This window comes from Streptomyces albus subsp. albus (assembly GCF_000725885.1).
GTDB lineage: Bacteria > Actinomycetota > Actinomycetes > Streptomycetales > Streptomycetaceae > Streptomyces > Streptomyces albus.
On record NZ_JODR01000006.1, the window covers coordinates 1 to 230,686 of the forward strand.

The 230,686-nt window shown below is 73.4% G+C and carries 155 protein-coding genes and 4 pseudogenes (1 of these 159 cut by a window edge); 69 read left to right on the top strand and 90 right to left on the bottom strand.

The features are described 5' to 3' along the window. Positions 1-95: 95 nt before the first annotated feature. From IO40_RS39370 to IO40_RS0107425, 4 genes are all read left to right on the top strand, one after another. Positions 96-7,883 carry a type I polyketide synthase gene (locus IO40_RS39370; RefSeq protein WP_051719348.1) on the top strand — a complete coding sequence of 2,596 codons (7,788 nt, stop codon included), beginning with the start codon at positions 96-98 and terminating at the stop codon, positions 7,881-7,883. Then, positions 7,804-13,407, top strand: coding sequence for a type I polyketide synthase (locus IO40_RS37550; protein ID WP_078659845.1), 5,604 nt, complete (start codon positions 7,804-7,806; stop codon positions 13,405-13,407). Before IO40_RS39370 ends, IO40_RS37550 begins: the two co-directional genes overlap by 80 nt. 25 nt (positions 13,408-13,432) lie before the next feature. Next, on the top strand, positions 13,433-18,892 hold the full coding sequence (locus IO40_RS39375; protein WP_016466909.1) for a type I polyketide synthase: 5,460 nt from the start codon (positions 13,433-13,435) through the stop codon (positions 18,890-18,892). A 63-nt stretch (positions 18,893-18,955) separates the two neighbouring features. Continuing rightward, complete coding sequence (locus IO40_RS0107425; RefSeq protein WP_418952612.1) at positions 18,956-25,921, top strand: SDR family NAD(P)-dependent oxidoreductase; 6,966 nt, start codon at positions 18,956-18,958, stop codon at positions 25,919-25,921. Between the two features lie 57 nt (positions 25,922-25,978). Here IO40_RS0107425 and IO40_RS0107430 read toward each other — a convergent pair whose 3' ends face one another. From IO40_RS0107430 to IO40_RS0107440, 3 genes are all read right to left on the bottom strand, one after another. Then, positions 25,979-31,012: a type I polyketide synthase gene (locus IO40_RS0107430; RefSeq protein ID WP_031175094.1), complete on the bottom strand. Its 5,034-nt coding sequence runs from the start codon at positions 31,010-31,012 to the stop codon at positions 25,979-25,981. A gap of 335 nt (positions 31,013-31,347) precedes the next feature. Continuing rightward, on the bottom strand, positions 31,348-31,545 hold the full coding sequence (locus IO40_RS0107435) for a ferredoxin (RefSeq protein WP_031175095.1): 198 nt from the start codon (positions 31,543-31,545) through the stop codon (positions 31,348-31,350). Positions 31,546-31,667: 122 nt separating this feature from the next. Next, positions 31,668-32,339 carry an NAD(P)H-binding protein gene (locus IO40_RS0107440; protein ID WP_031175096.1) on the bottom strand — a complete coding sequence of 224 codons (672 nt, stop codon included), beginning with the start codon at positions 32,337-32,339 and terminating at the stop codon, positions 31,668-31,670. Between the two features lie 87 nt (positions 32,340-32,426). On the opposite strand from IO40_RS0107440, the gene IO40_RS0107445 reads away from it, so the two are divergent. Next, positions 32,427-33,638 carry a cytochrome P450 gene (locus IO40_RS0107445; protein ID WP_016466914.1) on the top strand — a complete coding sequence of 404 codons (1,212 nt, stop codon included), beginning with the start codon at positions 32,427-32,429 and terminating at the stop codon, positions 33,636-33,638. Between the two features lie 187 nt (positions 33,639-33,825). Next, a complete protein-coding gene (locus tag IO40_RS35650) occupies positions 33,826-35,343 on the top strand; it encodes an MFS transporter (RefSeq protein WP_016466915.1) in 1,518 nt (505 codons plus the stop codon). On the opposite strand, the gene IO40_RS0107455 is transcribed toward IO40_RS35650, so the two are convergent. Beyond that, the gene (locus tag IO40_RS0107455; RefSeq protein WP_031175097.1) at positions 35,273-36,037 is read right to left on the bottom strand and encodes a thioesterase II family protein; all 765 of its coding nucleotides are present in this window, start codon (positions 36,035-36,037) and stop codon (positions 35,273-35,275) included. The genes IO40_RS35650 and IO40_RS0107455 overlap by 71 nt on opposite strands. A gap of 319 nt (positions 36,038-36,356) precedes the next feature. On the opposite strand from IO40_RS0107455, the gene ccrA reads away from it, so the two are divergent. After that, positions 36,357-37,721, top strand: a complete 1,365-nt coding sequence (gene ccrA / locus IO40_RS0107460) for a crotonyl-CoA carboxylase/reductase (protein WP_031175098.1) — start codon at positions 36,357-36,359, stop codon at positions 37,719-37,721. 310 nt (positions 37,722-38,031) lie between these two features. Continuing rightward, positions 38,032-40,839: a helix-turn-helix transcriptional regulator gene (locus IO40_RS0107465; protein ID WP_016466918.1), complete on the top strand. Its 2,808-nt coding sequence runs from the start codon at positions 38,032-38,034 to the stop codon at positions 40,837-40,839. 901 nt (positions 40,840-41,740) lie between these two features. Here IO40_RS0107465 and aroA read toward each other — a convergent pair. Further along, positions 41,741-44,755: a 3-phosphoshikimate 1-carboxyvinyltransferase gene (gene aroA, locus IO40_RS0107470; protein ID WP_031175100.1), complete on the bottom strand. Its 3,015-nt coding sequence runs from the start codon at positions 44,753-44,755 to the stop codon at positions 41,741-41,743. A 299-nt stretch (positions 44,756-45,054) separates the two neighbouring features. On the opposite strand from aroA, the gene IO40_RS0107475 reads away from it, so the two are divergent. The 3 genes from IO40_RS0107475 (at position 45,055) to IO40_RS0107485 (ending at position 48,323) form a co-directional block, all read left to right on the top strand. Beyond that, the gene (locus IO40_RS0107475; RefSeq protein ID WP_031175101.1) at positions 45,055-46,314 is read left to right on the top strand and encodes a cytochrome P450 family protein; all 1,260 of its coding nucleotides are present in this window, start codon (positions 45,055-45,057) and stop codon (positions 46,312-46,314) included. Between the two features lie 10 nt (positions 46,315-46,324). Continuing rightward, on the top strand, positions 46,325-47,563 hold the full coding sequence (locus IO40_RS0107480; protein WP_031175102.1) for a cytochrome P450: 1,239 nt from the start codon (positions 46,325-46,327) through the stop codon (positions 47,561-47,563). Between the two features lie 139 nt (positions 47,564-47,702). Further along, the gene (locus tag IO40_RS0107485; RefSeq protein ID WP_016466923.1) at positions 47,703-48,323 is read left to right on the top strand and encodes an L-threonylcarbamoyladenylate synthase; all 621 of its coding nucleotides are present in this window, start codon (positions 47,703-47,705) and stop codon (positions 48,321-48,323) included. A gap of 42 nt (positions 48,324-48,365) precedes the next feature. On the opposite strand, the gene IO40_RS0107490 is transcribed toward IO40_RS0107485, so the two are convergent. Further along, positions 48,366-49,589 carry an FAD-dependent monooxygenase gene (locus tag IO40_RS0107490; RefSeq protein WP_031175103.1) on the bottom strand — a complete coding sequence of 408 codons (1,224 nt, stop codon included), beginning with the start codon at positions 49,587-49,589 and terminating at the stop codon, positions 48,366-48,368. 191 nt (positions 49,590-49,780) lie between these two features. Beyond that, positions 49,781-50,413: a TetR/AcrR family transcriptional regulator gene (locus IO40_RS0107495; protein ID WP_031175104.1), complete on the bottom strand. Its 633-nt coding sequence runs from the start codon at positions 50,411-50,413 to the stop codon at positions 49,781-49,783. Between the two features lie 323 nt (positions 50,414-50,736). On the opposite strand from IO40_RS0107495, the gene IO40_RS0107500 reads away from it, so the two are divergent. Then, on the top strand, positions 50,737-53,634 hold the full coding sequence (locus tag IO40_RS0107500) for a penicillin acylase family protein (protein WP_031175105.1): 2,898 nt from the start codon (positions 50,737-50,739) through the stop codon (positions 53,632-53,634). A 128-nt stretch (positions 53,635-53,762) separates the two neighbouring features. On the opposite strand, the gene IO40_RS0107505 is transcribed toward IO40_RS0107500, so the two are convergent. Next, positions 53,763-54,236, bottom strand: coding sequence for a carboxymuconolactone decarboxylase family protein (locus IO40_RS0107505; protein WP_016466927.1), 474 nt, complete (start codon positions 54,234-54,236; stop codon positions 53,763-53,765). A 257-nt stretch (positions 54,237-54,493) separates the two neighbouring features. On the opposite strand from IO40_RS0107505, the gene IO40_RS0107510 reads away from it, so the two are divergent. After that, a complete protein-coding gene (locus IO40_RS0107510; protein WP_031175106.1) occupies positions 54,494-55,696 on the top strand; it encodes an acyltransferase in 1,203 nt (400 codons plus the stop codon). A 610-nt stretch (positions 55,697-56,306) separates the two neighbouring features. Here the strand turns inward: IO40_RS0107510 and IO40_RS0107520 are convergent. From IO40_RS0107520 to IO40_RS0107535, 4 genes are all read right to left on the bottom strand, one after another. After that, entirely contained in the window at positions 56,307-57,698 is a 1,392-nt protein-coding gene (locus IO40_RS0107520) for a polysialyltransferase family glycosyltransferase (protein ID WP_030407145.1), read from the bottom strand. A gap of 3 nt (positions 57,699-57,701) precedes the next feature. Continuing rightward, a complete protein-coding gene (locus tag IO40_RS0107525; RefSeq protein WP_016466930.1) occupies positions 57,702-58,667 on the bottom strand; it encodes a glycosyltransferase family 2 protein in 966 nt (321 codons plus the stop codon). A gap of 179 nt (positions 58,668-58,846) precedes the next feature. Beyond that, positions 58,847-62,029: an amino acid adenylation domain-containing protein gene (locus IO40_RS0107530; RefSeq protein ID WP_078659713.1), complete on the bottom strand. Its 3,183-nt coding sequence runs from the start codon at positions 62,027-62,029 to the stop codon at positions 58,847-58,849. Between the two features lie 56 nt (positions 62,030-62,085). Beyond that, positions 62,086-62,628, bottom strand: coding sequence for a pyridoxamine 5'-phosphate oxidase family protein (locus tag IO40_RS0107535; RefSeq protein WP_031175107.1), 543 nt, complete (start codon positions 62,626-62,628; stop codon positions 62,086-62,088). A gap of 252 nt (positions 62,629-62,880) precedes the next feature. On the opposite strand from IO40_RS0107535, the gene IO40_RS0107540 reads away from it, so the two are divergent. After that, entirely contained in the window at positions 62,881-64,143 is a 1,263-nt protein-coding gene (locus tag IO40_RS0107540; protein WP_016466933.1) for an MFS transporter, read from the top strand. A gap of 78 nt (positions 64,144-64,221) precedes the next feature. Next, on the top strand, positions 64,222-64,926 hold the full coding sequence (locus tag IO40_RS0107545; RefSeq protein WP_016466934.1) for a bleomycin resistance protein: 705 nt from the start codon (positions 64,222-64,224) through the stop codon (positions 64,924-64,926). Positions 64,927-65,078: 152 nt separating this feature from the next. Here IO40_RS0107545 and IO40_RS0107550 read toward each other — a convergent pair whose 3' ends face one another. Next, entirely contained in the window at positions 65,079-65,408 is a 330-nt protein-coding gene (locus IO40_RS0107550; RefSeq protein ID WP_016466935.1) for a hypothetical protein, read from the bottom strand. A 314-nt stretch (positions 65,409-65,722) separates the two neighbouring features. On the opposite strand from IO40_RS0107550, the gene IO40_RS0107555 reads away from it, so the two are divergent. Then, a complete protein-coding gene (locus IO40_RS0107555; protein ID WP_016466936.1) occupies positions 65,723-66,436 on the top strand; it encodes a S1 family peptidase in 714 nt (237 codons plus the stop codon). Between the two features lie 148 nt (positions 66,437-66,584). Here the strand turns inward: IO40_RS0107555 and IO40_RS0107560 are convergent, their stop codons facing one another. Further along, entirely contained in the window at positions 66,585-67,484 is a 900-nt protein-coding gene (locus IO40_RS0107560; RefSeq protein ID WP_016466937.1) for an aminoglycoside phosphotransferase family protein, read from the bottom strand. Positions 67,485-67,643: 159 nt separating this feature from the next. Beyond that, complete coding sequence (locus IO40_RS0107565; protein WP_016466938.1) at positions 67,644-68,096, bottom strand: lamin tail domain-containing protein; 453 nt, start codon at positions 68,094-68,096, stop codon at positions 67,644-67,646. 223 nt (positions 68,097-68,319) lie between these two features. Here IO40_RS0107565 and IO40_RS0107570 point away from each other — a divergent pair, with 223 nt between their 5' ends. Further along, positions 68,320-68,820, top strand: a complete 501-nt coding sequence (locus IO40_RS0107570) for a GNAT family N-acetyltransferase (RefSeq protein ID WP_016466939.1) — start codon at positions 68,320-68,322, stop codon at positions 68,818-68,820. 51 nt (positions 68,821-68,871) lie between these two features. On the opposite strand, the gene IO40_RS0107575 is transcribed toward IO40_RS0107570, so the two are convergent. The 5 genes from IO40_RS0107575 to IO40_RS0107595 are packed head-to-tail and all read right to left on the bottom strand — an operon-like array spanning position 68,872 to position 74,251. Then, positions 68,872-70,083 (bottom strand): MFS transporter, encoded by a 1,212-nt coding sequence (locus IO40_RS0107575; protein WP_016466940.1) that lies wholly within the window; start codon positions 70,081-70,083, stop codon positions 68,872-68,874. 4 nt (positions 70,084-70,087) lie between these two features. Next, on the bottom strand, positions 70,088-70,660 hold the full coding sequence (locus IO40_RS0107580; protein ID WP_016466941.1) for a GNAT family N-acetyltransferase: 573 nt from the start codon (positions 70,658-70,660) through the stop codon (positions 70,088-70,090). After that, the gene (locus IO40_RS0107585; RefSeq protein WP_031175108.1) at positions 70,657-71,877 is read right to left on the bottom strand and encodes a type III PLP-dependent enzyme; all 1,221 of its coding nucleotides are present in this window, start codon (positions 71,875-71,877) and stop codon (positions 70,657-70,659) included. Before IO40_RS0107585 ends, IO40_RS0107580 begins: the two co-directional genes overlap by 4 nt. Next, complete coding sequence (locus IO40_RS0107590; RefSeq protein WP_016466943.1) at positions 71,874-73,205, bottom strand: DUF6271 family protein; 1,332 nt, start codon at positions 73,203-73,205, stop codon at positions 71,874-71,876. Before IO40_RS0107590 ends, IO40_RS0107585 begins: the two co-directional genes overlap by 4 nt. Next, complete coding sequence (locus IO40_RS0107595; protein WP_031175109.1) at positions 73,187-74,251, bottom strand: phytanoyl-CoA dioxygenase family protein; 1,065 nt, start codon at positions 74,249-74,251, stop codon at positions 73,187-73,189. Before IO40_RS0107595 ends, IO40_RS0107590 begins: the two co-directional genes overlap by 19 nt. A gap of 580 nt (positions 74,252-74,831) precedes the next feature. Between IO40_RS0107595 and IO40_RS0107600 the strand changes: the two genes are divergently transcribed. Further along, complete coding sequence (locus tag IO40_RS0107600) at positions 74,832-76,361, top strand: glycoside hydrolase family 3 protein (protein ID WP_016466945.1); 1,530 nt, start codon at positions 74,832-74,834, stop codon at positions 76,359-76,361. An 88-nt stretch (positions 76,362-76,449) separates the two neighbouring features. Here the strand turns inward: IO40_RS0107600 and IO40_RS0107605 are convergent, their stop codons facing one another. Genes IO40_RS0107605 through IO40_RS0107615 form a run of 3 tightly spaced genes read right to left on the bottom strand, consistent with a single transcriptional unit; the run spans position 76,450 to position 78,927 of the window. Continuing rightward, positions 76,450-77,400, bottom strand: a complete 951-nt coding sequence (locus IO40_RS0107605) for a hypothetical protein (protein WP_016466946.1) — start codon at positions 77,398-77,400, stop codon at positions 76,450-76,452. Further along, positions 77,397-77,744, bottom strand: coding sequence for a PadR family transcriptional regulator (locus IO40_RS0107610; protein ID WP_031175110.1), 348 nt, complete (start codon positions 77,742-77,744; stop codon positions 77,397-77,399). The genes IO40_RS0107605 and IO40_RS0107610 overlap by 4 nt, the downstream gene beginning before the upstream one ends. A 34-nt stretch (positions 77,745-77,778) precedes the next feature. Further along, positions 77,779-78,927 carry an FUSC family protein gene (locus IO40_RS0107615; protein WP_016466948.1) on the bottom strand — a complete coding sequence of 383 codons (1,149 nt, stop codon included), beginning with the start codon at positions 78,925-78,927 and terminating at the stop codon, positions 77,779-77,781. Between the two features lie 434 nt (positions 78,928-79,361). Here IO40_RS0107615 and IO40_RS0107620 point away from each other — a divergent pair, with 434 nt between their 5' ends. Both IO40_RS0107620 and IO40_RS34765 read left to right on the top strand, forming a co-directional pair. Next, a complete protein-coding gene (locus IO40_RS0107620; protein WP_030407131.1) occupies positions 79,362-79,685 on the top strand; it encodes a hypothetical protein in 324 nt (107 codons plus the stop codon). Between the two features lie 123 nt (positions 79,686-79,808). Continuing rightward, positions 79,809-80,627 (top strand): annotated as a pseudogene (locus IO40_RS34765) (SigB/SigF/SigG family RNA polymerase sigma factor); the annotation flags it as partial. A gap of 388 nt (positions 80,628-81,015) precedes the next feature. On the opposite strand, the gene IO40_RS0107630 reads toward IO40_RS34765, so the two are convergent. Then, positions 81,016-82,701 carry an MFS transporter gene (locus IO40_RS0107630; RefSeq protein WP_030407129.1) on the bottom strand — a complete coding sequence of 562 codons (1,686 nt, stop codon included), beginning with the start codon at positions 82,699-82,701 and terminating at the stop codon, positions 81,016-81,018. A gap of 194 nt (positions 82,702-82,895) precedes the next feature. Continuing rightward, positions 82,896-83,722 (bottom strand): annotated as a pseudogene (locus IO40_RS33295) (SigB/SigF/SigG family RNA polymerase sigma factor). A gap of 278 nt (positions 83,723-84,000) precedes the next feature. Here IO40_RS33295 and IO40_RS0107640 point away from each other — a divergent pair. Further along, complete coding sequence (locus IO40_RS0107640) at positions 84,001-84,612, top strand: nucleotidyltransferase domain-containing protein (protein WP_030407128.1); 612 nt, start codon at positions 84,001-84,003, stop codon at positions 84,610-84,612. A 32-nt stretch (positions 84,613-84,644) separates the two neighbouring features. Here IO40_RS0107640 and IO40_RS0107645 read toward each other — a convergent pair whose 3' ends face one another. Continuing rightward, positions 84,645-86,144: an MFS transporter gene (locus IO40_RS0107645; protein WP_016466954.1), complete on the bottom strand. Its 1,500-nt coding sequence runs from the start codon at positions 86,142-86,144 to the stop codon at positions 84,645-84,647. 189 nt (positions 86,145-86,333) lie between these two features. Here IO40_RS0107645 and IO40_RS0107650 point away from each other — a divergent pair, with 189 nt between their 5' ends. The 3 genes and pseudogenes from IO40_RS0107650 to IO40_RS0107660 form a co-directional block, all read left to right on the top strand. Continuing rightward, positions 86,334-86,912, top strand: a complete 579-nt coding sequence (locus tag IO40_RS0107650) for a TetR/AcrR family transcriptional regulator (protein WP_031175112.1) — start codon at positions 86,334-86,336, stop codon at positions 86,910-86,912. A 299-nt stretch (positions 86,913-87,211) separates the two neighbouring features. Further along, a complete protein-coding gene (locus tag IO40_RS0107655) occupies positions 87,212-87,784 on the top strand; it encodes a DUF6328 family protein (protein ID WP_016466956.1) in 573 nt (190 codons plus the stop codon). Between the two features lie 199 nt (positions 87,785-87,983). Continuing rightward, a pseudogene (locus tag IO40_RS0107660) lies at positions 87,984-89,114 on the top strand (sialidase family protein); the annotation flags it as partial. A 3-nt stretch (positions 89,115-89,117) separates the two neighbouring features. Here the strand turns inward: IO40_RS0107660 and IO40_RS0107665 are convergent. Next, positions 89,118-89,876, bottom strand: a complete 759-nt coding sequence (locus IO40_RS0107665; protein ID WP_031175114.1) for a FadR/GntR family transcriptional regulator — start codon at positions 89,874-89,876, stop codon at positions 89,118-89,120. Between the two features lie 166 nt (positions 89,877-90,042). Between IO40_RS0107665 and IO40_RS0107670 the strand changes: the two genes are divergently transcribed. Next, a complete protein-coding gene (locus IO40_RS0107670; RefSeq protein WP_030407124.1) occupies positions 90,043-90,999 on the top strand; it encodes a dihydrodipicolinate synthase family protein in 957 nt (318 codons plus the stop codon). A 129-nt stretch (positions 91,000-91,128) separates the two neighbouring features. After that, a complete protein-coding gene (locus IO40_RS0107675; RefSeq protein WP_031175115.1) occupies positions 91,129-92,592 on the top strand; it encodes a sialate:H+ symport family MFS transporter in 1,464 nt (487 codons plus the stop codon). Positions 92,593-92,687: 95 nt separating this feature from the next. On the opposite strand, the gene IO40_RS0107680 is transcribed toward IO40_RS0107675, so the two are convergent. The 5 genes from IO40_RS0107680 to IO40_RS0107700 form a co-directional block, all read right to left on the bottom strand. Next, positions 92,688-93,848 (bottom strand): NAD(P)/FAD-dependent oxidoreductase, encoded by a 1,161-nt coding sequence (locus IO40_RS0107680; protein WP_031175116.1) that lies wholly within the window; start codon positions 93,846-93,848, stop codon positions 92,688-92,690. A gap of 24 nt (positions 93,849-93,872) precedes the next feature. Further along, positions 93,873-95,330, bottom strand: a complete 1,458-nt coding sequence (locus IO40_RS0107685) for a sodium:solute symporter family protein (RefSeq protein ID WP_016466962.1) — start codon at positions 95,328-95,330, stop codon at positions 93,873-93,875. Positions 95,331-95,783: 453 nt separating this feature from the next. Further along, complete coding sequence (solA, locus tag IO40_RS0107690) at positions 95,784-96,938, bottom strand: N-methyl-L-tryptophan oxidase (protein ID WP_031175117.1); 1,155 nt, start codon at positions 96,936-96,938, stop codon at positions 95,784-95,786. Between the two features lie 52 nt (positions 96,939-96,990). Then, complete coding sequence (locus IO40_RS0107695; protein ID WP_031175118.1) at positions 96,991-97,704, bottom strand: GntR family transcriptional regulator; 714 nt, start codon at positions 97,702-97,704, stop codon at positions 96,991-96,993. Positions 97,705-98,087: 383 nt separating this feature from the next. After that, a complete protein-coding gene (locus IO40_RS0107700) occupies positions 98,088-99,572 on the bottom strand; it encodes an FAD-dependent monooxygenase (protein WP_031175119.1) in 1,485 nt (494 codons plus the stop codon). 130 nt (positions 99,573-99,702) lie between these two features. Here IO40_RS0107700 and IO40_RS0107705 point away from each other — a divergent pair, with 130 nt between their 5' ends. Together IO40_RS0107705 and IO40_RS0107710 are read left to right on the top strand one after the other, a co-directional pair. Further along, on the top strand, positions 99,703-100,281 hold the full coding sequence (locus IO40_RS0107705) for a TetR/AcrR family transcriptional regulator (RefSeq protein ID WP_106967410.1): 579 nt from the start codon (positions 99,703-99,705) through the stop codon (positions 100,279-100,281). 235 nt (positions 100,282-100,516) lie between these two features. Beyond that, complete coding sequence (locus IO40_RS0107710; RefSeq protein ID WP_030407117.1) at positions 100,517-101,014, top strand: PPOX class F420-dependent oxidoreductase; 498 nt, start codon at positions 100,517-100,519, stop codon at positions 101,012-101,014. Positions 101,015-101,099: 85 nt separating this feature from the next. On the opposite strand, the gene IO40_RS0107715 is transcribed toward IO40_RS0107710, so the two are convergent. Together IO40_RS0107715 and IO40_RS0107720 are read right to left on the bottom strand one after the other, a co-directional pair. Then, positions 101,100-102,326 (bottom strand): hypothetical protein, encoded by a 1,227-nt coding sequence (locus tag IO40_RS0107715; RefSeq protein ID WP_137017082.1) that lies wholly within the window; start codon positions 102,324-102,326, stop codon positions 101,100-101,102. Between the two features lie 130 nt (positions 102,327-102,456). Next, complete coding sequence (locus IO40_RS0107720; protein ID WP_031175122.1) at positions 102,457-103,404, bottom strand: FAD-dependent oxidoreductase; 948 nt, start codon at positions 103,402-103,404, stop codon at positions 102,457-102,459. 152 nt (positions 103,405-103,556) lie between these two features. Between IO40_RS0107720 and IO40_RS0107725 the strand changes: the two genes are divergently transcribed. Next, complete coding sequence (locus tag IO40_RS0107725; RefSeq protein ID WP_033228795.1) at positions 103,557-105,668, top strand: prolyl oligopeptidase family serine peptidase; 2,112 nt, start codon at positions 103,557-103,559, stop codon at positions 105,666-105,668. Positions 105,669-105,856: 188 nt separating this feature from the next. Here IO40_RS0107725 and IO40_RS0107730 read toward each other — a convergent pair whose 3' ends face one another. Then, a complete protein-coding gene (locus IO40_RS0107730; RefSeq protein ID WP_051698390.1) occupies positions 105,857-106,447 on the bottom strand; it encodes a CAP family protein in 591 nt (196 codons plus the stop codon). A 392-nt stretch (positions 106,448-106,839) separates the two neighbouring features. Here IO40_RS0107730 and IO40_RS0107735 point away from each other — a divergent pair, with 392 nt between their 5' ends. After that, a complete protein-coding gene (locus IO40_RS0107735) occupies positions 106,840-107,730 on the top strand; it encodes an SGNH/GDSL hydrolase family protein (protein WP_031175124.1) in 891 nt (296 codons plus the stop codon). 106 nt (positions 107,731-107,836) lie between these two features. Here IO40_RS0107735 and IO40_RS0107740 read toward each other — a convergent pair whose 3' ends face one another. The 5 genes from IO40_RS0107740 to IO40_RS0107760 form a co-directional block, all read right to left on the bottom strand. Then, positions 107,837-108,637, bottom strand: a complete 801-nt coding sequence (locus tag IO40_RS0107740; RefSeq protein WP_016466973.1) for an SGNH/GDSL hydrolase family protein — start codon at positions 108,635-108,637, stop codon at positions 107,837-107,839. Positions 108,638-108,716: 79 nt separating this feature from the next. Next, complete coding sequence (locus IO40_RS0107745; RefSeq protein WP_031175125.1) at positions 108,717-109,892, bottom strand: baeRF2 domain-containing protein; 1,176 nt, start codon at positions 109,890-109,892, stop codon at positions 108,717-108,719. Positions 109,893-109,995: 103 nt separating this feature from the next. Continuing rightward, the gene (locus IO40_RS0107750; protein ID WP_016466975.1) at positions 109,996-110,811 is read right to left on the bottom strand and encodes an ABC transporter ATP-binding protein; all 816 of its coding nucleotides are present in this window, start codon (positions 110,809-110,811) and stop codon (positions 109,996-109,998) included. Positions 110,812-110,818: 7 nt separating this feature from the next. Next, a complete protein-coding gene (locus IO40_RS0107755; protein ID WP_016466976.1) occupies positions 110,819-111,937 on the bottom strand; it encodes a FecCD family ABC transporter permease in 1,119 nt (372 codons plus the stop codon). Beyond that, the gene (locus tag IO40_RS0107760) at positions 111,934-112,854 is read right to left on the bottom strand and encodes a FecCD family ABC transporter permease (protein WP_236707221.1); all 921 of its coding nucleotides are present in this window, start codon (positions 112,852-112,854) and stop codon (positions 111,934-111,936) included. Before IO40_RS0107760 ends, IO40_RS0107755 begins: the two co-directional genes overlap by 4 nt. On the opposite strand from IO40_RS0107760, the gene IO40_RS0107770 reads away from it, so the two are divergent. From IO40_RS0107770 to IO40_RS0107800, 7 genes are all read left to right on the top strand, one after another. Continuing rightward, positions 112,801-113,952: an MFS transporter gene (locus tag IO40_RS0107770; RefSeq protein WP_157846432.1), complete on the top strand. Its 1,152-nt coding sequence runs from the start codon at positions 112,801-112,803 to the stop codon at positions 113,950-113,952. The two genes, IO40_RS0107760 and IO40_RS0107770, sit on opposite strands and share 54 nt — an antisense overlap. Positions 113,953-114,142: 190 nt before the next feature. Continuing rightward, positions 114,143-115,102 carry a cucumopine synthase-related protein gene (locus IO40_RS0107775; protein WP_031175129.1) on the top strand — a complete coding sequence of 320 codons (960 nt, stop codon included), beginning with the start codon at positions 114,143-114,145 and terminating at the stop codon, positions 115,100-115,102. Further along, positions 115,095-116,213, top strand: a complete 1,119-nt coding sequence (locus IO40_RS0107780) for an NAD(P)/FAD-dependent oxidoreductase (RefSeq protein ID WP_031029229.1) — start codon at positions 115,095-115,097, stop codon at positions 116,211-116,213. Before IO40_RS0107775 ends, IO40_RS0107780 begins: the two co-directional genes overlap by 8 nt. 193 nt (positions 116,214-116,406) lie before the next feature. Further along, positions 116,407-117,396 (top strand): SAM-dependent methyltransferase, encoded by a 990-nt coding sequence (locus tag IO40_RS0107785; protein WP_225843356.1) that lies wholly within the window; start codon positions 116,407-116,409, stop codon positions 117,394-117,396. Further along, positions 117,393-117,788 (top strand): cupin domain-containing protein, encoded by a 396-nt coding sequence (locus tag IO40_RS0107790; RefSeq protein WP_031029232.1) that lies wholly within the window; start codon positions 117,393-117,395, stop codon positions 117,786-117,788. Before IO40_RS0107785 ends, IO40_RS0107790 begins: the two co-directional genes overlap by 4 nt. An 82-nt stretch (positions 117,789-117,870) precedes the next feature. Next, positions 117,871-118,938 carry a pyridoxal phosphate-dependent aminotransferase gene (locus IO40_RS0107795; RefSeq protein WP_016467102.1) on the top strand — a complete coding sequence of 356 codons (1,068 nt, stop codon included), beginning with the start codon at positions 117,871-117,873 and terminating at the stop codon, positions 118,936-118,938. Positions 118,939-118,975: 37 nt separating this feature from the next. Further along, positions 118,976-119,440 (top strand): VOC family protein, encoded by a 465-nt coding sequence (locus IO40_RS0107800; RefSeq protein WP_016467103.1) that lies wholly within the window; start codon positions 118,976-118,978, stop codon positions 119,438-119,440. A 188-nt stretch (positions 119,441-119,628) separates the two neighbouring features. On the opposite strand, the gene IO40_RS0107805 is transcribed toward IO40_RS0107800, so the two are convergent. The 7 genes from IO40_RS0107805 to IO40_RS33300 all read right to left on the bottom strand — a co-directional run bounded on the left by IO40_RS0107805 (position 119,629) and on the right by IO40_RS33300 (position 125,734). Beyond that, complete coding sequence (locus IO40_RS0107805) at positions 119,629-120,474, bottom strand: class I SAM-dependent methyltransferase (RefSeq protein WP_016467104.1); 846 nt, start codon at positions 120,472-120,474, stop codon at positions 119,629-119,631. A gap of 66 nt (positions 120,475-120,540) precedes the next feature. Further along, positions 120,541-121,311 (bottom strand): O-methyltransferase, encoded by a 771-nt coding sequence (locus IO40_RS0107810; protein ID WP_016467105.1) that lies wholly within the window; start codon positions 121,309-121,311, stop codon positions 120,541-120,543. 121 nt (positions 121,312-121,432) lie between these two features. Beyond that, the gene (locus IO40_RS0107815) at positions 121,433-122,230 is read right to left on the bottom strand and encodes an FAD-binding oxidoreductase (protein WP_016467106.1); all 798 of its coding nucleotides are present in this window, start codon (positions 122,228-122,230) and stop codon (positions 121,433-121,435) included. A 417-nt stretch (positions 122,231-122,647) separates the two neighbouring features. After that, positions 122,648-123,271, bottom strand: coding sequence for a response regulator (locus tag IO40_RS0107820; RefSeq protein WP_016467107.1), 624 nt, complete (start codon positions 123,269-123,271; stop codon positions 122,648-122,650). A gap of 93 nt (positions 123,272-123,364) precedes the next feature. Beyond that, on the bottom strand, positions 123,365-124,819 hold the full coding sequence (locus IO40_RS0107825; protein ID WP_051719281.1) for an MFS transporter: 1,455 nt from the start codon (positions 124,817-124,819) through the stop codon (positions 123,365-123,367). 383 nt (positions 124,820-125,202) lie between these two features. Further along, positions 125,203-125,547, bottom strand: coding sequence for a glyoxalase/bleomycin resistance/dioxygenase family protein (locus tag IO40_RS0107830; protein WP_016467109.1), 345 nt, complete (start codon positions 125,545-125,547; stop codon positions 125,203-125,205). A 13-nt stretch (positions 125,548-125,560) separates the two neighbouring features. Beyond that, the gene (locus tag IO40_RS33300; protein WP_016467110.1) at positions 125,561-125,734 is read right to left on the bottom strand and encodes a ribbon-helix-helix domain-containing protein; all 174 of its coding nucleotides are present in this window, start codon (positions 125,732-125,734) and stop codon (positions 125,561-125,563) included. A gap of 339 nt (positions 125,735-126,073) precedes the next feature. On the opposite strand from IO40_RS33300, the gene IO40_RS0107840 reads away from it, so the two are divergent. Then, entirely contained in the window at positions 126,074-127,105 is a 1,032-nt protein-coding gene (locus tag IO40_RS0107840) for a class I SAM-dependent methyltransferase (protein ID WP_051173433.1), read from the top strand. Positions 127,106-127,189: 84 nt separating this feature from the next. Here IO40_RS0107840 and IO40_RS0107845 read toward each other — a convergent pair whose 3' ends face one another. Further along, complete coding sequence (locus IO40_RS0107845) at positions 127,190-128,422, bottom strand: cytochrome P450 (RefSeq protein WP_016467112.1); 1,233 nt, start codon at positions 128,420-128,422, stop codon at positions 127,190-127,192. Between the two features lie 305 nt (positions 128,423-128,727). Between IO40_RS0107845 and IO40_RS0107850 the strand changes: the two genes are divergently transcribed. Continuing rightward, positions 128,728-129,588, top strand: a complete 861-nt coding sequence (locus IO40_RS0107850) for a class I SAM-dependent methyltransferase (protein ID WP_016467113.1) — start codon at positions 128,728-128,730, stop codon at positions 129,586-129,588. Between the two features lie 83 nt (positions 129,589-129,671). On the opposite strand, the gene IO40_RS0107855 is transcribed toward IO40_RS0107850, so the two are convergent. The 3 genes from IO40_RS0107855 to IO40_RS33305 all read right to left on the bottom strand — a co-directional run bounded on the left by IO40_RS0107855 (position 129,672) and on the right by IO40_RS33305 (position 131,989). Further along, the gene (locus IO40_RS0107855; RefSeq protein ID WP_016467114.1) at positions 129,672-130,547 is read right to left on the bottom strand and encodes a class I SAM-dependent methyltransferase; all 876 of its coding nucleotides are present in this window, start codon (positions 130,545-130,547) and stop codon (positions 129,672-129,674) included. A gap of 208 nt (positions 130,548-130,755) precedes the next feature. After that, a complete protein-coding gene (locus IO40_RS0107860; RefSeq protein WP_016467115.1) occupies positions 130,756-130,941 on the bottom strand; it encodes a tautomerase family protein in 186 nt (61 codons plus the stop codon). A gap of 202 nt (positions 130,942-131,143) precedes the next feature. Further along, complete coding sequence (locus tag IO40_RS33305) at positions 131,144-131,989, bottom strand: ParB N-terminal domain-containing protein (protein WP_234336554.1); 846 nt, start codon at positions 131,987-131,989, stop codon at positions 131,144-131,146. A gap of 516 nt (positions 131,990-132,505) precedes the next feature. On the opposite strand from IO40_RS33305, the gene asnB reads away from it, so the two are divergent. Genes asnB through IO40_RS0107895 form a run of 6 tightly spaced genes read left to right on the top strand, consistent with a single transcriptional unit; the run spans position 132,506 to position 139,785 of the window. After that, positions 132,506-134,314, top strand: a complete 1,809-nt coding sequence (gene asnB, locus IO40_RS0107870; protein ID WP_016467117.1) for an asparagine synthase (glutamine-hydrolyzing) — start codon at positions 132,506-132,508, stop codon at positions 134,312-134,314. Continuing rightward, entirely contained in the window at positions 134,311-135,357 is a 1,047-nt protein-coding gene (locus IO40_RS0107875; protein ID WP_016467118.1) for a PrpF domain-containing protein, read from the top strand. Before asnB ends, IO40_RS0107875 begins: the two co-directional genes overlap by 4 nt. Further along, a complete protein-coding gene (locus tag IO40_RS0107880; RefSeq protein WP_016467119.1) occupies positions 135,336-136,466 on the top strand; it encodes an acyl-CoA dehydrogenase family protein in 1,131 nt (376 codons plus the stop codon). The genes IO40_RS0107875 and IO40_RS0107880 overlap by 22 nt, the downstream gene beginning before the upstream one ends. Continuing rightward, positions 136,454-137,845, top strand: coding sequence for a dihydroorotase (locus IO40_RS0107885; RefSeq protein WP_031175134.1), 1,392 nt, complete (start codon positions 136,454-136,456; stop codon positions 137,843-137,845). Before IO40_RS0107880 ends, IO40_RS0107885 begins: the two co-directional genes overlap by 13 nt. After that, on the top strand, positions 137,838-138,992 hold the full coding sequence (locus IO40_RS0107890) for an FAD-dependent monooxygenase (protein WP_016467121.1): 1,155 nt from the start codon (positions 137,838-137,840) through the stop codon (positions 138,990-138,992). The genes IO40_RS0107885 and IO40_RS0107890 overlap by 8 nt, the downstream gene beginning before the upstream one ends. Positions 138,993-139,050: 58 nt before the next feature. Beyond that, entirely contained in the window at positions 139,051-139,785 is a 735-nt protein-coding gene (locus tag IO40_RS0107895) for a class I SAM-dependent methyltransferase (RefSeq protein ID WP_016467122.1), read from the top strand. Between the two features lie 60 nt (positions 139,786-139,845). Here the strand turns inward: IO40_RS0107895 and IO40_RS0107900 are convergent, their stop codons facing one another. Continuing rightward, on the bottom strand, positions 139,846-140,613 hold the full coding sequence (locus IO40_RS0107900) for a LuxR C-terminal-related transcriptional regulator (protein WP_016467123.1): 768 nt from the start codon (positions 140,611-140,613) through the stop codon (positions 139,846-139,848). A gap of 629 nt (positions 140,614-141,242) precedes the next feature. Between IO40_RS0107900 and IO40_RS0107905 the strand changes: the two genes are divergently transcribed. The 4 genes from IO40_RS0107905 to IO40_RS0107920 all read left to right on the top strand — a co-directional run bounded on the left by IO40_RS0107905 (position 141,243) and on the right by IO40_RS0107920 (position 145,152). Next, positions 141,243-142,523 carry an MFS transporter gene (locus IO40_RS0107905; RefSeq protein ID WP_016467124.1) on the top strand — a complete coding sequence of 427 codons (1,281 nt, stop codon included), beginning with the start codon at positions 141,243-141,245 and terminating at the stop codon, positions 142,521-142,523. 1 nt (position 142,524) lies between these two features. Then, entirely contained in the window at positions 142,525-143,202 is a 678-nt protein-coding gene (locus tag IO40_RS0107910; protein ID WP_031175136.1) for an ArsR/SmtB family transcription factor, read from the top strand. Positions 143,203-143,260: 58 nt separating this feature from the next. Then, entirely contained in the window at positions 143,261-144,442 is a 1,182-nt protein-coding gene (locus tag IO40_RS0107915) for an FAD-dependent monooxygenase (protein WP_051173434.1), read from the top strand. Between the two features lie 68 nt (positions 144,443-144,510). Then, positions 144,511-145,152 carry an O-methyltransferase gene (locus IO40_RS0107920; RefSeq protein WP_016467127.1) on the top strand — a complete coding sequence of 214 codons (642 nt, stop codon included), beginning with the start codon at positions 144,511-144,513 and terminating at the stop codon, positions 145,150-145,152. A gap of 12 nt (positions 145,153-145,164) precedes the next feature. Here the strand turns inward: IO40_RS0107920 and IO40_RS0107925 are convergent, their stop codons facing one another. The 6 genes from IO40_RS0107925 to IO40_RS0107950 form a co-directional block, all read right to left on the bottom strand. After that, complete coding sequence (locus IO40_RS0107925) at positions 145,165-145,524, bottom strand: MmcQ/YjbR family DNA-binding protein (protein ID WP_016467128.1); 360 nt, start codon at positions 145,522-145,524, stop codon at positions 145,165-145,167. Positions 145,525-145,562: 38 nt separating this feature from the next. Further along, entirely contained in the window at positions 145,563-146,357 is a 795-nt protein-coding gene (locus IO40_RS0107930) for an SDR family NAD(P)-dependent oxidoreductase (protein WP_031175138.1), read from the bottom strand. 73 nt (positions 146,358-146,430) lie between these two features. Beyond that, positions 146,431-147,888, bottom strand: a complete 1,458-nt coding sequence (locus IO40_RS0107935; protein ID WP_031175139.1) for an MFS transporter — start codon at positions 147,886-147,888, stop codon at positions 146,431-146,433. Between the two features lie 59 nt (positions 147,889-147,947). Then, complete coding sequence (locus IO40_RS0107940; protein ID WP_031175140.1) at positions 147,948-149,138, bottom strand: NAD(P)/FAD-dependent oxidoreductase; 1,191 nt, start codon at positions 149,136-149,138, stop codon at positions 147,948-147,950. Next, complete coding sequence (locus IO40_RS0107945) at positions 149,135-149,332, bottom strand: ferredoxin (protein WP_016467132.1); 198 nt, start codon at positions 149,330-149,332, stop codon at positions 149,135-149,137. Before IO40_RS0107945 ends, IO40_RS0107940 begins: the two co-directional genes overlap by 4 nt. 13 nt (positions 149,333-149,345) lie before the next feature. Further along, entirely contained in the window at positions 149,346-150,560 is a 1,215-nt protein-coding gene (locus IO40_RS0107950) for a cytochrome P450 (RefSeq protein ID WP_033229258.1), read from the bottom strand. Positions 150,561-150,744: 184 nt separating this feature from the next. On the opposite strand from IO40_RS0107950, the gene IO40_RS0107955 reads away from it, so the two are divergent. Beyond that, positions 150,745-151,239 (top strand): MarR family winged helix-turn-helix transcriptional regulator, encoded by a 495-nt coding sequence (locus tag IO40_RS0107955; protein ID WP_031175142.1) that lies wholly within the window; start codon positions 150,745-150,747, stop codon positions 151,237-151,239. Between the two features lie 56 nt (positions 151,240-151,295). Here IO40_RS0107955 and IO40_RS39775 read toward each other — a convergent pair whose 3' ends face one another. Further along, positions 151,296-152,621 carry a Rid family hydrolase gene (locus IO40_RS39775; protein WP_078659736.1) on the bottom strand — a complete coding sequence of 442 codons (1,326 nt, stop codon included), beginning with the start codon at positions 152,619-152,621 and terminating at the stop codon, positions 151,296-151,298. A gap of 95 nt (positions 152,622-152,716) precedes the next feature. Here IO40_RS39775 and IO40_RS0107970 point away from each other — a divergent pair, with 95 nt between their 5' ends. From IO40_RS0107970 to IO40_RS0107980, 3 genes are all read left to right on the top strand, one after another. Further along, positions 152,717-153,946, top strand: coding sequence for a M20 family metallopeptidase (locus tag IO40_RS0107970; RefSeq protein WP_041968462.1), 1,230 nt, complete (start codon positions 152,717-152,719; stop codon positions 153,944-153,946). Beyond that, positions 153,939-155,339, top strand: coding sequence for an alanine racemase (locus IO40_RS0107975; RefSeq protein ID WP_041968463.1), 1,401 nt, complete (start codon positions 153,939-153,941; stop codon positions 155,337-155,339). Before IO40_RS0107970 ends, IO40_RS0107975 begins: the two co-directional genes overlap by 8 nt. A gap of 81 nt (positions 155,340-155,420) precedes the next feature. Next, positions 155,421-156,881, top strand: a complete 1,461-nt coding sequence (locus tag IO40_RS0107980) for an MFS transporter (protein ID WP_031175145.1) — start codon at positions 155,421-155,423, stop codon at positions 156,879-156,881. Positions 156,882-157,200: 319 nt separating this feature from the next. On the opposite strand, the gene IO40_RS0107985 is transcribed toward IO40_RS0107980, so the two are convergent. Beyond that, a complete protein-coding gene (locus IO40_RS0107985; protein ID WP_016467136.1) occupies positions 157,201-158,079 on the bottom strand; it encodes an alpha/beta fold hydrolase in 879 nt (292 codons plus the stop codon). 183 nt (positions 158,080-158,262) lie between these two features. Here IO40_RS0107985 and IO40_RS0107990 point away from each other — a divergent pair, with 183 nt between their 5' ends. Further along, positions 158,263-160,248 (top strand): AfsR/SARP family transcriptional regulator, encoded by a 1,986-nt coding sequence (locus IO40_RS0107990; RefSeq protein ID WP_031175146.1) that lies wholly within the window; start codon positions 158,263-158,265, stop codon positions 160,246-160,248. A gap of 139 nt (positions 160,249-160,387) precedes the next feature. Here the strand turns inward: IO40_RS0107990 and IO40_RS0107995 are convergent, their stop codons facing one another. Next, a complete protein-coding gene (locus IO40_RS0107995; RefSeq protein ID WP_016467138.1) occupies positions 160,388-160,759 on the bottom strand; it encodes a hypothetical protein in 372 nt (123 codons plus the stop codon). A 260-nt stretch (positions 160,760-161,019) separates the two neighbouring features. Between IO40_RS0107995 and IO40_RS0108000 the strand changes: the two genes are divergently transcribed. The 3 genes from IO40_RS0108000 (at position 161,020) to IO40_RS0108010 (ending at position 163,095) form a co-directional block, all read left to right on the top strand. Continuing rightward, entirely contained in the window at positions 161,020-161,517 is a 498-nt protein-coding gene (locus tag IO40_RS0108000) for a DUF2975 domain-containing protein (RefSeq protein WP_016467139.1), read from the top strand. Beyond that, complete coding sequence (locus IO40_RS0108005; RefSeq protein ID WP_016467140.1) at positions 161,517-161,741, top strand: helix-turn-helix domain-containing protein; 225 nt, start codon at positions 161,517-161,519, stop codon at positions 161,739-161,741. The genes IO40_RS0108000 and IO40_RS0108005 overlap by 1 nt, the downstream gene beginning before the upstream one ends. A gap of 145 nt (positions 161,742-161,886) precedes the next feature. Then, complete coding sequence (locus IO40_RS0108010; RefSeq protein ID WP_016467141.1) at positions 161,887-163,095, top strand: hypothetical protein; 1,209 nt, start codon at positions 161,887-161,889, stop codon at positions 163,093-163,095. A 96-nt stretch (positions 163,096-163,191) separates the two neighbouring features. Here the strand turns inward: IO40_RS0108010 and IO40_RS34775 are convergent, their stop codons facing one another. The 10 genes from IO40_RS34775 to eccD all read right to left on the bottom strand — a co-directional run bounded on the left by IO40_RS34775 (position 163,192) and on the right by eccD (position 187,235). After that, the gene (locus tag IO40_RS34775) at positions 163,192-164,193 is read right to left on the bottom strand and encodes a hypothetical protein (protein ID WP_106967425.1); all 1,002 of its coding nucleotides are present in this window, start codon (positions 164,191-164,193) and stop codon (positions 163,192-163,194) included. Positions 164,194-164,849: 656 nt separating this feature from the next. Beyond that, positions 164,850-179,474, bottom strand: coding sequence for a toxin glutamine deamidase domain-containing protein (locus IO40_RS0108025; RefSeq protein WP_262070653.1), 14,625 nt, complete (start codon positions 179,472-179,474; stop codon positions 164,850-164,852). Between the two features lie 230 nt (positions 179,475-179,704). Further along, positions 179,705-180,028, bottom strand: a complete 324-nt coding sequence (locus IO40_RS0108030) for a hypothetical protein (RefSeq protein WP_016467144.1) — start codon at positions 180,026-180,028, stop codon at positions 179,705-179,707. Beyond that, positions 180,021-180,398 carry a YbaB/EbfC family nucleoid-associated protein gene (locus tag IO40_RS0108035; protein WP_234324702.1) on the bottom strand — a complete coding sequence of 126 codons (378 nt, stop codon included), beginning with the start codon at positions 180,396-180,398 and terminating at the stop codon, positions 180,021-180,023. Before IO40_RS0108035 ends, IO40_RS0108030 begins: the two co-directional genes overlap by 8 nt. Beyond that, positions 180,298-182,823 (bottom strand): hypothetical protein, encoded by a 2,526-nt coding sequence (locus IO40_RS39380; protein WP_031175149.1) that lies wholly within the window; start codon positions 182,821-182,823, stop codon positions 180,298-180,300. Before IO40_RS39380 ends, IO40_RS0108035 begins: the two co-directional genes overlap by 101 nt. Positions 182,824-182,896: 73 nt before the next feature. Next, positions 182,897-183,232, bottom strand: coding sequence for a hypothetical protein (locus IO40_RS0108045; protein ID WP_016467147.1), 336 nt, complete (start codon positions 183,230-183,232; stop codon positions 182,897-182,899). 56 nt (positions 183,233-183,288) lie between these two features. Further along, positions 183,289-183,582 carry a hypothetical protein gene (locus tag IO40_RS0108050; RefSeq protein ID WP_016467148.1) on the bottom strand — a complete coding sequence of 98 codons (294 nt, stop codon included), beginning with the start codon at positions 183,580-183,582 and terminating at the stop codon, positions 183,289-183,291. Positions 183,583-183,672: 90 nt separating this feature from the next. After that, positions 183,673-184,026, bottom strand: coding sequence for a hypothetical protein (locus IO40_RS0108055; protein WP_016467149.1), 354 nt, complete (start codon positions 184,024-184,026; stop codon positions 183,673-183,675). Between the two features lie 153 nt (positions 184,027-184,179). Next, positions 184,180-185,730: a type VII secretion protein EccB gene (gene eccB, locus IO40_RS0108060; RefSeq protein WP_016467150.1), complete on the bottom strand. Its 1,551-nt coding sequence runs from the start codon at positions 185,728-185,730 to the stop codon at positions 184,180-184,182. A gap of 113 nt (positions 185,731-185,843) precedes the next feature. After that, on the bottom strand, positions 185,844-187,235 hold the full coding sequence (gene eccD / locus IO40_RS0108065; RefSeq protein WP_016467151.1) for a type VII secretion integral membrane protein EccD: 1,392 nt from the start codon (positions 187,233-187,235) through the stop codon (positions 185,844-185,846). 311 nt (positions 187,236-187,546) lie between these two features. Here eccD and IO40_RS0108070 point away from each other — a divergent pair, with 311 nt between their 5' ends. After that, the gene (locus IO40_RS0108070) at positions 187,547-191,485 is read left to right on the top strand and encodes a type VII secretion protein EccC (RefSeq protein WP_033229255.1); all 3,939 of its coding nucleotides are present in this window, start codon (positions 187,547-187,549) and stop codon (positions 191,483-191,485) included. A 105-nt stretch (positions 191,486-191,590) separates the two neighbouring features. Here IO40_RS0108070 and IO40_RS0108075 read toward each other — a convergent pair whose 3' ends face one another. From IO40_RS0108075 to IO40_RS0108110, 9 genes are all read right to left on the bottom strand, one after another. Continuing rightward, on the bottom strand, positions 191,591-192,898 hold the full coding sequence (locus IO40_RS0108075; protein WP_078659735.1) for a S8 family serine peptidase: 1,308 nt from the start codon (positions 192,896-192,898) through the stop codon (positions 191,591-191,593). Between the two features lie 65 nt (positions 192,899-192,963). Further along, a complete protein-coding gene (locus tag IO40_RS37555; RefSeq protein ID WP_137034437.1) occupies positions 192,964-193,161 on the bottom strand; it encodes a hypothetical protein in 198 nt (65 codons plus the stop codon). Positions 193,162-193,580: 419 nt separating this feature from the next. Next, the gene (locus IO40_RS0108080) at positions 193,581-198,605 is read right to left on the bottom strand and encodes a hypothetical protein (RefSeq protein WP_031175154.1); all 5,025 of its coding nucleotides are present in this window, start codon (positions 198,603-198,605) and stop codon (positions 193,581-193,583) included. 43 nt (positions 198,606-198,648) lie between these two features. Then, positions 198,649-201,699 carry a caspase family protein gene (locus tag IO40_RS39385; RefSeq protein ID WP_031175155.1) on the bottom strand — a complete coding sequence of 1,017 codons (3,051 nt, stop codon included), beginning with the start codon at positions 201,697-201,699 and terminating at the stop codon, positions 198,649-198,651. Then, the gene (locus tag IO40_RS37930) at positions 201,696-202,571 is read right to left on the bottom strand and encodes a lipase family protein (RefSeq protein WP_016467156.1); all 876 of its coding nucleotides are present in this window, start codon (positions 202,569-202,571) and stop codon (positions 201,696-201,698) included. The genes IO40_RS39385 and IO40_RS37930 overlap by 4 nt, the downstream gene beginning before the upstream one ends. Positions 202,572-202,728: 157 nt before the next feature. Further along, positions 202,729-202,899: a 50S ribosomal protein L32 gene (gene rpmF / locus IO40_RS0108095; protein WP_016467157.1), complete on the bottom strand. Its 171-nt coding sequence runs from the start codon at positions 202,897-202,899 to the stop codon at positions 202,729-202,731. Between the two features lie 94 nt (positions 202,900-202,993). Then, positions 202,994-203,902, bottom strand: coding sequence for a ribokinase (locus tag IO40_RS0108100; protein ID WP_031175156.1), 909 nt, complete (start codon positions 203,900-203,902; stop codon positions 202,994-202,996). A gap of 76 nt (positions 203,903-203,978) precedes the next feature. Further along, positions 203,979-205,400, bottom strand: a complete 1,422-nt coding sequence (uriT, locus tag IO40_RS0108105; RefSeq protein WP_031175157.1) for a uridine transporter UriT — start codon at positions 205,398-205,400, stop codon at positions 203,979-203,981. A 9-nt stretch (positions 205,401-205,409) separates the two neighbouring features. Continuing rightward, positions 205,410-206,381 carry a nucleoside hydrolase gene (locus IO40_RS0108110; RefSeq protein ID WP_016467160.1) on the bottom strand — a complete coding sequence of 324 codons (972 nt, stop codon included), beginning with the start codon at positions 206,379-206,381 and terminating at the stop codon, positions 205,410-205,412. A 383-nt stretch (positions 206,382-206,764) separates the two neighbouring features. Between IO40_RS0108110 and IO40_RS0108115 the strand changes: the two genes are divergently transcribed. Both IO40_RS0108115 and IO40_RS35660 read left to right on the top strand, forming a co-directional pair. After that, complete coding sequence (locus tag IO40_RS0108115; protein WP_016467161.1) at positions 206,765-207,535, top strand: GntR family transcriptional regulator; 771 nt, start codon at positions 206,765-206,767, stop codon at positions 207,533-207,535. 132 nt (positions 207,536-207,667) lie between these two features. Further along, on the top strand, positions 207,668-208,111 hold the full coding sequence (locus IO40_RS35660) for a hypothetical protein (protein WP_174500672.1): 444 nt from the start codon (positions 207,668-207,670) through the stop codon (positions 208,109-208,111). On the opposite strand, the pseudogene alc reads toward IO40_RS35660, so the two are convergent. From alc to IO40_RS0108135, 4 genes and pseudogenes are all read right to left on the bottom strand, one after another. Next, positions 208,056-209,158, bottom strand: a pseudogene (gene alc / locus IO40_RS33310) (allantoicase). The gene IO40_RS35660 and the pseudogene alc overlap by 56 nt on opposite strands. 84 nt (positions 209,159-209,242) lie before the next feature. Continuing rightward, on the bottom strand, positions 209,243-210,154 hold the full coding sequence (locus tag IO40_RS0108125; RefSeq protein ID WP_031175158.1) for a LysR family transcriptional regulator: 912 nt from the start codon (positions 210,152-210,154) through the stop codon (positions 209,243-209,245). 90 nt (positions 210,155-210,244) lie between these two features. Then, the gene (locus IO40_RS0108130; protein ID WP_016467164.1) at positions 210,245-211,459 is read right to left on the bottom strand and encodes a carboxylesterase family protein; all 1,215 of its coding nucleotides are present in this window, start codon (positions 211,457-211,459) and stop codon (positions 210,245-210,247) included. After that, on the bottom strand, positions 211,441-212,790 hold the full coding sequence (locus tag IO40_RS0108135) for an MFS transporter (protein ID WP_016467165.1): 1,350 nt from the start codon (positions 212,788-212,790) through the stop codon (positions 211,441-211,443). Before IO40_RS0108135 ends, IO40_RS0108130 begins: the two co-directional genes overlap by 19 nt. A gap of 164 nt (positions 212,791-212,954) precedes the next feature. Here IO40_RS0108135 and IO40_RS0108140 point away from each other — a divergent pair, with 164 nt between their 5' ends. From IO40_RS0108140 to IO40_RS0108175, 8 genes are read left to right on the top strand one after another with little or no spacing between them, the layout of a single operon-like run. After that, positions 212,955-214,427: a 2-hydroxymuconic semialdehyde dehydrogenase gene (locus tag IO40_RS0108140; RefSeq protein WP_016467166.1), complete on the top strand. Its 1,473-nt coding sequence runs from the start codon at positions 212,955-212,957 to the stop codon at positions 214,425-214,427. Further along, positions 214,424-215,260: a 2-keto-4-pentenoate hydratase gene (locus IO40_RS0108145; protein WP_031175159.1), complete on the top strand. Its 837-nt coding sequence runs from the start codon at positions 214,424-214,426 to the stop codon at positions 215,258-215,260. The genes IO40_RS0108140 and IO40_RS0108145 overlap by 4 nt, the downstream gene beginning before the upstream one ends. Then, positions 215,257-216,216 (top strand): acetaldehyde dehydrogenase (acetylating), encoded by a 960-nt coding sequence (locus IO40_RS0108150; protein WP_031175160.1) that lies wholly within the window; start codon positions 215,257-215,259, stop codon positions 216,214-216,216. Before IO40_RS0108145 ends, IO40_RS0108150 begins: the two co-directional genes overlap by 4 nt. Beyond that, a complete protein-coding gene (dmpG, locus tag IO40_RS0108155; RefSeq protein WP_016467169.1) occupies positions 216,213-217,253 on the top strand; it encodes a 4-hydroxy-2-oxovalerate aldolase in 1,041 nt (346 codons plus the stop codon). The genes IO40_RS0108150 and dmpG overlap by 4 nt, the downstream gene beginning before the upstream one ends. Next, positions 217,250-218,014, top strand: a complete 765-nt coding sequence (locus IO40_RS0108160) for a 2-keto-4-pentenoate hydratase (RefSeq protein WP_016467170.1) — start codon at positions 217,250-217,252, stop codon at positions 218,012-218,014. Before dmpG ends, IO40_RS0108160 begins: the two co-directional genes overlap by 4 nt. Continuing rightward, complete coding sequence (locus tag IO40_RS0108165; RefSeq protein WP_016467171.1) at positions 218,014-218,466, top strand: RidA family protein; 453 nt, start codon at positions 218,014-218,016, stop codon at positions 218,464-218,466. Before IO40_RS0108160 ends, IO40_RS0108165 begins: the two co-directional genes overlap by 1 nt. Then, positions 218,463-218,984 (top strand): 3-hydroxyanthranilate 3,4-dioxygenase, encoded by a 522-nt coding sequence (locus IO40_RS0108170; protein ID WP_016467172.1) that lies wholly within the window; start codon positions 218,463-218,465, stop codon positions 218,982-218,984. The genes IO40_RS0108165 and IO40_RS0108170 overlap by 4 nt, the downstream gene beginning before the upstream one ends. 3 nt (positions 218,985-218,987) lie before the next feature. Next, positions 218,988-219,980, top strand: coding sequence for an amidohydrolase family protein (locus IO40_RS0108175; RefSeq protein ID WP_016467173.1), 993 nt, complete (start codon positions 218,988-218,990; stop codon positions 219,978-219,980). Between the two features lie 42 nt (positions 219,981-220,022). Here the strand turns inward: IO40_RS0108175 and IO40_RS0108180 are convergent, their stop codons facing one another. The 6 genes from IO40_RS0108180 to IO40_RS0108205 form a co-directional block, all read right to left on the bottom strand. After that, positions 220,023-220,952: a LysR substrate-binding domain-containing protein gene (locus IO40_RS0108180; RefSeq protein WP_016467174.1), complete on the bottom strand. Its 930-nt coding sequence runs from the start codon at positions 220,950-220,952 to the stop codon at positions 220,023-220,025. Between the two features lie 86 nt (positions 220,953-221,038). Beyond that, on the bottom strand, positions 221,039-224,128 hold the full coding sequence (locus IO40_RS0108185) for an alpha-mannosidase (protein WP_031175161.1): 3,090 nt from the start codon (positions 224,126-224,128) through the stop codon (positions 221,039-221,041). Positions 224,129-224,447: 319 nt separating this feature from the next. Further along, positions 224,448-225,758 (bottom strand): glycoside hydrolase 5 family protein, encoded by a 1,311-nt coding sequence (locus IO40_RS0108190; RefSeq protein WP_016467176.1) that lies wholly within the window; start codon positions 225,756-225,758, stop codon positions 224,448-224,450. A gap of 58 nt (positions 225,759-225,816) precedes the next feature. Next, positions 225,817-226,752 (bottom strand): carbohydrate ABC transporter permease, encoded by a 936-nt coding sequence (locus tag IO40_RS0108195; protein ID WP_030406260.1) that lies wholly within the window; start codon positions 226,750-226,752, stop codon positions 225,817-225,819. Then, positions 226,752-227,678 carry a carbohydrate ABC transporter permease gene (locus IO40_RS0108200; RefSeq protein WP_016467178.1) on the bottom strand — a complete coding sequence of 309 codons (927 nt, stop codon included), beginning with the start codon at positions 227,676-227,678 and terminating at the stop codon, positions 226,752-226,754. Before IO40_RS0108200 ends, IO40_RS0108195 begins: the two co-directional genes overlap by 1 nt. A 130-nt stretch (positions 227,679-227,808) precedes the next feature. After that, a complete protein-coding gene (locus tag IO40_RS0108205; RefSeq protein ID WP_031175162.1) occupies positions 227,809-229,089 on the bottom strand; it encodes an ABC transporter substrate-binding protein in 1,281 nt (426 codons plus the stop codon). 910 nt (positions 229,090-229,999) lie between these two features. Between IO40_RS0108205 and IO40_RS0108210 the strand changes: the two genes are divergently transcribed. Then, positions 230,000-230,686 carry the 5' portion of a LacI family DNA-binding transcriptional regulator gene (locus IO40_RS0108210; RefSeq protein WP_030406259.1) on the top strand. The gene runs 315 nt beyond the window's last position, so 687 of the gene's 1,002 nt are visible here — the first part of the coding sequence; the start codon lies at positions 230,000-230,002; its stop codon lies beyond the right edge, outside the window.

The following is a 230,686-nucleotide window of genomic DNA, read 5'->3' on the forward strand; positions in this document are numbered from 1 at the left end:
CACCCACACCCCCCACCACCCTCCCCACCTACCCCTTCCAACACCACCACCACTGGCTGCCGTCACCGCCGCCCGCAGACGCCGCGGGACAGGTGGTGGAGCACCCCTTCCTCGCCGGTGCGGTCGAACTGCCCGCGGAGGGCGGGGTTCTGCTGTCCGGCCGGATCTCCCTCTCCACCGATCCCTGGCTGGAGGGCCATGCCGTCTCGGGGGCCGTACTGCTGCCGGGCACCGGGTTCCTGGAGCTGGCCGCGGCGGCGGCACGGCACACCGGGTGCGGGCAGGTCGACGATCTGGTCGTCCGAACCCCCCTCGTGCTGCCGGCCGGCGGGGCCGACGTGCAGGTACAAGTGGCGGCAGCGCAGGGCGGGGAGCGGCGCTGTGTGATCCGTGCCCGGAGCGACGGCCACAAGTGGGTGGAGCACGCGACGGCGACGCTGGTGGAGCAGGCCGGCGGCGAGCACGACACGGAGTGGGCGGCCGGCACGTGGCCGCCGCCCGGGGCCGAACCCGTCCCGGTGCCCGGGCTGTACGAGGAACTGGCCACGCGCGGCTACGGCTATGGTCCGGCCTTCCACGGACTGCGCGGGGTGTGGCGGTCGGACGGGGACCTGTTCGCCGAGGCCGTACTGCCCGAGCGGTACCAGGACGGCCGCTTCGGCGTCCATCCCGCGCTGCTCGACGCCGCACTGCACCCGCTGGCCCTCACCCATGACGCCGAGGGAAAGATCCGGCTGCCGTTCGTCTTCGGCCGAACGGTGCTGCGGGGGCGGGGCGCCCGTGCCCTGCGCGTCCGGCTGCGGGTCACCGACGGCTCCGCCCGGCTGGACGCCGTCTCCGACTCCGGCCAGCAGGTGCTCAGCTGTACGGGGCTGGTGCTGCGGCCCGTGGACACCGGCCGGACGGCCGCGATGGCTGCCGCCTCCGCGCTGAACCGGCTGCGGTACGAGGCGGTCTGGCAGCCGGTGCCGGACGTGCCCCGCACGGAGAGGGCCCCGGGGACCTGGCTGGTGCTCGCCTTCCCCTCCGCCGACCCGTCGTGGGCCGCACCACCGGTCGAGCACGCCGTGACCGTCCCGCTCGACCGGGCGGCCGGCCGCGCCGGGCTCGCGGCCTCGCTTCCCGACACGGCACCCGACGGGGTGCTCTGTCTCACCAGGCGCCCGGAGGACCTGCTGCTGGCCGTGCAGGCGCTCGACGACGCGCGGGTGGAGGCACCGGTGTGGTGCGTCACCCACCGGGCGGAGGACGATCCGGACGCGGCGGCCGTGTGGGGAGCGGGCCGGGCCGTCGCACTGGAACTGCCCGAGCGGTGGGGCGGCCTGGTGGACGTGCCCGAACGGCGCACCGAGCCGGCCGCCGCCCTCCTGGCGGGGGTGCTGTCGGGGAACACCGGCGAGGACCAGGTGCGCGTCCGGGACGACGGAGTGGAGGCACGCCGACTGGTGCGGGCGGATCCCCCGCCGGATGCCGGACCGGCGCGCTGGACGCCGTCCGGCACCGTCCTGATCACCGGTGGCACGGGCGCGCTGGGTGCCCACGTCGCCCGCTGGGTGGCCGGACTGGGGGGCTGCTCACTGCTGCTCGTCTCCCGGCGCGGTCCGCAGGCGCCGGGTGCCCGGGAGCTGGCGGCGGAGCTCACCGCCGCCGGTACACCCGCCCGCGTCGTCGCGGCCGATGTCACCGACCGTGCCGCGATGGCCGGTCAGGTGGCCGAGGCAGCGCGCGACGGCGCCCCCGTTCGCGCGGTCTTCCACACGGCAGGCGTGCCCGGCAGGCGCCGCGTGCTGGAGACCGGGCCGGAGGACCTCCGTACCGTCCTGGCGGCCAAGGCCGAGGGCGCCCGGGTGCTGGACGCGGTGCTGGAGGGCACCGACGTGGACGCCTTCGTGCTCTTCTCCTCCGTCTCCGGTGTGTGGGGCGCGGCCGGCCAGGCGGCGTACGGCGCCGCCAACGCCGCCCTCGACGCGCTCGCCGCCCGTCGGCGGGCCCGCGGCCGGGCGGCCGTCTCCCTCGCGTGGGGCCCCTGGTCCGGCGGCGGCATGGTGGACGCCGGGCTGGAGAGGGACCTGCGGCGGCGCGGACTGGTGCCACTGGCCGTCGCCGACGCCATGCGGGCACTGGAGGAGTGCGTGCCCTCGGGCGCCGACCGTGTGCTGGTGGACGCCGTGTGGTCCCGGTTCCTGCCCTTGTTCACCGCGGCCCGCCCCGCGCCGCTGTTCGCGCACCTCACCGCCCGGCTGCGCGAGACGGCGCCCGAACCGGCGCCGTCACGCGACACCACGGCGCCGGCCGGCGGTACGGGGGACCTGCTGCACCTCGTCCGGGCCGAGATCGCCTCCGTCGTCGGACACGCGGACGCCGGCGCCGTGGACCCCGAACGGCCGCTGCGGGAGCTGGGCTTCGACTCCCTGATGTCGGTACGGCTGCGCGACCGGCTGGCCGCGGCGCTCGGCGTCCGGCTCTCCCCGACCGTCGCCTTCGACCATCCGACCTCGGCGGCGCTCGCCCGGCACCTGGAGACCCTGACGGGCACCGGGCCCGCCGCCGGCGCGCAGCGGCCCGCCGCGCCCGCCGGCACAACGGACGAGCCCGTCGCGGTGGTGGGCATGGCGTGCCGGTACCCGGGCGGGATCGCCACACCGGAGGACCTGTGGCGGCTGGTCCGCGCGGGCCGGGACGCCATCGGGGCCTTCCCCGCCGACCGCGGCTGGGACCTGGCCCGGCTCCACCACCCGGACCGGCACCGGACCGGCACCACCTACACCCGCGAAGGCGGTTTCCTCGACGACCCGGCGGGCTTCGACGCCGGCTTCTTCGGCATCCCGCCCCGCGAGGCCCTCGCGATGGACCCGCAGCAGCGCCTCATGCTGGAGACGGCGTGGGAGGCGGTCGAGCACGCCGGGATCGGCCCCGAATCGCTGCGCGGAAGCCGCACCGGGGTGTTCGCCGGCACGATGTACAACGACTACTACTCGCGGCTCAACGGCATCCCCGACGGTCTGGAGGGCATCCTCGGGCTGGCCAACAGCGACAGCGTGATGTCCGGCCGGATCTCCTACCTGCTCGGGCTGGAAGGGCCGGCCGTCACCGTCGACACCGCCTGCTCGTCCTCGCTGGTGGCCGTCCATCTGGCCTGCCAGGCACTGCGGCAGGGCGAGTGCGACGCGGCGCTGGCCGGCGGTGCCACGGTGATGGCGACACCCAACCTCTTCGTCGAGTTCGCCCGCCAGGGCGGGCTGGCCGCGGACGGACGCTGCAAGTCGTTCTCGGCCGACGCGGACGGCACCGGCTGGTCCGAAGGCGTGGGAGTGGTGCTGCTGGAACGGCTGTCGGACGCACGGCGCCTGGGGCACGAGGTGCTCGCCGTCGTCCGGGGCTCCGCCGTCAACCAGGACGGCGCCTCCCACGGGCTGACCGCGCCCAACGGACCCGCCCAGCAGCGCGTCATCCGGGCCGCTCTCGCCCGCGCGGGCGTCACCGGCGCCGACGTCGACGCCGTCGAGGCGCACGGCACCGGCACCAAGCTGGGCGATCCCATCGAGGCCCAGGCACTGCTCGCCGTGTACGGCGAACGGCGGGGCGGCGGCCCCCTGTACCTCGGCTCCCTCAAGTCGAACCTGGGGCACGCCCAGGCGGCGGCCGGCGTCGGCGGGCTCATCAAGACCGTGCAGGCGCTCCGGCACGAGGTGCTGCCGCCGACCCTCCACGCACAGACGCCGACCCCCGCGGTGGACTGGTCGGCGGGAGGGGTCGCCCTGCTGACGGAGGAGCGCGCCTGGCCCCGCGGGGAGCGCCGGCGGCTGGCCGGCGTGTCGTCGTTCGGCATCAGCGGCACCAACACGCACGTCGTCCTGGAGGAGGGCGACCCCTTGGCCCCGCTCACTCCCCCGCCGTCTGCCCCGTCGACGACGGTCCTCGCGCCCGGGCAGGTCCCGGGCCCACGGACCGCCCGGGCACCGGACGACGGACGGGCACAGGGGGACGAGCCGGCACCGGATGGCGGGCGGGACCGGGAGAACGAGTCGGCGCCCGGCGGTGGACGGGCGCCAGGCGGCGGGCCGACACCGGACGATCCGGAACCACCGGACAACGGACACGCACGGCAGCACGAGCCGGCACCCGACAGTGGACGGGCACCGGACAGCAAGCCGACACCGGACGGCCCGGAACCACCGGACAACGGACACGCACGGCAGCACGAGCCGGCACCCGACAGTGGACGGGCGCCAGGCGGCGGGCCGGGGCCGTACAGCAAGCCGACACCAGTCGGCCCGGAGGCACCGGAGACCGGACAGGCACCGGAGCATGGGCCAGAGCCGGGCCGTGGGCCGGAGCCGGGCGTGGAGGCCGGGGCGGTTCCGTTCGGGGAACGGCTTCCGTTCGTGCTCGGTGCGCGGACCGCCGCCGCGCTCCCCGCGCAGGCGAGGGCGCTGCGGGCGCGGCTGGAGGCGGAACCGGGTCTTGCGGCGCGTGACGTGGCGTGGTCGCTGGCGACCACCCGGTCCGCCCTCGCGCACCGGGCCGTGGCCGTCGCCGGGAACCGCGCTGAACTGCTGGACGCGCTCACGGCGCTCGGCCGGGGAACGGACACGGTGCTGCCCGCCTCGGTGCGGGTGGGTCAGGCCCGCGAGGGCCGTACCGTGCTGATGTTCCCCGGCCAGGGCTCGCAGTGGCGGGGTATGGGCCGCGCGCTGCTGGCCGGGAGCGAGGTGTTCGCCGAAGGCGTCCGGGAGTGCGAGGAGGCGCTGGCGCCCTGGGTCGACTGGTCGCTCACGCGGGTGCTGCGCGGTGCGGACGGCGCCGCCACCGCACCGGTGGACGTGGTCCAGCCCGCCCTGTTCGCGGTGATGGTGTCGCTGGCGCGGATGTGGCAGCACTGGGGCGTCCCGGTGGACGGTGTGGTCGGCCACTCGCAGGGGGAGATCGCCGCCGCCTGCGTGTCGGGGGCGCTGTCGCTGGCGGACGGCGCGCGGGTGGTGGCGGTCCGCTCGCGGCTGCTGGCCGAACTGGCCGGGACAGGCGGCATGGTGTCCGTCGCCCTGCCCCCCGAGGAGGTGCGCGGCCGGCTCGGCGGCCGGCTGTCGCTGGCCTCCGTCAACGGGCCCGGCTCGGTCGTGGTGTCCGGCCCCGACGACGCGCTGGAGGAGCTGATGGCCTCCGCGCGGGCGGACGGTGTCCCGGTCCGCCGCATCGACGTGGACTACGCCTCGCACTCCCCCGCCGTCGAGGCGTTGCGCGACCGGCTCCGGGCCGAACTGTCCGGGCTGTCCCCACGCGAGGGCACGGTGCCGCTGTACTCGACGGTGACCGGAACCCGGCTGGCCGGGAGCGAACTGGACGCGGCCTACTGGTACCGCAACCTGCGCGAGACGGTACGGCTGCGAAGCGCGGTCGAGTCGCTGGCGGCCGACGGGTTCGCCTTCTTCGCGGAGTGCAGCCCGCACCCGGTGCTGACGGTCGGGGTGCGGGAGACCCTGGACGCGTTGGGAGCCGGCGGCACGGTGCTCGGCTCGCTGCGCCGTGACGAGGGCGGCACGGACCGCATGCTGCGGTCGCTGGCCGAGGGGTACGCCGATGGGCTGCCGGTGGACTGGCGGCGGGTGCTGGGGGCGGGCCGGCGGGTGCCGTTGCCGACCTACGCGTTCCAGCACGAACGGTTCTGGCTCGACGCCGGTGCCGGGACGGCCCCCGAGGCGGCGGCTCCCGGTGACGACACACGGTTCTGGGAGGCGGTCGAACGCGGGGATGTCGGGCGGCTGGCCGGCGAATTGGGAACTGCCGACGGACTGGCCGCGGCGCTGCCCGCGCTGGCGGCCTGGCGACGCAGGAGCCGGCGCCAGGCGCGCCTGGACTCCTGGCGGTACGACATCGTCTGGCGTCCGCACCCGGTCGAGGGCGGTGCCGTGCCGTCGGGGCGGTGGCTGCTGCTGACCACCGGCACGCCCGCCGCCGAGGGGCTGCGCGGTCTGCTGGCCGACGGGGGGCTGGACGCCACCGTGCTGACGCTGGGCCCCGGCACGACCGACCGGACCGCGCTGGGGGCCCGCCTCGCCGAGGCCGTGGACGGCGCCGGGGGGACCCCGTTCGCGGGGGTGCTCAGCCTGCTGGGACTGGACGAGACGCCGCACCCGTCGCTGCCGGGGCTGACGACGGGGCTGGCACTGACCGTCGCCGCCGTGCAGGCCCTCGGTGACACCGGCACGGACGCTCCGTTGTGGACGGTCACCTGTGGCGCGTCCGGTGTCGGGGAGCTCGGCCCCGCCCGCCCCGCGCAGAACCAGCTGTGGGGGCTGGGCCGGGTCGCGGCCCTGGAACACCCCGCCCGCTGGGGCGGACTGGTCGACCTGCCCGCCGCGCCGGGCGCGTCGGGCGCGGCGGCGCTGCTGGGTGTCCTCGCGCGGGGCGGCGGCGAGGACCAGTGGGCGGTGTCGGCGTCCGGTACGGCCCATGTGCGCCGCCTCGTGCGGCGCGGCACCGGCACGGCACCGGCCGGGGACGACGACGCGTGGCGGCCGGCGGGCACCGTACTGATCACGGGGGCGAGCGGTTCGCTGGGCCCGCACCTGGCCCGCTCGGTGGCCGCGCGCGGGGCCCGGCACGTGGCGCTGCTGAGCAGGCGCGGCGAGAGCTCACCCGGTATGGCTGAGCTGGTGGCCGAACTGGCGGAGGCGGGCTGCACGGCCCAGGCGTTCGCCTGCGACGTACGGGACCGGGCGCGGCTGGCCGCCGTCCTGGCGGAACTGTCCGCCGCGGGCCGCCCGGTGACGACGGCGCTGCACGCCGCCGCGCATCTGGACATCGCCCCCCTGGCGACGACGACACTGTCGCACTTCGCCGAGGTCGTGGACGCGAAGGTCTCCGGCGCGGTGAACCTCGTCGAGCTGCTGGAGCGGGAACAGCTGCGGGAAGTGGTCCTCTTCTCCTCGATCGCGGGGGTGTGGGGCAGCGCCGAGCACGGTGCCTACGCGGCGGCGAACGCCTTCCTCGACGCGTACGCCGCGCGCTGCCGGGCCGACGGGCTGCCGGTCACATCCGTGGCCTGGGGCATCTGGGACGAGCAGATCACCAGGGACCGCACCGACGCGGACCTGGTGGTGCGCCGCGGTCTGCCGTTCCTCGACCGCGAGACGGCCTTCGAGGGGCTGTACCAGGCGCTCGCGGCGCCGGAGGCGGTCCAGGTCGTCGCCGATGTGGACTGGTCCCGTTTCGTGCCGGTGTTCACCTCCGTGCGTGACAGCCCCCTCCTCGCCGAGATCGCCGGTCCGTCGACGCCGGGCGGGGACGGGGACGGGGACCGGGACGGGCCGGGGTCGCCAGGGGCACCCGCCGAGGGCGCGGCCGGCGCGTTCCGTGCGCGGCTGGCGGCCATGACACCCGCCGACCGCGAACACGCCGTGCTCGAACTGGTGCGGTCCACCGGCGCGGTGGTGCTGGGGCGGGACGCGGAGGACCGGCTCGGCCCCGACCAGGAGTTCCGTCAGGCGGGGTTCGACTCGCTGCTCTCGGTGGACCTGCGCAACCGGCTCAACCGTGCGACCGGCCTGCGTCTGCCGCCGACGCTGCTGTTCGACCACGCCACCCCGGCCCGGCTGGCGCAGCACCTGCTCGGTCACCTGTCGGACGGGGACGCGGGCGCGGAGGGGACGCCCGAGGACGTCCTGGCCGGGCTGGACCGGATCGAGCGGCAGATCCGGGCCCTGCCGGGTGACGGGACGGCGCGGGTGCGGCTGACCGCTCGCGTCGAGACGCTGCTGGCTGCCGTACGCGGGGCCGGTGGCGACGACGCGGGGGACGGCGGGGATGCCGTGTCCGCCGTGGAGTCCGCCGCCAGCACCGAGGAGTTGCTGGACCTCCTCGACAGCCGGTACGGCGAGTCCTGAGACGGGCGGAGGAGCAGTGACGGACACCGGGCGCAGCACGGAGGAGCGGCTGGCGCGGCATCTGCGGACGATGAGCGCCGAGTTGCGGGCCGCGCGGACACGCGCCGAGGATCTGGAGGCGCAGCGCCGGGAGCCGGTCGCCGTGGTGGGGATCGGCTGCCGCTATCCCGGTGGCGTGGACAGCGCCGGGGGCCTGTGGCGGGTGGTGAGCGAGGGCCGGGACGCGATCCGCGGACTGCCCACCGACCGCGGCTGGGACCTGGCGGATCTGTACGGCACGGACCCGGACGCGCCGGGGAGCGCCTACAGCACCGCCGGCGGGTTCCTGGACGACGTGGCCGGCTTCGACGCGGAGTTCTTCGGCATCTCCCCGCGCGAGGCCACCACGATGGACCCCCAGCAGCGGCTGCTGCTGGAGACCGCGTGGGAGGCGGTGGAGAACGCGGGGATCGATCCGCACACGCTGCGGGACAGCCGGACGGGTGTGTTCGCGGGCTCCAACATCCAGGATTACTCCCATGTGCTGGCGGCGGCCCCGCGGGCGGCCGAGGGGTACGTGGTCACCGGCACGACCGGCGCCATGGTCTCCGGCCGGATCTCCTACACGTTCGGACTGGCAGGCCCGTCCGCGACGATCGACACGGCGTGTTCGTCGTCGCTGGTCGCGCTCCATCTGGCCGTGCGGGCGCTGCGCGCCGGTGAGTGCGTGGCCGCGCTGGCGGGCGGGGCGACCGTGCTGGCCACCACGCGCGCCTTCACCGAGTTCAGCAGGCAGCGGGCGCTGGCACCGGACGGCCGGTGCAAGGCGTTCGGTGCGGGCGCCGACGGTTTCGGACTGGGCGAGGGCGCGGGGATGCTCTTCCTGGAGCGGCTGTCCGACGCGCTGCGGCACGGGCATCCCGTGCTGGCCGTCATCCGCGGCTCGGCCGTCAACTCCGACGGGGCGTCCAACGGCATCACCGCGCCGAGCGGGCACGCGCAGGAACGGGTGCTGGCGGAGGCACTGGCCGCGTCCGGGGTGGCCGCGCACGAGGTGGACCTGGTGGAGGCGCACGGCACCGGCACGCGGCTGGGCGACCCGATCGAGGCCCGCGCCCTGATGGCGGTGTACGGGACGGGGCGGGCCACACCGCTGTGGGTCGGCTCGGTCAAGTCCAACCTGGGCCACACGCAGGCCGCCGCGGGGGTCGCCGGAGTCATCAAGACGGTACTGGCCCTGCGGCACAGGACTCTGCCGCCCACCCTGCACGCCGAGGTGCCGACGCCCGAGGTGGACTGGTCGGCGGGAGGGGTGCTGCCACTGTCCCACGCCCGTCCGTGGCCGGACGGAGGGCGGCCACGGCGGGCAGGTGTCTCCGCGTTCGGCATCAGCGGGACCAACGCCCATCTGATCGTGGAGGAGTACCCGCCCGGCACCACCGGAGCCGGTGGGGCGGGCGGCGCCGCCGGTGCGGGGACGGCCGCGGCGGCGAGGGCGTCGGCCGGCGGTGGAAGAGCGACGGCGGCCGGAGGGACGGCCGCGACCGGCGGTGGGGCGGGAGCTGCGGGAAAGGCCGGCCCGCCGCTGCTGCCGTGGCTGGTCTCGGCACACTCGGAAGCGGCGCTCGCGGCCCAGGCGGGCAAGCTGCTCGGATGGTGCGGCGAACGGCCGGACGCCCCGGACGCGACGGGCACGGCCACCGGGACGGGCGGCGCTGCCACCGGAACGGACAGCACCGTCGCCGGGACGGACAGCGCCGTCGCCGCGAGAGAGGGCGCCGGCGTCGCGACGGGACACGGCGCCGGGGCCGGGACGCGCCCCGAGAAGGACTCCCCCGCACGCGGCGCCGCCGGAGGCAGCGGCCCCGGCCAGGGCAGCACCGACGGTACGGACCGTGCCGGAGACGGCCCGAGGGCCCATTCGGGAATCGACGGTCAGGGAATCGACGATCCACGAGCCGTCGGTCCGGGGACCGTCGATCCCGGGGCTGTCGCCCGCGCGCTGATGCGCTCCCGCAGCCGGTTCGCGCACCGCGCGGTCCTGCTGGCCGAGGAGCCCGACGGCTTCCGAGCGGCGCTGGCCGCGCTCGCGGCGGGCGCCGACGGCCCGGACGTGGTGCGTGGCCGGGCCGCCGCACCGGGACGGCAGGCGTTCCTCTTCTCCGGGCAGGGCGGGCAACGTCCGGGCATGGGCCGTGAGTTGTACGCGGCGTTCCCGGCGTACGCGGCGGCCTTCGACGCGGCCTGCGCCCGGCTGGACCCGCATCTGCGGCGGCCGTTGCGCGAGGTCGTCTTCGCGGAGCCGGGCACCGAGGGAGCCGCGCTGCTGGATACCACGGAGTTCGCCCAGCCCGCGCTGTTCGCGCTGGAGACCGCGCTGTTCGCCCTGTACTCCGCGTGGGGGCTGCGGCCGGACAGGCTGCTGGGGCATTCCGTGGGGGAAGTGGTCGCCGCCCATGTGGCCGGAGTGCTGTCCCTGGCCGACGCCGGCACGCTCGTCGCGGCACGGGGCCGGCTGATGCAGGAGCTGCCGCCGGGCGGGTCGATGGCCGCGGTCGAGGCGTCCGAGACGGAGGTGACGCCGCTGCTGCGGGGCCGTGAGGACCGCGCCGGTGTGGCGGCCGTCAACGGGCCGAGGTCCGTCACGGTCGCCGGTGACCGTGACGTGGTGGCCGAGGTGGCCGCCCACTGGCGGGAGCGGGGCAGGCGGGTGAGGCCGCTGAACGTCAGCCACGCCTTCCACTCCCCCCGGATGGACGGCATGCTCGACGCGTTCCTCGACGTCGCCTCGTCGCTCCGGTACGGGGAGCCCACGCTGCCGCTCGTCTCGTCGGTGACGGGGCAGCAGGCCACCGGGAAGGAGCTGGCCGACCCGCGCTACTGGGTGGAGCACGTCCGGCGCACCGTCCGCTTCCACGACGGGCTGTGCGCGCTCCGGTCCGACGGCATCACGGCCTTCCTCGAGCTGGGCCCGGACGGTTCCCTCACCGGTACGGCGGCGGAAGGGGCCGGGCCGGACGAACTGTGCGTCACCGCCCTGCGCCGGGGACAGGGCGAGGTGCGAGCGGCGCTGACGGCACTGGCGCGGCTGCACTGCCATGGCGTCGAGGTGGACTGGACCGCGCTGCTGCCAGGCCGCGGGCCGCATCAGGACCTGCCGACCTACGCGTTCCAGCGGGAGCGGTACTGGCAGGAGGCCGAGCCCCGGCCCGGACAGCCCGGTGACCGGCGCTTCTGGTCCCTGGTCGCGGACGGCGACACAGGGGCGCTGGCCGCCGAACTCGGTGTGGAGCCCGATGCCGGACTGTCCCGGGTCGTTCCCGTGCTGCACACCTGGCGGGCCCGCACCGCCCGGAGCACCGGCGCGCCGGCCCCGAGGTACGGCATCACCTGGCGTCCTGTGCCGCCCGGTGCGGGACGGCGCCTGTCCGGGACGTGGCTGCTGGTGGGTGACGACTGCGGGCTGGGGACCCGGCTCGGCGCGCTGGGCGCCGAGGTGCACCACCTGCCGGTGCCCGGCCCCGCCGACCGCGAGGGGCTGGCACGGCTGCTGGCCGCCGCGCCACGCCCGGAGGGCGTCGTCTCCACGCTCGCCCTCCACCCGCCGGGCGAGGCCACGGGAACGGACACGGACACCGGCACGGGCACGCACGCGGGCACGCACGCGGACGGGAACGGGGACGGACCCACCGGCACGGGCCCGGACGCGGAGGCGGGCTCGGGCTCGCACACGGGCACCGGCTCAGACACGGGTGCCGTTTCCGGGGACTGCGGGCCGTCGGCGGCGACTCTCGCGCTCGTTCAGGCGCTGGGGGACGCCGGCGTGTCGGCGCCGTTGTGGTGCCTGACACGCGGCGCGGTCGGCGTGTCGGGCCAGCCGCCCGATCCGGAAGCCGCCGCCGTGTGGGGGCTGGGCCGTGTCGCCGCGCTGGAGCTTCCGGAGCGGTGGGGCGGCCTCATCGACCTGCCGCCTGCCCGGAACAGTGGCACACCGGACGGCGACACACCGGGAGCCGGCAACACACCGGGCGGCAGCACGCCGTCGGCCGGCGACACGCCCGAAGCCGCCCACACGCCGGACGGCACGCCCGGCCGGCTGGACCTCCTGCTGGCGGCGGCGTTGACCGGCGGCGGGGAGGACCAGCTGGCGGTGCGCGGTGACACGCTGCTGGCGCGGCGTGTCGTCCCCCTGCCGGCACCTGCGGCGCGCATGCCGAAGCTGTCCGGGACGGCGCTGGTCACCGGTGGGACGGGCGGGCTCGGTGCCCGTGTCGCCGTCTCGCTGGCCGCCCGGGGAGCCGAACACCTGCTGTTGCTGAGCCGCAGGGGCCCCGACGCGCCGGGTGCCGGGCGGCTGCGGGCGCGACTCGCAAAGGCCGGTGCCGAGGTGACGATCCGCTCCTGCGACGTGTCGGACCGGGCGGCGCTGGCCCGGGTGCTGGCCGAAGACGTGCCCGGCGACCGGCCGTTGCGCGCCGTCGTGCACGCGGCAGGCGTGCTCGACGACGGCATCCTCGACGCGCAGACCCCCGAGCGTCTGGAGGCGGTGCTGGCGGCCAAGGGGCGGGCGGCACGGCATCTGCACGAGCTGACCCGCCGGCAGCGACTGGACGCGTTCGTCCTCTTCTCCTCCCTCGCGGGCGTCGTCGGGAACGCGGGACAGGGCAACTACGCGGCGGCGAACGCCCAGTTGGACGCTCTGGCCGAGCAGCGGCACGCGGAGGGGCTGCCCGCCACCTCGGTGGCGTGGGGGCCGTGGGCCGAGGACGGCATGGCCCGGGCCCTGGAGAGCGGACAACTGCGGGGCAGCGGGCTGCGTCCGCTGGAGCCGGACCGGGCGGTGGACGCGCTGTGGTCGGCCGTCGCCGAGGGCACGCCGACGCTGCTCGTCGCGGACGTGGACTGGGACGGCTACGCCGCGCGGGCCGCGGTCTTCCGGCCGAGCCCGCAGTTGGCGGAGCTGACGGCCGCGGCGGCCGGTCCCGCGGCCTCCGCCCGTCTCGGCACCGAGGAGCTGGCGGGGCTCACCGCGGAACAGCGGCGGGCCCGGCTGCTGGAGGTGGTGCGGGAGCAGATCGCCGTGACGCTCGGGCACGGCGCCCGCTGGCGGCTGGAGGGCGACCGGCCGTTCCAGGAGCTGGGTTTCGACTCGCTGACCGCCGTGGAGCTGCGCAACCGGCTCGACGCGGTCACCGGTCTGCGACTGCCGAGCACCCTGGTGTTCGACCATCCGACGGCGGACGCGCTGGTCACCTTCCTGCTGGCGGAGCTGTGCGACGAGACCGCGGGCGGGCCCGAGCCGCCGCTGGCCGCCCTGGACCGGCTGGAGGCGGTTCTTGCGGCCACACCGCTGGACGGCGCCGAGCGGGACGCGGTCGCGGGGCGGCTGCGGGAGCTGCTGCGCACCTGCTCCGCCGGGCCGTCGGGCGAGGACGCCGTCGCCTCGGTCGGTGAGTCCGCCGGGGAGGTCGTCGACTTCATCACCGGGCAGCTCGGCATCACGCTGGCGCCGCCCGGCCAGGACCAGGATCCGCGCCGGACCTGACGAACCGCCGCGAAAGGTACCCCACGTGTCTGCACAAGAGCTGCCCTCCACCGAAGAACGGCTGCGGCACTTCGTCAAACAGCTGACCGCCGAACTGCGCGCCACCAGGCAGCGGTTGGCCGAACGGGAGACGAGGCGGGCCGAGCCGGTGGCCGTCGTCGGCATGAGCTGCCGGCTGCCCGGCGGGGTGAGCAGCCCGCAGCAGCTGTGGCGGCTGGTGCGCAACGGGACGGACGCGATCTCCCCGTTCCCCACCGACCGGGGCTGGGACACCGAAGCCCTCTACGACCCGAGCGGCGAGCGGCCCGGTACGGCGTACACCTGCGAGGGCGGTTTCCTCCACGACGCGGGCGCGTTCGACGCCGCCTTCTTCGGCATCTCCCCGCGCGAGGCGCTGGGCATGGACCCGCAGCAGCGGCTGCTGCTGGAGGCGTCGTGGGAGGCGCTGGAGGACGCCGGTCTGCTGCCGGGCCGGCTGCGGGGCAGCCGCACCGGCGTCTGGGTGGGCGGCGCCACGCAGGGCTACGGCTTCGACGTGTCGTCCGGCGGGGTCGGGGTGGAGGGCTACGGCATCACCGGCGTGTCGACATCGGTGCTCTCGGGCCGGATCGCCTACACCCTGGGGCTTGAGGGCCCCGCGGTCACCGTGGACACCGCCTGCTCCTCGTCGCTGGTGGCCCTGCACCTGGCGTGCCGGTCGCTCCAGCGGGGCGAGACGGACATGGCCCTGGTCGGCGGGGTGGCGGTGATGGCCACGCCGAGCACATTCGTGGAGTTCAGCCGCCAGGGCGGGCTGGCCGGGGACGGGCGCTGCAAGGCGTTCTCCGCGGACGCGGACGGCACCGGCTGGGCGGAGGGCGTCACCTGTCTGGTGGTGGAGCGGCTCCGCGACGCGCGGCGGGCCGGCCACCGGGTGCTGGCGGTCGTACGGGGTTCGGCGGTCAACCAGGACGGCGCCTCCAACGGGCTGAGCGCCCCCAACGGACCGGCCCAGCAGCGGGTCATCATGGAGGCGCTGACCGATGCCGGACTCGCCCCGCACGAGGTGGACGTGGTGGAGGCGCACGGCACCGGTACCCGCCTCGGCGACCCCATCGAGGCACAGGCCGTGCTGGCCGCCTACGGGGCGGACCGGGCCGGGGGCGAACCCTTGTGGCTGGGCGCGCTCAAGTCGAACATCGGGCACACCCAGTCGGCGTCGGGCACGGCCGGTGTGATCAAGATGGTGGAGGCGCTGCGGCACGGGACGATGCCGCGCACCCTGCACGCCGACACGCCGTCACCCGAGGTGGACTGGTCGGCCGGAACCGTGCGGCTGCTGACGGAGGCCAGGCCGTGGCCGCGTACGGGACGTCCGCGCCGGGCAGGCGTGTCGGCGTTCGGGATCGGCGGCACCAACGCGCACGTGATCCTGGAGGAGGCCGGGCCGGAGCCGTCCCCGTCCCCGGGAGCCGCCGCGGCACCGCCCCTCCCCCTGCCGCTGCTGCTGTCGGGTGCCTCGCCGGACGCGGTACGCGGGCAGGCGGCGGCGCTCCGCGCCCACATGCGGGAGCATCCCGGCCTGGCGGTCACCGACGTGGCGCGATCCCTGGTGACGACGCGCACCTCGTTCGGCCACCGGGCGGTGGTCCCGGCGGCGGAGGGCGAACAGCTCGACGCGGCGCTCGCCTGTGTCCACCCCGTCGCCGCGGGTGACGGCCGGGTGGGCGCGCTGTTCTCCGGGCAGGGCGCGCAGCGTCCGGGCATGGGCCGCGAACTGGCCGCTGCCTTCCCTCAGTTCGCACGGGCGCTGGAGGAGTGCGCTGCCGTCGTCGATCCGCTGCTGGGCCGCTCCGTCACCGAGGTGATGTGGCAGGAGCCCGCCGAGGTGCTGGAGCGGACCGAGTACGCGCAACCCGCGTTGTTCGCCTTCGAGGTGGCCCTCGCACGGCTGTGGGAGGCGTGGGGGGTGCGGTTCGCCGCGGTCGCGGGCCACTCCGTGGGCGAGGTGGCCGCTGCGGTGGTGGCCGGGGTGCTGACGCTCCAGGACGCGGCCCGCCTGGTGGTCGCCCGGGGCCGGCTGATGGAGGCGCTGCCGGAGGGCGGGGCGATGGTGGCGGTCGCCGCCGGTGAGGCGGAGATGTCGGTACTGCTCCAGGGGGAGGCCGAGGTGTCCCTCGCGGCGGTCAACGGGCCCGGTGCGGTGGTGGTCTCGGGGGCCCGGGACGCGGTGCTGCGGGTCGCCGGCCACTGGCGGGAGCGGGGCCGCCGCACCCGGCGGCTGCGGGTGAGCCACGCCTTCCACTCGCCGCTGATGGAGCCGATGCTGGCCGACTTCGCCGAGGCGGTCGCCGGGCTGACGTTCCGTCCGCCCACGGTGCCCGTCAGCCCGTCGGCCGGCACCGAGGAGCCCTTCGGCTCCCCCGGCTACTGGGTGGAGCACGCGCGCGGCACCGTGCGCTTCGGCGACGCGGTCGGGAAACTGTCCGACGCGGACGTACTGGTCGAGATCGGGCCGGACGCCGCGCTGACCCCGCTGGTCGGCGACGGCAGGCCCGTCCTGGCCTCGGTGCGGCGCGGCAGGCCGGAGGTGCGCTGTGTGCTGGAGGCCCTGGGCGGCGTCCACGCCCACGGCACGCCAGTGGACTGGTCCGCGCTGCCGGGCGAGGACGCCAGGGTCCCGCTGCCCACCTACGCCTTCCAGCGCGACACCTACTGGCTCACTCCCGGAAGTGTGGCCACGGCCCGGGAGCCGGACGAGGAAGCGCGGTTCTGGGCGGCCGTGGAGGAGGGCGACACGCGGCGGCTCACCGGTCCGCTGGGCGCCCCCGCCGAACTCGTCCCGGTGCTGCCGCAGCTCGCGCGGTGGCACCGGACGGTGCGGGACCGGCTGCGGACCGACGCGTGGCGCTACCGGGTCGTCTGGCGGGCGGTGGCGCGGCCGGCGACCGCGGCGCGGGTGCCCGGCACCTGGCTGGTCGTCCTGCCCCACGGGAACGGTGCGCGCACCGCCGCCCGGCTGCGGATGCTGGCCCGGACGCTGGCCGACGTCGTGACGGTGCACACCGGCGACGACCGCGCCGCGGCGGCCACCGCCCTGGCGGCGGCCGTCGAAGGCGTCCCCTCGCCGGCGGGCGTCATCAGCCTGCTCGACAGCCCGGAGGAACTCCTCGTGCTCGTCCAGGCGCTGGGAGCGGCACGGATCGGCGCACGGCTGTGGTGTGTCACCCAGGGTGCGGTCGGGGTCGGTCCCGGCGAGGCGCCGACGGACCTCGACGCGGCGGCCGTGTGGGGGCTGGGGCGGGTCGCGGGACTGGAACACCCGGACCGCTGGGGCGGGCTGGTCGATGTGCCCGCCGCGCCGGACGAGCGGGTGGGCGAACTGCTGGCGGGCCTGCTGACGGGGGACGGCCGGGAGGACCAGGCGGCGGTCCGTGCGGGAGGGGTGTGGCTGCGGCGTGTGGCGGCGGCCCCGGCCGGCCCCGCCGTCCGGGAGTGGGCGCCGCGCGGCACGGTCCTCGTCACCGGGGGGACGGGTTCGCTGGGGGCGGCCGTCGCCCGCTGGCTGGCGGGCAGGGGGCCCTGCTCCCTGGTGCTGGTGTCGCGGCGCGGCCCCGCGGCGCCCGGTGCCGCGGCACTCGTGGCGGAGCTGGAGGAGACGGGCGCCGAGGTGCGGGTGGTCGCGGCCGACGCCGCCGACGGCGCGCGAATGGGGGCGCTCGTCGCCGGACTCGCCGAGGCCGGCACGCCGGTGCGTGCGGTCTTCCACGCCGCCGGGACGGGCCAGAACGCCACGCTGGAGGAGATGGGCGTGGCGGATTTCCGCACCGTCGCGGACGGCAAACTGGCCGGGGCCCGGGTGCTCGACCGGCTGTTCGACGGCCCGGAGCTGGACGCGTTCGTGCTGTTCTCGTCGGTGTCCGGGGTGTGGGGCAGCGGCCGGCACGGCGCGTACGCGGCGGCCAACGCCGCACTCGACGCGCTCGCCGAGCAGCGCCGGGCACGCGGACGGCCGGCCACGTCGGTGGCCTGGGGCGTGTGGGCGGGCTCGGGGATGCTCGGCCCGGAGGGCGAGAGGCAGCTGCGCCGCCGGGGGCTGGTACCGATGCCGGTCGCCGACGGCATCGGCATGCTCCAGCAGGTGCTCGACCGTGACGAGGCTCCGCTGGCGGTCGCGGACATCGACTGGGAGGCGTTCCTCGTCGGCTACACCGCCGCCAGGCCGCGCCCGCTGGTGGAGGAGCTGCCGCAGGTCGCGGCCCTGCGGCAGGAGCGGACGCGGCCCGCGTACGGACCCGCCGGGCCCGGTACGGGGACGGGCGGCCGTACGGTCGCCGAACTGACGGGCCCGGAACGCGAGGAGGCGCTCGCGGAGCTGGTGCGCGGGACGGTGGCCGACACGCTGGGACACGCCGACACGGCCCCGGTCACCGACGACCGCCCGTTCGTGGAGCTGGGGCTCGATTCGGTCTCGGCGGTCGCCATCCGCGACCGGCTGGCCCGGAGCACCGGTCTGACACTGCCGGCGACGCTGGTCTTCGACGAGCCCACCGTCCCGCGGGTGTGCGCCTTCCTGGGCAAGGCTCTCGACGACGGCGGACGCGGCACCAAAGGCACCGCGGGCGGCGGGGAGGGCTGGGCGGCGGACGGCGACACAGCCGCCGGCGCGGACGACCGGCCGTTCGCCGCCGTCTACCGGGCCGTAGCGCTGAGCGGCCGGATGAAGGAGGTGGAGGCGCTGCTGACCGGCGCGGCCGGGGTGCGGTCGCGGTTCTCGGACCCGGCCGAGGCCGACACCGGCTCCGTCCGGCTCGCCTCGGGCCCGGACCGGCCCGCCGTCATCGCGTTCCCGCCGTTCGCGCCGGTCGAGCAGTCGTTGCAGTTCGCCCGGCTCGCCCTGTTCTTCCGGGAGCGGCGGGACCTGTCGATGGTGCAGGTGCCGGGGTTCACACCGGGCTCCGCGCTCGCCGACACGGTCGGCACGCTGGTGGAGGTGGTGGCCGAGCAGACGCTCCGCTGCGCCGGAGGGGCACCGTTCGCCGTACTGGGCTACTCCTCCAGCGGCTGGCTCGCCCAGGCGGTCACGACCCGGCTGGAGGAACGGGGCGAGCGGCCCGCGGGCGTGGTGCTGCTGGACACCTATCTGCCCGACAGCATGCCGCTGAGTCTGCGTCAGGCCATGAACTACGAGGTCAACGAGCGGCGGGCGCGCTTCACCACCATGAACTTCACGACGCTGACCGCGCTGGGCACCTACCGGGCGCTCTTCCGGTCCTGGACGCCGGTCCCCACCCGTGCCCCCACGCTGTTCGTCGCCCCCGAGGACCGCATCCCCGGCGACCCGGCGGCGCCGCCCGTCACCGACGCGTGGCGGGCCCGGTGGCCGCTGCCGCACACCAGGGTCACCGTCCCGGGCGACCACTGCACCATCGTCGCCGAGCACGCCGACGGCACGGCCGCCGCCGTGCACGACTGGCTCGCCGGGCTCCGGGACGGTGCCTCGTGAGGGCCGGACGGCGCGCGAGCGCCACCCCCGCACCCCGCTGTTCCGCCGTACTCCACGAATGGGCTGACCATGGTCGCTGAACAGGAACTTGTGGGCTATCTCAAGCGGGTCACCGCCGAGCTGTACGACACACGCCGGCGGCTGGAGGAGGCCGAGGCGGTCCGGGACGAGCCGGTGGCCGTCGTCGCGATGAGCTGCCGGCTGCCGGGCGGGGTGACCACACCCGAGGAGCTGTGGTCCCTGGTGTCCGAGGGCCGGGACGCCATCGCGCCGTTCCCCGCCGACCGGGGCTGGGACACGGCGGCCCTCGTCGACACGGACGGGACACGGCCGGGCACCAGTTACGTCGGCGCGGGCGGGTTCCTCGCCGATGTGGCGGGTTTCGACGCCGAGTTCTTCGGCATCTCACCGCGCGAGGCGCTGGCCATGGACCCGCAGCAGCGGCTGCTGCTGGAGGCCGCCTGGGAGGCGTGCGAGCGGCTGGGGGTGGACCCGGCCTCGCTGCGCGGCAGCCGGACGGGCGTGTTCGTCGGGGCGGGCATGCAGGACTACGCCGAGCTGGTCCGGCCGGTGCCGGAGGCCGCCGGATACCTGGCCACGGGCAACGCACTCGCGGTCACCGCCGGGCGGGTCGCCTACGTACTGGGCGCCGAGGGACCGGCCGTGACGGTGGACACGGCCTGTTCGTCGTCGCTGGTGGCCCTGCACCAGGCGTGCCACGCCCTGCGGCACGGGGAATGCGCCCTGGCGCTGGCCGGCGGGGTCACCGTCCTGTCGAGTCCGCAGGTGTTCGTGGAGTTCAGCGCGCAACGGGGACTGGCACCGGACGGCCGGGCCAAGTCCTTCGCCGCCGCCGCCGACGGCACCTCCTGGGCGGAGGGGGTGGGGCTGCTGGTGCTCGAACGGCTCGCCGACGCCCGGCGCAACGGCCATGAGGTACTGGCGCTGGTGCGGGGGTCGGCCGTCAACCAGGACGGCGCCTCCAACGGCCTGACCGCGCCCAGCGGCACGGCCCAGCAGCACGTCATCCGGCAGGCGCTGGCCAACGCGCGGCTGTCGCACACGCAGGTCGATCTCGTCGAGGCGCACGGCACCGGGACGGCGCTCGGCGACCCCGTCGAGGCCCGCGCGCTGCTGGCCGCCTACGGGCAGGGCCGCCCCGAGGACCGGCCGCTGTGGCTGGGCTCGCTCAAGTCCAACATCGGACATACGCAGGCGGCGGCCGGGGTGGCCGGCGTCATCAAGACCGTGCTGGCGCTGCGGCACCGCATGTTGCCGAAAACGCTGCACATCGACGCACCGACCCCGCACGTGGACTGGTCTGCGGGGGCGGTGTCGCTGCTGACGCGGGCGCGGGAGTGGCCTCAGACGGACGGCCGGCCCCGGCGGGCCGGCGTGTCGTCCTTCGGGGTCAGCGGCACCAACGCCCATGTGATTCTGGAAGAGGCGCCCCACGAGCCGGCCGACGCCGCCCCGCCCGCGCCACCGGCCGCCGCCCTGCCTGTCGTGCTCGCCACGCCCGACACCCCGGACGTGCCCACCACCCCGGACGCGGAGCCCGCACCGGAGGCGGAGGCCGCACCGGGTACGGCGGCAGTCTTGGACGCGGGAGCCGTAACGGATGCGGAAGCCGTCCCGGACGGCACTGCCGCCCCCCGTCCGGAGGCCGCGTCGGGCACGGCGGACGACGCCGGGGGTGCGGAGGCCACCTCGCACACGACAGCCGCCCCCGGCCCGGAAGCCACCCTCAGCCCGGAAGCCACCCAAGGGCCGACGGACCGGCCAAGGACGACGGACAGCCCAGGGACGACGGACACCCCGGGTTCCCCCTCCCCCGGTTCGGCCGGAGACGCGGGAAGCGCCGGTTCCGGCGAAGCCACCGGAACCGGCGAAGCCGGCCGAGGCGGCCAAGCCGGCGAGGCCGGCCCAGTAGGTGCGGACAGCCCCCTCGTCCTTCCGTGGGTGCTGTCCGCGAAGAGCCCCCGGGCGCTCTCGGCGCAGGCCGGCCGGCTGCTGGCCTGGGCGGACGGCGACGAGGCACGGCGGGCCCCGGCGGCCCGCATCGGCGCGGCGCTCGCCGGAACCCGGACGGCCTTCGCCCACCGTGCCGTCGTCCTGGGTGCGGGCCACGAGGAGCTGCGCGCCGGACTGGCCCGCCTCGCCGACGGCCGTGAGCACGGCGCCCGCCGCGGGGAGCCGGTGACCGGGACCGCCGACGCCGGGCGGCGTGTCGTCCTCGTCTTCCCCGGCCAGGGCGCCCAGTGGGAGGGGATGGCCCGGCCGCTGCTGAGGTCCTCGCCGGTGTTCGCCGCGCGGCTGCGGGAGTGCGCACGGGTGCTGGACGGCCTGACCGGCTGGTCCCTCATCGACGTGCTGGAGGGCCGCCCCGGTACCCCGCCGCCGGACCGGGTGGACGTGGTGCAGCCCGCGCTGTTCGCGGTCGGCGTGGCGCTGGCCGGGCTGTGGCGCTCCTGCGGTGTGGTGCCCGCCGCCGTGATGGGCCACTCGCAGGGCGAGATCGCCGCCGCCTGTGTGGCGGGCGCGCTCTCCCTCCAGGACGCCGCCCGGGTGGTGGCGGTGCGTTCGCGGGCGCTGCGGGCGCTGTCCGGTACGTGCGGCATGCTGTCCGTCCACGCGTCCGCCCGGTCCGTGGCGCGGTGGCTGGCCGACGGGCACCCGCGGCTGGCGACAGCCTCGGTCAACGCGCGCGAGACGACCGTGGTGTCGGGCCCGATCGACGCGCTGCGGCGCTTCGCCGCCGAACGGGAGGCCGCGGGTACGCATGTGCGCTGGATCGCGGTGGACTACGGCTCCCATTCCGCGCAGGTCGAGGCGGTCGAGGCGGAGCTCGCCGCCGAACTGGCGGGCATCGGGCCGCGGCCGGCCACGACGCCGCTGTTCTCGACGGTCGAGGGCGACTGGGCCGACGGCACCGCACTCGACGCGGGTTACTGGTACCGCAATCTGCGCCGCACCGTCCTGTTCGCGCCCGCCGTCGAAGAGCTGGCCCGGCAGGGGCACGACACCTTCATCGAGGTCAGTCCGCACCCGGTGCTGAGTACGGGCATCGAGGAGACGCTGCGTGAGGGCTGTGCGTCCGGGCCGGTGGCGGTCACCGGCACGCTCCGGCGCGAGAGGGGCGGCTGGGAGACGTTCCTGCGCTCCCTGGCCCGCGTCTGGGCGCGCGGCGTGGACGTCGACTGGCGTGCCGCCCTGCCCGGCGCGGACGGCCGCCGGGTGGCGCTGCCCACCTACCCGTTCCAGCACCGCCGTTACTGGCCGGACGGCGTGTCGGGCAGTGGTGAGGTGACGGGCGCTGGGCTCGATCCGGCCGGTCACCGGCTGCTGGGCGCCCTGGTGACCGGCACCGGGCAGGACGAGGGCCTGGAGTGCACCGGCCGGCTGTCGCTGCCGGTCCAGCCGTGGCTCGCCGACCACGTCGTGGGCGACGCGGTGCTCCTGCCCGGGACGGCCTACGTCGAACTGGCCCTGCACGCGGGCACGCTGGCCGGCTGCCCCCGGATCGGGGAGCTGACCCTCACGGCGCCGCTGGACCTGGCCGACGGTGCCGTCCGCCGGCTGCGCGTCCGCGTCGGCGCGGCCGGCGAGTCGGGCGGGCGGGCGGTGCGGGTGTGGGCGCGCAGGGAGGACGAACCCGGCCAGGACTGGCGGTTGCACGCCGAGGGGACGGTCGTGCCGGAGGGGCCCGCCCCGGCGGCGGACCTCGCACAGTGGCCGCCGCCAGGCGCCGTCCCGCTGGCCACCGACGGCCTCTACCGGCGGTTCGCCGACGCGGGCCTGGCCTACGGGCCGCTCTTCCGCGGGCTGCGCGCGGCCTGGTCGGCGGGTGAGGACGTATGGGCGGAGGTCGCCCTGCCCGACTCGGCGGGCACCGACGGTTTCGGGCTGCACCCGGCGCTGCTGGACGCGTGCCTGCACACGGTCGCCCTCGCCACACCCGCCGATGACCCCGCCGGGACGAGCGAGGTGCTGCTCCCCTTCCACTGGGAGGGGGTCTCCCTGCACGCGGTCGGTGCCTCGGCGCTGCGGGTGCGGCTGCGGCGTACCGGGGCGGCGGCGTTCTCGCTGGTGATTGCCGACGCGGCCGGCCGGCCCGTGCTGTCGGCGGACTCCCTGGCGGTGCGGGCCCGTTCGGCGGACCGCGCCCCGGGTGACACCTCCGTGCCCGACGGCCTGTACCGGCAGGCCTGGTTCCCGGATCGCTCGGCCATCGCGCCGGACACTCCCCCGGCCGCCTTGTTCCTCGGCGGGGGCCGGGCCGCCTTCTGGGCGGGGCAGGCGCCCGTACGGCCCGGTCTGGAGGCGGCACTCGCCGCCCTGCCGCCCGGCGGACGGCTGCCGGACCAAGTGGTGGTGTGCTGGGACGACGGACAGGCCACCCCGCAGACGGCGCTGGAGACGGTCCACCAGTGGCTCGCGGAGGAACGCGCCGCCGGCTCACGGCTGGTGGTGCTCACCCGTGGCGCGGTCACGACCGGCGCGGGCGACCCTCCCGTCGCTCCCGCACAGGCCGCGGTGTGGGGGCTGGTGCGGTCGGCGCAGTCCGAGCACCCGGGACGGTTCCTGCTGGTGGACGCCCATGACCGGCCCGCCGACGTGGCCGCGCTGCCCGCGGTGCTGGCCGGCGGGGAGACGCAGTACGCACTGCGCGACGGGGTCGTCCACGTGGCGCGGCTGGTGCGGCCCGAGGCGCGGTGGCTCACGCCGCCGCCCGGGGCCCCCGCCTGGCGGCTGGAGGCGGGCGAGGGCAGCACCCTGGACTCTCTGGCGCCCGTCCCGGCCCCGGAGGCGGCGGCTGCGCTGGCACCCGGGCAGGTGCGGATCGCGGTGCGCGCCGCGGGTCTCAACTTCCGGGACGTGCTGCTGGCGCTGGGCATGTACCCGGGCGGCGGCGCACTGGGCAGCGAGGCGGCGGGCGTGGTGGTGGAGTGCGCGGCGGACGTGACGCGGTGCGCCGTCGGGGACCGGGTGTGCGGTGTGCTGCCGCACGCCTTCGGGCCGCTGGCCGTCGCCGACCAGCGCACGGTGGCCCCCGTCCCGGCCGGCTGGACGTTCGCGCAGGCCGCGACGGTGCCGGTGGCGTTCCTGACGGCGTACTACGCGCTCGTCGACCTGGCCGGTGTACGGCCCGGCGAGAGGGTGCTCGTGCACGCGGCGGCCGGCGGTGTCGGCATGGCCGCCGTACAGCTCGCCCGCCACCTGGGCGCGGAGGTCTTCGGCACGGCCTCCCCCGGCAAGTGGGACACGCTGCGCGGGTGCGGGCTGGACGACGACCACATCGCCAACTCCCGCACGGGCGAGTTCGGCGCGGCGTTCCGTGCCGCAACCGGCGGCGCGGGCATGGACGTGGTGCTCAACTCGCTCACCGGGCAGCTCGTGGACGTCTCCCTGGGGCTGTGCGCCCGGGGCGCCCGTTTCGTCGAGATGGGCAAGACGGATGTGCGCGCCGCCGACGCGTTCGAGGAACAGGCCGTCACCTACCGGGCGTTCGACCTGGCCGAGGCCGGGCCGGAGCGTGTCCGGGAGATGCTCGACACCCTGCTCGGCCTCTTCGCCTCGGGAGCGCTGGAGCCGCTTCCGGTCACCGCCTGGGACATCGGTCAGGCCCCGGACGCGTTCCGTCACCTGGCGCAGGCCCGCCACACCGGGAAGCTGGCGCTCACGGTGCCGAGGCCGCCCGACCCGGACGGCACCGTGCTGATCACCGGCGGCACCGGCACACTGGGCGGTCTGCTGGCGCGTCACCTGGTGACGGCGCACGGGGCACGGCGTCTGCTGCTGGTCAGCCGGAGCGGGGCTGCGGCGCGGGGCGTGGAGGCGCTGCGGCGGGAGCTGACGGAAGAGGGCTGCCACGTCACCGTAGCGGCGTGCGACGTGACCGACCGCGCCGCCCTGCGCGGCCTGCTGGCGGACATCCCCGCGGCCCACCCGCTCACCGCTGTCGTGCACGCGGCGGGCGTGCTCGACGACGGGCTGGTGACGGCGCTGACCCCCGGGCGGCTGCACCGGGTGCTGGCGCCCAAGGCCGACGCCGCGCAGGCACTGCACGAGGAGACGGCCTCGGCGGACCTGGCGGCGTTCGTCACCTTCTCCTCGGCCGCCGGTCTGCTGGGTGCCCCGGGGCAGGGCAGTTACGCGGCGGCGAACGCCTACCTCGACGGGCTGGCCCACCAGCGCAGGACACGGGGGCTGCCGGGGCTGTCCCTGGCCTGGGGCATCTGGGAGGAGGCCAGCGGCATGACGGGGCACCTGGGTGAGGCCGGACTGCGCCGGCTCGCCCGCGACGGGATGCTGCCATTGCCGACCGGGACGGCGCTGGAGCTGTTCGACGCCGCCTGGTCCGACGGCCGGCACGGGATGCTCGCGCCCGTCCGGCTGAGCCTGCCCGTCCTGCGTGCCCGCGCCGAACGGGGTGAACTGCCCCCGCTCTTCCACCGTCTGGCGGGTGTGCACATGCGGCGGTCCGCACAGGACGCCGCCGAGGCGGACGCGTCCTCGTCGGTGCGGCGGCTGGCGGCGCTGCCCGCGGCCCGGCGCCGCGAGGCGCTGCTGGAGTACGTCCGCCGTACCGCCGCCGCCGTCCTGGGGCACGGCGACGACGCGACGGTGGAGCCCGACCAGGCGTTCCGCGAGCTGGGATTCGACTCGCTGACGGCGGTGGAGCTGCGCAACCGGATCAACGGCGCGACGGGGCTGCACCTGCCGGTGACCCTGGTCTTCGACTTCCCCACGCCGCGCGCCCTGGCCGAGCGGCTCGACACCGGTCTGGCACCGGCGGAGCCGGAGGGGGACGGCGGGCTGGAGGAAGCGCTCGACAGGCTGGAGGAGCGGCTGGCCGCGGCACCGGAGGAGACGGCCCACGACCAGGTCGCCGCGCGGCTGCGGTCCCTGGCGCGGCGGTGGGAGGAACGGCGCGGCCCCGCCGGGGACGGGGACGATCTCGATCTGGAGCTGGCCGACGACGAGGAGATGTTCAGCCTCATCGACCGGGAGCTGGGCACCCGCTGAACGCGGCCTGCCGGAGCGGCGGTGTTCCGGCGGGCCGCGACAGGCGGCGGGATGCGGTCAGGAGATGCCGAACTCCTTGCCGAGCAGGTCGAACATCTCCTCGTCCGTCGCCGCGTCGAGGCCGTCCCCCTCCGGGGGCTGCGCCCCCGCCGTGGCGTCCTCGCCCCGCCAGCGGGCGAGGAGACGGGTCAGCCGCATGACGACGCGGGCGCGCTGGAGGCTGTCCGCGTCGGCGGCGTCCAGGCTCTCCTCCAGCGCCGCCAGCCGTTTCTCGAGGCTGTCGGCGGGCGTCTCGTCCTCCGCGATCAGGGTGCGCAGGAACGCGGCGGCCTTGCGCGGTGTGGGGTGGTCGAAGGCGAGGGAGACCGGTGCGGTCACCCCGAGGACCGTCTGGATGCGCCGGCGGAGCCCGACCGAGGCGAGGGAGTCGAAACCGAGCTGGCGGAAGGGCAGATCCGCCTCGATGTCCTCGGCCGAGGAGTGTCCCAGCACGGCTGCCGCCTGGGCGCGCACCACCTCCAGGAGGGCGCCGAGCTGTCCGGCGGGCGGCAGCGCGGCGATACGCCCGCGTTCGCGTGCGGCGTCGTCCTCGTCCGGCGCGGCGGGGGCCGTCTCGTCCGCGGCCGGGCGCGGTGCCTGCGGCAGGTCGTCGAGCAGGGGCCTGGGCCGGGCGGCGGTGTAGCCGGGCAGGAAGCGTTCCCAGTCGACATCGGCCACCACCACGGTGGTCTCGTCACGCAGCAGCGCCGTCTCCAGCGCGCGCACGGCCAGGTCCGGTTGCATCGGCCGCAGTCCGCGGCGGCGGAGTTGTTCCTCCCCCGCCTCGTCGAGCATGCCGTCGCCGCCCCACATGCCCCAGGCCACCGAGGTGGCGGTGGCGCCGCGCGCCCGCCGCTGCCCGGCCAGCGCGTCCAGGTGAGCGTTGGCGGCGGAGTACGCGGCGCTCAGGCCGCTGCCCCAGGTGGCCGACGCGGACGAGAAGAGGACGAAGGCGTCCAGTTCCCGGTCCGCGAACAGGGTGTCCAGCGCGACGGCGCCCGCGACCTTGCCGCCGAGCGTCGCCGCGCACTCCTCCAGCGACACCGCCGCCAGCGGGGTGGTCTGCGGCACCCCGGCGGCGTGCACCACTGTCCGCACGGGCGGCCCCTGGGTCTCCACGTCCTCGACCAGGGCGCGGAGCGCGTCCTGGTCCGCCACGTCGCAGGCGGCCAGGTGGACGGGCACCCCCGACTCCTCCAGCCGTGCTTTGAGGGCGCCGGCTCCCGGCGCGGCCGGGCCGCTGCGGCTGACCAGCACCAGCCGTTCGGCGCCGGCGCGGGCCAGCCAGTGCGCAACGTGCCCGCCGAGTGCGCCTGTTCCGCCGGTGACCAGGGCGGTGCCGCGTGCCCGGAAACGCCGTCCGTCGCCGTTGCCCGTGGTGGCGCCGGGTGCGGGCACCAGCCTCCTGACGTACACGCCCGAGGCACGGATCGCGAGCTGGTCCTCGTGGCCGGGGGCGCGCAGTACGGCGGCGAGTGAGGCGGCGGCGCCGGACTCCAGCCGGGCGGGAAGGTCGATCAGCCCGCCCCAGCGGTCCGGGTGTTCGAGCCCCGCCACCAGCCCGAGCCCCCACACCTGGGCCTGCGCGGGGCGGGCGGGCTCCTCGTCGCCGGTCACCGCGACGGCGTGCGAGGTGAGCAGCCACAGGGGCGCCCGGACCTGTGCGTCGCCCAGTGCCTGGGCGAGCAGCAGGCTGGAGGCGAGTCCGGCGGAGACCGTGCCGTCCGGGGCGGGGTTCTCCTGGGCGGCGGCGGGTGACAGCACACCGGCGAGTGCGGTGCCCGGCGTTCCGTCCGCCGTGCCGTCGGCCGTCTCCTCGGCCAGCAGCCGGGTGATCCGCTCGGCGAGCGAGGCCCTCTCCCATGTCGTCCCGTCGAGGTGCAGACGGAGGGTGCGGGCACCGTGTGCGGTCAGGGCGGCGTCGATCTGTTCGCTCCACGCGCTGTCGGTGCCGCCGGATGTCACCACCAGCCAGCGGCCCGCGAGGGGGCCGGCCGTGCCGGCTTGCTGCCAGGGCTTCCACTGCACGCGGTAGCGCCAGCTGTCCAGGAGCGCGGCCTCTTCCTGGCGGCTGCGCCAGTCGGCGAGCGCGGGCAGTACCCGGCGCAGGGCGTCGCGCGCCGCCTCGTCGGCGTCCAGTCCCAGTTCGCCGGCGAGCCGGTCGTCGTCGGCGGTGCGCACCGCGTCCCAGAAGCCGGTGTCGAGCGGTGAGGTGCCGCCCGCCGGTTCGGGCGGCGCGGCGGGCGGCAGCCAGTGGCGCTGCCGCTGGAAGGCATAGGTGGGCAGTTCCGCCCGGGGTGCCGGGTCTTCCTGCCGGGTGCCGGTGCGGCTGTCGAGCACCGCGTCCCAGTCGACGGGCAGCCCGTGCACCCAGCCCTCGCCGGCGGACAGCAGCAGCCGCCGCAGCGCGTCCTCCCCCTGGCGCAGCGAGCCGAGGACCATGGCGGTGCCGTCGGCCTGCTCGATCGTTTCCTGCATCCCGAGGGTGAGGGCGGGGTGGGCGCTGACCTCGACGAAGTACCGGGTGCCGTCGGCGGCGAGCCGGGAGATCACCTCGGACAGCCGTACGGTGTGGCGCAGGTTGCGGAACCAGTACCGTCCGTCCAGTGCGGTGCCGTCGACGACCGCGGCCTCGACGGTGGAGTACAGCGGCACCGTCCCGGCGGCGGGGCGCAGTCCGGTCAGTCCGGCTTCCAGTTCCGTGCGGACCGGGTCCATGTGCGGCGAGTGGCCGGCGACGTCCGCCTTGACCCGCCGGGTGTGCACCCCGGCCTCGCGGCAGGCGGCGCGCAGCTCGTCCAGGTCCGGGACGGGGCCGGAGACCACCACGGAGCGGGGGCCGTTGACGACCGCGACGGACAGCGCCGTACGGCCGGCGAGCAGCGCGTCGAGCTGTTCGCCGCCGGCGGCCACGGCCACCATGCCGCCCGTGCCGGACATCCGCCGCAGCAGCCGCGACCGCACGGAGACCACGGTGGCGGCGTCGGCCAGCGGGAGCGCTCCGGCCACGTGCGCCGCGGCGATCTCGCCCAGCGAGTGGCCGACGACGGCCGCGGGCTCGACGCCCCAGGCTCGCCACACGGCGGCCAGGGAGACCATCACGGAGAACAGTGCGGGCTGGAGCACGTCGATCCGCTCGCAGAACTCGCCCGGGGCGCGGCCTGCGATCACATCGTCCAGTGTCCACTCGTCCCACCAGGAGACCCGTTCACGGAAGGCGTCCGTGCACCGTGCCAACTCCTGGGCGAAGACCGGGCAGTTCTCCAGCAGTCCGGCTCCCATGCCCAGCCATTGCGGGCCCTGGCCGGGGAAGACGAGCGCGACGGGGCCGGGACCGGCCTCCGCCGTGCTGCCCCACACGGCGCCGTCAGCGGTGCCCTCGCACGCGGGCGCCCCGGCCACCGCCCGCAGTCCGGCGGCCAGTTGTGCCCTGCTGTCCCCGACGACCACCGCCCGCTCGCCGAGCTGGGCGCGGCCGGTGGCCAGCGTCCTGGCCACGGCGGCGGTGTCGGCGGGGGTGCCGGCCGTCTCGTCCGTCCCCTGCGCGACGGCGGCCAGCCGGGCGGCCTGGCCGCGCAGCCCGGCCAGGCCGCGGCCGGACAGCACCCAGGGGACGGGTCCGCGGTGTCCGGCGGGCTCCTGCGGCGGGGCGTGGGGCGTGGTGGTGGGCGGGGCCTCCTCCAGGATGACGTGGGCGTTGGTGCCGCTCATGCCGAAGGAGGACACGCCCGCGCGGCGGGGCCCGTCGGCCTGCCACGGCCGGCGTTCGGTCAGGAGCCGGACGGTGCCGGACGACCAGTCCACCTCCGGGGTGGGTCGGGCCGCGTGCAGGGTGGGGGGCAGCACGGCGTGCCGCATCGCCATGACGGCCTTGACGACTCCGGCGAGACCGGCGGCGGCCTGCGCGTGGCCCAGGTTGGTCTTGACGGAGCCGAGCCACAGCGGCCGGCCGGGCGGACGGGTCTCGCCGTAGGTGGCCAGCAGGGCGCGGGCCTCGATGGGGTCGCCCAGCCGGGTCCCGGTGCCGTGCGCCTCCACCAGGTCGATCTGGTCGGGGCTGAGCCCGGCGTCGGCGAGCGCGGCGCGGATCACCCGCTGCTGGGCGGCGCAGCTGGGTGCGGTCAGCCCGTTGGAGGCCCCGTCCTGGTTGACGGCCGAGCCGCGTACCACCGCCAGTACGCGGTGGCCCCGCCGCAGCGCGTCCGGCAGCCGCTCCAGCAGCAGCATGCCGGCGCCCTCGCCCATGCCGAACCCGTCGGCGTCGGCGGAGAAGGCCCGGCAGCGGCCGGTGGGCGACAGTCCGCGCTGCCGGCTGAACTCGATCAGCGGCCCGGGGACCGGCACGACGGTGGCGCCGCCGCCGAACGCCAGGTCGCACTCGCCGCGCCGCAGGGCCTGGACCGCCAGGTGCAGGGCGACCAGGGAGGACGAGCAGGCGGTGTCGACGGTCACGGCGGGGCCTTCGAGGCCGAGCAGGTAGGAGATGCGGCCGGAGGCGACGCTGGTGGAGGTGCCGGTGGCCAGGTAGCCCTCGACGGCGGTGGCGTCGTGCTCGGCGCCGGTCCCGTAGTTCTGCGCGGCGGTGCCGACGAAGACGCCGGTCCTGCTGCCGCGCAGCGAGGTGGGGTCGAGGCAGGCGTGTTCGGCGGCCTCCCATGCCGTCTCCAGCAGGAGACGCTGCTGGGGGTCCATCGCGGTGGCCTCGCGGGGGGAGATGCCGAAGAAGCCCGCGTCGAAGGCGGACGCGTCGCGCAGGAAGTACCCGGTCCGGACGTAGCTTGTACCCGGCCGGTCGGGGTCCGGGTCGTGGAGGGCTTCGAGGTCCCAGTCCCGGTCGGCGGGCAGCGGACCGCCGGCGTCGGTGCCGTCGTGCACCAGCCGCCACAGGGCGTCGGGGCCGTCGACGCCGCCGGCGAAGCGGCAGCCGATGCCGACGACGGCGACGGGCTCCTGCGCCCGGTCCAGCACCTCCTGGAGCCGGCGCCGGGTTCTGCGCAGGTCGGTGGTGACCTTCTTCAGGTACGTCCGGAACTTCTCTTCACTGTCGGTCATGGAGGGTTCGGCTCCTTGCGACGGTGGGGCGCCGTGGCCCGTGACGGGCGGGCGGACGCCCGCCGCCGGTCATTCTCCGGCGGGTCCGTGCCCCGGTCTGCCCCCTGTTCCCCCCTGCCGCCTGACGGCGTGGCGTGCGGGGTGTGCGCCGCCCTACTGCCGGAACCGGCAGGGGTGGGCAGGGGGTTGCCGGGCGCCGGGGCCGCCAGGAGAAGCTGAGCGGAACCGGATGCGGGGGGAATGCGGGGGGGGGAGGGGTGCGGGGTCCGCTCCGGTGCCGTCGCCCTCTTCAAGGTGGTCACGGCTCCGGAGTGGTCACGGCCCTCTTCCGGCACTCATTCCTCGACCAGTTCGATGGCGCCCGTCGGGCAGCGGAGCGTCGCTTCCCGTACTTCTTTCTCCTGGCTCCCGGAAGGACGTTCCACGATGAGGAGAACCCGACCGTCTTTTTCGTCCTGGTCGAACAGTTCGGGGCTGTACATGGCACAGCTGCCACAGGAAGTGCATTTTTCGCGGTCCACCACGATGCGCATTCCCCGACGGTAGCCGCCGGTATTTTCCGATGCAATACGAAGGACGACGGAAGGCGACGGACCCGGCATGGAACCGTGTTCCGGCCGCATTCCGGGGAATTCGCGGGCGACGGCCCGCGGGGTCAGCCGTCCGCCGTGCCGAACACGTCGTCGAGTGCCCGGTCCAACGGCACCGGCCCCGCGGTCAGTTCGCAGATGCGGCCGATCGCGGCGGGCCGTTCCAGCAGGGCGACGACGGCCGCGGCCACGTCGGCGCGGCCGATCTCCCCGGGCGGCGGAAGGGGGCCGGTGGCCCGGGCGAGGCGCACTCCCCCGCCGGCCGGCGCGTCCGTGAGCCGTCCGGTCCGCAGGATCGTCCAGTCCAGGTCGCGGGTTCGCACATCGGCCTCGGCCGCCGTCTTGCCCGCGACGTAGGCGTCCTTCCCGTCCGTGGTCCAGGGCTGCCCGTCGGCGCCGTACCAGTTGCTGACCATCAGGTATCGGCGGACGCCGGCCTGTTCCCCGGCCGCCGCGAACCGAGCGGCGGGGGATCGTCCGGCGGCGGTGCCCGGGCCGCCGGTCCCGGCCGCGAGCACGAGGGCGTCCGCGCCCCGGAGCGCCGCCGGCAGGGCGGCTGCCGCCCGCGGACCGTCCTCCATGAGCACCGCTTCGGCTCCGAGGGCCCGCAGCCGGTCCCCGTGCGCACCGGCGGTGGCGGCCCGCAGGAGGGCCACCGGCCGGTCCCCGCGGGCGGCGAGTGCGGCGGCCACCAGGCCGCCCAGGGCCGTGGAACACCCGAGCACGACTACGCGCATGACCGCCGAGTGTAGAGCGGAATTGTCCGCCGGAGAATCCGCCGGCGCACATCCCGTACGAAAGCACTACGAGGAAAGGAACCTTACGTGCCGGACCCCACGCCGAAAGTGCGGAGCCTTCCCCTGCACCGGAGCTGCCCCTTCGACCCGCCGGACGAATACAAACAGCTCAGGGCCGAGGAACCGGTCAGCCGGGTGCGGTTCGCCGACGGCCAGGAAGGCTGGCTGCTGACGAAGTTCGAGGACGTCAAGTCCTTTCTGCTGGATTCCCGCTTCAGTTCGAACCGCAATATCGCGGCGCGCACCCGGCACACGTACGAGAAACCGAAACTCCCGGCCGGCGCGATGGTGAGCATGGACCCGCCGGAGCACACCCGCTACCGCCGCATGCTGGCCGGGCAGTTCACCACGCGGCGGGTGCGGGCGCTGGAACCGCGGATCGCCGGCTACGTCTCCCAGCAGCTCGACGAGATGGAGAAGGCCGGCCCCGGCGTCGATCTGGTGGAGACGTTCGCGCTGCCGGTGCCGTCCCTGGTCATCTGCGACCTGCTGGGTGTGCCCGCCCGCGACCGGCACGACTTCCAGGCGTGGGCGCAGACCGTGCTCAACGTGGACCTGCCGATCGAGCAGGTGCAGCGGGCCAAGGAGCGGCTGTTCTCGTTCATCACCGAGCTGGTGCGCGAGAAGGCGCGGCATCCGCGCAACGACATCATCAGCGGCCTGCTGCACTCCCCGGCCGAGGACCGGCTGACGGAGGAGGAGATCATCGGCGTGAGCGTCCTGCTGCTGATCGCCGGGCACGAGTCGACGTCGAACATGCTGGGCATCGGCGCCTACGCCCTGATGCGGCATCCGAAGGAGCTGGCCAAGCTCCAGGCGGAGCCGTCACTGATCGACAACGCCGTGGAGGAGCTGCTGCGGTATCTGTCGATCGTGCATCTGGAGTTCATCCGCACGGCCACCGAGGAGGTGGAGTTCGCCGGTCACCTCATCAGGCCCGGGGAGACGGTGAAGGGTTCGATGGTCTCCGCGAACCGGGACCCGGACCGCTACCCCGACCCGGACGTGCTGGATCTGACCCGCGAGGACGTGCACCATCTGACGTTCGGCCACGGCATCCACCAGTGCATCGCGCAGCAGTTGGCCCGGATGGAGATGCGGGTGGCCTTCTCGCTGCTCTTCACCAGGTTCCCCACCCTGCGTCCGGCGATCGCCCCGCAGGACGTCCGGTTCAAGGACGACTCGGTGGCCTACGGCGTCAAGGAACTTCCCGTCACCTGGGACACGGCTGCGGTCTGAGCACCATGGAAACCGCACACGGGACCGGAGCCCGCCACGGACGGGGTAACACCGGTGCCGGGGCGGTCGGCACGGCGGCGGCCTACCGCGCCCGGGGCGGGTCGGGCGGTTATCTTCGCAGGGCCCACCGGGCCCCCGCCCGCGCGCCGGCCGGCCCGCGGCCCCGGCCGAGAGAAGGAAGCGGCGTGTGCTGAACGCCTATCGTTCACTCCTGACGATCGACCATCTGCCGTCCCTCTTCGCCTGTTCGGTCGTGAGCCGGCTGACGGTCACCACCCTGCCGATCGCCGAGTCGCTGCTGATCGTCGAGTGGACCGGCTCGTTCGCCCAGGTGGGCATCGTCACCGGCGTCCAGGCCGGCGCGCAGGCGCTCTCGGCGCCGCTGCGGGGCCGGGCCGCGGACCGCGGCTCGGTGCCGTGGGTGGTGACGGTCAGCGCGCTGTCGTTCGCCGGCAGTCTGGCGGCTCTCGCCGCCATGACGGCGTGGCTGCCGGCGTCGAGCTGGCCGCTGGCCGTACTGGTGGCCGTACTGGCCGGGCTCAGCACCTCCCCGGTTCCCCAGGTCAGCCGCGCGGTCTGGCCGCGTCTGGTGGGCGAGGAGCACCTGGCGCGGCTCTACACGCTGGATGCCACCGGCCAGGACGCCGCCGCGACCCTGGGGCCGCTGCTGGCGTCTCTGACGGCCGCGGCGCTGAGCCCCGCCGTCTCCGTCGGGACGTGCGCCGTGCTGGCGGTCGGCGGCTCGCTGGCCTTCGCGCTCGCCTACCACCGCTCCGGCCTCGCCGCCCGGCCGCTGCACCAGGAGACGGGGACGGCGCGGACGGCGGGGACGGCGGGGACGGCGGGGACACAGCCGGCGCACGGCGCCGCCGGTCCCGCGGGCGGCACGGACGGCGAGGAGCGCACGAGAGGCGCGGACAGCGGCGGCGGAGGCGTGGCGCCCGAGCCGCCCGGGGCACCGGCCGGACGGCGGATGCTGCTCGCCGAGCGGGGCTTCCTTCCGGTGCTGCTGGTCGCCATGTGCGTGATGGCGTCGATCTACACGATCAACCTGTCCGTCGTGGCGTACAGCACCCACACCGGACAGGTGGGGCTGTCCGGTGTGCTGATCTGCGTGTGGACGGTCGGCTCCCTGGTGGGCGGACTCACGCTCGGCGCCACCTCGTGGGAGCTCAACCACACGGGGCTGCTGCTGGCGCTGGCGGCGGGCATGGGGGCGCTCGCCGCCGTGCTGCCCCCGGCGCGGGAGGCGACACCGGTCGCCGTGATCGGGCTGGTCCTCTTCGCGGGCGGCCTGGTCCTGGGGCCCAACATCGCGGCCAACAACACGCAGATCGCCGAGGTGGCCCCCGAACACCGCCGTACGGAGGCGTTCGGCTGGCTCCAGACGGCGACGACCGGCGGCTCCGCGCTGAGCATGATGCTCGCCGGCGCGCTGCTGGACACCGCCGGGCCCGCGGCGGCCGTCGGCGCCGGTACGGGGCTCGCCCTGCTCGCGGTCCTGGTGCGGTGCTGCACGGTCACCCGCCCCGGCAGCGGGCGCTCCGCCGGTACGGGGCCGTCCGGCCGTCCCGTGGCCGCGCGGCCCGCCGAGCCGGACGACCGCCGTTCCGCGGGACCGCGCGGCTTCGCCCTCAGCCGGAGCGCCGCCCGGCGGACAGCCGCTCGGCGACAAAAGCGGCGACGTCCCGGGGGCGCTCGCTGAGGAAGAAGTGCCCGCCGGGGAACACCTTCAACTCGAAGCCGCCCGTGGTGTGTTTCTGCCACGCGGCGGCGTCCTCGCGGGAGGTGCGGGGGTCGCACGCGCCGGTCAGCGCGGTGACGGGGCAGCGCAGCGGCGGCGCCGCGGTGAACCGGTAGGACTGGAGCGCCCGGTAGTCGGCACGCAGCGGCTCCAGGATCATCCGCAGGGTCTCCTCGTCCTCCAGGAGCCCCGGATGGGTGCCGCTCAGCAGGCGGATCTCGGCGAGGAGACCGCCGTCGCCCGTCAGGTCGACCGCCCGTCCCGGCGGCCGGTCCGGCGCCCGCCGCGCGGAGACGAACAGCCTCGACGGCGAGGCGTCCAGCCGCTGCGCGAAGCGCTGTGCCACCTCGTACGCCAGCAGCGCGCCCATGCTGTGACCGAGGAACGCCATGGGGCGGTCCGCCTCCTTGCGCAGCCGGGCGAACAGCAGGTCCGCCAGGGTGTGCAGATCGGTCACGCACGGCTCGGTGTGCCGGTCCTGCCGGCCCGGGTACTGGAGGGCCCACACGTCGAACCGGTCGGCGAGGGCCAGGCACAGCGGACGGTAGAAGCCGGCCGACCCGCCCGCGTGGGGGAAGCAGACCAGCCGGTGCGCCCCGGGCGGACCGGGCCGGTAGCTGCGCATCCACGGGTCGCACGTCCTGGCTGCCTTCACGGTGACCTCCCGCCGTCGCCCACGTCGGCCCTAACCCTGGCCACGGTGCGGCGCCCGTCCAACCCCCTGGTCACGGCTGTCCCGGCGGGGGCGCGCCGGGGTCCGGCCACGGGGTGCGTGAGGGGATGTCCGAGGGGGGACTAGGGGGTTCTTCCCCGCGCCGGACCCTCAGTAGCGTCCGGCGCGGGGCTTTCCCCCGGCCCCGTCCGGCCTGCTCCGGCCCGTCCGGCACCGCGCGCCGGGCCGGCGGGGCGCACTGCCGGGCGCGAGGCCCGGGGCCGGAGCCCGACACGCGGAGCGCTGCTGCGGAGGACACACCATGCGGGAGATCATCGAGGCCGCACTGGCGCAGGACGCGGTCGCGGCGGACTTCGCCGCGCTGCCCGTCCCGGCGTCCTATCGAGGCGCCGTCGTCCGCCGGGAGGACGCCGGAATGTTCGACGGCCTGCCGGCCGCGGAGAAGGACCCGGCACGGTCCTTGCGGGTGACGGAGGTGCCCACACCCGAACTGGCCCCTGACGAGGCTCTGGTGGCGGTGATGGCCAGCGCGGTCAACTACAACACCGTGTGGAGCGCGCTGTTCGAGCCGGTGTCGACGTTCGCCTTCCTGGAGCGGTACGCACGCTCGGACGCGGTGGGGGCGGCCCGGCACGACCGGCCGTACCACGTCCTGGGCTCCGACCTGGCGGGCGTGGTGCTGCGCACCGGTCCGGGGGTGCGCCGGTGGCGGCCCGGGGACCGGGTGGTGGCGCACTGCCTGTCCGTGGAGCTCCAGTCGCCCGACGGGCACGACGACACGCTGCTCGACCCGGACCAGCGGATCTGGGGGTACGAGACCAACTTCGGCGGTCTGGCCGAACTGTCCGTGGTCAAGGGCAATCAGCTGATGCCGATGCCGTCGCATCTGACCTGGGAGGAGGCCGCCGCCTCCGGCCTGGTCAACTCCACGGCCTACCGGCAGCTCGTCTCCCGGCACGGGGCCGGGATGAAGCAGGGGGACGTGACGCTCGTCTGGGGCGCCGCGGGCGGACTGGGCTCGTACGCCACCCAGTTGGCGCTCAACGGCGGCGCGATCCCGGTGTGCGTCATCTCCGGGCGGCGCAAGGCGGATCTCGTCAGGTCGATGGGCGCCGAGCTGGTGATCGACCGGGAGCGGGATGGCTACCGCTTCTGGAGGGACGAGGCGACGCCCGACCGGAAGGAGTGGCGGCGGTTCGGTTCCCACATCAGGGAGCTGACCGGCGGGGAGGACCCGGACATCGTCGTCGAGCACCCGGGCAGGGAGACGTTCGCCGCGAGCGTGTACGTGGCCCGGCGCGGCGGCACGGTGGTCACCTGCGCCTCCACGTCCGGGTACCGGCACGAGTACGACAACCGCTACCTGTGGATGTCCCTCAAGCGTGTCGTGGGCAGTCATTTCGCCAACTACCGGGAGGCGTGGGCGGCCAACCGGCTCATCGCCAAGGGGATGATCCATCCCACGCTCTCCCGGGCGTATCCCCTCTCCTCGGTGGGCACCGCCGCGCAGGACGTGCACCGCAACCGGCATGCGGGAAAGGTGGGCGTGCTGTGTCTGGCGCCCCGGGAAGGGCTGGGGGTGCGGGACACGCAGCTTCGCCTACGGCACCTTTCCGCCATCAACCGTTTCCGCGTCCCGGCCGCGGCGCCGGGTGAAGCCGTCTGATTTCTCCGTCTTTACGCCGCCCGGGCATTCCCCGGAACGGGCCCTGCACTCCCAGAGAATCGCACTGAGCGAAATTCGCGTACCGGTGGCAATGCTTCGGCCACCGCTTTCCCGCCGCCTGTCGCACCGGGCGCACACGGAAAGGAACCGAAAAACTCCCCCTGCGGCTCCCCGCCACCACCTGACGAGGTTTCACCGTGCGTGCCGACAGCAAGAATATTGGTCGCAGCATTGATGAATACCCGGCGCAGCTTTGGTGAACGGTTCCGCCTTGGCCGCGCTTGTCCGGCGCGAGAGGAGCCTTCCCACGGTGACACCGTTCGCCGAGCAGAAACTGCCGCCGCACCTGCTGGTTCCCGGATTCGACACCTGGCGCGAGGAGAGCGGCCTGATATTCGTCAGGGGGGCGCGGTACGCGGGAAAGACCACCCTGCTGAACGCCCTGGGGGAACGGGCCGCGGAATCGGGAGCGCTGGTGCTGTGGGCGACCGGCTGGCCCGGCGAGCACGGTTTGCCGCACGGCGTGGTGCGGCAGTTCCTCGAAACGCCCGAGGAGACGCACGGACATCCGGACGAAGTCTTCGCACACGCCGGACCCGGACCCCAGGACGCCGACGGCACACCGCCCGGCGCGGCATTCCCCGAACGCGCCTACCGCCGCCTCCTCGACCTCGCCGGACGACGTCCCGTCCTCCTCGCGGTGGACGACCTCAACTACGTGGACGCGCCCTCGCAGCACTTCCTGCGCTACCTGGCGCGCCGGCTGAAAGGCACCCGCATCCGGCTGGTGCTGGCCGAACGCACCGGCCAGGCCGTCTCCTACTGCGAGGACTTCCGCACGGACGTCATGCGGCTGCCGTACACCCGCACGGTACGGCTGCGCCCGCTGACGGCCGACCAGCTCACCGCCTGGATCGGCGAACAGATCCGCGCCGTCCCGGGCCCCCCGGTGCGCACGGCCGCACGGCGGATCGCCGTGGCGGTGCACGAACTGAGCGGCGGCAACGTCCAGCTCGCCGGACTGCTGACCGCCAAGTACCTGGCGGCGGCCGGCCGGGGCGGCACCGCCCCGGCCGTCGACGCGGAGTTCCGCGAGACCGTCCGGGCCATGGTCGACGACATCGACGTGCCGGGCGTCAGCCGGGGCGCGCGGGCGGCGGCCGTCCTCGGACGGTTCTGCTCCGCGCGGCGACTGGGCCGGCTGCTGCAGGGGGACACCGTGCTGGCCGACCGGGTGCTGCGCGCCCTGGACGACCTCGGCATGCTGCGCGGGCCCCAGGTGCGGCAGCACGCGGCCCGCGCCCTGGTGGAGGACCCGGACTTCGCCGAGCTCCCCGACGTGCACCTCGCCGCGGCCCGCGTCCTGTTCGAGGACGGGGTGCCCGTCGAACACGTCGCCCGCCATCTGCGGGCCGCGGGCAGGATCGGCCGGCCCTGGGACCCGCCGCTGGTCCTGGAGGTCGCCCACCGCGCACTGGAGGAGGGCCGTACGGAAGCGGCCGGAACGCTGCTGCGGCTCGCCCGTACCGCGGCGGGCACCGAGGAGGACCGCGCGCGGGCGGAGATCCTGCTGCTGCGCAGCGAATGGCTGGCCGACCCGCCCCTGGTGGCGTCCCTGGTGCCCTCGCTGACCGCAGCGGCACGCAACAACGTGCTGCCGGCCGCCGACATCGCCTTCCTGGTACGGGCGTTGACGGTGCACGGCTTTCCCGACCGGGCCGAGGAACTGCTGCCGGCGCTGCGCACCGCGGACCGCAAACCGCAGGAGGAGGCGGAGGTGCTGCTGGCGGAGGCCCTGCACGGCGTCTGGCAGGGCGTGCCGCCCCACCGGGTCCCGCCCGGCCCGCACCGGCCCCCCGCCCGCGACGACACCTCCCGCCGTCTGCTGACCGGACCGTACGCCTGGCTGCCGACCGTCCTGCACCGGATCCCCCGCCTGCTGCACGCCGGTGACCGGCAAGGCGTCGTTTTCGCGGCCGAACAACTGCTGGAGGGCATCCGCGTCAAGAGTTCGGGGGTGGAGCCCTTCCTGTTCGCCTGCTGGGCGCTGGAGGCCGTCAACGCCCTGCCGCAGGCCCGCAAACGGTGCCTGGAGCTGGCCGGGGAGTTCGACGGCCGGCCCTCGCCCGTGTGGACGTCCCTGCTCGCCGCCGTACAGGCACGGATCGCCTTCGCCTCGGGCGATCTGGACGGCGCCCACCGCCGGCTCGGGCAAGCGCTGGCGCACAAGTCCTGGCAGGAATGGGGCGCCAAGGCGGGGGCGCTGGCCGGGCTGCTGGTGGAAGTGCTGACGGAACGCGGACGGCACGAGGAGGCGGCGGACGTACTGGACCGCCCCGTCCCGCCGGCCGCCTTCCGGGGACTGAACGGTGTGCGGTACGTACGCGCCCGCGGCCGGCACCATCTCGCGGCCGGCCGGCTGCACGCGGCCGTGGCCGACTTCGAGAACTGCCGGGACACCTTGGCCGTGCTCGACACCGACCTGCCCGCCGTGGTGCCGTGGCGGTGCGACCTTGCGGAGGCGTATCTGCGGATGGGCGACACGGCGGGCGCCCGGCACCTGCTGGAGGAACAGCTGGGCGAGCTGCCCGCCGAGGAGACGGCCGCCGAGGGCGTGGCACTGCGGCTCCTGGCCGCGGCCGGGCCCGCCGAGCGGCGGATCCCCGGCCTCAAGCTGTCGGCGGAGAAGCTGGAGCGGGCCGGCAGCCGCCTCCAACTCGCCTACACACTGGCCGAGCTGGCCTCCGCATACCGCGAGGCCGCCCGGCTGAGCCTGGCCCGGACGACGATCAAACGGGCGCAGCGCCTGGCCCAGCAGTGCGACGCCGGCCGGCTCGGGCAGCTCCTCGCGCTGCACGGCAGTCCCGTGGCACCGCACGACGACGTGCCGCTCGCGGACCACACCGAGCTGGCCAAGCTCAGCTCCGCCGAGCGCCGGGTGGCCCTGCTGGCCATCCGGGGCCACACCAACCGGGAGATCTCCACCCGGCTGTTCATCACTCCCAGCACGGTGGAGCAGCATCTGACGCGGATCTACCGGAAGCTGCGGGTGCGGCACCGGGAGGATCTTGAGGACCGGTTCTCGTCCGCGCTGGTCGGACTCGACGCGCTGACGTGACCCGCGCGCCGCACGGGCGCTCGGCCCCCGGGCCGGGCGACGCCCGTCGTGCGCGGCCCGGTGCCGCGCGCGACCGCTTCCGCCCGTGCGGCGCCCCCACCAGGGGGGGGCGGGGACGGACCGTCCCTGCCGCGGCCGTACGACGCCGCTGCGCGGAGCCCCCGCCGGCCCCCGCCGTACGGCTCACGGCGCGGCGCGCCCCCGGCCACCGGGCCCGGCCGTCCGAAGGGCTCATCCTCCTGGCCTGCCCGGCGGGCTCGTCCATCCACCGGTCCCTGTCCCCGGGTTTCCAGCCGCCGGGGCGGCCACTGGGTCCCGTCCACCGACCCGGCAACCGGGTTCCGTCCGCCGGACCGTCCGCCGCCGGTGCCGAACTCGGCGCCGACAGCGGCCTTCAATGCCCCGGACGTCGGCCAACCCCGCCTCCTGCCTGCCCCTCCCCGGCGGCGCCCCGGACAGGGCGGATCCGGCACGATCGTGGATGCCGCGGGAAAGCCGTCTCCTCAGCGCTGCCTCTCCGCCACGAGACGGTGTGCCGCCCAGCCCCTCCGCCGTGGCGCGGACCGCGCGTTGAGCCCCCGCGTCCCCGCCGCTCCCCCGGCGGTGACGCAGGGCCCCCGGCCTCGCGCAGGAGGGCGGCGGTGCCGTCGTCGTCGGGGCGCTGTCCGGTGGCCGGCAACACGTGGCCGGCGCGCACCAGCCGCTCCCCCTCCGGCCCGGCGACCAGGAATCCGTCGCGGGTGATACGGCGGCACGCCACACCGGTCCGCATCCGCACCCCGGCGGCGCGCAGGTGCCGCAGCACCACCCAGCGGGTGCTCGCTCCGATGCCCTCGCCGGTCGTCCGGCCCCGACCGCTGCGGCCGGGCCGCTCCGCCACCCGGTGTGCCCGGTGCCTCGCTCATGCCGGGTCCTCGTCGTGCGGCTTGAGGGTGCGGGCCCTGGCGCGCAGGGCGTACTTGCGTACTTTGCCGACCGGGTTGCGCGGCAGTTCGGGGAGTTGTTCGAGCCGTTCCGGCCAGTGCTGCTTGGCGACCTGGTGCTCGTCCAGGTAGCGGCGCATCTCCGCGAAGCCGAAGCCGGCGCCGTCCTTGAGGACGGCGAAGGCACAGGCGCGTTCGCCCAGCCGGGCATCGGGCATGGCCACGACGGCGATGTCCTCGACGGCGGGGTGCGCGGAGAGCAGCTGCTCGATCTCGGCGACGGGGATCTTCTCCCCGCCCCGGTTGATGACGTCCTTGACGCGGCCGGTGATGCGCACGAAGCCGTCCTCGTCGACGACCGCGAGGTCGCCGGTGCGGTACCAGCCGTCCGGGGTGAAGGCGTCCGCCGTCAGGTCGGGCCGGTCCAGATAGCCGTCGAACACCGTGGGCGAGAGCACTTCGAAGTTGCCCTCGGTGCCCGCCGGCAGGGGGCGGCCCGTCTCGTCGGTCACCCGCAGCCGGACGCCGTCCAGCGCGCGTCCGTCGGTGCCCCAGCACCGCTCGGGCGGGTCGGTGGGCGCGGAGAGCGTGCCCAGGCAGGTCTCGGTGGTGCCGAACGCCCCGCACACCCTGGCGCCCAGTACCCGGCCGGCGCGCTCCGCCAGGGGGCGCGGCACGGTGGCGCCGGTGGCGACGAAGACCCGCATGTCGCGGGGCCGTCGACCGGTGTCCTCCACGGCCTTGACGAGGTCGAACAGGAAGGGCGTGGCGGCCTGGGTGAAGGTCGCCCGGTGGTCGTCGAGGGAGGCGAGGGCGCGTCGCGCGTCCCATTCGGCCTGGAGGATCTGCGGCACCCCCAGCACGGTGGCCAGCACCATGCCGTAGAGGAACCCGGTCTGGTGGGCGAGCGGCGAGGGCACCCAGACGGTGTCGGTGGCGTCGAGACCCAGCTGCCGGATCTCCATCGAGGCGGCCCGCACCAGATTGGCGGACGAGTGCGTCACGCCCTTGGGTTCGCCGGTGGTGCCGGAGGTGAACAGCAACTGGGCCGTCGCCCCGGGTGCGGGCCTGACGGCGGCCAGGGCGGCGCGCTCGTGGGCCGTCGTCTCCGGGACGGCGGCCCAGTCGTGGACGGTGACGTCGCAGGCGGGGTCGGACGGCAGCCGCGCGGGCCCTCCGGAGCGGGAGACCACCACCAGGTGACGCAGCCCGTCGGTGCGCCCGGCGGCCAGGGCCAGCGCCTCCCGTGCGGGTTTCCGGGAGCGGTACTCGTCCATGGTCACCAGGACCCGTGCCCGGGCGCTGCGCAGTACGAAGCCGAGTTCCCGGCGGCGGAAGAAGGGGATGACGGGGCAGCAGACGGCGCCGATCCGCCAGGCGGCCAGCGAGAGCACCACGAATTCCAGCCGGTTCGGCAGCTGGTAGGCCACGTGCTCGCCCGGCCGGACGCCGAGCCGCAGCAGGAGGGCCGCGGTCCGCTCGACGCGCCGGGACAACTCCCGCCGGCTGACGACGAGGTCGCCGTCCGGCCGTACGTCCACCACCGCGGTCCGGTCGGGGGACGCCTCGGTGTGCCGGTCCAGCCACTCCGGCAGGCTGAGCCGGGATGCCTCGTCCGGGTCGGCGGCGGTGGGGGGCAGGGGCCGGCGGACGGGGGGCGGGACGCTGCTCCTGGCGGGGCGCGCGCGGCCCTCCTCGACCTTCATGGGGATGCCGAGGCCGTTCATGGCGTCGAGGAAGCCCGGGTAGGAGATGCGGTAGGCGTGCGGGAAGGTCAGGGCGGAGTGGCCCTTGGCCCGGGATGCGGCGACGGCCAGCGACATCAGGACCCGGTGGTCGTTGTACGTGGACAGCGCGGTGCCCGTAAGTGTCTGTCCGCCGGCCACACGCAGGGTGTCGCCGGCCAGTTCCACCTGGCCGCCCATGGCGTTGAGCTGGCACATGGCTGCGGCCCGGTCGGATTCCTTGAGCCGGGTGTGTGCGATGTTGCGGAAGACCGAGGCGCCGTGCGCGAAGGTGCCGAGGGTGGCGAGGACCGGCAGCATGTCGGGGATGTCCCGGCAGTCGACGTCCACGGCTGTGAGCAGCGGCGCGTCCTGCCTGACGCGGATGCCGCCGGCCGCCTCGTCCGGTTCCATCGGCACTCCCATGGCGCGGGCGATGTCGAGGAAGCGGTGTTCCGGATGGTCGCCGGGCCCGCCGCCGGGGCCGGTCAGTCCCCGCAGCAGCACGTCGCAGGGGTGGAGTGCGGCGGAGGCGATGCCGTACGCCGCAGAGCCGATGTCGGGCGGCAGGGTCAGCTCGGCGGGGTGGGCGCTCTGGCCTGGCGGTACGTCGAAGCGCCGCCAGTCGGGCGAGACGTCCACGCGGAGTCCGAAGCGCCGCATCATCTCGACGGTCAGCTCCAGATAGGTCCGCTCGTTGAGTTCGCCCGCCACCTCGACCACCGTGGGGCCGGTGGCGAACGGTGCCAGCAGGAGCACGCCGGAGACCCACTGGGAGAGGGTGCCGGGCAGCAGTACGTGTCCGCCCGTGGGCCGCCCGGGACTGACGCGTACGGGCGGGCAGTCGTCCACCGACTCCACCCGCACTCCCAGCTGTCGCAGGGCGCGCAGCAGCGGTCCCACCGGGCGGCGCCGGAAGTACTTCTGGCCGGTGATGGAGACGGCGTGGTCGGCCAGCGAGGCGAGGCCGACCATGAAGTAGAGGGTGCTGCCGGAGCTGCCGACCGACAGGACGGTGCGGCGCGGCCGGTAGCGCCCGCCGAACCCCCGTACGACGAGCGAGTCACCGGCCCGCACGACGGAGGTGCCCAGGCCCTGGAGCATCCGCACCGTGTAGGCGACGTGCCGGGCGTCGGTGAGCCCGTGGATCCGGCTCTCGCCGGCCGCCAGCGAGGCCAGGATCAGCGCGCGGTGCGCGTGGTACTTGGAGTTCGGGACGGTGACCTGCCCGGTCACCCGGTGCCGGATTCCTTCGACGAGAAGGTGCATGGGAACGGTGTGCTCCTCGCAGTCCAAACCGTGCTCGCGCCACACCTGGGCGACGCCGGGGGCGTCCACGAAGCGGCTCAGTCGATGATCACGGCCGCTCCCGGCGGGCGGCAGCCCCCTACCGTCCCCTAACCCCCGGGGCCCCGGCTCGGCGCCGGGCGAGACGTGCGGAGGGCCGGGGCGCACCGCCGACGCGTCCACGGTCCGGGCCCGGGTTGCCCCCGTGATCGACGGCGTACAGGATGATCAACGTGTCAACTCACCCCGCCACCAATCCACTTGGCGTTCCATGGCCCCCCGTGCACGCGCCCTGGCCGGAGCGGACCGCGCCGCTGTACGGACAGGACTTCGCGAGCGACCCCTTCTCCTACTACGCGAGTCTGCGCAGTACGTTCGGGCCCGTCGCGCCCGTGGCCCTGGAGGAGACCGGCGCCCTGCGCGGCTACCTCGTCCTCGACCACGCCCACCAGCTGGAGGTGTTACAGGACCGCGGCAACATCTGGACGCGGGACTCCCGCTGGTACCGGGACCTGGTGCAAGGGACGCTGCCGCCGGGCCACCCGATGATCCCCCAGTTCGCCCACCGGCGCAGCCGCCTGTACGCGGAGGGCGCACAGCACAGCCGGCTCTCCGCGCCCGGCAACCACGCGCTGGCCCAGCTCGACATGCTCCGCACCCGCGACCTGATCGAGGAGCTCGCCGACCAGCTCATCACCGCGTTCTTCGGCGACCGCGGGCCGCAGGAGTGGAACGAGGCCGACATCCTCGGCCAGTACGCGCTGCCGCTGCCCCTGCTGGTCATGATGCGGCTGATGGGCATGGACGAGAGCAGCGCCCTGGCCACCGGCCACGCCATCCACGAGATGCTCAGCGGCGGACCGGGCGCCCGGCGTGCCGCCGCCGAACTCGACGCCCGCATGCGGGAACTGGTCACCGGCAAGGAGCACTCCCCCGGTCCCGACCTCGTCTCCTGGATGCACCACTTCAACCGGGAACTGCACTCCGGGCTCGACACCCACGAACTGAGCGAGGACGTGTGGCTCCAGATCGTCGCGGGGCGGGGCGCCGGCACGACCTGGATCTGCAACACCGTGCTGGAGCTGCTGACCAACCCGGATCTGGGCGCCGACGTCATCGCGGGCCGCTGCCCGATGGAAGAGGCGATGAACCGCGTCATGTGGGTCAACGCGCCGATCCAGAACCTCATCGGCCGCTGGGCGACCCAGGACACCACCCTGGGCGACTACCGCGTCAACTGCGGTGACATGGCCATCATCTGCCTGGGCGCGACCGGGGCCGATCCGGCGCTCCACGCCGCGGGCCAGGACATCGCCCGCGTCAACAGGTCCCACCTCGCCTGGGGAGCCGGGACGCACGCCTGCCCCGCGCACGACCTGGGCGGCCTGATCGTGCGCACCGGACTCGAAGTGCTCTGGAACCGGCTGCCGGGCATGCGGCTGGCGGTTCCCGTCGAGGAACTCACCTGGGACCTCCGTACATCGCCCGCACCCCCACGGCGCTGCCGGTCGTCTTCCCCCTCCCGCCGACGCCCCCTGTGAACGGACACTCATGGACACCGCCCCACAGCTTTCTCTCGAACCCGCCCCGGCCGATCTCCACACGACCGAAGGAGCGGCCCTCCGCGCCGCAGGGCCGGTTGCCACGGTGGCGCTCCCTGGTGGCGTGGTGGCCAAGGTGGTGACCACCCGTCAGGCGGGCGCCCTGGTGCTGGGCGACCCCCGCTTCTCCAAGGACATCCGCAACTGGGCCGCCCACCGCCGGGGCGAGATACCGGCGGACTGGCCGCTGCTGTTCATCGTGGCGGGCAAGGGTCTGCTCACCACCGACGGCGAGACCCACCGCCGGCTGCGGCTGCCGGTGCAGCGTGCCCTTGCACCCCGCCGCGTCCAGGCGCTGGCCCCGCGTATCGAGGCCGTCACCGACCGGCTGCTGGCGGCCCTCGCCGACGTGCCCGCCGGTGCGGAGACCGATCTGCACCGCGGATTCGCGCTGCCCCTGCCGCTGGAGGTCATCTGCTCACTGCTCGGCGTTCCCGAGGAGGGCGCGGTGCGCGAGGAGCTGCACGAGCTGTCGGCCGCGGCCATGAACTCCGAGGCGGCCCCGGAGGAGGTGCGGGACACCGTGGCCCGGCGCTTCCCCGCCGCTCTCATGGCGCTGATCGAGCGGAAGCGGGCACGCGGTGACCGGGACGATCTGACGATGGACCTGGTCACCGCCCTGGACCGGGGCGAGCTGACGGAGGCGGAGGTCATCGGCAATCTGGTGGTGACCGTCATCGGCGGGCACGAGACCACGGCCAATCTGATCTGCCACGCCGTCCGCGGGCTGCTGACCCACACCGGGACGCTGTCGGCCGCCAGGGCGCGGCAGGAGGCGGGCGAGGACCCGTGGCCCGACGTCGTGGAGGAGGCGCTGCGCTGGGAGTCGCCCAGCCGCCATGTGATGTTCCGGTACGCCACACAGGACGTGCCGGTCGAGGACACGGTCATCCGCGAGGGGGAGGCGGTGCTGGTGCCGCTGCCGGCCATCCAGCGCTGCCCGCACACCTTCCCCCGCCCGCCCGCCGACGAGTTCGCCCCCGGTCGCCCGGACGTCTCCCGCCATCTGGCGTTCGGCGCCGGCCCGCACCGTTGCCCCGGCGCGACGCTGGCCCGGCTGGAGGCGCGCATCGCCCTGCGCCGGCTCTTCGACGCCTTCCCACGGCTGGCACTCGTCCCCGGTCCGGTACGCCGGGTGCCGTCCCTGGGCATCAACGGATACCGGGAGCTGCCGGTCGTACTGCGCTGAGGGGTCACAGGACGCGGGGTCTGCGGCCCGGCACAGCGGGCCGCAGACCCCCGCCGGTCCCCGCCCGGCAGGAGGTGACGGAACGCTCACGGGCGGTGGCGTTTTCCCTCGTGGCGGTCCGTGCGCTTAGGCTCGCCGGATGGCGAAGTATTTCGATGTGCACCCCGACAACCCGCAGCCGCGCACCATCCGGACCGTGGCCGACAGTGTCCGGGCGGGCGCCCTCATCGCGTATCCGACGGACTCCTGTTTCGCCCTGGGGTGCCGTCTGGGCAGCCACGACGGGGTCAACCGCATCCGGTCCATCCGCGACCTCGACGAACGCCACCACTTCACCCTCGTGTGCCAGAACTTCGCGCAGCTCGGCCAGTTCGTGCAGATCGGCAACGACGTGTTCCGCGCGATCAAGGCCGCCACACCCGGCCGCTACACCTTCATCCTCCCGGCGACGAAGGAGGTGCCCCGCAAACTGCTGCACCCGAAGAAGAAGACCGTCGGCGTGCGGATCCCCGACCATGTGGTCACCCAGGCGCTGCTGGCCGAACTCGGCGAGCCGCTGCTGTCCAGCACCCTGCTGCTGCCCGACGAGGACGAGCCGCTCACCCAGGGCTGGGAGATCAAGGAACGGCTCGACCACGTGGTGGACGCCGTGGTCGACTCGGGCGACTGCGGCACCGAACCGACCACGGTGGTGGACTTCTCCGGGCCCGAGCCCGAGGTCGTACGCCAGGGCGCGGGCGACCCCGCACGCTTCATGTGACGGACGGCGCCGGGGAGGAGACCCCGTGGCCGGGCCGCAGGGTCAGTGGTCCCGGACGGTGAAGCCGTCCACAACACTGTAGAAGTGGTCGTCGACGCCGGCGCCGTCCATGTGGCGCTCGGCCAAGGCCTGGTTCGCGGTGACCCAGCCGCGCAGCTCGCGTTCGTAGGCGTCGAACGCGGCGCGCGGATCACCGGGGGCGGCCCTGAGCGCGCCCGCCAGCACATAGGCGCCTACCAGCGCCATGCTGCTGCCCTGTCCGGAGGCGGGCGAGCCGCAGTACGCCGCGTCGCCGAGCAGCACGACCCGTCCCCGTGACCAGGAGCGCAGGTGGATCTGGGCACCGATGTCGCAGTGGAAGTCGGGCGCCTCCCACATGTGGGACAGCAGCCGCGGCAGCTCCCAGCCAGCATCCGCGTACCGCTCGGCCAGCAGCCGCTTGCGGTCCTCCCGGGCCCGCGGCAGCTCCCCCTCCAGCCTGTTCAGTCCGACATGGACCCGCAGTTCGGTGTTCTTGCGCACGCTCGTCACCAGCGCGCCCCACGCGTCGTCGTCGCCCGTCTCGTAGGCGATCTGCCAGCGGTCGAGGCCGAGGAAGTTGGGCGCCGTCCACACCCCGACACACCCGCCCAGCCTGCGCAGGCAGCGGTGTTCCGGGCCGAAGACCAGGGAGCGGGTGTGGGAGTGGACCCCGTCGGCGCCGACCACGATGTCGAAGGTGCGTTCGGCGCCACCGGCGAAGCCGACACGGACGTGGCCGGGGCGCTCCTCGATGCGGGCTATCGAGTCGTCGAAGAGGTACTCGACGTCCTGGCCGCCCGCGTCCACCAGGATGCGGGACAGATCGTCGCGCAGGACCTCGAGGTCGTCGCGGTCCAGACGGCCACCGGTGGCCGTCGCGTCGGTGGTGCGCTGCGTCTCGTTGCCGTCCCGGTCCAGTACGGACATGCCGCGCACGCCGGTCGCGTGCTCGCGCAGCAGGTCCAGGACCCCCGTGCGCGCGGCGACGTCCAGGGCAGGGCCGCGCAGGTCGACGGCCTGCCCGCCGGCCCGCAGCGCGGGGGCCCGCTCCACCACGGTGACGCGGAAACCGTAGCGGCACAGCCAGTACGCGAGGGCCGGTCCGGCCACGCTCGCGCCGGAGATCAGCACGCGCGGGGCGCCCGGCGGGACGGGGGCGCCGTGCGACGGCTGTGTGCGAGGAGCGCCGGCGGACGGCCCCGGTGCGGGGGTGCTCGTACCGTCGTCGGGGTTGACGCGGGTCATGTGTTCTCCTTCCGTCGCGCTCCGGCCGCTGACCGGTCCGGAGCGGTACACGGACGAGACTCCCGCCGCCTCTCGACAGCCGGCCGACAATCCGCCGACAGATCCCGCACACCGCCGACAGACCTTCTGCACCGGCATTTCGCCCTCGCCTCCGGGCTCGCCGTTGCCGGCCGCCGGCGTCCGGTGCCCGCTCACCCGTCGCCGGGTGCGGCGTTCTCCTCGCCCGGCTCCGCGCGCCGCATCATGTGGACCATTTGATCGGCGAGGGTGTCGAGGACCGCGGCGGCGCCCGGCGCGTCGCCGAGGACGAGGTGGTTGAGGGTGAGGCCGTCGATCATGGAGGCGAGATAGCGCACCAGGGTCCCGGCGGGGACGAGCAGCACGAGGCCCAGGTCCCGGCACAGGTGCTCCAGGAGTGCGCGGTTGGCCGCGGCGTACTGCTCGTACTGCCGTCGGGCCAGGTATTCGAAGCCGGGCCGGCGCAGCGCGTACTGGGTGAGTTCGTAGGTGAGCATGTGCTCCTCGGGATGGGCGAGCACATGGTCCCAGTAGGTGCCCAGCGCGGCGCGGACGCTCTCGCGCACATCGGCGGTGGGCTGGATCCGGGCGGCGACCGGGGTCACCGAGTGGGCGGTGATCGTCTCCATGACGTCCTCGATCAGTTCCTGCTTGGAGGCGAAGCAGTAGTGGAAGACGCTGAGGGAGACGCCGGCCTCGGCACAGATGGAACGGGTGGTCGCCTTCGCGACACCGTCGCGGGTCATCACGCGGATCGCCGCCTCGACCAGTTGCTTGCGGCGTTCCGCCGACGGCAACCGCTGCATCGTTCCTCCTCGGGTCGGGCGGGCCACCCTAGCCGCCGGGCGCGGGTGAAAAGTTGGTGAAGGGGATGCGGGAGAGCCGGAACGGCCGTCACCCGGTGCGCCGCAACCCCGGGGCAGGCGGGGCGATTTGGCCGGGTGAGGCTGGATTGCGAGCCGCGCATGAGGACACAGAGCAAGCTGATGCACCGTCAGGAGGGCTTTCAGGTCAAGCGTCCAGGACGATTGACCTGTTATTCCGGCGGCTGCATGCTGTGCCGGTCACGGAGCGCGGGGAGGCCGACGCGGCGACCCGTCGAGCTAGCGACCGCCTGGAGGAGCGCCAGATGAGAAGACGATGGACCGGCCTCATGACGGCAGCCTGTCTGGTGGTGACGGCGGCGCCCTCCCTCGCGGTCGCGGCTCCCGCCGTCCACACCGGGCAGCAGCGTCCCGCCGCCGCGTCCGACGAGGCGACCGACTACTGCCGGGGGCAGTGCCACGACATCCTGCCGCCGGGCGCCAACGGCTCGGCCACCGCGGCCCAGATCATCCTCAACAAGCTCACCGGCGCCAAGCCCAAGCACACCGACGACCAGCTGGGCAAGTACGCCGACCTGGTCGACGAGTACGCGGGGCTGACCAACGGCAAGCTCAGCACCTTCTTCAACGACGCCTCCTTCGGCGTGCCCGACGACCAGGTCGAGAGCAGGAAGAACCCGGGTGGCCGCAAGGACGTCACCATCACCCGGGACAAGACGGGGATCCCCCACATCAAGGGGACGACCCGGGCCGGCACCGAGTACGGAGCCGGGTACGCGGCCGGCCAGGACCGGCTGTGGATGATGGACGTCTTCCGCCACATCGGCCGCGGCCGGCTCACCTCCTTCGCGGGCGGCGCGGAGGGCAACCGCCAGTTGGAGCAGCAGTTCTACCTGGGCGGCGCCTACAAGGAGAGCGAGTTGCAGGCCCAGGTGGACCGGGTACGGGACTCCGGGCCGCGCGGCCGGCAGGCGTACGAGGACGTCACCGCCTATCTGGCGGGCCTCAACCGGTACATCGACGACGCGAAGAAGGGGCTGTACTTCCCGGGCGAGTACGACCTGACCGGCAACGCCGACATCCTCACCGGGGAGGGGATCGAACCGTTCAAGGCCACCGACCTGGTGGCCATCGGCACGGTCATCAGCGCCCTGTTCGGCTCGGGCGGCGGTGACCAGGTCGCCGCAGCACTGGTCAAACAGGCCGCCGAGCGCAAGTACGGCAAGGAGAAGGGCGAGAAGGTCTACGAGGCGTTCCGGATGCAGAACGACCCGGAGGCCGATCTGACGCTCCACGACGGCCAGCGGTTCGACTACGCGGCCAGCCCCGAGCACCCGCGGGGAGTCGCCATGCCGGACGAGGGCTCGGTGACCGAGCAGCAGGTCGTCTACGACCCGACGGGCTCGGCCGCGCAGGGCAAGGCCGCGAAACGGGCCGCCGGCAAGCCCGCGGCGGGCACCGGTGATGCGGGCCGGGCCGCGAAGGAGCAGGCTGCCACCTCCGACGCGAATCTGCGCCACAAGCCGGAGCTGGCCGAGGCGAAGGACACCCTGGCGGACGGAGTGCTGCCCAGGGACCTGTTCGCGCGCAAGCACGGTATGTCGAACGCCCTGGTGGTGTCGGGGAAGCACACCGACACCGGCAACCCGGTGGCCGTCTTCGGGCCGCAGACCGGCTACTTCGCACCGCAGTTGCTGATGCTCCAGGAGATCCAGGGCCCGGGGCTGAGCGCGCGCGGCGCCGCCTTCGCCGGGCTCAATCTCTACGTCCAGCTGGGACGCGGCAAGGACTACGCGTGGAGCGCCACCTCGGCCAACCAGAACATGACCGACACCTACGCCGTGGAGCTGTGCAACACCGACGGCAGCCCCGCGACGAAGGACTCCACCGCCTACCTCTTCCACGGCACCTGCACCCCGATGGAGAAGCTGGTCCGCGAGAACGCCTGGCGCCCGACCATTGCCGACGGCACCAAGGCCGGCTCGTACAAACTGGTCGCGCACCGCACCAAGTACGGGGTGGTCCGCTACCGGGCCACCATCGACGGCAAGCCGGTCGCGTACACGACGCTGCGCTCCACCTACCAGCACGAGGTGGACACGCTGATCGGTTTCCAGATGTTCAACGACCCGGACGCGGTGACCGGTCCGGAGAGTTTCCAGAAGGCGGCCTCCCGAATCGGCTACACGTTCAACTGGTTCTACGCGGACGCTCAGCACACCGCCTACTACAACTCCGGGCTCAACCCCACGCGCGCCCGGGGCGTGGACCCGAACCTGCCGATCCGGGCGAGCGAGGAGACCGAGTGGCGGGGCTGGGACCCGGGGACCAACACCGTGCCCAACACCCCGTTCGCCGCGCACCCCCACGACATCGACCAGGACTACTACGAGTCCTGGAACAACAAGATCGCCGAGGGGTACACGGTGGCGGGCTTCGGCGACGGCCCTGTCTACCGCAGCAACCTGCTGGACGACCGGATCAAGGCCCAGATCAGCGGCGGCAAGAAGGTCTCCCGGGCCTCGCTTACCCGTGCCATGGAGGACGCGGCGGTCACCGATCTGCGCGGCGAGGCCGTACTGCCGCTGCTGCTGAAGGTCATCGACACGGAGAAGGTCACCGACCCGGATCAGAAGGAGGCGGTCGACAGCCTCCGCGGCTGGCTGGAGGACGGTGCGAAGCGGAAGCAGACCGGTCCGGGCAGCAAGACGTACGCACACGCCGGCGCGATCCGCCTCATGGACGCCTGGTGGCCGCTGCTGGTCAAGGACGAGTTCCGCCCCAACCTCGGCACCGGCCTCTACGACGCCCTCACCCGCGCCCTCCAGATCGACGAGACGCCCTCCACTCCGGGTGACGGCGTCGGCCACAAGGGCTCGGCCTTCCAGCAGGGCTGGTGGTCGTACGTGCACAAGGACCTGCGTGCCGTCCTCGGCGAGCAGGTGCCGGGTGCCGCGCCCGTGAAGTTCTGCGGGGCGGGAGATGTCGCACAGTGCCGCCAGACCCTGCTGAACGCGCTGGAGAAGGCCGCGCAGACCCCGGCCGAGAAGACGTATCCGGGTGACGACGTGTGCAAGCCGGGCGACCAGTGGTGTGCCGACTCCATCCAGCAGCGTCCGCTGGGCGGCATCACCGACGACCTCACCCACTGGCAGAACCGCCCGACCTACCAGCAGGTGGTGCAGTTCCCGGACCACCGCTGAGACGGTGCACCACTGAGACGGACCACCGCCAGGACGGTTCAGCGCCGGGAGGGCACACCGTCGCGGCGGGGCGAGGCGGTGAGGGGGCACCGGGCGGACCGGTGCCCCCTCACCGCCTGCCGGCTGTCCTACCCGAACTGGCCCGGCACGTAGTCGCCCGCGGGCTGCCGCACCAGGACGTTCACCCTGTTGTAGGCGTTGATGAGGGCGATCAGCTCGACCAGGGCCACCAGTTGGTCCTCGTCGAAGTGCTGGGCCGCCCGCGCCCAGGCCTCGTCGCTGACGCCGCCGGCCGCGTCCGCGATGCGGGTGCCCTGCTCCGTCAGCTCCAGCGCGGCGCGCTCGGCCTCCGTGAAGACCGTCGCCTCCCGCCAGGCCGCGATCAGATTGAGCCGCACCGAGGTCTCCCCCGCGTGCTCGGCGTCCTTGGTGTGCATGTCGGTGCAGGCGCCGCAGCCGTTGATCTGGCTGGCACGGATCTTGACCAGCTCCTGCGTCGCGGCCGGCAGGGACGAGTCCGTCACCACCCTTCCCGCGGCGTTCAGGTGCTTGAGGAAACGGGACGCGGCCGGATTGCCGAACACGTTCACACGAGCGTGCATGAGAGCTCCTCACGTTGGTCGGTCACAACACGTCGACGGAACCGCCGGCCGGTATGTGACCGCCCTCGCGAGTGACCTGCGCCACACTCAAGTCGTATGCGGGACACGGCGTCCGATCCGTGGCGGAGCCCTGCGGAGGAATTCCCCTGGCGTTCCCCTTGCGTACAGTTTCCGCGCGATGACGGCTGACACGATGCCTTGGCCCCGCCGGCCGTGACCGGCGGGCAGCGACGGATTCCGCACTCACAAGGCTGGGCATGGCTGCTGACGACATTTCGGTGAGACCGGTGACTCCCCCGACGTCCGTTCCCGGACCCCGGCCGCCGGCCGGACCGGCCACCGGCGCCGAGCCGGTCGCCCACGCCGAACCGGCCGCGACGACCGCACCTGCCGAACCGGCCGCGACGACCGCACCGGCTGCCACGGAGCGGACAGCGCCGGCCCGCCGCCCCCACCGCTACGACATCGACCTGCTGCGCGCGGTCTGCGCGTGTTCCGTCATCGTCGGACACGTGGGCGGCGAGTTCATGGCCGCGGTCGGCAAGAGCGCCGAGAACGGCGCCGCGGCCTACTGGACCGGTCTGTTCCTCGACTCGGTCACCAGCTGGGCCGTCCCCATGTACTTCGCCATCGCCGGCTGGGCGGTGCTGGTGGGGGCGCCGCCGCGCAGTGGCAGCACTCTGCGCAGGCGGTCCCTGCGCATGATCGTGCCGGTCGGCATCTGGTCGGCGGTGTACCTGGCCTGGGGCTGGTGGCGCGACACCAACGGCCGGCCCGTCTGGAAACTGGCGCTGGACGCCGTCTTCGGCACCGTCCAGCCCGCTTACCACCTGTGGTATTTCTACGCCCACGTCCCGCTGATCCTCCTGCTGGGCTTCGTGGTGCTGCTCAAGGCCGGCAAACGGCCCTGGGGGCTGGTCGCCGCGCTGGTGGTGATCTCCGCCGGACCCACAGCCGCCGGGGACCTGGCCCGGCTCACCGGCTGGGACGTGCCGCGCTTCGGCTGGCAGGCGGGCACCTACTCGCTGGTGTACGCCGTCGTCGGTGCCCTGCTGCTCAGCCTGCCGGCCACCCCGCGCCGCCACCGCGGCTGGTGGCTGGCGGGAGCCGTGGCCGCCCTGGGCGCGGTGCTGTGGTCACAGGACCGGATCCACTTCGTCATCCCCAACGCCAGTGTGTTCGTCGCGGCCCTCAGTGTCTGCGTGCTCCTCGCCGTCAACGGGGTGCGCATCCCCGAGCGGGCCCGCCCCGCGCTGACCCGGCTGACGGACGCGGGGCTCGGGGCGTTCATGTTCCACGTCCTGCTGTTGAAGACCGTCTCCCCCTGGTTCGTCTCCGCGGACCTGGGATGGCTCGGTACGGCCGGCGCCGCGGCGGCGCTGACGGTCGTCACGGTCGTGCCGTCGTTCGGCCTCAGCTTCCTGTGGGGCCGGCTCGGCCTCCGGCGCGTCCTCGGCTAGGGCCCCCCGGGCCGGTGACCGGGGGGGGCACCTCGGATGAGGTCTTCGGTCCGGGGCGTCGGGGCGCGAAGACGCGGGCCGGCCGGTACGGCGCGCGGATTCCGCCGTACCCGCCTCACCGGCGGCGGCCCGGCGGGCCGGGCCCCGGCGCACGGACGGACCCACACAACGGCCGCGACGCGACAGGCGCCTCGGCCCTCGGCTGTGGCCGCGCGTACTTCGGCGAGCGCTTGCCGTGCCGGCGGGCCCGCAGCCCTCGCCGCTGCCGGTACCGGTCCACCGGTCGAGGGCGGTCTCCCAAGGCGGGCGTACCAGGTCTCGTGGCGACCTGCCCGGTCGAGCGGATGCGCGAAGCCGTCACGACGCAGGCCGGGAGGCACGTGCACGGCACACTCGTGCTGGCGCTGTGAACCGGCTCAAGGTGCGCTCGGCGGCCAGGACCGGGGCATGCCACGCCGGGATCGTTCTGCGGGTGTGCCCGTGATCCGGGGTCCGATGATCCGGTGGACCGCGCCCGGACCGGCCCGTCCACGACGCCGGACTCCGCGGGGAGCCGCAGACACTTCCGCGTGAAGAGCCCGTACCGGCGACGGTACGGGCTCCCGGTGTGTCAGCTCAGCCGGCGGCGGACGGCCCGGACCTGGCGGGCCGCCCGGCGCGCGGTGGGGCTGCTGCGCAGCAGCCGGGCGCGGGCCGACGTGCCGCCGCCGGGGAGGGCGAGCGCCGTCAGACGGCGGCGCTTGAAGTACCGCCCGGTGTGCTCGTCGAGACGGGCGCCCAGCCACGCGGTGGCTTCCTCGCGCAGCAGCGGGTGGAGCTTGGACTGCATGCAGTAGCCCACCGTCCGCACCAGCGCGCCGAGTTCCTCCGCCTTCCGCGGGGTCATCGGGCTGTACGTCTCACCGTTCTCCAGGTCGGGAACGGCGTAGTCGACGATGGTGACGGGGATCCGGTTGCTGTTCTGATAGGGCGCGAGCCGGTCCAGGAGCGCTGTGGTGCCCACCCGGGCGATCGGGATGCCGTAGTAGGTGGCCGCGGTCAGCAGGGCGGTGGAGAAGCAGCCCACGACCAGTGTGGGGCGGCACCGTTCGTAGACGGCTTCGGCCAGCACCGGCCCGCCGAGTACGTGCAGCCGTACGCCCGCCTGCGCCGCGGTCTCCTCCAGGATGCGCGAGTAGCGTGCCGGAGCTGTGGGGTGCGGCTTGAAGACCAGGCGTTCGTGGCCGGCCGCCACCGCCCCGCGCAGCATGCGCACGTGCAGCTCTTCCTCTTCCTCGGGGGTGAGGATGTCCAGCGCGGCCAGGTACTGCCCCAGCAGGACGGCGGTCGGCCGGTCCGCGGCGACGCGGGCCAGCTCGGGTTCCTCGCGGGCCGCCGCACCGAGTTCGCCGAGCACCTTGACGAAGGCGTCGCCCGGTACGGTCTCGGGCGGCACGGTGTGCTCGGCCAGCAGCAGCGGGCGCAGCCCGGGCACCAGATCGAGGTGGAGCAACCGCCGGATGCGGCAGCCGAGCCACTGGGGGAGCCGGTCACGGGTGGGCCCGTAGCTCATGAGGCCGTCGGCGTAGACGTGGATCGCGCTGCCGCCGAAGACGGTGGCCAGTGCCTTGGCGGGGCTGACGTGAACGGACTCCACGATCAGTTCGACGGGGGCGTCGCCCAGCCGCCACGCGTTGCGGAACATCCGCTCCCACAGGGGCGATTCGTCACGTGCCGGTGTCCATGTGCTGGGGTGGTGGGGGCGGATCGCCTCGTTCCAGTCCACCGTCTCGTCGAAGCGGCGGGCCAGCGAGTCGAAGCCGTTCATGCGGGTGAGGCGGGTGGCCGCCTCGGGGTTCACCGCGTTGGTGGACACCAGGAGGATCCTGCGGGCGGCGCCGGGCGGCCCGAACTGCCCCGCGTCGACGGCGGCGGCGAGGGTGGCCGCCCCGTAGAGCGTCGACACCTCGAAGATCTGCACGGGCCGGGCGGCGGCCGGTCCACGTCGCGTCTGCCGTGTCATGGGTCAGGCCGCCTTCCGTACGGTGTGGAACCGCCGCAGCAAATCGGCGCGTTCGTGGTCCATGCCCGCCAGCGTGGTCTCCAGTACGTCCTGCGGCATGCCGCGCAGCGCGGTGGTGACCATCTTCTTGAGCCGTCTGGCGACCGGGGCGTGGTAGCGGCGCCGGTTGGACAGGTGGAAGGCGAGCAGGGCGCAGTAGGTGCGGACCGCCTTGGGCAGGAAGCGGTCGCCTTCGGGGTCGGCGGCGAGGTCGGCGAGCAGGGCGTCGTGCGCGGGGATGAAGTCGAGTTGCCGCGCGTCCCGGATCTGGGTGAGCGAGGTGGTCACGCCGCGCCGGTAGAAGACACCGAGCAGGCCGGTCACGGCGAACGACTCGGCCCGCAGGTGCAGCCGCCAGGTCCACAGCCGGTCCTCGGCGGTGCGCAGGTCGACGGCGAACCGCATGGCCCCGTCGTCGAACAGGCCGCGGCGGTAGATGCCGGCCCATACGAACGGGTAGTCCACCATGGTCTCCGCCTGCGGCGGGGCGATCACGTCCCGGGGCCGCAGCACCGTGTCGCGCACCGGGGCGGGTGCCCGGCGCACGACACGTCTGGTGCCGGTGCTCTGGACGTGATCGGTGCGCACGAAGTCGCAGTCCAGTTCCTCGATGACGGTGACGAGCGCTTCGAGGTAGCCGGGTGAGTACCAGTCGTCGCCGTCGAGGAAGGTGAGGTAGTCGCCGTCGGCGGCCTCGATCCCGCTGTTGCGGCTGTGGGCGATGCCCTTGTTCACCTCGTGCCGGATGACCCTCGCCCGTGGGAGGCGGTGTTCCCACCGGTCGAGGATCTTTGGGGTCGCGTCGGTGGAGCAGTCGTCGACCAGGATGAACTCCGTGGCCGGCCCGGCGTTGTCGGCGAGGCTCCGCAGAGTGTCCTCCGCGAACTCCTGCACGTTGTGGCACGGCACTATGACGGAGAGCTTGGGCATGCGCATTCCAGGGAGTAAGGCGGGGTCGCGGGGCGGCCTGCGCCGTGGCGTCGGCACTGCGCGGCCACCCTGCCGCGGCTGTGTGAAGCGCAGGAGAACTCCCCGCACGGACCCAACCGGACATAAGGCACAGCCCCGAACAGTTGTCCCTGGGTTCGGTGAATTCTTGGTGATTGATGTCACGCGCTACCGCGCGGCGCGTGCGGCGGGGCGGGAAGGCGGGGGCTGTTCAGCCTCCGCTCCCCCCCCGCCGCGCGGCCGGAACGGGAGGCGGGCCGCGGCAGGTAGCCGGAGGCGAAGAAGTGCTCCAGGTACCGGTCCAGCAGCGCGGAGTCGACCGGCGGGCACCGCAGCCCGCTGCCGGCGAGCGCGGCTTCCGTGTTGCGCCGTCCCAGCACCGGGAAGGTGTCCTTGAGGAACAGCTCCTTCACCGACATGTCGGCCGTACGGCTGCGGTCGACGCACAGCGACACGAACGGCGCGGTGGCGCTCGTCGGGTGCTGCACGACATGGCGCACCAGTTCCCGCACCCACTGCGCGTACGGCAGCGTCCGCAGTACGTAGCCCGCCGCGCGCATCCTGTCGAGTACGTCGGAGAGCATGCCCGGCCGGGGGTTGGTGAGGTGGTAGACGCGGCCGTCGGCCACCTGGCGGGTGGCGATGTACAGCAGCGACTCGGCGAGGTGGTCGACGGGCACGAAGTCCATCGGCAGTTCGATGTCCGGCGCCAGCCCCGTCTCGGCGATCATCTTGAACAGCGAGCAGATGGCCGTCTCGGTGTTGCACGCGCCGCGCACCCGGTCGCCCGTCACCTCGTACGGCCGGTAGACGGCCACCGGGAGGCCCTGCTCCGCCGCCCGCCGCAGCACCCCTTCGGCGACCCACTTGCTCTCGGCGTAGCCCATGGTGAGTCCGTCGGCGTGGTCGAGCGGCCGGTCCTCGTCGACCTCCCGCACCCCTGCGGCACCGAACCCGGCGACTACGGCGACGGTCGAGACGAAGTGCACCGGGACGCGGCGCCGCGCCGCGAGGCGGACGATCTCCCGGGTGCCGTCCACGTTGGCCGCCCGGAGCGCCTCGTACGGATAGAGGAAGTTGACCTGGGCGCCGTTGTGCACGATCAGGTCGAGACAGCCGGCGAGTTCCGCGCGGTGCTCGTCCGCCAGGCCCAGGCCCGGCCGGGACAGGTCGGCGGGGAAGCACTCCACCCGCCGCCACGCCGCCTCGCCCGGGTCCAGCCCGTAGCGGGCCAGCGCGGTGCGCACCCGCCGTTCGGCATGGGTGCGGCTGGTCGCCCGTACCGGGCAGTGGACGTGTGCCGTCGTCGCACGCAGCAGCCGGTCGACCAGGTAGGCGCCGACGAACCCCGAGGCCCCCGTCAGCAGCACGTGCCGCGGGTCGTACGGGCAGGGGGCGGGCCCCCGGGCCGGCGGCAGGTCGAAACCGAGCCGCGTCTCGGCCGCGAAATCGACGCCGGGCCCGGAGCCGGCGCCTGTCGTGGCACCCCCGCGGGCGGCCCGTACCGCTTCGGTGAAGCCCTCCAGGGTGGGCTCGGCCAGCAGGGACCTGATCAGGGTGGAGCCCAGCGCGGCGTCCAGCCCGAAGACCGCCAGGGTCCGGGTGACCGCCTCCGAGGCGAGCAGCGAATCACCGCCGAGGTGGAAGAAGTCGTCCTGCGGGGCCGGCCGGACGCGCAGCACCTGCTGCCACACCTCGGTGAGGACGCCGAGCAGCCCCTCGGCCTCCGGCGCCGCCGCCCGCGGTGCCTCCTGCCCGCCGGCTCCCGCTTCCTGCGCGGCGGCCTCCAGCCGGGCGCGGTCCACCTTGCCGCCGCTGGTCACCGGGAAGTGGTCCAGCGGCACGAGGACGGGTACGGCCTGCGGCGGCAGCCACTGGGCGCAGTAGGAGCGCAGTTCGGTCAGCGGCAGCGGACGGCCCGGGGTGCCGGGGGTGATGTAGGCGGTCAGCGTGTCGGTGCCGTTCTCCACGACGGCTTCCCCGACCTCGGGGTGGGCCCGCAGTCGTGCCTCCACCTCGTCCAGTTCCAGGCGTACGCCGCGCACTTTGACCTGGCGGTCCCGCCGCCCCCGGTACTCCAGCAGTCCGTCGGCGGTGCGGACCGCCCGGTCGCCGGTCCGGTACAGCAGCCCCCCGGGTTCGACGGCGGGCAGCGAGACGAACCGCTCGGCCGTCAGCTGCGGGTCCCCCAGATACCCCAGGGCCAGCCCGTCTCCGCCCACGTACAGTTCGCCCTCCTCGTCGGGCTCCGTGCGGGAGCCGTCGGCGCGCAGCACGTGGCAGGTCGAGGCACCGAAGGGGCGTCCCAGCGGGACGTGGGTGGCATCCGGAGGCAGAGGGCGCAGCACGTACGCGGTGGAGACCACGGCGTTCTCCGTCGGCCCGTAGAAGTTGACCACCGTGGTGCCGGGGCAGGCGGCGAGCACGGCGTTGGCCAGCTGCGGGTCCATCGACTCCCCGCCGGCCGAGACGAACCGCAGCCCGGACAGTGCCTCGGGGCGGCTGCGTGCCACGAGGTGGAAGACGCTGGTGGTCAGATAGGCCACCGTCACCTGCTCGCGGCGCAGCAGCTGCTCCAGGGCGGTGGGTGACAGCAGCTCCTCGCGGTCGGCGAGGACGAGGCACGCCCCGGTCAGCAGGGCGCCCCAGATCTCGATGGTGGACGCGTCCGAGGAGAGCCCGTAGCCGTGCAGGACCTTGTCGCCGGGCCCCGGGGGGCGCAGTTCGCGGTCGGAGAGCACCAGCCGCGCGACGCCGCGGTGCGGGATCGCCACGGGTTTGGGGCGGCCCGTCGTCCCGGAGGTGAAGACCACGTAGGCGCAGTCCGACGCGGACGCCGGGCGCCTCGGTACCGCTTCGCGGGCGGGCGCGGGGATGCCTGCGCCGTCGCCGTCGAGCGGGATGTTCGTGCGCAGTCCGCGTACCCGGCAGGCGGTGCCCGGCAGGGTGACGGCGGTGCGCAGCCCGGCGTCCTCGGCCATGGCCCGCAGCCGGGCGGGCGGCAGTTCCTCGTCCAGCGGCACGTAGGCGCACCCCGCCTTGAGGATGCCGAGCAGCGCGATCAGTGCCTCCGGCGACCGGCCGCCGCACAGGCCGACCGGTTCACCCGGTTCCACGCCGCCGGCGATCAGCCGGGCGGCCAGGCCGTCGGCCCGCTCGGCCAACTGCCGGTAGGTCAGAGTGCGTTCCCGGTGCCTGGCCGCCGGCAGTTCCGGGTGGGCGGCGGCGACCTGCGTGAACAGCTCCGTGAGAAGGCGGTCCCGCGGATAGGCGGCGGCGAAGGGGGCGGGAACGGGGGAAGCGGAGGTGTGGGGCAGGCGTGTCGAAACGTCGGTCTCGGCCATGTCGTCCTTCTCGTCTCGCGCGTGCCGCGGCTCGGCGCGGTGCGGTGCTCCGGCGCTCAGCCGTCGCGGTGGTCCCCTTCGGGCCTTTCGACCCCTTCGGCGCCCTCGGCCGGGCCGGCTCCGGCGTCCTGGCCGGTCCGCGGCTCGGCGAAGTCGGCGGCGAACGACGCGAAGTCGGCGGTGCGCCAGTGCTCCGGGCGCATGTGGAAGGCGATGTCGTCCTTGAGCTGGTCCGACGTGGCGGCGAGGTAGGCGCGGGCCTCGTCGGGGTCCAGGTAGCGGTGAGCCAGGGCTTCCCTGACGTCCGGGCTCACCGGGTCGGCCACCGCCGTCACGGGGCCCTCGACGCTGACGTACCGGTAGGGCCGCCGCTCGTCCTGGACGCAGAGGCTGAACCGCCCCGCCGCACGCAGCAGATGGGCCTTCACCGTCTGCCTGCCCGTCTCCACGACGATCTCCCCGCCGGGCTCGTAGCCGTACCACACCGGCACGGCCAGGGGCGCCCGCCCACCGGTCCGGAAATCGGCGACGCTCAGCACCCCGACGTGCTGACCGGCGAGAAAACGTTCGCGTTCCTGGCGCGACATGGCAGGCAACATCCGCCCAACTCCTTGCATCGGCATCGGCTGCGGTACGCTATTCCGGTGGTTTCTCCCTGAAAAAGAATCCCGGAAACGACGCGCCGCTCCCCGGAAAATTCACTGCGAAACCACCCTTTTGTGCCGTCCCGCCGGCGGCACCGGGGGGTTTTCAGCTTTCTCCGCACGCCCGCGTGCGCGCGCGAGCCGCCCCCACCGCGGCGACGCCGAACCGGCGAGAAAATGCGGGGAACTCCCAGCGGGAGAATCCTCGTGAGGCTCAGAAACGCGCTGCTCGATGTGACGCCTTTGCGGTCCTCACGGCCCTTCCGGCTGCTGTGGACGGGCCGGAGCCTCTCGGGCCTGGGCAGTCAGATGACCCTCGTCGCGGTCATGTACCAGATCTGGGAGAGCACGCACAGCACCATGTGGACGGGGGCCGTCGGACTGGCCCAGGCCGTTCCGGTCCTCGTTCTCGGTCTGTTCGCCGGGGCGCTCGTGGACCGTGTGGACCGGCGGAAGATCTATCTGCTGACGACCGCCGGACAGGCCGTGTGCGCGCTGCTGCTGACCCTGCAGGCACTGCTCGCACCGCTGCCCCCCGCCGGAGTGCTCGCGCTGGTGGCCGCCCAGTCCTGCTGTGTCGCCGCGGGCGGACCGGCCGCCCGCACCTTCGTCCCGCACCTGCTGCCGCGCGAACAGCTCGCCGCGGGGCTCGCGTTGAACCGGATCTCCTTCCAGGGCGCCATGCTGGCCGGCCCCGCCCTGGGCGGGCTCGTCACAGGCGGTCTGGGCGTCGGCGTCTGCTACCTGACCGACGCCGTCACCTTCCTGGCGGCCTTCCTCGGCGCTCTCGGGCTGCCGCGGATGGCGCCCGGAGCCGAGTCCGCACGCCCCGGCGTACGCGGGGTACTCGACGGGCTGGCGTTCCTGGCCCGCACCCCGGCGATCCGCGGGGCGCTCCTGACCGATCTGGCCACCACCGTGCTGTCCATGCCGATCAGCCTGTTCCCACTGATCAACGCGGAGCGGTTCGACGGCGACCCGCGCACCCTCGGACTGTTCCTCACCGCCGTGGCCGTGGGCGGCGTCGTCGCCTCCCTGTTCTCCGGGACGTTCACCCGGCTCCCCCGCCCCGGCCTGGTCATGCTCGCCGGGTCCGGCACCTGGGGCGTCGCGCTCGCCCTGTGCGGGGCGGCTCCCGGCGCGTGGACCGCGCTCGGCTGCCTCGCCCTGGCCGGGGCCGCCGACACCGTCTCCGTCGTCGCCCGCAGCACCGTCATCCAGACGCACACGCCCCTGGAACTCCTCGGCCGGGTCAGCGCCGCGGAACAGATCGTCGGTCAAGCCGGGCCGGACGTCGGCAACATGCGGGCCGGTGTCGTCGCCGACGTCACCTCCGGCACCACCGCCCTGGTCAGCGGCGGGCTGCTCTGCATCGGCGCGGTCGCCCTGGTGAGCGTCACCACGGCGGACCTGCGTTCCGCCTCCGCGCCCTCCCCTTCCCCCTCCTCCGAGGCGCCGGCCGGCCCGTAGCCAGGACGGCGCCGGACGGGGCCCGACGGGGCCTGATGATGACGCCCCATGTAGTCAAACTTGACTAGAGTGGCGGTTATGAGCGAGGACACCATCCCGATACTGCCGTGCCGCACCCTCCAGCCCGTGCTCGACTTCTACACGGCGCTGGGCTTCGCGGTGACGTTCACCCAGCGCAGCCCCAACCCGTACGCCACCGTCCAACGCGGCGGCATCCAGCTCCAGTTCTTCGGCATGCGGCGGTACGATCCGGCCGGCTCCTACAGCACCTGCTACATCCGCACCGACGACGTCGACGCCCTGTACGAGGAGTTCCGTACCGGGCTCAGGACCGTGTACGGCAGGGTGCCCACCCGGGGCCTGCCCCGCATCGGCCCGCTGAGGGACACCTCCTACGGCATGCGGCAGTTCCTCATGACCGATCCGGGCGGGAACTGCCTCCGCGTCGGACAGCCCACCGACACCGCGCACCACCACCGCCCCGCGCCCGAGGGCACATTCGCCCGCGCACTCCACCACGCCCTGCTCTTCGCCGACTCCCGGGATGACGCAACGGCGGCGGCGCGCGTCCTCGACCGGGCCCTGGCCCTCCCCGACGAACAGCCCACACCCGTGCAGCTCCTGCGCCTGCTCGTCCTGCGCGCGGATGTCGCCCGGAGACTGGGCGACGAGGAGACCGCACGGGCCGCGCTCGCGCGGGCCGACGCCGTGCGCCTCTCCCCCGAGGAGCGGGAGACCGCAGACGACGACCTGCTCCGGCTCGCCGATCTGCGGGGCGCCTGACGCGCTCCGGGCGCGACCGCGCACCACCCGCGCCCGCCGGTGCCCCGGGCGGGGCGGTCCGGTCCCGCCGGGAGCGGCGCCCGCGCGGCAACAGGGCGGGGGCCCGCCCCCGGGGTGCCGGCCGGGCCCCGCCTGATCGGCGTGTCAGCTGCTCAGCCCTCCTGCCAGCTGGCGCTGCCCGCCCCCGTGCTGAACCAGGCGCAGGTGGCGGACGAGGAACCGCGGGCGCCGGGGTTCAGCGTGACCCAGTTGCCCGACACGTCGGGCGCCATCCCGCAGACCACCTTGACCCGGAAAGCGATCGCCCGGTTGGTGTTGTTGGTGCAGTCCGCGCGTCCCACCTTGCCGCTGACCGAGGTCGTGCAGGACAGCGCGTTCTGCACCGGCGCGGGCGCCGCCTGTGCCGAGCTCGCCCCCAGCACCGGCAGCATCGTCACGGCCGCGCCGGCCGCCAGTGCGGCCACAGTCTTACGGAATGCCATGTCTCCCCCTTGTTCCGTTCACGGGATCTTGCGTGGTCCAGAAAACCAGCGCCGCACCGCGCCCGGTACCTGTCGGATGTCAGGGGAGCCCGCGCCGCCCCCGCGCTCCCTCCCCGGGCGCCACCGGGCCCGCGCCGCACGGCAGTTGTCGGACGCCGCGGAGGTGCCGCGTCCCCCGGCGGATGCGTGGGCATAACCGCGCGCTATGGAAAAGTGTTATTACCCGATCCTCTCGGCTTCCGGAATCCTGGTTCCCGGTACTTCCCCTGCCCCCCACGCGCGGGATGACCGCGTGTCTTCGGAAACGAGGAACCTTGCGAATAACCAGGATTCTCCCCACGCTCATCGCCGCCTTACTGGCCGCACTCACCCTCAGCACCGCCGCGACCGCACAGGACCGCGCCCCCGACAGCGGCCCGAAGCCCATCATCGGCGGCGGCTACGCCCAAAGCGGGCCCTGGGCCGCCCGGCTGTTCTCCGGCGGCAGACAGACCTGCAGCTCCACGATCATCGCCCCCACCTGGATCCTCACCGCCAAGCACTGCGTCAGCGGCGGAGCACTGTCCTTCCGCATCGGCAGCCTGGACCAGACCTCCGGCGGCACCACGGCCAACGGCACTCAGGTCTACACCCACTCGTCCGCGGACCTGGCCCTGGTCCGCCTCGACCGGTCCGTCCAGGGCACCTACGCCACGCTCGGCCAGCCGGGCTCGGTGTCCGTCGGCCAGACCGTGCAGGTCTACGGCTGGGGCGCGACATCCCAGTGCGGTCAGGAGATCAACTGTCAGTCCCGTCTCCTCAAGGTCGCCAACGTCGTCGTCACCGGCGGCTGCCGCGACGCCTACAACGGCTCCGCCATCTGTGCCCGGCGCGGCGACGGCATCACCGCGGGCGGCGACTCGGGCGGTCCGATGATGGCCGGCGGCGTCCAGGTCGGCGTGGCCTCCACCAGCGACCGGCAGACCACCACCGCGTACACGAACGTGACCCAGTACCGTTCCTGGATCCAGTCCGTCGCGGGCGTCTGACCGGCGGACACGGCATCACCGGCCGGACCACGGCCACAACGCGCCGGTGCGGGGTGGGGAGGCTCGCTGAGCCGCCCCACCCCGCACCTGTGCGACCTCCCCGGGCCCGGACGGGACAAGCACCTCCGGGGGCCCCTGGGCCGGATGATCAGCCGGTCAGCGCCTCGGTGATCTGACGGGTCGTCTGCGCTGCGACGCGGGGATCGACGGCGGCATAGGTCGAGTAGGCGTTCAGTCCGGTGGCCAGGGCCCAGCCGCGGCCCCGGGTCCAGGTGGCGTCGTCCACGCCGAGCGTTGCCCGGAAGACGGCCCGGCTTCCGGCGGACATCAGGGTGAAGGCGATGGTCAGGTCACAGGCCGGATCGCCGATGCCGAGCCCGCCGAAGTCGATGACCGCGCTGAGGCGGCCGTCGACGGTCAGCAGGTTGCCGGTGTGGAAGTCGCCGTGGAACCAGACCGGAGGACCATCCCACGCGGGGGCGCTCAGTGCCGCGTCCCACAGCTCGGTCATGGCGGCGGCGTCGAACGCGTCACCGGCCTCGGCGATGGCGGCCCGCGTCGCACGGTCCCGGTCGGCCAGCTGCTGACCGGCGAGTTCCCCGGGCACGTCCCCGGCCGGGAAGTCCGCGGGCACGAAGGCCTGGAGGGCGGTGAGGAATTCCGCCAGACGGACGGCGGTCCGGGATGAGCCGGCCAGGGCCTCGACGGTCGCCACCTCGCCGTCCAGCCAGCGGGCCACCGCCCAGGGCCACGGATAGCCGAAGCCGGGCTCCCCCACCCCCACCGGCACCGGAACGGCCAGCGGCAGGTGCGGGGCGAGCCTGGGCAGCCACTCGTACTCCTTCGCGGCCTGCCCGACGGCTCCCGCATGGCGGGGCAGCCGGACGGACAGGTCCTCGCCCAGCCGGTAGATCACATGGTCCGAGCCGGCCGGGTCGAGCAGCCTGAGAGGCAGCCCGGCCCACTGCGGGAACTGCGTGTCCACCAGGCGCCTGGCCAGCGCGGCGTCGATCGCGGGGCGGGGGTGTGCGGTGGAGCCTGTTGCCACGGTCCGCTCCTGTGGTGGGCCCGCTCGGTGCGGCGGGCAGTCGGAGCCATCACAGTGCTTCGTGGACGCGTGTGTCGATCGGTTTTCCCGGCCGGTGAGGGCGCCGGGAGGGGTGGGGCGGCCCGCCGGTGTCCGGCGGGCCGCCCCGGTACGCTCAGATCAGCACATCTTGTAGTCCTTGCGGGACGAGTTGTAGGCGCACGAGTCGTGCAGCTTCCCCGAGGGCTTGTACAGGCGGGCCTTGTCCTTGGTGTTGTTCCACACGTACCACTTGCGGCCCTGGTACAGGTGACCGGCGGACTTGGTGCCCTTGCCCGTGTGGACCTTCACCGTCTTGCCCGCGCTGATGCGGTAGGAGGGGAAGGTGTAGGTGTGTCCGGCGCTGTCCTTGAGCTTGAAGCCCTTCATCTGGAAGGCGGACCGTGTGCTGTTCTTGATCTGGACGTACTCGGCGTTGAGCGAGGAGTTGCCGCCCCGGTCGCTGCCGGGACTGTCGTAGTACACCTTGTAGATGTGTACCGAACCGGCCGCCTGTGCCGGTGAGGGCAGGAGCAGGAGCGAGCCGGCGGCTGCCGCCGCGAGAGCCATGGCAGCGCTGCGTATACGGAGCATCGTGGTGTTGTGTCCTTCATTCGGGCTGGGTCCCCCCACGGGCCCAGCAGACGCTCCACATTATTCACTTCATCATCACATTCGGAGGCCCGTTACCCAACCGCGACCATGACCGCCGCACGGCCTGCCCAGCCCCCGCGTCGGCGACAGGGGAAGCGGCGGTCGCGAGAGCGGCGGCGGATATCGGGTTGCCGCGCCCGGCCGCGCAGCCCAGCCTCTACTCGTGATCGACACGCAGGTATTGACGACGGACGACTGGCCACTGTGGCGCGCGCTGCGGCTGGCGGCTCTGGCGGACGCCCCGTACGCGTTCGCCGCCCGGCTCGCCGACTGGCAGGGCGAGGGCGACCGTGAGGAGCGGTGGCGGGCCCGCCTGGCAATTCCCGGCTCCCGCCAGCTCGTGGCCCGCCTCGACGGGGAACCCGCTGGCATGGCGAGCGGTGTGCCCGGCCCGCAGGACGACGCCGTGGAAGTGATCTCCCTGTGGGTACGCCCGGAGGCACGCGGCAAGGGCGTCGCCGACCACCTGCTGCACCGGCTGGAGGAGTGGGCGGCACAGTCGGCGGGAGCCCGCCGACTGCACCTGTCGGTCTCCCCCGACAACCGGGCCGCCCTCGCCCTGTACGAGCGCAACGGATTCCGCGACACGAAAGAGCCCGGCGATCCGCTGCCGGACGGCCGTACGCACCTCGTTCTGGCCAAGGCGCTCGGCGGCACCCGGTAGCAGCGCCCGCCACTGCGTCACGCCGCGTGCTGCCTCGCGGCGCCGAGGCCCTTACGAGGCGTCCGCCTCCGCGGGAAGCCGTCGCGGCGCCGGCTGCCAGGGGATGCGCGTGGCGCACAGCGCCACCAGGAACGCCGAGGCGGCGACGACGCCCATGCCCCACACCAGGCTGCTCTGCTGCGCGACGAACCCGATGAACGGCGGTCCGGCCAGCAGGCCCGTCGTACCCATGGCCGCGACGACGGTGAGGGAGTCCGACCCCTGCTTGGCCGCCGCCACGTAGACGCAGGGGGTGACGGCGGCGATGCCCAGACCGACGCAGGCGAAGCCCAGGAGCGCGGGGACCACGCCGCCCACGGCGAGCGCGAAGACGAGTCCGGCACCGGCCAGGGCGCTGCCCAGGAGCACCACGCGCCGGTCCCCCCAGCGGGCGCGCCAGCGGTCGGCGAAGAGCCGGGCGACGACCATCATCCCGGACACCACGGCGATGCCCATGGGCGCGAGCTGGGCCGAGGCGTGGGCGACGTCCTTCATGTAGAGGCTGGACCAGTCGTTCATGGCGCCCTCGGTCACGGTGCCGAACGCCATGGCGCAGCACATCCACACCGTCATCCGGCCCGGCAGGCTCCATCCGGTGCGGCGCTTCTCCTTCCGCGCCTCCTCCTTCCCCGGAGCGGAGGTGCCCGCGCCGGGCTCGGGGAGCAGGCCGGTGCGGGCCGCCGCGCCGAGCACCAGGAGGAGCACCGCGGCCACGGCGAAGTGCGCCGTGACCGAGGGGGTTGCGGCGGTCATGGCGGAGGCCACGGCGGCGGCGAGGAGGGAGCCGCCGCTGAAGGTGGCGTGGAGCCTGGCCATGGCGTTGCGCCCGTACGTCTCCTCCAGTGCGGCTCCCTGGGCGTTCATCGCGGTGTTGAGGCAGCCCACGAAGACGCCGTCGGCGCACAGCACCAGCAGGGCCACCGGGTAGTTCGGCGCCGCGGCCAGTGCGAGGAGCAGCACGGTCAGGCCGAGCAGGGACAGCAGGGCCAGGCGCTGCGAGCCGAGCCGCCGCATCAGTACGGCCACGAGCGGGAAGGACACCGACGCCCCGACGCCCGCGGCCATCAGGAGCACCCCGACCTCGCCCGCGGTCAGGCCGAGGTCGGTCTTGAGGGCGGGTATCCGGGCCGCCCAGGTGGCGTACTGGAAACCGAGGGCGCAGAACAGCGCGGCGATGGCCAACTGGCCGCGTACGGCGGGGTCATGGGCACGGGTCACATGCATCAGCTCACTTCGTCGGGCACGGGCCGGCCGCGCGGTGCCGGGCTGGCCGGCGGGTCGGTTGTCCGGCGGCCGGCAGCGCTCGGGACATGTAGACGGCGTTCTTGCCGTAACCGGCCGGGGTGCCGGCGGCGGGCTGCGGGGTGAAGCCGCGTGCCGCCCAGAACCGCTGGCTGCGCCCCACGGCCACCAGGGAGATCTGCTCGTAGCCCCGGGCCAGTGCCGTCCGCGTCAGGTGGTGCAGCAGCCGCTGTGCCAGTCCTCTGCGGCGCAGCCGGGGGGCGACCACCAGATCGTGGAGGTGGAGATTGCGGGAGCCGGACACCGGCTGCCGTGTCGCCGTCGGGCCGAGGTACAGGTCGGGGTAGTCGAACGGCGGGAAGGGCAGGGCCACCAGATATCCGCCGGGGCGGGAGTCGACGGTGAGGACGAAGCACGTCTCGGGCGAGACCTCGGCCTTGGAGCGGAGCGCCGCTTGTCCCTCGGACAGTCCCAGGGGCAGGTAGGTGCGGCGTTCCAGTTCGGCGATGCGGTCCCAGTCGGCGTCGGTGATGGCGCGTATGCGTACCTCGTCGCTCACTGCTCCGGGCCTTCCCCGAGGCCGCCGGCGCTTGCCGGGCCGCCCGTGCACACGGGCCGAGGCGGGGCGAAGCCGTTGAATCCGCGGGTCATGTAGCTGGTGGCGTACGCGCCGCAGGACAGCACCCAGACGGGGTCGCCCGACGCCAGGTTCTCGGGCACCTGCACCAGTCCCTCCTCGTGGGAGTAGGCGTCGTCGCTGTCGCAGGTGGGCCCGGCGACGACGGCCGGCACGGTCGGCGCGCCGGGGTGGGTGGGGAAGACGAGCGGGTACTGCACCACGTCCATCTCGTAGAGGCCGCTGAACTTGCCGCAGCTGAGGTACAGCCAGTGCAGCGGCTCGCCCTGCGGGGTCCGCCGCAGGGCGAGCCGGGCCACGTGGGCGCGGAGCGCACCGTGGTCGGCTACCAGGTGGCGGCCCGGTTCCACGAGGAAGGCCAGTTCGTCACCGTGCTCACGGCGCAGGGCACGGATGCCTTCGCGGAGCACGGTGAAGATCTTGTCCAGCGGCGGGTCCAGCGGCATGCCGTGCCGGTCGAGGTAGCCGAGCGCGGGAAGGCCGCCGCCGAGGTTGACGTGGTCGGGGGTGATGCCGCGCCGGCGCAGCGCCGTCAGTACGTCACCGAGCTGTTCGAAGGCCCGCTGGTAGGCGTCTGCCGTCATCTGCTGGGAGCCCACGTGCAGGGACAGCCCCGAGGGGGTCAGGCCGAGGCCCCGTGCGGTCTCCATGATGCGGACCGCGTCGTCGGGGCCGCAGCCGAACTTGTCGCTCAGGCCCCACAGCGCGCCCTGGCCGCTGGTGGCCAGTCTGCAGAACACCCGGGAACCGGGGGCGTGTACGGCGAGGGCCCGCACGTCCTCCAGGCTGTCGGTGGCGAAGTCCCGTACGTCGAGCCGGTGGGCGGCGGCGATGTCGCTGTCGGACTTGACGGTGTTGCCGTAGTGGATCCTGCCGGCCGGCACCCCGGCGTGCAGCGCCTGCGCGATCTCTCCCGGGCTCGCCGCGTCCACCCCGACGCCCCGGGCCGCCAGGCAGGAGAGCACGTCGTCGAGGGGGCAGGCCTTCATGGCGAACCGGATGGCGACGCCCGGCAGTTCGCGGCGCAGTGCGGCACAGCGGTCGGCCACCCCGGACAGGTCGACGACCAGGCTGTCCTCGGTGGCCGCGGCGAGCGCGGCGTGCAGCCTCGCGGTCGGTCCGGCCGTGTGTCCGGTCACGCCGGCCCTCCCGGCGCCGGGCCGGACGGGGCGTCGAGCGGGGTGACACGGGCCGCGCGGACCAGTCGCCCCCATTCCTCGGTGAGCAGCGCGAAGTCCTCCATGTCGCGCCGTGCCTCGTCCAGGAGGCGGTCGCGGTGCTCGGCCAGGTGCGCGGCGAAGACGGCGTACCGGCCGCCCAGCTTCCGGTAGGAGGTGTCGAGGCGGTCCAGCCGCCAGACGTTCTCCGCGTCGTCCAGGCGGGTGCTGTCGCGGACGAGCCCGGCGACGGCACCGGCGTCCACCTCACCGTCACGGTCGAGCAGCGCCGCGCCGTGCCGGCTCATTCCGTCGTAGACGTGGTTGAGATGGAGCATCGAGAGCAGGAACTTGGCGAACCGCGTCTGGTATGCCGTGAAGCCCGCATCGGTGCGCCGCTCGCCGGTGTAGTAGTTGACGATGTGCCGGTTGTGCAGGACGCCGGGGAGGCCGGCGTCGTGGACGAGGTGGATGAGGAAGTAGTCGCTGCCGATGGTGTCGGTCGCCGGCGGCAGCGGCACCCGCTCGTGCACCCCGTGGAAGCTGATGTTGCACATGTCCACCCGCATGGGGTCGACCAGGGTCAGCAGCGCGTGGTCCTCGGTGAACGGCTCGTTCCCGGCGCCCTTGAACGATTCGGCGACCAGGGCGCGTTTGTCCTCCTCGGACCAGTGCGGCGGGGCCCACAGGCTCACCACGTCGTGGTAGACGCCCGCGTCGCGCCGGTGGATGTCGCCGATGTCCACGGACAGCTCGCCGACGAACGACGCGCCCACCATCGCGACCCGCCTGTCCAGGTGCTCGGCAGGCAGCGCCGTTTCCGTCACACCGGCCGCGGCGTCGGCCGCCCGCCTGCCGAGGGAGCGCAGTTCGTGGTGGACGGGCAGGACGGGGCGGCCGTCCACCGTCTGGTAGCGGCTGTCGGAGTCCCTGCGGTGGACGGACTCGCAGCCGAGCGCGGCGGCGGCGAGGAACGCCCGGTTGGTGCAGGCGCCGTAGGAGAGCCGGCCCGGGAGCATCAGCTCCAGCATCAGCTCGGGCTTGGCGGTGCCGGCCGCGCCGATCAGCCGCTGGAGGAAGGCGCGCTGTCGCCGTTCGTCGAGGTGGTGCACGACGGTGCGCGGGAGGGCGGGCAGGGCGCGGACCGCGGCGGCGTTGCGCGCGTACCCCGCGGGGTCGCACGAGTCCAGGATCAGCAGGTGGACGGCGACGTCGAAGTGCTCGGCGGCGTAGGCCGCCTCCGCGCCCAGGGCCGTGATGGCCTGCGGGCAGGGCCTGTTGGTGGGCAGGGTCAGACAGATGCGGCGCATGCGGCCTCTCCGGCGCGAGGGTCCAGGTCCGCGCCGTGCCAGGAGGTGGCTCCCAGCAGTCTGGCGCCCAGTTCGGTCAGCTCGGCCGGGCCGTAGCGCAGCGACTCGTGCCGCACCGCGTCGCCCAGCAGCGTGGGGTTCCAGTCGGGGGTGCTCAGGGTGCGCCAGGACTCCACGCGGGAGCGGCGCAGTTCCTCGTGGGTCTCCAGGGCGGGCATCATCGACAGGTACTGGACGGCGCGGACGCTGCCGGCGGAGGTGTTGGGCGCCACACCGTGCGCCAGCAGACCGTTGAAGATGAGCAGGTCGCCCGCGCGCAGCTCGGGCCGGACGACGGGCATCTCGGCGCGGTCGATCCGCGGCCGGATCGGGTCGCGGTCCTCGGGCTGGAGGGCCCGCCACCGCTCGAACTGCCGGAAGAGCTCGGGGCAGCACTGGAAGCCGCCGCACTCCGGGCTGGTGTCGTTGAGGGCGATGATGCCCTGGACGCGCTGCGGCAGGACGCCCAGCGTCGTGTCGACGTCCCAGTGGAGTTCGATGTCGAAGCCGCGGTCCCGCTGCTCGATCAGCGCGCGGTCGCGGTTGTTGATGTTGGGCGGGTTGAGGTTGAGCCGGTCGAGGGTCACCCACAGCTCTTCGCAGTCCCATACGTCGACGAAGGCGTCGTAGACCCGCTGCGTCTGGCGGCTGTCCCAGATGAGCTGGTGGTGGTAGGCCTCGACGAATCCGTAGATGTGCAGCTCGCGGTCGAGGTCGGAGCGGAACGCACGCTCCTCGTACCAGGTCTCGGGACGCTCGGGGTCGAGTCCCTGGAACTCCCAGGCGAAGTCCAGGAGGCGCCGGGCGGCGTCGGCGGGTATCGCCTCCCTCACGATCACGTACCCGTAGGTCTGCCAGAAGGCGAAATCCTCCTCGGCCAGCACGCGCAGGGGGCGGGTCTTGCTCAGGTCACGCAGCTGGGTCTGTGCCAGGTAGGTCTCACCGTCCGCGCTGAAGTAGGGAACGGGGGAGGCGGCGCGGTGCAGATATCGGTGTGGGTGGGACATGCGGTGCTCCAAGGGGCTCGGTCGTGCTGTCGCTGTCGCTGAGGCGCCGTGACCGGGCGTCGGCGGTGCGTGCGGGGCCCGTGGGCCTCGGTGCACGGCCGGCGTCGCTGTCTGCGGGTACGCACCGGCGTCGGGCGACGGGCCGCCGCGGGGAAGCACGGCGCGGCGTCGGTCATCGGGGGTGGTCGATGTCCGGACGCGCGCCGGCTTCCGGCCTGTCGCCGTCGCGGAGAAGCGATGTCTGCCGCCGGCATCGCTTCGAAGGGGAGGTCGCGGTGCGGCAGGTGCACGCGAGACCCCACGAGGCATGGCGTGTCACACCCGCCTCTTGCTGATCTCGCGCCCCACCAAAATGGACTAGACCAAAGGAGTCTGTCAACACACGCCCCACGCACCTCAGTTGGCAAACAGGGCGTGGCCGACGTTCACTTCGGGTTCGCCGAAGAGGGGCGCCGACCGCTTGACAGCGGTGGTTAGCCTATGCGGAAACTCGTTGGTCTATACCAAGCAACAGCAAAGCCTGGGGACCGGACCGTCGCCGGCTCCGGACACCCCGGCCCCACCCCGAAAGGCGCGGTCGATGTCCTCGGACAAGCACAGCAAGGAACTCCGCCGCCTCGCGCTCTCGGTACTCCAGCCCGGGTTCACGGGCACCGAGGCGCCCGACTGGATCCTGCGCGACATCGCCGACGGCCTGGCCTCCGTCGTCCTCTTCTCCCGCAACATCGACACACCCGAGCAGGTCGCCCGGCTCACCGCCCGGCTGCGCGCCGAGAACCCGGATCTGATCATCGCCATCGACGAGGAGGCGGGCGACGTCACCCGGATCGAGTCCGCCACCGGCTCCACCCGGCCCGGCAACTTCGCGCTGGGCGCGGTCGACGACACGGCCCTCACCGAAGCCGTCGCCGGCGGACTGGGCGACGAGTTGCGCGCCGCCGGCATCACCCTCGACTACGCCCCCAGCGTCGACGTCAACTCCAACCCCGACAACCCGGTCATCGGGGTCCGCTCCTTCGGGCTCGACCCCAAACTGGTCTCCCGGCACGCCGCCGCCTGGATCCGCGGACTGCACTCCGCCGGGGTGGCCGCCTGCGCGAAGCACTTCCCCGGCCACGGCGACGTCGCCGTCGACTCCCACCACGGCCTGCCCACCTACGACGCCGACCGCGCCCGCATCGCCAAGGACGCCCTGCCGCCCTTCCGGGCGGCGATCGAGGCGGGCGTCCGCGCGGTCATGAGTGCCCATCTGCTCGTGCCGGCCTTCGACCCCGACGAACCCGCCACTCTCAGCCACACCCTCCTCGACGGTCTGCTCCGCCAGGAACTCGGCTTCGACGGCATGATCGTCAGCGACGCCATCGAGATGGGAGCCGTCACCGGCCGGTACGGAATCGACGGCGCCGCCGTACGAGCCGTCGCGGCGGGCGTGGACGCCCTGTGCGTCGGCGGCGAGAACGCGGACGAGGGCACCGCGCACCTCCTCGTCACCGCCCTGGTGGACGCGGTCGTCACGGGACGGCTCACGGAGGAGCGCCTGGCCGAGGCGGCAGGCCGCGTCCAGGAGTTCGCCCGCTGGTCGGCGGGGCTGAGCCGGTCCGCCGCCGGCGGGCCGGCCGACAACGGCATCGGATTCGAGGCCGCCCGCCGCGCCCTGCGCATGACCGGTACGGCCGTCGCGGACGCGCTGCCGCTGACCGCTCCGCCGCACGTCGTCGAGCTCGCCCCGGACACCAACCTGGCCGTCGGCAACCAGACGCCCTGGGGCGTCGCCGCCCCGCTCGCCGAACGCCTCCCGGGGACGACATCCGTACGCGTCGGCCACCGGGAACTGAGCGCCCCGGAGGTCACCCCCTCCTCCTACGCGCTCGAACCGGCCGCGGGACGCCCCCTGGTCGTCGTGGTACGGGACGCCGCACGGCACGCCTGGATGGCCGGCGCGCTGTCCGAGCTGGTCGCGGCGCGGCCCGACGCGATCGTCGTGGAAATGGGCCTGCCCGGCCCCGTCGCCCCCGGCGCCGTCCACATCTCCACGCACGGCGCCACCGCCGCCTCCGGTGTCGCCGCGGCGGAGGTGCTGGCCGGAACGGCACCCGACACGGCCGGCTGACGAGCACCGAAGCGAACAGCACACCCGACGGGAACGGCCCCCGCCCGGCCGCACGGGGCGGGGGCGGGGGCCGTGCACCGGGTGACCGTCAGCGGACGGAACCCGCGGGCGGCGAGCCGGCGCCGCGCGGCCGGCGGTTGAGCAGGCAGCCGGCCACCACCGCGGCGATCAGCGGCAGCGCGCTCACGGCGACGGTCGCGTCGTAGGAGAGCCCCGCCTCCCCGAGGAAGAGCGTGACCGGCGAGGTGTAGCTGACGATCAGCAGCGGCAGGACGGCGAAGAGGACCGCCACCGGGAACAGCCGCTCCCGGTGGGTGAAGCCGAGCGCGAACGCGAGCACCGCGCCCACCAGGAGCACGGCGCCGCGCCAGCCCTCCTGCCAGCCGACGGCGGCGGCGACATAGGTGACCAGCGCCGCCACGGGCAGCAGCAGCCGGCCGGCGCGGGAGGTGTCCAGCAGGTCCCGCGGCGCGGCAACCAGCAGACCGGCCCACATCAGCTGCGGCAGGCCCACGTTCAGCAGGAGCGAGGCGAGGTGGTCGGGCAGCAGCGTGGCCATGCGGGGGACGAACCAGGCCAGCCGGGCCACCACGACGGCCACCGCGGCCACCACGCCGAGCACCTTGGCCAGTGACCAGCGCCCGGCGAGCACGGCGAGCAGCGGCGTGCACCAGAGCAGCCCGGTGATCCAGGCTCCGGTGACGCTCAGCCCGGCCAACTGGCCGAGTCCGTCGAGGGTCTCGGGCGGGGTGCTGCCGGGCAGCCGGAACAGCTGGGCGGCGCTCTGGCCGGCGGCGACGGCCACCACCAGGGGCGCGGCGAGCGCCGCGACCCGGGGGAAGGTCCGCTCGGAGGTGAGCCGGGCCCGCATGCGCAGGGCGTGTCCGGTCACGCCGGCGGCCTCGGCGATCCGTGCGGGCAGGCGCGCACCGGCGACGGCGTCGGCGTAGGTGGCGGCGGTCTCGGCGCCGTTGGCCTGGCGGTAGGCGCGCGGGTAGAGACGCACCGGCAGGGGCAGCCGGGAGGTGTCCGTGCTCATGCCGCACCTCCCTGGAGGCCCGGCCGCAGGACGTGCAGGCGGCGTTCGGCCTCGGCGGCGACGGAGCGCAGACGTTCGGCCTCGGCGGCGAGTGCCGCGCGGCCCTGCCCGGTCAGCGTGTAGAAGCGGCGGGCCCGCCCGTCGACGACCTCCTCCCGCTCGACGGCGATCAGTTGCTGGCTCAGCAGCCGGTCGAGGGCGCCGTAGAGGGTGCCGGTGCGCATGCGGTAGCGGCCCGCGGAGATGGCCTCGATCTCCTGGATCAGGCCGTAGCCGTGCCGCGGTTCGTCCGCGAGCGCGGTCAGGATGAGCAGGGTGGGTTCCTGCATCGAACGATCACTCATGAGGACTATATATATCGTCCACCGGCATATGAGTTCACGCCGCCCCCCTCTCGAAGGAACGCCGCAGCACGTCGCAGGAGTGCTGCGCCTCGTCCGTCAGCCGGCCGGCCTCCACCAGCAGCACCCCGTAGGGGCGGGAGGGGTCGGCCAGCGGGAGGGAGGTGTCATGAGCCCGCTCAAGCAGCCGGGACCGCTCCTCCTGAGCCGTCCCCGCCGCCTGTCGCAACTCCTCGGCCCGGGACGGCAGCTCCTCCTCCCTCAGCTCGGCGAACTGCTGGAAGACCGAGGCGAGCGCCGCCAGCAGACGGGCGTAGTCCCGCAGGAAAGCGCGGCACTCCGGTCCGCTCTCCTCCTCGGGCCACTGGTCGAGCGTGCGGGTGAGCGAGGTGACCTGCCAGGTGACGCGCTGGAGCGCGGCGAGCACCTCGCCGTAACCGGAGAAGCCGCGGTCCCGGTGCCCGGCGAGAAGCCGGCGGGGGTTGTAGAACTTGCTCTCCACAGCGGTGTCGAAAGCGGCCCTCGCCTGGCTGTTGAGCGACCCGAACGCCGTCGTCCGCTGCCGCCAGTGCCGGGTGCGCTCCTCGTCCAGGTCACCGTCGCGCAGCGCGGGCCAGATGTCACCGAGCAGGTCGCACAGCGAACGGGCCAGGATGCGGATGCCCTCCTCGGCTCCCCGGTAACGCATCGGCGGCAGGATCAGGACGTTGACAACGACACCGATCGCGCAGCCGACACCGACGAGGGCGACGATCTGCCCGAGCTGTTCGACGCGTTGCGCGTTGCCGGTGGCAGCGGTGTACGTGGAGAAGGCGAAGAACGCCGCCGTCGCCACCTGGCCCCCCTGGGTGCCCAGCCTCCGCCAGCGGCCGATGACCATGGCGATCAACGCGACCAGGGCGAAGGTCAGCAGGTCCGGCCCGGCCAGGAAGCCCAGTGCGGCCTGTATCGCCACCCCGGCGACGACGGCCCCCAGATACCGCAGCGACTGGAGCAGCGACCGGTAGACGGTCACCTGCATCATCAGGACGGCGGAGAAGGGGGCGAAGGCCGGGGACCGCGCCGCCATCAGGTCGTGGGCCACGAACCAGGCGACGGTCGCCGCGAGGGCGCTCTTGCCGATGAGTTCCAGTGTGTGCCGCTCGTACCCCGCCGAGCCTTTGGCACGTGTCAGCCACTGCCGCATGCGGGCGGCCCTCCCCTGCGACTGTGCCCGGCGGTCCTGCCCGGCCGGTGCCGGTCCACGAGCCGGCCGGCTCGCACCTTCCTTGACGTCCATCCGACTTTCTTCTCCGTCCTCTCGTCCGGTCGGGCGGACGGCGTTCGGCGCCGTCCGCCACGGTGACAGAGGACGGAGTGCCCGGTTTCCGCGGAATGCACGGGCGATCCGCGGCGGCCGGGCCCGCACCGGCGGCCACCCGCCCGGGACGTGCCCGGGCGGGTGGCGCATGCCACAGTTCCGGGATGGGTGGTTTGCGCTCCCCGGAGCCGGTTAGACGCCCGTACAACGTGCTTAGGGAATCAGGCACACACGGGAGAGGCCGGACGACCCGCCCCCCTGGTGGCGTGCCATGGTGCCTTCCCGTGACTGTCAGGACAGCGCTCGAGGGAAGGTGAACGATGACCAGCACGGCACAGCCGACGAGAGCCGGGGCATCCGCTGCGCCCGGCGCCCTGGACACGGCCGTCGAATCCGCAGTGCGGAAGGCGCGGCGCGCGGCCGACCTCAGCTACGGCCGCGGATGCGGACTGCCCACCGTCAACATCAGCGACGTTCTGCGGGCCGCCCAGGACCCCGCCGGAACGATGATCACCCGTGCGCAGGCCGCCGCCGCGCTCCGGACGTACCTGGAGACGCGGTGGCCCCTCGACCTGCGCACCGACGCCTATCTGCACCCCGGCGGCCGACGGGAGGCGAAGCCCGCCGCCGTGCCGGTGCCCTGACGCATCCGCACCTTCGCATGCCGCAACGGCGCCGGTTCCCGCGTCCGTGAGGGGAAGGGAACCCGCACCGCAGTCGCACAACGACCACGCTGGGGAGAGACGAGCATGACCGAGACGGGTCTGATGACGCACGGCGGCCCCGAGACCGCCGGATTCCTTGCCGAGTCCGATGAGCCCATCGTCCGCCCGCAGCAGGTGTCCCCGGCCGACGCGCGGGAGCTCACGCAGCAGTTCCTCGCCCGGCTGGACACGCTTGAAGAAGGCACCGCCGAGTACCAGTACGTCCGCAACACGCTGATCGAGATGAACCTCTCGCTGGTGCGGTACGCCGCCTCGCGGTTCTGCTCGCGCGGCGACGAGATGGAGGACATCGTCCAGGTCGGCACGATCGGCCTAATCAAGGCGATCGACCGCTTCCAGATCTCCCGCGAGGTCGCCTTCACCACCTTCGCCGTGCCCTACATCGTCGGGGAGATCCGCCGGTTCTTCCGCGACACCACCTGGGCCGTCCACGTGCCGCGCCGCCTCCAGGAGGCCCGCGTCCAGCTCGCCAGGGCCGGTGAGGAGCTGCGCTCCCGGCTGGGCCGGGAGCCCACCGTCGCGGAACTCGCCGCCCTGATGTCGCTCCCCGAGAGCGAGGTCATCGAGGCCCGCAAGGCCGCCAACGGCTACACCACCGCCTCCCTCGACGCCGCGCTGTCCGACGACTCGGACGACGACGCCTCCCTGGCCGACTTCATCGGCACCCGCGACACGGCACTGGACATGGTGGAGGACTTCCAGACCCTCGCGCCCGCCATCGCCGGCCTGGACGAGCGCGACCGCAAGCTGCTGCACTACCGCTTCGTCGACGAACTGACCCAGGCGGAGATCGGAGAGCGGCTGGGCGTCTCCCAGATGCATGTCTCGCGGCTGCTCACCCGTCTGCTGGCGCGGCTGCGCCGCACCCTCACCGCCGAGGAGCCGGCGCCCGCCACGGCCGCCGCCGGCCCGGCGCGGGCCCTGAAGGAGACCCCCGCCGAGGTGCCCGCACCGGCCGCCGCCGCGGAAGCCGGCTCGGACGCCGGCTCGGACACCGCCCAGGCCGCCGCGGAGGAGGGCACCGAGGACACGCTGGTGGGGCTGCGCCGCGCCGAGCAGCTGCTCGGCGGCCTGACCCTCGCCGCACTGCGGTGGGCCCGCGCGAACGACGACGCCTTCCCCGCACCGGCCGGCAAGCGCGGTACCCAGTTCCTCTACCGGCTCGGCGACCTGGAGACCTGGGCGGCACAGCGTCCCCGCGCCGCGGCCCGGCTCGGCCGGAGCGGCCCGGGGACGGACTGAGCCCCGCTCAGCGGGCCTCGGGTACGCGCCGCTCCCCCGCTTCCGCACCCGTCGGCCGCGGGGTGCGGGTCATCAACAGCGGTGCGGCCAGGCACACGGCCGCCACGAGAATCCCGAAGGCGACCGTCAGTGCGGTGGTGTAGCCGTGCACCGTCGCCGCGTCCGGCAAGGCGCCGTGCCCCGAGGGCCGGTAGGAGGCGGCTGCGCCGGCCGCGACGGTGTTCAGCAACGCGACACCGAGCGCGGCCCCCAGTTGCTGCGAGGAGTGGTAGACGGCCGAGGCGACCCCGATGTCGTGCGGGCGCACACCGCTGGTGGCCAGCCCGGCGGTGGGCGGCATGACACAGCCGAGTCCGAGCCCGGTGAGCACCAGGGCCGGGGTCAGATACAGCGGCAGCACATGGGTGCTGTCGGCCGTCAGCCTGGTGAGGACGAACATGCCCAGGGCCGCCGCGAGCAGCCCGGGCAGGATCAGGGCGGCCGGCGGGACGCGTCCGTGCAGCTTCCCGGCGATGAGCAGAGAACCGACCAGGGCGGCCAGGGCGTTGACGATGAGCGTCAGACCCGCCTGGACGGGCGAGTAGCCCAGCACGGTCTGGGTGTAGTAGCTCATGAACAGGTAGAAGCCGAACATCGCCACGAACAGCAGGGTGATGGCCACCAGTGCGCCCGCGCGGGCCCGGTGCAGCAGGATGCGCATCGGCAGCAGCGGGCGTGCGGCACGTACCTCGACGGCGACGAACGCCGCCAGCAGCAGCACACCGCCGGCCAGCCAGGCCAGTACCCGGGTGGAGCCCCAGCCGTGCGGTTCGGCCTCGGCGAAGGCGTAGACGACGGTGGCGAAACCCGCCGCGCTCAGCAGCGCCCCGGTCACATCGAGCCGGCCGTCCTGCCGGGCGGGGCGGTCGCGCGGCATCAGCGGCGTACCGAGGGCGGCGAGCAGGGCCACGGGCACGTTGACGTACAGGCACCAGCGCCAGCTCACGTACTGCGTCAGCAGGCCCCCGGCGATCAGCCCGACGGCCGAGCCGGCGGCACCGACCGCGGCGAACACCCCGAAGGCCCGGCCCCGTTCACGGGGGCCGGTGAACGCGGTGGTCAGCAGCGACAGCCCGGCGGGGGCCAGCCCGGCGGCGAAGACGCCCTGCAAGGCGCGGGCGCAGAAGAGCATTCCGGAGTTGACGGCGGCGCCGCCGAGCGCGGAGGCGGCGGCGAAGCCGAGCAGACCGATGAGGAAGGTGCGCCGGTGGCCGAGTGCGCTGCTGACCCGGCCGCCGATCAGCAGCAGCCCGCCGAAGGCCAGTGCGTAGGCGGTGATGGCCCATTGCCGGCTCGCGTCGGACATGCCGAGCGCGTCCTGCGCGGCGGGCAGGGCGATGTTCACGATGGTCCCGTCCAGCACCACCAGGAGCTGGGCGGCGCTCACGGCGGGGAGTGTCCACCAGTGACGGCGTGCGGCGGCGCGTTCGGCAGGGCCCCCGGCCCCGGTGACGGGTTCGGGGCCGGGCCGTTCGAGGGCCTCGCGGTCTTCCCGGGTGGCTCGGTCCCCTCCGGGCCCTCCCCTGGTGGCTCGGTCCTCTCCGGCACCTCCCCGGGGATCTCGGGTGGCTCCGGACTTTCCCGGGGTGGCTCGGTCCTCACCGAACCCCTCCCGGGTGTCCAGGGCGTCTTCTCGGGTGTCTCGGGCATCCATGCCTTCGAGTGTTCCGTTGAAGTGATCCCGGAGACTTTCCCCGCCCCCGCGCGCTCGCACAGGGGCGGGGAAGGGCGCAACCCTCAAGTCGCGGGTTGAAGCCGCGGGGGCGTCGAGCGGGGCCGGGAGCCGCATGCCCGTCCGCGGCCCCGGCCCTCCCCCTCAGCGTCAGGCGGTGTGCGCACGGACCGGCGTCAGGCGGTGTGCGCACGGACCGGACGGTGCTCGCGTTCGACCTGGCGGCGGACCCGCTCGCAGGACTTGGACAGCAGGCGGGAGACGTGCATCTGCGAGATGCCGAGTTCCTTGCCGATGCGGGACTGGGTCATGTCGCGGAAGTAGCGCAGGTACAGCACCTTCCGCTGGCGTTCGGGCAGTTCACGCAGGCACGGCTTGACCGCTTCCCTGGCCACCGCGGTGTCGTACGCGGCCTCGGTGTGGCCGAGGGTGTCCACCAGGGAATAGCCGTCGTCGGAGTCGGCGGAGGCCGAGGCGTCCAGTGACAGGGAGCGGAAGGTCTCCATCGCCTCCAGCCCGGCGGACACGTCTTCCTCGGACAGTCCGGTGTGCGCTGCTATTTCCCGCACGAACGGGGTGCGGTCGTCGACGGCGGTGTTCAGCTCCCGCACGGCCGCCCTCACCTTGTTGCGCAGTTCCTGGACGCGGCGCGGCACATGGACGTCCCAGGTGTGGTCGCGGAAGTGGCGCCGGATCTCGCCGGTGATCGTGGGTACGGCGAACGGCACGAAGGGCGTGCCCATCGCCGGGTCGTACCGGTTCACCGCTTTGACCAGCCCGAGGGCGGCCACCTGTTCCAGGTCTTCGAGGGACTCCCCCGGTTGCGGTACTTCGCGGCCAGCCTGTGGGCCATCGGCAGCCACGCCTCCACCAGCCGGCTGCACAGTTCCTCCCGCTCCGGCCCCTGGGGGAGGGCGGCCAGCCTCTCGAAGTCCCTGGCCGTGTCCGGGGCGTCGTCATGGTGGTGACGGGCTCGCTGGGTCCGGTACCGAACGGCGCTCATGGGATGTGACTCTCCTTCGGATGTCGCTGACACGGGGACAACCGCGGGAGGTGGAACCGACGGCCGGGGGACGCACCCCGGGGTGGCCGCTCTCGCTCACTCCCGCGGATGTGCCTGTCCTCCCAAGCACGTGATGCCCCGCCTGCTAACCGGCGCCGTCACCCACAAACCTCACAACCGTGGGAGACACCCTCACAGGACACGCCTGCCGACGGTGCGAGCCGGCGACCGCCGGCCACCACCGGGCCCGCGGGACGGTGACCGGTAGTCTGCGTGGCGTGCAGCGCACCGAGACGCCCTGGGGGCCGTGGGAACCGGCTGCCTTGTCCGAGGTGGTGCGGCTCTTCTCGGCAGCCCGCGTTCCCTGGTGGATCGCCGGGGGCCACGCCATCGAGCTGGCGGTCGGCCACAGCTTCCGGGGACACGACGACATCGACGTCCTGCTCCTGCGGCGCGACCAGCTCGCCGCGCAGCAGGTGCTGCCGGACTGGGAGTGGTGGGCGGCGGACCCGCCCGGCACCCTCCGTCCCTGGCGGGCCGGCGAGTGCCTTCCGCCGTCCGTCCACGACATCTGGTGCCGGCCGGGGCCCGCGAGTCCGTGGCGGATCCAGGTCATGCTCGACGAGGCCGAAGGCGACGAGTGGGTCTCCCGGAGGCATCGCGCTGTACGCCGCCCCCTCCGCCTGGCGGGCGCCCGCAGTGCGACGGGCGTGCCCTATCTCGCCCCGGAGATCCAGCTGTTCTACAAGGCGTACGGCACCGGGGAGAAGGACGAGCGGGACTTCACCGCCGCCCTCCCCGTCCTGGGCGGTGAACAGCGGCGGTGGCTGGCCCGGTCCCTGCACGTCGCGTACGGGGACCACCCCTGGCACGACCGTCTGGGGCGGTGACATCCGGGCCCTGCTGCCGGCGCTCCCGCGGGTCACCCCGTCCCACGGGGACCGGCCGGGCCCGCGCCGGGGCGGTCGGCCGCGGGGAGCCACAGGAGAGCCGTCACCGCACCGGCCAGGACGACGAGTCCGCCCAGGCCGAAGGAGAGGGCGTACCCGCCCGCGCCGCCGCGTGCCTCGGCGAGGGTGGTGAAAACCGCGACCCCCAGTGCGGTGGCGACCTGGCGCGTGGTGTTGAGCAGGCCGGCTGCCAGGCCCGTGAGGGAGGAGTCGATGCCGCTGGTGGCACAGACCGTGATGGGGGTGAACGCAAGCCCGGCGCCGAGGCCGAAGACCAGGGAGGGCACGGCGATGTCGGGCCAGAAGGAGCTGTGGGCCCCGACCCTGGCGAGCAGCAGGAAACCGGCCGCGGTCACGCCCATGCCGAGAGCCGCGGTGCGGCGCGCTCCCCGGCGCGGGGTGAGGCGTCCGGCGAGGTGCGCGCCGAGCATCACGGTCAGCGCGCAGGGCAGGAACCCGAATCCGGCGCGGCTGGGGCTGTAGTGCAGTACCTGCTGGAGGTAGAGGGCGAGCAGGACGGGACTGGCCAGGTAGGCGACGCCGAGGCAGAAGACCACCACGTTGGCGCTGCCGACCGACCGGTGGCCCAGCAGCCGCAGCGGTACGAGGGGTTCGCGTGCCCAGCGGGCCTGGTGGAGCAGGAACAGGGCGAGCAGGACGACGGCCGCCACGAGCGCGGCCCGCGCCCCGGGGCGTGTCGCGGGGTCGCGCAGGGTGACGACGCCGTAGACGAGCGCGGTCAGACCACAGGTGACCAGCAGGGCGCCGGTCACGTCGAGCCGGCGGGTGCCGCGCGCGGCGGCCAGGCGGGGCAGCACGGCCAGCCCCAGTACGGCGAGGGCGGCGCCGATGGGCACCTTGCTCCAGAACACCGAGCGCCAGCCCAGCGTGTCGGTGAGGAAGCCACCGGCGACGGTGCCGGCGGCGGCTCCGACGGCGCCCATCATGCTCCACAGGCCGAGCGCCCGCGTGCGCCGTACCGGGTCCTGGTGGGTCTGGTGGACGACGGTGAGGGTCGCGGGGGTGAGCAGTGCGCCGCCGATGCCCTGGAGGGCGCGTGCGGTGACGAGCACGGCGGGCTGTGTCGCGGCGGCCGAGCCCAGGTTGCCGAGGGTGAAGACGGCCAGCCCCGCCACGAGTACCGCCCGGGTGCCGTACAGGTCGGCGAGGCGTCCGCCGAGCAGCAGCAGTCCGGCGACGGCCAGGGTGTAGGCGTTGACCACCCAGCCGAGTGCGGCGCCGTCCATGGCGAGTTCGCCGCCGATGGCCGGGAGGGCGACGGAGACGATCGTGGCGTCGAGGACGACGAGGAACAGCGCTCCGCAGGCCAGCAGCATGCGCAGGGAGGGCCGCGCGGGCGTGCCCGCGGCGGCATCGCTTCCGGCTCCCCGGGGACCGGCCGGCTCCCGCGTCCGCGCCGCTGCCGGCCCCGTTGTCGGCCGCGGTGACGGCTTCGGCTTCTTCCCGCTCATGGCTCTCCCCTCCCGCTCTGCTGCGCTGTCCGGCCGCTCCGGCGGTTCCGCCGGTGACTCACTGACGAGGCGTCAGGAACCTGTACCGACACCCCGGGAAGCTTCAGGTAAGGCGAGCCTAACTTAATAGAGACCACTGGTCACCACTGCCCGGGAAGCCGGTCACCACGACTCGGTAAAGTCCTGGTCATGACTGGTTCCGGCAAACGCCCCGGCCCGCCACCGCGGCTGAGCAGAGAAGCGATCGTGCGGGCCGCGCTGGCCTCGGGCGACCTGGAATCGCTGTCCATGCGGGAGTTGGCCGCCCGCCTGGGCGTCTCGCACTCGGCCCTCTACCGGTGGGCGGCGGGACGCGACGGGGTGATCGACCTGGTCAGCGAAGCCGTGATCGACAAGATCGTGCCGACCGACCCGCCGACCGCCGAGAACTGGCGCGACTGGCTGGCCCGGCTCGCCTGGGCCGCCCACGACGAGTTCCTCGCCGTCCCCGGCTACGCCACCCGCGTCTCGCGCCCGCACCGCCACTCCCGCGCCTTCACCACCATGCAGGACGCCGTCGTCTCCGCGTTCACCGCGGCGGGCGCCCCACCCCGCATGGCATGGCACAGCTGGTACATCTTCGGTACGTCGCTGGTCACTTGGCTCGGCGCCCAGGAGCAGCGGCTCATGGGCGACGCCCCCGTCCGCTTCGACCTGTTCCTCGACAGCCTGCTGCGCGGACTCCCCGCCGCCGAACCCCCGGCGCTCGGCATACGTCCCCCGGCGTGAACCACCGCGCCTCCGCGCACCGCACCCGCCGCGGCACCCCGGCCTGCCAGGACACCGGCCCATAACGTTTCGACTTCCACGCGGTCACATGCTCCCCCGGGCTTGTCCGTGACCGGAATCGCACGGCACCCTGGGGCGGTGCGCGAAAGTGACGTCCTTCGCGCAGGCACCGGCCGGTTGGTCCAACAGCCGCCGGTGCCGACTCGCCTCCGGCTCCCGGCCGTCGCACCGGCCGGGAGCCGTCGCATACATGCCGCGACGGCGGGCACATGGACGTTCTCCCGAACCAGGAGGACGCCATGACCGTCACCGAGGAGCCCACCCGGCGGACGGACCCGCCGGGCCGTGCCCCCGCCGCCCCGGCCTCCCCCGCCGTACCACTCGACGACGAGCCGCCCGAGACGCCCCGCGAACGCGTCAACCGCAGATGGAACGAGACGCTCCAGGAGACCCGGGTCGCCCAGACCGGTGTGCAGATCCTCTTCGGTTTCCTGCTCAGCGTGGCCTTCACACCGCTCTTCCGCGACCTCGACGTGTTCGACCGCGCCGTCTACACCATCACCGTGGTCCTGGGCGCCTCGGCCACCGGGGCGCTGATCGCCCCGGTGTCGATCCACCGCTTTCTGTCCGGCCAGCGGATGAAGGACGATCTGATACGCGCCGCCGGACGGCTCATGGTGTGCGGAATGGTGCTGCTGTCCCTCACCATCTGCGGCACGCTGCTGCTGATCCTGCGCGTGGTGGTCCCCGGCCTGCTGGCGGAATCCCTCGTGGGCGGCGTCATGCTGTGGTTCGCCCTGTGCTGGTACGCGCTCCCGCTGTGGTTGCGACGGCGATCGGCCCGGCGGACGGGGGAGCGGCGCCGGCCTTGAGGCCCGACCACCCCTCCCCCGCCGTCAACGCGGGCCGCTGCGCACACTCTTGATTCTCCCGTTCCCCTTCTCTAGGGTCGGACACACTCATCAGACGTATGACGTCCTATCTCACCCCTCCGCTTCCTCCGCGGTGCGCCCCTCTTCCGGAGCGCCCCCTTCCGGTCCGTGCAGCACGTCGAAGACGAGGAACCCACCCATGCAGCGAAAGCGCCTCACCGCCCTGGCGGTCGCCCTGCTCCTGTGCACCGGCAGCGCCGGGGCGGCCTCGGCCCGGGAATTGCCGTCGTCCACCGTCGATCTGGCCACCCGCGGCCAGGGCTATCCCGAGTACCGGATTCCGGCCCTGACGACCACCGAGGACGGCACCCTGATAGCGGCCTACAACGCACGCCCCACCCTGGCGGACCTGCCCGGACACATCGCGATCGTGGTGCGCCGCAGCACGGACGGCGGCGCCACCTGGGGCCCGCAGCAAGTGGTCCGCTCCGATCCGGCACCCAAGGGCTACGGCGACCCCAGCCTGCTCACCGACCGGACGACGGGCAGGGTCTTCCTGTTCCACGCGGCCTCGGTCAACCAGGGGTTCGCCGGGTCCGCGACCGGCAACGACGAGAGCGATCCGGACGTGCTCCAGACCGACCTGAGCTACTCCGACGACGACGGCGTCACCTGGCGGCACCGCCGCATCACGGCGATGGTCAAGGACCCCGCCTGGGCGGGCACGTTCGCCGCTTCGGGCCAGGGCATCCAGCTGCGGCACGGGGCACACCGGGGCAGGCTCATCCAGCAGTACGTGGTCCGCAAGGACGGGCAGAACTACGCCGCGAGCGTCCACAGCGACGACCACGGCCGCACCTGGCGGACCGGCGAACTGGTGGGGCCGGGCGCGGACGAGAACAAGACGGTGGAACTGTCCGACGGCACCGTCATGCTCAACAACCGCGCCGCGCCCCACCGGACCGTCGCCCGCTCGACCGACGGAGGCGTCACCTACACCCCGCTGCGGGCCGACACCCAGCTGCCCGACCCGGGCAACAACGGGTCCGTCGTCCGGTACGCGCCCGACGCGCCCTCCGGCGACCCGCGGTCACGGTGGCTGCTGTTCAGCAACACCGAGTCGACCACCGAGCGCCGCAATCTGACGGTCAAGCTCTCGTGCGACGACGGCAGGACCTGGCCGGTCAAGAAGGTGATCGACAGCGGCCCGGCGGGCTATTCGACGCTGACGGTGCTGCCGGACGGGCGGGTCGGGCTGCTGTACGAGCGGGACGGCTACCGGTACCTGACCTACACCTCGTTCGGCCTGGACGAGTTGGGCGGCGGCTGCCCGTCAGGCACCCCGGGCCGCTGACGCCGCCCTCGCCCCGCCGGCCGCCGCTCCCGTTTCCGTTCCCGGTCCGGGTGCGGCGGTCAGGCGTTCGCGGATGCCGTCGAAGTGGGTCCGCATGGCACGTTCGGCACGCGGGCCGTCGCCGGCCGCCACCGCGGCGACGATCTCCCGGTGGTGGGCGCAGGTGGCCCGCGGATCCTGGTGGCCGTCGTCGAAGTCGCCCCGCACCTTCTCCATGGCGGCCCAGAAGGCGTCCAGTACCTCGCTGAGCAGGTGGTTGTCCAGCGAGCGGTAGAGCGCCTGGTGGAAGGCGCGGTCGGTGGCCCGTGCGATGCGGCCCTCCTCCACCGCCTCGCGCTCCATCTCGGCGACGATGCTCTGAAGGACCTCCAGGTCCTCGGCCGGCACGGAGGCGGCCACGCTGACGATCAGGCCGGCCTCCAGCGCTTCCCTCACCCGCATCAGTTCGTAGAGGCCGGCCTGTCCGGAGCGGTGCCGGACGGCGGCCCGGAAGGCCAGCCCCTCGGCGAACGGCGCCAGGGAGAGCGAGCCGACGACGGTGCCCGAGCCGCGCCGGATCTCCACGACGCGCAGGGCCTGCAACGCCTTCAGCGCCTCGCGCACCGACACCCGGCTGACGTCGAAGAGTTCCATCAGTTCGGGCTCCGTGGGAATCGGCGCGCCGGGCCCCAGGCCCCGGTCCAGGATCAACTGCCGGATCCGCGCCTGCAGATCCTCCGACATGGTGGTGCGTGGCACGCGCGCTTCCTTTCGTCCGGTGGTCCGACCGGGATTGTGACCCACGCCCTCTTGATGGCAGGGGCGGGGCTGCCTAGGGTACCGACATCAGACGTCATACGTCTGGTCGCCGGGCGCCCGACGCGGGCGGCCGGCCGCACCGTCCAGCACGTCCGTGGAGAACCCCATGCCCCTGACCGCACCCCTGCGCGGCGTCGTCCCGCCCGTGTGCACCCCGCTCGACGCCGACGGAGAGGTCGACACCGCCTCGCTGGCCCGGCTCGTCGGGCACCTGCTCGACGGCGGGGTCCACGGCCTCTTCGCCCTCGGCTCCACCAGCGAGGTCGCCTACCTCACCGACGAGCAGCGGGTCACCGCGCTGGAGACGGTGGTCGAGACCGTCGCGGGACGGGTGCCGGTGCTGGCGGGCGTCATCGACACCACCACGGCCCGGGTGCTGGACCACGCCCGCGACGCCGCCCGCCTCGGGGCCGACGCGCTGGTGGCCACCGCGCCCTTCTACACCCGCACCCACCCCCGCGAGACGGCCGCGCACTTCCGCCGCATCCGCGACCGCGTTGACCTGCCGCTGTTCGCCTACGACCTGCCGGTCTCCGTCCACACCAAGCTCTCCGGCGCCCTGGTGCAAGAGCTGGCCGCCGACGGCACCCTGGCCGGGCTCAAGGACAGCAGCGGCGACGAGGGCGGCCTGCGCCGCCTGCTGGTCGCCCTGGGGGGCCGGACGGGCCGCGGCACCGGGCCGGCGCCCGGCTTCTGTGTCCTCACCGGCTCCGAACTCACCGTGGACGCCGCCCTGCTGGCCGGCGCGGACGGCGTCGTCCCCGGCCTCGGCAACGTGGACCCGGCCGGCTACGTGCGGCTGTACGACGCTGCCCGTGCGGGCGACTGGGACCGGGCGGCCCGGGAACAGGAGCGGCTGGCCGGCCTCTTCGCGATGGTGGACGCCGGACCGGAGGCCCAGATGGGCCGCAGCTCCTCCGCCCTCGGCGCCTTCAAGGCGGCGCTGCGGCTGCTGGGCGTCATCGAGCACGGCGCCACCGCGTTCCCGCAGATCCCGCTGGACGACAGCGCGGTGGCCGAGGTCGGCGAACGGCTCGCCGCCGCCGGCCTCCTGTCCGGCTGAGGTTCCCGACGCGCCCCCGGTCCCACGGGGGCGCCCGAGGGCCACCGTGCCCCTCCCCTCCCCCCCGCCCCGCCGGGGCGGGCCTCCCCGACGGCTCGACGGCGAGCCGTCCGGCACCCAGGAGTCCCCGTGCACCCCACCGTCCCCTCCACACCTCCCTGGTACCGCCAGGTGGGCCGCAGCCAGTGGAAGGCGTTCTTCGCCGCCTGGATCGGCTACCTGCTCGACGGCTTCGACTTCGTCCTGATCACCCTGGTGCTCACCGAGATCAGTGACGACTTCCACCTGGACACCGTGCAGGCGGCCAGTCTCGTCTCGGCGGCGTTCATCACCCGCTGGCTCGGCGGCGCGCTGCTGGGCGCCCTCGGCGACCGCTTCGGACGGAAGCTGTCCATGGTGGTCAGCATCCTGCTCTACTCGTTGGGCACCTTCGCCTGCGGACTCGCCTGGGACTACACCAGTCTGTTCGTGGCGCGGCTCGCCATCGGCATGGGCATGGCCGGCGAGTACTCGGCCAGCGCCACCTACGTCATGGAGAGCTGGCCGGTCCGCATGCGCAACCGGGCCAGCGGCTTCCTGATCTCCGGCTACTCGGTGGGCACCGTGGTGGCGGCGGAGGTCTACAAATGGGTGGTGCCCTCGCTCGGCTGGCGCTGGATGTTCTACATCGGACTGGTGCCCATCGTCGTGGCCCTGTGGATGCGCCGGGCGCTGCCGGAGGCCGCCGACTGGAAGGAGTCGGTCGCCGGGGAGGAGGAGCGGCCCAACCCGTTCCGGCCGCTGTTCGCCACCCGCGCCAGAGCCCTGACCAACATCGTGCTGGCGGTGGCCGCCACGGTGTCGCTCTTCGCCGTCTTCACCCCGCTGGGCGAGGGCCTGGTGCCGGTGCTCTCGGTGGTGGCCGGGCTCGCCCTGATCGCCTTCGCGGTGCAGCTGGGCGGGCGGCGCGCCTGGCTGCTCTACGTGTCGATGATGGTCACCGTCTTCTTCGCCTTCCTGTACTCGTGGCCCATCCAGGCCCTGCTGCCCACCTACTTGAAGACGGATCTGGGATATGCGCCCGGCCAGGTCACCGACGTGCTGTACTACGCGGGCTTCGGCACCATGGCCGGCTGCTGGCTGGCCGGTTTCGTGGGCGACTGGATCGGCACCAAGAAGGCGTACGCGTTCACGCTGCTGGCCTCCCTGGTGTTCGTCTTCCCGGTGTTCGCGGTGGAGAACAACCTGCTGCTGCTCGGCCTCCTGCTGTTCGTGCTCCAGGCCACCAGCTTCGGCATCTCCGGACTGCTGCCGCGCTACATCGGCGGCCACTTCCCCACCCGCATCCGGGCCGCCGCCCTGGGCTTCACCTACAACGTCGGCGCCCTGGGCGGTGCCGTGGCCCCCGTGCTGGGCGCCCGTCTGGCCTCGGGGATGGATCTGGGCCAGTCCCTGGCCATCCTCACCTTCGCCGGGACGATGATCGTGGTGCTGCTGGTCGGCCTGGACGTACCCGGCCGGCTGGCACGCTTCCAGGACCCGGACGCACCTGCCGACCATCTGGTGCACGAGGCCGGCGATGCGTCCGGGGAGGCCAGGGCGGCGGCGGGCTGACCGTCCCCGCGGCGGCACATGTGCCGCCGCGGGGACGGCCGGTCACCCGCCGAAGGGCGGCGGCGGTCAGCCGCCCGGGGACGGGCCGGTGGCGGTCACTGCTGGCCGGCGAAACGGGCCGGGGTGAGCGGGGCCAGGTCGCTCTTGTCCACTCCGGTGAACCGGTCCGGCCGGAACGCGGCGAGCAGGGCGCTCTCCTTGCCTCGGACGATCTCCTCGGCGGCGAGCCGGCCCAGCAGCGGGCCGAGGGTGATGCCGCTGTGGGTGGCGATCGTGTACACGGAGCCGTCGGCGCCGAACCCGGCGACCGTCAAACCGTCGGCGGGCATGGCCCGTTGCCCCACCCGGAGGGAGTCCAGGCGGGCGCCCTCGGTACCGGCCAGCAGCCCGCGCAGCCGGCTGATCAGCTCCCGGGCGTGCCGGCCCGTCGTACCGGGGACCGCGGCGGGGTCGGCGTCGGCGTCGAGGTCGAGGCCCTGGACGACGAGCCGCCCGCCGCCTTCGGGACGGACGTTCAGCGTGGGCGTGGTCAGCACCCGGTCGAGGCGGGTGGCCAGGGGCGCCGTGTAGCCGAGGAAGCCGACGGTGGCCGAGCCGGCGGCCTCCGGGTCGGCCATCGGCAGCGTCACCCCGCACCGTGCGGCCAGCTGCTCGCTCCAGCGGCCGGCCGCCAGGACGACCACGTCGTACGTCTCCCTCGCCCCCGAGGCCAGGCGCAACTCGGCCCGCTTCGGGCCGGCGGCGAGGTCCACCACCTCCTCCGGGCAGCGGAGAGAGGCACCATGGTCCCGTGCCTCGCCCCACAGGCGTGCCAGCAGTGCGGCCGGCAGCACGTACCCCTCCTCGGGGTACCAGGCGATGTCGGTCACCTCGTCCGGGACGCGCAGGTCGGGGACCAGGCGGCGGGCCTGCCCGGCGGTGATCCACTCCACGGGGTAGCCCCGCCGGCGCAGTTCGGCGACCGCTTCGACGAGGCGGGAGCGGCCCGCGCCGACAGCCCACTCCAGATTGCCGGTCCGGAAGAACCACTGTCCCCCGTCCTCCTGGAGGGCACCGTGCTCGGCCATCCCGGCGACGTTCAGTTCGTGGTAGGGCAGCGGGTTCTTCTGGTGGGAGTTGATCCAGGCGAAGGAGGTGCCGGTGGTACCGGCCGCGGGAGCGGCGCGTTCGAACACCGTCACCTCGGCACCGGCCCGTGCCAACGCCCTGGCGGCGGACGCGCCGACGACTCCCAGTCCTACGACAGCAACACGCACGGGTGTTCTTCCTTTCGGCTCGTGTCAGCTCTTGGTGGCCGGCAGCAGCTCGTCGCTGTCGGCGGTTACGGGCGCGACGGCGCGGCCCGGCAGCCCGGGCAGCAGCATGACGAGCAGCGCCAGGACGGACGCCGCGATGCCGTAGACGGCGTACGGCACGGTTGTGCCCAGGATTTGGGCGACGGCGCAGCCCACGACGCCGGCGAGCATGCCGGCCAGCGCGGCGCCCGGCCGCAGGGAGAACCGCCTGCGCAGCAGGTAGCCGCCGAAGACGGGCGCGGCCAGGGCGGCGGCCGAGTAGGCGTAGCTGGCCACCAGCCAGTCCAGCGCGCTGGGGAAGAGGATCGCCAGCGCCGCGGCGAGCGCGGCGACCAGCACCGTCACGACGCGGGAGAGCGCCACCGTCCCCCGGTCGCCGCGGTCCCGGCCCAGCACGTTCTGGTAGAGGTCGCGGATGACGTTGGCGACGACGGACTGGAGGGCGGCGCCTGTGGTGGAGACGATGGTCGCGACGAGGAAGGCACCGTAGACGACGAGCAGCACCGCGGGCAGCCGGGTGATCAGCCAGCCCGCCGCGTCCTCCGGGTTGCCGAGCCCGGGGTTCATCGCGCGTACGGCCAGGCCGATGCAGCCCGCGTACAGTCCGCCGACGAGGATGGTCAGCCCCGACAGCACCAGGCCGCGGCGGGCGTCGGACACCTTCTTGGTGGCGAACACCCGCTGGAAGTAGAGCTGGTTGGTCAGGGTGCCGGGCACGATCGCCGCGACCCACAGCCAGATCTGTTCGCCGCCGACCGCGGTCACCCCGGAAGGGCGCCACAGACGTTCGGGCACCTGCTCGGTCACCCCGCTCCAGCCGCCCGCGAGATGCAGCGCGTAGCCGGCGACCACGAGCGACATCACGATCTTGAAGATGCCGAAGACGAAATCGGTCCACACCACGGACGTCAGCCCGCCCGGGAGCACGAAGACGAGCGAGCCACCGGTGATGGCCAGCACGAGCACGGTGGGTGAGATGCCGGTCAGCTCGCCGAACAGCTTGGCGAAGGCGACGAACTGGGTGGCCAGCCAGCCGAACGGCACGATGAGGGCGGCCACCCCGGCCAGGGCGGTGACCGGCCTGCTGTGGCCGAACAGCCGGCTGATGATGTCCGGCACCGTGGTGAACCGCTGCTCGCGCAGCCACCGGGCGATCAGCGTCAGCCCGAGGAAGCCGAGCAGGACACAGCCTTCGTACGCGAACACGGACCAGCCTGCCGCGTAGGCGATGCCGACGTGCGCGATCAGCACGCCGCCGCCGACAGCGGTGGCGAACTGGGTGATCACGACGACGCCGAGCGGGAGCGATTCGGGGGCCGCGAGCCAGTCGGCCGAGTTCTTGGCGCGTCTGCCGAAGTACATCGACAGCAAGGCGCCGAGCGCGATGATGAGCAGGCTCGCGAGGACGATGGCGACGATCTGACCGGTGGAGTTTCCGGGCATGGCCTGCCTCCAGAGGCATGACGGGGCCGCCACACGTGCCGGGGCGCACGGGTGGTGGGGAGAGAGGGAGGGGACGACGCGGGTACGGGCGCGACCGGGGCCGAGCGGGTACGCGGGCGCGGAGGCCCGGGGGCCAGGGTCCGGTCCGGGGGGTAGGGCAGGGGGCGGGAAGGGGTGGGGCGGCCGGCCGGGAGCGGGGGTGACCGGTAACGCTGGTGCGGATCAGGAGGGGTATGGCGCACCGGGCGGTACGCGCGGTGTGGGGACGGGGTGCGGCGGAGGGGGACGGGGGTGCGGGCGCGGCCCGTGAGGGGGATGCGGGAAGCGGGGCCACACCGGGGAGGGCGTAGGGCGTGCGGGGAGAGCGGTACCGGGGAAGCGGAACGCCGGGGCGGGGTGTGGGTGCGGGGGCGTGAGGTGCGGAGGCGGGGAGGCGGGGAGTGCAGGCGGCGGTCAGTGCCGCTGCGTACCCGCCGCGAAACGGCGCGGGTCCAGGGCTGCGATGTCGTGGTGGGTGCTGCCGCTCATGACGAGGTCGGCGGCGATCTCCCCGAAGACCGGGGCGAGTTTGAACCCGTGCCCGGAGAAACCGGTCAGGACGGTGGCGTTCGCGGCACCGGGGAGGGCGCCCACGAGGGGGTGCTCGTCGGGGGTGAACCCCTCCGCGTAGGTGCTGATGCGCACCGGATGCGGGATCAGCCCGGGCAGCAGCCGTTCGACCGCCGCCGAGGCGGCCAGCGCGAAATCGGTGCCGGCACCGCGCGGCAGCGCCTCCGGGCTGTCCAGGCCGGGCCAGCCGAGGTGGTGCGGCACGATCTTGACGGCCACCCCGTCGAGCAGGGGGAAGCAGGAGAAGCCGGCCGAGCTGTGCCGGCGGATCGCGATGGGCAGCCGGTCGGGCCGGTGGGCTGCCGGGTCCCGGGCGGCGAACCAGCAGGCGGTGATCAGCCGGGCCTCCACCGGAAGACCGTCGAGCGGCGCCAGTTGCGGCGCCCAGGGGCCCGGCGTGAGGACGAGATGGTCGACGTCGTGGTGCTCGCCCTGGGCCGTGACGCGCCATCCGGTCGCCGTCTCGGCGTACTCCTCCACGTGCTGGTAGGAGAGGATGCGCGCGCCGTGGTGTGCGGCGGCGTCCAGGGCGCCCTGGACGGAGGGTTCGGGACGCAGGACGCCCGCGTCGGGGTCGAGGAAGGCGATCTCGTCCGGATCGAGCCGGTGCTGCGGGAAGCGTTCGGCGGCGGCGGACGCGTCGAGCACCTCGTGGGCAAGACCCGCCTCGTCCGCGCAGCGCCGTACCGCGGCCAGATCGGGCTCGTCGGGCGATCCGATCGTCAGGCCGCCGCACATCGTCAGCAGCGCTCGGCCGCTCTCGGCCTCCAGGGCCCGCCACAGCCGGTGCGCCCGGCGCAGCAGGGGCACGTAGGAGGCACCCTCCTTGTAGACGGTGCGGAAGATGCGGGACTCGCCTGCCGAGGCGCCGCGGTCGTGCCCGGGGCCGTGGCTGTCGAAGGCGAGGACGTGTGCGCCTCGCGCGGCGAGCTGCCAGGCCGCCATGGCGCCGATGACGCCGGTTCCGACTATCGCCACACGGGGCGCCGATGCCGTCATGAAAGCTCCTTCGGGGAGCGTGCGGACACGCGGTACGGGGGTGGGGTGGTCGTCACTCGTCGCGGAGCGACTGCTCGATGTAGAACTCCATGAGTCCGGGCCGCATCAGGTAGGCGGCCGACTCGGCGAGTTCGCCGTTCTCCAGCCAGGTGAGACGGCGCTGGCGCAGTACGGGGACGCCGGGCTCGCAGTCGAGCAGTTCGGCGTCGCCCGCGTCGAGCAGAACGGGGTCGAGGTACATCCGCGAGGTGGCGACGGGCACCTGCTGGGCGCGGAAGTACGAGATCACGGTCAGATGGGCCAGGTCCTCCTCCAGCAGGCGCGGGGCCAGCGCGAAGGGGACGGTCGTGTACTCCAGGGCGAGAGGGGTCTCCTCGGCGTCGAACTTGCGGCGGACCAGATGGTGCACCGGCGTCTCACCGTCCAGGGCGGGTACCGGGGGTGTCACCTGCGCCGCGGGTACGACGGCGGCGTGCCGCACTTCGTGCCGTCCCGGGATCTCCGGGCCGGTCAGCCGGGGGTTGACGAAGCGGAGCAGGTTCTCCTTGCGGACGCTGTCGGCCACGAAGGTGCCCCGGCGGCGGTGCCGTTCGACGAGCCCCGCCTGGGCCAGTTCGTGCAGGACCCGCTGCGCGGTGGCGCGGCCGATCCCGTACTGCTCCCGCAGCTCGGCCTCGGTGGGGAGCCGGGTGCCGGGCGGCAGTTCCCCGGATCTGATGCGGGCTTCCCACTCGCTGCGGATCCGGAGGTACAACGGTGCTGACATGAATTGACCGTAGTAGTGGCTCAATTGACCGGTCAATACCTCGGCAGCGAGGGAAAGCGAAACGCCCCACCCGGCCCCCGGAACCCCGGAGGCCGCCGGTACGACGGCGACGGCAGCCACCGACCACGCGCCCCGCCCCTCCGACGCCACCACCGTCACCGACACCACCCGGCGCCGGCCCGGCATCCGGGCCGGAGTCCGGGCCGGAGTCCGGGCCGGAGTCCGCCCGGTGTCCCGCATAGGTGTCCGGCGGCGAGGCCGACAGCACCGCGGGAGCCCGCGCGGCCGGAGCGGTGCGAGCGACAGGGACCGTCCGGGCGAACGGACCGCCATGTGCGCCGGGGCCGCTCCGGGCGGCCCCCTCCGGCGCCCGGCGGGAGGGCTCAGCCCACGTGAGCTGCCAGGGCCGCTCGGACGGCATCCGGGGAAGCGGCGTCCGCGGCCCAGGCCGCGTAGCCGTCGGGGCGGACCAGGAGGGCCGTACGGCGGTCGCTCGCCCAGTGGGCGACGGTCAGCCGGTCCGGATCGACGTGCACCGGGGCGGACGCGTCCGTTCCGGCACGCCCCTTCCCCGGCAGGATCAGTACGAACCTGCCGCCGCACAGGGCCTCGTGCAGACGGCCCCCTCCGGCGAGCGCCACATCGGGCACCCGGGTGCCGGCCAGGCGGTGGGCGCCGCGGGGTGACGGATAGCGGTAGCCGATGCCGGTAATGCGGCCCGTCAGCATGCGGCGGGCCGGGCCGACGGCGCCGAGGAAGGTGGTGAGGGCCGCGCGGAAGGCGCGGGCCGGGGGCGTCTTGGCCATGGCCAGACGGACGATGCCGCCGCTGCTGCGCAGCACCGAGGTGCCGATGGGGTGCCGTTCGGCGTGGTAGGAGTCCAGCAGCGATTCCGGTGCGCGGCCCGCGAGGACCTGGGCCAGTTTCCAGCTGAGGTTCGCCGCGTCCTGGAGCCCCGTGTTGAGGCCCTGTCCTCCGGCGGGGGTGTGGACATGCGCGGCGTCACCGGCGAGGAAGACACGCCCGACGCGGTAGGCGGGCACCTGGCGTTCGTCGCTGTGGAAGCGGGACATCCAGCGGGCGTCGTGCATGCCGAAGTCCCGGCCGAGGGCGAGCCGGGTGAGTTCCTTGACCTCGTCGAGGGCGAGGGGCGTGTCGTCGGGCACGTCGCGGCCCCGGTGCCAGGCCACCACGCGGTGGTAGCCGTCGCCGAAGGGGGCGAGAAAGGCGAAGACGTCCTTCTTGGCCGCGGCCGTCAGCAGGGACTCGGGCTCCTCGGCGAGCCGGACGTCCGCCAGGACGACGGACCGGATGACGGAACGCCCGGGGAAGGGCAGGCCGACGGCGGCGCGTACCGCGCTGCGCATGCCGTCCGTGCCCGCCACGTAGGAGGCCCGCAGCTCCGCCGGGTGCCCGGCCGCATCACGCGTGCTGACGGTGACACCGGTCGCGTCCTGCGAGAGTCCGGTCATCTCGGTCCGGTGGCGGAAGTCCACCCCGGCGTCGGCGGCGCGCCGGCGCAGCACCTTCTCCACCTCGTACTGCGGGACGACGAGCAGGTGCGGAAAGGTGCTGGGCAGGGTGTCGAGAGACAAGGTCATCCGGCCGAAGAGGCGCACGCGCGACAGGGGCCGCCCGACAGCCTCCAGCGAACTGGCGAGGCCGCGCGCGTCGAGCTGTTCGAGGGTGCGGGCGTGCACGACGAACGACCGGGAGAGGTTGCTGATCTCCTGCGCCCGCTTCTCCAGGAGGGTGACGCGGACACCGGCCGCCGCCAGGTCGCCCGCCAGGAGGAGACCGGTGGGGCCGGCGCCGACGACGATCACGTCGGGGCCGGTGGTGCCGCTCGTGCCGAAGGAGTCGCTCATCGGGGACCTCCCGGGTGCCAACAGCGGTTGGCCAACACTTGTTGACCACCTTGTCTCCAAGGTAGCCCGCCCTTCCAGGAGCGGTCAACACTTGTTGGCCCACAGTCGTGGGCATACTCTCGTGCACGTGATTGACGGCAAGCACCCCGCCCCGCGCCCCCGCCGCTCCGACGCGACCCGGACCGCGATCCTCGACGCCGCCCGCGAGCGTTTCGCGGCGGACGGCTACGAGCGCGCCACCATCCGCGCCATCGCCAAGGACGCCGGCATCGACCCGTCCATGGTGATGCGGTACTACGGCAACAAGGAGGGGCTGTTCGCCGCCGCCGTCGCCATCGATCTGCGGCTGCCGGACCTGACCACCGTCCCGCACACGGACATCGGCCGGACGATGGTGGCGCACCTGCTCGCCGTCTGGGAGGAGAACGAGGTTCTGACCGCGGTGCTGCGCGTCGGCGCGACCAACCAGGCCGGGGCCGAACGCATGCGGCTCATCTTCCAGGACCAGCTCGTCCCCGCCGTCCGGGCCGTGACCGCCGACCCGGACGGGGCCCCCGCCCGGGCCGCCCTGGTCGCCTCCCAGCTCCTGGGCTTCGCCCTGACCCGCTACGTGCTGCGCTTCCCCGCGACCGTGGCCCTCTCCCGCACGGAGGTCATCGACTGGCTGGCCCCCACGGTGCAGCGCTACGTGACCGAGGCCCTGCCCTGACGCCGCCCCGGGAAGGCCGGCCACCGCCCGCACGGCAGGTGCGGGCGGCCCACGAGCGGAACCTTCCATTCCGGCGCCGGTCCACCCGCGGGAGGCGATGATGGGGAGCCGCGCCGGGTGACGGCCACGGCCCCCGGGCCGGGGCCGGACGCCGGCCCGGGGCGAGCCCCGGCGACGGCGGAGACGGCCGCACGGCGGCGACCGAGCAGTTCCGCAGACCCGCAAGGAGGAAGCAGTGAACGCACAGCGCCCCCGGAAGGACGGGGAGGATCCGGCCTCCGGCGCCGGGCCGGCCGGCGGGACACCCGCCGCGCCCTTCGACCCGCGCGCACTTCTCGCGGAGGCGAGGCTGGGCGTGCTGGCCACCATCAAGGCGGACGGCCGGCCCCAGCTCTCCCCCGTCATGCCCTTCTACGACCGGGATACCGACACCCTTCATGTGTCGATGACCGAAGGGCGGGCCAAGACCGCCAATCTGCGCCGGGACCCCCGGGCCTCGCTGGAGGTCACCGGCCCCGACGGGCGGGAGTGGGCCACCGCCGAGGGCACGGCGGAACTCGTGGGGCCGGGCACCGATCCGCACGGAGCGGAGGTCGACGCTCTGGTGGAGTACTACCGGCGTGCCGCCGGGGAGCACCCGGACTGGGACGAGTACCGGGCGACGATGGTCACCGACCGCAGGGTGCTGATGACGATGAAGGTCGACCACGTGTACGGAGCCAGGCTCGGCTGACGGCACGTCACCCGTCCGGCCCGGCCCGACGCCTCCGCGCGGGCCGGGCCGGATCGCCGGGGCGTCGGGTGATTGACACTTCGTCTCATTCCGGGGTGTGCGGCCACCAGCCCGCGAGGATCTCCTCCCATTCCCCGCAGTCGTCCGGGTCGCCGCGCCACACACCGAGGGGCCGGTGGTCCGTGACGACGTCCCGCAGCCACAGCGTCGCGTCCGGCACCCATCCCGCCAGCATGGTGTGACCGTCCCCGACGGGCTGGGCCAGCCCGCAGGTCGCGAGGAAGCCGCCGACCGTGACGTGCACCCCGTCGTAGTGCCCGGCGACCGCCGCCCAGTCGGGCAGGTACCAGGGGCCGTCCACGTCGCCCCAGTCCCGCCACTCCCCGTCGTGACTGCTCGTCACCTCGCAGGGGAAGCGGGAGACGAGCCGCTGCCAGTCGCGGGGGCCGCGGATCTCGGCCACCCGCGCCCCGGCGTCCAGGGTGAGACGGGCGACAGAAGCGGCCGACTCGCCGAAGGGGAAGAACGTGTCGATGAAGTGGCCGAGTTCGAGGGCGGGGAGTCCGCCGCGCGGGCCGGTGGTCCATGTGCCGGGTGCGAAGTCCGGTGCCGACCACCAGGTGGCCCCGAGGTTGCGCTCGCCTGGGCGGGGTGCCCCGCGGCGGCGGCGCTTGCCCTTCGTTCGCCCGGCGTCCCGCTCGTTCCGGGCGTGCCGCCGCGCCATCTCGCTGCGCATGGCCGCCTCCACACCAAAGAGCCCCCTTCCGGCGTGCTGCTCGCCGTGCCAGCCCTCCCACACGAGCTGCCGCTGGTCCGTCAGCTCGACGGGGTCCCACCACCAGGCCGTCGCCGGTGCCGCGGCCAGCGCCTCGGCGACCGGCCGCAGTTCCCCGGCGGCCGACGCGGTCAGCCGCCACAGTGCGACATCGCCGCCCCCGAAGCCGAACGACTCGGTGACGCCGGAGAGTCGCTCCATCATCGCGGCCTCGGACAGCTCCCCCAGCGAGCGCCACTCCCCCTTGGCGACGGTCTCCCGCAGGACGGCGCGCACCTCCCCGGCGTGCACGTCGCGCCAGTCCCTGCGCTTGCGGCGCCGTAGCGTGCGGGTCCGGGTGCCGCCTTCGGGGGTCTCCTCCACGGCGAACTTCAGCGTCCCCGGCACGTCCCCCAGGCCGAGCGCCGCGAACAAGGTGTCCTCCAGGCAGTCGTCGGCGAACGTCCCGAGGAACTGCCGTCCCAGCGGCGCCCCCAGCAGCAGTTCGGCGCGCTCGGCGAGATCCGGTTCCGGCATCGTCCCGTTCGTTTCGTCCACGGCCTCACCCTATGGAGTGAAAAGGTGGCGCCGCGACGGAAATTCCCCGGTGCCGTTCCCGTCCCCGGTGCCGTTCCCGTCCCCGGGGCATGTGCCGGGGACGGGGAACGGCAGCGGGCCCGGCCCTCCGTCAGGCGTCCGGGCGGGAACGGCGACGGGCGGGGGCCTGGTTCGTGTCGCCTACGCCCCGGGCCCCGTAGTAGTGGCCCAGGGCGGCCTCGGCGCCGGAGCCCTGCGCGGTGACGATGCGCTGGTAGCGGGCGGAGCGGAGGTCTCCCGCGACGAGGATGCGCGGATGCTGGGCGGCGGGGTCGCAGTAGCCGTCGGGGCCGGGCACCAGATCGCCGCCGAGCAGGGCGGGACGGGAGCCGAGGTTGCCGAGCAGTGTGGCGGTGCGCAGCGCACGGGCGGCGCCGTGCGCGGGGACGGCCGTGACGTGGAAGAGGCCGTCGTCCTCCTCGGTGACGGTCGCACTCCGAACCTCGGTGAGCCGGACCCTGCTGTCGCCGGCCACCTCTTCCGTCTTGTGGGCGTCGGCGGCGGAGTGCAGTACGTCGAGGCGTACGGCGGCGTCCGGGTGGGCGCGCAGCCAGGTTCCGAGGGGGCGGTCGGCGCCCAGCACCACGGCGGGCGCCGCCCCGGACGCGATCCGCTCGGGCACGCTCCGCCACAGCGGAGGGAGCCGCAGTCCTCGCGGCGCGTCGAGCCACGGCACGTCGCCGGGGTCGGGTGCGGTGACGCCCGTCGCCACGAGCACGGCGTCCGCGGCCAGGACGCGGCCGTCCGCCAGTTCCGTCTCCGTCCCCTCCTCGCACGCCCGCACCCGCAAAGCGCGCCCGGACACCAGGGTGCACCGGCCGGCGGCGCGGAGCCGGCCGATGTCCGCGGCCAGCGCCCGGGCGAGGGCGGCGCCGTCGGACCAGCCTCCGGGCACGTTGTCCAGCGCCCCGATCTCCGCGACCTTGCCGGCCACCCGCCCGGCCTCGACCAGCGTCGTCCGCAACCCGAGACCGGCCGCCATCAGTACGGCCGCGACACCCGCCGGCCCCCCGCCGACGACGGCCAGCTCCGCCCGCATCCGCGACTCCTCCACCGTCTGTACGCCTCCCGGGAACGTCCGTCCGGCACCGGACCGGTGCGCCGGACCGGGTACCGGCCACCCTGTCACGAGCACGCCGGGCAGCGTGCGGGGGAACGCGGCCGGACGGCGCCGGGTCAGAATGAGGTGTGATGGAGGACGACCCGTATCTGTGGCTGGAAGAGATCGAGGGCGAGAACGCCCTGGCCTGGGTGGAGGAGCGCAACGCGGAGACCGTCGCGGAACTGACCGCCGACCCCGGGTTCGCGGCGCTGCGACGGGAGGTGCGGGAGGTGCTGGACGACACCGCCCGCATCCCGTACGTGACGCGGCGCGGCCCGCATCTGTACAACTTCTGGCGTGACGCGACCCATGTGCGCGGCGTGTGGCGGCGCACCACGCTGGACGAGTACCGCCGCGCCGAGCCGCGCTGGGACACCGTGGTGGACGTGGACGCGCTGGCCCGTCAGGAGGACGTGCCCTGGGTGTGGGCGGGCGCCTCGGTGCTGCGGCCCGGGTGGCGGCGCGCCCTGGTGAAACTGTCCCGGGACGGCGCGGACGCCACCGTGGTCCGCGAGTTCGACATGGAGACCCGCACGTTCGTGCCCGGCGGTTTCCGGCTCCCGGAGGCGAAGACGTCCGTGAGCTGGATCGACGAGGACCACATCCTGGTCGGCACCGACACCGGGCCCGGCTCGCTGACCGCCTCCGGCTACCCCCGCACCGTCCGGTGCTGGCGGCGCGGCACACCGCTGGAGGCGGCACCGGTCGTCTTCGAGGGGCGGCACGAGGACGTGTCCGTCGCCGCCTGGCACGATCCGTCGCCCGGCTTCGAGCGCCGGCTCGCGGTCCGGCACCGGGACTTCTGGCACAGCGAGCGTTTCGTGCTGTACGAGGACGCGGACCCGGTGCGGATCGAGGTGCCCGACGACGCCGTGGCCACGGTGCACCGTGAGTGGCTGCTGGTCAGCCTGCGCTCGCCGTGGCTCGGCCGGCCCGCGGGCGCGCTGCTGGCCTTCGGCTTCGACGCCTTCCTCCGGGGCGGGCGGGAGCACGAGGTGCTGTTCGTCCCGGACGAGCGCACGGTGCTGGAGGGGTACGCCACCACGCGCGGCCACCTCGTCCTGGAGACCCTCACCGATGTCTCCTCCCGCCTGCACGTGCTCACTCCGCACGAGGGCGGCAGCTGGTCCCGCAGCCCGCTGGGCGAGGTGCCCGAACTGTCCACGGCGGCGGTACGGGCGACCGCCTGGGAGGGGGAGGAGGGCGAGACGGCCGAGGAGGTGCTGTTCTCGGTCAGCGGCTTCCTCCAGCCGGCCACCCTGTGCCGGACCGTGGCGGGCGTCGAGGGCGTGGAGACGCTCAAGCACGCACCGGCCCTCTTCTCGGCGGAGGGACTGGGCGTGCGGCAGCACTTCGCGGTGTCCTCGGACGGCACCCGGGTCCCCTACTTCGTGGTCGGCCCCGAGCGGCAGGACGGGCCGGCGCCCACGCTGCTGTACGGCTACGGCGGTTTCGAGGTGTCGCTGACCCCGTCGCACTCCTCGGTCACCGGCCGGGCCTGGCTGGAGCGCGGCGGCACCTACGTGGTGGCGAACATCCGGGGCGGCGGCGAGTACGGGCCCGACTGGCACCGGGCGGCGCTGGGAGCGCACCGGGACCTGGCCTTCGACGATTTCGCGGCCGTGGCCAAGGATCTGGTGGCGCGCGGCATCACCACCGCCGGCCGGCTCGGCATCATGGGCGGCAGCAACGGCGGCCTGCTCATGGGGGTCATGCTCACCCGGTACCCGGAGCTGTTCGGTGCCGTCGTCGCGGAGGTGCCGCTGCTGGACATGCTGCGGTACCACCGGCTGCTGGCGGGCGCCTCATGGACGGCAGAGTACGGGGACCCGGACGATCCCGGGGCGCGCGAGCATCTGCTGCGCTGGTCCCCGTACCACAATCTGGACCCCGCACGGGGGTGCCCGCCGGTGCTGCTGACGACCTCCACCCGGGATGACCGGGTGCATCCGGGCCACGCCCGGAAGATGGCCGCGCTGCTGCGCGAGAAGGGGCTGCCGGTGCGGTACTTCGAGAACACCGGCGGGGGTCACTCGGGGGCCTCCGACCACGAACAGGCGTCGTTCGTCGAGGCGGTGGTCCACACCTTCCTGTGGCGGACGTTGACGGCCGAGGGCCGGGTGCCGGAGAAGGTGCGGGCAGCCGACCGGACCCCTTCCTCCGAAGGATCTGGCCGGCGGCTCGGACGTGCCGTCGGCTGATGCCCGGTGGGCAGCCATCGGCCTTCTGCTGCCGGGCCGGCCCCCTCGGCGGGGTGGGCGGTGGACGGCCGGCGCCGGTCCCCCGCGGGAGCGCGTCGTGGACGGTGCGTCGTGGACGGTGCGTCGTGGACGGTGCGTCGTGGACGGTGCGTCGTGGCGAGCGGGCCGGTGCCCCGCTCGCCACGGTGTCACCGGCTCCGGGGCGGAAGGACGTTCTCCTTGAACCGGCCCGAGAAGTTGCCGGGCGGCGTGTAGTTGCACACGATGTACGTCTCGTACCACTGCGGTCCTCTGCCCGCGGCGCGTGCGCAGCCGATCCTGGTGGTGGACTTCCACACCACCTGGGTGAAGAAGCCGGTCTCGCCGCTGAAGCCGGGCTTGGCGTAGTCGTATGTGCGGCCCCCGTCGTACCACCGGGTCACCGCGTCCTTGCAGGAGGCCATCCGCCCGGCCACCGAACTGCCCGACCAGTGAAGGTTCTCCCCGTGGCCGGGCTCCAGCCCCCGGTGGCCCTCGTTCAGCCCTTCGAACCGGGTGATCTCGTCGGCCCGCGAGGCCGCGTAGGCGACCAGCTGAGGATCGACGGTCAGCGGCGGGACGCCGTGCCGGGCCCGGTAGGCGTTGTGCGTCTTGAGACAGTCCTGCTGGAAGGCTTGGTCGGTGCGCTGCGGCAGCGGGTCGCGCGCCCATGCGGGCCCGGCCGGGCCCACCACGGTCGTCAGCGCCGCGAAGGCACTCGCCGCGGACATCACCGCGGCGGTGCGCCGGAGTCGGGGCATGTCGTCTCCTCGTGTCTCGGGTGAGAGCGCTCTGCCTCAGCAACGCGGGGGAGCCGAAAAGGACACTGGGGCCGCCGCGTCAGGCGGGGCGGGACGGATGCGGCCGGTTCCAGTACGGCGGCGGCGCACGGGTATTGACGCCGGTGCGGGGCGTGGCCACTCTTACTGCTCGGTAGACCCCGGGGGTGCCCAGCGCGGCGGCGCCTTCTCCCCGGCCGCGGGTCCCGGCGCGCGGCCGTGAACCCGGTGCGCCTTCCCGCCGCGCCTTGCCGGGCAGGTACCGCCCCGTCAGCCGCTCCCCCGCCGACCTTCGCCCCTCGCGCGTCCCGCCGGCCCGTCCGGTGCTCCGTTCACCAGCCTTCCCGTTCCGTCGTCACACCTGTGAGGTGGACATGTACGCATCCACGAGAGTCCGGGCCGCGCTGGCGGCCGGGGTGGCGCTGCCCACCACGGCCGCTCTCGCCCTGGCCGCCGCGCCCTCCGCCGCGGCGGCCGAGGGCGGCGCAGCGGGAACCGCCGCCGTGGCCCACTACGTGGCCCTCGGTGACTCCTACACCTCGGGGCCGGGCGTTCCCGACCAGACGGACCAGAACTGCGCACGGTCGAACCACAATTACCCGAGCCTGGCGGCGGCCCAGCTGTCGCCAGGTGCCTTCACCGACGTCAGCTGCGGGGGTGCCACGACGGAGGAGATGACCAAGCCGCAGGGCACCGCTCCCCCGCAGTTCGACGCCCTCGACAAGAACACCGATCTGGTGACCGTCGGCATCGGCGGCAACGACATCGGGTTCGCCGGCATCGTCACGCGCTGTGTCATCCTCGGCGCGCTGGTGCCCAACGGTTCTCCCTGCAAGACCAGTTACTCGCTGGGCGGCGCCGACCAGCTCGCGGCGCGCATCCAGCAGACCGCACCGAAGATCGACGCGGTGCTGCGCGGCATCCGCGACCGGGCGCCCGGCGCCCGGGTCCTCGTCGTCGGGTACCCGGCGCTGCTGCCCGAGGACGGGAGCAACTGCCCCGCTGTCGTCTCGCTGGCCAAGGGCGACACGCCGTGGCTCCGCGACACGGAGAAGCGGCTCAACTCGATGCTCGCCGAGCGGGCCGCGGCGGGCGGCGCCGAGTACGTGGACACCTACACCGGTTCCGTCGGGCACGACCTGTGCAAGCCGCAGGGCACCCGCTGGGTCGAACCGCTGCAGGCCGTGGACGGGTCGGGCTTCCACCCCAACTCCGCGGGCCACCGCGCCATGTCGCAGGCGCTGCTGGCGGCCGTACGCGACTGAGCAGCGACGGGCCGGGCCTGCCGCGCGGGCCCGGCCCGCGCCGGAAGACTGCCCAGGGTCAGGGCCAGGAAGCAGCGCAGGGCGGTGTCGCGCTCGGAGCGCCGGTTCAGTTCCCGGTGGAGAGCGGGGCGAGGTCGGGGCGCTTGGCCTCGACGTTGTCGCCGGAGGACTCGCCGCGCAGCCGCCGGCCGATCCACGGCAGCAGGTGCTGGCGGGCCCACAGCAGATCGTCCCGGCGCGAGCCTGCCGCCTGCGGTCCTGGCCACGGGTCGTCGGCGTGGTCCGGCGTCTCGATCCCCAGCACCTCGGCGCACCGCAGCGCCACCCTCCGGTGCCCTTCGGGCGAGAGGTGGAGCCGGTCCTCGTCCCACGCCCTGCGGTCCTGGACCGCGCGCAGCGACCACAGGTCGAGGACGGGGCAGCCGTGGCGGTCGGCGACGGCGCGCAGGTGCGCGTTGTAGGTGGCTATCTTGCCCCGCAGCAGGCTCAGGACGGGGAAGCTGCGGGTGTCGAAGCCCGTGCACACCACCACGGTGCCGGCTGTGGTGAGCAGTTCGGCGAGCGCCGCCTCGTAGATCCCGGCGAGCGTGTCCGGGTCGGTGCCGGGCCGCAGGATGTCGTTGCCGCCCGCGCAGAAGGTGACCAGGTCGGGGGCGAGTTCCCGGGCTCGGGGCACCTGTTCGTCCACGATCTGTTGCAGCAGGCGCCCGCGTACGGCCAGATTGGCGTAGCGGAAGCCGTCGGGGGACTGTCCGGCGAGCATCCGGGCGAGCCGGTCGGCCCAGCCGACGAACACGCCGTCGGGGCCGGGGTCCCCCACACCCTCGGTGAAGCTGTCCCCGATCGCCACGTACGACGTGGTAGGGGCTGCCGTATCCGCTGACCACTTACCTGTCACATACAGCATTTCATCAGGCGGCACCGCGCGCCGTACAGCCGGGGCTACCGAGACGTACGGCCGGGCCGCCTGGAGTCCGGGGTTCCGGTCAGGGCGCGGCCGGTGCGGCGTAGCGCAGCAGGACGCCGACCCCGTCCGCCAGGGCCAGCTCGTCGCGGGGCACCACGACCAGTTCGGCGCCCGTTCCCACGACGGCGCGGATCAGCAGCGATTCGACGGGCTCCGCACGGGCGGAGGGGGCGCCGAAGACCCACAGGTCCTCCTCGGAGGCGGCGATGTGGGTGGGCCGGGGTCCGCCCCACAGCTGCTGCGGCGCCACCCCCGGCAGGTTGACCAGCAGCGCCTCCACCTGTCCGCGCTGGAGCGCGGCGACGGCGGCGGTCATGCCCTCGCAGGCGGCCCGGTCCCTGGCGCGCTGCGCCAGGAACCGGTCGATGTGCAGCAGGTCCCGTTCGTTCAGCCTGCCGTCGAGCGAGGTGGCCAGATCGTCCTCCAGCAGTGCCCGGCCCGGTGCCGTGACGGGCGGGCCGGTGCCCTCGACGGTGATGACGCGGCTCGCGAGCTTGGACGGCAGACGGTTGACGAACACGCCCTGCGCCCAGCCGTCGCCCTCCTCGCCGCGTACGACGATCGCCTGCGCGCCGCTCTCGTCGGCCATGCGGTTGACCGTTCCGGCGAGGCGGGCGGCGCCCCGCTGCCACGCGTCGGCGGGGAACCGGTGCCAGGTGACCGGCCCGGGGGCCACCCGGCTCATCGGCCACCGTCCCGCCTGCACGCCCACGACGATCTCGTCCCCGGCCCCCGGTGCGCCCTCGATCGCCTCTGAGGCCGGGCCGCCGGGGCCGGTGTCCGCCGACGGCGCGGGCCGGCCGCCGACCCCCCGCTGCCGGGTGACGGAGACGGCCAGGTACGGCAGGTCGGGTGCGTGCTGCACCGCGAGCGGCATGGCGTCGGGCACCCGGCTGTAGCGGGCGGTGTCCCGGGCCGGCGGCTGCGGCAGTTCCTCGGCGAGCACGAGCTGCCCGTCCGCGCAGAAGAGGGCCCGGCCGTGCCGGTCGGACACCTCCCGGTCCGCGTCCAGACCGTCGGCCAGCGCCGCCAGGGTCCGCGCGTCGGCGCCCTGGGCGGTCAGCTCCTGACGGGCGTGCCGCCACCGCAGCTCGACGGCCCGGTCGGGGTCGCCGGTGTCCCGCGAGGTGTCCAGGTAGACGCTGGCGACGGCCCCCTCGGTGGCGTACAGGGGGTCGAGAAAGGGCAGCCTCACCGTTCCTCCTCGTCCGTACGCGGAGGCCCGCGGCGCACGCGCGGCCGTTCCCTCCCAGTGTGGGAGTGCCGCGCGCGGTCCGCCACCCGGACGGGTGACGGCTTCAGTCCCGGCCCGGTGCGGCTCCGGCGGCGCGGGGGCGGGGCACGACGACGGGCGCGCCGTCGGCGGGGGCGGCAAGGATGTCGGACTCCACGTCGTACAGCTCCTTGACCAGCGTCTCGTCGACGGTGTCGCGGGGCCGCCCCTGCGCCAGGACGCGGCCGTCCTTCATCGCGACGAGGGTGTCGGCGTAGCGGGCGGCGGCCGTCAGATCGTGCTGGACCATGACGACGGTACGGCCGCCCGCGGCGACCTGCCGGACGAGGGAGAGCACATCGACGGCGTGCCCCACGTCCAGGGCGCTGGTCGGCTCGTCCAGGAGGACGACCGGGGTGCGCTGGGCCAGCACCATGGCCAGCCAGCACCGCTGGCGCTGGCCGCCGGACAGTTCGTCGAGGCGTTCGGCGGCCAGCTCGCGGGTGCCGGTGGCCTCCAGCGCCTCGCGGACGGCCTCCTCGTCCTGGCGCGACCACTGGCGCAGCAGCCCCTGGTGGGGGTGGCGCCCGTAGCGGACGAGCCCGGCGACGGTGACGGCCTCGGGGGCGCGCGGCGACTGGGGCAGCAGGGCGACCCGGTGCGCGGCGCGGCGGCGGTTCAGCTCCCAGATGTCGTCGCCGGCGATCCGTACGGTGCCCGAGGCGGGACGGTGGAGGCGGGCCAGGGTGCGCAACAGGGTGGACTTCCCGCAGCCGTTGGGGCCGACGACGGCGGCCACCTGTCCGGCGGGGACGGTCAGCTCCACGTCGCGGACGACGGGCCGGCCCGGGTAACCGGCGTGCAGGGCACGGACCTGAAGGCCCGGTGTGGTGTCGGTCATGGCGGGTTCAGGCCTTTCCGGTGGTGCGGTCCGAGCGGAGCAGGACCCACAGCAGGAAGGGTCCGCCGAGGACGCTGGTGACGACGCCGACGGGGAGTTCGACGGGGGCGGCGACCCGGCCGAGCGCGTCGGCCGCCACCACGAGTGCCGCGCCGGTGAGTGCGGAGACGAGGACGGGCACGCGGGTGGGGCCGCACAGTGCCTGGGCGAGGACGGGCGCGGCGAGTGCCACGAAGGCGATGGGTCCGCCGACGCCGACGGCGAGCCCGGCGAGGGCCACGGCGAGGGCGAGCGCGGCGGCGCGTAGGCGGCGCAGGTCGGCTCCGAGCGAGGCGGCCACCTCGTCGTCGAAGCGCAGCAGTTGGAGCCGGTGCCCGGCGGCGAGGCTGAGCGGCAGCAGGAAGGCGAGGGCGATCAGGAACGGGGTGCCGGCGCTCCAGTCGCGTCCGTTGAGGCTGCCGACGGTCCACAGGAAGACACCGCCCGCGGTGTTGTCGTTCTCGCGCGACATGATCAGGTCGCTGACGGCGCCGACGACGGTGGACACGCCGATGCCGACGACCAGGACGCGGTAGCCGGCCGTGCCGGCGCCGCCCGCGCACAGGACGACGAGCACGGCGGCGGCGACGGCGCCGACGGGGCCGAGCCACCAGTGGCCGACCATGCCGGTGGCGGAACCCGCGGCGGAGGCGACGACGGCTGCGGTGGCGCCCTCGTTGACGCCGATGATGTCGGGGGTGGCCAGCCGGTTGCCGGCCAGGGTCTGGGTGAGGCAGCCGGAGACGCCGAGGGCGGCCCCCACCATCAGGCCCACGCACAGCCGGGGCAGCCGGAAGTCGCGCACGATCATCACGGTGCCCGGATCGCCGGTGCCCAGCAGTCCGGAGACGGTGTCCAGCACGCTCATGCCGGTCGAACTGGCGACGGTGGCAAGGGTGATGACGAGGGCGAGCAGGGGGAGGAGCAGCGCGGCGGCGAGTGCGCTGCGGTGCGGGAAGAGCCAGGAGAGGGTGCCGGTGCGCAGCGGGGTGCTGTCGGGCGGGGTCAGGTCCCGGTCGGGTGCGGTGGGCCGGGGGCCGGCCGTGCGGTGGTGCGGGGCGGCGGGGGTGGACCTGGGCCCGGTCATGCGGCGGCTCCGGCGGTGGACAGGCGGCGGGAGCGGGCGATCCACACGAGCAGCGGCCCGCCGACGAAGGCCAGCAGCACGCTGACCGGCGTCTCCCAGGGGCGCATGACGAGGCGGGCGAGCAGGTCGGCGGCCAGCAGCACGTCGGCGGCGACGAGTGCGGACAGCACGATCTGGGCGGTCATCCGGGCACCGGCGACGGTGCGGGCCGCGTACGGGGCGAGGAGCCCGAGGAAGGCGATGGGTCCGGCGACGGCGACCGCGCATCCGGCGAGCAGCGAGACGGCGCCGGCCACGACCAGCCGGATGCGTTCGGGGTGGTGGCCCAGCGAGCGGGCGCTGTCGTCGCCGAGGCCGAGGGCGGACAGCGGCCGGGCGCAGGCCAGCGCGACGGCCAGGCCGACCAGTACGCAGGGCAGCAGCGGCAGCAGTTGGCCGGTCTCGATCCCGGCGAGGAAGCCGATGGTCCAGTAGCGGTAGGTGTCGAACGTCGACCGGGTGCCGAGCAGGACCCACGAGGTGAGTCCGTGGAAGGTGGCGCCGAGTGCGGAGCCGACGAGGACGAGCCGCAGTGGTGAGCCCGCGGTGCGTCCGGTGGCGGCGAGCAGGAGGACGACGGCGCTGGCGGTGACACCGCCGAGCAGGGCCCAGGCCAGCAGTCCGGCGGAGGAGTCGGTGCCGAAGAAGGTGAGGCCGACGACGACGGCGAACGCGGCCCCGGAGTTGACGCCCAGCAGTCCGGTCTCGGCGAGCGGGTTGCGGGTGGCGGCCTGGAGCAGGCAGCCGGCGGTGCCCAGGCAGAGGCCGACCAGGACGGCGGCGAGGGTGCGGGGCAGCCGTACGTCGAGGACGGCGAGCCGCAGTTGGGCGTCGGCGCCCTCTCCGCGGTCGCGGCCCTGGCGCTCGCCCCGCGGCACCGGCCGGGCGGCACCCACCGGATCGACCTGCCCGGCCTCGTCCTGATCTGTCTGGCCATGCTCGCGGTCAGCTTCGGGCTCCTGGAGGGCGAGCGCTACCGGTGGGGCACCGTCGCCGGCCCGGTCACCATCCCGCTGCTGCTCGCCCTCGGCGTGGTGTTCCTGGCCGCCTTCGTCGTGCTGCAACGGGGCGTCGGACGTGCACCGCGCCGGGCGCGCCATCCGCTCGTCCCCCTGCGGCTGTTCGCCGACCGCAACTTCGCCCTCGCCAACGCCGTGATGCTCTGCTTCGGCGTCGCGATGGCCGGGCTCATGCTGCCGCTGACGCTCTACCTCCAGGCCGTGCGCGGCCTTTCGCCCGGTGAGGCGGGAGTGGTCCTGGCGGTGGCGTCGTTCGCCTCCGGGGTGGCGGCGCCCTTCGTCGACCGGATCGGCGAGCGGGTGGGCCGCAAGGCGCTGCTCGTCCTCGGTCTGGCCTGCTACGCGGCAGGGCTGACCGTGGTGGCCGGCCGGACCGGTGCCGGGGCGGGGCCGGGACAGTTCGTGCCCGCGCTGGTGGCCGCGGGCGTGGGCATCGCCTGTGTCTTCGTGCTGATGGCCAAGCTGGCGGTCGGTGACCTGGAGCCGGCGCTCACCGGTGCGGGGTCCGGCGTGTTCAACACCACCCGCCAGCTCGGCGCCGTGGTGGGCAGTGCGGCCGTCGGCGCGCTGCTGCAGAACCGGCTCGGCACCGCGCTGCCCCGCCTCGCGGCACAGCGCGCCGACGGGCTGCCGCACGAGGCACGGGACGCGCTCACCGGGCACTTCGGCCGTCTGACGGCGCTCGACGTCCACAGCGGCCGGGCGGTGACCGACGCCCTGCCGTCCGGGCTGCCGCCCGAGGTCGCCGACAAGGCCGGACAGGTGGCCGCCGAAGTGTTCCGCCAAGGGCTCACCGAGGCGCTGCGGGAGACGGCGGTGCTTCCGCTGGCCGTCTCGCTGGCCGCCGTTGTGTGCGCCTCGGCGCTGCGGCCCTCCCGGCCGGAAACAGCGGCGCCGGAATATGTCAGGTCGGGGACCGGAATACCGGTGCGGGCACAGCGGAAGCGCCGGGACTGACAAACAGCAAGTTTTTCACCGCGATATCGACGTGACAAAGTGCGCGGCTGGTCGCGGGCGGTGGAAGTTTTTCCCTACCCCGGGATTCCGGGCGCTGATAACGTCCCCACGTCACTATCCGACCGGCCCTCCACTTCTTCCGAAACGCGTGCGCGTCATCGGAGGGACCGAGTAGAACGGGGTAGGAATAATGCGCCAAATCGAGATCGCCTGGCAGTCGATCGGCGCCAAGGTACGTATCACTCTCGACGAAGGCCGTAATGCCGAACTCGTCGAGCCGCTGTGGGCAGCGCTCCCCTATCAGACCTTGCAGGGGCATGCACTCGTCGCCGGTGACTGCATTTATCACGTTCCCCCGGCGCACGACCTCCTCCACGCCGTGCCGGACCACCGCGTCGACCGCAAGATCCAGCCCAACGGCACCGTGTTCTGTTCCTCGGTGCAGCACCTCACGATCAAGTACGGGGACCTCACCGAACCGATGCCCACCTCACCGATCGGTTCCGTGGTTCCCGAGGACGTCGACGCGCTGCCGAAGATCGGCCAGATGGTCTGGGACTCCGTGCACGGGAACGGGGCTCCGATCATCGCGCAGGTGCGCCGGGTGGACGGCGAGGCCGGTCACGGGGTCCGCCGTATGCCCGCCGAGTCCGCGAGCGCCCGGGACCTGATCGAGCGGATCGCCGCGGAGACGGAGCGGGTGCTCATCGAGCCGACCGACGAACTGGTCGCCGCGCACGAGGGCCGCTTCGACCAGGGAGCGGGCACGAAGAACTCGGTGCTGACCACCCTCGTCTGCATCAACGGCGAGACCCGGCCGCTGGGCTACGTCTCCCACACCGGACTCGTCCGGGCCGCCCGTCTGACCGACGTACCGCTCAGCGCGCTGGTCGAGATGGCCAAGATCCTGCTCGTCAAGCCCACCGAGTTCCTCGGCTACTGCGGGCTGAACACGCTGTGGGACCTCACCCAGGACATGGTGGCCCTGCTCGCCGAGACCACCTCCCGTGAGGACTTCATCGCGCTGATGTCCCACATGGCCACCTACACCAACGCTCTCGGCGCGTGGAACCTGCAGCTCTTCCCGTGGGAGCTGGGGGGCGACACGTGGACCTTCCGTCCGACCATCACGAGGAGTGCGCATGCCTGACCGGAAGAACCAGACCGAGCTGCTGATCATAGGCGGCGGCGTCATCGGCGTCTCGATCGCCTACCACTGCGCGAAGGCCGGCATCGACGTCGTCCTGCTGGAGAAGGAGCAGTTCGGCACCGCGACGACGTCGCAGACCGCGCGCGCCTTCCGCACCTACTTCCCCAAGAAGGTCCACGACTCGGAACTGGCGGCGCTGAGCCTCGCCGAGTTCCGCTCGTTCGCCGAGAAGATGGACACCGACCTCGCCCTGGCGGAGCTGGGCCTGCTCACCGTGCTGACCAGCCCGGAGCAGGCGGCCGAGATCGAGGCGCTGCTGCCGGCGCACCGCGAGGTGGGCGTCAACCTGGAGCTGCTGACCGCCGACCAGGCCTGCGAGTACAACCCCTGGCTGGACCCCGACACCATCGAGGCCGCCGTCTGGTCCCCGGACAGCTACCGCCTCAAGCCGGAAGCCCTGGTCAAGGGGTACGCGGATGCCGCGGAGAAACTCGGCGCACGGCTGCTGAGCGGAACCACCGTGACCGGCCTCGACGCGCGTACCGGTGAGGTGACCACCACGCGGGGGGACTTCACCGCCGACGCCGTCGTCATCGCTGCCGGACCGTGGAGCGGCGAGGTCGCCAAGCTGACCGGCATGGAGCTGCCGGTGTGGGGCCAGTTCGCCGAACTGCTGCACACCGATCCGATCTCCGAGAGCGACACCGACACGCCCTTCACGTTCCACCCGGTCTCCGGGCTCAAGACGATGGGGATGGGCAAGTCCTTCCTCGTCGGTCTGGAGCGCATCTCCAAGCAGAAGGGCATGCGGGACATCTGGTTCAAGGCCGCCGTCGACGAGCTCCCGAAGTGGTATCCGAAGCTGGAGAACGTGGAGCTGCACAGCGCCTGGACCGGAACCCTGGACGTCACGCCCACGAAGTCGGCGCTGATCGGCCGGGGCGAGGGGGAGCACGAGCGCATCCTGTTCGCGGCCGGGTTCACCGGCCACGGGCTGGCCCACGCGCCGATCACCGGCCGCATCATCCGCGACCTGTACCGCGGTGACCGGCCCGGTGTCGACCTCAGCCCCTTCTCGGTGGCCACGAACCTGGCGGCCAAACCGGCTTGAGCCCACATCCCGCGGCGGGCAGCCGGGACACGCTGCCCGCCGCTCCCCAGCCGCGGGGCGGCGACGGCGGAGGGCGTCCGAGGCACGGCCTCCGCCGTCGGGCCGGCAACCCGCGGTGCGAACAGAGAGGTGTGAACGAGTGTCGCCGCTGAACACGCTTCCTTCGGAATGGCAAGGCCAGGCACCGACCCCGTTGAACCCGGACACCGCGTTCAACGGCTACATCTGCGCGAATGTGCTGCACGGGCTCGAACGACTGGGGGTCTTCGAGCTGTTGCGGGACGAGAAATCCCTCGACATGGACCGGTTCTGCGAAACGAACGGCCTGGATTCCGCCGTCTTCCGGGCACTGGTCGGGGCCGCGGAGTCGTTCGGCTATCTCGACGTCCGCGGAGCACAGGTCCGGGCGACGTCCGTCGGTGAGGACGTCGCCCGGTACCTGGGCTTCTTCACCTGGGGCGTCGGCGGCTACCACGACATCTTCGCGAGTGCCGCCCCCGTCGCCCGCGGCGAACGCCGCTTCGGCGTCGACCTGCACCGCGACGAGGGCATGGTCGCGCTCGGCTCGGCCCAGGCGGACACGGCGCTGATGCGCCACATCCTCGACGAGGAGATCGCCGGCATCGACTTCCGCACCCTGGTCGATCTGGGAGCCGGGGTCAGCGAGCGGGTCTCCCGGCTGGTCAAGGCGCGCCCGGGCACGCGCGGCATCGGCATCGACATCAGCCGGCCCGCCACCGAGCTGGCCCGCGACACCGTGGCCGGGTACGGACTGGCCGGCACGGTGGAGCCGGTGTGCGCGGACGTGCTGGACATCCTCTTCAACGGGCAGGAGATCGACGGCGGCGACGCGGCCGACGTCGTGATGAGCTTCATGTTCCTGCACGACCTGCTGGCCGCTCCGGAGCGCCGCGAAGAGGTCGTACCGCGCCTGCGCAAGGCCTTCCCGCGGGCGCACACCTTCCTGCTGGCCGACACCACGATCAGGCCGCGGAACGAGGAAGGTGACGGCCGGCTGCCGGTCTTCTCCAGCGGGTTCGAACTGGCGCACGCGCTGATGGGGGTCCCGCTCCACACCCGTGAGGAGTACGAGGAACTCTTCGAGCGGGGAGGGATGAAGCTGCGCCGCAGCGTGCCGTTCGGCGCCCCGCACACCTACCTGTTCGTTCTGGAGGCGTCGTGACGGTACAGGACAAGGCGGCCGGAAGCGACGCGGAGATCGTCACCGCGCTGCCCGTCCCGCTCGCGGTGGCGGGGCACCACCAGCCCGCGCCGTTCTACCTCACCGCGGACATGTTCGGCGGGCTCCCGGTACAACTGGCGGGCGGCGAACTCAGCAAGCTCGTGGGCAAGCCCGTCGCCGCGCCGCATGTGCACGAGGTGGACGAGCTCTACTTCCTCGTCTCGCCCGAGCCGGGCCAGGCCCGGATCGAGGTGCACCTCGACGGGGTCCGCCATGAACTGGTCTCGCCCGCGGTGATGCGTATCCCGGCCGGCAGCGAGCACTGCTTCCTCACCCTTGAGGCGACGGTGGGCAGTTACTGCTTCGGCATCCTGGTGGGGGACCGCCTGTGAGCTCCACGCCTCAGCCTCCGCCGCGTACACGCCACCGTGCCACTCCCCCGGCACCGGGGGCCGCGGAACGGAGAGTGGTCCGATGACCGCTCCGGTCCGCCAGGAGACGCGGAACTACAACGCCAGCGTGCCGTCGGCCGACGACCTGGTGCGGCTGCACCTCAGTGAGAGCCCCTACGGTGCCAGCCCCGCGGCGGTGGCCGCGGTGACGGGTGAACTGGAGCGCATCAACCGCTATCCGGCGCCCGGACGGGAGGGGCTGGTCCAGGCGCTCGCCCGGCACTGGGAGCTGCCCGAGGAACACATCGCGGTGGCCAACGGCAGCGACGAACTGGTGCTCGCCACCGCGCTCACCCTGGGCGACCCGGGCAGCCCCGGTCTGGTCACCGCCGGCACCTTCCCCGGCTATCTGGCGGCGCTGGAGCGGATCGGCCGGGGCGCCGTCCAGGTCCCGCTCGCCGGGTCCGGGACCGACACGGCGGCCTTCGCCGACCGTCTGCCCGGGTGCGGCATCGGTTACGTGTGCAACCCGCACAATCCGTGCGGCAGCGCGCTGACGCACGACGAACTGCACCGCCTGGTGGCGGCGGCCCGGGACAGCGGTACGCCGCTCGTCTTCGACGAGGCGTACCACGAGTTCGGGCCCCCCGCCCAGCCGCAGGCGCGGACGCATCTGCGCGAGGACACCCCGGTGCTCGCACTGCGCACCTTCTCCAAGGCGTACGGGCTGGCCGCCCTGCGGATCGGCTACGCGCTGGGGCCCGCCGACCTCATCGCCGAGGTGCGCCGGACCCTGACCGTGCTGCCCTTCAGCGTCAACCGGGCCGCACAGGCGGCGGCACTGGCGGCGCTCGACGACCAGGAGTTCCTCGGCAGCGTCCGGCGGGACAGCGCGGCGCGGCGGCAGTGGTTCTGCGCCGAACTGGAGCGGCGTGGCTACCGCTACCTGCCCTCGGTCACAAATTTCGTGGCCGTCGAGGTCGCCGCCTCGGCCGAGGCGCAGGACGTGCTGGCCCGCGACCACGGCATTCTCGTGCGCGACACGGGCATGTTCGGCTTCCCTGGTCACCTGCGCGTCTCCCTCGGCTCCGTGGAGGAGTTGCGCGGCTTCCTGGACGCGCTGGACCGGGTCACCGCCGGCTCGCGCTAGCCGCACCACGCATCGACGACTTTCTGGAGGAACAACCGTGGTCAAGCCGATTCCGGACGGCTACGCGGAACTGACGGCCTATCTGTCGGTCGCGGACACCGACGAGGCGATCGCCTTCTACTCCCGGGCGTTCGGCGCGAAGGAACTGTCGCGGTACACCGCGCCCGACGGCACGGTCCCGCACGCGCAGATCCAGATCGGGAACACGATCGTGATGCTGTCCGACGAGTCCCCCGCGACCGGGCTGCCCGGCCCCAAGGTCCTGGGGGGCACGCCCGTCACCCTGTATCTGTTCGTGGAGGACGTCGACGCCACCTTCGCCCGGGCCACGCAGGCCGGCGCGGAGGAGAAGCGGCCCGTCCAGGTGCACTTCTTCGGTGACCGTACCGGGCAGGTCATCGACCCGTTCGGACACCGCTGGACGATCGCGAGCCGAGTCGAGGAGGTGAGCCCGGCCGAGTTCCGACGCCGCGCCGACGCGTATCTCCGAGGGAAGAGCTGAGACCTGCCGGACACCGCGCGCTGCTGGGTACAGCAGGCGGCTGCGGCAGCACGCGACCACGGAGCCGGCCTGCCGGGCTGACAACGCCCCGCAGGCCGGCTCGTGCGTCTGCGGCCAGGAGGCCGCCCCGAGCAGGCCGCCCCGAGCCACCTCCGATCAGCCTGCTCGGCCCCGGCCCCGGGGGAGGCTCAGGTGGTGGCCAACAGCAGTTCTTCGATGGTGGACGGCCGGAGCCCGTCGGTCCTGTCCGCGAAGTAGCGCGCGGCGAGATCACCGGCGGAGATGTGTTCCGCGTGCCGGAACCCCGCTTCCTTGGCCAGCGCGAGGATCTCGTCGGGCCCGAAGAAGCTGCGGAAGGGAGTGCCGTCGGCGCGGGCGGCGCGTTCCACCCCTTCCCGGGCGGGCCGCTCCTGAGCATCCACGAGTTCGACCGGCTGCATGAAGGTCATCGCCAGGGTGGAGCCCTCGGCGAGGGCCGCGGCCTGGCGGAGCGTCTGGGCCACCGCGTCCTCGGTGAGGTACATGGTGACGCCGGAGCAGGCCAGCACGGCAGGCCGGGCCGGGTCGAAGCCGGCTTCCGTCAGACGCGTCCACCACGACTCCTCCTGTTCGAAGTCCACCGGCACCAGCCGCAGCGAAGAGGGGATGCCGTAGCCCAGCTCGCTCAGGCGCCGCCGCTTCCACTCCTGCGTCTCCGGCTGGTCGACCTCGAAGACCCGCACGGCACCGGCGCCCTCCGGCCGCCGCTGCGCGAAGGTGTCGAGGCCGGCGCCGAGTATGACGTACTGGTCGACGCCGCGGCTCGCCTGCTCGACGACAAGGTCCTCGGTGAAGCGGGCGCGGGCGACGATGGACGCCCGCGCCCGGGCACTGGTGGCGGGGTCCATGTCCGGCCGGGAGCGCCAGTCGGCGTCCGGCGCCGCCAGCCGCGCACCGAGTTCGTCGTCGAACACGTGCGGCAGGGGGTCGGCCTGGACGTGGAGGGCCCGCCACAACGCGACCCGAATCGCTGTCTTGTCCGCCGTCGCCGTCACTGGTCGGTCCTTTCGTCAGGGCTTGATGTCCGGCGCTTCCGGTTCCGCCCGGAAGCACGTTCGTGGTCACGCGGGCGGATCAGCCGTTTCGCCCGCTTCGGCGCCGGACGGAGCGTGGAGGTACTCCGACTCCAGCACCAGGTCCTTGACCAAGGTCTGGTACTCGACGTGGGCGTGGTGTTCGCGGGTGCGCCACTCGGTGCCCTCGCGCTCGCGCAGATAGGCGCGGTAGCGCGGGGCACCCGGCACCTTCATGTTGTCGGCCAGCACGACCGAGCCCGGGTGCAGCCAGCGCCGGTCGAGGATGCGCCGCAGATCCGGCAGGTAGGCGTCCCGCACGTGGTCGACGAAGACGAAGTCGAGCCGTCCCGGACCGAAGCCGTGCCGGGTGGTGAGCCGTTCGATCGTGCGGCCGTCGTCACCCAGCGTGCCGTGCAGCACGGTGACCCGCTCCCCCAGCCCGGCGTGGTCCCAGATGCGGCGGGCCACCGCCGCGTTGGCGGCACTGAACTCGACCGAGCACAGCCGGGCGTCCGGCGGCATGACCCGCGCCATGCGCAGCGCGCTGTATCCGCAGTACGTGCCCAGTTCGAGCAGGAGCCGGGGCCGCACGCGCCGCACCGCCGCGTCGAGCAGCAGCCCCTTCTCGTCACCGATGTTGATCAGCGTGGCCTGCTGATAGGCGTAGGTGTCGATCGCCCGGATCACATCGTCGATGTCTCCGGGCCTGGCGTGGGCGGTGACATGGTCGGCGAGTGCCTCCTCGCGTCCGTCACCGACCTGGCCCGTCCGGGTCAGGTTCCCCATCCGCATCAGCATGCGCAGCCGCTTGGCCATCACCGGTCTCCGATCCGGGTCTGCTCACAGGGAATACCGTTCCGCCGCGGTGACGGACGGCTGCCGGGGCGGCGCCGCGGCAGCACCACCGCTGCGGGCTTTCGCCGTCCGGGAGCCGCCGTCAAGGCAGCACCGCCTGGAGGCGGGTCGCACACGCCGGCCTCGCCGCGGACGGACCGCGCCCGGCCGGCGCGTCCGGCCCCCCGGCACCGCCCGGCGGCCGGAACTCCTCCAGGTGTGTCCGCTCCCGCGGGACGCCCAGCCTCTCCAGTGCGCCGACCGCCCCGGCCACGAACGGGCCCGGGCCGCACACGAACACGTCGCGGTCGCGGAAGGGTTCGGCCAGGGTGCGCAGCCGGGCCGCGTCCGGCAACCCCTGGAGGGACTCCAGCCAGTGCACCACGGCGAACCGGTCCGGGTGCGCAGCGGCCAGTCGGCCCAGCCGCTCCGCGAAGATCACCGAACGTTCGTCACGGTTGGCGTAGACGAGGGTGACGCGGCCCGCGCCGGCGGCCAGTACCGATTTGGTGATGGAGATGACCGGTGTGATGCCGCTTCCGGCGGCCAGGAGAAGGAAGTCCCCGTCGAGCGAGGCGGGAGTGAACCGGCCCGACGGCGGCTGGACGTGCACGACGCTGCCGGGCCGCACACTGCGCAGCAGCCAGTCGGAGACCCGGCCGGACGGTGTCCGCTTCACCGTCACCATCAAAGGGTCCGACGTGTGCGGGGAACTCGAGAGGGAATAGCACCGGGTGACCGTGCCGCGGTCCGTCCCGGGAAGGTGCAGCGTGAGGAACTGCCCCGGACGGTAACGGAATTCCTCGGTGAGATCGTCGGGTACGTCGAAGACCAGCGAGCGGGCGTCCTCGGTTTCGACAATCACCTCGGACACCCGTAACGCGTGGAAACGCTCGTTCATCGTCGTCCTCGCTTCGTGAAGTGCGACGAGGCGCCGGCCACCGGATACCGAGGTGTCCCTTTCCGACGTTCGTCCACGGCCGTCGATCCTCCGGACTCCAACGCTGGGACAGCTGATCCGGGCCCGGCGTCCGGACACCGTCGCGAAAAGGCGATCTCCACCCGCGCCCAGCCGGCCCAGAAATGTCATGAAACGCGATGCCTCTCCGCGAAATTACAAGCATGAAGCGAGAGGGGTCAAGGTGAGTCGATGCCGCCGTCGGCGACGGGTACGGACATCTGGATTTCCGGACGAACTCTGCCGGACAGTCTTTTCGCGGCCACTGTGCGAACTCTCTGTCATGCGGAGGTGTCCGACCGGGGATTCCGCCCGGTCGGACACCCGTATTTCACCGCGCCATTTCTCCGGTGCCGTCCCTCAGAGGCGCGTCATGCGCCGGGCTGCGGCACGCGGGGGTGCACAGCGTGCGCCGGGGAGTCTGTCGCCTGCCTGCCCGGACACCCCGTCGCGCCGGCCGGGGACCAGTTCGAGCACATCGCGCCGGCCCCTTTCCGGTTCGGCGGACCGGGGCATGGGCGAGAGCGGCCGGCTGAGGTGTTCGATGACCCAGTCCGAGGCGCAGGAGTCGAAGACGAGCCCGCCCGCGCGCACCATCTCCACGGCCAGGACCAGGTCCTGCCAGCGTGCGCCGTTGAGCAGGTAGCCGCGGGCCCCCGCCCGCATCGCGGACAGCAGGGCCTCCTGGTCGTCGAGCGGGCTGATGATCAGCACTGCCGTCTCGGGACAACAGCCGGTGATCGGACTGATCACGTCGGCGATGCTCTGCCCCGGCAGGACGATGTCCATCACCACGACCTGGGGGCGCAGGGTGTGCGCCATGGCCACCGCGTCCGACCCCGTTCCGGACTCACCGACGACATGGAACGACTCCACCCCGTCGAGTAAAATGTGCAGACCGGACCGGTATATCGGATGATCACCTGCGATCAGTACGGTTGTGCGTGTGACATGAGCCGGCTCCAACGTCGCTGTTGTGATCACACTGCTCCCGTGAACTAGTCGATCAACAGTTGATTGGACTGTTCGTCACCGCGAAGAGCGCCCTGCGCACCGGCTCCGGTGCGACGGCTCGGGCTACACCCGGTTCTTGCCGCGGAGGGCGGACAGGATCGCCGCGAGTGCCATGATCCCCATCAGGGTGTAGAAGGCCGCGCTGAGTCCCTCGGCGAAGGCGACCGCGAGCCGGCCCTCCAGCTTGCTGGTGCCGACGAAGATGGCGAACGCCAGGTCCCTCGGGATCGAGTGCGAGGCCACGAGCATCGCCGTGGTGAACGAGAAGACCATGCCGATGCTGGAGAACGTGCGCAGCACCCCGGAGGCGATACCCAGGCGGTCGGGCGGTGACGCCTTCATCACTGCGGTGCTGTTGGCCGGGAAGAAGAAGCTGCCGCCGATCATGATGATGAGATTGCCGATCGCGGCGAGCCACAGGCTGCTGGTCGCCGTCATCTGCGCGAAGAGCACCATGGCGACGACCGAGATGCCGAGCCCCAGCGTGGCGGGGATGACCGAGCCGAACCGGTCGGTGAGCCGCCCGGCATAGGGTCCCACCACCGCGCCGATCACATAGCCGGGCACCAGCAGCAGCGACGCGTCGATCGGGTCCATCCCGCGTGTGCCCTGGAGATACATGATCACCAGGAAGAGCACCGCGAAGCTGCCCACGCCCTGCAACAAAGCGGCCAGCAGCGAGGGCGCCATCGTGGGAATGCGGAACAGCGACAGGTCGAGTGTCGGTTCCTTCTGGTACAGCTCGATGACGACGAAGGCCACGAGCAGTGCGACACCGCCCGCCAGGAATCCGATCATGGTCGCGTCCAGCGGGCGGGACGCGAGCCCGGTCATCGCCCACAGCACCCCGAAGAGGCCGAGCCCGAGCGTGATCATGCCGGCGAAGTCGAACTTCCTGCGGTGCCGCTCGCTGCGGTCCCGCAGCACACGTGCCGCCAGCACCAGCGCGACGACGCCGATGGGCACGTTGATCCAGAAGATCCACTGCCACGACACATAGGTCACCATGACGCCGCCGAGCAGGACCCCGAGCACGGAGCCGAACGAGAAGCCGAAGGCGTTGAAGCCATAGGCGCGACCGCGCTCCTCCGGCGGATAGAGCTCCGAGATGATCGCGCCGCTGTTGGCCGCGATCAGCGCCGCACCCACGCCCTGGAGCAGCCGGAACCCGATGATGCTGGGCGCGTTCCAGGCGAGTGCGCACAGCACCGAGCCGATCGTGAACACCAGGAAGCCGGCTTTGTACATCCGCACCCGGCCGAACATGTCGCCGAACCTGCCCAATTGCGTGGAGAGCACCGTGACCACGAGGAGATAGCCGACGACCACCCACGTGACGGCGGACAGGGTGATGTTCAGGTCTTCTTCGATCTCCGGCAGTGCGAGCACCACGATCGTGCCGTCGACCGCCGAGATGAGCACACCGATCATCACGACGAGCATGCCGAGAGCGCGCCGCGGCGGTGCGGACGGCGCCGGAGAGTCCGCCGTCCCCGTCACGGTTTCTTCGCTGGCCATCGGTAACCCCGCATCCTTCCGGTCCGGACTTCTTCTGTCATGCAAGGATGCTAGCATGCTCGCATGACAGCCGATAAGCAGAACGAGAGAAACAGTCGGTCATATCGAACGCGCTTTCCGTGCGCCTTTTCCGACAATTTGCCAGTCGCTCGGAAGAGCTTTACCGGACACCAGCCGACTCAGCGGCACGCCATACGCGCGCTGCAATTGCAGAAGGAATCGCGACTGCACGGTTTTCCCCGCAGCCGGCCGCGACCCGAAACAAGAACGCCCCCGATACCGACAGGAATCGGGGGCGTTCGCCGAGGCAGCGCCGCGCCGCGCGTCTGGGGGCGCCACCGGAGACCCGGCAGCAACGGCGCTTTGCCCCCTCGGGTGACCGCTCAGCTCTTGAGCGGCGCCTCGATGCTCCACTCACGCCCGTCCGGGTCGCGGACGACCATCCGCTGGGTGCCGTAGTGGGTCTCCTCGAACGGGGAGACCACCTCGACCACGGGGTCGGGCTTGAAGGTGTCCGCGTCCGCGACCCGCAGCACGAGCTGGACCTGCGGCTGGCGCTCCTGGGGGATCTCGCCGACGACGAAATACGGACCGTCGTCGTGCTTGAGCATCCCCGAGCCGTGCTCGGTGGAGAACTCCACCTTGAAGCCCAACGACTCCAGGAATTTGGCCGTCTTCCCCCAGCTGTGGGTCTCCATGTACACGCCTTCGACACCCTGGGTCGTCATGTCCGATGTCCTCTCACTGAATGGACTTGTCTCGTTCTTGCCGCTGGTGCTCGTCCAGATAAGAACGCAGCGCCTCGGCAACCAGCGCCGACAGCGACAGTTCGCGGTCGATGGCGAAGTGCTTCACCTGCCGGATCAGGTCTCCCGGCAGGTAGACGTTGAACTGCCTCACCTCTTCAGCAGTCATGTGAGCATGCTAGCAGGCTAGCCGTCGCACGCCAAGCATGCCCGCCGCGGCGACCTCATGGAGAAGGTTCCGGCCATCCTTCGCGGACCGGATGCGGACGATGCCGTCCCCCGCCGCTCCCTGCCCCGCCACGGCCGGCGGCCGGCGGCGACCGCCCCGTATTCGCCGCCTCGGCCCGCCACCGGCATTCACCATGGGCGCGATGGGCGTGCTGCGCGAGAATGCGAAGGCGCCGTGAATAGCGCGTACAACCACCGTATGCCGTAGGCGAGTCGGCGCCGCAGCGAGTTACACCGACCCGGCGGCAGAGGTTATGCTCGCACAATGCGATTCGGCTTAATGGCAAGCAATCCACTTGAATGGCTGCTCATCAAGCTCAATCTGATCGCGCGGCCCGTCCTCGACACCCAAGTCGGCGGCACTTACGTCCAAGTCATCATGGCGGCGGTCAAAGTCGGCCTGTTCGACGCTCTGGCCTCCGGCCCCGCCACCGCGGAAAAGATCGCGGCAAGCTGCGGCACCCATCCGGCCAGCACCGCGAAACTGCTCCCCTCCCTGGCGGCTTCGGGATACCTGCGAGCCAACGGTGATCAGTACGAGCTGACGAAGCTGTCCCGCAAATGGCTGGTCACCACGAGCCCGCACGCGGTGAACGACAAACTGCTGCTCCAGTTCTACGAGCTGGGGCTCATGCAGCGCGCCGACGAATATCTGCGCAGCGGCAAGCCGCTGGACTTCCACACCGGTATGAGCGACGACGTGTGGGATTCCTACCAGCGCGGGATGAAGGCCCTGACCCATGGCCAGACGGGCATGGTGGCGAAAGCCGTTCCCGTGCCCGAGGGAGCCACCGATCTGCTCGACATCGGTGGCTCGCACGGGGCGTACTCGGTCGCGCTGTGCCGCCGCCATCCGTCGCTCCGCGCCGTCGTGCTGGACCTGCCCGAGGCCGTGGAGCACGCCGCCCCGCTGCTCGCGGAGGAGGGCATGGGCGACCGTGTCCGCCATCTGCCCGGCAACGCGCTGACCGACGACTTCGGTGAGGAGTGCTACGACGCGGTGATCATCATCGGGGTCGCACACCACTTCAGCGACGCCCAGAACCGTGATCTCACCGCCAAGGTGGCCCGGGCCCTGCGCCCCGGCGGGGTGTACACGATCGCCGAGTTCCCCGCGGCGAGCGGTGTGGGAAAGACCCAGCAGCTGGCAGCGCTGCGCGATTTCTACTTCGCGCTGGCCAGCGAGTCGGGAACCTGGTCGCCGGAGCAGATGGCCTCCTGGCAGCGCGCGGCGGGTCTGGAGCCCGCCAAGCCGGTCCGGCTGGCTGCCGGCGGCGGACTCAACCTCCAGTCGGGCATCAAACCCCGGTGAGCCGAGACGTTCCCGGCCCGGCCCCCGGCGAGGGGGCCGGGCCGGGAACGCGTGGTCCGAGCCGGACGCGGGGAGGAGGGCGGCTCAGACCGTCACCGGCACGGCGACCGGGCCGCGCGTGATCATCAGCCGGTGCCAGACGATGTCGTCGGCCAGCGCCAGCCGGTCGAACCGGCGCACCAGGCGGGAGATCGCGATGCGGATCTCCAGCCGCGCCAGCGCGGCGCCGAGGCAGTGGTGCGGACCGCCGCCGAAGGACACATGTTTGCGGGCGTTGGGCCGCTCCAGCCGCAGTTCGGCGGCGGACGGGCCGAAGACCTCCTCGTCACGGTTGGCGGAGGCGAGTCCGGCCAGCACCGTCGCACCGGCCGGGATCACCTTGCCGGCGGCCTCGTGCGGCGTCAGGGTGATCCGGCGTGAATACTGCACGGAGGTGTCGTACCGCAGCAGCTCGTCCGCCGCGTTCGCGTCCAGGTCCGGGCGGGCACGCAGCAGCGCGAGCTGGTCGGGGTGGCGCAGCAGGGCGACCACGCTGTTGGCGAGCAGGTTCATGGTGGTCGCGTAGCCGGCCAGGTACAGCAGGACGACCTGTGCGATCAGTTCCTCGTCGCTGAGCACGTCACCGCCGTCCTCGGCCCTGATCAGCTGGGTCAGCAGATCCGGTTCCGCCGGGGCGGGCGCCCTGCGTTTGGCATCGATCACCGAGGCGACGCGTTCGACGAGTTCGGTCTCCGCGGTCTCGATCGCCTTGATGAGGTCCTCGTCCGGCTCCGCGACCGGCTCCAGCGAGTGCGCCAGGACCTCGGCCCGCTCGCGGAGCCAGGCGTAGTCGGCCTCCATGCCGAGCATGTCGCAGATGACCAGCAGAGGCAGCGGGTAGGCGAGTTCGCTGACGACGTCGGCCCGGCCGTGCTCGGCGGCCGACTGCTCGATCCGGTCCAGCGCCTCGTCGACGAGACGGGTGATCAACGGGGCCAGTCCGTTGATGGCGCGCTCGGTGAACACCTTGGTGAGCAGCCTGCGCAGCCGGGTGTGGTCCGGAGGGTCCTGATCCATCATGGACAGGGCGTGGATGCGGCTCTTGGTGACGTTGTCGTCCTCCACCGAGTGCCTGGCGCGCAGCAGCGCGACCACGTCGGCGTGCTTGGTGACGACCCAGAACCCGGCCGGGTGCTCGTGCACCGGGTCGGTCCGGCGCAGATGCGCGTAGTGCGGATACGGATCGTCGGAGAACCCCGGCGCGAACGGGTCGAAAACAAAGGGCTGTTCAGTCGCCGCCGTGCTCGTCGTCAGTGGTGCTTCTTCCCTGTCGGCCATTGGAATTCATCCCGTCCTGTCTGAAGGCGGCACATCGAGAGCACCGTTGGACGACTTCGCACACTCGATGCCCTTTATAGGGGGCCGGTCGATTCATGACAATGCTGATCAGATGGGGCGACGGCCGGGGTGTCCGAGCGGGGAAACTCCCCACTCGGACAGCCGGGCCGCCCGGTGGTGCGATATCACCACCATGGGTTCGTCACGCGCTTGACGTCCATATCCGGCGTCTTGAGACTCGAAGCCGGGGGCGAGTCACCCCTCGGGTTCCAGGATCCAACACCGACGAATCGAGGGGAATACCTGTGTCCGCGAAGCGAACGACGACGGTGCCGGATGAAACAGCGGTGCGGGTGGCCCTCTGGCGTGCCCTGCACGTACAGGCCGATGCGCCTCCGCATGTGATCGAGGACGAAATCGGACTGGAACTCGTCGCCCCCGGGGACGATTGGCGCCTTCGCGGTGACATGGCGGGGGACGGCATGAGCGGATTCCGCGCGGGTGTGGTGGCCCGTGCCCGGTTCATCGAGGACCTGGTCACCGAACAGTGCGCCGACGGTGTGCCGCAGTACGTGATTCTCGGCGCGGGCCTGGACACCTTTGTGCAACGCCGGCCGGAATTCGCGGGACGGCTGCGGGTGTTCGAGATCGAACAGCCTGCGACACAGGAATGGAAGCGCCGCCGGCTGGCCGAGCTCGGCCGGGACATCCCGGAATGGCAGCGGTTCGTGCCCGTCGATTTCGAGACAGGCGAAGTGTGGTGGGACCGGCTGGTCGAGAACGGTTTCGATCCGGCCGTGCCCGCGGTGTTCTCCTGTGCCGGCGTCACCATGTACTTGAGCAAGGACGCCGTGGCGGACACGCTGGCCCAGGCCGCACGCGCCGCCTCGGGCTCGACCCTGGCGATGACGTTCATCCTGCCCACCGCCTTCGACGAGCCCGAGGACCCCGCCGAGCACGAGGCAGCCGGCAGGCCCAAGCCGGGCCCGCGGGTCCACTTCCGCAGCTACTTCACCCCCGACGAGATCCTCGGACTGGCCGGAAAGGCCGGATTCCGCGAGGCCCGGTACGTCTCCACCGAGGAGATCACCGAGCGCTACTTCGCCGGGCGGGCCGATGACTTCCGGCCGGCGGCCGGAGAACCCTTCATGCTGGCGACGACCTGACGGCTGCCCGGCCCGTACAAGGGCCCGCCCGCCCGGGCACCGCATCCGCCGCGGCGCACACCGCTGCCCACCGGCGCCTTCGGTCATACGGTGACGACCAGAAGTTCCTCGGCGTTGGAGGGGCGCAGACCGTCACTGCGGCCGGCGAAATAGCGGGCGGTCAGCTCGGGCGCGGTGATGTGTTCGGCCGTGCGGAAGCCCGCATCGCGGGCCAGCGCCAGGATCTCCTCGGGGGCGAAGAAGCCGGTGAACGGGGTACCCGAAGCGCGCGCCGCCTTCTCCACCGCCGCCCGCAGCTCACGGGGCCCCGGTTCGACCATCTCCAGCGGGAGCTGGAAGGTGGTGACCAGTGTCGAGCCGGGAGCCAGCGCGGTGCCCTGCCGCAGCATGGCGACGATGGCGTCCTTGCCCAGATACGTACTGACGCCGAGCGAGGCCACGACGGCAGGCCGGCCGGGATCGAACCCGGCCGTCACCAGCGCGTCCCACCAGGAACCGCCCGCCGCGAGGTCGAACGGGACGAAGACCAGCCGGTCGGATACGCCGAAGCCCAGTTCCTCGAGCCGCCGGCGCTTCCACAGCTGCGGTCCGGGCGCATCGACCTCGAAGACCCGCAACGCCGGGGTGAGATCGGTGCGGCGCTGCGCGAAGGTGTCCAGACCGGCGCCGAGGACGACGTACTGGTCCACCCCGCGCCCGGCCTGCTCGGTGATCAGGTCCTCGGCGAACCGGGCCCGTGTGATGACGGCGGCACGGGCGAACGGATTGTCGTCGGGGTCCATGTCGGGGCGCCGTCGCCATTCGCTGCCCGGACCGGCCAGCCGCAGCCCCAGCTCGTCCTCGAACACCGGCGGGGCCGGGTCGTGCTGAACGTGCAGAGCGCGCCACAGGGCGGTGCGCACCGCGGTGCTGCTGGGCTCGGCGGCGGTCCGGCCCGGCACGGTTCCTTCGGTGGTCATATCAGGGTGTCCTCCGCTCGGTTCCGGCTGTCAGGTGGTGCGGTCGGCCGATGAGGGTGCCTGCCGGCCGATGAGGGTGCCTCACGCCGGTGCCGTCGGCCGGCGGTCCGGGCACGATCGCAGCGCGGACCGCTGTGGGCCGTGCCGTCCGCCCGGGTGCTCGTCCGGGCGCATGTGACGGCCGGGCCGGGGCGGCCCGGCCGGTCGGTCACAAGTCGGCGGCCAGCTTCCCGCCGCGGCCCCAGTGGTCCGTCTCGACATCGGTGATGATCACCGTGACGGCGGCCTCGGGGCATTTGGCGATCCGCGCGACCGTCCCCGTCACCTCTTCGACGAGCTGACGGCGTTCGGCCTCACCGGCGCCTTTCCACCAGTTCACCTGCACCAGGGGCATGGCACGTCCCTCCTTCTCCGGTTGCCGTGTCCGGCGGCGGCCGGCCTCGTCGCCGAGCCGCCGCCTGGCTTGCTGAGAGCTGGGCGGAAGCCGTTGCGGCCTGCTCCCCGCGGGCGGGCCCCTACGCCTCCACCTGTTCGCGCTGCCGCTGTTCCACGGCGACGGCGAAGTTCTGCCACATCCGGCCGCACTCCCTGGCCAGTTAGGCGATGTCCGCGGCGCGGTGGGCCGGCACGTCGCCGCTGAGCCGGGCCCAGTCCCGCGGGTCCAGCGCGTACACGTCCAGCAGACGCAGCAGCACCCGCCCCGACTCGGAGAACCGCAGCGAGGGATCGTTGCGCAGGCTGCGCACCAGTGCGGACCGCTCGGCCACTTCGGACGCCTGGATGCGGACGCAGGCGCTGGCCCGCCTGGGTGCCTCGCGTTCCTCGCGGCCCTGAGCGGCGACGGCTCGTGACTCGGACGCCGGCGGCGCCGCGGTCCGGCGGGTGTCGTCCCGTACGTTCCGCACGGTGTCCGGGCTGACGCCCGCCTCACGGGCGATCTGGCGCAGCGAGGCGCCCTGCCGGTCCGCCAGCAGGCTGCTCACCTTGGCACGGGCCGCGGCACCGTCGACGGGGCGCAGTCTGCCGTCCCTGCCGCGCCGATGGGTGACCGGCTCGGAGTCCTTCACCGAGCGTCTGCGGATCGAGCCCACCGTCTTGTGCGAGAGCCCCGCCACCGCGGCGATCGCCCGGTCGGACCACTCGGGGTAGGTGTCCAGGATGCGTTCGGCCGCCGCGGTCCGTTCGGCCCGCGAGAGGGGAAGACCGTGGGTGACGTTCTTCTCGACCGCGAGCACGAACGCCTCGTCGTTGTCGCAGTCGCAGAAATGCACGTCGATCGTCTCCTGCCCGCGCAGTTTCGCGGCCAGGAGGCGGTGCGCGCCGTCGACGACGCGCATGGTGCGGCGGTTGACGAGGATGGGCGGCAGTGTCGCCTCGGAGTGCGCCAGCAGACGCGCGTGCTCGTCGTTGAGTCCGGACAGCCGGGGTGAATCGGGCTGCACGATGTCGGCGAGCGGTAACCGTGTCAGGGAGCCCGCGGTCGTAGGGCTTCCATCGCCGCTTTTCCCGGCCACTCCGACAACGGGCTGATCGTTCACTATGGGGCCTTCCTGCTCGAAGCGAGTGTCGCTGCTGATGCGGCTGGTCCCGCCGACGTGCCCGCCCGGCGAGCGGTGTCACGCCTGCCGAACCGCCCTACCCCCCTGGATCGGTTCGCGCGATGTGCGTGGTCGTACGTGATCGGCGCGCCTGCCGGACGACGGTGCTGTCCGTGCCGTTACCCGGGCCGACCGGGTGGCGCGGCCGGCGGTGCACGGCCTGATCGCCGCCGACGTTCCCGCACGGTGCCAGGTGCGCTGTCCTACTCGCCATGGGTCAGATATCCCGAGTCTTCCCGTTTCGGCTGGGACCCGTGGGCGGGCGCCGGTTCCCACACGGCTCGGGGCAGATGACTCACTACACCGCGGTCCGGGCCCCTGTTCGATGACGTCCGTGCCTACGGGACAGGAGGTAGCGGAATGTGCCGTATCTACGGCCATTTCAACGCGGTGGTGCCGTCCGACGACCTGGCCCGGGTCGGGAAGCTCCAGCTGCACGGCGGCCCCGACTGGCAGGGCTGCGCGATCGGCCCCACCTGGTCGCTGGGCAGCAACCGGCTCGCCGTCATGGATCCCGCCGGGGGACGCCAGCCCTACCGTCCCGCGTCCGGCGCCGTCCACGTCGTCCTCAACGGCGAAATCTACAACCACAACGAACTGCGCAACAGCCTGGGCGCGTCCGGGTACCGGTTCACCGACCGCTGCGACGGTTCGGTGCTCCCCGCGCTCTACGAGCTGTACGGTGACGCGTTCGTCGACCACCTCGACGGCATGTACGCGATCGCCGTGCTGGACCTGCGCGCGGAGCCGAGGCTGGTCCTGGCCACCGACCATCTGGGGATGAAGCCCCTCTTCTACCACTGGGACGAGCGCCGGGGCGCCTTGTACTTCTCCTCCGAGATCCCGGCGCTCCTCGCCTTCCCCCAGGTTCCGGCCGACAGGTGGACACCGGGGCTGGACGCCTACCTGGCGACCAGGACACCGTTCGGCGAGCGGACGATGTTCCGCGACGTCTCGGTGCTGCCGCCCGCCGTCACGGCTGTCTGCGACCTCTCGCGGGGGCTGCGCGTGGGGCGCCGGTCCCCCGGTGCCTCTCACGCCGGGCACCGTGACGGTGAGGTGCGCGATGTCCTGCGTCAGGAGGTCGACGCACTGCTGGAGGCGGACGTGCCCGTCGCCTCCATCACCTCGGGGGGCCTGGACTCCAGCCTCGTGACGACCCTCGCCACCGGCAAGGTGCCCGAACTGCACACGTTCAACATCGCCTACACGGGGACGTGGCCCGACGACGAGCGGCACTTCGCCCGTGCGGTCTCCGACCACGCCGGCGCCCGGTACCACCAGGTGGAGCTGGATCCCGTGCGGCTGCCCGAGCTGCTGCCGCACGTTGTGCGGCATCTGGGCCAGCCCAACGCCGACCCGATCACGGTGAGCAGTTACGCCCTGTTCGCGGCGGTGCGGGAAGCCGGGTTCACCGTCGCACTGACCGGCGACGGCGCCGACGAGGCGTTCGGCGGCTACCGGCGCATGCGGAACGCCGCCGAGGCCGCCGCGGCGGGGAAGCCCTGGTACGAGGACTACCTCGACGAGTTGGCGGTGCTGCCGGCGAGGCTGCGCGGGCGGCTCTACACGGCCGACTACGCCGCCGCGCTGGGCGCCGCGCCGGCGATCCCGCAGGAGGCGACCGGCATCCTGCGGTCGGGGCCGGGCAGCGTGCTCGATCGGATCACCTCGTTCGAGCTCGGGTACCGCCTGCCCGCGTACCACCTCAGGCGGGTCGATCACCTGAGCATGGCCAGCGCCGTCGAGGTCCGGCTGCCGTTCTGCCAGCAGAGCGTCGTACGGCAGGCACTCCGGCTCCCCGACCGGTCACGCATCCACGGCGGCGCGGTCAAACGCGCCCTGTACGGCGCCGCCCGCGGCGTCCTCCCGGATGCGGTGCTCGCGCGCGAGAAACAGCCGTTCACCCTGCCGGTCTCGGCCATGCTCGCGCCCGGCTGGCCGCTGTGGGACTACGCCCGTGACCTGCTGGCCGCCGGCCGGCTGCGGCAGGCGGGCGAGATCGACCCGCGCGCCGTGGAGCGGCTGTTCGCGCGGCAGGCCGCCCGCCCGGACGGCACCACGGCCCTGACATTGTGGGCGCTGCTGGTCTACGAGATCTGGCGCGAACAGTTCGGCTCCGCGCCCCCTCCCGCGCCGTACCGCGAGCACAAGGTCGTGGTGTCATGATCGGACACGTCGTCTACGCCCACGGGAGCCCCTGCCCCACCCTGGTCCTCGACGCCCGCCGGCTGCCCGGGGACGACGAGCAGCTGCTGGACCGGCTCTCCTCGGCCAGGAAGTGGCTAGATGCGGCCGGCGCCGGGCATGTGCTGAAGATCGCCCTGGTGGAACCCTCCCCGCACCCGCTGTTCGACCTGGACTACCGGTTCGTGCAAGCGCTTCCGCGCTCGCCTGCCGCCTTCGACCTGCGGGGCTCGTGCGGGCACTCCGTCCTGTCGTCGATCGTCGCCGGCGCCGAGTCGGGTCTGCTCCCCCGTCTGACCCCCGGTATGCGGGTGCGCGTGATGGTCCGCAACAACGGTGACCACATCGTGTGCGAGACCGCCGAGGCCCGCCGGGAATCGGCCCTGTTCGACGTCCACTTCGTCCAGTCGCCCCCCACACCGCTCAGCGAGCTGCTGCTGGCCGGATCGGCCACCACGACGGTCGAGGCCGACGGGCGGCCGGTGCCGGTCTCCCTGGTGTCCATGGGGAATCCGTACGTCTTCGTGGCGGCGTCCGCTCTCGGTCTGTCGAGCACGGCCGAGCTGTTCGCCGACGATCCGCGGCTGTTCGACCGGCTGGTGCGCATCCGGCGTGCCACTGCGCGGCTGCTCGGCTGGCCCGCGGACGGTGCCTTCCCGAAGGTGGCGGCGGTCATGGCCGGGGCCGGCGGGCGGATCGCCGTCCGCGCCGTCTCGGTGCCCGGCTGGCACCCGACGATCGCGCTGACCGGGGCCGCCTGTGTCGCGGCGGCCGTCCGGATCGAAGGCACGGCGCCGTGGATCGCGGCCCAGCAGGCGGGTGTGCCCGACGGCACGGTCGACATCGTCACCTCCGGCGGACTGTCGAGCGTGACCTCGGCGGTGCGCGACGGCGTGCACGAGCCGGAACTGACCTGGATCACGGTCCGCGGCAAACGCACGACAACCCTCGGTTCGTTTCCCATCGAGCCCCTCGCCAGCCTCCAGTCGAAGGAAATCACCGCATGTCTGTCACTTTCCAGGTGATCGACCCCGAAAGCGCGCTGCCGGCCGACCTCGTCGAGCGCCTCGACGAGGCGGCCGGGCGCAGCGCGGCAAGCGGCCGGCCCGACGAGAAGCTCCTCGCCGAGCTGGGGCAGGCCGGCATGTTCGGTGTGGCCGTCCCCGCCGAGTACGGCGGGTCCGGCGGGGACGCCCGGCTGATCAACCACGTCGTGGCGGAGGTCGCCCGGGTCAACCCCTCGGCGGCGATCATGCTGTTCCAGCATTACGCGGTCAGTGCCCGCATCGTCGAGTGGGGCGAGCCGGCGCAGCGTGCCAGGCTGCTGCCGGCGCTGGCCAAGGGCGACCTGCTCGCCGCCTCCGCGTGGAGCGAGCCGGGAGCGGGCGCGGCGAAGAAGCGTCTGAGCACGACCGCGGTCAGGCTGCCGGACGGGCGCTGGCGGCTGAGCGGAGCCAAGTCGTTCACCACCAGCGCGGGTGTGGCGGGGATCTATCTGATCCTGGCGCGCACCTCGGAGACTGTGGAGGAGTCCGGTGGCGGCTACGGTTCGGCCGGCCAGACGTTCTTCCTGGTGCCGGCCGACGACCCGGGCCTGCGTCCCGACCAGAGCCTGGATCTGATCGGCATGCGCGGCTCGGCGACCGGCTTCGTCTCGCTGCACGACTGCGTGGTCGGCGACGAGAACCGGCTCGGTCCGCTCGGCGAGGCCACCAGCATCATCGCGGGGGTGCGCCGTACGGGGGCGACGCTGGGCGCGGTCTCCCTCGGCATCGCCGCCTCCCTGCTGGACCTGGCGGTCGAGCAGATCCACCGGCGTCCTCAGCCGCCGGACGGCGTCACCCGCTTCCGCCTGGTCGATCTGGCCACCCGCGTCGAGGCGGCACGCGCCCTGGTGGAGCGGGCCGGACGGCGGGACGCCGACGATCCGGGCATCACCACGCTGCACAGCAAACTGTTCGCGACCCACACGGCCGAGCAGGTCGGGGTGGAGGTGGCGCGCCTGCTGGGCTCGGGGGGATACGTCGTGGGCAACCGCGTCAACCGGTTGATGGCCGACGCCCGCGCGGTCGCCCACATGGGGCCGACCAACGATCTGTGCCGAGAGCTGGTGGGCGCCGCATGGCTGGGGTGAACGCGCAGCTCGCGGTGGTCAACGGGCGGCTGGTGACCCCCGAGGGGGTCCGTTCCGGTGTGCTGCTCGTCGCGGACGGGCGGATCAGCGGGATCACCGGCGCCGCGCCCCGCGGTGTCCCCGTCCTGGATGCGGCGGGCGGGTACGTGCTGCCCGGGCTGATCGACTCCCACGTCCACTTCCGCACGCCCGGCCTGGAGCACAAGGAGGACTGGGAGCACGGCAGCCGTGCCGCCGTCGCGGGCGGTGTGACCACGGTGCTCGACATGCCGAACACGGTTCCGCCGACTCTCGACCCGGACGCCGTGGTCGCCAAGGCGCGGCGGATCACCGGCCGTTCGCTCGTCGACTTCGCCTTCCACATCGGTGCGGACCCGTCCCGTCCGGAGATCCTGGCCGGTCTCGATCCGGCCGTCGCCCGCAGTGCGAAGGTGTTCATGGCCGGGCACCACACCGCCCCCACCGTCATCAGCGACCCGGTGCAGCTCGACAAGGTGTTCGCCGCCGCGGCCACCTCCGGGGTGCGGCTCGTGCTGCACGCCGAGGACCAGCGGCTGCACGATCTGCTGGACACCTGGCGGGGCGGTCCGCCCGACGCCTACCGCGACTACGAACGGTGGCGTCCGCGCAGCAGCCCCATCTCCGCCGTCGTCCGGGTACTCGAACTGGTGCGGCGCCACGGCACCGAGGCGCACATCCTGCACCTGTCGAGCGCGGACGAGGCGGATCTCGTCGCCGCCGCTGCCGCCGACGGGCTGCCGGTCACCTTCGAACTGACGGCCCACCACCTGTCGTTCACCGACGCCGACACGGCACGCGGGGGCGCACGCACCCGGCTGGCCCCGGCGATCCGCGGAGCACACGACCAGGACCGGCTCTGGGCGGCGCTGCGGGCCGGTGAGGTGGCGACGCTGGGCAGCGACCACGCGCCGCACACCAAGGCGGAGAAGGAACTCCCCGTCGCCGAGGCGCCGCCGGGCCTGCCCGGTGTGCAGGAGCTGGCCACCGCGGTGTGGACCGGAATGCGCCGGCGCTGGCCCGACGAGGACCCGGACACCGCGATCCGCCGGCTGGCGCTGCACATGGGAGAACGTCCGGCCGGTCTGTTCGGCCTGACGGGCAAGGGGCGGCTCGTGGCCGGAGCCGACGCCGACCTGGTGGTCTTCGACCCGGAGCGCCGCTGGATGCTGTCCGCGGCGGACGTCGCCGCCAAGTGCGGCTGGTCCGCGTACGAGGGCTGGACGTTCACCGGGCAGGTGCGGGTGACCGTCAAAGCGGGGCGGGTCGTCTACGACCGGGAGAAGGGCAGATTCGGTGCGCCCGCGGGACGCTGGCTCTCGCCGCTGGGCCGGGAGAAGGGGCGGGCCTGCAATGGCTGAGCAGACCGTGACGATAGCGGGCGGCGGGATCGGCGGGCTGGCCCTGGGGGTGGCGCTGCGGCGCTCGGGGCTTCCCGTGACGGTCGTCGAGCGGGCCGCGGCCGTCAAGGACGCGGGGGCCGGCCTCGTGCTGTACCCGAACGCGTTGCACGCGCTGGAGCGGATCGACGGGGCGCTGGCCGGTGCGGTCAGGGCCGCCGGCCACGTCCCGGAGCCGGACGAGGTGCGACCGGTGCTGGACACCGCCGGCTCGGTCGTCAGCACCGATCCGGTGGGCGAGCTGGCCGCGCGGTTCGGCGCCCCGCAGGTTTCGCTGCTGCGCACGACGTTGCAGTCCCTGCTGCTCCGTCATGCGGTCGATGCCGGTGTGCGGATACTGCACGGGACCAGCGTGACCGGCTGCACCGACCGGGGGGACGAGGTCGAGGCCGCACTGTCCGGCGGGGACACACTGACAGGTGCGGCGCTCATCGGCGCCGACGGGCTGCACTCGGTGGTGCGGCGGTGTCTGCTCGGCCAGGAACCGCCCCGCTACTGCGGTTACACGACCTTGCGGGGCCGCTCGCCGGCGCCCAGGGAGTACCCGCACGGCTTCATCGTCACCGGGGTGGGCGTCGGAGTGTTCGCCGCGCCCATCGGTCCGGGGCGGTTGTACTGGACGGCGAAGGTGGCCGCACCGGCCGGTACGTGGCCCGCAAAGCCTCCCGGCCGGGCGTGGGCCGATCTGCTGGCGCTGATGGCCGACTGGCACCCGGCGCTCGTGGACGTGGTACGCCGCACGGACCCGGACGCGCCGGTCGTGGTCACCGACATCAACGACCGTGTACCGGTGACCGGCTGGAGCCGGGGCCGCGTCGGGCTTCTCGGCGACGCCGCGCATCCGATGTCCCCGGGTGCCGGGCAGGGCGCCGGCATGGCGCTGGAGGACGCGGCCGTACTGGGCGACCTGCTCGGCCCCGGCGCCGACGTCCCCGAAGCGCTGCGGCGCTACGCCGGCCGGCGGGCACCGCGGACCGCCGCCGTCGTCAGGCTCTCGCGGCTGCGCGACCACGTCGTGCACGGCGAGCGGGGCGAGTTCAGCACGCACGACGAAGAGCTGACCGATCTGTTCGGCTGGCGCGCCGCATCCTCCCTCGCGACCGAGTGAGGCGGCCACCGCGCCGGGCCGGTACCACAAGCAACGGACGAGTGGAGGGCGGACTGTCATGACATCGGAGACGACCCACTGGAACGACGTCGGCATCGACTACGACAAGGTGCTGGGCACCGACGCGTCCAATGTGGCGCTGTTGTCGGCGGCGGTTGACCAACTGCCCGCGGGGGCACGGGACATCCTCGACATCGGGTCGGGCACCGGGCGGCTCACCTCGCTGTGCCGCACGGCGCTGCCCGAGGCACGGATCGTCGGTGTCGACCCCGCCCCCGCCATGGTCGAGGAGGCGGAGGCCAAGTTCGCGGACGATCCGCTCACCTCGTTCCGGCACGGGGTGGCAGAGGATCTGTCGGGTCTGCCGGACGCGAGCTTCGACGTGGCGATCAGCAGTTTCGCCCTGCACCATCTGGAGCTGGGCACCTATCCGAAGGCGGCTGCCGAGCTGCTGCGGGTGCTGCGTCCGGGCGGGGTGTTCATCAACGCGGACCAGTTCTGCCGCGTGATGGGGCCGGCCGGCAGCAAGGAGCGGGCCACGGACGTCCTCGCGCTGCTGACCGACAAGGCGAAGTACTACCTGCGGGAAGCCAGCTTCGAACGGATGCTGCTCCAGATCGATCTGCTGCCGCGGTTCCTGCGGGAGGACGGGGAGATCCTCACCACCCCCGAGTTCTGGAGGGACCATCTGCTCGACGCCGGGTTCGCCGAGGCCGACATCGTCGCCACCGAGCCGGTCGAGTTGTTCAACCGGGTGATCGTGGCGCGGAAGGCACCGGGCGCGGCGAGCTGACGGGCCGACGTGGTGGTGAGGGGCGCGGCCGGCCGTCGCACCGCCACGTCACCGTCCGGCTCAGTGGCCGAGGCCGGCCTGCCGGGCCCGGACCGCCGCCTCGGCACGGTCGACGAGGTGCAGCTTGGCGAAGATGCGGGACAGGTAGTTGCGCACCGTCTTGATGGACAGGCCGAGTTGTTTGGCGATCGCCGCCGTGCCCAGACCGTCCGCGACGAGTTCGAGGACCTCCAGCTCCCGGTCCGTCAGCTCGGGGAAGGGCTTGGCCGCTCCGGCGGGCTGTGCCAGGTGATCGGTGACCCATCCGGAGGTGCTGGAGTCGAAGACCAGGCCGCCGGACTGGACGATTCTGATGGCCAGCACGAGGTCCTGGGAGGGTGCGCCCTGCGACAGGTAGCCGCGGGCTCCGGCGCGCATGGCGGCCAGGAAGGCCTCCCGGTCGTCGGCGATGCTGACGATCAGTACGGCGGTGCCCGGGCAGCGTTCGACGATGGGGGTGATCACATCCACGAGGGGGGCGCTCGGCGGATTGACGTGGAGCAGCACCACGTCCGGGCGCAGCCGGTGGATCGTGGCCACCGCGTCGGGTCCGGTGCCGACGTCCCCGACCACTTCCAGTGCGTCGACGCCGTCGAGCAGGATTCGCAAACTCGACCTGTATACCGGGCGGTCTCCCGCGATCAACACGGTGACGGAATCAGCACGCGCAGGCTTCTCAGCTACTTGGTCGAGCACGTTGTTCCTCCCCCAGACGCCCGAACACAGCTCGATCGACAATCGATCACAATACCAAAAAAGAACGTGCAGCACGGCATATGCAATGAACATGGGATTCCGGTTGTGCCGCCCCCTTAAGAGAGGCGTGCAGACCGCGGCTATGCCGCAGGTGAGCAGGTGTCACGGTGCCGCCCGGGCGCTCCGCCCCCATCTCGGCGCGCTGCTCGGCCGCGTACTCATTCCAGAAATCCCATAGGACAGCGGGCATCTGACTCACGACAGGAACAGTGCACGCTGAGAGGATTCCTGAGTTCCCACCGACCTTTATTTTGCCTTCTCTTTGCGGGATGCCAGGTGTTCATACGGCACACATTCAGGTATGCGCAGTTGACGCGGGAAAGCGTCATTCACCCTTCAACGACCGTAACGGTAATGACATCGGTTGCCGCAGTCACCGGGAATATCCGCATCCGACGCGACCCCGACGGCGTGAGACCGCATCGCTTTCCCCGGCACAACGGATCCGACGGGGGAAGTGCGCGGGCCCTCCCGGCGGACGCTCCCGGCTCCGGCACCCGAGCCACCCGGCCGAACGGCCACCGACTCCGCCGCCCCGTACTCCACCGGCCGGCCCTCAAGTCGGCCGGAAACAAGCGCACCGGCAACGATACCGCTCCCCTCCACCGCCCGACTCGTGCTACCAATCTTCCAAAGTCCTTTGGAATTTGGGAGTAAAGCGAATGGCATCCCGTACGGACCCGCAGACCAGTCCCCCGACAGTCACCCGAGCCGCCACCGACTCGGCGGACACCTCCGCACGGCGCCGCCGGACGGTATGGCTGCTGGCCGCGCTGGTGATGGTGTCCCTCAATCTCAGGGCGCCGATCTCGGCGGTGTCGGCGCTCCTGACCCCCCTCGTGTCCGACCTGGGCCTCTCGGGCTGGGGTCAGACCCTGCTGACGGTGCTGCCGACGGTCTGCCTGGCCGTGTTCGCCTTCGCGGGCCCCGCGCTGGTCCGCCGACTGGGCGAGGAACGGCTGGTGGCCGTCTGCCTGATCGTGCTGCTGGCCGGCGACCTCCTGCGGATGGTGCGCGCACAGGCCGCCCTCTTCCTCGGCACCCTCTTGGTGGTGGCGGCCATCGGGGCGATCAACGGGGCCATTCCCGGCCTCATCAAACGGGAGTTCGGCCAGCGGCTCGCCCCCGTGATGACGCTCTACACGATCGTGCTCACCCTGGGAGCGGCCGGCGCCTCGGCACTCGCTCCCCGGCTCGGCGGCGACCACGGCACCCACTGGCTCGCCTCCCTCGCCTGGATCACCGTCCCGGTGGCTGTCGTCGCCTGTGTGACCTGGCTGCCCGGCATGCGGCGGCGTGCCGCATCCGGCGGCCGGGCGCGGATCCCCAGCGCGCTGTGGCGGGACGGACTGGCCTGGCAGACCACCGCGTTCTTCGGCTTCATGGGTCTGTCCTTCTACTTCGTCCTCGGCTGGCTGCCGACGGTCTGTCACGAGCGCGGCATGTCACTCGCCCAGGGCGGACTCGTCCTCGCGGTCACCTCCCTCATCCAGGTGGCCGGCTCGCTCGGGGTCCCGGCGCTCATCCGGCGGATGCCCGACCAGCGGGGCGTCGCCGTCATCGTCGGGGTGCTCAACGCCGGCGGGCTCATCGCACTCATGGCCGCACCGATCTCCGTCGGCGCCTGGATCGCCGCCGCCCTGCTCGGCCTCTCCCAAGGCAGCGGGTTCACACTGGGACTCACCCTGATCGGGCTGCGCGCCAAGGACGCCGACACGGCCGTCGGACTGTCCGGCATGGTGCAGGGCGTCGGCTACCTCATCGCCATCCTGGGACCGCTCGGCGGCGGGGCGCTGCTGACGAGCTCCGCCGGGCTGACGGCGGCACTCGTCCTGCTGCTGGTCGTCACCGCCGGCGAACTGGCCGCGGGCGTGGGCGCCGGCCGCAACCGGCACGTCCTGGAACCGGCCGCGGCCCGTACCGGCACCGCGCGAGAGGTCTGACATGCCCGAACTCGACACACAGACGCTGACCGCCCCGATCTACACGGAACTGGCCCGGGTCGGCAAAGTGCTGGCCAACCCCCTCCGGCTGCGCCTGCTCGATCTGCTCGACGCGCGGGAACGCACCGTCGAACAGCTCTCCCGCGAGTCCGGTATCCCGTTGAAGAACACCTCCGCCCAGTTGCAACAGCTGCGCTCCGCCCACCTCGTCAGCAGCCGCAAGGACGGCACCCGTGTGCTGTACCGGCTGGCCGACGACGAGGTGGGCCGGTTCCTCGGCGTGTTCCAGGAGTTCGCCCGGCGGCGGCTGGCAGACCTGCGCAGCGCCATCTCCGACGGGCTCGGCGACCTGAGCGAGCTGGAACCGGTGACCGCCGAGGAGCTGACCACCCGGCTCGGCGACGGCGCGCTCGTGATCGACGTACGCCCGGCCGACGACTACGCCATGGGGCACATCCCCGAGGCCGTCTCCCTCCCGTCCGAGCAGCTGCTGAGCAGAATCGGCGAACTCCCGGACGACGCCGAGATCATCGCGTACTGCCACGGCCCGTACTGCGTGACCTCGGCCGCGTGCGTCCAGCTCCTCCGGGAACAGGGCCGGCAGGCGCGCCACCTCGAGGGCGGCCTCACCCACTGGCACCGCACCGGAAACCCGCTGCACACCGGGGCCGGCTCATGAGGCCGGGCCGGTGTGCCCCACCGAAGAGAGGGCAACCATGCGCATACGAGGAAGTCACGTGGCCGTCGTGGGCGGCAGCATCGCCGGCTGCGCCGCGGCCGTCGCCCTGGCCCGGGCGGGGTGCGAGGTCACCGTGTTCGAACGCAGCCGGGGCGGGCTGCGCGACCGCGGCGCCGGTATCACGCTTCCCGCGTCGCTCCACGGTGAACTGCTGGATGCGGGATACCTGAGCCCCGGCATGCGGGTGCTGCGACGCGACGAGCTGATCTGGCTCACCCGCGACGGACGGTCCCCCGACGGCCGGATGGTCGGCCGGCAGCCCTATCCGTCCATCATGGCGAGCTGGGCACTGGTCTGGCGCGGGCTGCGCAGACAGGTGCCGGACAGCGCCTACCGCGAGGGGGCGGCCGTCACCGGTGTGCGGCAGGTGGGCGACGGCGTGGAGGTGTGGGTGAACGGCCGGTCCGCGGGGCGGTACGCGGTCGCCGTCGGCGCCGACGGTTACCGGTCGACCGTGCGGCCGGCCGTCGCCCCGGAAGCGGCCGTCCGGTACGCCGGGTACGGCCTGTGGCGCGGCGACCACCCCGCCGACCGGGGCGCGGACGGCCCGCGGTCACCGTTGCTGGACGACTTCGTCGCCGTCGGCTTCCGCGGCGGCCACGCCGTCTTCTACCGCATCCCCGACGCCGGAAGTGACGGGTACCGGCAGAACTGGGCGCTGTACGGAAGCGTGCCGGACGCCCTGTACCCGGACGGGAAGGCCGCGCCCGTGCCCCGCGGACAGGTGACCGGAACCGCCGCCGCCCACCTCCACGAACTCATCGCCGGGGAGCTGCCGCCCACATGGGCCGACACGGTGCGCCGCACGGAACTGCACGAGCTGTCGATCAACCCCATGTACGACACCACGGTCTCGCGTTACGCCAAGGGCCCGCTGCTGCTGGCCGGTGACGCCGGGGCCATCGCACGCCCGCACACCGGCGCCGGCGCGGTCAAGGCGATCCAGGACGCCTGTGCCCTCGAACGCGTCTGCCAGGCCGGCGAAACCTGGCCGGAAGCCCTGGCCGCCTTCGACGCCGAGCGGCGCGGCGCGGGCAACGCCCTCACCGAACTGGGCAAGCACCTCGGCCGGATGCGTGTGGAGGACTCCCCCGACTGGCCCGCCCTCACCCCGGACGACTTCGCGTCCTGGCTGCACGCCAACACGCACGGCTGGCAGAGCGCGTACGACCCGGCCTGACCCGCGGCGACACGGCGAGCGCCGCCGGGAGCACGTCCACCGTCCAGCACCGTCCCCAGGAGGAAGAGATGTTCACCCTGCCGCCCATCACCCTGCCCGGCATCGACGACTACGCGGCGGCCCACTCGGCCCCGGACCCGGACGCGCTGAGGGTCGTTCCCGAGAACGACCTGGGCATGGGGCACCTGATCAGCGGTCAGCTCGTGGGCGGGCTGCTGCGCATGCTCATCCACACCATCCGGCCGCGGCTGGTCCTCGACATCGGCACCTTCACCGGCTACTCGGCGCTGTCGATGGCGGTGGCACTGCCCGAGGGCGCCCGCGTGATCAGCTGCGAGGTCGATCCGGAACGGGCCGAGGTCGCCAGGAAGCACATCGCCGAAGCCGGCTTCTCCGACGTCATCAGTGTGCGGGTGGGCTCCGCGCTCGACACCGTCGCTGGGATCGACGAACCGCTCGATCTGGTGTTCATCGACGCCGACAAGCCGAACTACCACAACTACTACGCCGCGACGCTGCCGAAGCTCTCCCCGCGGGGCCTGATGGTGTGCGACAACACGTTGTGGCGCGGGGAGATCATCGACGCCGGCAGCACCGACCCCGACGTCCGGGCGCTCCGGGCGTTCAACGACGCCGTGGCCGCCGACCCGCGGTGCGAATCCGTGATGCTCACCGTGCGGGACGGTGTCACCCTCATCCGGCGCGTCTGAGGGCGGCGGGCCTCACGGCTCCGTCAGCCGGGCCACCAGTTCTCCGGGGGCGATGAGCCGGTAGGCGTCGACGACGAGTTCGCGCACCTCGTCCCAGTCGACCGGCACGTCGAGGTAGACACCGACCCAGTGCCGTCCGCCGTAGGGCGGGGAGAAGAACCGGTCGGGTTCGGCGGCGACCATGGCCTCCTTGGCACCTGCCGGTGCCGGCACCCAGAAGCTCTGCCGGCCTGCCGGGTGCCGCTCGGAGATCTGCGCCAGTGTCCGCCGCCGGACCCGCCAGGCCGGTTCACCGTGATGGTTGGTGCCTTCGGCCACCTCGGGGAGGGCCAGGCACAGCTCGCGCAACCGCGTCACGTCGTCCTCGGTCATACGGCGATCGTCTCACCCCGCCGCGCCGCGACGGCCGGCTATCGGGGAAGCATGGCGCGGCGCCCCGGTGCGGCGGAGGACTGCATGCTCATCCCGCCGTCGACGACGAGGAGTTGGCCGGTGAGGTAGCGGGACTCGTCGGAGGCGAGGAAGACCATGGTGTGGCCGATGTCCTCGGGCGAGCCCAGGTACGGGAGGGCGTTGCCCTTCTTCAGCGAGGTGACGACCTCTTCGGGCAGGTTGTTCTCCAGGGCCGGGGTCACGACCGCGCCGGGGGCGACGGCGTTGCAGCGCACGCGCTGCGGTCCGTACTGGACGGCGATCGACTTGGTCATGCTGACCACCGCGGCCTTGACGGCGCCGTAGGAGGTCTGGAGCACGTCGCCGACCAGGGCGGCGACGGACGCCGTGTTGATGACGGAACCGCCGCCGGCCCGGATCATGTGGGGCACCGCGTGCCGGGCGCCCAGCAGGGTGCTGCGCATGTTGAGGGCGACGGCCCGGTCGAACTCGTCCATGTCCATGCGCAGCAGGTCGAGGTCCTTGCGCGGGTCGGTGCCGCCCACGTGGTTGCACAGGACGTGCAGGGCGCCGAACTCGGTGACGGCCGCGGCCACCATGCCGGCGACCGAGTCCTCCTCGGTGACGTCCACCGTCAGGGGCAGCGCCCGGCCGCCGGCGGCCTCGACCAGCCCGGCGGTCTCCTCGGCGCCGTCGCTGCTGCGGTCCGCGACGACGCGGGCGCCTTCCCGGCTCATCAGCACGGCTGCGGCTCTGCCGATTCCGCTGCCCGCACCGGTGATGACCGCGACCTTGTCCTTGAGTCGTTCCATGGGGTGTTCCTTGTCCGTCGTGCGTGGGTCCGCGTACGCCGTGCACTGTGCGCCGGCCGGCGTGCGGGGCTGTTCAGGGTTGTCCGGCGGCGGCCTGCGGGTCCGCCCGGGCCGGCCCGTCGTTCTGCGCCGTCGCGGGGCGGCGGACGCGGGGTACGGCGAGGGTGAGGAGGAGTGCACCGGCCGCGGCGCACATCGCGACGAGGTAGGTGAGCCGGAAGCCGTGCTCGGTCGGTACCTCGGCCGGGCCGAGCCGCATCGTCGAGTTGGCCAGTATCGCGGCCATCACCGCGCTGGAGGTGGAGGTGCCGATGGACCGCATCAGCGCGTTGACCCCGTTGGCGGAGGCGGTCTCCGTCACCGGGACGGCGTCCATGACCAGGGCGGGCATCGCCGCGTAGGCGATGCCGACCCCGGCGCTGACGAGCATCGCGGTGACGACGATCTGCCACACCTGGGACATCAGGAAGAGTCCGGCGCCGTAGCCGAGTCCGATGACGGCGGCGCCGGTGAGCAGTGTGGTGCGGGCTCCGTGCCGTGCGGTGAGGCGGGCGGACACGGGTGACAGGGCCATCATCACCAGGCCGCCCGGGGCCAGGGCGAGGCCCGCCGCGAGGGTGGACCGGCCGAGCCCGTACCCGGTGGCCTCGGGTGACTGGAGCAGTTGCGGCAGGGTCAGCGACATCGCGTACATGGCGAAGCCGACGAGCACGGAGGCGAGGTTGGTGAACAGCACGGTCCGCCGCGCGGTGACCCGCAGGTCCACCAGCGGTTGGGCCACACGCAGTTCGTGGACGCCCCACAAGGCCAGGACGGCGGCGCCCCCGGCGGCCAGGCCGAGGGTGGCGGCGCTCGTCCAGCCCCAGTCGCCGCCCTTGGTGACCGGCAGCAGCAGGCACACCAGTCCGGCGGCGAGCCCCAGCGCCCCGGGGATGTCGAAGCGTCCCGGCGCCCGGCGCGGTGAGGCGGGCAGCAGTGCGGCCACCAGCACGAGGCAGACCAGGCCGAGTGCGGCGGCGAGCCAGAACAGGGCGTGCCAGTGGGTGTACTGGACGATGGCCGCGGACAGCGGCAGCCCGATCGCGCCGCCGACACCGAGGGTCGCGCTGACCAGTGCGACGGCGCCGCCGACACGGGCGGCGGGCAGTTCGTCGCGCAGGATGCTGATGCCGACCGGGATCACTCCGGTGGCCAGCCCCTGGAGGGTCCGTCCGGCCACCACCGGTATCAGGCTGTCGGAGACGGCGCACAGGACCGATCCCGCCACGAGCACGGTCAGGCTGGCGACCATGACCTTGCGTTTGCCGTACATGTCACCGAGGCGCCCGGAGAGGGGGGTGACCACGGCCGCCGCCAGGAGGGTCGCGGTGATCGCCCAGGACGCGTCGGACGAGCCGGCGTGCAGCAGGCGGGGCAGCTGCGGGACGATCGGGACGACGAGTGTCTGCATGAGCGACACCACGACGCCGCTCAGGGCGATGACGGCGGTGACCGTGCCCGGTCCGGTGGCACGGGGGGTTCTGGCTGACAACGGGGACTCCTCGGAGCGGCCGGCGCCCGTGCGGGGCGGCGGGGTGCGTGCGGGCGGGGTCACCGGCGGGCCGGGACCCGGTCGGCGGGGTCGGGGCCGGCGAGCAGTTCCCGGCGCAGACGCAGGGCGTCCTTGGGGGCGTTCCAGGCCAGGACGGCGGTGACGCGGCCGTCCTTCCGGTACACGCCGGTGAAACGGTCACGGCCGGGATCGGGGTCGTGGGGTGCGAAGCGCGCGCCGGGAGCGGGCACCCCGTGCACGACGATCTTGTGCGGTCCCTGGTCCGTCCAGAAGAACGGGACGGAGTCGAGCACCTGCGCGTCACCCAGCAGGTTGGCGGCGACGACGCGGGCCTGCTCACCCGCGTGCATCCGGTGTTCCAGGCGCAGCCGCCCGCCGTGGCGCGGCAGGTACCAGGACGCCACGTCGCCGCAGGCGTGGACGCCGGGGGCGGCTGCGCCGCCCGCGTCGCAGCGCACCCCGTCGGTCAGGTCGAGTCCAGTGCCGGCGAGCCAGTCCGTCGCGGGTGCCGAGCCGATGGCGCTGAGCACGGTGTCGGCGGGAAGCCGGGTGCCGTCGTCCAGCTCCACGGTGACCGGTCCCTCCCCCGGACCGGTGTGCCGCGCGTGCACGGCGCTCACGGCACGTCCGGTCAGCACGGTGGCGCCGGCCGCGCGGAGTCGCTCGCCGACGAGAGCACCGACGTGCCCGCCGAGGGCGGGCAGCGGATGGGCGGCGCGGGCCACCAGGGTGACCTCACACCCCAGGGCCAGGGCCGTCCACGCGGTCTCGGTGCCGAGGAAGCCGCCTCCGGCGATGACCAGACGCCGGCCGGCCGTCAGCCGGGCGGCGAAGGCGCGCGCGTCGTCCAGTGTCTTGAGCGTCACGGCGGCACCGGGCCGTCCGGGCAGGGCGCTCGGTGTCACACCGGTGGCGACGACCAGATCGGTGTGGTCGAGGACGGTTCCGTCGTCCAGGGTGACGGTGCGAGCGGCGAGGTCGGCTGCGACCGCGCGGCGGCCCCGGTGCACGGTGGCGAGCCGGTCGAGGTCGCCGGCCCCGGTCAGCCACAGCTGTTCGGGGCGCAGTTCACCGGCGAGGAAGCGTTTGGACAGCGGGGGCCGGTCGTAGGGCGGGTGGTGCTCGGCGCCGACGAGCGTGAGGGCGCCGTCGTAGCCGAGGCGGCGCAGGTGCTGGACGACGGCCGTGCCGGCCGCCGAGGCGCCGACGACGAGGATGTGACGCTTCACCGGCCGCCCACCGTGATGGCCGCTGCCGGGCAGATGCGGGCGGCCTCGGCGGCTGCCTCGCGGTCGGGGCCGGCCGGTTCCTCGGTGAGCAGCACGGCGACGCCGTCCTCGTCCCGTTGGTCGAACACCTCGGGGGCGACCAGGACGCACTGGCCCGCGCCGACGCACTTGTCCTCTTCGATGGTGAGCTTCATGGGTCGGGTCCTCCTACCAGGCGACACGGAGCGAGGCGAAGCCGTGGACACGGCTGTGGGTGTTCAGGTCGAAATCGTCGGGGCCGTCCACCAGGCGCAGCGTGGGGACCCGCGCGAAGAGGGTCTGGAAGGTCAGCAGCAGTTCCAGCCGGGCCAGCGCCTGCCCGAGGCACTGGTGGGTGCCGTGACTGAAGGCGAGGTGTCCGCGAGCGGGTCGGGTGACGTCGAAGACGTCCGGGTCCTCGAACGCCTGCGGGTCGCGGTTGGCCGACGGGAGCGAGACCAGCACGCCGTCCCCCGGACGGAGGGGGCAGCCGGCGACGGTGACCTCGCTGCGGACGGCGAGCTGACGCGGATGCTGGGCGACCGTCAGGAACCGCAGCAGTTCCTCCACGGCGTTCGTCCGCAGGGCCTCGTCGCCGGCCATGAACAGGTCCCGCTGCTCGGGGTGGCCGAGGAACAGTGCGGTGCCCAGGCCGATCATGTTGCCGGTGGTCTCGAAGCCGGCGACGAGCAGCGTCATGGCGATGTTGACGAGTTCGGGCCGGTCGATGGTGCCCGGCAGCAGGTGGTCGCGGGCCAGCTCCGCGAGGATGTCGTCGCCGCCCGTGCGCGCCTTGTCCTGGACGAGGGCGTCGAGGTAGTCGGCGAGTTCGCCGAGGGCGACGCGGACGTCGGCGGGGTCGGCGTCGCCGGCCAGTGCGCGGGCGGCGGCCTGCTGGAAGAAGGCGTGGTCGGCGTAGGGCACACCGAGGAGCAGGCAGATGACCCGGGCCGGTACGGGGCGGGCGAGCAGTGCGACCAGGTCGGCGGGTGAGCCGGCGTCCAGCATGTCGTCGAGGGTGGCGTCGACGACGCGCTGGATGTCCTCGCGCAGGGCGTGCACGCGCTTGACGGTGAAGTGGCGGGTCAGCCGGCGACGCCGGATGAGGTGGTCGGGGTCGTCGCTGCGGATGAGGCTCTCGACCCGGTCGTCGCGCTGCTGGACGTCGGTGGGGCTGAACAGCGGGAAGCCGGGGGTGTCCAGTCGTGCCGAGAACGCCGGGCTGGAGAGCACGGCCTTGGCGTCCTCGTAGCGGGTGACCAGCCGGGGCCGGGCGCCTTCGAGCGCGTGGGTGCGCGGCAGCCCCGGGCGGGCGCGGAGGCCGGCGAACTCGGCGGGCGGGTCGAAGGGGCACGTCCGGGCGGCCGGATAGGGGATCGCGTCCTCGGGCTGGTCTGCGCTCATGCGGGTCTCCATGCCTCGCGTACGTCAGGGGGCGGCGGCACGGGACTCTCGATGAGCACCATGCACACGATGTGCACAGTACACACGGTATGCATGATGCACAAATCTGCGGGCGGGGCCCCCGCACGGCCCGCGGGCGTACGGGATGATGAGAGGGAACCGACGGTGGAGAAGGACCATGGACATGCATGAGCAAGAGCGGCGGCTGAGCGATCTGGAGCGGGAGCTGACCTTGCTGTCCCGGCACTTCGTCGCCGCGCGGGGCCCTCGCATCGGGCAGAGCCTGGAGCGCTCGGCCTACGTCCTGCTCACCCGGCTGGAAGTCGGCGAGCCGCTCACCCTCAAGGAGCTGGCGCACACCTTCCAGGTCGATGTCTCGACGATCAACCGCCAGGTCAGCGCCATGCTGCGGAACGGGCTGGTGGAGCGTATCCCCGACCCCGAGGGGGGAATGGCCCGCAAGTTCCGCCCCACCCCGCTCGGGCTCGAACGCCTGGAGGCCGACCGCGCCATCAGCCGCGCCGGGATGCGGCGTCTCATCGAGGCGTCCGGCTGGTCAGGGCAGCGGACCGAACAGTTCCTCACCCTGCTGGTCGAGTTCAACCAGAGCATCGAACAGCTGGAGGGGCTGACCTGGTCCCGTGCGGCCCGGCCGGAGAACCCGCCGGCCGCCGATTGAGCGCCGCGCACAGGTGCTGCCGCGCCCCCGCGCGCGTCACCCGCGGGGCCGGGGCCTCAGCGCAGTACGGCCGTCATGTCGATCTCGACGAGGACGTTGGCCAGGTCGGCGCCGACCGTGGTGCGGGCGGGATAGGGCGGCGTCAGATGCCGCTCGTAGACGGCGTTGAAGTCGTCGAAGTCCCGGTCGAGATGCTGGAGGTGGACGGTCGCGCGCACCACGTCGGAGAAGCCGAGCCCGTGCGCCTCCAGGACCGCGGCGAGGTTCCGCAGCGTCTGCTCCGTCTGCTCGGTGATCGAGGTGCCCGCCACCCGGCCGGTCACCGGATCGTGCGGACCGAGACCCGAGGTGTGCAGGAACCCGCCCGCCGCGACCGCCTGCGAGTAGGCCCCGACCGGCTGGGGCGCCGCCTGGGTGCTGACGACCTGACGTCTGTCCACGGCAGTGGTCTCCTTCGGCGAACGGTGCGGATGCGGCACTGACCGGCCCGGCGCGTCGGAACCGGCACCCTCGGGCCGTCCGGCGCCGCCCGGGTGCTCGGCACGGGGAGTGGCTGCGGCCCCCTGCGCCCTGCCCGTCCCGGCGCCGAGCACACGTGACACCTCGCGGCCGGCCTCGCGGACGAGGTGGCCCAGTGACGTGAGGGACGCGCTCCGCGCGTCGGCCACCGGCCCCGACAGACCGACCGCGGCGACCGGAACGCCCGCGTGGTCGGTCACCGCGGCATCCACGCCGGCCACCCCGCAGCCGGCGCTCCCGTCCTGGGCGGCGAAGCCGTGGCGTCGTGCCGCGGTGACGGCCGCGCGTACCCGGCGGGCCGCCGCCTCGCCGGACTCACCGCCGCCGGCTGCGGTACGCGCCGCTTCCTCCGCCTCGACGGAGCGGGCCTCGTCCAGTCCGGCCAGCAGCACCCAGCCGGCCGTGTCCGCGTGCAGCGGGCGGCGCGCGCCCAGCCTCGGGCGCACCGGCATGGGGCCACCGCCTTCCACGGCGTCGACCAGCACGGTCTCCGCAGCCTCGCGGATGGTCAACCGGGCGGTGTGGCCGGTTCGTTCGGCCAGCCCGGTGAGCACGCCCCGGGCGGCGTCCCGCAGATCGAGCCGTTCCAGATAGACGCCGCCGAGGTAGGCGGCACGGGAGCCGAGCCGGTAGCGGGCGCGCTCCGCGTCGCGCAGCACCAGCCCGTTGTCGGTGAGCGGGGCCAGCAGCCGCAGCAGGGTGCTCTTGTGCAGCCCCAGCCCCCGGGCGATGTCCGTGAGGGACGCGCCCGCCGGGTCGGGGTGGTCGGCGATGAAGTCCAGCACGGTCAGCGCGCGCCGCAGGGACGAGGAGCGGTTGCGTCCCGCCGCGCCCTGGGTCCCGTTCCCGTCCGCGTCCGCCACCCTGCCCGGTCCCCTTCGCCGCTTGTCCCGCGGCCGGTTGCTTCCTGTGCAACGGCCTCTTGACCGTGCCGATCTTGCCTTCTACTGTCCGCCAAATGCAACACAGCATTTTGCAATGCAGTACCGATGAAGCGTTGTTGGCCGAGCTGATCGCGATTCCCAGCGTCAACCCCCGTGAACAGGCCCTGCCCGCCGAGACCCCGCTCGCCGAGTTCGTCGCCGCCTACTGCCGCCGCCTCGGCATGACCGCCCGGCTCGACGAGGTCGCCGACGGCCGCTGCAACGTCGTCGCGACCATGCCCGGACGCCGCACCGACGAGTGCGTCCTGCTGGAGACCCATCTCGACACCGTCGAGACCGAGGGAATGACCGTCGACCCGTTCACCGCCAGGATCCACGACGGCCGCCTGTACGGGCGCGGCGCCTGCGACGCGAAGGGATCACTGGCCGCCTTCCTGTCCGCGCTCGCCCGGATCGCCGCCTCCGGACGCCCGCCCGAGCGCACGGTCGTCCTGGCGGGTGCCGTCGACGAGGAGCACCGCTACCGGGGCGTCACACATCTGCTGGGCACCGAACCGGGAGCGGAAGTCGCGGGCGACGGCAGCGCGCAGTTCGGGGCACGCTGCGTCGGCGCCGTCGTCGGTGAACCGACCGGCCTCGCCCTCGTCGTGGCGCACAAGGGAGTCATGCGCTGCCGCATCGTCGCCACCGGTCCCGGCGGGCACAGCTCCTTGCCCGAGGGACGCGTCAACCCGGTCGAGACGATCGCCGAAGTCGTCCGCCACCTGCGCGACGAGATCGCCCCGCGGCTGTCCGCACGGCAGCACCCGCTGGTCGGCGCCCCCACCCTCGTCGTCACCCAGATATCCGGCGGCTCGGGCCCCAACGTGCTGCCCGAACGCTGCGAGATCACCATCGACCGCCGCACCGTGGGCGGTGAGGAACCGCTCCAGGTGTGGCAGGAGCTCAAAGACGAACTGGAGAGCCGCTTCACCGGCCTGGTGGAGGTGGCACCGCCCCACGTGGTGGACTACGCGCTGCCCGCCCAGAACGAGGGCGCCGGCGCCGCATTCACCGCCGAGTTCGGCCGGGCCCTCACCGCCCACGGCCTCGACCCGGTGGGCACCGGCGTCGGACACGGCACCGACGCCAGCAAGATCTGCCGGGCCGGTATCCCCTCCGTCGTCTTCGGCCCAGGGTCCATGACCGAGGCCCACACCCCCGGCGAGTTCGTCGAGCTGGCCCAACTGGCCACCGCCACCGAGGTCCTGGTCACCCTGCTGACCTCCGGGCCGGACGGCACCACGGGCGGCGGCGATGACTGACGCCACCGCCACCGCGCGCGCCGGACGCCTGGACGCCCAGCTGGCCGAGGGTCCCGTCGGCTGGCGGTTCAAGGCCCTCCCGCCGCAGGCGGCACCGTACGAGAGCGCCGAGCTGCCCGGCCAGGGCTACCGGCTCTTCGAGGACGGCTTCGAGTGGCCCGTCATGGTGCTCAAGCAGCGGGCACTGGAGGCCAACCTCACGGCGCTCGCCGCCTTCTGCGCGGAACGGGGCGCCCTTCTGGCCCCGCACGGCAAGACGACGCTCTCCCCCGCCCTGTACGCGCGTCAGCAAGCCCTCGGCGCGTGGGCCGTCACCGTGGCCACGCCCCATCAGGCCCGCGTCTTCCGGGCCGGGGGCGCCCGGCGCATCCACTACGCCAATCCACTGGTGCACACGGGCTTCGCCCGCTGGGCCCAGCGGGAACTCGCCGCCGATCCGGAGTTCGGATTCACCGCGTACGTGGACACCCTCGAAGGCGTCCGTCTGCTGGGCGCAGCCCTCGACCCCCGCCGGCCGCCGCTGCCGGTCCTCGTGGAGATCGGGCACGCGGGCGGCCGTACGGGCTGCCGCACGCCCGCGCAGGCACTCGCCGTCGCCCGGGCAGCCGCCGCCGAGCCCTCCCTCGCCGTCGTCGGCGTCGCCGCCTACGAGGGCAGCGTCAGCCACGCCCGCACGCCCGAGGCCGTCGCCGAGGTCACCCGTTTCCTGCGCACCGTCAAGGACACCATGGTCCGCATCGCCGAGGCGGGCCTGCTGGACTCCCGGGCCGGGCTGGACGCATGGCTGGTGAGCTGCGGCGGGAGCATCTACTACGACCTCGTCGCCGGCGAACTCGCCCACGGCTGGGGCAGCGGCGGACCGCAGGACGGGCATCCCGACGGGCGGACCGGCACCGGAGAGGAAAGCCTCGCGGGGCGGCCCGTACGGCTGGTGCTGCGCAGCGGCGCCTACAGCTCCCACGACGACGGCCTCTACGACCGGCTCGCCCGGCAGGCACCCGGCACACCCCGGCTGACCCCCGCCCTGGAGGTGTGGACCCAGGTGATCTCCACGCCGGAGGACGGTCTCGCCCTGCTGGACGCGGGCCGCCGGGACCTGCCCTTCGACGAGGGGCTGCCCGTACCGCTCGCCCACCGGCCCCGGCGCCCCGGGCCGCAGGACGCCTGGCCCGAGGAGGCCGCGCGCGACGCCGAAGCCCTGCTGGGCTGGCGGATCGACGCCCTCAACGACCAGCACGCCTTCCTGCGCTTCCCCACCGGCGGCGGTCCCCGCGTCGGCGACCTGCTCGCACTGGGCATCTCCCACCCCTGCACGGCGCACGACAAATGGCAGCTCGTGCCCGTCGTCGACGACGGCTACCGCGTGGTCGACACCGTCCGCTGCTTCTTCTGAACGGCGCGGCCCCCACTTCTCCCCCTCCCCCCTTGCTCCCTCCTCCTGCTCCGGCGTCACCTCACCCCGGAAGGACCACCCGTGTCTGTCTCCCCCTCCCCGACCCTGCCGCCCGACGGCGCCGCCAGAGCCCCCGGCGCCGACCGGCCTCCCAGACTCCGCGCCCGCTGGGCCGTCCTCGCCGCCGACTTCATGGTGCTCGGCCTCAACTACGCGGACCGGGCCGCCATCGGCGTCGCCGCGCCGTACATCATCAAGGAGTTCGGCTTCTCCGAGACCGCGTTCGGCTGGATCCTCAGCATCTTCGCCGTCTCCTACGCGCCCTTCGGTCTGATCGGGGGCTGGGCCGCCGACCGCTTCGGCCCCCGCAAGACCATGGGCTGGGCGGCGCTCGCCTGGTCGGCCTTCACCGCCGCCACCGCGGCGGGCGTCGGATTCGTCAGTTTCCTGATCATCCGGATCCTCTTCGGCGCCGCCGAAGGCCCGCAGGCCACGGTCACCGCGAAGCTGATGAACACCTGGTTCCCGCGGCGCGAGCTGGGGACGGCCGTCGGTGTCGCCAACGCCGCCACACCGCTGGGCGGAGCCGTCGGCACCCCCGTCGTGGTCGCCGTCATCGAGGCGACGAACGGCAACTGGCGTGCTCCCTTCGTCATCTTCGGCGTCATCGGGGTGCTCTTCGCCATCGGCTGGTTCGCCGTCGTACGCGACAGCCCGGAACAGCACCCCTGGGTGCGGCCCGCCGAGCTGCGCGAGATCCGCGCCCCGCACGGCGACCGGACCGCGCGGAGCGGACAGGGCACGCGGAGCGAGCCCGGCACCCCGGGCGACGCCGGCGCACCGGGCGAAGGCGACGGGAGCACGGAGCACGACACCCGGACGGCGGGCGGGGCGGCGGAGTTGGAATCCGCGCAGCTCCCCGGTATGTGGCACTACGTCGCCCGCCCGGTCATCTGGGCCACGGCACTGGCCTACTTCGGCTACGCCTGGATCCTCAACGTCTTCCTGACCTGGTTCCCCACCTATCTGGTGAACGAGCGCGGCATCGACCTCGCGCAGCTGGCCGTCGCCGGTGCCATCCCCTGGGTCGGCGGCTGCGTCGGCATGATCGCCGGCGGCGTCGCCACCGACTGGCTCGTCCGCCGCCTCGGCGCCGCCGCCACCGTGCGCCGCTGGACGATCGTGATCTGTCTGGTGTGCACGGCACTGCTCTTCGGCTGCATCGCGCTGGTCGAGGACACCGGCCAGGCCGTGGCCCTGATGGCGGTCATCGTCTTCCTGCTGTACTTCACGGGCGCGCAGTACTGGACGGTGGTCGCCGAGGAGGTGCCGGGGCCACGCTACGGATCCGTCGCCGGTGTCGTGCAGTTCATCGCCGGCTGCGCCGGGTTCCTCGCCCCGCTCGTCACCGGCGCCGTGGTCGAACACGCACGTTCATGGGCGACGGCCTTCACCATCGCCGTCGTCATCGCCGTCGCGGGAGCACTGCTGCTGGCCGTGGCGGGACGCCGCAAACCGGCACGCGGCACGGAACTGCCCTGAGCGGAGCCCCGGCCGGGCGGTGGTGGCGCTCCGCCCCGCCCGGCCGGCGGCATGAGCGCGTGTGACGGGCGTGACCGCCCCGTCGCTGTGGCCGGAACTGGGCCCGGGCGGCCCACCCCGCGTCCGCAGCCGAGGACACGCGGGCACTCCGCCGCGTCCCGGGAAGGGAAAACGGAACGCCCCCGCGTCCGTGGAAGGGACGCGGGGGGCGGCAGGGGCGTGGCACGGCCGCAGCGGCGGTCCGCGGCGCCGTGCCGCCCCTCGTACGGCAGGGGCGTGGCACGGCGCGGCCCGGTTCGCGTGCCGTGTCGCCCCTCGTTCAGCGGGCCAGCAGGTCGCGCAGGGCCTTGGCCACCTCGCCCGGTGCCTCCTCGGCCATGTAGTGGCCGCAGGAGACGGTGGAGTGCTGCAGATCCGGTGCCCAGGCGCTCCACAGCGCACGGGCGTCGAAGCCGAGCGCGGCACCCCAGTCCTGCTGGAGCACGGAGACCGGCATGCGCAGCCGGTTCCCGGTCGCCCGGTCTGCGAGGTCGTGCTCGAGGTCGATGCCGGCGGAGGCACGGTAGTCGGCCACGATGGAGGGCACCGCGGCGCGGCACGCGGCCAGGTAGGCGGCCCGGACGTCGGCTGGCACCGCCTCCGGGTCGTTGGCCCAGATGTCGAGGAAGTAGCCGAAGAAGGCGTCCGGGTCGGCGGCGATCATCCGCTCGGGCAGGCCCGGAGGCTGGGCCATCAGGAAGAGGTGGAAGCCGACGGCGGCGGTGACGCCGCGCATCGTCTCCCACATGTCCGCGGTCGGGAGCACGTCGAGGCAGGCCAGGTGGGTGATCGTCTCCGGGTGGTCGAGCCCGGCGCGGTAGGCGACGAGGGCGCCGCGGTCGTGCCCGGCGAGCGCGAAGCGCTCGTGGCCCAGCTCGCGCGCCAGGGTGACGATGTCCTGGGCCATGGTCCGCTTGGAGTAGACGGTGCCGTCGGTCTCGGCGGGCTTGTCGCTCTCGCCGTAGCCGCGCAGGTCGGGACAGATCACGGTGTGGTCGGCGGCCAGGTCTGCTGCCACGTGCCGCCACATCAGGTGGGTCTGCGGGAAACCGTGCAGCAGCACGATCGGGCTGCCCGAGCCGGAGACGGCCGCGTGCAGGGAGACCCCTTCGGCGACAGGGACGCGAAGGTGGTCGAAGCCGGGGAGAGCAGGCGTCATGATGATTCTTTCCTCGTAGGGGTGATGTGCCTCGAAGCCTGCCGGTCGTGAATGAGCATCGAGTGAGCACGCTACCGTGACCAGGGACGATGCAGGACGAGGCGCCGAAGAGGGCGCCGGAGGACGGGACCGGGACAAAACCGGCGGAAACCGGGAGAAGGCCGGGAGAAAGGGTGATCGGGCGTGGAGGTCGGGTTCGGGGTGCTGGGGCCCGTGGCGGCCTGGGACGGCGCCGGTGACCCGATCGCGCTGAAGGGGCCGCGGCACCGCGCGGTGCTGGCCAGGCTGATCGTCGCCCGCCGCCGGGTCGTCCCGGTCGCCCGCCTGGTGGAGGACCTGTGGGAGGAGCCGCCCGCCGACGCGGTCGGCGCGGTACGCACTTTCGTGGCCGCGCTGCGCCGGGCGCTGGAGCCGCGGCGTCCGCCCCGGACGCCTGCACGGCTGCTGGTCACCGAGGGCCCCGGGTACGCGCTGCGCGCCGAACCCGACGCGGTGGACGCCTGGCGCTTCGAGCGGACGGTTACCCAAGCCGCCTCCCAGCCGCCCCAGCGGGCACTGGCCGTGCTGGAGGAGGCACTGGGGTGGTGGCGCGGCCCCGCCTACGCCGAGTTCGCCGAGGAGACCTGGGCCCGCACGGAACGGTCCCGGCTCAGCGAGCTGCGGCTGCACGCCGCCGAGCGCCGCGCCGAGGCCCTGCTGGCCCTCGGCCGCGCCGCCGAAGCGGTGCCCGACCTCGACGCCCACGTGGCCGAGCACCCGTGGCGCGAGGACGCCTGGCGGCTGCTCGCCCTGGCGCTGTACCGCACCGGCCGCCAGAGCGACGCCCTGACAGTGCTGCGCCGGGCCCGGACCCTGCTCGCGGACCAGCTGGGGCTGGACCCCGGCCCCGGGCTGCGCCGGCTGGAGTCCGACATCCTCGGCCACGCCTCCCACCTGGAACCCGCCTCCGGGTCGGAGGGCCCGGCCGGACGCGTGTGGGCGCAGGCAGCCGCCGCCTACGACCGCACCGTGGCCTCGGGCACCCGGGCCCGGCTGGAGTCGACAGTGAGCCTGTTGCGCCATCTCGCGGTGACCGGGGGCGGGGGCCTGGAGGCCGCCCGGCGGCATCGCGTGGCGGCGATCACTGCGGCGGAGGACCTGGGCGACCCGGAACTGACCGCCCGCGTGATCGGCGCGTACGACGTACCCGCGGTCTGGACCCGGGTCGACGACCCCCAGCAGGCCGCGGACGCGGTGGCGGCGGCCGAACGGACGCTGGCCGCGCTGCCCGAGGGGGCGCACCCCGCGGTGCGGGCCCGGCTGCTGGCGACGATCGCCGTCGAGTCACGCGGGACGCACTCGCCGCGCGGGCCCGAGGCCGCCCGCGAGGCCGAGCGGATCGCCCGCCGTCTCGACGACCCCACTCTGCTGGCGTTCGCCCTCAACGGCGCGTTCATGCAGGCGTTCGAGCATGCGGGGCTGGCCGCGCGGCGCGACGCGATCGGTGCCGAACTGGTGGCGCTGTCCGCCCGCAACGGCCTGCCGACCTGGGAGGTGCTGGGGCATCTGGTGCGGCTCCAGGCCCGCTGCGCGCTGGCCGACTTCTCCGGCGCCGACCACCACGCGGCCGAGGCCGAACGCCTGGCCGAGCGCAACGAGTCCCCGCTGGTCGGGGTCTTCACCGGGTGGTACCACGTTTTGCGGCTCGCCGCCGGCGGGGTGTCGGCCGCTGCCGAGGAGGCGGCCTACCGGTGCGCCGCCCAGCGGCTGGAGGGGGCCGGTATGCCCGGGCTGGAGCGCGGCCTGCTGCCGCTCGCGCTGCTGTCCGTACGCCTGCGGCACGGACAGCCGGCCCAGACCGGGGCGGACACCGACTGGGGGCCGTACGAACCGTGGGCCCGGCCCCTGGTGTTGCTGGCCGAGGGCCGCGGCGATGCGGTCGCCGGTGCGTTGCGCCGGCTGCCCGACCCGCCCCGCGATCTGCTGTTCGAGGCCCTGTGGTGCCTGGCCGCCCGGGCGGCCCTCGCCGTCGGCGACCGGGAGACGATGGAGCGGGCCCTGGCCGCGCTGCGGCCCGCCGCGCACGAGCTGGCGGGGGCGGGCAGCGGCCTGCTCACCCTCGGCCCGGTCGCCGGCCATCTCGACGACCTCGCCACCGCCCTCGGCAGGCCGGACGCCCGGGAAGAGTGAACTCCGCCGGTCCGTACCGCTGCCGGCGTGGCGTCGTCCGCTGCCTGCCCCGCTTGCCGGGGCGTGGACGGGGGCCGGTGCGGCGCGACGATGCGCCGACCACCGGCCCCGCCCGGGCCCGGCCGTGCCGTACGGCTGCTCAGTAACCGGTGCGGTCCACGGTCACGCACGTGGTCCGGCTCAGCACCGCGACCGTCTCATTGCCGCAGTTGTTGCTGTGCCCCGAGGCGTTGCGGGCGAACAGCAGGTTGGACAGGACGCCGCCGCTGGGCCCCGCCTGGTCGCCGCCACCGCCCTTGCCGGTGTCCGCGGCCACGCAGGTGCGGTTCTTGAAGAGCGCCAGTTTGCCGGTGCCGCAGAGATTGGTGTGGCCGGAGGAGTTCCTGCCGGAGAGGTTGGACAGCACACCGCCGGGGCCGGCATCGCTGTCACCCCCGTGGGCCGAGGCCATGCCCGCCGGCACCGCCATCAGCATGCCCACTGCGAGGCGCCGCGCACCGTTCATCTGCATGATCTTCCTTCCTGTGCACCCTTCCGGCCGTGTCGGCCGGTGCAACTGTCGTAACGACATCCGGTCCGATCGGCATGGGGCCGAGCACGGTGAATCATCGGCAAAGAGGTTGATCAGCTCCCCCTTGGGGAGTGCGCCGCCCGGGGCCGTTGACCGCGGCCCGTCGCTACCGGGCACGAGGTGGGTGCCCCGTGCGGCGGGTGAGGCGGAAGCGGCCTCGGCCTATTGATTTTCGATAGATACCGATCGACAATCGATAGATGCCTCGCCATTTCACAGCGGCCCTTCAGGCCGGCATCGTCGTAGTGTTCCTGGCCGGTCTCTTCGGCCAGATCGTCGTCATCCCCACGACAGCGGCCGACGAGGTCGACAACTTCCCTCCCTACGCCCCCTTCGCCGTGCCGTACGCGACGGTGGCGATCCTCGGAATCGTCTGCGTCCAGGTGGCGCTGGTCGCGGTGTGGCGGCTGCTGTCCATGGTCCGCGAGGACGCGATCTTCACGCCGCTCGCCTTCCGCTGGGTCGACGTCATCATCGGTGCCTCGGTGGTGGCGACCCTGCTGGCGCTCGGGACCGCGGCCCATCTCTTCTTCGCCACCATCCCCTCCCCCGACGACGGGATGGACGTCCTCAGCGCGCTGGGCGCCGCGGTCGTGTGCGTCGGAGCGGGCGCGGCGTTCGCGATGCTCGTCGTCGTGATGCGGAGCCTGCTGCGCAAGGCGACGGAGTTGCAGACCGAGATTTCCGAGGTGATTTGATGGCGATCGTCGTCGATCTCGACGTGCACCTCGCCCGGCTCGGTCTGACGGTCGGCGAGTTCGCCGCCGCCGTCGGCATCACGCCCGCCAACATCGCCGTGCTGAAGAACGGCAGGGCGAAAGCGGTACGGTTCACGACACTCGACGCGATCTGCCGCACACTCGGCTGCCAGCCCGGCGACGTACTGCGCTGGGTGCCCGACGCGGGTCCGGACGACGGCTAGGCGCTCTCGTCCGGAGCGGCGTCGGGCACATGCGCGGGGCGGGAAACGTCACCGCGCCCTCCTGCGCCGGCGGCCGTCGGCGTGCGCACCCGCGGGCCTACACTGTGCGGCCACGGGCCCAGGGTCCGTCGGACAAGGGGGGCACATGCGCAAAACGGTCGTCACGCTCGCTGTGTGCGCACTGGCGGCGGCCGGGTGCGGAACTGAGGACCGGGACCGGCCCGACGGGCCGCAGCGCTCGGTGAAGCCCGGCGGGCCGCGCTGGACGTACGACAGGATCAGCGAGGAGCCGGCCAAGCTGACGGATGTGCTGGCCACCGCCGACGACGACATCTGGGTGGCGGGCACCCGCGTTTCCACCGGCACCGGAAAACCGGTCGCGTCCCCCGATGACGGCTTCCTGCTGCATCACGACGGCAAGCGCTGGAAGCGCCGCCCCATGCCGGCGTCGCTCGGCGACAGCGTCCACGAAGCCCGCCTCGACGCGGTGGACTCCGGTGGATTCCTGCTGACGGCCGGCAAGCAGGACCGCAGTGCCTGGCGCATGGCCCATTGGGACGGAACCCGCTGGACTCCGCTGCCCGGGCCGCCGCCGGGGACCGCGGGGAGCCGCGGGATCGTGGACGTGCGCGCGTTCGCCGCCGACGACATCTGGGCCCTGCGCGGCGATTCCCTGGCATACCACTGGGACGGCGCGCGCTGGTCCGCCACCGAACTGCCCGCCACCGTCCGTGCCCTCGACGGGGTCGCCTCCGACGATCTGTGGGCGGTCGGCCACCGCGACACCGGGATGGACCGGGCCGGCGGACCGGAGACGGAGTACACCCAGCCCGCCGCCGTGCACTGGGACGGCCGCGCCTGGAAACTCGTACGGACCCCGGAGTACCGCTTCTCCGACCCGGTGCCGCCCGAGCCGGGTGCCCACCTCGGCCAGGTCCTCGCGGTGGCGGAGGACGACGTGCGGGCGTACGGCGAACACACCTACAACCACGGTGAGACGGAGGACGAGCCCGCCGACGAACAGGTCTCGCTGCGCTGGAACGGCAGCCGCTGGGCGCGGCAGCCCGGCGCGCGGGGAGACTGCGCCGGGCGCGCCCCCGTGGCCCTCGACGGTGACCGCGGCATGTTCCTGGACGGCAACCGGTATCTGACCGAGGACGGCTCCTGCGTCCGGATCCACCGCCCCCGGCTGCCGCACACCGACGGCATCAGCCGCCGTTCGCAGCAGTCCCTCTGGCTGGCGGCCGTCGAACCGGTGCCCGGCACCGACGAGGTCCTCGGCGTCGGTCACGTCCAGGTCAACCAGCCCGGCAATCCCACCGGCAGAGCGGTGGTCGTCCGTCTGGAGCGGTGAGGTTCTCCCCACGCCGGCCCCGGCGCCTCCGCCCGCCGGGGCGGCGGATCCGGCGGGCGGAGGCGACCGGTGTCGGGACGAGCAGCGGACGGCCTGTCAGGACGAGCAGGACACCCGGATCGCGGATGCGGCGTGGTGGGCGTTGTCCCAGGAGCCGTGGTCGATGCCCCGGGTGTGCAGCTTCACCGACAGCACGCCGTCGTTCACGGGGAACGTGCCTCCGGTCACCCAGCTCCCCCGGTTGCTCGTCTGCTGGACGGTGAACTTGCCGACCATGGTGCTGCCCGCACCGTTCGCGGCGTCGTGCACGGTGTAGTAGGTGGGGTGGCCGCCGACCCGGCGGATCTGGGAGTCGCCGGGAATGTGGACCTTGACCGTGCAACTGCCGCGCTCGACCTTGCCGGTGTCGAAGGTGTAGCGGGCCGCGTTGTCGTCGTCCCGGGTGGCGGAACCGGACATCGGCACGGAGACGTAACGGCCGCCGCAGCCGGAACCGGAGTAGCCGCCCTCGGAGGTGGTCCAGCCGCGCTGGCCGTCGGAGTAACGGCCCTGGGCAACCCACTTGGTAGAGCCGTCCGAGCAGTACGGGCCGGCCACAGCGCTGTAGCCGCCCGCCGAGGCCGACTTGACCGACGCACGGGAGTGGTCGCCGTCGGAGGAGCCGGAGCCCTCGGCACGCGATTCGCCGACGTCGACCGAGTCGTCGTCCTTGTCGCCGTCGCCCTTCTTCCCGCCGTCGCCGTCCTTGTGTCCGTCGTCCCCGCCGGAGGCGGATCCGTCGCCCGATCCCTTCCCCGAGTCGTCGTCGTCCTTCTTGCCGCCCTTCCCGTCCCCGTGGCCGGCACCGGAGCGGTCGGAGTCCTTCTTGTCCGCTGCCCGCTTGCCCGACGGGTCGTCGGCCCCCGGTATGAACCCGTCGCCGCCGCCGGAGGCCCGGTGGTCGGCGGCCGTGGTCCGCTCCTTGGCGTCGTCACCGCCTACCATCGCGACGATCGCGAACGGCGAGCACAGCAGCAGCACACCGGCGAGGGAGGCGGCGGCCAGCACCGGCCGGGACAGCTTGACCTTGTTGCCGCCGTCGTCCTCCGGCTCCGTCACCGTTGTGGAGGTGGAGGCAGACGTCGAGGCGGACGTCGAGGCGGAGGCGGAGGCGGACGCGGACGTCGAGGTGGACGCGGCCGTAAAGCCGGACGTGGCGGCGGGCGTGGAGCCGGATGCCGCTGCGGGTGTGCGCTCCGAGTCGGCGGCGGGTGACGGGCCGGCTGCCGTGTCCGGCGCGGGCGACGCCGCCTCCGGGGCGGTGGCCGGTCGCGGGTCGGTAGCCGGTCGTGGGTCGGCCGGCGGCGACGCGCCGGCCTCCGTGTCCATGTCCGCATCCGCCCGCTGCCGGTCCGCCCCGCGTGGCCGGGCTCCGTCCTGTCCCGCCGCACCACCTCGCGGCCCCGTCCCGAGCTGCCGGCTTCGTCCGGGCTCCACCGCGGGGGACGTGTCGCCGCCGGTGGTCTCCTCGCCGGTTCCGGTCGTCGGCTCCTGCCGCGAGCCGCGCGGTTCGGGCGGCGGGGGTGTCACGGGGGCCATCGTCGTTCTCCTCGTCGTTCGTCGTCCGTGTCTTCCGTGTCGTGCGCGCGGTGCGTGTGAGGCGTGCGGGCCCCCGTCCGACCCGCCGCGCGGGACACGGGCACGGCATGGGGGGTGGGGCGGAACCGGGCCGGGCTGTCCGACGGGGGCCGTGTCCGCCCATTCTGCAAGGTCGTTCAGCTGTCGTCCGGACCGGGCGGCGCCTGACCCGGCGGCCGGTCCGTTCCGCTCCCCTCCCCGGCCGGCGGGTTGCCCTGGACCAGTCGGGCCGCTTCCGCGCGGGCGGCGTCGGGTCCGTCGAGCACCAGCACCGTCCCGACCCGGTCGAGTGCGTCCCAGTACGCGTCCGAGTCGGGGTCCAGTGCGGTGCCGGGCAGACGTGCGAACTCGGCGACGGCCCAGTGGTGCACCATCGTGTTCACGCCTCCCGTGAGCACCGCCTCCCGCACCGTCCGCTCGTCCGTCTCTCGGGCCAGCCGGAGCAGCCCCTGCGGTGCGCCGCCCCATCTGCGCTCGACGGCCAGCAGCGCGGTGTGGTCGGGCAGTTGCAGAGCGGCGGCCAGTGCGGGCAGGTCCATCGGCCGGCGAAGGGGCTCCGACTCCCGTGCCGCGACCTCGTTCCACACCGCGGGATCGTCCACGGCCACCACTGTCTGCGTCACCCGTCGCAGCGCCTCCTGATGGACCGGGTCGTCCGGCATGAGGTGGACGTCCAGTTGGGACAGCAGTTGCCCGGCTGCCCTCCGCACCGCTTCATGGATGCTCTGGTCCGCGAAGAACTCGCCCACCTCCTGCGGGGAGAAGGGCTCCATCAAGACCATCAGCCCCCAGGGGACCGTCTGCCATTCACGGGCCAGCGGCAGCAGCGGTGCCGGGGCCGGCAGGTCGAGGCCGACGGAGAGGAGCCGCAGTTGGGCGGTGTCGAACCAGGGCTCGGAGCGCAGTTGGTGCAGCTCCGGCACCGAGACGCCGAACCGCTCCGCCCACCACGTGTCGAGCCTCGCGGCGAGCTCCCGCTGCGGGCCCAGCAGGATGCGGGAGGCGTCCTCCCCGTGCGCGGTCAGATGCTGGACGAAGTCCTCCAGTTCCGTGATGTCCAGCCGGGACGAGACCAGATTGCTGAACAGGCGCTGTTCGAGCCGCAGTCCGAGCCCGTCGAGGTGCTCCCGCAGTTCCTGCACGTACGTTTGGGCGGGCTGCTGGTCCGCCAGCGCGTTCTGTACGTCGTTGCGCAGCGCCCGGAGCAGGAACCAGCTTCCCGGGTCCCATCCCGCGGCCTGGCCGAGGGCAGCCGCGTAGGCGCTCTGGCCGATCGACAGGCCCAGGTCCTCGGCGGTCCTCGCCAGTTCACCGAAGGGGTCCTCCGTGCGGGAAAGCGTCAGCCACAGGTCCGATTGCGGCCGGACCTCGGGGGCCAGTCCGCTGCTGTAGTTCCCCAGGAACGTGTTCCACCAGTGGCGGATGCTCCGCACCGCCCCGTCCCAGCCGTGGCGTTCGGCCGGCAGCGCTTGCTGGAGGGATGCGAACTGCTCTCCCGGTTGCGACCATTCCATCTCGGCCCGCACCGAGTCGAGCCGTGTCAGCTGTTCGTCGAACGGAAGCTCCCGCAGCTCGGCGACGGACACGCCGGACACGCCGATCACGTGGTGGAGCACCCAGAAGAACTGGCCGGGCGCCAGCCAGCGGGACCGTGCCGGCCAATCCTGCCGGGTCAGATCGCCGGGTCCGGCCACCGCCGGGTCGGCGACCATCCGGTACAGCCACGCCCGGTCCGCCGGGTCGGTGAGGCCGAGCGCGGCGGCACTGGCCCGAAGCACGTCCTCGGCGCGCGGCCGGGACTCCTCCGCAATGTCGTACGCGGCGTGGAAGGCGGCCAGTGCCAGGGTCTCGTCACCGGCCAGGTGCCCGGGCCACAGGGACCAGTGGTCGAGGAGTTCCGCCGGGCGTGCGGCGGGGCTGTCGGTGCCGGGCTGTCCGGTGCTGTCCGTGCCGTGGGTGTCCTCGTCCTCGCTGTCGCTCCCGCCGGGCTCCTCGCGGTAGTGCGGCGGGGGTCCTGTCGGGCGCGGTGCGGGCCGCTGCCAGGGCTCGTCCGTCTCCGGCGACGTGCCGTGCGGGTAGCCGGGCGGCACCTGACGGGCCGCCTCCAGCAGATCGTGCGGATACGACGGCGGCTGTGCGGCCTGCGGCTCGTGGTCGGTGTAGGGATCTGCGTCACGTTCGCGCTGTGTCTGCGCCCACTGTGCCACGACGGCACCCAGCACATCGTCGGACAGCTGGGGGAGCTGCTGATTCAGCTCCCTGCGCAGTTCCTCCTGCGACAGGCTCCGCAGGACGTTTCCCGCCCAGGGGTACCGCTCCAGAAGGGAACGTGCGCTCTCGTGTTCGAGCCGGCCCCGCAGTTCGCCCAGGGCGGTGACGCCGAGCGAGCCGGGACCGGCCCCGTGCGGGAGGTCCTGGCCGGCCACCAGCCTGTGCAACCGTTCGACGAGGTGCGTCGGTCCGCCCTCCTCCCGGTGGCGGCCCAGTTCGATCAGGGAGGTGCCGAACGCGCCGGCGAACCTGCTCGCCCGGGCCCAGACGGTGCTGCCCAGGCCGCCTTCCCCACCGTGGGTGTCCCGGTCGAGGAGAGGGGAGCCCTCCGCCACCAGCCGGTCGAGCGCCGCCCAGTCCCCGGCGGTGTGCAGGCCCAGGTCGTCCAGGGTCCGCCGCATGTGGTCACGCCACTGTTCCCCGGGCCACACCGGCCCCGACGGCCCGGCTCCCCGGTGCGAGAGGCCGTTGCGGCGCAGCCAGTCCCTCTCGACGACGAGCGCGGTCAGGTCACGGGGGAACAGCCGGGCCAGCAACTGCGGCGACCCTCCACGTGCGGTCACCCCGAGGGCGTCGGCCGCCGCGGCGACCGTCTCCGCGTCGGGCGCGGGGACGGTGCCGCCGTGCGCACTGCGGTTGCCGCCACCGTCGCCGTCGTGGCCTCGCCGGCCTTCGTCGCCGTCACCGTTCCGGCCGTCGTCACCACCCTCGCCGCCGCTGTGCCCGCCGCCTCGGCCGCCGCCGGTGGTGCCGGTGGTGTCGCCGCCCCGGTCGCCGGCGTCGCTGCTCTCGTTGCCGCCGCCCTGGGCGTTCACTCCTGCGTCGCCGGCCGGCGCGTGTGTGACGGTCACCAGGCTGTCGATCCGCACCACGGGGTTGAGGACGGAGTCGACCCAGTCCTCCACGCTCTGCCTCTGCGTCCGCTTCTTGTCCGTACCCGGTGCCGGGCCGGTGTCCTGCGTGGCGGAGACCGGGGCGGGCGCGCTCGGAGCCGGGCCCGTACCGGGCGGTCCCTGCGCGGGCCGCTCCTTCTCCCCGGGCCCCTGCGACCCGTCCGGAGGGTTGTCCCGGTCCTTCGAGTGGTGCGGCGGACCGCCCCCGTCCGTCTCCGTGACGTCGGGCGCGTGTTCCCGCACCAGTGCGTGGACGCGGCCGTCGCGGTAGAGCACCGCCGCCTCCGCCGTGCCGGTGAACTCCGCAGGGACGTGGACGTCCGAGGTGTAGCCGCCGTCCTGGGTCTGCCGGACGATCCGCACCCGGACGCCGTACCGCTCCGCGAACAAGGCCGGCACCAGGTGCGGTGACGGATGCTCCTCGTCGGCCTGGCGGGTCAGCTGCCGGCGCATCAGCTCGGTACGCACCGCGAACGGCAGCGGCACATTGGAGTTGAGGCTGCCCATATGCATCAACTCGTTGCGCCACTCGTCGGTCAGCTCGTCACCGAGCCGGCCGGCGAGCCACTCGGCGTCCTCCCTGGAGAAGTGGCCCGGGGTGTTGGTGCTCGGGGTGAGCACATCGACCTGCTCGCGCGGCGACAGCCGGGCCAGATAGGTCCCCAGGGCGTCGGCGAGGCCGTCCCGCACCGCCTGGGAGTCCTCCGTCTGCCCCGCCGTACCTGTGGAGTCGGCCTGCCGCGATCTCGCGAGGGCGTCCGGCAGCGTGGCGCCGTGCTCCCCTGGCGGCTCGATCCGGTAGACCGTCTGCCGCGCCCCCGTGCCGGTACCGGTCCGGATGGTCACCCGTTCCGGCTCGACCGTGACGCTCTCCGTCCGGTGCGCGGACCGGTCGGCGGTGTACTGCTCCTGGGAGATCACATCCGGCCGTGCCAGCCGGGTGGGGTCCTGCGGGTCGCGGGTGTGCTCGCCGTCCAGGTGCCGGGTGACGTAGTCCAGTTCCAGCTCCCGCAGGGAGAGCAGCTCGGGGTTCCCGCCGTCGCGCCGCAATTCGGCGAGCTCGTTCTCCAGCCGGTGCCGCACCAGGCTCAGTGCCTGGTCCAGCACGTCCTGGCGGTAGTTGTTGACCCGCGCGCGGTGGTCCCGGTTCGTGGGCTGCCAGAGCAGATCGCCGGCGGTGACACCGTCCAGTCCGGGGGGTGGCGGCAGCGGCTCGTACGTGTCCTCCGCCAGTGGCTCGCTGCGGGAGCCGTCGCCGTTCCACCGCTCGTACGGCAGTCGCTTCGGCGGAGTCTCGGGGCGCTCGGGCACCTCCGGTTCGGGGGTGTCGTCCCGGCGCCGGCCCGTCAGCACGTCCAGCCGCCAGCTCGCACGGCGCTTCACCGCCGCCAGATGGCCGTCCAGCTCCTGGTACTCGCCGTACAGCTCGGAGCGGTGCATGGCCGCACCCACCAGGCGTTCCAGCAGGGCCTGGTAGCGCTGCCGCGGGGGCGTCTCCGACGGCTCGTCGGCGGAGAAGGCGTGCAGCTCCCGCAGCACCTCGCCGGTCCGCCGGTTCGCCGCCTCGTAGGCGTCGAGCACCTTCGCGACGCGCTCCTCCGCGGCCTTGACCTCGTCGAAGGCTCTCATGGTGGCCTCGTACCGCGGGGTGCCGGCCAAGTCGTCGAGCAGGCCGCTGTCCTTGAGCACGCGTTCGGTGACGAGTATGTAGGCGTGCCCCCGCGCGGCCGGGGTGCCGGGGTCGGGCGCCTGGCCGCGGGGCAACAGCCGCATCGGGTTCACGTGGTGCACTGCGCTGGTGATGCCCCTGCGCCGGGATGTGGCGTCGAGGTGCCAGTCCAGCGGGACCTCCACCAGGAACCGCCGCTCCTCGTGCGGTTTGGTGTTGCGGTCCGCCACCGTGTCGGACTTGCTGCCCAGCTGCGCGGAGTCGGAGGACCCGCCGCCGAGCACCCCGCCGCCCTGCGGCAGCATCCCGCTGGTGGTCCCCATCCCCTGACGGCCCTGGGCCCCGGCGTTGCCGGCGGCGCCCCGCGAGGTGGCGGCCCCCTGCTGCCCCGACCGGGTGTCGCGCAGGTGGTCCTCCGTCTTGAAGTTGTTCACGACGTGGACGATCCGGAAGTCCGTCGGTTTCGCCCAGACGCGCGGCTGCACGGTCAGGTCGAGGGTGCGCTGCTGGCTGTGGAGGGGCGGCGGTTCGTAGCCTCCGCCGTGCGTGTCCCCGGCCAGTGCCTGACGCATCAGGTCCCGCAGGAAGCGGAAACCGAACTGCCGGCGCAGCCGCAGGCCGACATCGGTGTCCGGGCGGGTCAGCCGCGTGTTGCCGGCGCTGGGGACCGGCGCGTTGTCGTCGGCCTCTGTCGTCCGGCGGGCACGGCCCTGCTGCTCGCCCCCCTGCCCGTTGTCGTCGGCCTGTGCCGTCCGGCCGGCTCGGCTCAGGTACTCGTCCAGTCGGCGGATGAGCCCGTCGGTCACCCTGTCCGGCTGTGCGATGTCGAGGACGACGGACGTCTCGTGCAGCAGCGCCTTGGTGAGGCGCTCCCGCCTGGCCGCCTGCGCCGGGCCGTCGTCGTGCTGGACGCCGGCGCCCGGCTGCGGGGTACCGGCACCGGGTTGCGGGGGATTCGTTCCGGTCCCCGTGGGGTCCGTCTGCGGCTGCGTGGAACCGCCACCGGTGGCGGTCGGGGCGTCGTCGCCGGCCCGCACGTCAGCGTCGGTCCGACGGGAGCCGCCGGACGCCGACGGCGGTGTCTCTCCCTGCTGCGCGTGCGGCTGCACCAAGGTCCACGGGTGAAGCTCCGTCAGCCCCTCGATGTCACCGGAAGTGAACCGGAGGGGTCTCGCACCCGGGCGGTGGTAGGTCAGCCTGATGCGGTGGGTGACGGCGAACTCGCCGTGCAGGCCGTTCGCGGCCAGCGTGGGCAGCTTGGTGTCGGCCACCGCACTGCTCTGCCGGCCGCTGCCGCCCGCGGTGTGGGTCGCCGCCGCGGCCGGCGCCCCGGCGTTGACCTCGCTGCCGGTGCTGCCGTCGGACCCGTTCCCGCCGGCGTTGACCACCGCGCCGCCGGAGGCACCGGATCGTACCCGGCTGCCGGAGAGCGTCTTGTCCTCGGTGGTGACGGTGATGTTGCGCTCGTCCTCCACGTCCAGCACCCGCTGACCGAGGAACCGGCGGGACATCGGCACGAGTTCGAGGGTCACCGCGCCTGGCAGTCCGACGCTCTCCAGCAGGACGCCGCCGTGGGTGAGCTGCAGATAGTGGCCGCGCACGGCGTCCGGCTCCAGTGACTGCCGGATGCCGCGTTCCAACGCCGCCACCTGGGAGGAGCTGAGCTCCTCCTCCAGTCCCCTGATGACGGTCCTCATGGCGGTTGTGGCGTCCACGGAACCCTGCACCGAGGTGAACGAGGCAGGCCCGGGCCCTCCTTCCGAATGCCACAGCGCCATGGGCTGCCAGCCGTGCTCCGGATTCGGTTTCAGCATGGTGAACAGGTCGTCCACCAGGCCGAGGCGGCGGGCGTCGACCAGGTCCAGGAGCATCTCGTGCCCGTCGACCAGTTCGAATGTCGCATCCACAGTCGGGCTGCCCCACTGCAGCAGGTGCGACTCCCGTTCCACTTCGACGGTGTACGTGATCCTGGCGGCCACCCGGACCTTCGGTGCGCCGTTGTACTCCTTCACCGTCGACGCCACCGACAGGGAGGAGGCATGTTCGGTGCCCGAGTACCATTCCGCACCGGTCCGCAGTGCGCCGCTGCCGACGGAGGTGACCGCCCCGGGGGCACCGCTGAACCTGGTGCCCATCGCGGTGACACCCGCGCCGACGCCTCGGCTGCTGCCCCCGGAGCGGCTGCCGGAGACGGTCTGGCCCCCCGAGGCGGTCCGCTCGGTGGTCACCCCGGCGTCGTAGACCTCCACCGCATGCAGGCCGTGGACGGTGGCCTTGTAGCGCACCACCACCTCGTGGTCGCGCACGTCGTGGAGGACGATGCGGAACTCCTTGCCGCCCTCGGCCATGGCGTCCAGATGCTGGTTCTGGCCGTGGGGGAAGAACCCCTCCACGGTCAGGCTCTCCTCCGAGCCGGTCTGCCTCAGCCCGCGGCTGGTCAGCGTGCCGATCCCCAGCCTCTCGATGAGTTCTCCGGCCGCCTGCACCAGTCGCGGACCGTGGTCGTTGTAGACGGTGACGTGGCGGACGCCCTTCCAGGTCAGCGCCGGCTCGCCGGTTCCCCCCTGGGGCGCGTCGTCCTGGCCGGCGTCGTCGGCTGTACCGGTGTTGTCGTCGGCGGCAGCGATGTCGTCGCCCGCCGTGCGAACGTCGTCGTTGTTCTCGGTGGAAGGGCCTGCCTGGTCGGCGTCCGGCTGTATGTCCGTGTCGGGAGTGTGTTCCCGCACTCCGGCGTCGGAGCTGTTCTCCGTTACGTCCGCGGCCGGGCCCGTCATCAGCGGGGCCGGCCTGCTCCGCACCGGCATGGTGCTGTCCGGATGCAGCGCGGTCAGCCGCACCGGGACGGCGATGGCGTTCGTCTCGTCTCCCAGCACGGCCTCGTGCCATTGGGGGTTGGTGCCGATCCGGGTGAGTGCGCGCAGCCGGCGCCACATGACGAACTCGGTACGGTACTCGACGCTCACCTCCAGTTGGGCGTCCCAGGCGTACTCGTGCGAACGCACGGCGGGCACGATGGCGTGTTCGCTGCCCGCCTTCTGCCCGGTGGAGGTGTTGCGCCCGCTGTGCGCGGCGTACTGCCCGTCGATGCTGAGGCCCGCACGGGCGTTGGCGAACTTGAAGGACGCCTCCAGGTGGCCGCTGGCGGACACCTCGTTGTCCACCGTCCGGCTGCGGGACCAGCCGGATGCCGAGGCCGCGTTGTTGCGGTTCTGGAGATCCTTCTGGAGACCGACGTACTGGACGTCCCCCACGTCCGACAGCCGTACCCGCACAACGGCTTCCGTGGTGCGGAGCCAGGAGCTGTTACGGAGCACGAGCGCCTGCACCCAGGGCGACGCAGCAGCCGTTCCGGTGCCGGACTCCCCCCGTTCCCGCCGCTGGGCTTCGCTGAGCAACTCCTCGCGCTCCGCGGCCAGCAGCCGGGGTATGTGCTGATCGAGTCCGCGCAGGTGCAGCCGGTTCTGTATCTGCCAGCTGTTGAGCACGGCCACCAGCCTCTTGCCGCTCACCATCAGCATGGGCCTGCGGGGCCGGAACCTGCTGGGCAGGGAGTGGTAAGCCAGCTCCCGCACACCGCGCCGGAACCGGTGGCCACGGCCCCACGGCAACTCGACCAGCCTGCGGGTCTCGGGCGTCTCCCGAAGGGCGCGCAAGATCTGTTCGTGCACCGGTAGAAGGGGATCACTCCACCGGTTCGCACTCCCGTCATTGCCGCCCTGGTCGGTGTTCGTGCGAAAGCGCGACTCCAGGCGCGGTGAGTGGGTGATGTCGAGACGGGGCGGGCTGAGGGTGAACGCCTGCGGGCGGTCCGGCTCACGGAAGCCGGGAGGCTGCTGTCCGTTGTTCGCCGTCTCGCTGCGCGTACCGTCCTGCTGGTGGATCTCCTGCTGGGCGACCAGCAGGTTCGGGTCCAACGGTGTCGTGCTGCGCAGCCGCGCTTCCACCAGCGGCACCCTCAGCACCGCTTCGCCGTCGCCCTGCCAGGTCGGCGCCACGGTGTCCGTGTGGGCGCGGGACCGGGCACCGGGCATCAGCTGTTCCGGCGGCGTGTAGCTGACCTCCAGCCGGAAGGGCACACGGTAGAGGCCCTGCACTCCCTTGTCGGACAGGCCGTACTGCCGCTGGTCCTCGACCGTGACCGAGGTGCTGGTCCTGACGGTGCTGGAGAGCTTGATCCCCAGCCAGCCGCCCACCCGCATGAGCGGATTGTCCTCGACCGGTCCCCCCTTCACACCGGCCGACAGGCCCGTGGAGGTGTCGCGGCCGAAGTCGGTGCTGCGGACACCCGCGGTCGTCTGCCGGATCTCGGCGGCGACGGTGTTCAACCGGGTGGTGCCCTCGCGCACCGGCACGACGCGGTAGGTGAAGTGGCCGATGCGCTCCGCCAGGTTCAGCGAGGTGTGCTGGTCCTGCCGGGCGGCGGCCGGGAAGCGAGTGCGCAGTGTCGCCGGTGACAGGGAGGTGACGATCTCGTCGAGCGCCTTGGCGGACAGCGGCGCACCGCCCGTGTGCTGCCCCGCAGTTGTGATCATCCAGGCGAGCAGTCCGGCCGGGGGGTGCACCCGGTCGACGGTGACTACTTCCGGGAGGTCGTTCTTCGCCAGGTCGATGGAGTCGGGGAGGCCGCGGGCCGCCTGCGCGTACTCGTCGGGGAGTCTGGTCATGTCGTCGGGCACCGTGTAACGGAACCCGCCGTGTGCCACGAGCCGCGTGGGCTCCCCGTCGCCCACCAACTGCCCGTCCCGGGACAGCGAGAGGGCGCGGCCCTCGTAGTACATGTCGTTGACGTAGAGGTGCGCACCGGACTTGCCGCGGACGGCCTTGGTGGTCTGGAGCTTGTCGTGGTGCACCGTGCTGTCGGCAGTGGTGCGGGAGACGCCGCCCTCGACGCCGCCGAGAGCTGTCAGACCCGAACCCGGTACGGCGTTCACCGAGGGTGCGACGTTGTACGTGGTGCTGTGCGCATGCCCCGAGGAATCGTCGTCCACCCAGCGGGTGGTCTCGTCGACGACCAGCTTCCCGGCGGGGGCGTAGCGCGTGTAGTCGCCGAAGTTGTGGCCCGTGACCTGGAGGAACCGTGTCTGTCCGTCCGCCGTGGTGTACGGCAGCAGCAGGCCGCCGTCCCCGGTCACCGGGGAGCCGTTGTGTGCGCTTCCACCGCCGGGCTCCCCCGTACCGGCAGGCTCATGGCTGGTGCTCAGTACCGAGGCGGGCCGCTTCTCCAGTTCGGTCACCAGCCGCTGGAGGAGCGCGTCTCGGTCGGCGGGCGCCGGGTGCAGGCCGTCCACGAGACGCCGCGCCACGTCGGAGGCGGAACGCAGGTGCACCGCGGGCCCCTGGAGCGGCAGCACACTGCGCGGCAGCCGGACGCCGTCCTCCATCACGTGGTCGTCCGCCACGAACGGGGGTGCCTCCTCGACCGGGCGCACCCAGGACGGCCGGTCGGTCTCCAACAGGTCCAACGGCAGGGTGACGTGCCCGCCTCCGGTGTCGGTCGCCGCACCGGCGGCGGCGTCGTCCTGCGCCAGGACGGTCTGCCGCTGGAGCCGGTGCAGGAAGTCGTACGCCGCCTGCCGCAGCTCCCCCTGAGTGCCCACGGTGGTGACAGGTGCCGGGGTGCGGGGCGGGAGGGTGCTGGGGCAGGGCACGCCCGGTCCGGGCACGCCGAGCCCGGGCTCCTCGTCCTGCGGGGTGCCGTTCCGGGTCCGCCACTCGTCAAGCACGTGCTGCTTCAACCGGTGCCCCGCCGTCTCGGTCTCGTCGCTGGCCGGCAGTCCGACCAGGTACTCGACCCAGGCGTGCTGTTCCTCGGCGGTCAGCGGCCGGTCCTGCGGGCCGCCGTCGTTCGTGGTGGCGGGCCCGCCTGCCGCCTCCTGCTGGTTCTCCGGTCCGTCGTGCGCCGCCGTACCCGTAGCGGTCTGCGCCGTGTGGGCGTTGGGCAGCCGGTCCACCATCCGCTGCACTCTGGCGTTCAGTGCGGCGGCGTTCACGGCCGGGGGTGCCGCCGGGGCGGGCCCGCTCGCGGTGGCAGCGCTGCCGGAGGCGCCCGTTTCGCCCCCGGTGCGGGACCACCACTTGCCCAGCAGGCCCTTCTTGACGGACGCGGCGAATCCCTGGTGCGTGTCGTCGGTGGATGCGTCGGCGGGCTGCCGCTGCTCGTTCGCGGTCCGCTCCGGCTGGATGGCCTGCATCTCGTGGTTCTCCGCCGCCTGCGAGGAGTCCGTCCGCTTCCAGAACGGGCGCAGTCCCCAGCCGCGTCCCCCGGAACCGGTCGTCGTTCCCAGGTCCGCGAGCAGCCGTTCCGGCGCCGGCACCAACGGGGTGCCGGAGGAGGACGGGGGTGTGCTGTCGGTCGGCAGGGAGGAGGTGGTGGGGCGGGGCACCGGCGGGCCGACGGTTGCGGTTCCGGTCTGCGGGCCGCCGGGCGGCACGGTGGGCAGCGGCTTTCCGTCGGGTCCGAGAACGATCGACAAGAAGGCCGTTCCGTCGAAGTCCGGGCGCGCCGCGACACGGCCGTGCTGGGCGTCGATCCAGTAGACCGTGCCGTGGTGGTTGACCGCGTTGACGGCGTGCGAACCGCCGTCCGGGCGCCGGAAGACCACGATGGCTGCCGAGCCGTGCCCGTGCGCGGTCAGTTCCCCGCCCAGCGCGTCCCACACCGCGCCCGGCTCGTCCCGCCCCGCCGTGCCGGGCCCGTGGGATTCCGTGCCGGGCGCATGGGACCGCCACTGGGCGCCGAGCCACCGCTCGGTGCGGGACAGGCTCACCGACTCCGGCTCGGGCCGCACCAGGGGACCGTCGGAGCGGGTGCGCACCGGCGCCGCGACGGTCGGCCGGCCGTACCAGGAGGCGAGGAAACTGCGCGCCGCGTCCACGCAGTTGGCCGTACGGCCTGCGGAGTTCAGCCAGGGGCCGTTCAGCCGTTGCACCCACTCCGCGCTGCCGAAGGTGGGTCCGAGCAGGTTCCCGGTCCGCAGCCGGTTGAACCAGCGGGTGGCACCGGTCTGTCCGAAGGTGCTGCCGCGCGGGTCGGGGTACCTGCGGTAGCTGCCGTCGCGTTCCTTGGGGAAGACACGTTCCAGCTCCCACTGGTCACGGCGGGACGGCCGCACCAGGTGGCTGTCGGTCCCGTAGTCCCGTATCCCGTGCAGCGGCGGCAGCAGCGGGCCGGGCGGCCCCTGCGCCGGATCGTCTGCGGGAGGCGGACCGGTGGTCTCCTCCGTCGTGTGGGACGCGGATTCGTCGGTGGAAGCGGATGCGCCGGGCTCGTCGTGCTGGGCGGGCCCGTCGTGCGGGGCGGTCCCGTCGTCGGGTGCCGGGGCGCCGTGCGTCGCGGTCTGCGTCTCACCCGGTGCGGACTGCCCCTCCGTGGTGGACGTCGTCCTGGTCGGGGTGGCGTGCGGTACGGCCGCGTCGGCGTCGGTTGCCGACGTGCCGGGGACCGGGGACGACTGCTGCTGTGTGGCGACCCGCTGGGGTGCCGACGGCATGGCCGGGTCCTCGGGTGTCTGCGCCTGGGGGGAGTCAGCGGTGTTCCCGGTGGCGGTGGCCGTCCCTGCGGGCTGCCGTCCCCCGGGCCCGCCCCGGCCCGCCCCCGCGGTGCTGGAGGGCGTACCGCTGGTGGCGGCGCTCCCGACGGGCGTGCCGGTGCCCGGTGCGGCGCCGCCGGTGGTCGGCACGGCACCGGGGACCGGCACGCTCGTGTACGTACCGGTCGTGGACGCCGTATTGGTCGTGGACGCCGTACTGTCCGCGCCCGTGCCGTCCGCCGTGGACGGACCGCCCGTGTCCGTAGCGCCCGGTGCGGAGGGTCCGCCCGTGGTCGTACTGTCCGCCTTCGTGTCCGTACCGCCCACCGGGGACGGGTCGCCGCCGGCGGCGCCATCCGCCGTCGGCTGGTCGGTCGGACCCGTGCCGGACGCCGGAGTCGCATGGTCCGCCGTCGCCCCGCCGGCCGAGGGCGAGTCGCCTCCGACCGCATCACCCACCGTCGGCGGGATGCCCGGGGCGGTGCCGCTCGCCGGGGACGGGTCCGTACCGGCCGCGGCGGAGCCGGTGGGGGCGGGGTGGATGGATTCCGTGCTGCCGGTGGTGGGCGGCGGAGCGGACTGCTGCCCGGGCTGCCCCGTACCGCCGGCGGACGGGCCCCCGGTCGTGGGGACGTTCGACTGGCCGCGTCCGGCCTTGGCGTCGCCCCCGGTCTGCTGGCCGCCGCTGGTGGTGGACACCGGCCGCGGCGCGCCGGCGGAGGTGGAGGTGGAGGTGGAGGTGCTCTGGGTGGCGGGCGGTGCCGGCGCCTGCCCCACGGTCGCGGTGCCGACGGTGGTCCCGGTGCCCTGTCCCGTCCCGGTGCCCGGCAGGGCGGGCTCCCCCACCACGGGACCGGTGACGTTGAGCTGTCCGGGATCGGTCACCGGCGGATCGGGCTTGAGGTCGCCGCCGGGTTTCATCGGGTCGAGGGAGGTCGCCGCGGGGCCTGCGTCGTCGCCGCCCCGGAACCAGGAGAGGGCCTGCCCGGCACCGTCGTAGGCGGCGCCGCCCAGTGCGAGCGTGCCACGGGCCAGTCCGCCCATGGCTGCGCCGGCCAGGAAGGAGCCGCCGTCGACGCTGAACTCCCCCTCGAAGACGGCGGCGACGGTGCCCTCCGTCAGGACGTTGGTGACGCCGTCCATCAGGGTGCCGGTGGTGAACTCCAGGGCGCTGTGCCGCCAGCCGCCGGGCGGGGTGTCCAGCACCTTCGCCAGGCTGTCCGGCACATCCCGGGCCAGGGTGTGGGCGGCCTGCCGGTCGAGGCCGGCGGCGCGGGCCAGTTCACCGAGCCGGTCCTTGACCAGATCCCGGGACGCCGCGTCGTTGCCCCAGCCGGTGCTGAGGGTCTTGGCCCAGTCGTGGCCGAGCCTGCCGGCCGCGCCGTCGGGGAGCACCGGGGAGAGGTGTTTGTCGAAGACCTTGGCGACGTTCTTGGCGAACGTCTGGGTCACGTCGTCGGGCACACCGTCCTTGTACAGGCCCTTGGAGAAGTGGGCGTGGACGTCGGTGAGGACCCCGCCGAGGTCGTCGGCGAAGCGTTCGGCGTCCTGGTGCGGAAGGCCGAGCGGCCCGGTCGCGGACTTCGCGTCGGGTGCGGCGGCGTGGGAGGCGGCCGTCTTCCCGGGCCGGCTCGCGGCGGCCTTCCCCACGTCGGCGGGCAGAGGGCCGGTGAACACGTCCCGCAGGGATTTGCCCAGTGTCTGCTTGACGCCGGACCCGATCTGGTTGCCGAGCCACTTGGCGAACGCCATCCCGGCGGCGTCCAGCGGGGCCGCGATGGCGCCGCCGATGGCCCCGGCCGCGGCGGACTGGCCGACCAGGTCCCAGTCGATCGTGTCGCGGTGGCCCTTGTCGATCTGGATGGCCTGGACGAGGAGTTCCAGCGCGGTCTCGACGCCGGCGCCGATGGCGCTCTGCGCGGCGATGGCGAAGACGACCCGGCGCAGCAGGGCGAGGATGACCGACCGGGTGGCGAGGAACCGCATGCTGAGCATGGCGGCGAAGGCAGGCCCGAGGAAGTAGGTGAAGGCCGCCGAGACGAGGAACTCCACGAACATGGAGACGAGTTCCATGATGGCGGCCAGTTTGGAGTGCTCCACGTCGACGCCGGTGGCGTGGGCGACCTCGGACAGTTGCAGCGACTGGGAGGCGCCGGCCTCCAGCGCGGGGGCCTCACCGTTGTCGAGCTTGCCGACGAGCTTGAGGAACGCCTGTGCGGCGGCCCCTTCGAACTCCTCGCCGACGCGGCCGGACACCTCGGTGAGGGCTTCCTGGAGCGCCCGGTAGTCCTCGGCGATGAGCACGTAGAGCTCCGCCACCCGGAACAGTTCGTCCTCGTTGGCGGTGGGCCAGTCGAGCCCCAGGAAGTTGAGGAAGCCCACCAGCTCGTCGGGGGGCATCAGCGCCACGGGCGGTTACCTCTCGTGCGTGTGGTCCGGCGTCATGGGTCCGGCGTCTCGATCCGGCGGCTTCGTCCGGCGTCATGGCCCGGCTTGGTGGTCCGGCGACTTGGTCCGGCCTCGGGGTCCGGCAACCCGGCCCGGTCCGGGGTCCGGTGTGCCGGTCGGGCGTCCCTCCGGACGGCAGTGGCCCGCGGCTGCCCCCGGTGGGGCGGTCCGCGGCTGTCCGCTCAGTCCGGGAGCCAGCCCTTCGCCTTCTCCCCGGCGTCCTGCTCCGCTGCGTCGAACAGCTTCAACGCGCCCTGTCCGCCGTCCCCCGCCTGCTGCGTGACCAGGGCGATCAGCTTGTTGAGGTGTTCATGTGTGCGGGAGCCGGGCTCCACGACGTTGGACTGGTACGTCTCGGCGATCTCGTCGCCGTGGCCGCCGGCCGAGGAGTTGAGCTGTTCCAGTTCGGCGAGGTGTTCGGCGAGCAGGCGCACCCGTGTGCCGATCTCCGGGTACTGCGCCATCAGGGAGTTGAGGTTTCCGCCGACGTGGATCCGGTCAGTCATCGGTCTCGTCCTCCGGGTCCCGGGGCCAGCGGGTCGATTCCGGGCCGGCCTTCTCCTCGGCCGCGGCGTGCAGTTGCTCCACGACCTTGCCGATCTCCGTCCCACCGAGCATGGAGGCGCGCAGCCGTTCACCGAAGCCCGTCATCGGCGACAGCGTGGAGAAGACTTCCGCGCGGGCCTTCTTACGGGCCTCCTCCAGCGCTTCGACCAGAGTGCGGCCCAGCTCGGCCGGGGCCATGGTGCGGTAGGCCTCGGTGTGGAAGGTGATGTCACGAACTTCCGACTGTGCGCCCACCACCACGGTGACCATGCGGTTCTTGGACGTGACCGACACCGTCTTCTTCGCCAGAGCCCGCTGGGCGTCGAGCAGGCGCTCCCGTTGTTCGCGGAGCTGCGACATCGCCTCGTCCACCTGCTCCTGGAATGCGGAACTCATCCGGCGACCTCTCCTCCTCGTCGTCCCACAGCGCCGGGGTGCCCGCGCCGATCACCCCCGGCACGCTCTCCTGGTAGGCGCCCCAGGTTTCCTCGTCCTCGTCCAGCCACGTCTTGCGCTGGCGTTCGTTGCCTCCTGACGCGGCACCGGGTGCGCCGCCCATGCCGCCCATGGGTGGCATCCCGCCCATCGGCGGCATGCCACCGGGGTAGCCGCCGCCTTGGCCTCCGGTGCGCGGGGACGGGGGACCGTCGGCGAGGGCGGCTGTGCCGTCGCCGACGGTGGCGTATGCGGCCTTCTGCTGGGCGAGGGTGCCTCCGGAGGAGAGCGCCTTCTCGCTCATGCCGGCACCGGTCTGCAGGGTGCGCCCGTCGTGGGTGAGGGCTGTGCCGTCCGGGGAGACGGAGTGCAGGGTGACGCCGTCACCGGAGGTCTTGATGCGCGACGGGGGCGGCGGGGAGAGGTCGATGCCGGTCCGGTGGGTGCCCTCACCCGTTTTGTGGTCCTGCTCCCACTCGTCCTCGTCGAAGTCCCAGTCCGGGATGTGGTTGCTGAGGCCGGGCCGGATGTCCGGGCTGCCGCTGCCGGACACCAGGTGCGCGCCGTCGGGCACCTCCAGGGGCTTGCCGTGGCTGTCGGTCAGCAGTTCCCCGTTGGGCCCGGTGACGGTGCCGTCGTCGTTGATCTCGGAGCCCTGCGGCACGGTCAGCGGTTTTCCGTCCGGTCCGGTGACGGGCTTCCCGTCTCCGTCCACCACGGAGAGGGCGGGGGTCAGGCTGGACCCTTCGGGCACGACCAGATCGCCGCCGGAGCCGTTCTTGACCGTCTTCCCCGAGGGGGTGGTGACGGTGCCGTTGCCGTTGATCACGGAGCCGTGCGGCACGGTGACGGGGACGCCGTTCTCGTCCAGCACCGGGTTGCCGTCCTGGTCGAGCACCTGCTGGAGACCGCCGCCACCGGGACCGCCGCCGAGGCCACCGTCCATGCCGCCGAGGCCACCGCCCATGCCGTCGAGCGACACCGAGCTGCCGGTGCCACCGCCTGCCCCGGGCCCGCCGCCGCCCAGTGGGGAGCCGCCCGGGTTCAGGGTGCTGTTCGCGCCGGGGCCCAGAAGCCCTTCGCCGCCGCCGTCGCCGAGGCCGCCCAGCCCGGACGTGGGGCCGCCGATGTCGGTGATGCCGGCCTTGCCCGTGCCCTCTCCCCCGCCGTCCCCGAGCCCGTCGAGTCCCGTCCCCCCGGTCGGGCCGGAGCTGTCCGTGCCGGGTGGCTCGACGCCGCTGCCCTTCGTCTGGTCGAGGACATCCTTCATGATGTCGTCTGCGGTCTTGCCGGCGTCCTGCTTGACCTTGTCCAGGTCCTGGTCGCCGGTGGGGCCACCGCCTCCACCGGTGCCGAACTGGCTGATCTGCGACGGCATCTGGCTGATCGCGTTCCCGTAGGCGCCGTGCAGGGCCTGCATGACGGTGTCGGCGGGTCCGTTCAGCATGGTGGCGGCGTTGCCCCGCCACACGCGTTTGGCCTCGGACTGCACCCGGTCCCAGAACTCCTGGGTGGTGGGGTCACCGAACGGGCTCGTGACCTTCGGCGAGTCGGTGTCCAGCTGCTCCATGTGGGCGCCCTGCATGGCGTTGCGCAGGGCCACCATGGTGGCGTTCACCGGCCAGGCGAGATTCTCCCCGTGCTCGTTGGGGGTGTTCACCCAGTCGGTGTAGACCTTGTGCAGGCCGACCAGTGCCTTGTGCAGGTCCTGCCGGGCCTTGTCGACCGCCGCCGCGATGTCGTGGGTGCCCAACGTCTCGTTGCGGATGAGCATCAACTGGGAGCTGTAGTGCTCCAGTTTGGCCTTCGCCGCCGCGGCGGCCCGGCCTTGCCACCCGGAGCTCTCCTCGTCGAGCCGCTGCGCGAGCTGGTACATCGCCTGCTGCGCCTGTTCGAGCAGGGCCTGCACACCGCGGATCGTGTTGCCCGCGGTGTCGAAGCTGCCCACGCTGGTGGTGTCGTTGCCGCGCACCGTCTCGATCAGCGGCAGCAGGATCTCGTCCGCCTGGTGCATGAACGAGGAGTAGGTGCCGGGCCCCTCCAGCGCCTTCCAGTCCATGTTGACGCCGATGACGTACTGGTACGGATGGCTGGTGCTGCTGTATTCGGTGGTGACGGTGTAGGTGTAGTTGAACGACCACCACACGTCCCAGCTGCCGCCCGCGTTGGCGTCGCCGGAGGCGCCGAAGGCGTTGTGGTGCACTCCGGCGTCGGCGAACCAGCTCTGACCGCCGTCGGCGGCGGCCTCGTCGATGCTGACGACCTGCTGGCTGCTGGGGGCGAAGACCTTGAGGGCCTGTTCCCAGTTCCACGTGGGCATCCGGTGTGTTCACTCCGGTGAGGGGCGGGCGGCGGGCTGGGCCGGGGAGGGGGACGGTGGCGATGGGGCGGCGTCAGAGGTTCCGGACCATCTCCAGGGCCGCGTCCTCGCTGCGGTCCGCCAGCTCGGACGCGGTTTTGACGACGGCGGAGGCGTGGTTCAGCCCCTCGATGAAGTCCTCCAGCGCCTTGGCCAGCTCCTGGGAGACGCCGGCGAACTTCTCCTTGAGCGCCTTGGCGTTGTCCATGGCATCACTGCCCGGCAGCAGGCTGAGGCTGCGGTCCGCGAACTCGGTGATGCGCTGATACGCCTCCGCCTGCTGCGCCGTCGAGACATTCTCGGCGAGCTGGTCCAGCAGCGCCTGGATGGTGCCGTCGTCCTTGACGATCTTGCCGTCGTGTGAACTCACGTCTCGCTCGCCCTCTCCGCGCGCCCTTCACCATGACCTGCCGCCCGGCGCGCGGGTCACTGCCCCTGAATCCCGAGGGCGCCGCGCCAGTCGGCGTCGGCGTGCGACTGCACCATCGAACTGAGCGTGATGGAGGCACTCTTGAGGGCGTTGAGGGCATCCTCGTCCTTCGTGGTGTTCTCCGTCTGGATCGCCTGCCAGGCTTCCTTGCTGTTGCCGAGGAAGGACTGGGAGAGCGACTGCAACTCCTGCACCAGCTGTTGCAGCGCCCCATACATCTTGTCACCGGCGGCGGCCAGCTCGTGCGCGTCTTCCTGGGTCAGCGCGGTGTTCACGGACAGGTTGGCCATGAGACGGGTCCTCTCGCAGTCGTGTCAGGGAAGCAGTGAGGTTTCTGCGGGCCGCCCCGCGACAGCAGGGCCGGCCGTCCGCGCGGCGGCTCAGCCCAGTACGCGCTCGACCTCGTCCGCGGGCGCGACCTCCTGCACGTCGCCCATCCAGCCGGCCGCCTGGTGGATCTGCTCCAGTTCGTTGGAGTCCAGGTAGTGGTTGGCCTGCGTCAGATCACTGTGGAGCTGGTTGACCTTCGCGGTGATCTGGTTGTACCACTCGATCCACTTGTTGACCTCCTCCCGGAACACCCTGCTGGAGTCGGCCGTGTAGTGCGTCTCGACCTTCTCCACGATGTCGGCAACCGTCCGGCCCGCCTTCCCCATTTCGGCGATATAGCCCTCGGTCTCCGTAAGTATCCGCTTGAGGTCTTCTTCGCTCTTCTGGATAACCAGCGAACTCACCGGGACGCCTCCTGGGAACGACGGAATACGGGCAGGCATGTCGAATCGCCGTCAGCCGTAAGCACTTTGACGAGCCGACGGCTCGCAGCCTATGCCGGGACGGAGAACAAAGTAACGGCCTTGAGGTTGAATTGAGGTTACACGTGATCTTCGTTATCCATCCGTAGTACGCCTCCCCGGCTCCGTGCCCGTATTGTCCTTCCCGCTGTCCGCCGCCTTTTTTGCGGAGCCCTCGGCGGAACCCGTGGGCCGGTCCTCACGGCCGCAGTCCGCAGGGCGCTCCGCCGCCCGGACCAGCCCAGTGCGGGACAGCCGGGACGCGTCCAGCGTCGGCCCGGCGGGCAGCAGTTGCAGCCAGGCGTCGGGCAGCCGCACCTGGCGGGCGCCGTCGTAGCCGAGCCGTTCCGCGGCGCCGGCGGCCAGCGGGTAGGCCACCCCGTCGTCCGTCACCAGGTACCGCGCACCGCCCGCGCCGGAGGAGGACAGCGAACCGACCAGCGCGCCACCGCCGTTCTCGACCCACACCTGATCGGCCTGGAGACAGCCTCGCCCGACGCCGGGCCGCAGTGCCGGGGCGCCGGAGGGCACGGCGTCGGCGGGCCGTACCACGACGGCGGTCGAAGGGGTGCGGCCGTGCGGGGTGACCTGGGCGCACACGGCCTGACCGCTGCCCGCCGTCACCAGCTTCGGCACCGAACGGGGCAGGCCGCGCGCCAGTTCGCCCGCCGCGGTCTCCGGGGCCCGGTGTTCGGCCAGGTCGGAGGGGCCCAGCCTGCGGGCACCGACCGTGCCGCCCCCGTATGCCTTCTCCTGGGTGGCGGGGGCACCCCGCAGCAGTTCGTACAGCAGGGGCGTCAGCGGGACCAGCCCGTCGCGGCGCAGCAGGTAGTGCTGGCCGCCCGCGCCCTCGAAGAGCTGGCCGAGGCGGGTGGTGCCGGTGCTGAGCCGGGGCCCCGCGTCGCCGCGGCCGGGCACGTGCGGCGCGGCGAGGTCGGGTCCCGCGGGCAGGGTGTCGAGGAACGCCGCCGGCACGGACGGCGCGGACCGGCCGGACCAGCCCAGCGCCGCCTGGCCGTCCGAGGAACGCGGCAGTGCCAGCCGCTGGCCGCGCCACAGCGCGTACCGGGTGCCGTCGGGGCCGGTGACCAGGGTCGCCTCCTTGTCGGCGAGTCCTCGCCCGGAGGGCAGGTCGCCGACGGCGACGCTCAGCCTGCCGCGGTCCTTCCCCCGTCCGGCCGGGTCCCGCGTGGTGCACGCCGCCCAGCTCCCGGTGCGCAGGTCGCCGCTGCCGGGCAGGCCGTCGGGCGCCCCGACGATGCCCAGGGGTGCCCCGCGGGCGGCCGAGTCCAGTGAGGCGGACGCCACCGTCTTGGTGGTCATACTGTCGCCGGCCAGGAGTTTGGCGGAGGCCATGTTGAGCACGGGGTGCAGCCGGCCCCCGGTGTACAGGTAGCGGGCGCCGGAGTCCTTGACGACCACGAGGGTGCCGTCGGTGCGCCACGAGGTGTTGCCGCCCGGCACCAGCAGCCCGTAGAGACCGACACCCACCGCTATCAGCACGGCGAGCACGATGCCGCACCCCATGCCGCGCCTGGTGCGGCCGAGGGGTGCGTCCGGGGTGTCCGGATCGTCGCGCAGCATGCTGGAGGAGAGCCTGCCCAGCACGAACAGATGCGCCTGTACCTGGTCCTTACGGGACTGCATGGGATTCCCTCCTCGGCCCGGGCACGGGCCGCGCGGCGCGCGTGCCCGCACCCCGCCGGGGCATGACGGTGCGGTGAGGTCGGTGCGGGGGTCGTGGTGGCCGCGGCGGGCGGTCAGCCGCTGATGCCGCGGATCAGGTGGTAGACGCCCGTCGCGGCGAGCGCCAGCGGGATCAGGGCGATGGCGACCCCCGTGTGCAGCAGGTCGCCGGCGCGGCCCCAGTAGGGCACCAGCCGGCGGCCCGGCACCGTCCAGGCGGCGACCGCGGCCACCGCGGCGGCGGCGACCAGACCCACGGTCATGCCCAGCCGTCCGGCCGGTCCGGCACCGGCCGCCGTCACACAGGCGCTGAGCAGCAGCCCGTACGCGCCCGGCAGCAGCATGGCCAGCCGTTGCCAGAGGCTGCCCACGGAACGCACGTGCAACAGCAGCAGCACGCTCAGCGCGGCGGCGAACACCGGCTCGGGCCAGTCGTCGGTGGCCGGGCCGGTGGCCAGCGCGGTGACGGCGGCGGCCAGCACCACGCCCAGTCCGGTGTACAGGCCGGTCAGATAGTTGCTGGCGGTCACGGCCCGCAGGGTCACCCGGCGCGGCTCGTGCGGCTCGATGTCGTCCTGGAGGTCCTCGGAGGTGGCCGGCGGCAACGGCAGCCGCAGACCGGCCAGCCGGAAGCTCAGCCCGGGCGCGAGGCCGCCCACCACGACCGCGGCCAGCGCCACCACGCAGGCGGCGGCCGGCAGGTCGAGCCCGGTGAGCACCAGACCGCCGGTGACGGCGGTCAGCAAGGTGACGGTGAAGGCACCGAGGAACAGGGGGACGCAGGCGGCGACGGCCGCCAGCCCCAGCACGGTGGCACCAGTGGCGGTCGCCCCGCCCGCCAGCAGCCGTGCCCCGAGAAGCGCTTCCGGGCCGCCCTCGGTGGGGACGAGGGCGCCGGCGACGCCCAGGCAGGGCACCGCGACAGCGGCGAGGGCCGCACCGCCCGCGGCGTCGCCCACCGCCCGGGAGGCGATGCCCGCGCAGGCCAGCAGGAGCAGCGCGAGCGCCGCGCAGGCCCCGGCCCGCAGCAGGGCGGACGGTCCGGGCAGCAGCAGCGTCACCAGGCCGCCGGCCAGCGCGCTCACCGTCAGGCCGAGCAGCAGCCGCCGGGTCAGTTCGGGGCGCCAGCTGTCGGAGCGGGAGCGCAGCACTTCACCGACGCCGTCGACCAGGTCGTCGAAGGCGGCCTCGGGCAGCGTCTCGTTGCGGGGCCGCAGATGGAGGGTGTCACCGTCGCGCAGCTCCAGTGCCCGCGCGGTCAGTTCGCCATCGAGCGGCGGGGCGCCCAGACGTTGCAGCACCCAGCCCCCGTGTTCCAGGGCGAGTTCGTCCAGTCCGTCGCCCGCGTAGTCCAGCAGAACGGGCATGAGTTCCACAAGCGGAACGTCGACGGGGATGCCCAACTCGAAGACGGACTCCGGCGCGCGGATGGTTATTCGGCACAGGCCGACGGTGGTATCGCTCACGGCGCTCGCTTCCTGGCTGTCCGGAACAGGGCCGGGTCGACGCGGGATTGAGGAGAACATTATCGTTGCCACCGCCCGGAATTCTCGGGCGGTGGCACCGCGAGCAATTCGCCGGGAAAGCAGGCGGTTTGCGGCAGCGGTTCCGCACCGTGTTCGCCGGGGGGCGACCGGTCCGGCCCGAGGGCCGCGGCGGGGTGTCCCGGCCGGCCCGTCGTGCCCCGCCGCCTCGCGGTGGACGGCCGTCCTCCACGGAAGGTTCACCTTTGAGCACCGTCACGTTCCGCCGCCCGCCGCGCCGCCCGGGGCCGCAGATGCCGCAGGGCGAACTGGATCTCCAGGAGCCGCCGACGCTGCCGGAGCGGCAGGGCGCGGTGTCCGGGATGCTGATGTACGCGCCGATGGCGCTCAGCTCCATGGGCATGGTGCTGCTGTTCCTGCGCCCCGGCATGGCGGGCCGCGGCGGGATCTTCATGTACGTGGCCCTGGGCTTCATGGGCGTGTCCATGGTGGTCATGCTGATCAGCCAGCTGCTGCGCAGCGCCCACGACCGCAAGACACAGCTGCGCGACGAGCGCCGTGACTATCTGCGGTATCTGTCCACCAGCCGGCGCCGGGTGCGCAAGGTGATCCTCCAGCAGCGCCGCGCGCAGGCGTGGCGGCATCCCGACCCCGACGCGTTGTGGTCGCTGGCCCGCACCGACCGGCTGTGGGAACGGCGGCCGACCCACGAGGACTTCGCCGAGGTGCGCATCGCCACCGGCCCGCAGCAACTGGCGCTGGCCCTCTCCCCCCTGTCCACCAAGCCGGTCGAGGATCTGGAGCCGGTCTCCGCGCACGCGCTGCGCCGGTTCGTGCGCGCCTACTCCACGGTTCCGGACCTGCCGGTGGCGCTGCGGCTGCGGACCTACGCGCGGATCGTGCTGCGCGGTGACGCGGAGGAGGCCCGGGGCATGGTGCGGGCCGTGCTGGGGCAGCTGGCGGTGCTGCACGCACCCGGCGACGTGGACCTGGTGACGGTCGCCGACGACGACGTGCGGTCCCGGTGGGAGTGGGTGAAGTGGCTGCCGCACGCGCAGCACGCCGCGGACACCGACGGGGTGGGCAGCGTGCGCCTGCTCGCGGAGTCCGTCTCGGAGCTGGAGCAGCTGCTGGGCGAGGACTTCGCCGGGCGGCCCCGGTTCACCGCGGACGCCGCGCCCAGCCGGGACGAGCCGTACACGGTCATCGTGCTGGACACCGCCCACGTACCGGCCGGCGCGCGGGTGGCCGGGCCCGGCTACCGCAACGCGGTCGTGCTCGACGTGCGCGGGGTGACCGAGTGGAAGCACTCGCGCAGTGTGCTGCGGCTGCGGACTGAGGCGGGCCGGCTGCACATGGTGGGCACCGACCGCAGCGGCCGGGAGACCTCCACCGCGCTGGGCCGCCCCGACCGGCTGGGCACGGCCGCGGCCCGCACCCTGGCACTCGTCCTGGCCCCCTACCGGCCGGGCACCGCACCGCAGTCCGGCCAGCCGCTGAACGAGGACCGGGAGCTGACCGACCTGCTCGGCATCCCCGATCTGAACACTGTCAGCATCGAGCGGCTCCACGACCGGCCGGCGTCCCGGAGGCTGCGGGTGCCGATCGGGCTGGGCTCCGACGGCGCACCGGTCGAGCTGGACATCAAGGAGTCGGCGCAAGGCGGTATGGGCCCGCACGGCATGCTCATCGGCGCCACCGGCTCCGGCAAGTCGGAGCTGCTGCGCACCCTGGTGCTGGCCCTGGCGCTCAGCCACTCCTCGGAGACCCTCAACTTCGTGCTGGTCGACTTCAAGGGCGGTGCCACCTTCCTCGGTCTGGACCGGCTGCCGCACACCTCGGCGGTCATCACCAACCTGGCCGACGAGACCGCGCTGGTCGAGCGGATGAAGGACGCGCTCAACGGTGAGCTGATCCGCCGCCAGGAGCTGCTGCGCAAGGCCGGCAACCACGTCTCCGTGCTGGAGTACGAGCGGGCCCGGGAGGGCGGTGCGCCGCTGGACCCGCTGCCGACGCTGTTCGTGGTCGTCGACGAGTTCAGCGAACTGCTGGCCGCGCACCGCGACTTCATGGACCTGTTCGTGATGATCGGACGGCTGGGCCGGTCGCTGGGCGTGCACCTGCTGCTGGCCTCCCAGCGGCTGGACGAGGGCCGGATGCACCAGCTGGAGAGCCATCTGTCGTACCGCATCGGTCTGCGGACCTTCTCCGCCATGGAGAGCCGCGGGGTGCTCGGCGTACCCGACGCCTACAACCTGCCCGCGCAGCCGGGCAGCGGTCTGCTCAAGAACGACGTGGGCAATCTGGTGCGGTTCAAGGCCGCCTACGTGTCCGGCCCCTACCGGCGGTCGCTGCGCGGCAGCAGCGCCCGGCAGGCCGCCATCGCCGGGCAGGTGGTGCCCTTCAGCACCTCCTGGGTGCCGCCGCGGCAGCTGCCGCCCGCCGAGCCGGAGCCGGCCGAGCCCGCGCCGGACGCGCCGAGCCTGCTGGAGACGGCGGTGCGCCGGCTGGTCGGCTCGGGTCCGCCGGCCCATCAGGTGTGGCTGCCGCCGCTGGACGTGCCGGTCACGCTGGATACGCTGCTTCCGGAACTGGCCGAGACCCCGGACCGGGGACTGGCACCGGCCGATCCGTCCCGCGCGGGCGGTCTGAAGGTGGCCGTCGGCATCGTCGACCGCCCCTTCGACCAGTTGCGGGAGCCGCTGGCCGCGGATCTGTCGGGGCCCGGCGGGCACGTCGGCATCGCCGGCGGTCCGCAGAGCGGCAAGAGCACCCTGATCCGCACCTTGGTGACAGCGCTCGCCCTCACCCACACCCCTCGTGAGGTGCAGTTCTACTGTCTGGACTTCGGCGGTGGCGGGCTCACCGCGCTCTCCGGTCTGCCGCACGTCGGTTCGGTGACCGGACGGCTGGACCGCGACCGGGTCGCCAGGACACTGGCCGAGGTGAGTGCGCTGATCGCCCACCGGGAGCGGCTCTTCGCCGAGCACGGCATCGAGTCGATGGCCGACTTCCGGCGCCGGCGGGCAGCGGGTGAGCTGCCCCGGGAGCACCACGGGGACGTGTTCCTGGTCGTGGACGGCTGGGCCACGGTGCGGCAGGACTTCTTCGACTTCGTGCAGCCGTTCGGGCTGATCGCCGCCCGGGGACTCAACTTCGGGGTGCACCTCGTCGTCGCCTCCACCCGCTGGAGCGAGATCAACACCACGGTGCGGGACCAGCTCGGCACCCGGTTCGAGCTGCGGCTGGGCGACACCGTCGACTCCGTCGTCAACATGCGGGCCGCCGCCACCGTGCCCAGGATCCCCGGCCGCGGCCTGACCGAGCAGCGGCTGCACTTCCTCACCGCGCTGCCGAGGCTGGACGGCGACCCGGACGCCGCCACCCTCGGCCAGGGGCTCGGCGCGCTGGTGGAGTCCGTGGCCGCGGCGTGGGACGGCCCGCCCGCCCCTCCGGTGCGGATGCTGCCGCTCCAGGTGGACGCACGGACCCTGCCCGCCCCCGAGGGGGACGTACGGATACCGCTCGGCCTGGAGGACCAGCGGCTGGAGCCGTTCTGGCACGACTTCGAGGCGAGTCCGCACCTGATCGTGGTCGGCGACGAGGAGACCGGGAAGACGAACCTGCTCGCCCATCTGTGCCGCTCCCTGGTCGCCCGCTACACCCCCGACGAGGCGCGGGTCATGCTGGTCGACTACCGGCGGGGGCTGGCATCGGCCGTGCCCGAGGAACACCGGCTCGGCTACGCCGTGAACGCCGAACGGCTCCGCCAGCTGACCGAATCCGTGGGCCGGTCCATGGGGCGCAGGGTGCCGGGCCCCGACATCGGACCCGAACGGCTGGCCGCCCGCGACTGGTGGACCGGGCCACAGCTGTTCCTGGTCGTGGACGACTACGAACTGGTGGACACCGGACTCTCCTCGGCCAGCCCGTTCACCCCGCTGCTGGAGTTCCTCGCCCAGGGCACCGAACTGGGCCTCCACCTGATCGTGGCCCGCAGCGCCAACGGAGCCACGCGCGGTATGACCTCCGGGCTGCTGCGCACGCTGCGGGAGGCCAACACCCCGACGCTCATGCTCTCGTGCCCGCCCGCCGAGGGCTCCTTCCTGCCGGGTGTGAAGCCCCGCGAACTGCCGGCGGGCCGCGGCCTGTACGTCACCCGGCGCGGCCAGCGCCTGGTGCAGACCGCCCTGCTGCCGTCGGAGCAGGACGGGACACCGGCCCGGGGGTGAACCGGCCCTGATCCGGCGCCCGTGGAGCCCGGGAACGGAGAACGGCCGCCCTGCGGGCGGCCGTTTCTCGTGTGGTCGTGCGGTACTGGCCGAATCAGGGCCGGATCAGGGCCGGGCCGCACCCTGGGGGCCGGACGGTGGCAGACGGCCCGGGCGCCAGCCTCGGCGGCGGCCCAGCGGTACGGCCACCGCGCCCAGGGCCACCAGCAGGACGACGGCGGTGACCCCGCCGGCCACCAGCAGCGCCCGGTCCCGGCCGGTGTCCGGCGGCGGGGCCGGGACGTGCGGTGCGGCGGCCGGCGCCGCCTCGGCGCGGTCGCCCTTGTCGCCCAGTTCGCCGGTGACGGCGGCCACCGGGTCGACGGTGCCCGCGCCGACCAGCCGCCGTTCGGTGTCGGGGGCGGGCCGGTACGCGGTTTTGGTGAGCCGCTCGGCCAGCTGGGCGGCGCTCAGCCCTGGCCGGTACTCGTCCACCAGCGCGGCCGTACCGGCGACCAGCGCGGCGGCGAACTCGGCGCCGCTGCCGGTGAAGTAGCCGTCCCCGCGCGGGCCGGTGCTCATCACGCTCACGCCGGGAGCCGCCAGATCAGGCCGGGTGCGGGGGGCCCGGGTCTGGTCTGCGGCGCCCTGCGGGGTCAGGGCGGCGACGGCCAGGACGCCGGGCAGCCGCGCCGGCCAGGCAGCCGGTGCCGGACCGTCCTCGTCGTCCTCGCGGGGCGCGTAAGCGGGCGCCACCACGAGGACGTCCCGCTGTACGGCGCGGCGCACGGCGGCGGTCAGTGCGGGCCCGCCCCGCGGCAGGGCGCGGGGTACGCAGATGACGCGGGCGCCGCCCCGCACGGCGGCGTCGATGCCGTCGGCCATCCCTTCGGCGGTCGCCCGGCCCTGCCGGTCGGTCCCCCGTACGGCCAGGATCCTGGCGTCGGGGGCGATCCCGGCGAAGCCGGTGCCCTCGCTGCGGGCGGCGGCGATCAGCCCGGCCACGAAGGTGCCGTGCCCGACGCAGTCCTCCGTGGCGCTTCCGCTGTCCTGCCCCGAGGTCACCCGGCCGGCCAGTGCGGGCACGCCGTCCGCCGCGACGCCGGTGTCCACGACGGCGACGGTGACGCCGCGCCCGGTGCTGTGCCGCCAGGCTGCCGACGGGTTGAGCAGCGTCTGCTGCCAGGGCGTCATACGGGGCGCCTTGCGGGACGCCTCGGTGCAGGTTCTGTCGTCGAGGACGGCCGGTATGCGCGGCAGTGAGGGCGCGTCGGAACCGGCTTCGGGCGCGGACCGGGGCGGGGTCCGGGCGGGAACGGCGGAGGCCGGTGCGACGGCGACCGCCGCCTCCGGCACCGCTGCGACGAGCACCGCGGTGGCCAGTGCGCAGGAGAGGGTCCGCCACCCCGCAGGGCGACGCGGTCCTGGTGACATGGCAGGTGATGCTACAAAACGCTGTTGTCGGCCCGTCATCGCGGTGCCCTCGGCCGTCGCCGTCGTCATGCCCGCGGACCCGCGAGGTCGTCGGGCAGCGGCCGGCGCAGCTCCTCCACGTCCGCGCCGGGCGTCCGGCGCCGCCGCCCGGCGCGGACGTGGACTCGACGGCCCTGCGCGCGTGCTGGGCGTTGCCGGAGTTCTCGCCGCGCCGCACCGTCGCGCAGTGCGGGTACGGCGCTGGCGCGGTCTGCGGCACGCATGTGCGGCCGTCCTGTCCGCGCGTGCCGAGGGTGGTGGACACCGGCTCGTCCGGGCGCGTCTGCGCGCAGTGCGCTTCCCGTGCCCGTCCGTGCCCTCGGTGCACGTGTAGCGCTGAGCGCACTGGCGGCGCACGGGGGCCGCCGGCCCGCTGCGGGCGGCCCGGAGGGCGTCCCCGGCGCTGCGGCGGCCCCGGCTCCGTCCGGCCCACGATCAGCAGACGACGCGCCAACGCCGGGCCCCCTTCGCCTCGTCACCGCCCGGCACGGCGCACCGCCGGACCCGCGTCAGGCGTCCTCCCGTCCGGTCGCCCGGCCGGGCCCACCATGCCCGCACGGGCCGGGACCCGCCGCCCGGGGCGGCCGGGCGGCGGCGGTCGCCGTGCGCCGGGGCGTCGCCGGGCGGCGGCGTCCCGCGCTTCTCACAGGTCGAGTTCGTCCGGGGTCGCGGTGGCGGGAAGGGGGTCGGACGGGGCGATACGGGCCAGTGCGGCGGTGAGTTCCCCGTGGCAGGGGAGCGTGGTGACGCCCGGTTCCCCGGCGGTGCGCCGCATCCGCTCCAGCGCGCCGGGGGTCGCCACGTGGGCGGCGATCGACGGGGTGCGGCCGGCTTCCCGGCACAGCAGCGTCAGCAGTTCCGGCCCCGCCTCGGGGGCGGTGAGCCAGGGGGTGGCCAGGGGCGCGCCGGCGGGCAGCAGGCCATTCCTGGAGGCGGCGACGAGCGCCATGCAGGTGTCCTCGGCGTGCCAGTGGGCGAGGCTGTTCCTCTCGAAGGCGTCCTTCGACTCCTGGGCGGCGGCCGTGGACCAGTCGGTGCGGGGCAGCCATGCCGTGGCCCAGGCGACGGCCGCGGGGTAGGCCACCGTGTTGGGCTCCAGGGCGGGCCGGGTGGCCGGTATGTACTGCTTCAGCGAGCAGTCGGCCAGGGCTTGCGCGGCCCAGCCGACGGTCTTCCAGTGCGCTTCGGCATCGACGACGAGGGGGCGGGCGAGGGTCCGGTCGAGGAGCTGTCCCACGGCGGGCGCGAGGAGTGCCGCGGCCTGGTCCTGCTCGGCGTGGCGGAGGGCCTTGAGCATACGGCCCGCCTCCTTGAGGCCCAGCGCATCGGCGAGCACGGCGGGGGCGATGTCGGTGAGTTCGCCGACGATGTCCGCGACGATGTCGTCGCGTGCGGTCAGCCACATCACCGTCAGCAGGTCGGGCAGTTGGCGCAGATCGGGCCGCATGCGCAGCCGCAGCCGGGTGAGCAGCCGGCCCGCGTGGACCTTCTCGGCGAGCTGTTCGCCCCACTGCGCGTCCCAGGTGTATCCGAGCCGTACCACTTCCCGTACGGCCCAGGGGCTGGCCAGCAGCGGGAGGGTGGAGGACCAGACGCCGTTGACGAGCGTGCCCATCCAGTTCTTGGGTTCCTCGTCGGGCATGACGCCCAGCCGGGCGAGGGCCTGGCCGATCCTGCCCTGGGTGATGGGGTCCTGCTCGAACTTGAAGATCTCGGTGAAGGTCTGCCAGCGCTTGGCGCGTTCGTCGCGCAGGGCGGCCAGCTCCCGTTTGCCGAGGCCGGGGGCGCAGCGTTCGACGGCGGCCAGCAGGTCGGCGACGAGCGGCGGGTGGACGACGCCGCGGATGACCATGTCGGTGAGGTCGGAGACCTCCTGGTCGCCCTGCGGCCGGCTCATGGCGTGGACGACGCTGCCGGCCGCGGAGGGGTCCAGTTTGCGCAGCTGGTTGAGGGCGGTGGTGAAGGAGCCGATCCGGCGGACGGCCCGCAGGTTGCGTTCCCATTCCCAACGGGGGTTGGCGGCCTTGAAGTTGCCGAGCACGACGGCGGTGGCGTCCCGCTGTCCCCCGGCGCGCAGGGTGCTCGCGGTGACCTGGAGCTTCTGCGCCACCTCGCCGGCGCCCCAGCGCAGCGGGTTGCGGACGACGCGGTCGACCTTGAGGTGCTTGGCGTACTCCGCGCCGATGCCGGGCGCCACGGCCAGGCCCAGGCGGTGGGTGTGCACCATGCTCTGCGGGTCGAGCGCGGCGTTGCGCATGCGCTCGATCAGGACGCGGGTGTCGAGGCGTTCGGAGAGCCGCAGGAGGAAGTTCTGGCCGAAGTAGTCGTCCTCGATCAGCAGCATCGCCAGCCGCGGCCCCCACGGGCGGGCCGCACCCCGCTGTGCCTGGATGCTGGAGACGACGAGGTCGAGGGCCTGGTCCTCCAGTTCGGCGCGGTAGTCGGCGCCGGCTTCCCACAGTCCGTGCAGGAAGTGGTAGATGACCGCCGGACGGCGTTCGGTGGCCATCAGTTCGCGGGCGAAGGCCGGCCCCAGCTCGCGGGCCAGGCAGTAGCCGAAGCGGTCCTTGGTGTCGCAGTACAGGTCGTCGGCGCGGCTGACGCTGCTCAGCAGCATGCCGGCACCGCGGCCGTCCTTGAGGCGCCGGATGGAGGCGGCCAGGTCCCGGGCGAGCTGGACGTCGGCGACGGGGCTTGCGCCGGTGACGCGGTAGAGGAGTGTCTTGATGGTGGCGCCGTGGATGTTGCGCACGGTGGAGATCAGGATGGCCGCCTCGGCGGGGGTGGAGGCGCGCAGTGTGGCGGCCAGCGCCCGGCCGGGCTGGAGGGTGTTGAGCAGCCGGTTGGTCCAGCCCCTGTTGTTGCGGGCCAGGTCGGCGAGGGAGCTGCTGATCTGGCTGGCGTCCGCGCCCGCCAGCGCGGCGCGGATCTGCGACTCGTACCGCTTGATGAGGTCGTCCCAGTCGGTGGCGCTGTTGAAGTGCAGCCACAGGGACATCCAGGCCAGGACGGCGGGCAGCGGCGTCTGCCGGGTCGGGTGGGCCTCCAGCAGGGTCTGTGCCGCCTTCTCCAGCGGGCGGAGCCGGTCGCGGGTGCGGTTCTCGTGGCTTTCGGGGCCGCGGGCCTCCCGCGAGTAGCGGAAGATCAGCTCGTCCATGCGCCGCACTTTGATGAGGTCGTCGTGCCGGCGGTGCGGGTCGGCGCCGCGCACCAGTTCCTCGGCGCGTTTCTCCAGCCACTGGCAGACGGTGTCGGTGGGGGCGGTGTTCTCCCCGGACAGCCGCAGCAGGGCGCGGACGAGGTGGTAGCGGTCCCGGACGGCGGACGGCCGCGCGAGGACCTCGTCCAGGCCGGGGCTGCCCACCCAGGTGAACAGGTCGGCGATCTCGGTGCCGGTGAGCTGGTACTGGTGGTCCCAGCAGGCTTTGAGGGCGGTCGTCAGGTCTCGGACGGTCAGGTCCGGGGTGCCCGGCACCCGGGCGAGCACCGGAGGGAGCGCTTCGGCGATCCAGCCGGGGTCGCTGTGCTTCCCGCACAGGCGCAGCAGTCGCAGGGCGGCCGGCGTGTGCGCCCCGGCGGCCCAGGTGGTGACGGACCGGCGGACGGCCTGGTCCTCCAGCAGTTCGGCCAGCTCCACGGGCGCGTACGCGGCGCAGTTGGCCATCAGGGCGCGCACCCGCTCGTGCTGCCCCTCCCCCAGCGCGTCGCACACGTACCGCTCCAGATGGCCGCGCAGGTCGTCACGGCCGTTGGGGCTGACGCAGATGAGTACGGCTTCCGCGCGCACCCCGCTGGGGATGCGGGCCACCTCGTCGGTGACGCGGACACCGAGGGCCCGGCGGGTCTCCTCGGGCACCTGCGCCAGGTGGGAGACGGGGACGCCCTCGTCGAGCGCCGAGACGGCGGCGAGCCGGCACACGGCCTCCCGTGCCGCGCCCGTGAGCGGAGCGCACGCCTCCTCGGCCTGGCGGCGCACCAGTCCGGCGGCGTCACGCCGGCCGTTCTCCCCCAGCGGGGCGTCGGGCACACCGGCGCGGAGCAGGTCGACGAGGACGCCGAGGTCGCCCTGGCAGGCTTCGACGGCCAGCGGAATGCCCTGCTCGCCGTCCGGTGCGCGGTACTCGGCGGGATGGGTGTCGATCAGCCGGCGGGCCAGCCGTGCGATCTCCTCGGCGGCCAGCGGCGTCATGTACGCGGTGACGCCGTGGCTGTCCCAGCTGCTGGTCGCGCCGTCGACGTAGCGGGTCAGGGCGAGCACCGCCACCTTGAGGTCGCCCAGGGATTCGAGGGTCTTGCCGACGTTGCCGCCGTTGAGGGCGTGCAGGTCCTCCAGGACGACGAGGGTTTTGCGGGAGGTCTCGGCCCGGGTGGCGATGAGGGCTGCCTGCACGACCGCGGGGAGGGTGCCGTCGGTGGGCAGGTGCCGCTGGAGCGGTGAGAGCACCACCGTCTGCCAGCCGGCCGCCTCCAGTCTGGCGGTCAGCTGGCGGGCGCAGACGGTCTTGCCGCTGTTGCGGGTGCCCGACTGGATGACCCGCGAGGCCGGCCGGCGCAGGAACCGCTCGGCGAGGAACGCGGCCTGGTCGAGTTCGACCAGGAGGGTGCCGTCCCCGGCGAGCCACGCGCCGTCCCCGCCGGTGCCGCCGGTGGCGTGCAGGACCCGCCAGGCGTGGTCGTCGAGGCTCTGCCACGCCCAGCCCTGCCGGGCCTCCTCCCAGTCCGGCCCCCACAGCAGGCGGGCGGCGCCGGACAGGCCGGGGTCGGGGTCGGTGCGGGTCCCGGTACCGGCCGACAGGTGCCAGCCCTCCTCGGTACGCCATAGGAGGTCGAGACCGTCGTCGGCACTCTCGGGCAGGGCCGCTCCGGTGCCGGGGAAGGGCGTCCAGGTGCCGTCGTCGGCGCAGCCCGCGAGGGGCAGCACGCCGAGCTGTCCGGGCGTGGGCAGGCCGCCCTGGCGGGCGAGGTAGGTGAGGGCGACGGCGGCTGCACAGGCGTGCGGCGCGATCTGCGAGGGGGCGAGGACGCCGCGCGCGTCGATGAAGGCGCTGACGGCGGGCAGCTGTGGCCGGCCGACCTCGGCTATCAGCCGGCTGGCCGCGGCCAGGCCCCGTTCCACCTCGGCGGCGGCTGCCGGCGGCAGCGCGGTCCACGCGGCGCGGACCTTGCCCGGGGTGGTGCCGGTGCCGGCCGCATGGTGGTCGCCGAAGGCGACGGTCGCGCGGGCGACGGCGGACCAGCCGGCCACGGGTTCCAGCAGGAGGGGGACCTCGTCGGGGCCGGCCGGCTCCCGGGCGGCGGGCGCCGCCGCGTGGCCGGCGCTCTCCGAGCGGGTCAGGAGCGCGTCGAGTTCGGCGAGGAGGTCGGGGTCGAGCTCGGCGAGCAGCGGGGTGAGGCCCGTGGTGCCCGGGTCGGCGTACTCGGCGAGCAGGGCGCCGGGGCCGATGGGGGTGCCTGCGCCCAGGTAGGCGAAGGGACGCGGGGGCAGGGGGCCGCCGCGCAGCGTGCGGTCGCCGAGGTCGATCACCGCGCGCAGCAGCCGCTGGACGTGCTCGGCGTCGGCGGGCTGCGAGTCCACCGCGCCGGCCAGCGCGTGCAGGGCCATGCGCAGTTCGTAGCGCAGTGCGTCGTCCTTGCGCCCGGCCGGGGCCCCTGCCTCCGCAACACTCACGGTGTCCTCCTCGCTCGGCGGTCGCGCGGGCCGCCGTCGGTGTTCAACGGGCGATGCGCACCACGCCCGCGCTCGTGCCCGCCACCAGCTGGCCGTGGGGATCGACGTCCGCCGAGCAGACGTCGAGTCCCAGGTCGAGGTGGAAGGGGGAGCCGGCGCCGCGGGTGAGCGGGGTCAGTTTGATGTCGCCGCTGCGGCCGGCGCTCACCAGCACCCGGCCGTGGACGCGCAGTTCGGCGACGGGGCCGGTGTGGCCGGTGAGCCATCCGTCCGCCGTGCCGTCCCAGGACGTCCACCACACGGAGCCGTCGCCGGCACCGGTGTAGATGCCCTCGCTGTCGGCGGCGATGTCGGTGAGGGCGAGCTCCTGCGGCGGTTCGAACCTGCGCAGGAACCGGCCGTCGGCACGCCAGACGGTCACGTCCCTGGCCGTGCGGGCGGCGACGAGGGGCACCCCGTCGCGCACGGCGGTGGCGGCGCCGCCGATCCTGAGCCTGCCCCGGCTCACGACGGGCCCGGGCCCGGTGGTGCTGCCCTTGGGCCGCCACTGCCAGCCTTCGGTGCCGGCGACGAGCAGGCCGGCCTCCGACTGCACACAGGAGACCAGCCGACAGCCCAGGGCGAGTCCGCGGATGGGTGTGTGCTTGCCGTCGGAGAGCCGCTGGACCCATGCCTGTCCGTCGCTCTGCCCGGCGAACAGGGCGGGCCCGGACGCGTCGATGAGGGAGGTGGTGGTCAGACGGCCCGTGCGCAGCGGCGTCTCGACGGTGTGCCAGGAGTGGTCGCCGGCCGGGCCGGGCCTGCTGAGGATGTGCCCTTCGTCGTCCACGACGAGTTCGCCCCCCTGGGGCAGGCAGTAGACGGTGGCGGCGGGGCGCCGCTTGTAGGTGAGGGCGGGCTGCCAGCCCACGGCGGACTCACCGGCCCGCCGGGCGAGTTCGCTCAGCCCGTGCACCTGGGCCAGCAGTGCCAGGCGGGAGAGAGTGTGGCCGTCGGTGCGGTCGGCGACGGCGAGTTCGCCGCACAGCGACCGGACTCGCGCGATCTTGCCGAAGGTGCTGTCGTGGAGGAACGTCAGGGCCCGGTGGAGTGCCTCGAAGTCCATCATGAGCAGGAATTCGGGGTCGTCCAGGTAGTCGTCGAGGACTCCGGCGAGCCGCGCGTGGTGGGCGAAGTGTTCGCGGGTGTAGTGGTCGGCAGCTGTCCAGTCCAGGCCGCCCGAGGGGCGGGCGGGGAGTTGCCGGGTCATCGCTTCCACGAACCTGGCGTGCGCCGACTGCTCGTCGAAAGACTCAGCCAGGTACCGGGCGTGCGGAGAACGCTCGAACCTCCAGCCGTGTCCGTGCATGCCGCCCTCCGGAGCAGCGAGGAAATCCGTTGCCTTCTCCCGTACCCGTGCCAGGTCGGCCGGGGTGACGTCCCGTCCGCTGGCCTGGCGGGCGACGGCCGCCCACAGCCGGCCGTCGGCCGGCAGTCCCTCGCCCTGGGCGAGGGCCACCGGCAGCAGCAGGTCGGGCGCCCACCGCGGATCGTCCGGGTCCAGTTCGGCGAGCTGGTCGAGGAAGAGTTCCGCGGTGGTGCGTTCGGCCCTCACCCGGGCGGTGGCCGGGTCGTCGCCGCTCAACGATACGGCGAACAGGTAGGCGCGCAGCCAGGACGGGCCGGCCGCCTGTGCCGTGGCGCGGGCGATGTCGTCGAGCCACTGCTGGTCGGCGCCGGCCCAGGTGGTGCCCTTGCGGTGCCTGAGGACGTGTGCGACCAGGTGGGCGATGTCGTCGGCGGCGTGGGCGGTGGTCTCGGGGCCGTCGAGGTCGACCACCCGTCCGGCGAAGTTGCGGGGCGGCTGGTTGCCGGCCATGACGACGCGGGTGTGGCCGAGTGCGGCCAGCGGCGCCAGCAGGTCGGCGTAGAGGCTGTCGGGGTCGGCGCACGCTTCGACGGAGTCGAAACACATCCGCAGGGGCCCGGGGCGGGCGCACAGCGCTTCGAGGAGCGCCTGGGTGTCGTCGTGCGGGGTGCGTGTGCCGTAGTGCGCGGCCAGCTTCCACACCACGCCGGGCACGGTCATCCCCCGTACGTCCAGCAGCAGGTCGAGACAGCCGGCCGGGGCGGGGTCGGGTGCGCGGGGGCCGGCGGGCAGGGGTTCGCCGTGGGCCGAGGTGTGAATCCAGTCGAGCAGCACCGATTTGCCCGAACCGGTGCTGCCGGTCACCACCAGGCCGCCGGCCGCCTGTTCGCCGGTGAGGTAGTCGACGATCTGCGCGGCCGGCTCCCGCCGTCCGCAGAAGGCCCAGCCGCTGGTGTCGTTGGCCTCCTGGGGGCGGCGGACGGCACGCGGCAGGTACCAGGGGTTGGGGAAGGCGCGGGTGTCTCCCAGCGGAGGCAGGAAGTCGGGGACGGGCGGCCCGCCGTCCCCGGGCAGTTTCCGCATCCGGGCGGCCAGTTCCCTGACGAGGACGTCCATCGGCAGGAACTCCGTCTGCTCGCCCGCCGCCGCGGTGCGGACGGCGGCGGCGAAGGAGTCGGTGAAGTGGAACTGCTGGGCCTCGCCGAGGCGGTCGATGGCGCCTATCGCGGTGAAGACGGGCAGGTCGCCGCCCTTGGTCCGCTCCACGCCGGCCGCCTGCTGGAACCTGGCCACGGCCATGCCCGCGTAGCAGGTGTCGAGGAGGAGGACGACCTCACGGGGGCGGGGCCGGCTGTCCGGGACGAGGAGCGCGAAGAGGTCGTCCACCCGCAGCTGGGTGGCGCGGCACGCCTTCTCGCTGTCGTGGGCGGCCAGGGCGAGGTCGCCGTCGCCGAACTCGTTCGCGTGGCCGGAGTAGTAGAAGATCAGCAGGTCGGGAGGGACGCCGTCGTCGCCTTCGAGGGCCTGCTCGAAGGCGCTTTTCAGTTCGGCCACGGTGGGGTTGAGATCCGAGGCTGGGTGGATGGTGCAGCGGGCGGACTCGGCCAGCACCGCCTTCATCATGCGTACCTCGTCCGGCACCCGGGACAGCGGCTCGAAGCCGTCCTTGAAGGTGCTGGTGCCCAGCACGAGTGCGACTCTGTCGGCGCGGCCGATCCCGTCGGCGCCGCCGGTGCGGGTCGTCACCGCTTTTGGGCCCGCAGCGCTTCGGCGACGGCGTCGGCCACCTCGCCGGTGGTCAGGTACCGCATGACGGAGTGCCCGCCCAGGACGTACCGCTTGGGGTCGAACCACGGCAGGTTGACGACGAGCCGGTCCTCCACCTTGTCGCCGAAGACGGGCCCGAGCTTCTTCACCAGGGCGACGGGATCCTCGTCGGCCGCGACGTTGATCCAGCGGCCCACATGGGGCCAGGTGTGGCCGCCGTCCTCGCCGGGGGCGGGCCGCAGGCGTTCGCGGATCAGTCCGAGGCCCAGGGGCGAGCCCAGGGTGACGAAGGTGTCGACGTTCCATTCGGGGTGGGCGCACAGCGCCTCGTAGGCGACCACGGAGCCGAGCGAGTGCGCGACGACCACCTTGGTGTCCGGGGTGACGACGCGTGCGAAGCGCTGCTGGGCGCAGGCGCGTACGGTGTCGTCCGCGTCCAGGTAGCGGCGTACCTGGCGGACGAGCCAGATCACGACGCGCGAGGACGGCCGGCCCAGCGCCTCGGACCTCTCCAGTCGGCGCAGTGCCGCCTGGGTCGCGCCCTTGCCGCCCGGCGCCGGGGCCTCGGTTCCCTGCGCGAACACGTCGAGCAGGGCGCTTTCGACGGGGTCGCGCACATCGCCGGCGCGCAGCGGGGGGATGTCGGCGAACTCGTCGTCCGTGCCGGCGCTTTTGGTGTTGAGGCTGCGGTAGCAGTTGCCGTAGAAGACGGCGGAGACGCGTTCGGGTTCCGGTACCGGGTGGGCCGCGTCGCTCATGCTGGTGCGCAGGGCGCCGTACCACTCCGTCAGCGATGTCTCGCGGTGTTTGTACTGGTAGCCGATACCGTGACACATCACGACGTGCGACATGCGTCCCCCTCACAACCGTCCCCGGGATTATAGGGGCCGACCGTGTGCCAGGTCCCGTGTTACGGCGGGCAGTTGAGACGGCGGGTCCCGTCCGGTGCGGCGTTCCGGACGGGGCCCGGGGGCGGGATCGAGGGGCGGGGCCGGGCCGGGGGCGGCCTCAGTCCTCCGGCCGCAGCAGCCCCCGCTGGTAGGCCTTCACCAGCTGCTGCGGCACCCGGTGGACCTTTCCGTCGAGGACGACGGGGACCAGCTGCGGTGCCGTTGCCTTCCACTGGGCGCGGCGGTGGCGGGTGTTGCTGCGGGACATCTTCCGTTTGGGGACGGCCACGGGAACCTCCTGGGGGTGCGGGACGCCGCCAGGTTATTGAAAACGGTTCCCAGTATCAAATCCGGGCCGCCTCGCCCCGCCGTCCCCGCCCCGGTCACCCCGCCGTTGCCGCGGCGGCCAGCATCTGTGCCACCTCCGGCCGCCGGGCCAGCGAGGGCTGGGCGCCGCGCCGAGTGGTGCTGACCGCCGCCGCGGCACACGCCCAGCGCACCGCCCGCTCCAGGCCGTCCCCCTCGGCGAGGGCGACCGCCAGGGCACCGCAGAAGGCGTCACCCGCGGCGGTGGTGTCCACGGCCGGCACCCGGCAGGCGGGCACGTGGAGGTGGGCGCGGCCCTCCACCAGCAGCACACCGTCCCCGCCGAGGGTGACGGCGACGGCACCGGCCCCGGTCAGCTCCCGGGCAGCCGCGGCCACCTCCTCCGTCGTGCCCGGCACGGGACGGCCGGTGAGCGCCGCCAGTTCGGTGCGGTTCGGCACGAGCAGATCCACACCGGGCGGGACGACGGCGCCGGCAACTGCGGGCGCCGGGTTGTACAGCACCGTGCCGCCGGCCAGCCGGACGGCCGCGTGGTTGGCCTCGTCGGGCACCTCCTGCTGGAGGACGGTGACCGAGGCGGAACGCAGCAGCTCCGCCGCGCCCTCGCAGTCGGCGGCCCCCAGCCGGGCGTTGGCGCCGGGGCTGACCACGATGGTGTTCTCGCCGCCCGGGTCCACCGTGATGAGGGCGTGCCCGGTCGGCGCCCCGCCGGTGACCGTGACGTGGCGGGTGTCCACCCCGGCCTCGCCGAGGGCGGAGCGCAGCGCGCCGCCCGCCGGGTCGTCACCGACGCGGCCGACCATGGCGACGGCGGCGCCCAGCCGGGCGGCGGCCACCGCCTGGTTGGCACCCTTGCCGCCGGGATGGCGGGCCAGGTCGCCGCCGAGCACGGTCTCGCCGGGTACGGGATGGTGGGGTGCCGGGACGACGAGGTCCTGGTTGAGGCTGCCGACGACTGCGATCACGGTGCATCTTCCTTGCGGGGAACGGGACGGTACGTGAGGTGCGGGCGGGACCCGGGGTGGGGCGGCGGCCCCGCCGTCACGGGGCGACTTCCGCCTCACGGGGGCGCGGGATGAGGAACGAGACCGCGTACGCACCGGCGACGACCACGGCCCCGGTGAGCATGGCGGTCACGTACCCGGCGGACGAGGAGCTGCCCTGCGGGCTGCCGGAGACCTGGACGGCGGACAGCAGCGCGAAGCTCAGCCCCGCGCCCAGCCCGAACGCGGCCGAGATCAGGCCGGGCAGGAAGCCGGGGTGGTCCTTGGGCGCCAGGACGACACCGAGCAGATTGAGCACAATGTTGGCCATGCCCGCGTACGTGACGCCGAGCAGCACCGTGCAGGCGGCCATCACCGGCAGCGAGTGGACGCCCACCAGCGCCATCACGACGATCACCACCAGACTGCCCAGCAGTCCCCAGCGCAGCATCCGGCCGTAGCCGACGAGGGGCGCCAGCCGGCCCGTGAAGGGGCCGACGAGCCAGCCCACCAGGGCGAACGGGGTGAGGAAGACCAGGGACGCCATACCGGCACCCATCCCGAAACCGGCCTTCTCGTTCTGCACGAACGACATGAGCACGCCGTTGACGGTCGCGAAGACCCCGACGAGGGTGAGCAGCGTGGTCAGCAGCGGTGCCCACGTGGTGCGCTGCCGCAGATCACTGATCCGCACCAGGGGATGCCTGCTTCCCTTCTCCACCTTCCAGAACGCCGCGAACGCGACGACGGCCAGCACCAGTTCCCCGGCCGCCAGCGGCCAGTTGGCACCGCCCAGCTTCTGGGCCTGGTCGACGGCGAGCAGCAGCGCCGCGACGCTGATGACGACGGGCGGCACGCCCAGCCAGTCCATCGGGGTCCCCGCGGACGGACGGGACTCCGGACAGCCCAGCGTGACGGCCACCACCGCGACGACCGCGACCACGGCGATCACCCAGAAGATGCTGCGGAAGCCGAAGTGGGTGGCGAGCCAGCCGCCGGCCAGCGCGTCCACGCCGGCGATACCGCCGTTGACGGCGGTGACCACGCCCATGAGGGTGCCGAACCGCTTCGGGTCGGTGATCTCCGAGCGCAGCATCAGCAAGGAGATCTGCACGACCGGGCCCGAGACGCCCTGGATCACGCGGGCGATGTCGAGCACCGCGATGTTCGGGGCCAGTGCGGCCAGTACCGTTCCGGCGGCCAGGACGACGAGCATCCACCGCAGGACGCGGCGGCGGCCGGCGATGTCGCTGAAGCGGGGCAGGAAGAGGGAGAACATCGCGCACGCGGTGAAGAAGGCCGTCTGCGACAGTCCGGTGCCGGCCTCGTCGGTGCGCAGCTCGCGCGCCATGGTGACCAGCGCGGGGCTGAGCATGCCCGCGTTGAGCTGGAACGCCACGCAGGCGGTGAGCAGCGCCGTCATCAGCGCCGCGGTTCCGGCCGCCGTCTTCGCCGGCCGGGCGGTCAGGTCAGGAGTCATCGCCGCGTCTCACTTCCGTGTCTCGCACAGCCGCTCGACCAGCAGCGCGGGGAAGGTGCCGTCGGTCTCCAGGACGACCGCCGCGTTGGCGCCGGGCTGTTCGGGGTAGCCGCGGTGGATGCCGCGGGTGTCGGCGACGAGCGCGCCGCGGGCCGCGCCGTCCGCGGTGTCGACGGTGACGTGCAGCCGGGGGGCGAGCGTCGGGGTGACCTCGCCGACGGCGATACCGGCGGCGAGCGGGTCGTGACAGGCCGAGCCGCGGAAGGGCAGGGCCGTCTCCTCGTGGAAGGTGAAGTAGAAGTCGAGGATCTCACCGGCGAGGCGGCTGACGGGGCTGCCGTTGTCGAGCAGTCGCAGGCGGTGCTCCTCGGTGAGGTTCTCCCGCATGGTCACGTCGAGCGGGACGAGGGTGAGGTCCCAGTCGGCGGCCAGGACCAGCGCGGCGGCCTCCGGGTCGTGTCCGATGTTGGCCTCGGCGACGGGGCTGATGTTGCCGGGGTGGTGGACGGCGCCGCCCATCACGGTGACCCGGCCGATCATCTCGGGCAGCCGGGGCTCCTTGCGCAGGGCCAGCGCGAGGTTGGTGAGCGGGGCGGTGGCGAGGATGTCGAGCCCGCCCGGGGCCCGGCGGGCGGTGTCGATGATGAGGTCGGCGGCGTGGCGCGGGTCCGGTGCGGCGGCGGGTTCGGGGAGTTCGACGCCGCCCAGCCCGCCGTCGCCGTGCACGAATCCGGCCTCGGGGTGGACGTCGCCGCGCAGGGTGGCGCCGGCGCCCGCCGCCACGGGTATGCGGGTGCGGCCTGCCGCCTCCAGCACCTGGAGGGTGTTGCGGGCGGCCCGCTCGGCGCTGGTGTTGCCCGCGACGGTGGTGACGGCGCACAGGTCCACGCCGGGGGTCTGACAGAGGTAGAGGAGCGCGACGGCGTCGTCGATGCCGGTGTCGCAGTCCATGAGCAGCGGGCGGGGTGCGGTGAGGGGCATGGGGCGTTCTTTCGGACTGAGGGGGTCGGGTGGGGGCGCGCGGCCGGGGACCGGGTGGGGCGTCGGGTGCGGTGTCGGGCCGTGCCGGGCGAGGGCCGGGGCACAGCGGAGCCGCAGGAGACGATCACTCCAGAGGGAGATTGTCTGACAATTTCTTGGGCGTGAGAGTAACGACGCCCCGCCCCCGGCACAAGGGGTCCGCAGCGGACGACCGGGGAGCCCCCACCCGGAAAACCGCGCCGCGAGGTGACGAAGCGACCCCGCTCCCCCACCGCGCGGACGGTCGCCACCAGGGCGTTAGGCTGGGAACACACGCGCGGCCCGCCGGGGAAGCTCCCGATGCGGCCGGCGAAATAGGTCAGACAAAACAGGAGAGAGCCTCGATGCCTCGACAGGGAGACCGCCGGCACTCACCCCGGGTCGAGCTCTACGAGCGCATCGTCGCCGCCATCGACGACGGCACCTTCCCGCCCGGGGCCAAACTGCCGCCCGAACCGGAGCTGGCCGCGCTCCTGGGAGTGAGCCGGCCGGGGCTGCGCGAGGTGCTGATCCTCCTCCAGGAGGACGGCGTGATCACCCGCCGGCAGGGAGCGGGCAGCACCGTCAACCAACTGCCGCCGGCCCCGGGCCTGGAGCGGCTGCTCCCGGTGGAGACGCTGCTGGGCCCCGGCACCGTACGCTGCCACCGGCGCGCGGTCGAACTGGAGGAGCCCACCGACTTCTCGGGATACCACCTGCGGCTGGCACCCGCCGAACGCGCCTGCTTCTGGGAGACCGTGGTGGAGGTGGACGGTGCGGCGGCGTGCTTCGCGCACGAGTGGGCCGCGGACCGGTCGGCACTGCGCGCGGCGGACCCCGCGCTGGCCGCCGCGCTCGGCGATCCCCCGAAGGCTCCGGCGCGCCCCGGGGACGGCGACGGGCCGGCCACCACGATGCTGGCCGCGTTCCTGGACACCGGCTGCGCCCTCACCGCGCGCGGCACGCTGGGCGCCACGGTGCTGGGCAAGGAGAGGGGCGAGGCCATATCCCGCCCGCCGGAGACCCCGGCGATGCTGCTCACCCAGACCGTCTCGGCCGCCGGCCGCCCCGTGCTGGCGGCCAAGTACCTCTTCCCCTCGGGAGCCCCGCTGCTCTCCCTGACACCACGCCGCTGAACGGCACTCCCCCGACAGGGAAACGGCCCGCGCGCCCGGTGCGCGGGCCGTCGTCGTCCGGCCGGTGCCGGTGGCCGTTGTGGCGGGGAAACCGTTCGCCCCGTCCGCGGCGCCTCCCCTACCGTCGGGGCCATGGCTTTCGGAAACCCCGCGACGTACCGCTCGCACCACGTCTGCGTCCGCTGCCGGTCGTCGTACAAACGCAACGGCCCGCCCGCGCCGTGTCCCGGGTGCGGCGAGCGGCTGGTGGACGCGGGGGTGTGTCTGGCGGTGCCGGCGCGGCGGGACCGGAGGGGCTGGCGGGCACTGGCCGCCGTGCTCGACGCGGGGCTGCGGTTCCATCCGGCGTGCGGCTGCTGCTACTCGGGCCCCGGCTACCGCCCCCGCACCGTGCCCGAGGTGCGGGAGCGGCTGACGGTGGCGGCCCGCAGCGGGCTGCCACCGGCTCAACTGCTCGCCCTGGCCGATCCGGCCGACGCAGCCGGGGCGGTCGGATCGGCGCGTGCTGGCGGCCGGGGTGTCAGTCGGTCAGTTCCGCGTACCGCCGGGCGAGTTCGGCGCGGCCCTGCTCGGTGAGGCTGCCGTGCACCCGCAGCCGGGCGATCCCGCCGTCGGGTAGGTGTCCAGCCGGATGTGGGAGGCCGGGACCGGCTGCGGCAGCTTGATGCGGTGCAGGGTGTCGGGTTCGAGCGGGGTACGGGGCAGGAAGCCGGTCCAGGTCGCGCCGCCGTCGGTGGAGGCCGACAGGGACGCCCACCCGGCGGAGTTGCCGCAGAAGTAGGAGGTGTCGATCTCGACCGCCCGGATCTCGGCGTGTCCGGTGAGGCGGAAGCGGGCCCAGTCGTGACCGTCGTCGCGACGGCGGCGGCTCTCCCAGCCGTCCGCCATCTTGCGGGACCGGTCGGGGAGGATCATGTTGGTCTGCGGCGAGAAGAACCGGTCGGAGGCGTCCTCGGCCCTGCCGCCGTTGAGGACGGAGACCAGGTCGTAGGTGCCCAGCAGGTCCAGCCACTCGGGGTCGGGGACCACCTCGCCGTGCACCCGCAGCCGGGCTATGCCCCCGTCGGGGTACTGGCGCAGCCGCAGATGGGTGAAGCGGCGCTCGGAGTTCACCTCGAAACCGTTGGCCGCGTGACCGCGGACGCGGGTGCGGGGCACCAGCGGCGTCCATTCCGTGGCCGCGGACAGCAGGTCCTCGACGGAGGGCGTGCCCGGCAGGGCGGCGGCCTCGACGGAGACGGTCTGCGGGTAGTTGCCCCGGAAGTGCGCGGTGTCCACGATCAGGCCGCGGACGATGCCGGGGGCGCCGAGGCGGACGAGCGCCCAGTCGTGGTCGTCGGCCGCCGGGTGCGGGGTCTCGCCCTTGGCGCCGCGGCGCCGCCGCGTCTCCCAGCCGTCCATGATCTTGCCCTTGTGGCCGAAGGCCGCGGGGTCGAAGTGTGGCCGCTCGGGGCTCAGCAGGTTCTCCCGCTCCGCGAAGAACTCGTCGTTCGCGGCGACGACACCGGCGCCGAGCCGGCGGTCGGCCAGGTCGACGAGGCCGGTGAAGGCGTGGTCGTCCCGGCGGTAGTCGGCGTACGGGTCGCCGGAGACGTAGGGCTTGGCGTCGTAGGAGTCGGTCACGCGGTTCCTCTCTCCCGGTGTTCGGTCCTCCGAGAGTGGCCCGCGGCTTCTGTCAGATCCATCGAAACCTTCTGAGCGTTCCGTTCAGTCCAACTGAACGTTCCGCAGGGCGTCGAGGACCCGTTGCACGCCCGGCCACTCCTCCGCGCCGCGCCGCGTGGCCGCCACCACGTACCGCCGGGGCCGGTCGCTGCCCAGCACCCGTACGGTCACCCGCGCGGCGTCCGCCGCACCGGTGCCCGCTCCCGCCATGCGGGGCACGAGCGCGACGCCCAGCCCGGCGCCGACCAGCGCGAGGATCGCCGCCCAGTCGGCCGCCGCGTGCGCCTGCCGGGGCACGAACCCGGCCGCCTCGCACACGGTGGTGGTGATCTGCGACCAGGGCCCGCTGTTCCCGTAGATCCAGGGTTCGTCGGCCAGATCGGCCAGCCGCAGGCTGCGTGCGGCGGCGAGCCGGTGCCCGGCCGGCAGGGCGATGTCGAGCGGGTCGGTGTGCACGGCGAGGTGGGTGAAGCGGGCGTCCCGGGCGGGCGGGGCGTGGGCGGCCAGGGACAGCGCCAGATCCACGGCGCCGTCGGCGAGCAGGTCGTAGACCTCGGCGGCCTCCGCCTCGCGTACGCGGATGCGCAGGTCCGGGTGGGTGGTGCGGAGCGCGGCGATGGCGGGCACGACGAGCGCGGGGATCGCGGTGCTGAACGCGCCCAGCCGCACCTGTCCCGCCTCGCCGCGTACGTGGCCGGCCAGTGCCGCATCGGCCCGCTCCAGTTCGGCGAAGACGCTTTCGGCGTGGTGCAGGACCAGTTCGGCGGCGGGGGTGAGCCGCACCCGGCGGCCGTGGGCTTCCAGCAGGGTGACCCCGAGCTGTCTGCTGAGCCCGGTGAGCTGCTGCGAGACAGCCGACGGCGTCATGAACAGCGCCTCGGCCGCCGCCGTGACGGTTCCCACGTCGGCGAGCGTGCGCAGGACGCGGAGCTTCTTGAGGTCCCACTCGGTCATGGCGGCACGCTATGCGCGGCGCCCGGGCGCACGTACGGCGGCCCGGCACCCGGTGGGCTGCGTACCGTGCCGCCGTGCCGGACTCCCCTGTCAGTGGGGGACGGTGGTGAGGGGGTCCGGGAGGGGGCCCGGGTCGCCGGTGCGGGCGAACGAGGCCCAGGCGGCGCGTACGGCCACGCCGAGGCGGTCGGTCTCCTCCCAGGGGGTGTCGCCGAGCATCGGGGAGCGGCGCCAGGCCGCGCGGGAGCCGAGCAGCAGCGGCAGTTCGAGGCAGTGGGTGGCGCCGAAGGGCGAACCGGCGGGGCGCCAGTCGAGGCGGTAGGTGGTCACGCGGGCGCCGGCCTGCCGCAGCCGGCCCGCGAAGCGGGCGAGCGGTTCCTCGTACTCACGGCGGGTGCTCGCGGCGACATCGCCGTCGCCGCCGACGAAGGCCGACATGTCGTCGGCGTTCCAGCCCTGGAGGATGTCCAGACCTTCCGCACCGTCCAGGCCGGACTCGGCGTCGAGGTCCGCCGTGTCGAGGGGCGCCGTCCCGGTGACGGGGAGGAACGGGGGCTCCAGCGGGCTGCCGGTCTCCTGCGTGTGGGCGGCGGCCGTCCGGCGCTGCGCGGCCAGCAGGGCGTCCGGGTCCGCGGTGCGCGGATCGGTCCCCAGGAAGCCGGCGAACCGGCGGCCGACGGCACGGGACGCCTCCGGGGGGCGGGCGGCGATGGACAGGGGCGGGCTTTGCAGGACGGCGCGGTGGAAGAGCCCGCGCGCCGCGGGCACGGCCATCAGCAGCCGGATGGACAGGGCGCCGGCCGACTGCCCCAGGACGGTGACGTTGCCGGGGTCGCCGCCGAAGGCGGCGATGTGGTCGCGGACCCAGCGGAGGGCTTCGAGCTGGTCGAACAGGCCGAGGTTGCCGTCGCTGACGCCGTCGAGGCACAGATAGCCCAGGGCGCCCAGCCGGTAGTTGACGCCGACGACGACCACGTCCTGCTCGGCGGCGAGCGCGCCGCCGTCGTACCAGTCGAGCAGCCCGGCCCCGCTGCTGAAGCCGCCGCCGTGGAGCCAGACGAGGACGGGGCGGGCGCCCGCGTCCCGTGCGGGGGTGGTGACGGTGAGGTGGAGGCAGTCCTCACCGCGCGGGTGGGTGTCGAGCGGGGGCCCCATCACCGCGTCCAGCCGGGAGGGCGGCTGGGGGCAGATCCGTCCGCTCGACGGGCCGTCGCCGGACGGGTCCGTCACGGGGCGGGGGCGGGCGAAGCGTTCCGCTGTGGCGTAGCGGACCGGGCCGCTGCGGATCATCTGGGAGCTGTCCATGCCTCGTCTCCGATCTGGGGGCGTGCGGTCCGCGCCGGTGTCTCGGGCACCAGACGGAAGAGCGCCACCGCACCGGCGAGGCTGACGCCGCAGATGGCCACCAGGTACCAGGTGACGCCGGTCGAGGAGCCGCCCGAGTTGAGCAGCGCGGTGGAGATCATAGGCGCGAGTCCGCCGCCGAGGATGGCTCCGGCCTGGAGGATCAGCGAGGAGCCGGAGTAGCGGACGTGCGCGGGGAAGGTGTCGGCGATGATGCTGCCCTGCACGCAGTGGGTGACGGGGATGATGAGGCCCATCCCGGCCAGGGCGATGACGGCCGGCCCGGCCGCGCCGGTGTCGAGCAGGGGGAAGAACGCGGCGCACCAGGCCAGGATCGCCACGGAGCCGCCGATGAACATCGTCCGTCGGCCGTACCGGTCGGCGACCCGGGTCCACACGGGGATGGTGGCGAACCACAGGACGGCGGCGCCGGTGACGCTGAGGACGAGGAACTGTTTGTCGTGGCCCAGTTGCTTGGTGCCGTAGGAGAGCGTGAACACCATGAAGACGTAGGCGACGGCCGAGTTCGCGACGACGGCGAGCAGGGTGAGGGCCAGCCGGGGGAAGCCGGCCTTGAGCGACTCGGCGAGCGGGAAGCGGACCACGTCGTCCTCTTCCAGCACGCGGTGGAAGGACGGGGACTCGGTGACGCGCAGCCGGATGGCGAGGCCGATCACGACGAGGACGAAGCTGAGCAGGAAGGGGATGCGCCAGCCCCAGCCGGTGAAGGCGGCGTCCCCGGTGAGGGCGTTGGTGCCCAGGAAGACCAGGTTGGCCAGGACGAGTCCGGCGGGCGTGCCCATCTGGGGGAATCCCGCGTACAGGTTCCGTTTGCCCTCGGGGGCGTGCTCCATGGACATCAAGGTGGCGCCGGCGCCCTCGCCGCCCAGACCGATGCCCTGGACGATGCGCAGGACCACCAGCAGCACCGGGGCCCAGAAGCCGATCGTGTCGTAGGTGGGGATGACGCCGATGAGCGTGGAGCCGATGCCCATGAGGAGGAGGGAGACGACGAGGGTCGCCTTGCGTCCGACGCGGTCGCCGAAGTGGCCGAAGACCAGGCCGCCGAGGGGGCGGGCGACGAATCCGACGGCGAGCGTGCTGAAGGCGGCGAGGGTGCCGGCGGCGGGGCTGAGGGAGGGGAAGAACTGCTTGTCGAAGATGAGCGCGGCGGCGGTGCCGTAGAGGAAGAAGTCGTACCACTCCAGGGTGGTGCCGGCGAGGGTGGCGAGGGCGGTTCTGCCGGGGGCCGCGGCGGGCTCGGGTCTGTCGGGTCTCTCCGGGGTGCTCATGGGGAGACAGTGACCCCGTGAGACATCACACACAAATACCGGATTCGGACGCTGCCATAGCGGGGCGGTTATAGCGACCGAGCAACTCGATATAACTAGACCGCTATACGAGCGAGCGGAAAGCGCATTTGCCAGGCATGGCGCGGGCTTTCAGAGTGGGGCCCATGACGCCAGACACAGGGCGGTGGATCCGCAACTTCGTCGACGGGCACTTCGTCGAGCCCGACGAGAACCGCAGCTTCGAGAACGTCGATCCGGCGACCGGCCGGGTGCACGCCCGCGTCCACGAAGCCGACAGAGCCCTCGTGGACCGCGCCGTGCAGGCGGGCCGGCGGGCGCTGGAGGGCTGGTCGGGCACCGCCGTCCGGGAGCGCACCGCGGTGCTGCGCAGGGCGGCCGACCTGATCGAGGAACGCTTCGAGGAGTTCGTCGCCGCCGAGATCGCCGACACCGGCAAGCCCGTCACCCAGGCCCGCGACCTGGACGTGGCCCGTGCCGTCGCCAACTTCCGCACGTTCGCCGACGTGGTGGCCGCCGCCGGAGTGGAGTCGTTCCTCACCGACCTGCCCGGCGGGCGGCAGGCCCTCAACTACGCGGTGCGCAAACCGCTCGGCGTCGTCGCGGTCATCGTGCCGTGGAACCTGCCGCTGCTCCTGCTGACCTGGAAGGCCGCCCCCGCGCTGGCGTGCGGCAACACGGTGGTCGTCAAACCCAGCGAGGAGACCCCGGCAACCGCCGCGCTGCTGGCCGAGGTGCTGGCGGACGCCGGTCTGCCGGCCGGCGCCTACAACGTCGTACACGGCTTCGGCGCCGACTCGGCCGGTGAACACCTCACCACGCACCCGGGCATCGACGGCGTCACCTTCACCGGCTCCTCGGCCACCGGCGCGCACGTCATGCGGACCGTCGCGCCCCGGGTCCGCCCCGTCTCCTTCGAACTCGGCGGCAAGAACGCGGCGATAGTCCTCCCCGACGCCGACCTCACCGAGACCCTGGACGGCCTGACCCGGTCGGTGTTCGCCAACACCGGCCAGGTGTGCCTGTGCACCGAACGCGTCTACGTCCACCGGTCGGTGTTCGCCGACATCGCCGACGGACTGGTGGAGAGGGCCGGCGCCCTGCGCCTGGGCCGCCCGCTGGACGAGGCCACCACGACGGGACCGCTCATCTCCCAGGCGCACCGGGACAAGGTGCGCGGCTACTTCGCGCTGGCCGAGCAGTCCGGTGCCAAGGTCCTCACCGGCGGCGGCGTCCCCGAGCTGGGCGACGGCCTCGACGGCGGCTCCTGGATCGAGCCCACCTTGTGGACCGGGCTGACCAACACGGACCGCCCCGTGCGCGAGGAGATCTTCGGCCCCGTCGCCGCGCTGATCCCCTTCGACGACGAGGACGAGGCCATCGCACTGGCCAACGACACCGACTACGGCCTGGCCGCCTCCGTGTGGACCCGCGACCTGCGGCGCGGACACCGCGTGGCGCAGGCGATGAACGTGGGCATGGCCTGGGTCAACACCTGGTTCCTGCGCGATCTGCGCTCCCCCTTCGGCGGCGTCGGGCTCTCCGGCATCGGCCGTGAGGGCGGCGCCTCCTCCCTCCACTTCTACACCGAACCGACGAATGTGTGCGTGCACCTGTGACCGCTAGGACCACCACCGAAGGCGCCGGGGACGCCGCGCGGATCGACGACGTCGCCGCGCTGCTGACCGCCGCCGCGAAGACCCGCACCCCCTGCGCCCCGGTACGCGAACACCTGGGCGCCACCGACATCGACGCCGCCTACGAAGTGCAGCACCGGCTCGTGGCGGCCCGCACCGCGGCCGGCGCCCGCCGCGTCGGCGCCAAGATCGGACTGACGGCCCGTGCCGTGCAGCAGCAGTTCGGCGTCTTCCAGCCCGACTTCGGGGTGCTGTTCGCCGACATGGTGTACGCGCACACCGAACCGGTGCCGCTCGGCCGGTTCCTCCAGCCGCGCGCCGAGGGCGAGATCGCCTTCGTCCTGGGCCGCGACCTGGACCTGCCCGGCACCACCGTCGCCGATGTGCTGCGGGCCACCGACTTCGTGCTGCCCGCCATCGAGATCGTCGACTCGCGGATCGCCGGCTGGGACCTGGCCATCACCGACACGGTCGCCGACAACGCCTCCAGCGGCGCCGTCGTACTGGGCACCACGCCCTTCCGCCTCGACGGGCGCGACCTGGCCCGCGTCGGCATGACCCTGTACCACGACGGCGAGCCCGTCTCCTTCGGCGCGGGCCACGCCTGCCTCGGCTCCCCCGTCGTCGCGGTGGCCTGGCTGGCCCGCGAAATGGAACAGCGCGGACAGCCGCTGCGCGCGGGCGACCTGGTGATGTCGGGCGCCCTCGGCCCCATGGTGCCGGTCGGCGGACCCGGCCGGTACCGGCTGGAGTTGGACGGACTCGGCGATGTCGAGGCCCTGATCGAGGCCGGCAACGAGGAGGAGGACGCATGAGCACGTCACCGGACGGCACGGTGCCCGTGGCCGTCATCGGCTCCGGCAACATCGGCACCGACCTGATGATCAAGGTGCTGCGGCACTCCCCCACCCTCCGGATGGCGGCGATGGCCGGGATCGACCCGGACTCCGAAGGGCTCGCCCGCGCCGCCCGGCTGAAGGTGGCCACCACCCACGAGGGCGTCGACGGGCTGGCGGAGCTGCCGGGGTTCGACGAGGTGAAGGTGGTCTTCGACGCGACCTCCGCCAAGGCGCACGTCCACAACGCCGAGGTGGCCCGGCGGCACGGCAAGCTGATGATCGACCTGACCCCGGCCGCCCTGGGGCCGTTCGTGGTCCCGCCGGTCAATCTGGACGCGCACCGGGACGCGGACGACGTCAACATGGTGACCTGCGGAGGCCAGGCCACGGTGCCCGTTGTCGCCGCCGTCTCACGCGTCGTGCCCGTCGTGTACGCGGAGATCGTCGCCTCCCTCTCCTCCCGTTCGGCGGGCCCCGGCACCCGCGCCAACATCGACGAGTTCACCGAGACCACGGCCGAGGCGCTCCGCACGGTCGGCGGCGCGCAGGCCGGCAAGGCGATCATCGTCCTCAACCCGGCCGAACCGCCCCTGGTGATGCGCGACACCGTCTACTGCGTCGTCGAGGGCGAGCTGTCGGAGCGGACCCGCGAGCGGACAGCCGACTCGGTGGCAGCCATGGCGCAGGCCGTCCGCGCGTATGTGCCCGGCTACCGGCTCAAGCAGCGGGTCCAGTTCGACCCGGTCGAGGACGCCCTGGTCCCCGGGCTGGGCCGACGGGTCTCCGGCACCCGGGTCTCGGTCTTCCTGGAGGTGCGCGGCGCGGGCCACTACCTGCCCGACTACGCCGGAAACCTCGACATCATGACCGCCGCGGCCGTCCGCACCGCCGAGAAGACCGCCGCACTACGAGGATGGGTGAAGCCGGCATGAAGCTGTACGTCCAGGATGTGACCCTGCGGGACGGCATGCACGCCATGGGCCACGCCTACACCGTCGACCAGGTGCGCGCCGTCGTCGCCGCCGTGGACAAGGCCGGTGTCGCCGCCGTTGAGGTCGCGCACGGCGACGGCCTGGGCGGCTCCAGCGCCACCTACGGCTTCGGCGCCCACACCGACGAGGAGTGGATCGAGGCCGCCGCCGAGGTCGTGGAGAACGCCAGGCTGACGACGCTGCTGCTGCCCGGCATCGGCACCATCGACGATCTGCGCCGCGCCTACGACCTGGGGGTGCGCAGCGTCCGCGTCGCCACCCACTGCACCGAGGCCGATGTGGCCGCCCAGCACATCGGCTGGGCCCGCGAGCACGGTATGGACGTGGCGGGCTTCTTGATGATGAGCCACCTCAACACCCCCGAGGGGCTGGCCGGTCAGGCGGCGCTGATGGAGTCCTACGGTGCGCACTGCGTGTACGTCACCGACTCGGGCGGCCGGCTGACCATGCGGGACGTGGCCGAGCGGATCGACGCCTACCGGCAGGTGCTGGACGCCGGGACCGAGATCGGCATCCACGCGCACGAGAACCTGTCGCTGTCGGTCGCCAACAGCGTGACCGCCGTGGAGCACGGCGCCTTCCGCGTCGATGTGGCCCTGGCCGGCCAGGGCGCCGGCGCGGGCAACTGCCCCGCCGAGGCGTTCGTCGCCGTCGCCGACCTGCTGGGCTGGGAGCACGGCTGCGACCTGTTCGCCCTCCAGGACGCCGCCGACGACATCGTGCGCCCGCTGCGCAACCGCCCCGTCCAGGTGGACAGGGAGACCCTCACCCTCGGCTACGCCGGTGTGTACTCCAGCTTCGCGCTGCACGCCGAACGCGCCGCACAGCGCTACGGGCTCGACACCCGGGACATCCTGCTGGAGATCGGCCGGCGCCAGATGGTGGGCGGCCAGGAGGACATGATCGTGGACATCGCACTGGACCTGGCCGCACGGCGCGACGCCGCGGCCGGCCCCGCGGAAGGGAGCGACCGGTGATCGACGTGGGGACGACCGGGGAACTGGCCGCGCGGCTCGACGCGGCGTGCACCTCGCGCACCGACACCCCCAGTCTCGCCGACAGCCACACGTTCGACATCGCGGACGCCTACGCGATCCAGGCGGCACTGCTCGCCCGGCGCGAGGCGCGCGGCGAACGCGTCACCGGCGTGAAACTGGGCTTCACCAGCAAGGCCAAGATGGCGCAGATGGGGGTCTCCGACGTCATCGTCGGGCGGCTCACCGACGCCATGCGGCTGGCGGACGGCGCCGATGTGGACCTCGGCCGCTTCATCCACCCCAAGGTGGAGCCGGAGGTCGCCTACCGGCTGAGCCGCGATGTGGACGCGGACGACACGGCGCTCGACATCGAAACGTGCGTGGACGCGGTCGCACCCGCCCTGGAGATCATCGACTCCCGCTACCGCGACTTCCGGTTCACGTACGAGGACGTGGTCGCCGACAACACCTCGGCCGCCGCCTACGCGGTCGGTGCCTGGCGGCCCGTGCAGGACGTGACGAACCGGGCCGTGCGGCTGCTGGCCGGCGGCCGGGAGGCGGTCGGCTCCACCTCCGCGATCCTGGGCGCCCCGGTGCGCGCGCTGCACGCCCTGCGGGAGATGTGCCGCCGCCACCGCATCCCGCTGCGCGCCGGACAGGTCGTGCTCGCGGGCGCGGCGACGGCCGCCGTACCGCTGGGCGCGGGCGTCACCACCTGTGACGTCGCCGGGCTCGGCACGGTCTCGGTCCGGGGGGTGTGATGAGCCGGGCACACGTCGTCCCGGGCAAGGCCACGCCCCGGGGCCGCTTCCCGCATGTCAAGGTCGTCGGAGACACCGAGAAGTTCGTCTTCGTCTCCGGCACCAGTTCACGCCGTCCCGACAACACCTTCGTCGGCGTCGAGACCGACGAGATGGGCACGACGAACCTCGACATCCGGGCGCAGACCCGGGCGGTGATCGAGAACATCCGGGACATCCTCGCCGAGGTCGGCGCGGACCTGTCCGACGTCGTGCAGCTCACCACCTACCTGGTGTCCATGAACGACTTCGGCGGATACAACGAGGTCTACGGAGAGTTCTTCGACGAGAACGGCCCGACGCGCACCACCGTGGCCGTGCACCAGCTGCCGCACCCGCATCTGCTCATCGAGATCCAGGCCATGGCACACCTCCCCCGTACCGACCGCACCACCGCACAGGAGCACTCATGACCGACATCCCCGAGGTCATCGACTTCAAGGGCTGGATCAGCGAGCACGAGCACCTGCTCAAGCCGCCGGTGAACAACCGCACCATGTCGCTGGGCAAGGACTTCATCGTCCAGGTCGTCGGCGGCCCCAACCAGCGCACCGACTACCACCTCGACCCGTACGAGGAGTGGTTCTACCAGCTCAAGGGCGATATGCACGTCAACCTGATGACGGACGAGGGCCCGCGGACCGTGCACATCGAGGAGGGCCAGGTCTGGCTGCTCCCCGGCAATGTGCCGCACTCGCCGCAGCGGCCCGACCCCGACTCCATCGGGCTGGTCATCGAGCGGGTCCGCGAGGAGGGCACGCTGGAGAAGTTCCTGTGGTACTGCCCGGAGTGCTCGGCGCTCGTCCACGAGGTGGAGCTCCAGGTCAACGACATCGTGGCCGATCTGCCGCCGGTCTTCGAGAGCTTCTACGCGGACGAGCAGGCCCGCACCTGCCCCAAGTGCGCCTTCCTCCACCCCGGGAAGGGCTGATTCGTGAACCGCGTGATCGACGTCCATACGCATTACGTGCCCCGGGGCTGGCCCGACCTGAGCGCCGACGCCGGCCCCGACGCACCGTGGCTGCGGATCGAGTCCGAAGCCGAGGCCATGATCATGATGGGCTCGAAGGAGTTCCGCCGTATCCAGGCCGACTGCTGGGACGCTCAGGTACGGCTGCGGGACATGGACGCGGACGGGGTGGAGACCCAGGTGGTCTCCCCCACCCCGGCGTTCTTCACCTACGGACGCAGCGGCGAACAGGCGGCGAGGATAGCCCGGATCTTCAACGATCTGGCGCTGGAGATCACCGCTCCGGCCGGTGACCGGCTCGTCCCGTTCTGCCAGGTCCCGTTGCAGGACCCGGACGCCGCCTGCCGCGAGCTGGAACGCAGCATCGCCAACGGGCACCGCGGCGTCGAGATCGGCAACCACGTGGGCGACCTCGACCTGGACAGCGAAGGCGTCGTCACCTTCCTCCAGCACTGCGCCGCCCTGGACGTGCCCGTCTTCGTGCACCCGTGGGACATGGCCTCCTCGCCCCGGCTCGACCGGTGGATGGCGCAGTGGCTCACGGCGATGCCCGCCGAGACGCACCTGTCCATCCTGGCGCTGATCCTGGGCGGGGTCTTCGACCGGGTGGACGAGCGGCTGAAGATCTGTTTCGCGCACGGCGGCGGTTCGTTCGCCTTCTGGCTGGGCCGGATGGAGAACGCCTGGCACGGCCGCAACGACGTGATCGGCACCTCCGAGCACCCCCCGTCGCACTACCTGGGCCGCTTCTACGTGGACTCCGTCGTCTTCGACGAGCGGGCCTTGCGGCTGCTGGTGGAGACGGTGGGCGCGGACCGGGTGATGGTCGGCAGCGACTACCCCTACCCGCTGGGTGAGCGCCCGGTGGGCGAGGTGGTCCGCAAGAGCGCCTTCCTGGACGACGAGGTGCGCCGGCGCATCACCCGCGGCAACGCGGAACGCTATCTGGGGCTGTGACCCCGCCGGGCCCACGGTCCGCCCCCGGCGCCCCGGCTCGGCTCAGAGCTGGGGCGCCATGTCCGCCGCCGTCTCCTCCAGGCTGCGGATCAGCGCCCGCGCGGACGGGCTCAGCGTGCGGGAGTCCGACAGCGTCAGCCCGACGCTGTGCCCGATGGGTTCCAAGGAGACCGGCAGCCGGGCGAGCCGGCTGTCGTCCCGCACGATGAGACCGGGCAGCACCGCCACCATGTCGGTCTCCAGGAGCAGTTGCCGCACGGTGAGGAACGAGGTGGTCTCCACCCTGTTCTCCGGCAGCCCCAGTCCGTTGCGGGCCAGCAGCTCCTCCACCTCCCGGCGCAGCGCGGTCTGCGGCCCGGGCAGGATCCACGGGTACCCGGTCAGTTCCGGAAGTCCGATGTCGTGCCGCCCCACCAGGTCGTGGGAGGCACGCACGACCAGTTGGACCGACTCGTCGTAAAGCGTGCGCCGCACCACGCCCTCCCCGGAGGGCCCGGTCAGTCGGCCGACGATCAGATCGACGCGGCCGGCCTCCAGATCCAGCAGCAGCGCTTCGGGCGACGCCTCCCGCACGACGACGGTCAGCAGCGGATGGTCCTTCTTCAACGCGGCGATGGCCCGGGGCAGCAGTACGTTCGACCCGGCCAGGTGGGTGCCGGCGACCACCGTGCCCCGGTCGGCCTCGGCCAGCTCCACCACGTGCCGGCCCGCCTGGGTGAGCTGCGCCAGCACGGCGCGGGCATGCTGGGTGAACGCCTCGCCGAAGACCGTCGCGGTGATGCCCCTGGGCCCGCGCTCGAACAGCGACACCCCCAGGATGTCCTCCAGCTCGTGCAGGCTGCGGGTCGCCGCGGGCTGCGTGATGTGCAGTTCGGCGGCGGCACCGACCACCGTGCCCTGCCGCGAGAGGGCGTCCACGAGCAGCAGGTGCCGGAACTTGAGCCGGCCGTCGAGCAGGCGGGGGATGTCCACGCACCGACACTATCGAAGGCCCCGGCGGCAGCCGTGTGCGGTGGGCCGGGACGGACCCCGGCCCACCGCACCCCGTACCGGGTCCGTCAGCCCTCGGTGCGGGAGAAGCGCAGCGTCACCAGCTGGAACGGGCGCAGCGCCAGTTCGACGGCGCCGTCCGTGACGGCGGGTTCCGGCTCCCGGCTGTCGGACACGGGCCGCTCCAGCAGGTCGCAGACGGTCACCGAGGCGAACGGGAAGCCCGGGGTGAGGCGGACGGCGGCGCGGCCACCGTGCGCCTCGTGGCAGCGCACCACCACGTCGCCGCTGTGGTCGTCGGCCAGCTTGACGGCGCTGACCACGACCGCGTCGTCGTCCACGGCGACCAGCGGGGCTACCTCGGCCGCGCTCCCCGGCAGCGTGCGCACCGGCAGATTGATGTGCCAGCCCTCGCGGACCGCGTCACCGATGGCGGCGCCCGGCAGCAGCGCGTAGCGGAACCGGTGCAGCCCCTGGTCGGTGTGCGGGTCGGGGAACCGCGGGGCGCGCAGCAGCGAGAGGCGGACGGTGGTCGTGGTGCCGGCCGGTACCGCACCGTCCTCGCCCGGCGTGCGCACATCCCGCGTCACGTCATGGCCGTAGGTGGAGTCGGTGACCAGTGCGGCGCCCCAGCCGGGCTCCTCCAGGTGCACGAAGCGGTGGTTGCACGCCTCGAACTTCGCGGCGTCCCAGCTGGTGTTGGTGTGGGTGGGCCGGTAGAAGTGCCCGAACTGGGTCTCGGAGGCGTACCGGTCGGTGTGCAGGTCGAGCGGGAAGGCCGCCTTGAGGAACTTCTCCGTCTCGTGCCAGTCGACCTCGGTGTCGATGTCCAGCCGCTTGGCGCCGGCCTCCAGGGTGAGCAGCTGCACCACGCGCGACGCGCCGAAGGAGCGGGTGACCCGGACGGTGACCGCGCCGCCTTGGCCGTCGCCGGCCGGCTCCTGGCCGGCCAGGGCGACCTCGTCGGCCTCGGTGAGGTCGGTGACGGTGTTGCGGTAGAAGGAGTCGACGTCCCAGGCGTCCCACATGTTGGGGAAGTCCGGGTGGAGCTGGAGCAGGTTGGCGGCGCTGCCGGGGGCGACCGTCTCCCGGCGGGCCGTCAGATCGTAGGCGGAGACGATAAGTCCGCGTCCGTCGATCTCCACCCGCAGCAGCCCGTTGTCCAGGACGAACCCGCCGCCGTCCCGGGCCGTGGCGGTGGCCGTGCCCTCGGCGGCGGTGGCCGGGGCCGCACCTCCCGCGGGGATGCCGGCGCGGGCGTGCGGGGCGGCGTTGAAGACCAGCCGCTGTCCGTCACCGGCCGCCTCGTCGGCCAGCGCCCGCTGTGCCGCCCCGACGATCTCCTCCAGTTCGGCGGCCACCTTCGCGTAGGTGGCCTCCGCCTCGCGGTGCACCCAGGCGATGGAGGAGCCGGGCAGGATGTCGTGGAACTGGTGGAGCAGCACCGTCTTCCAGAGCCGGTCGAGCTGCTCGTACGGGTAGGGGTGCCCGGTCCGTACCGCGGCGGTGGCCGCCCACAGTTCGGCCTCGCGCAGCAGGTGCTCGCTGCGGCGGTTGCCCTGCTTCGTCCTGGCCTGGCTGGTGAGGGTGGCCCGGTGCAACTCCAGGTACAGCTCCCCCGCCCACACCGGCGCATCGGGGTACTCGGCCTCGGCCTTGGTGAAGAAGGCGGCGGGGGTCTCCCACTCGACGGTGGCCGAGCCCTCCAGGTTCCGCATCCTGGCCGCCTTGGCGACCATCTCGCGGGTCGTGCCGCCGCCGCCGTCGCCCCAGCCGGTGGGGGCGAGCGAGCGGGTGGCGCGGCCCTTGTCCTTGAAGTTGCGGGCGGCGTGGGCGATCTCCGAGCCCTTCATGGAGCAGTTGTAGGTGTCCACGGGCGGGAAGTGGGTGAAGATCCGGGTGCCGTCGATGCCCTCCCAGAAGAAGGTGTGATGCGGGAAGGAGTTGATCTGGCTCCAGGAGATCTTCTGGGTGAGCAGCCACTTGGAGCCGGCGGCCTTGATGATCTGCGGCAGGCCCGCGGCGAAGCCGAAGGTGTCGGGCAGCCACGCCTCGTCGTTCTCGATGCCGAACTCGTCGAGGAAGAACCGCTTGCCGTGCACGAACTGCCGGGCCATCGCCTCGGAGCCGGGCATGTTGGTGTCGGACTCGACCCACATGCCGCCGGCCGGCACGAAACGGCCCTCGGCGACGGCCTTCTTGACCTTCGCGTAGACCTCCGGCCGGTGCTCCTTGATCCAGGCGTACTGCTGGGCCTGGGACATCGTGTAGACGAAGTCGGACTCCTCCTCCAGCAGCGCCGTCATGTTGGCGGTCGTACGCGCGACCTTCCGCACCGTCTCGCGCAGCGGCCACAGCCATGCCGAGTCGATGTGGGCGTGGCCGACGGCGCTGATGCGGTGCGCGGAGGCACGGGCGGGGGCGCTGAGCACGTCGGTGAGGCGGGCGCGGGCCGCGGCGGCGGTGCCGGGCACGTCCTGGAGGTCGATCGCGTCCAGCGCCCGGTCGACGGCACGCAGGATCTCCCAGCGGCGTTCGCCGTCGGCGGGCAGCTCCCGCATCAGCTCGTCCAGCACCTCCAGGTCCATCACCAGCTGCCAGACGGTCTCGTCGAAGACGGCCAGGTCCATGCGGGCGAGCCGGTACTGCGGTTCGCTGCCGGCGGTCTCCTTGTCGCCGAGGTCGGTGGGCAGGAACGGGTGGTAGTCGAGGATCACCGGGTTGGACGCGGCTTCGATGTGCAGGTCCACCGTCTCGCCGCCCGCGGCGCGCTCGGCGACGCGCACCCACTGGTTGCGGGGGTTGAGCCCCTTCACCGGTGTGCCGTCGGGACGGTAGACCAGGCCCTCGCACTGGAACCCCGGCATGTTCTCGTCGAAGCCGAGGTCCAGCAGCGCCTCCACGGTGCGGCCCGCCCAGTCGGCGGGCACCGTGCCGGTCACCCGGAACCAGCTGGTGCCCCAGGGGGCGCCCCAGCTGTCGCCCACCGCGATGGGGGTGTGCTCCGCCGCCAGCCCTTCCGCGACCGGCACCGGCTCGCCGGGCGCGTGCCAGACGGTCACCTCCAGCGGGACGGAGGCGGGGTACACCGCGGGGCGGATGCGTTCGTCGAGGACCCGCTTGAGGCGGCCTTCGGTCAGTGCGCGGTCGTCGTGCATGTGTGCTGCTCTCCGTAGGGGTTTCCGGTGGTTCCGGTCGGTGGTGCCAAGGGGGTGGAGCGGGGGCGGATGCCGGCGCCGCGTACGGCTCCCCTACGGCGTACGGGGTGGTGGGGGCGGCTGGTGCGACCGAGGCGGGCCGCGGCCCGGGAACGGCTGTGTGCCCGCCGGCCGGCGCGTCGGCCGGCGGGGCGGGGGAGTCGGGCGTCCGGGCGGGGGCGCTGGCACATCGCGTCCCTCACCCTGCCCCGCTCGCCCTGGGCGCACTCCTGGTGCCGGGCGGCGGGCGGGCGCGCCGGGGCGCGTGGGAGCCGGTGTGTCATGCCGGCCTGCCGGTGCTGCTTCCCGGGGCGGCCTCGGCCACGGTGACGAGGTCGGTGATGCCGCGGGCCGCCAGGTGCGCCGTGTCGTCCGCCCGTTCCGCCAGGACGACGGCGGGGCGTGCCCCGTCGGCGGTCAGCCGGGCGAAGGCCTCGAAGAAGGCGCCACCGGGTGCGCACACCGAGCGGCCGGGACGGTCACCGGCCTCACGCGTGCCTTCCTCCTCCGGGCGCACGTCCAGGACGAGGGCGGTGGTGCGCGGCGGGGCCGGGCGCGGGGCTGCCCGGTGCTCCTGTGCGGCCTCGGCGAGGGCTCGGGCGAGCGGTTTGGGGCGGTGGTCCTCCGTGAACAGCCCGAGGCTGTACTCCAGTTCGGGGAAGTCGGCGAGGTGGCGCGGCACATCGTGCGAGCACCACCAGGTGACGCCCCACACGTCGGTGCAGTCGAGTGCGGCGTCGACGGTGGCGCGGGTGAAGGCGGCGGCCCGGCCGGCGGGGATGTGCGGCTGCGGCGCCCCGACCTCCTGGAGCCAGACGGGCCGGTGCGGGTCGTCGGCCCATGCCTTGGAGAGTTCGATCAGGTAGGCGGCGTGGTGTTCGGTGGCGGTGCCGCCCGGTCCGTGGCGTTGCGCGGTGCCGTTGAAGACCCACGAGTGCACGGCGGTGACCGCACCCAGCCGGGCGGAGTGCGCGGGCGTGAAGGGGTGGCCGTCCAGGTACCAGGCGGCGTCGTACTCGGCGTGCAGGTGCCAGTTGCCGGGGGCGCCCTCGGCGCAGGCGTCCAGCATCCGCCGCAGCCACTGCTCCGCCTGCCGCGGGGTGATCCGGTCGGGGTCGGGGTGGGGGTCGCCGGAGAACTGGTTGATCTCATTGCCGACCGTCATACCGAGGAAGTTGGGCTTCCCGGCGAGTGCCGCGGCGAGGGTGCGCAGATAGTGGGCCTCGCCCTCGACCACGTCGGGGTCGGTGAAGAGGTTGCGGCGGTGCCAGGTGCCGGTCCACGCGGGCAGGAAGTCGAAGCTGGACAGATGGCCCTGGAGGCCGTCCACGTTGACGTCCAGTCCGCGCTCGGCGGCGGCGTCCACGAGTTGCACCAGGTGCTCGACCGCGCGTGGCCGCACCACCGCCCGGTTGGGCTGGAAGACGGGCCACAGGGGGAAGACCCGGATGTGGTCGAGGCCGAGGGAGGCGATGGCGTCCAGATCGGTGCGTACGGCGTCGAGATCGAAGTCCAGCCAGTGGTGGAACCAGTCGCGCGAGGGCGTGTAGTTGACACCGAAGCGCGGCGTGGAGACGGAGGGGGTGGTCATCGCTGGGCTGTTCCTGGGGTCGGGGGCGGGGTGGGGGGTCGGGTGGGGCGTGCCGGGCTCAGCCCTTGACGGCGCCTTCCCCGACACCGCGGAAGAAGTAGCGCTGGAGGCAGGCGAACATCACGATCAGCGGCAGCACGGCGATGATGGTGCCGGCGGCCACCAGCCGCTGGTTGTCGGCGAACGTGCCGTGCAGATAGTTGAGGCCCACGGTGAGGGTGAAGTTGGCCGGGTCGCTGAGCACGATCAGGGGCCACAGGAAGTCGTCCCAGGCGGTCATGAAGGAGAAGATGGCGACGACGGCCAGCGTGCCCTTGACCGACGGCAGCGCGATCCGCACGAACCGCTGCCACACGTTGGCGCCGTCGACCAGGGCGGCCTCCTCCACCTCGTAGGGCAGCCCGGAGAAGGCGTTGCGCATCAGCAGCACGTTGAGGGCGCCGACCGCACCGGGCAGGACCACGCCGAGCAGGGTGTTGTTGACGTGCAGTGCCCGCGCCAGTGTGAACTGGGCGATGATGATGCTCTCCAGCGGGACGAGCATCGCCATGATGAAGACGGTCAGGGCGGCGCCGCGGCCCTTGAAGCGGAGCCTGGCCAGCGCGTACCCGGCCAGTGAGGCGCCCACGAGGTTGGTCAGCACACTGGCGACGGCGACGGTCAGCGAGTTGAGCGCGTAGTCCCACACGGGGATGATCCGTGCGACGCCCGCGTAGTTGTCGAGGGTGGCGTCGGAGGGCAGCAGCCGGGGCGGGTAGCTGTAGATGTCCTCCCCCGGGCCCTTGAGCGAGGTGGAGAGCTGCCACAGGAACGGGCCGACCATCAGGGCGAAGACCGCCACGAGCAGCAGATAGCGCAGTGCGGTCCGCCAGGCGGGCGGGCGGCTGCCGAACGCGCGGCCGGGACGGGCGGCGGACGGGCGGGTGCTTCTCCGCTTCTGGTCATGTGGCTCGGGGCCGGCGGCGGGGGCCGGGCGTGCGGTGGTCGCGCTCATCACGCGTCCTCCTTCCGGTTGGCCCGCAGCACCAGCAGCATCAGGCCGAGTGTGACGACAAAGACGACCACGGAGAGCGCGGAGGCGTAGCCGACGCGCCCGTTGAGGCCGGTGCCGACCTGCTGGACGAGTTGCACGAGTGTGATGTCCTCCCCCGCGGGGCCGCCGTTCTCGCCCGCGAGGAGGTAGACCTCGGAGAAGACCTTGAAGGCGCTGACGGAGGAGAGTGCGGCGACGAGGACCATCGTGTTGCGCAGTGCCGGGACGGTGACGGTGACGAAGCGGCGCACCGCGCCCGCGCCGTCGACCGCAGCCGCCTCGTGCAGTTCCCGCGGCACGTTGGTCAGCGCCGCCAGGTAGACGATCATGTAGTAGCCGAGGCCCTTCCAGACCGTCAGCAGCATCGCGCTGAGCAGCAGCAGCCACGGGTCGCTCAGGAAGCCCACCGGGCCGGCCCCCAGCGCCTCCAGGATGCCGTTGACCAGACCCCGGTCGTCCAGCAGCCAGGACCAGATGAGACCGACGACCACCACGGAGGCCACCACGGGCGTGTAGAAGGCCGCCCGGAAGAAGGTGATGCCGGGGATGTGCCGCTGGACGAGGACCGCCAGCAGCAGCGGCAGCAGCACCAGCAGCGGCACCGTCACCAGCACGTACAGGGCGCTGTTGCGCAGCCCCGTCCAGAACATCTCGTCGTGCAGCAGTTCCCGGAAGTTGGCCAGGCCCACGAAGCCGCCCGGCACCAGGGTGCGGTTGTCGGTGAAGGAGTTGCCCACCGTCAGGAGGAACGGCGCCAGGCTGAACGCGGTGACGGCCAGCAGGCCGGGCGCGAGGAACAGCCAGGGGCTGGTGGGCAGATGTCTGCGCACCCGCCGGGGCGCTGTGGCGGGCGCGCCCCCGGGCGGTGCGGCGGTGGCTGTCTTCATTGCGGTTCCTGGTCCTTCGCTCGGCTCGGCTGCTGCTCGTCGGCCCGTTCGCGGTCCCGTCGCGCGGGGCGGCGGCCCGGTCACGGAACCGGGCCCGCCGGCCGGGTGCCGGCGGCGGTGTCCGGTTGCGTCAGCCGAGCCTCAGCAGCCGGTTGCATTCCTCGGCGGCACGCTTGAGTGCCTTCTCGGGCGACTCGTCCCCGCGCAGCGCCCGGGTGACGGCGTTCTGCAGGGCGGTCTTCATGTCCTCGCTCAGCAGGACGGGGGTGTAGTTGACGGCCGTGTCCAGGGACTTGGCGGAGGCGATGCGCACCCGCGTCTTGTCGGTGCCGTCCTGCCGGGTGAAGTACTCCGTGTCCAAGGCGCCCTTGGTGCTGGGGAAGACGGTCGTCTCGTGGGCGAACGCCATCTGGTTCTCGGCGTTGGTCACGAAGTGGGCGAAGGCGACGGCGGTGGCCTTGTTGTCGCCCGCCGCGTTGACCATCAGGCCCTGGACGTACATGTTGGGGCTGCCCGTGTTGTTGGGCGCGTCCGTGATGCCGATGTTCTTGTAGAGGCTCGGGGCGTCCTTCTTGAACTTGTCCAGGTCCAGGGCGCTGCCGGGGTTCATGGCCACGGACTGCTGCATGAACTTCCGCCCCGCCTGCTCGGGCGTGGAGGTGAACGCCTGCCGGTCCAGCGCCCCGGCCTGGTACAGCTTCTTGTAGCGCCTCAGCAACTCGACGCCCTTGGGCTCGTCGAAGGTGAAGGCGGTGCCGGACTTGTTCATCAGCCGCACCCCGTAACGGCCGAAGTCCTCGATCGTGGGGACACTCGCCAAAGTGGCGATCCTCCCCTTGCTGCGCTTCGCCATCGTCAGCGCGTCGCGGAAGAGTTCGTCGTAGGTGCGGGGCGGATCGTCGGGGTCGAGACCGGCTTGTGCGAAGAGTTTCTTGTTGTAGAACAGCGGCCCGGTGTTCAGGTACCAGGGAAAGGCGTAGGTGCCTTTCATCCCCGGTATCCGGGAGCTCTTCCACGCGGCCGGCAGGTACTCGTCACGGTACTGCGGGGCGGCGCGGTCGAGGTCGAGCGCCAAGTGCGCCTTCGCCAGGGGGGCGGCGAGATCCGGTGAGACGTTCACGACATCGGGGAGGGTGCCGCCGGCGGCGTCCGCGCTGATCTTGTCCGCGTAGCCCTCGGCCGGCTGGTCGATCCACTTCACATGGGTGCCGGGGTACTTCTTCTCGAAGTCGTCGATCAGCTTCTCGAAGTAGTCGCGGTAGGCGGCCCGCAGGCTCCACGTCTGGAAGGTGATCGTGCCGCGTATCTCGCCCTCGGCGCTGGTGGTGTCCACGTTCTGCGTTCCCACGGTGCAGGCGGAGAAGGCGAGGACGCCGACGAGGGCGAGGGCGGCTATGCGGAACTTGCGCACGGCGTACGGCTCCTTCGAGGAGAACGGGAACACGCCGTGGAGCGACCGCCGCGGGACGGTGCCGTCGGGAACGGGCAGCCCCCGGCGAGGCGGCGCTGACATCGATGTCAGGCGTCGGCGCCGAGGGATAAGCTGCATTGCCGCGGCGGGAAAGTCAATAGCCGGGTAAATCCCGCGACTCCCCTCGAACGCTCTCCCCGAACCGATCCTCCGCCAGGTCTTGCTCTCGGAGCTAATGCGCTTTAGCGTGATCCCGCTTTAGCGCTTTAGCGCGACCGGTACGGCGCCGCCACCGCCGGCTGCGGCCCTGCCCGGTGCCGGTACGCCCGGCCTGCCGGACACCGATACGCTCGGCGGCGACGGCCGGAGACGGCGGGGCGGTTGGCGGCGGGGCTCCTGGCCGGGCCCGACGGATGACGGTCCAAGGGCCGATGGGCGTCTGGGGGCCGGGCCGGACGGGCCGGCGCCCTGCTGAGGCTGACGGACACCGGAAACACCGAAGGACGGGGTGGGGCTGCGAGTGGATACCGCGAACGCGGCGGGCGCTGCCGGGACGACCGGCTCCGGCACCGCCGGGACCGGCGGCAGCGCCCCGGCACCACCGGCCGGAGCCCCGGAGCCGTCCGGCCACGTCCCCGGCACGCGGAAGGTCACCGCGACCGGCACCACCGGGATCGGTGCCGCCGCACCCGAAACCACCGCGACCGGTACCACCGGAGCCGGTACCACCGCACCCGATCCGCGCGCGGCGTCCGATCCGCGCGCGGCGTCCGGCGCTGACGCGCGCAGCACGGCCGGGCGGGGTACCGCCCCCCGGGGTACGGAGGCGTCGCGCGCCGGCGCGCCCGGCACGGACGGGCCGAGTGCGCGCGAGCGAGGCGCCGGGGGCCGGGCACGGCGGCGGCCCACCATCAAGGACATAGCCCGGCGGGCGGGGGTGTCGGAGAGCGCCGTCTCGTTCGCGCTCAACGACCGGCCGGGTGTCTCGCAGGCCACCCGCGAGCGGGTGCGCCGGGTGGCCGAGGAAGTCGGCTGGCGGCCCAGCACGGCCGCCCGGGCGCTGTCCGGGGAGGGCGCCGCGACGATCGGCCTGGTGCTGGCGCGTCCGGCACGGATGCTCGGTGTCGAGTCGTTCTTCCTCCAGCTGATCTCCGGTGTGCAGCAGGTGCTGGCAGAGCGCCGTCTCGGACTGCTGTTCCAAGTCGTGGACGAGGTCACCGCCGAGTGCGCCATGTACCGCCACTGGTGGGCGGAGCACCGGGTGGACGGTGTGCTGCTGGTCGATCCCCGGTCGCGGGACCCGCGGCCCGGGGTGCTGGCGTCGCTGGGGCTGCCGGCCGTCGCCATCGGCGGCACCGACAGCGGTGAGAGGCTCTCCGCCGTCGCGGCCGACGACGCGGGGGCCATGGCCCGGATCGTGGCCCATCTGTACGAGCTGGGCCACCGGGACATCGTGCACGTGGCCGGGCTGCCGGGGCTGGCGCACACCGAGCGGCGGATCGCCTCGCTGCGTGCCGAGGCCGAGCGCCGCGGGCTCTCCCGCGTCCGGTCGCTGACCACCGACTACTCGGACACCGAGGGCGCCGAGGTGACACGC

Excerpts from the sequence above, each read along its gene's own strand:
- IO40_RS37550 (WP_078659845.1), top strand. The coding sequence starts at position 7,804 with ATGCCGTGTCCGCCGTGGAGTCCGCCGCCAGCACCGAGGAGTTGCTGG.
- IO40_RS0107430 (WP_031175094.1), bottom strand. The coding sequence starts at position 31,012 with ATGACCGACAGTGAAGAGAAGTTCCGGACGTACCTGAAGAAGGTCACC.
- IO40_RS0107435 (WP_031175095.1), bottom strand. The coding sequence starts at position 31,545 with ATGCGCATCGTGGTGGACCGCGAAAAATGCACTTCCTGTGGCAGCTGT.
- IO40_RS0107440 (WP_031175096.1), bottom strand. The coding sequence starts at position 32,339 with ATGCGCGTAGTCGTGCTCGGGTGTTCCACGGCCCTGGGCGGCCTGGTG.
- ccrA (WP_031175098.1), top strand. The coding sequence starts at position 36,357 with ATGCGGGAGATCATCGAGGCCGCACTGGCGCAGGACGCGGTCGCGGCG.
- aroA (WP_031175100.1), bottom strand. The coding sequence starts at position 44,755 with ATGCACCTTCTCGTCGAAGGAATCCGGCACCGGGTGACCGGGCAGGTC.
- IO40_RS0107480 (WP_031175102.1), top strand. The coding sequence starts at position 46,325 with ATGGACACCGCCCCACAGCTTTCTCTCGAACCCGCCCCGGCCGATCTC.
- IO40_RS0107485 (WP_016466923.1), top strand. The coding sequence starts at position 47,703 with ATGGCGAAGTATTTCGATGTGCACCCCGACAACCCGCAGCCGCGCACC.
- IO40_RS0107490 (WP_031175103.1), bottom strand. The coding sequence starts at position 49,589 with ATGACCCGCGTCAACCCCGACGACGGTACGAGCACCCCCGCACCGGGG.
- IO40_RS0107495 (WP_031175104.1), bottom strand. The coding sequence starts at position 50,413 with ATGCAGCGGTTGCCGTCGGCGGAACGCCGCAAGCAACTGGTCGAGGCG.
- IO40_RS0107500 (WP_031175105.1), top strand. The coding sequence starts at position 50,737 with ATGAGAAGACGATGGACCGGCCTCATGACGGCAGCCTGTCTGGTGGTG.
- IO40_RS0107505 (WP_016466927.1), bottom strand. The coding sequence starts at position 54,236 with ATGCACGCTCGTGTGAACGTGTTCGGCAATCCGGCCGCGTCCCGTTTC.
- IO40_RS0107510 (WP_031175106.1), top strand. The coding sequence starts at position 54,494 with ATGGCTGCTGACGACATTTCGGTGAGACCGGTGACTCCCCCGACGTCC.
- IO40_RS0107520 (WP_030407145.1), bottom strand. The coding sequence starts at position 57,698 with ATGACACGGCAGACGCGACGTGGACCGGCCGCCGCCCGGCCCGTGCAG.
- IO40_RS0107525 (WP_016466930.1), bottom strand. The coding sequence starts at position 58,667 with ATGCCCAAGCTCTCCGTCATAGTGCCGTGCCACAACGTGCAGGAGTTC.
- IO40_RS0107530 (WP_078659713.1), bottom strand. The coding sequence starts at position 62,029 with ATGGCCGAGACCGACGTTTCGACACGCCTGCCCCACACCTCCGCTTCC.
- IO40_RS0107535 (WP_031175107.1), bottom strand. The coding sequence starts at position 62,628 with ATGTTGCCTGCCATGTCGCGCCAGGAACGCGAACGTTTTCTCGCCGGT.
- IO40_RS0107545 (WP_016466934.1), top strand. The coding sequence starts at position 64,222 with ATGAGCGAGGACACCATCCCGATACTGCCGTGCCGCACCCTCCAGCCC.
- IO40_RS0107550 (WP_016466935.1), bottom strand. The coding sequence starts at position 65,408 with ATGGCATTCCGTAAGACTGTGGCCGCACTGGCGGCCGGCGCGGCCGTG.
- IO40_RS0107565 (WP_016466938.1), bottom strand. The coding sequence starts at position 68,096 with ATGCTCCGTATACGCAGCGCTGCCATGGCTCTCGCGGCGGCAGCCGCC.
- IO40_RS0107575 (WP_016466940.1), bottom strand. The coding sequence starts at position 70,083 with ATGCATGTGACCCGTGCCCATGACCCCGCCGTACGCGGCCAGTTGGCC.
- IO40_RS0107590 (WP_016466943.1), bottom strand. The coding sequence starts at position 73,205 with ATGCGCCGCATCTGTCTGACCCTGCCCACCAACAGGCCCTGCCCGCAG.
- IO40_RS0107595 (WP_031175109.1), bottom strand. The coding sequence starts at position 74,251 with ATGTCCCACCCACACCGATATCTGCACCGCGCCGCCTCCCCCGTTCCC.
- IO40_RS0107600 (WP_016466945.1), top strand. The coding sequence starts at position 74,832 with ATGTCCTCGGACAAGCACAGCAAGGAACTCCGCCGCCTCGCGCTCTCG.
- IO40_RS0107605 (WP_016466946.1), bottom strand. The coding sequence starts at position 77,400 with ATGAGCACGGACACCTCCCGGCTGCCCCTGCCGGTGCGTCTCTACCCG.
- IO40_RS0107610 (WP_031175110.1), bottom strand. The coding sequence starts at position 77,744 with ATGAGTGATCGTTCGATGCAGGAACCCACCCTGCTCATCCTGACCGCG.
- IO40_RS0107615 (WP_016466948.1), bottom strand. The coding sequence starts at position 78,927 with ATGCGGCAGTGGCTGACACGTGCCAAAGGCTCGGCGGGGTACGAGCGG.
- IO40_RS0107620 (WP_030407131.1), top strand. The coding sequence starts at position 79,362 with ATGACCAGCACGGCACAGCCGACGAGAGCCGGGGCATCCGCTGCGCCC.
- IO40_RS0107630 (WP_030407129.1), bottom strand. The coding sequence starts at position 82,701 with ATGGATGCCCGAGACACCCGAGAAGACGCCCTGGACACCCGGGAGGGG.
- IO40_RS0107645 (WP_016466954.1), bottom strand. The coding sequence starts at position 86,144 with ATGAGCGGGAAGAAGCCGAAGCCGTCACCGCGGCCGACAACGGGGCCG.
- IO40_RS0107650 (WP_031175112.1), top strand. The coding sequence starts at position 86,334 with ATGACTGGTTCCGGCAAACGCCCCGGCCCGCCACCGCGGCTGAGCAGA.
- IO40_RS0107655 (WP_016466956.1), top strand. The coding sequence starts at position 87,212 with ATGACCGTCACCGAGGAGCCCACCCGGCGGACGGACCCGCCGGGCCGT.
- IO40_RS0107670 (WP_030407124.1), top strand. The coding sequence starts at position 90,043 with ATGCCCCTGACCGCACCCCTGCGCGGCGTCGTCCCGCCCGTGTGCACC.
- IO40_RS0107685 (WP_016466962.1), bottom strand. The coding sequence starts at position 95,330 with ATGCCCGGAAACTCCACCGGTCAGATCGTCGCCATCGTCCTCGCGAGC.
- solA (WP_031175117.1), bottom strand. The coding sequence starts at position 96,938 with ATGACGGCATCGGCGCCCCGTGTGGCGATAGTCGGAACCGGCGTCATC.
- IO40_RS0107695 (WP_031175118.1), bottom strand. The coding sequence starts at position 97,704 with ATGTCAGCACCGTTGTACCTCCGGATCCGCAGCGAGTGGGAAGCCCGC.
- IO40_RS0107700 (WP_031175119.1), bottom strand. The coding sequence starts at position 99,572 with ATGAGCGACTCCTTCGGCACGAGCGGCACCACCGGCCCCGACGTGATC.
- IO40_RS0107720 (WP_031175122.1), bottom strand. The coding sequence starts at position 103,404 with ATGCGGGCGGAGCTGGCCGTCGTCGGCGGGGGGCCGGCGGGTGTCGCG.
- IO40_RS0107725 (WP_033228795.1), top strand. The coding sequence starts at position 103,557 with ATGGAGGACGACCCGTATCTGTGGCTGGAAGAGATCGAGGGCGAGAAC.
- IO40_RS0107730 (WP_051698390.1), bottom strand. The coding sequence starts at position 106,447 with ATGCCCCGACTCCGGCGCACCGCCGCGGTGATGTCCGCGGCGAGTGCC.
- IO40_RS0107735 (WP_031175124.1), top strand. The coding sequence starts at position 106,840 with ATGTACGCATCCACGAGAGTCCGGGCCGCGCTGGCGGCCGGGGTGGCG.
- IO40_RS0107740 (WP_016466973.1), bottom strand. The coding sequence starts at position 108,637 with ATGCTGTATGTGACAGGTAAGTGGTCAGCGGATACGGCAGCCCCTACC.
- IO40_RS0107750 (WP_016466975.1), bottom strand. The coding sequence starts at position 110,811 with ATGACCGACACCACACCGGGCCTTCAGGTCCGTGCCCTGCACGCCGGT.
- IO40_RS0107755 (WP_016466976.1), bottom strand. The coding sequence starts at position 111,937 with ATGACCGGGCCCAGGTCCACCCCCGCCGCCCCGCACCACCGCACGGCC.
- IO40_RS0107775 (WP_031175129.1), top strand. The coding sequence starts at position 114,143 with ATGCGCCAAATCGAGATCGCCTGGCAGTCGATCGGCGCCAAGGTACGT.
- IO40_RS0107780 (WP_031029229.1), top strand. The coding sequence starts at position 115,095 with ATGCCTGACCGGAAGAACCAGACCGAGCTGCTGATCATAGGCGGCGGC.
- IO40_RS0107795 (WP_016467102.1), top strand. The coding sequence starts at position 117,871 with ATGACCGCTCCGGTCCGCCAGGAGACGCGGAACTACAACGCCAGCGTG.
- IO40_RS0107810 (WP_016467105.1), bottom strand. The coding sequence starts at position 121,311 with ATGGCCAAGCGGCTGCGCATGCTGATGCGGATGGGGAACCTGACCCGG.
- IO40_RS0107815 (WP_016467106.1), bottom strand. The coding sequence starts at position 122,230 with ATGAACGAGCGTTTCCACGCGTTACGGGTGTCCGAGGTGATTGTCGAA.
- IO40_RS0107825 (WP_051719281.1), bottom strand. The coding sequence starts at position 124,819 with ATGGCCAGCGAAGAAACCGTGACGGGGACGGCGGACTCTCCGGCGCCG.
- IO40_RS0107830 (WP_016467109.1), bottom strand. The coding sequence starts at position 125,547 with ATGACGACCCAGGGTGTCGAAGGCGTGTACATGGAGACCCACAGCTGG.
- IO40_RS33300 (WP_016467110.1), bottom strand. The coding sequence starts at position 125,734 with ATGACTGCTGAAGAGGTGAGGCAGTTCAACGTCTACCTGCCGGGAGAC.
- IO40_RS0107840 (WP_051173433.1), top strand. The coding sequence starts at position 126,074 with ATGGCAAGCAATCCACTTGAATGGCTGCTCATCAAGCTCAATCTGATC.
- IO40_RS0107845 (WP_016467112.1), bottom strand. The coding sequence starts at position 128,422 with ATGGCCGACAGGGAAGAAGCACCACTGACGACGAGCACGGCGGCGACT.
- IO40_RS0107855 (WP_016467114.1), bottom strand. The coding sequence starts at position 130,547 with ATGACCACCGAAGGAACCGTGCCGGGCCGGACCGCCGCCGAGCCCAGC.
- IO40_RS0107860 (WP_016467115.1), bottom strand. The coding sequence starts at position 130,941 with ATGCCCCTGGTGCAGGTGAACTGGTGGAAAGGCGCCGGTGAGGCCGAA.
- asnB (WP_016467117.1), top strand. The coding sequence starts at position 132,506 with ATGTGCCGTATCTACGGCCATTTCAACGCGGTGGTGCCGTCCGACGAC.
- IO40_RS0107875 (WP_016467118.1), top strand. The coding sequence starts at position 134,311 with ATGATCGGACACGTCGTCTACGCCCACGGGAGCCCCTGCCCCACCCTG.
- IO40_RS0107880 (WP_016467119.1), top strand. The coding sequence starts at position 135,336 with ATGTCTGTCACTTTCCAGGTGATCGACCCCGAAAGCGCGCTGCCGGCC.
- IO40_RS0107885 (WP_031175134.1), top strand. The coding sequence starts at position 136,454 with ATGGCTGGGGTGAACGCGCAGCTCGCGGTGGTCAACGGGCGGCTGGTG.
- IO40_RS0107890 (WP_016467121.1), top strand. The coding sequence starts at position 137,838 with ATGGCTGAGCAGACCGTGACGATAGCGGGCGGCGGGATCGGCGGGCTG.
- IO40_RS0107895 (WP_016467122.1), top strand. The coding sequence starts at position 139,051 with ATGACATCGGAGACGACCCACTGGAACGACGTCGGCATCGACTACGAC.
- IO40_RS0107900 (WP_016467123.1), bottom strand. The coding sequence starts at position 140,613 with ATGTTCATTGCATATGCCGTGCTGCACGTTCTTTTTTGGTATTGTGAT.
- IO40_RS0107905 (WP_016467124.1), top strand. The coding sequence starts at position 141,243 with ATGGCATCCCGTACGGACCCGCAGACCAGTCCCCCGACAGTCACCCGA.
- IO40_RS0107910 (WP_031175136.1), top strand. The coding sequence starts at position 142,525 with ATGCCCGAACTCGACACACAGACGCTGACCGCCCCGATCTACACGGAA.
- IO40_RS0107920 (WP_016467127.1), top strand. The coding sequence starts at position 144,511 with ATGTTCACCCTGCCGCCCATCACCCTGCCCGGCATCGACGACTACGCG.
- IO40_RS0107925 (WP_016467128.1), bottom strand. The coding sequence starts at position 145,524 with ATGACCGAGGACGACGTGACGCGGTTGCGCGAGCTGTGCCTGGCCCTC.
- IO40_RS0107930 (WP_031175138.1), bottom strand. The coding sequence starts at position 146,357 with ATGGAACGACTCAAGGACAAGGTCGCGGTCATCACCGGTGCGGGCAGC.
- IO40_RS0107945 (WP_016467132.1), bottom strand. The coding sequence starts at position 149,332 with ATGAAGCTCACCATCGAAGAGGACAAGTGCGTCGGCGCGGGCCAGTGC.
- IO40_RS0107950 (WP_033229258.1), bottom strand. The coding sequence starts at position 150,560 with ATGAGCGCAGACCAGCCCGAGGACGCGATCCCCTATCCGGCCGCCCGG.
- IO40_RS0107955 (WP_031175142.1), top strand. The coding sequence starts at position 150,745 with ATGCATGAGCAAGAGCGGCGGCTGAGCGATCTGGAGCGGGAGCTGACC.
- IO40_RS0107970 (WP_041968462.1), top strand. The coding sequence starts at position 152,717 with ATGCAACACAGCATTTTGCAATGCAGTACCGATGAAGCGTTGTTGGCC.
- IO40_RS0107975 (WP_041968463.1), top strand. The coding sequence starts at position 153,939 with ATGACTGACGCCACCGCCACCGCGCGCGCCGGACGCCTGGACGCCCAG.
- IO40_RS0107985 (WP_016467136.1), bottom strand. The coding sequence starts at position 158,079 with ATGACGCCTGCTCTCCCCGGCTTCGACCACCTTCGCGTCCCTGTCGCC.
- IO40_RS0107995 (WP_016467138.1), bottom strand. The coding sequence starts at position 160,759 with ATGCAGATGAACGGTGCGCGGCGCCTCGCAGTGGGCATGCTGATGGCG.
- IO40_RS0108000 (WP_016467139.1), top strand. The coding sequence starts at position 161,020 with ATGCCTCGCCATTTCACAGCGGCCCTTCAGGCCGGCATCGTCGTAGTG.
- IO40_RS0108005 (WP_016467140.1), top strand. The coding sequence starts at position 161,517 with ATGGCGATCGTCGTCGATCTCGACGTGCACCTCGCCCGGCTCGGTCTG.
- IO40_RS0108010 (WP_016467141.1), top strand. The coding sequence starts at position 161,887 with ATGCGCAAAACGGTCGTCACGCTCGCTGTGTGCGCACTGGCGGCGGCC.
- IO40_RS0108025 (WP_262070653.1), bottom strand. The coding sequence starts at position 179,474 with ATGCCCCCCGACGAGCTGGTGGGCTTCCTCAACTTCCTGGGGCTCGAC.
- IO40_RS0108030 (WP_016467144.1), bottom strand. The coding sequence starts at position 180,028 with ATGACTGACCGGATCCACGTCGGCGGAAACCTCAACTCCCTGATGGCG.
- IO40_RS39380 (WP_031175149.1), bottom strand. The coding sequence starts at position 182,823 with ATGCCCACGTGGAACTGGGAACAGGCCCTCAAGGTCTTCGCCCCCAGC.
- IO40_RS0108050 (WP_016467148.1), bottom strand. The coding sequence starts at position 183,582 with ATGGCCAACCTGTCCGTGAACACCGCGCTGACCCAGGAAGACGCGCAC.
- eccB (WP_016467150.1), bottom strand. The coding sequence starts at position 185,730 with ATGCAGTCCCGTAAGGACCAGGTACAGGCGCATCTGTTCGTGCTGGGC.
- IO40_RS0108070 (WP_033229255.1), top strand. The coding sequence starts at position 187,547 with ATGCCGCAGGGCGAACTGGATCTCCAGGAGCCGCCGACGCTGCCGGAG.
- IO40_RS0108075 (WP_078659735.1), bottom strand. The coding sequence starts at position 192,898 with ATGTCACCAGGACCGCGTCGCCCTGCGGGGTGGCGGACCCTCTCCTGC.
- IO40_RS37555 (WP_137034437.1), bottom strand. The coding sequence starts at position 193,161 with ATGCGTGCCGCAGACCGCGCCAGCGCCGTACCCGCACTGCGCGACGGT.
- IO40_RS37930 (WP_016467156.1), bottom strand. The coding sequence starts at position 202,571 with ATGTCGCACGTCGTGATGTGTCACGGTATCGGCTACCAGTACAAACAC.
- uriT (WP_031175157.1), bottom strand. The coding sequence starts at position 205,400 with ATGACTCCTGACCTGACCGCCCGGCCGGCGAAGACGGCGGCCGGAACC.
- IO40_RS0108110 (WP_016467160.1), bottom strand. The coding sequence starts at position 206,381 with ATGCCCCTCACCGCACCCCGCCCGCTGCTCATGGACTGCGACACCGGC.
- IO40_RS0108115 (WP_016467161.1), top strand. The coding sequence starts at position 206,765 with ATGCCTCGACAGGGAGACCGCCGGCACTCACCCCGGGTCGAGCTCTAC.
- IO40_RS35660 (WP_174500672.1), top strand. The coding sequence starts at position 207,668 with ATGGCTTTCGGAAACCCCGCGACGTACCGCTCGCACCACGTCTGCGTC.
- IO40_RS0108125 (WP_031175158.1), bottom strand. The coding sequence starts at position 210,154 with ATGACCGAGTGGGACCTCAAGAAGCTCCGCGTCCTGCGCACGCTCGCC.
- IO40_RS0108130 (WP_016467164.1), bottom strand. The coding sequence starts at position 211,459 with ATGGACAGCTCCCAGATGATCCGCAGCGGCCCGGTCCGCTACGCCACA.
- IO40_RS0108135 (WP_016467165.1), bottom strand. The coding sequence starts at position 212,790 with ATGAGCACCCCGGAGAGACCCGACAGACCCGAGCCCGCCGCGGCCCCC.
- IO40_RS0108140 (WP_016467166.1), top strand. The coding sequence starts at position 212,955 with ATGACGCCAGACACAGGGCGGTGGATCCGCAACTTCGTCGACGGGCAC.
- IO40_RS0108150 (WP_031175160.1), top strand. The coding sequence starts at position 215,257 with ATGAGCACGTCACCGGACGGCACGGTGCCCGTGGCCGTCATCGGCTCC.
- dmpG (WP_016467169.1), top strand. The coding sequence starts at position 216,213 with ATGAAGCTGTACGTCCAGGATGTGACCCTGCGGGACGGCATGCACGCC.
- IO40_RS0108165 (WP_016467171.1), top strand. The coding sequence starts at position 218,014 with ATGAGCCGGGCACACGTCGTCCCGGGCAAGGCCACGCCCCGGGGCCGC.
- IO40_RS0108170 (WP_016467172.1), top strand. The coding sequence starts at position 218,463 with ATGACCGACATCCCCGAGGTCATCGACTTCAAGGGCTGGATCAGCGAG.
- IO40_RS0108185 (WP_031175161.1), bottom strand. The coding sequence starts at position 224,128 with ATGCACGACGACCGCGCACTGACCGAAGGCCGCCTCAAGCGGGTCCTC.
- IO40_RS0108190 (WP_016467176.1), bottom strand. The coding sequence starts at position 225,758 with ATGACCACCCCCTCCGTCTCCACGCCGCGCTTCGGTGTCAACTACACG.
- IO40_RS0108195 (WP_030406260.1), bottom strand. The coding sequence starts at position 226,752 with ATGAGCGCGACCACCGCACGCCCGGCCCCCGCCGCCGGCCCCGAGCCA.
- IO40_RS0108200 (WP_016467178.1), bottom strand. The coding sequence starts at position 227,678 with ATGAAGACAGCCACCGCCGCACCGCCCGGGGGCGCGCCCGCCACAGCG.